197 protein-coding genes, 1 tRNA gene and 4 pseudogenes (1 of these 202 running past the window's edge) are annotated in these 230,686 nt (G+C 70.8%); 94 read left to right on the top strand and 108 right to left on the bottom strand.

Annotated features, from left to right (window positions below):
• Positions 1-725, bottom strand: partial view of an ABC transporter ATP-binding protein gene (locus UA74_RS15580; RefSeq protein WP_075740929.1) — the 5' portion only. The gene continues 256 nt to the left of window position 1, outside the view; 725 of the gene's 981 nt are visible here — the first part of the coding sequence; its start codon is at positions 723-725; the stop codon falls past the left edge of the window.
• 290 nt (positions 726-1,015) lie between these two features.
• Here UA74_RS15580 and UA74_RS15575 point away from each other — a divergent pair, with 290 nt between their 5' ends.
• Positions 1,016-1,966: an aminoglycoside phosphotransferase family protein gene (locus UA74_RS15575; RefSeq protein WP_075740928.1), complete on the top strand. Its 951-nt coding sequence runs from the start codon at positions 1,016-1,018 to the stop codon at positions 1,964-1,966.
• Positions 1,967-2,406: 440 nt separating this feature from the next.
• On the opposite strand, the gene UA74_RS15570 is transcribed toward UA74_RS15575, so the two are convergent.
• Positions 2,407-3,162, bottom strand: a complete 756-nt coding sequence (locus tag UA74_RS15570) for a tyrosine-protein phosphatase (RefSeq protein WP_075740927.1) — start codon at positions 3,160-3,162, stop codon at positions 2,407-2,409.
• Between the two features lie 113 nt (positions 3,163-3,275).
• Here UA74_RS15570 and UA74_RS15565 point away from each other — a divergent pair, with 113 nt between their 5' ends.
• A complete protein-coding gene (locus UA74_RS15565) occupies positions 3,276-4,136 on the top strand; it encodes an alpha/beta fold hydrolase (protein WP_075743872.1) in 861 nt (286 codons plus the stop codon).
• A 192-nt stretch (positions 4,137-4,328) separates the two neighbouring features.
• Positions 4,329-4,586 carry a hypothetical protein gene (locus UA74_RS15560; protein ID WP_232237780.1) on the top strand — a complete coding sequence of 86 codons (258 nt, stop codon included), beginning with the start codon at positions 4,329-4,331 and terminating at the stop codon, positions 4,584-4,586.
• A 109-nt stretch (positions 4,587-4,695) separates the two neighbouring features.
• Here the strand turns inward: UA74_RS15560 and UA74_RS15555 are convergent, their stop codons facing one another.
• Positions 4,696-5,715, bottom strand: a complete 1,020-nt coding sequence (locus UA74_RS15555) for an aldo/keto reductase (protein ID WP_075740926.1) — start codon at positions 5,713-5,715, stop codon at positions 4,696-4,698.
• Between the two features lie 90 nt (positions 5,716-5,805).
• On the opposite strand from UA74_RS15555, the gene UA74_RS15550 reads away from it, so the two are divergent.
• Positions 5,806-6,462, top strand: coding sequence for a TetR/AcrR family transcriptional regulator (locus tag UA74_RS15550; protein WP_198043047.1), 657 nt, complete (start codon positions 5,806-5,808; stop codon positions 6,460-6,462).
• 555 nt (positions 6,463-7,017) lie between these two features.
• Here UA74_RS15550 and UA74_RS15545 read toward each other — a convergent pair.
• The 3 genes from UA74_RS15545 to UA74_RS15535 form a co-directional block, all read right to left on the bottom strand.
• Positions 7,018-7,617 carry an SRPBCC family protein gene (locus UA74_RS15545; protein ID WP_075740924.1) on the bottom strand — a complete coding sequence of 200 codons (600 nt, stop codon included), beginning with the start codon at positions 7,615-7,617 and terminating at the stop codon, positions 7,018-7,020.
• Positions 7,618-7,869: 252 nt separating this feature from the next.
• The gene (locus UA74_RS15540; protein WP_075740923.1) at positions 7,870-8,688 is read right to left on the bottom strand and encodes an alpha/beta fold hydrolase; all 819 of its coding nucleotides are present in this window, start codon (positions 8,686-8,688) and stop codon (positions 7,870-7,872) included.
• Positions 8,685-10,286 carry an MFS transporter gene (locus UA74_RS15535; RefSeq protein WP_157434212.1) on the bottom strand — a complete coding sequence of 534 codons (1,602 nt, stop codon included), beginning with the start codon at positions 10,284-10,286 and terminating at the stop codon, positions 8,685-8,687. The genes UA74_RS15540 and UA74_RS15535 overlap by 4 nt, the downstream gene beginning before the upstream one ends.
• Positions 10,287-10,423: 137 nt before the next feature.
• Here UA74_RS15535 and UA74_RS15530 point away from each other — a divergent pair, with 137 nt between their 5' ends.
• Positions 10,424-11,041 carry a TetR/AcrR family transcriptional regulator gene (locus tag UA74_RS15530; RefSeq protein WP_075740921.1) on the top strand — a complete coding sequence of 206 codons (618 nt, stop codon included), beginning with the start codon at positions 10,424-10,426 and terminating at the stop codon, positions 11,039-11,041.
• 333 nt (positions 11,042-11,374) lie between these two features.
• Here the strand turns inward: UA74_RS15530 and UA74_RS15525 are convergent, their stop codons facing one another.
• The 4 genes from UA74_RS15525 to UA74_RS15505 all read right to left on the bottom strand — a co-directional run bounded on the left by UA74_RS15525 (position 11,375) and on the right by UA74_RS15505 (position 16,248).
• Positions 11,375-12,127, bottom strand: coding sequence for a class I SAM-dependent methyltransferase (locus UA74_RS15525; RefSeq protein WP_075743871.1), 753 nt, complete (start codon positions 12,125-12,127; stop codon positions 11,375-11,377).
• A gap of 306 nt (positions 12,128-12,433) precedes the next feature.
• On the bottom strand, positions 12,434-13,867 hold the full coding sequence (gene rox, locus UA74_RS15515) for a rifampin monooxygenase (protein ID WP_075743870.1): 1,434 nt from the start codon (positions 13,865-13,867) through the stop codon (positions 12,434-12,436).
• 648 nt (positions 13,868-14,515) lie between these two features.
• Complete coding sequence (locus tag UA74_RS15510) at positions 14,516-15,286, bottom strand: SDR family NAD(P)-dependent oxidoreductase (protein ID WP_083683237.1); 771 nt, start codon at positions 15,284-15,286, stop codon at positions 14,516-14,518.
• Positions 15,283-16,248, bottom strand: a complete 966-nt coding sequence (locus UA74_RS15505) for an alpha/beta hydrolase family protein (protein ID WP_075740919.1) — start codon at positions 16,246-16,248, stop codon at positions 15,283-15,285. Before UA74_RS15505 ends, UA74_RS15510 begins: the two co-directional genes overlap by 4 nt.
• Before the next feature lie 181 nt (positions 16,249-16,429).
• Between UA74_RS15505 and UA74_RS15500 the strand changes: the two genes are divergently transcribed.
• Together UA74_RS15500 and UA74_RS15495 are read left to right on the top strand one after the other, a co-directional pair.
• The gene (locus UA74_RS15500) at positions 16,430-17,026 is read left to right on the top strand and encodes a TetR/AcrR family transcriptional regulator (protein ID WP_075743868.1); all 597 of its coding nucleotides are present in this window, start codon (positions 16,430-16,432) and stop codon (positions 17,024-17,026) included.
• Positions 17,027-17,354: 328 nt separating this feature from the next.
• Positions 17,355-18,413, top strand: a complete 1,059-nt coding sequence (locus tag UA74_RS15495; protein ID WP_075740918.1) for an SDR family oxidoreductase — start codon at positions 17,355-17,357, stop codon at positions 18,411-18,413.
• Between the two features lie 167 nt (positions 18,414-18,580).
• On the opposite strand, the gene UA74_RS15490 is transcribed toward UA74_RS15495, so the two are convergent.
• The 3 genes from UA74_RS15490 to UA74_RS15480 form a co-directional block, all read right to left on the bottom strand.
• Complete coding sequence (locus UA74_RS15490; protein ID WP_075743867.1) at positions 18,581-24,061, bottom strand: ATP-binding protein; 5,481 nt, start codon at positions 24,059-24,061, stop codon at positions 18,581-18,583.
• A 219-nt stretch (positions 24,062-24,280) separates the two neighbouring features.
• Positions 24,281-25,213: a LysR family transcriptional regulator gene (locus tag UA74_RS15485; RefSeq protein WP_075740917.1), complete on the bottom strand. Its 933-nt coding sequence runs from the start codon at positions 25,211-25,213 to the stop codon at positions 24,281-24,283.
• 257 nt (positions 25,214-25,470) lie between these two features.
• Positions 25,471-26,100: a TetR/AcrR family transcriptional regulator gene (locus UA74_RS15480; RefSeq protein WP_075740916.1), complete on the bottom strand. Its 630-nt coding sequence runs from the start codon at positions 26,098-26,100 to the stop codon at positions 25,471-25,473.
• A gap of 556 nt (positions 26,101-26,656) precedes the next feature.
• Here UA74_RS15480 and UA74_RS15475 point away from each other — a divergent pair.
• The 4 genes and pseudogenes from UA74_RS15475 to UA74_RS15460 all read left to right on the top strand — a co-directional run.
• Entirely contained in the window at positions 26,657-27,883 is a 1,227-nt protein-coding gene (locus UA74_RS15475) for a Cmx/CmrA family chloramphenicol efflux MFS transporter (RefSeq protein ID WP_075740915.1), read from the top strand.
• A gap of 355 nt (positions 27,884-28,238) precedes the next feature.
• A complete protein-coding gene (locus tag UA74_RS33600; RefSeq protein WP_318533304.1) occupies positions 28,239-28,601 on the top strand; it encodes a dienelactone hydrolase family protein in 363 nt (120 codons plus the stop codon).
• A 580-nt stretch (positions 28,602-29,181) separates the two neighbouring features.
• Positions 29,182-29,589 carry a YciI family protein gene (locus UA74_RS15465; protein WP_075740914.1) on the top strand — a complete coding sequence of 136 codons (408 nt, stop codon included), beginning with the start codon at positions 29,182-29,184 and terminating at the stop codon, positions 29,587-29,589.
• A 25-nt stretch (positions 29,590-29,614) separates the two neighbouring features.
• Positions 29,615-30,010, top strand: a pseudogene (locus UA74_RS15460) (sigma factor); the annotation flags it as partial.
• Between the two features lie 51 nt (positions 30,011-30,061).
• Here the strand turns inward: UA74_RS15460 and UA74_RS32845 are convergent.
• From UA74_RS32845 to UA74_RS15450, 3 genes are read right to left on the bottom strand one after another with little or no spacing between them, the layout of a single operon-like run.
• Complete coding sequence (locus tag UA74_RS32845) at positions 30,062-30,223, bottom strand: hypothetical protein (protein ID WP_198043045.1); 162 nt, start codon at positions 30,221-30,223, stop codon at positions 30,062-30,064.
• Entirely contained in the window at positions 30,220-30,909 is a 690-nt protein-coding gene (locus tag UA74_RS32840; RefSeq protein ID WP_198043044.1) for a zinc finger domain-containing protein, read from the bottom strand. Before UA74_RS32840 ends, UA74_RS32845 begins: the two co-directional genes overlap by 4 nt.
• Positions 30,910-30,942: 33 nt before the next feature.
• Positions 30,943-31,305 (bottom strand): MerR family transcriptional regulator, encoded by a 363-nt coding sequence (locus UA74_RS15450; protein ID WP_075743866.1) that lies wholly within the window; start codon positions 31,303-31,305, stop codon positions 30,943-30,945.
• Positions 31,306-31,515: 210 nt separating this feature from the next.
• Here UA74_RS15450 and UA74_RS15445 point away from each other — a divergent pair, with 210 nt between their 5' ends.
• Both UA74_RS15445 and UA74_RS31830 read left to right on the top strand, forming a co-directional pair.
• Positions 31,516-32,421 carry an NmrA/HSCARG family protein gene (locus tag UA74_RS15445; RefSeq protein WP_075743865.1) on the top strand — a complete coding sequence of 302 codons (906 nt, stop codon included), beginning with the start codon at positions 31,516-31,518 and terminating at the stop codon, positions 32,419-32,421.
• A 144-nt stretch (positions 32,422-32,565) separates the two neighbouring features.
• Positions 32,566-33,204, top strand: coding sequence for a hypothetical protein (locus tag UA74_RS31830; protein WP_157434211.1), 639 nt, complete (start codon positions 32,566-32,568; stop codon positions 33,202-33,204).
• Between the two features lie 372 nt (positions 33,205-33,576).
• On the opposite strand, the gene UA74_RS15435 is transcribed toward UA74_RS31830, so the two are convergent.
• Together UA74_RS15435 and UA74_RS15430 are read right to left on the bottom strand one after the other, a co-directional pair.
• The gene (locus tag UA74_RS15435; protein WP_075740912.1) at positions 33,577-34,179 is read right to left on the bottom strand and encodes a dihydrofolate reductase family protein; all 603 of its coding nucleotides are present in this window, start codon (positions 34,177-34,179) and stop codon (positions 33,577-33,579) included.
• A 56-nt stretch (positions 34,180-34,235) separates the two neighbouring features.
• Positions 34,236-34,826: a TetR/AcrR family transcriptional regulator gene (locus UA74_RS15430; protein ID WP_075740911.1), complete on the bottom strand. Its 591-nt coding sequence runs from the start codon at positions 34,824-34,826 to the stop codon at positions 34,236-34,238.
• A 538-nt stretch (positions 34,827-35,364) separates the two neighbouring features.
• Here UA74_RS15430 and UA74_RS15425 point away from each other — a divergent pair.
• Together UA74_RS15425 and UA74_RS15420 are read left to right on the top strand one after the other, a co-directional pair.
• The gene (locus UA74_RS15425) at positions 35,365-35,922 is read left to right on the top strand and encodes a TetR/AcrR family transcriptional regulator (protein WP_075740910.1); all 558 of its coding nucleotides are present in this window, start codon (positions 35,365-35,367) and stop codon (positions 35,920-35,922) included.
• 76 nt (positions 35,923-35,998) lie between these two features.
• Positions 35,999-37,510: an MFS transporter gene (locus UA74_RS15420; RefSeq protein WP_075740909.1), complete on the top strand. Its 1,512-nt coding sequence runs from the start codon at positions 35,999-36,001 to the stop codon at positions 37,508-37,510.
• 104 nt (positions 37,511-37,614) lie between these two features.
• On the opposite strand, the gene UA74_RS15415 is transcribed toward UA74_RS15420, so the two are convergent.
• The 10 genes from UA74_RS15415 to UA74_RS15370 form a co-directional block, all read right to left on the bottom strand.
• Positions 37,615-38,865 (bottom strand): RNA polymerase sigma factor, encoded by a 1,251-nt coding sequence (locus UA74_RS15415; RefSeq protein ID WP_075740908.1) that lies wholly within the window; start codon positions 38,863-38,865, stop codon positions 37,615-37,617.
• A 5-nt stretch (positions 38,866-38,870) separates the two neighbouring features.
• Positions 38,871-39,248: a YciI family protein gene (locus tag UA74_RS15410; protein WP_075743864.1), complete on the bottom strand. Its 378-nt coding sequence runs from the start codon at positions 39,246-39,248 to the stop codon at positions 38,871-38,873.
• Between the two features lie 110 nt (positions 39,249-39,358).
• The gene (locus UA74_RS15405) at positions 39,359-39,862 is read right to left on the bottom strand and encodes a hypothetical protein (protein WP_232237779.1); all 504 of its coding nucleotides are present in this window, start codon (positions 39,860-39,862) and stop codon (positions 39,359-39,361) included.
• A 300-nt stretch (positions 39,863-40,162) separates the two neighbouring features.
• Positions 40,163-40,954 carry a hypothetical protein gene (locus UA74_RS15400; protein WP_075740907.1) on the bottom strand — a complete coding sequence of 264 codons (792 nt, stop codon included), beginning with the start codon at positions 40,952-40,954 and terminating at the stop codon, positions 40,163-40,165.
• Positions 40,951-41,751 carry a hypothetical protein gene (locus tag UA74_RS15395; RefSeq protein WP_083683235.1) on the bottom strand — a complete coding sequence of 267 codons (801 nt, stop codon included), beginning with the start codon at positions 41,749-41,751 and terminating at the stop codon, positions 40,951-40,953. The genes UA74_RS15400 and UA74_RS15395 overlap by 4 nt, the downstream gene beginning before the upstream one ends.
• A complete protein-coding gene (locus tag UA74_RS15390) occupies positions 41,748-42,461 on the bottom strand; it encodes an ABC transporter ATP-binding protein (RefSeq protein WP_075740906.1) in 714 nt (237 codons plus the stop codon). Before UA74_RS15390 ends, UA74_RS15395 begins: the two co-directional genes overlap by 4 nt.
• Positions 42,462-42,547: 86 nt before the next feature.
• Positions 42,548-43,234, bottom strand: a complete 687-nt coding sequence (locus UA74_RS15385; RefSeq protein WP_232237778.1) for a response regulator — start codon at positions 43,232-43,234, stop codon at positions 42,548-42,550.
• Complete coding sequence (locus tag UA74_RS15380; RefSeq protein WP_083683234.1) at positions 43,231-44,385, bottom strand: sensor histidine kinase; 1,155 nt, start codon at positions 44,383-44,385, stop codon at positions 43,231-43,233. Before UA74_RS15380 ends, UA74_RS15385 begins: the two co-directional genes overlap by 4 nt.
• A gap of 258 nt (positions 44,386-44,643) precedes the next feature.
• Positions 44,644-45,270 carry an NAD(P)-dependent oxidoreductase gene (locus UA74_RS15375; RefSeq protein WP_075740905.1) on the bottom strand — a complete coding sequence of 209 codons (627 nt, stop codon included), beginning with the start codon at positions 45,268-45,270 and terminating at the stop codon, positions 44,644-44,646.
• The gene (locus UA74_RS15370; RefSeq protein WP_198043043.1) at positions 45,267-46,184 is read right to left on the bottom strand and encodes an EamA family transporter; all 918 of its coding nucleotides are present in this window, start codon (positions 46,182-46,184) and stop codon (positions 45,267-45,269) included. Before UA74_RS15370 ends, UA74_RS15375 begins: the two co-directional genes overlap by 4 nt.
• Positions 46,185-46,263: 79 nt before the next feature.
• Here UA74_RS15370 and UA74_RS15365 point away from each other — a divergent pair, with 79 nt between their 5' ends.
• Positions 46,264-47,160 (top strand): LysR family transcriptional regulator, encoded by an 897-nt coding sequence (locus UA74_RS15365; protein WP_075740904.1) that lies wholly within the window; start codon positions 46,264-46,266, stop codon positions 47,158-47,160.
• A gap of 123 nt (positions 47,161-47,283) precedes the next feature.
• Here UA74_RS15365 and UA74_RS15360 read toward each other — a convergent pair whose 3' ends face one another.
• Complete coding sequence (locus UA74_RS15360; protein WP_083683233.1) at positions 47,284-47,883, bottom strand: GNAT family N-acetyltransferase; 600 nt, start codon at positions 47,881-47,883, stop codon at positions 47,284-47,286.
• Between the two features lie 353 nt (positions 47,884-48,236).
• Between UA74_RS15360 and UA74_RS15355 the strand changes: the two genes are divergently transcribed.
• Both UA74_RS15355 and UA74_RS15350 read left to right on the top strand, forming a co-directional pair.
• Complete coding sequence (locus UA74_RS15355; protein WP_075740903.1) at positions 48,237-48,878, top strand: TetR/AcrR family transcriptional regulator; 642 nt, start codon at positions 48,237-48,239, stop codon at positions 48,876-48,878.
• Complete coding sequence (locus tag UA74_RS15350; RefSeq protein WP_075740902.1) at positions 48,875-49,765, top strand: alpha/beta fold hydrolase; 891 nt, start codon at positions 48,875-48,877, stop codon at positions 49,763-49,765. Before UA74_RS15355 ends, UA74_RS15350 begins: the two co-directional genes overlap by 4 nt.
• A gap of 522 nt (positions 49,766-50,287) precedes the next feature.
• Here the strand turns inward: UA74_RS15350 and UA74_RS15345 are convergent.
• Entirely contained in the window at positions 50,288-51,088 is an 801-nt protein-coding gene (locus UA74_RS15345) for a VOC family protein (protein WP_075740901.1), read from the bottom strand.
• Between the two features lie 63 nt (positions 51,089-51,151).
• On the bottom strand, positions 51,152-51,562 hold the full coding sequence (locus UA74_RS15340; RefSeq protein ID WP_075743857.1) for a VOC family protein: 411 nt from the start codon (positions 51,560-51,562) through the stop codon (positions 51,152-51,154).
• Positions 51,563-51,779: 217 nt separating this feature from the next.
• Between UA74_RS15340 and UA74_RS15335 the strand changes: the two genes are divergently transcribed.
• The 5 genes from UA74_RS15335 (at position 51,780) to UA74_RS15315 (ending at position 55,840) form a co-directional block, all read left to right on the top strand.
• Complete coding sequence (locus tag UA74_RS15335; RefSeq protein WP_075740900.1) at positions 51,780-52,214, top strand: iron chaperone; 435 nt, start codon at positions 51,780-51,782, stop codon at positions 52,212-52,214.
• Positions 52,215-52,558: 344 nt separating this feature from the next.
• Positions 52,559-52,906 carry a YciI family protein gene (locus UA74_RS15330; RefSeq protein ID WP_075743855.1) on the top strand — a complete coding sequence of 116 codons (348 nt, stop codon included), beginning with the start codon at positions 52,559-52,561 and terminating at the stop codon, positions 52,904-52,906.
• A gap of 5 nt (positions 52,907-52,911) precedes the next feature.
• Positions 52,912-54,258, top strand: coding sequence for an RNA polymerase sigma factor (locus tag UA74_RS15325; RefSeq protein ID WP_083683232.1), 1,347 nt, complete (start codon positions 52,912-52,914; stop codon positions 54,256-54,258).
• Between the two features lie 424 nt (positions 54,259-54,682).
• Positions 54,683-55,531, top strand: coding sequence for a hypothetical protein (locus tag UA74_RS15320; RefSeq protein ID WP_157434210.1), 849 nt, complete (start codon positions 54,683-54,685; stop codon positions 55,529-55,531).
• A 108-nt stretch (positions 55,532-55,639) separates the two neighbouring features.
• Positions 55,640-55,840, top strand: coding sequence for a hypothetical protein (locus tag UA74_RS15315; protein ID WP_198043041.1), 201 nt, complete (start codon positions 55,640-55,642; stop codon positions 55,838-55,840).
• 167 nt (positions 55,841-56,007) lie between these two features.
• Here UA74_RS15315 and UA74_RS15310 read toward each other — a convergent pair whose 3' ends face one another.
• Complete coding sequence (locus tag UA74_RS15310; protein WP_075740898.1) at positions 56,008-57,498, bottom strand: carboxylesterase/lipase family protein; 1,491 nt, start codon at positions 57,496-57,498, stop codon at positions 56,008-56,010.
• Positions 57,499-57,597: 99 nt separating this feature from the next.
• On the opposite strand from UA74_RS15310, the gene UA74_RS15305 reads away from it, so the two are divergent.
• From UA74_RS15305 to UA74_RS15280, 5 genes are all read left to right on the top strand, one after another.
• Positions 57,598-58,197 carry a TetR/AcrR family transcriptional regulator gene (locus UA74_RS15305; RefSeq protein WP_075740897.1) on the top strand — a complete coding sequence of 200 codons (600 nt, stop codon included), beginning with the start codon at positions 57,598-57,600 and terminating at the stop codon, positions 58,195-58,197.
• 524 nt (positions 58,198-58,721) lie between these two features.
• Positions 58,722-59,549 carry an alpha/beta fold hydrolase gene (locus UA74_RS15295; protein ID WP_075743854.1) on the top strand — a complete coding sequence of 276 codons (828 nt, stop codon included), beginning with the start codon at positions 58,722-58,724 and terminating at the stop codon, positions 59,547-59,549.
• A 714-nt stretch (positions 59,550-60,263) separates the two neighbouring features.
• Entirely contained in the window at positions 60,264-63,365 is a 3,102-nt protein-coding gene (locus UA74_RS15290) for a Tn3 family transposase (protein ID WP_075740895.1), read from the top strand.
• A gap of 97 nt (positions 63,366-63,462) precedes the next feature.
• Complete coding sequence (locus tag UA74_RS15285) at positions 63,463-63,756, top strand: hypothetical protein (protein ID WP_075740894.1); 294 nt, start codon at positions 63,463-63,465, stop codon at positions 63,754-63,756.
• Between the two features lie 90 nt (positions 63,757-63,846).
• Complete coding sequence (locus UA74_RS15280; protein ID WP_075740893.1) at positions 63,847-64,176, top strand: hypothetical protein; 330 nt, start codon at positions 63,847-63,849, stop codon at positions 64,174-64,176.
• A 93-nt stretch (positions 64,177-64,269) separates the two neighbouring features.
• Here UA74_RS15280 and UA74_RS15275 read toward each other — a convergent pair whose 3' ends face one another.
• Positions 64,270-64,494, bottom strand: a complete 225-nt coding sequence (locus UA74_RS15275) for a hypothetical protein (protein ID WP_075740892.1) — start codon at positions 64,492-64,494, stop codon at positions 64,270-64,272.
• Positions 64,491-64,931 carry a hypothetical protein gene (locus UA74_RS15270; RefSeq protein WP_075740891.1) on the bottom strand — a complete coding sequence of 147 codons (441 nt, stop codon included), beginning with the start codon at positions 64,929-64,931 and terminating at the stop codon, positions 64,491-64,493. Before UA74_RS15270 ends, UA74_RS15275 begins: the two co-directional genes overlap by 4 nt.
• Positions 64,932-65,148: 217 nt before the next feature.
• Between UA74_RS15270 and UA74_RS15265 the strand changes: the two genes are divergently transcribed.
• On the top strand, positions 65,149-66,105 hold the full coding sequence (locus UA74_RS15265; RefSeq protein WP_075740890.1) for a tyrosine-type recombinase/integrase: 957 nt from the start codon (positions 65,149-65,151) through the stop codon (positions 66,103-66,105).
• 133 nt (positions 66,106-66,238) lie between these two features.
• Here the strand turns inward: UA74_RS15265 and UA74_RS15260 are convergent, their stop codons facing one another.
• From UA74_RS15260 to UA74_RS15250, 3 genes are all read right to left on the bottom strand, one after another.
• Complete coding sequence (locus tag UA74_RS15260) at positions 66,239-66,610, bottom strand: inorganic diphosphatase (RefSeq protein ID WP_198043040.1); 372 nt, start codon at positions 66,608-66,610, stop codon at positions 66,239-66,241.
• A gap of 74 nt (positions 66,611-66,684) precedes the next feature.
• Entirely contained in the window at positions 66,685-67,968 is a 1,284-nt protein-coding gene (locus UA74_RS15255; protein WP_075743852.1) for a radical SAM/SPASM domain-containing protein, read from the bottom strand.
• Between the two features lie 28 nt (positions 67,969-67,996).
• Positions 67,997-69,556 (bottom strand): B12-binding domain-containing radical SAM protein, encoded by a 1,560-nt coding sequence (locus UA74_RS15250; protein WP_198043039.1) that lies wholly within the window; start codon positions 69,554-69,556, stop codon positions 67,997-67,999.
• Between the two features lie 904 nt (positions 69,557-70,460).
• On the opposite strand from UA74_RS15250, the gene UA74_RS33590 reads away from it, so the two are divergent.
• Positions 70,461-71,234, top strand: coding sequence for a hypothetical protein (locus UA74_RS33590; protein WP_232237777.1), 774 nt, complete (start codon positions 70,461-70,463; stop codon positions 71,232-71,234).
• Positions 71,120-71,401, top strand: coding sequence for a DUF4158 domain-containing protein (locus tag UA74_RS34270; protein ID WP_404799980.1), 282 nt, complete (start codon positions 71,120-71,122; stop codon positions 71,399-71,401). Before UA74_RS33590 ends, UA74_RS34270 begins: the two co-directional genes overlap by 115 nt.
• Positions 71,402-71,420: 19 nt before the next feature.
• Here UA74_RS34270 and UA74_RS15240 read toward each other — a convergent pair whose 3' ends face one another.
• The gene (locus UA74_RS15240) at positions 71,421-72,179 is read right to left on the bottom strand and encodes an SDR family NAD(P)-dependent oxidoreductase (RefSeq protein ID WP_083684065.1); all 759 of its coding nucleotides are present in this window, start codon (positions 72,177-72,179) and stop codon (positions 71,421-71,423) included.
• A gap of 149 nt (positions 72,180-72,328) precedes the next feature.
• Here UA74_RS15240 and UA74_RS15235 point away from each other — a divergent pair, with 149 nt between their 5' ends.
• The 4 genes from UA74_RS15235 (at position 72,329) to UA74_RS15225 (ending at position 74,748) form a co-directional block, all read left to right on the top strand.
• The gene (locus tag UA74_RS15235) at positions 72,329-72,982 is read left to right on the top strand and encodes a TetR/AcrR family transcriptional regulator (protein ID WP_075740888.1); all 654 of its coding nucleotides are present in this window, start codon (positions 72,329-72,331) and stop codon (positions 72,980-72,982) included.
• Positions 72,983-73,211: 229 nt separating this feature from the next.
• The gene (locus tag UA74_RS33585) at positions 73,212-73,493 is read left to right on the top strand and encodes a DUF4158 domain-containing protein (RefSeq protein WP_232237776.1); all 282 of its coding nucleotides are present in this window, start codon (positions 73,212-73,214) and stop codon (positions 73,491-73,493) included.
• Complete coding sequence (locus UA74_RS33580) at positions 73,388-73,753, top strand: DUF4158 domain-containing protein (RefSeq protein WP_232237775.1); 366 nt, start codon at positions 73,388-73,390, stop codon at positions 73,751-73,753. The genes UA74_RS33585 and UA74_RS33580 overlap by 106 nt, the downstream gene beginning before the upstream one ends.
• 116 nt (positions 73,754-73,869) lie before the next feature.
• Positions 73,870-74,748 (top strand): MerR family transcriptional regulator, encoded by an 879-nt coding sequence (locus UA74_RS15225; RefSeq protein ID WP_075740887.1) that lies wholly within the window; start codon positions 73,870-73,872, stop codon positions 74,746-74,748.
• Between the two features lie 212 nt (positions 74,749-74,960).
• On the opposite strand, the gene UA74_RS15220 is transcribed toward UA74_RS15225, so the two are convergent.
• From UA74_RS15220 to UA74_RS15200, 4 genes and pseudogenes are all read right to left on the bottom strand, one after another.
• A complete protein-coding gene (locus UA74_RS15220) occupies positions 74,961-75,692 on the bottom strand; it encodes a M23 family metallopeptidase (RefSeq protein ID WP_232237774.1) in 732 nt (243 codons plus the stop codon).
• 924 nt (positions 75,693-76,616) lie between these two features.
• A pseudogene (locus UA74_RS33575) lies at positions 76,617-77,597 on the bottom strand (collagen-binding domain-containing protein); the annotation flags it as partial.
• An 89-nt stretch (positions 77,598-77,686) separates the two neighbouring features.
• Positions 77,687-77,938 (bottom strand): annotated as a pseudogene (locus UA74_RS33925) (collagen-binding domain-containing protein); the annotation flags it as partial.
• Between the two features lie 850 nt (positions 77,939-78,788).
• Complete coding sequence (locus UA74_RS15200; protein ID WP_075743850.1) at positions 78,789-79,424, bottom strand: GNAT family N-acetyltransferase; 636 nt, start codon at positions 79,422-79,424, stop codon at positions 78,789-78,791.
• Positions 79,425-79,734: 310 nt separating this feature from the next.
• Here UA74_RS15200 and UA74_RS15195 point away from each other — a divergent pair, with 310 nt between their 5' ends.
• Both UA74_RS15195 and UA74_RS33570 read left to right on the top strand, forming a co-directional pair.
• Positions 79,735-80,883 (top strand): coiled-coil domain-containing protein, encoded by a 1,149-nt coding sequence (locus tag UA74_RS15195; protein ID WP_075740886.1) that lies wholly within the window; start codon positions 79,735-79,737, stop codon positions 80,881-80,883.
• A 23-nt stretch (positions 80,884-80,906) separates the two neighbouring features.
• On the top strand, positions 80,907-81,053 hold the full coding sequence (locus UA74_RS33570) for a CGNR zinc finger domain-containing protein (protein ID WP_404799979.1): 147 nt from the start codon (positions 80,907-80,909) through the stop codon (positions 81,051-81,053).
• A gap of 87 nt (positions 81,054-81,140) precedes the next feature.
• On the opposite strand, the gene UA74_RS15185 is transcribed toward UA74_RS33570, so the two are convergent.
• The 4 genes from UA74_RS15185 to UA74_RS15170 all read right to left on the bottom strand — a co-directional run bounded on the left by UA74_RS15185 (position 81,141) and on the right by UA74_RS15170 (position 85,117).
• Positions 81,141-82,085 carry a nitroreductase/quinone reductase family protein gene (locus tag UA74_RS15185; RefSeq protein ID WP_075740885.1) on the bottom strand — a complete coding sequence of 315 codons (945 nt, stop codon included), beginning with the start codon at positions 82,083-82,085 and terminating at the stop codon, positions 81,141-81,143.
• A gap of 350 nt (positions 82,086-82,435) precedes the next feature.
• Positions 82,436-83,347 (bottom strand): helix-turn-helix transcriptional regulator, encoded by a 912-nt coding sequence (locus tag UA74_RS15180; RefSeq protein ID WP_075740884.1) that lies wholly within the window; start codon positions 83,345-83,347, stop codon positions 82,436-82,438.
• Between the two features lie 40 nt (positions 83,348-83,387).
• Entirely contained in the window at positions 83,388-84,179 is a 792-nt protein-coding gene (locus UA74_RS15175) for an SDR family NAD(P)-dependent oxidoreductase (RefSeq protein WP_075740883.1), read from the bottom strand.
• A gap of 134 nt (positions 84,180-84,313) precedes the next feature.
• A complete protein-coding gene (locus UA74_RS15170) occupies positions 84,314-85,117 on the bottom strand; it encodes an NAD(P)H-binding protein (RefSeq protein ID WP_075740882.1) in 804 nt (267 codons plus the stop codon).
• 118 nt (positions 85,118-85,235) lie between these two features.
• Between UA74_RS15170 and UA74_RS15165 the strand changes: the two genes are divergently transcribed.
• The 4 genes from UA74_RS15165 (at position 85,236) to UA74_RS15150 (ending at position 90,688) form a co-directional block, all read left to right on the top strand.
• Positions 85,236-85,823 (top strand): TetR/AcrR family transcriptional regulator, encoded by a 588-nt coding sequence (locus UA74_RS15165; RefSeq protein WP_075743849.1) that lies wholly within the window; start codon positions 85,236-85,238, stop codon positions 85,821-85,823.
• Between the two features lie 224 nt (positions 85,824-86,047).
• On the top strand, positions 86,048-86,857 hold the full coding sequence (locus UA74_RS33565; protein ID WP_232237773.1) for a pentapeptide repeat-containing protein: 810 nt from the start codon (positions 86,048-86,050) through the stop codon (positions 86,855-86,857).
• Positions 86,858-87,677: 820 nt separating this feature from the next.
• The gene (locus UA74_RS15155) at positions 87,678-89,243 is read left to right on the top strand and encodes an FAD-dependent monooxygenase (RefSeq protein WP_075740880.1); all 1,566 of its coding nucleotides are present in this window, start codon (positions 87,678-87,680) and stop codon (positions 89,241-89,243) included.
• 269 nt (positions 89,244-89,512) lie between these two features.
• Positions 89,513-90,688, top strand: coding sequence for a hypothetical protein (locus UA74_RS15150; RefSeq protein ID WP_198043034.1), 1,176 nt, complete (start codon positions 89,513-89,515; stop codon positions 90,686-90,688).
• Here the strand turns inward: UA74_RS15150 and UA74_RS15145 are convergent.
• Positions 90,594-91,523, bottom strand: coding sequence for a zinc-binding dehydrogenase (locus tag UA74_RS15145; protein ID WP_075740879.1), 930 nt, complete (start codon positions 91,521-91,523; stop codon positions 90,594-90,596). The genes UA74_RS15150 and UA74_RS15145 overlap by 95 nt on opposite strands.
• Before the next feature lie 75 nt (positions 91,524-91,598).
• Between UA74_RS15145 and UA74_RS15140 the strand changes: the two genes are divergently transcribed.
• Entirely contained in the window at positions 91,599-92,282 is a 684-nt protein-coding gene (locus UA74_RS15140; RefSeq protein ID WP_075740878.1) for a TetR/AcrR family transcriptional regulator, read from the top strand.
• Positions 92,283-92,529: 247 nt separating this feature from the next.
• A complete protein-coding gene (locus UA74_RS15135) occupies positions 92,530-92,907 on the top strand; it encodes a VOC family protein (protein ID WP_075740877.1) in 378 nt (125 codons plus the stop codon).
• Positions 92,908-93,019: 112 nt separating this feature from the next.
• On the opposite strand, the gene UA74_RS15130 is transcribed toward UA74_RS15135, so the two are convergent.
• Entirely contained in the window at positions 93,020-93,430 is a 411-nt protein-coding gene (locus UA74_RS15130) for a winged helix-turn-helix transcriptional regulator (protein WP_075740876.1), read from the bottom strand.
• 92 nt (positions 93,431-93,522) lie between these two features.
• Here UA74_RS15130 and UA74_RS15125 point away from each other — a divergent pair, with 92 nt between their 5' ends.
• Positions 93,523-94,407: an SDR family oxidoreductase gene (locus UA74_RS15125; RefSeq protein WP_075764599.1), complete on the top strand. Its 885-nt coding sequence runs from the start codon at positions 93,523-93,525 to the stop codon at positions 94,405-94,407.
• 252 nt (positions 94,408-94,659) lie between these two features.
• Here UA74_RS15125 and UA74_RS31820 read toward each other — a convergent pair whose 3' ends face one another.
• Positions 94,660-96,450 (bottom strand): putative T7SS-secreted protein, encoded by a 1,791-nt coding sequence (locus UA74_RS31820; protein WP_157442226.1) that lies wholly within the window; start codon positions 96,448-96,450, stop codon positions 94,660-94,662.
• Positions 96,451-96,890: 440 nt separating this feature from the next.
• Positions 96,891-96,963, bottom strand: a tRNA-Ala gene (locus UA74_RS15110).
• Positions 96,964-97,411: 448 nt separating this feature from the next.
• On the opposite strand from UA74_RS15110, the gene UA74_RS15105 reads away from it, so the two are divergent.
• A complete protein-coding gene (locus tag UA74_RS15105) occupies positions 97,412-97,948 on the top strand; it encodes an NADPH-dependent FMN reductase (protein ID WP_075766153.1) in 537 nt (178 codons plus the stop codon).
• A 201-nt stretch (positions 97,949-98,149) separates the two neighbouring features.
• Here UA74_RS15105 and UA74_RS15100 read toward each other — a convergent pair whose 3' ends face one another.
• Positions 98,150-99,505, bottom strand: coding sequence for an MFS transporter (locus tag UA74_RS15100; RefSeq protein WP_075764593.1), 1,356 nt, complete (start codon positions 99,503-99,505; stop codon positions 98,150-98,152).
• Positions 99,506-99,917: 412 nt separating this feature from the next.
• On the opposite strand from UA74_RS15100, the gene UA74_RS15095 reads away from it, so the two are divergent.
• Positions 99,918-100,454, top strand: a complete 537-nt coding sequence (locus UA74_RS15095) for a GNAT family N-acetyltransferase (protein ID WP_075740870.1) — start codon at positions 99,918-99,920, stop codon at positions 100,452-100,454.
• 264 nt (positions 100,455-100,718) lie between these two features.
• Here UA74_RS15095 and UA74_RS33560 read toward each other — a convergent pair whose 3' ends face one another.
• Positions 100,719-101,243, bottom strand: coding sequence for an MmyB family transcriptional regulator (locus tag UA74_RS33560; RefSeq protein WP_232237772.1), 525 nt, complete (start codon positions 101,241-101,243; stop codon positions 100,719-100,721).
• Positions 101,129-101,686 (bottom strand): helix-turn-helix domain-containing protein, encoded by a 558-nt coding sequence (locus UA74_RS33555; protein ID WP_232237771.1) that lies wholly within the window; start codon positions 101,684-101,686, stop codon positions 101,129-101,131. Before UA74_RS33555 ends, UA74_RS33560 begins: the two co-directional genes overlap by 115 nt.
• Here UA74_RS33555 and UA74_RS15085 point away from each other — a divergent pair.
• Positions 101,685-102,128 (top strand): nuclear transport factor 2 family protein, encoded by a 444-nt coding sequence (locus tag UA74_RS15085; RefSeq protein WP_075764591.1) that lies wholly within the window; start codon positions 101,685-101,687, stop codon positions 102,126-102,128. The genes UA74_RS33555 and UA74_RS15085 overlap by 2 nt on opposite strands.
• Positions 102,125-102,991, top strand: a complete 867-nt coding sequence (locus UA74_RS15080; protein WP_075740868.1) for a Rossmann-fold NAD(P)-binding domain-containing protein — start codon at positions 102,125-102,127, stop codon at positions 102,989-102,991. The genes UA74_RS15085 and UA74_RS15080 overlap by 4 nt, the downstream gene beginning before the upstream one ends.
• A 95-nt stretch (positions 102,992-103,086) precedes the next feature.
• On the opposite strand, the gene UA74_RS15075 is transcribed toward UA74_RS15080, so the two are convergent.
• The 3 genes from UA74_RS15075 to UA74_RS15060 form a co-directional block, all read right to left on the bottom strand.
• A complete protein-coding gene (locus UA74_RS15075) occupies positions 103,087-103,926 on the bottom strand; it encodes a bifunctional 5,10-methylenetetrahydrofolate dehydrogenase/5,10-methenyltetrahydrofolate cyclohydrolase (protein WP_075764589.1) in 840 nt (279 codons plus the stop codon).
• A complete protein-coding gene (locus UA74_RS15070; protein WP_075764587.1) occupies positions 103,923-104,540 on the bottom strand; it encodes a cyclodeaminase/cyclohydrolase family protein in 618 nt (205 codons plus the stop codon). The genes UA74_RS15075 and UA74_RS15070 overlap by 4 nt, the downstream gene beginning before the upstream one ends.
• 1,277 nt (positions 104,541-105,817) lie before the next feature.
• Positions 105,818-106,900 (bottom strand): NAD(P)/FAD-dependent oxidoreductase, encoded by a 1,083-nt coding sequence (locus tag UA74_RS15060; protein ID WP_075766151.1) that lies wholly within the window; start codon positions 106,898-106,900, stop codon positions 105,818-105,820.
• Positions 106,901-107,031: 131 nt separating this feature from the next.
• Between UA74_RS15060 and UA74_RS15055 the strand changes: the two genes are divergently transcribed.
• The 4 genes from UA74_RS15055 (at position 107,032) to UA74_RS15040 (ending at position 111,012) form a co-directional block, all read left to right on the top strand.
• The gene (locus UA74_RS15055) at positions 107,032-107,490 is read left to right on the top strand and encodes a MarR family winged helix-turn-helix transcriptional regulator (protein ID WP_075740863.1); all 459 of its coding nucleotides are present in this window, start codon (positions 107,032-107,034) and stop codon (positions 107,488-107,490) included.
• A 681-nt stretch (positions 107,491-108,171) separates the two neighbouring features.
• Positions 108,172-108,432 (top strand): hypothetical protein, encoded by a 261-nt coding sequence (locus UA74_RS15050; RefSeq protein ID WP_075740862.1) that lies wholly within the window; start codon positions 108,172-108,174, stop codon positions 108,430-108,432.
• A 43-nt stretch (positions 108,433-108,475) separates the two neighbouring features.
• A complete protein-coding gene (locus tag UA74_RS15045; protein ID WP_083683225.1) occupies positions 108,476-110,197 on the top strand; it encodes an acyl-CoA dehydrogenase family protein in 1,722 nt (573 codons plus the stop codon).
• Positions 110,198-110,418: 221 nt separating this feature from the next.
• Positions 110,419-111,012, top strand: coding sequence for an AAA family ATPase (locus UA74_RS15040; RefSeq protein WP_075740861.1), 594 nt, complete (start codon positions 110,419-110,421; stop codon positions 111,010-111,012).
• A gap of 94 nt (positions 111,013-111,106) precedes the next feature.
• Here the strand turns inward: UA74_RS15040 and UA74_RS15035 are convergent, their stop codons facing one another.
• On the bottom strand, positions 111,107-112,018 hold the full coding sequence (locus UA74_RS15035) for an NAD(P)-dependent oxidoreductase (RefSeq protein WP_198043033.1): 912 nt from the start codon (positions 112,016-112,018) through the stop codon (positions 111,107-111,109).
• A gap of 26 nt (positions 112,019-112,044) precedes the next feature.
• Here UA74_RS15035 and UA74_RS15030 point away from each other — a divergent pair, with 26 nt between their 5' ends.
• The 3 genes from UA74_RS15030 (at position 112,045) to UA74_RS31815 (ending at position 113,762) form a co-directional block, all read left to right on the top strand.
• Positions 112,045-112,512: a MerR family transcriptional regulator gene (locus tag UA74_RS15030; protein ID WP_404799978.1), complete on the top strand. Its 468-nt coding sequence runs from the start codon at positions 112,045-112,047 to the stop codon at positions 112,510-112,512.
• 288 nt (positions 112,513-112,800) lie between these two features.
• Entirely contained in the window at positions 112,801-113,382 is a 582-nt protein-coding gene (locus tag UA74_RS15025) for a hypothetical protein (RefSeq protein ID WP_157434207.1), read from the top strand.
• Between the two features lie 47 nt (positions 113,383-113,429).
• A complete protein-coding gene (locus UA74_RS31815) occupies positions 113,430-113,762 on the top strand; it encodes a hypothetical protein (RefSeq protein WP_157434206.1) in 333 nt (110 codons plus the stop codon).
• 358 nt (positions 113,763-114,120) lie between these two features.
• Here the strand turns inward: UA74_RS31815 and UA74_RS15015 are convergent, their stop codons facing one another.
• Both UA74_RS15015 and UA74_RS15010 read right to left on the bottom strand, forming a co-directional pair.
• Positions 114,121-114,693 (bottom strand): SWIM zinc finger family protein, encoded by a 573-nt coding sequence (locus tag UA74_RS15015; protein WP_075740857.1) that lies wholly within the window; start codon positions 114,691-114,693, stop codon positions 114,121-114,123.
• Positions 114,693-116,717, bottom strand: a complete 2,025-nt coding sequence (locus tag UA74_RS15010; protein WP_083683223.1) for a DEAD/DEAH box helicase — start codon at positions 116,715-116,717, stop codon at positions 114,693-114,695. Before UA74_RS15010 ends, UA74_RS15015 begins: the two co-directional genes overlap by 1 nt.
• A 176-nt stretch (positions 116,718-116,893) precedes the next feature.
• On the opposite strand from UA74_RS15010, the gene UA74_RS15005 reads away from it, so the two are divergent.
• The gene (locus UA74_RS15005) at positions 116,894-117,379 is read left to right on the top strand and encodes a MarR family winged helix-turn-helix transcriptional regulator (RefSeq protein WP_075740856.1); all 486 of its coding nucleotides are present in this window, start codon (positions 116,894-116,896) and stop codon (positions 117,377-117,379) included.
• 65 nt (positions 117,380-117,444) lie between these two features.
• Here the strand turns inward: UA74_RS15005 and UA74_RS15000 are convergent, their stop codons facing one another.
• The gene (locus tag UA74_RS15000; RefSeq protein ID WP_404799977.1) at positions 117,445-118,500 is read right to left on the bottom strand and encodes an NAD(P)/FAD-dependent oxidoreductase; all 1,056 of its coding nucleotides are present in this window, start codon (positions 118,498-118,500) and stop codon (positions 117,445-117,447) included.
• A 431-nt stretch (positions 118,501-118,931) separates the two neighbouring features.
• Here UA74_RS15000 and UA74_RS14995 point away from each other — a divergent pair, with 431 nt between their 5' ends.
• On the top strand, positions 118,932-119,594 hold the full coding sequence (locus UA74_RS14995) for an HAD family hydrolase (RefSeq protein ID WP_075740854.1): 663 nt from the start codon (positions 118,932-118,934) through the stop codon (positions 119,592-119,594).
• Between the two features lie 210 nt (positions 119,595-119,804).
• On the opposite strand, the gene UA74_RS14990 is transcribed toward UA74_RS14995, so the two are convergent.
• On the bottom strand, positions 119,805-120,311 hold the full coding sequence (locus UA74_RS14990) for a pyridoxamine 5'-phosphate oxidase family protein (RefSeq protein ID WP_075740853.1): 507 nt from the start codon (positions 120,309-120,311) through the stop codon (positions 119,805-119,807).
• A 418-nt stretch (positions 120,312-120,729) separates the two neighbouring features.
• Here UA74_RS14990 and UA74_RS14985 point away from each other — a divergent pair, with 418 nt between their 5' ends.
• Positions 120,730-121,359, top strand: a complete 630-nt coding sequence (locus tag UA74_RS14985) for a pyridoxamine 5'-phosphate oxidase family protein (protein WP_075740852.1) — start codon at positions 120,730-120,732, stop codon at positions 121,357-121,359.
• A 92-nt stretch (positions 121,360-121,451) separates the two neighbouring features.
• Here UA74_RS14985 and UA74_RS14980 read toward each other — a convergent pair whose 3' ends face one another.
• The gene (locus UA74_RS14980) at positions 121,452-121,802 is read right to left on the bottom strand and encodes a PASTA domain-containing protein (RefSeq protein WP_075740851.1); all 351 of its coding nucleotides are present in this window, start codon (positions 121,800-121,802) and stop codon (positions 121,452-121,454) included.
• 197 nt (positions 121,803-121,999) lie between these two features.
• Between UA74_RS14980 and UA74_RS14975 the strand changes: the two genes are divergently transcribed.
• Together UA74_RS14975 and UA74_RS14970 are read left to right on the top strand one after the other, a co-directional pair.
• Positions 122,000-123,817, top strand: a complete 1,818-nt coding sequence (locus UA74_RS14975; protein WP_075740850.1) for an ABC transporter ATP-binding protein — start codon at positions 122,000-122,002, stop codon at positions 123,815-123,817.
• Positions 123,814-125,637: an ABC transporter ATP-binding protein gene (locus UA74_RS14970; protein ID WP_075740849.1), complete on the top strand. Its 1,824-nt coding sequence runs from the start codon at positions 123,814-123,816 to the stop codon at positions 125,635-125,637. The genes UA74_RS14975 and UA74_RS14970 overlap by 4 nt, the downstream gene beginning before the upstream one ends.
• Before the next feature lie 400 nt (positions 125,638-126,037).
• Here the strand turns inward: UA74_RS14970 and UA74_RS14965 are convergent, their stop codons facing one another.
• Positions 126,038-126,652, bottom strand: a complete 615-nt coding sequence (locus UA74_RS14965) for a TetR/AcrR family transcriptional regulator (protein WP_075740848.1) — start codon at positions 126,650-126,652, stop codon at positions 126,038-126,040.
• A 365-nt stretch (positions 126,653-127,017) separates the two neighbouring features.
• On the opposite strand from UA74_RS14965, the gene UA74_RS14960 reads away from it, so the two are divergent.
• From UA74_RS14960 to UA74_RS14945, 4 genes are all read left to right on the top strand, one after another.
• Entirely contained in the window at positions 127,018-127,944 is a 927-nt protein-coding gene (locus tag UA74_RS14960) for an aminoglycoside phosphotransferase family protein (RefSeq protein WP_075740847.1), read from the top strand.
• Between the two features lie 391 nt (positions 127,945-128,335).
• On the top strand, positions 128,336-129,244 hold the full coding sequence (locus tag UA74_RS14955) for an NAD(P)-dependent oxidoreductase (RefSeq protein WP_075740846.1): 909 nt from the start codon (positions 128,336-128,338) through the stop codon (positions 129,242-129,244).
• Between the two features lie 125 nt (positions 129,245-129,369).
• Entirely contained in the window at positions 129,370-130,317 is a 948-nt protein-coding gene (locus UA74_RS14950) for an AraC family transcriptional regulator (RefSeq protein ID WP_075740845.1), read from the top strand.
• A 94-nt stretch (positions 130,318-130,411) separates the two neighbouring features.
• Positions 130,412-131,275: an NAD(P)H-binding protein gene (locus UA74_RS14945; protein WP_075766147.1), complete on the top strand. Its 864-nt coding sequence runs from the start codon at positions 130,412-130,414 to the stop codon at positions 131,273-131,275.
• A 78-nt stretch (positions 131,276-131,353) separates the two neighbouring features.
• On the opposite strand, the gene UA74_RS14940 is transcribed toward UA74_RS14945, so the two are convergent.
• From UA74_RS14940 to UA74_RS14925, 4 genes are read right to left on the bottom strand one after another with little or no spacing between them, the layout of a single operon-like run.
• Positions 131,354-131,929 carry a GNAT family N-acetyltransferase gene (locus UA74_RS14940; protein ID WP_075740844.1) on the bottom strand — a complete coding sequence of 192 codons (576 nt, stop codon included), beginning with the start codon at positions 131,927-131,929 and terminating at the stop codon, positions 131,354-131,356.
• Complete coding sequence (locus tag UA74_RS14935) at positions 131,922-132,866, bottom strand: class I SAM-dependent methyltransferase (RefSeq protein ID WP_075740843.1); 945 nt, start codon at positions 132,864-132,866, stop codon at positions 131,922-131,924. Before UA74_RS14935 ends, UA74_RS14940 begins: the two co-directional genes overlap by 8 nt.
• Entirely contained in the window at positions 132,863-138,631 is a 5,769-nt protein-coding gene (locus UA74_RS14930; protein ID WP_075764583.1) for a non-ribosomal peptide synthetase, read from the bottom strand. The genes UA74_RS14935 and UA74_RS14930 overlap by 4 nt, the downstream gene beginning before the upstream one ends.
• Positions 138,628-149,406, bottom strand: a complete 10,779-nt coding sequence (locus UA74_RS14925) for a non-ribosomal peptide synthetase (protein ID WP_075764581.1) — start codon at positions 149,404-149,406, stop codon at positions 138,628-138,630. The genes UA74_RS14930 and UA74_RS14925 overlap by 4 nt, the downstream gene beginning before the upstream one ends.
• A 134-nt stretch (positions 149,407-149,540) precedes the next feature.
• Between UA74_RS14925 and hppD the strand changes: the two genes are divergently transcribed.
• On the top strand, positions 149,541-150,590 hold the full coding sequence (gene hppD / locus UA74_RS14920) for a 4-hydroxyphenylpyruvate dioxygenase (RefSeq protein ID WP_075764579.1): 1,050 nt from the start codon (positions 149,541-149,543) through the stop codon (positions 150,588-150,590).
• Between the two features lie 52 nt (positions 150,591-150,642).
• Complete coding sequence (locus UA74_RS14915; protein ID WP_075764577.1) at positions 150,643-151,944, top strand: aminotransferase-like domain-containing protein; 1,302 nt, start codon at positions 150,643-150,645, stop codon at positions 151,942-151,944.
• A gap of 10 nt (positions 151,945-151,954) precedes the next feature.
• On the opposite strand, the gene UA74_RS14910 is transcribed toward UA74_RS14915, so the two are convergent.
• A complete protein-coding gene (locus tag UA74_RS14910) occupies positions 151,955-153,199 on the bottom strand; it encodes an MFS transporter (protein WP_075740838.1) in 1,245 nt (414 codons plus the stop codon).
• A gap of 85 nt (positions 153,200-153,284) precedes the next feature.
• Between UA74_RS14910 and UA74_RS14905 the strand changes: the two genes are divergently transcribed.
• From UA74_RS14905 to UA74_RS14895, 3 genes are read left to right on the top strand one after another with little or no spacing between them, the layout of a single operon-like run.
• Positions 153,285-153,524 (top strand): MbtH family protein, encoded by a 240-nt coding sequence (locus UA74_RS14905; RefSeq protein WP_269466416.1) that lies wholly within the window; start codon positions 153,285-153,287, stop codon positions 153,522-153,524.
• Positions 153,521-154,540: a 1-aminocyclopropane-1-carboxylate deaminase/D-cysteine desulfhydrase gene (locus tag UA74_RS14900; RefSeq protein ID WP_232237770.1), complete on the top strand. Its 1,020-nt coding sequence runs from the start codon at positions 153,521-153,523 to the stop codon at positions 154,538-154,540. Before UA74_RS14905 ends, UA74_RS14900 begins: the two co-directional genes overlap by 4 nt.
• 2 nt (positions 154,541-154,542) lie before the next feature.
• Positions 154,543-155,571, top strand: a complete 1,029-nt coding sequence (locus UA74_RS14895; RefSeq protein ID WP_075740836.1) for an alpha/beta hydrolase family esterase — start codon at positions 154,543-154,545, stop codon at positions 155,569-155,571.
• Here the strand turns inward: UA74_RS14895 and UA74_RS14890 are convergent, their stop codons facing one another.
• The 3 genes from UA74_RS14890 to UA74_RS14880 form a co-directional block, all read right to left on the bottom strand.
• Positions 155,572-156,768 carry a cytochrome P450 gene (locus tag UA74_RS14890; RefSeq protein WP_083683219.1) on the bottom strand — a complete coding sequence of 399 codons (1,197 nt, stop codon included), beginning with the start codon at positions 156,766-156,768 and terminating at the stop codon, positions 155,572-155,574.
• 209 nt (positions 156,769-156,977) lie between these two features.
• Positions 156,978-158,840 carry an AfsR/SARP family transcriptional regulator gene (locus UA74_RS14885; protein WP_232237769.1) on the bottom strand — a complete coding sequence of 621 codons (1,863 nt, stop codon included), beginning with the start codon at positions 158,838-158,840 and terminating at the stop codon, positions 156,978-156,980.
• Between the two features lie 50 nt (positions 158,841-158,890).
• Positions 158,891-159,991: an alpha-hydroxy acid oxidase gene (locus UA74_RS14880; RefSeq protein ID WP_075764575.1), complete on the bottom strand. Its 1,101-nt coding sequence runs from the start codon at positions 159,989-159,991 to the stop codon at positions 158,891-158,893.
• A 1,347-nt stretch (positions 159,992-161,338) separates the two neighbouring features.
• On the opposite strand from UA74_RS14880, the gene UA74_RS14875 reads away from it, so the two are divergent.
• Both UA74_RS14875 and UA74_RS14870 read left to right on the top strand, forming a co-directional pair.
• Entirely contained in the window at positions 161,339-161,824 is a 486-nt protein-coding gene (locus UA74_RS14875) for a GNAT family N-acetyltransferase (protein WP_075740833.1), read from the top strand.
• An 866-nt stretch (positions 161,825-162,690) separates the two neighbouring features.
• Positions 162,691-163,218, top strand: coding sequence for a hypothetical protein (locus UA74_RS14870; protein WP_075740832.1), 528 nt, complete (start codon positions 162,691-162,693; stop codon positions 163,216-163,218).
• A 330-nt stretch (positions 163,219-163,548) separates the two neighbouring features.
• Here UA74_RS14870 and UA74_RS14865 read toward each other — a convergent pair whose 3' ends face one another.
• Positions 163,549-163,758 (bottom strand): hypothetical protein, encoded by a 210-nt coding sequence (locus UA74_RS14865; RefSeq protein WP_093941743.1) that lies wholly within the window; start codon positions 163,756-163,758, stop codon positions 163,549-163,551.
• A 158-nt stretch (positions 163,759-163,916) separates the two neighbouring features.
• Here UA74_RS14865 and UA74_RS14860 point away from each other — a divergent pair, with 158 nt between their 5' ends.
• The gene (locus UA74_RS14860) at positions 163,917-164,894 is read left to right on the top strand and encodes a tyrosine-type recombinase/integrase (RefSeq protein ID WP_075743844.1); all 978 of its coding nucleotides are present in this window, start codon (positions 163,917-163,919) and stop codon (positions 164,892-164,894) included.
• Between the two features lie 272 nt (positions 164,895-165,166).
• The gene (locus UA74_RS14855) at positions 165,167-166,357 is read left to right on the top strand and encodes an endonuclease/exonuclease/phosphatase family protein (RefSeq protein ID WP_198043032.1); all 1,191 of its coding nucleotides are present in this window, start codon (positions 165,167-165,169) and stop codon (positions 166,355-166,357) included.
• A 96-nt stretch (positions 166,358-166,453) separates the two neighbouring features.
• Here the strand turns inward: UA74_RS14855 and UA74_RS14850 are convergent, their stop codons facing one another.
• The 3 genes from UA74_RS14850 to UA74_RS14840 all read right to left on the bottom strand — a co-directional run bounded on the left by UA74_RS14850 (position 166,454) and on the right by UA74_RS14840 (position 169,686).
• Positions 166,454-167,164 carry a VOC family protein gene (locus UA74_RS14850; protein ID WP_157434204.1) on the bottom strand — a complete coding sequence of 237 codons (711 nt, stop codon included), beginning with the start codon at positions 167,162-167,164 and terminating at the stop codon, positions 166,454-166,456.
• A gap of 84 nt (positions 167,165-167,248) precedes the next feature.
• The gene (locus tag UA74_RS14845) at positions 167,249-169,240 is read right to left on the bottom strand and encodes a putative bifunctional diguanylate cyclase/phosphodiesterase (RefSeq protein WP_232237768.1); all 1,992 of its coding nucleotides are present in this window, start codon (positions 169,238-169,240) and stop codon (positions 167,249-167,251) included.
• Between the two features lie 86 nt (positions 169,241-169,326).
• Positions 169,327-169,686, bottom strand: coding sequence for a hypothetical protein (locus UA74_RS14840; RefSeq protein WP_075743842.1), 360 nt, complete (start codon positions 169,684-169,686; stop codon positions 169,327-169,329).
• Positions 169,687-169,752: 66 nt separating this feature from the next.
• Between UA74_RS14840 and UA74_RS14835 the strand changes: the two genes are divergently transcribed.
• The 4 genes from UA74_RS14835 to UA74_RS14820 all read left to right on the top strand — a co-directional run bounded on the left by UA74_RS14835 (position 169,753) and on the right by UA74_RS14820 (position 173,584).
• On the top strand, positions 169,753-170,550 hold the full coding sequence (locus UA74_RS14835) for a glycerophosphodiester phosphodiesterase family protein (RefSeq protein ID WP_075740828.1): 798 nt from the start codon (positions 169,753-169,755) through the stop codon (positions 170,548-170,550).
• Between the two features lie 213 nt (positions 170,551-170,763).
• On the top strand, positions 170,764-172,167 hold the full coding sequence (locus UA74_RS14830; protein WP_232237767.1) for an MFS transporter: 1,404 nt from the start codon (positions 170,764-170,766) through the stop codon (positions 172,165-172,167).
• A 63-nt stretch (positions 172,168-172,230) separates the two neighbouring features.
• Positions 172,231-172,992, top strand: coding sequence for a thymidine kinase (locus tag UA74_RS14825; protein ID WP_075740827.1), 762 nt, complete (start codon positions 172,231-172,233; stop codon positions 172,990-172,992).
• Between the two features lie 244 nt (positions 172,993-173,236).
• Positions 173,237-173,584 (top strand): RNA polymerase-binding protein RbpA, encoded by a 348-nt coding sequence (locus tag UA74_RS14820; RefSeq protein WP_075740826.1) that lies wholly within the window; start codon positions 173,237-173,239, stop codon positions 173,582-173,584.
• Between the two features lie 530 nt (positions 173,585-174,114).
• Here UA74_RS14820 and UA74_RS14815 read toward each other — a convergent pair.
• The 3 genes from UA74_RS14815 to UA74_RS31810 all read right to left on the bottom strand — a co-directional run bounded on the left by UA74_RS14815 (position 174,115) and on the right by UA74_RS31810 (position 177,221).
• Positions 174,115-174,915: a polyprenol monophosphomannose synthase gene (locus UA74_RS14815; RefSeq protein WP_075740825.1), complete on the bottom strand. Its 801-nt coding sequence runs from the start codon at positions 174,913-174,915 to the stop codon at positions 174,115-174,117.
• 113 nt (positions 174,916-175,028) lie between these two features.
• On the bottom strand, positions 175,029-176,690 hold the full coding sequence (gene lnt / locus UA74_RS14810; protein ID WP_075740824.1) for an apolipoprotein N-acyltransferase: 1,662 nt from the start codon (positions 176,688-176,690) through the stop codon (positions 175,029-175,031).
• 270 nt (positions 176,691-176,960) lie between these two features.
• Entirely contained in the window at positions 176,961-177,221 is a 261-nt protein-coding gene (locus tag UA74_RS31810) for a hypothetical protein (protein ID WP_157434203.1), read from the bottom strand.
• Between the two features lie 194 nt (positions 177,222-177,415).
• Here UA74_RS31810 and UA74_RS14800 point away from each other — a divergent pair, with 194 nt between their 5' ends.
• Positions 177,416-178,189: a class I SAM-dependent methyltransferase gene (locus tag UA74_RS14800; RefSeq protein WP_157434202.1), complete on the top strand. Its 774-nt coding sequence runs from the start codon at positions 177,416-177,418 to the stop codon at positions 178,187-178,189.
• A gap of 54 nt (positions 178,190-178,243) precedes the next feature.
• Here the strand turns inward: UA74_RS14800 and UA74_RS14795 are convergent, their stop codons facing one another.
• Entirely contained in the window at positions 178,244-179,293 is a 1,050-nt protein-coding gene (locus UA74_RS14795; protein ID WP_232237766.1) for a helix-turn-helix transcriptional regulator, read from the bottom strand.
• Positions 179,294-179,482: 189 nt separating this feature from the next.
• Here UA74_RS14795 and UA74_RS14790 point away from each other — a divergent pair, with 189 nt between their 5' ends.
• Positions 179,483-181,057 (top strand): FAD-binding oxidoreductase, encoded by a 1,575-nt coding sequence (locus UA74_RS14790; protein WP_157442224.1) that lies wholly within the window; start codon positions 179,483-179,485, stop codon positions 181,055-181,057.
• Positions 181,058-181,348: 291 nt separating this feature from the next.
• Here UA74_RS14790 and UA74_RS14785 read toward each other — a convergent pair whose 3' ends face one another.
• A complete protein-coding gene (locus UA74_RS14785; protein ID WP_404799992.1) occupies positions 181,349-181,840 on the bottom strand; it encodes a hypothetical protein in 492 nt (163 codons plus the stop codon).
• A gap of 51 nt (positions 181,841-181,891) precedes the next feature.
• Between UA74_RS14785 and UA74_RS14780 the strand changes: the two are divergent.
• Positions 181,892-182,948: pseudogene (locus UA74_RS14780) on the top strand (tripartite tricarboxylate transporter permease); the annotation flags it as partial.
• A gap of 349 nt (positions 182,949-183,297) precedes the next feature.
• Here UA74_RS14780 and UA74_RS14775 read toward each other — a convergent pair.
• The 4 genes from UA74_RS14775 to UA74_RS31805 all read right to left on the bottom strand — a co-directional run bounded on the left by UA74_RS14775 (position 183,298) and on the right by UA74_RS31805 (position 187,133).
• Positions 183,298-183,933 (bottom strand): dihydrofolate reductase family protein, encoded by a 636-nt coding sequence (locus tag UA74_RS14775; protein WP_075766143.1) that lies wholly within the window; start codon positions 183,931-183,933, stop codon positions 183,298-183,300.
• Between the two features lie 336 nt (positions 183,934-184,269).
• Positions 184,270-184,902: a YigZ family protein gene (locus UA74_RS14770; protein WP_075764567.1), complete on the bottom strand. Its 633-nt coding sequence runs from the start codon at positions 184,900-184,902 to the stop codon at positions 184,270-184,272.
• 210 nt (positions 184,903-185,112) lie between these two features.
• On the bottom strand, positions 185,113-186,750 hold the full coding sequence (locus UA74_RS14765) for an ABC-F family ATP-binding cassette domain-containing protein (protein WP_075740818.1): 1,638 nt from the start codon (positions 186,748-186,750) through the stop codon (positions 185,113-185,115).
• A gap of 218 nt (positions 186,751-186,968) precedes the next feature.
• On the bottom strand, positions 186,969-187,133 hold the full coding sequence (locus tag UA74_RS31805) for a hypothetical protein (protein WP_157434200.1): 165 nt from the start codon (positions 187,131-187,133) through the stop codon (positions 186,969-186,971).
• Between the two features lie 167 nt (positions 187,134-187,300).
• On the opposite strand from UA74_RS31805, the gene UA74_RS14760 reads away from it, so the two are divergent.
• Complete coding sequence (locus tag UA74_RS14760; protein WP_075740817.1) at positions 187,301-188,053, top strand: class I SAM-dependent methyltransferase; 753 nt, start codon at positions 187,301-187,303, stop codon at positions 188,051-188,053.
• A 362-nt stretch (positions 188,054-188,415) separates the two neighbouring features.
• Here UA74_RS14760 and UA74_RS14755 read toward each other — a convergent pair whose 3' ends face one another.
• The gene (locus UA74_RS14755) at positions 188,416-189,237 is read right to left on the bottom strand and encodes an alpha/beta fold hydrolase (RefSeq protein ID WP_075740816.1); all 822 of its coding nucleotides are present in this window, start codon (positions 189,235-189,237) and stop codon (positions 188,416-188,418) included.
• Positions 189,238-189,320: 83 nt separating this feature from the next.
• Between UA74_RS14755 and UA74_RS14750 the strand changes: the two genes are divergently transcribed.
• On the top strand, positions 189,321-189,878 hold the full coding sequence (locus tag UA74_RS14750) for a CGNR zinc finger domain-containing protein (protein ID WP_075764565.1): 558 nt from the start codon (positions 189,321-189,323) through the stop codon (positions 189,876-189,878).
• A gap of 423 nt (positions 189,879-190,301) precedes the next feature.
• On the opposite strand, the gene UA74_RS34005 is transcribed toward UA74_RS14750, so the two are convergent.
• The 5 genes from UA74_RS34005 to UA74_RS14725 all read right to left on the bottom strand — a co-directional run bounded on the left by UA74_RS34005 (position 190,302) and on the right by UA74_RS14725 (position 194,544).
• Positions 190,302-191,216, bottom strand: coding sequence for a DUF4132 domain-containing protein (locus tag UA74_RS34005; protein ID WP_157442223.1), 915 nt, complete (start codon positions 191,214-191,216; stop codon positions 190,302-190,304).
• A gap of 53 nt (positions 191,217-191,269) precedes the next feature.
• Positions 191,270-192,073 (bottom strand): phosphotransferase enzyme family protein, encoded by an 804-nt coding sequence (locus UA74_RS14740; protein ID WP_075764563.1) that lies wholly within the window; start codon positions 192,071-192,073, stop codon positions 191,270-191,272.
• A 334-nt stretch (positions 192,074-192,407) separates the two neighbouring features.
• Complete coding sequence (locus UA74_RS14735) at positions 192,408-192,710, bottom strand: hypothetical protein (protein WP_157442222.1); 303 nt, start codon at positions 192,708-192,710, stop codon at positions 192,408-192,410.
• A 285-nt stretch (positions 192,711-192,995) separates the two neighbouring features.
• Positions 192,996-194,012, bottom strand: coding sequence for an aldo/keto reductase (locus tag UA74_RS14730; RefSeq protein WP_075764559.1), 1,017 nt, complete (start codon positions 194,010-194,012; stop codon positions 192,996-192,998).
• Positions 194,013-194,109: 97 nt separating this feature from the next.
• Positions 194,110-194,544, bottom strand: a complete 435-nt coding sequence (locus tag UA74_RS14725) for a PPOX class F420-dependent oxidoreductase (RefSeq protein WP_075764557.1) — start codon at positions 194,542-194,544, stop codon at positions 194,110-194,112.
• A gap of 109 nt (positions 194,545-194,653) precedes the next feature.
• Here UA74_RS14725 and UA74_RS14720 point away from each other — a divergent pair, with 109 nt between their 5' ends.
• Positions 194,654-195,487 (top strand): helix-turn-helix domain-containing protein, encoded by an 834-nt coding sequence (locus tag UA74_RS14720; protein ID WP_075764555.1) that lies wholly within the window; start codon positions 194,654-194,656, stop codon positions 195,485-195,487.
• Positions 195,488-195,564: 77 nt separating this feature from the next.
• Positions 195,565-196,050 (top strand): GNAT family N-acetyltransferase, encoded by a 486-nt coding sequence (locus tag UA74_RS14715; protein ID WP_075766141.1) that lies wholly within the window; start codon positions 195,565-195,567, stop codon positions 196,048-196,050.
• 90 nt (positions 196,051-196,140) lie between these two features.
• On the opposite strand, the gene UA74_RS14710 is transcribed toward UA74_RS14715, so the two are convergent.
• Positions 196,141-197,664 carry an MATE family efflux transporter gene (locus UA74_RS14710; RefSeq protein WP_198043031.1) on the bottom strand — a complete coding sequence of 508 codons (1,524 nt, stop codon included), beginning with the start codon at positions 197,662-197,664 and terminating at the stop codon, positions 196,141-196,143.
• A gap of 330 nt (positions 197,665-197,994) precedes the next feature.
• Here UA74_RS14710 and UA74_RS14705 point away from each other — a divergent pair, with 330 nt between their 5' ends.
• The 3 genes from UA74_RS14705 (at position 197,995) to UA74_RS14695 (ending at position 200,664) form a co-directional block, all read left to right on the top strand.
• Positions 197,995-198,675, top strand: coding sequence for an AraC family transcriptional regulator (locus UA74_RS14705; protein ID WP_075764553.1), 681 nt, complete (start codon positions 197,995-197,997; stop codon positions 198,673-198,675).
• A 47-nt stretch (positions 198,676-198,722) separates the two neighbouring features.
• Entirely contained in the window at positions 198,723-199,649 is a 927-nt protein-coding gene (locus tag UA74_RS14700; protein ID WP_157442220.1) for a hypothetical protein, read from the top strand.
• A 382-nt stretch (positions 199,650-200,031) separates the two neighbouring features.
• Positions 200,032-200,664 carry a GNAT family N-acetyltransferase gene (locus UA74_RS14695; protein WP_075764549.1) on the top strand — a complete coding sequence of 211 codons (633 nt, stop codon included), beginning with the start codon at positions 200,032-200,034 and terminating at the stop codon, positions 200,662-200,664.
• A 52-nt stretch (positions 200,665-200,716) separates the two neighbouring features.
• On the opposite strand, the gene UA74_RS14690 is transcribed toward UA74_RS14695, so the two are convergent.
• From UA74_RS14690 to UA74_RS14665, 5 genes are all read right to left on the bottom strand, one after another.
• Entirely contained in the window at positions 200,717-201,742 is a 1,026-nt protein-coding gene (locus UA74_RS14690; protein WP_075764547.1) for a serine hydrolase, read from the bottom strand.
• A 527-nt stretch (positions 201,743-202,269) separates the two neighbouring features.
• Positions 202,270-202,788, bottom strand: a complete 519-nt coding sequence (locus UA74_RS14685) for a methylated-DNA--[protein]-cysteine S-methyltransferase (protein ID WP_075740807.1) — start codon at positions 202,786-202,788, stop codon at positions 202,270-202,272.
• Between the two features lie 1,072 nt (positions 202,789-203,860).
• Positions 203,861-204,706, bottom strand: coding sequence for a Rossmann-like domain-containing protein (locus UA74_RS14675; protein WP_232237765.1), 846 nt, complete (start codon positions 204,704-204,706; stop codon positions 203,861-203,863).
• A gap of 59 nt (positions 204,707-204,765) precedes the next feature.
• Entirely contained in the window at positions 204,766-205,791 is a 1,026-nt protein-coding gene (locus tag UA74_RS14670; RefSeq protein WP_075740805.1) for a pyridoxal-phosphate dependent enzyme, read from the bottom strand.
• 204 nt (positions 205,792-205,995) lie between these two features.
• Positions 205,996-206,766 (bottom strand): methyltransferase, encoded by a 771-nt coding sequence (locus UA74_RS14665; RefSeq protein WP_157434198.1) that lies wholly within the window; start codon positions 206,764-206,766, stop codon positions 205,996-205,998.
• Between the two features lie 321 nt (positions 206,767-207,087).
• Here UA74_RS14665 and UA74_RS14660 point away from each other — a divergent pair, with 321 nt between their 5' ends.
• Positions 207,088-207,606 (top strand): isochorismatase family protein, encoded by a 519-nt coding sequence (locus UA74_RS14660; RefSeq protein WP_075740804.1) that lies wholly within the window; start codon positions 207,088-207,090, stop codon positions 207,604-207,606.
• Between the two features lie 144 nt (positions 207,607-207,750).
• Here the strand turns inward: UA74_RS14660 and UA74_RS14655 are convergent, their stop codons facing one another.
• Both UA74_RS14655 and UA74_RS14650 read right to left on the bottom strand, forming a co-directional pair.
• A complete protein-coding gene (locus tag UA74_RS14655; protein ID WP_075743836.1) occupies positions 207,751-209,022 on the bottom strand; it encodes a glycoside hydrolase family 10 protein in 1,272 nt (423 codons plus the stop codon).
• 333 nt (positions 209,023-209,355) lie between these two features.
• Positions 209,356-209,895 carry a MarR family winged helix-turn-helix transcriptional regulator gene (locus tag UA74_RS14650; protein WP_404799976.1) on the bottom strand — a complete coding sequence of 180 codons (540 nt, stop codon included), beginning with the start codon at positions 209,893-209,895 and terminating at the stop codon, positions 209,356-209,358.
• A 106-nt stretch (positions 209,896-210,001) separates the two neighbouring features.
• Here UA74_RS14650 and wrbA point away from each other — a divergent pair, with 106 nt between their 5' ends.
• From wrbA to UA74_RS14630, 4 genes are all read left to right on the top strand, one after another.
• Entirely contained in the window at positions 210,002-210,619 is a 618-nt protein-coding gene (wrbA, locus tag UA74_RS14645; protein WP_075740803.1) for an NAD(P)H:quinone oxidoreductase, read from the top strand.
• Between the two features lie 201 nt (positions 210,620-210,820).
• Positions 210,821-211,891 carry a ring-cleaving dioxygenase gene (locus tag UA74_RS14640; protein ID WP_083683212.1) on the top strand — a complete coding sequence of 357 codons (1,071 nt, stop codon included), beginning with the start codon at positions 210,821-210,823 and terminating at the stop codon, positions 211,889-211,891.
• Positions 211,888-212,508, top strand: a complete 621-nt coding sequence (locus UA74_RS14635; protein WP_075740802.1) for an alpha/beta hydrolase — start codon at positions 211,888-211,890, stop codon at positions 212,506-212,508. The genes UA74_RS14640 and UA74_RS14635 overlap by 4 nt, the downstream gene beginning before the upstream one ends.
• Before the next feature lie 198 nt (positions 212,509-212,706).
• A complete protein-coding gene (locus UA74_RS14630) occupies positions 212,707-213,792 on the top strand; it encodes a maleylacetate reductase (RefSeq protein WP_075743834.1) in 1,086 nt (361 codons plus the stop codon).
• A 1,096-nt stretch (positions 213,793-214,888) separates the two neighbouring features.
• On the opposite strand, the gene UA74_RS14625 is transcribed toward UA74_RS14630, so the two are convergent.
• The 5 genes from UA74_RS14625 to UA74_RS14605 all read right to left on the bottom strand — a co-directional run bounded on the left by UA74_RS14625 (position 214,889) and on the right by UA74_RS14605 (position 219,118).
• The gene (locus UA74_RS14625) at positions 214,889-215,953 is read right to left on the bottom strand and encodes a zinc-dependent alcohol dehydrogenase (RefSeq protein WP_075740801.1); all 1,065 of its coding nucleotides are present in this window, start codon (positions 215,951-215,953) and stop codon (positions 214,889-214,891) included.
• A gap of 88 nt (positions 215,954-216,041) precedes the next feature.
• Positions 216,042-216,302, bottom strand: coding sequence for a hypothetical protein (locus tag UA74_RS14620; RefSeq protein WP_075740800.1), 261 nt, complete (start codon positions 216,300-216,302; stop codon positions 216,042-216,044).
• 84 nt (positions 216,303-216,386) lie between these two features.
• Positions 216,387-217,070: a CE1759 family FMN reductase gene (locus UA74_RS14615; RefSeq protein WP_075740799.1), complete on the bottom strand. Its 684-nt coding sequence runs from the start codon at positions 217,068-217,070 to the stop codon at positions 216,387-216,389.
• Positions 217,067-218,254, bottom strand: a complete 1,188-nt coding sequence (locus UA74_RS14610; protein WP_075740798.1) for a CE1758 family FMN-dependent luciferase-like monooxygenase — start codon at positions 218,252-218,254, stop codon at positions 217,067-217,069. The genes UA74_RS14615 and UA74_RS14610 overlap by 4 nt, the downstream gene beginning before the upstream one ends.
• Before the next feature lie 594 nt (positions 218,255-218,848).
• Positions 218,849-219,118: a hypothetical protein gene (locus UA74_RS14605; protein WP_075740797.1), complete on the bottom strand. Its 270-nt coding sequence runs from the start codon at positions 219,116-219,118 to the stop codon at positions 218,849-218,851.
• Between the two features lie 171 nt (positions 219,119-219,289).
• On the opposite strand from UA74_RS14605, the gene UA74_RS14600 reads away from it, so the two are divergent.
• Positions 219,290-220,219: a LysR substrate-binding domain-containing protein gene (locus tag UA74_RS14600; protein WP_318533311.1), complete on the top strand. Its 930-nt coding sequence runs from the start codon at positions 219,290-219,292 to the stop codon at positions 220,217-220,219.
• Positions 220,220-220,497: 278 nt separating this feature from the next.
• Here the strand turns inward: UA74_RS14600 and UA74_RS14595 are convergent, their stop codons facing one another.
• The 3 genes from UA74_RS14595 to UA74_RS14585 all read right to left on the bottom strand — a co-directional run bounded on the left by UA74_RS14595 (position 220,498) and on the right by UA74_RS14585 (position 226,211).
• Entirely contained in the window at positions 220,498-222,141 is a 1,644-nt protein-coding gene (locus UA74_RS14595) for an ABC-F family ATP-binding cassette domain-containing protein (RefSeq protein ID WP_075740795.1), read from the bottom strand.
• 216 nt (positions 222,142-222,357) lie between these two features.
• Positions 222,358-223,962 (bottom strand): D-alanyl-D-alanine carboxypeptidase/D-alanyl-D-alanine endopeptidase, encoded by a 1,605-nt coding sequence (gene dacB / locus UA74_RS14590; protein ID WP_083683211.1) that lies wholly within the window; start codon positions 223,960-223,962, stop codon positions 222,358-222,360.
• A 1,646-nt stretch (positions 223,963-225,608) separates the two neighbouring features.
• Complete coding sequence (locus UA74_RS14585) at positions 225,609-226,211, bottom strand: TetR/AcrR family transcriptional regulator (protein WP_232237764.1); 603 nt, start codon at positions 226,209-226,211, stop codon at positions 225,609-225,611.
• Between the two features lie 232 nt (positions 226,212-226,443).
• Here UA74_RS14585 and UA74_RS14580 point away from each other — a divergent pair, with 232 nt between their 5' ends.
• Positions 226,444-227,232 (top strand): SDR family oxidoreductase, encoded by a 789-nt coding sequence (locus UA74_RS14580; protein WP_075740794.1) that lies wholly within the window; start codon positions 226,444-226,446, stop codon positions 227,230-227,232.
• A gap of 305 nt (positions 227,233-227,537) precedes the next feature.
• Here the strand turns inward: UA74_RS14580 and UA74_RS14575 are convergent, their stop codons facing one another.
• Together UA74_RS14575 and UA74_RS14570 are read right to left on the bottom strand one after the other, a co-directional pair.
• Positions 227,538-229,109 carry an MFS transporter gene (locus UA74_RS14575; RefSeq protein ID WP_075740793.1) on the bottom strand — a complete coding sequence of 524 codons (1,572 nt, stop codon included), beginning with the start codon at positions 229,107-229,109 and terminating at the stop codon, positions 227,538-227,540.
• 533 nt (positions 229,110-229,642) lie between these two features.
• Positions 229,643-230,284 carry a TetR/AcrR family transcriptional regulator gene (locus UA74_RS14570; protein WP_075740792.1) on the bottom strand — a complete coding sequence of 214 codons (642 nt, stop codon included), beginning with the start codon at positions 230,282-230,284 and terminating at the stop codon, positions 229,643-229,645.
• Positions 230,285-230,686 lie beyond the last annotated feature (402 nt).

Raw genomic sequence — 230,686 nt, 5'->3', positions numbered from 1 at the left:
GCGCGGTGGGTGACGACGACGTCGAGCCGGTTCACGCCGAGGGAGGTCTTCAGCTCCTCCGGGGTGCCTGAGGCGACGGCGCGGCCGTGGTCCAGGACGGTGATCTGAACGGCGAGCCGGTCGGCCTCCTCCAGGTACTGGGTGGTGAGCAGGACCGTGGTGCCCTCGGCGGCCAGGTCGCGTACGGCCCGCCAGACCTCGTCGCGGCTGCGGGGGTCCAGGCCGGTGGTGGGTTCGTCCAGGAACAGCACGGCGGGTGCCTGGATCAGGCCGACGGCGAGGTCGAGTCGGCGGCGCATTCCGCCGGAGTATCGGGCGGTCTTGCGGTCGGCGGCCTCGGCCAGTCCGAAGCGGGCGAGCAGCTGTTCGGCTCGGCGGTGAGCGGCGCGTTCGTCGAGGTGGTGGAGTCTGCCGAACAGCAGGAGGTTCTGGCGTCCGGTGAGGACCTCGTCGACGGCGGTGTGCTGGCCGACCAGGCCGATACGGCGTCGTACCCCGGCGGGGTCGGTCGCGACGTCGATGCCGCCGATGGCGGCTCGGCCGCCGTCGGCCCGCAGCAGGGTGGTCAGGATGCGCACCGTGGTGGTCTTGCCCGCGCCGTTGGGGCCGAGCAGACCGCAGACGCGGCCGGGCGGCACGGCCAGGTCGAGGCCGGTGAGGACGTCGACGTCGCGGTATCGCCTGCGCAGCCCGTGCACGTCGATGGCGAGCGGTCCGCTGTCCATCAGAAACACCCCCTACTTCGTACAACGTACGGATTAACGCGAACCATCGTACCGTACGTTGTACGGACCTAGGGTCTGGTGGAGATCACGCCCGCACCGGCCGCCTCGGCGAACGTCGGACATGCCGCGAGCAGGCACGCCGCCCGCACCTCGCCCGAACCCCGATCACCCGGCAGCTGACTCACCCGCTCCAGCGGGTCCCCGACGGAGCCAGCAGGAGAAGTGATCGCCGCCGAGCGCCCGCCCTGGCTAGAGTGCAGCTCGATCCGATCGGGAGAGGGAGTGCCGCCATGCCCGCACCAACGCACCGCGTCGAGGTCCCCGCCGCACTCGCCGCCTCCCACGCCCGCTTCGGCGGCGACGCGGGCCGCGCCTGGATCGCCGCCCTGCCCGCCCTCGTCCACGAGATCCTCGAGCGCTGGCAGCTGCGACCGGACGGACCCGGCAGACACGGCATGGTCGCCCTCGTGCTGCCCGTCCTGCGCGCCGACGGAACCCCGGCCGCGGTGAAGTTCCAACCCGTCGACGAGGAGAACGTCGGCGAGCCGATCGGCCTGCGACACTGGCAGGGCGACGGCGTCGTCCGGCTCCTGGCCGACGACCCCGACACCGGCACCCTGCTGCTGGAACGACTCGACGGCGACCGCAGTCTGGCCGGGATGCCCGACGACCTGACGGCCCTGCGGATCCTCGCCGAACTGGGCGCCCGACTGGTCGCCGTGCCCGCCCCGCCCGGCCTGCGCACCCTGGCCGACATCGCCGCCGCCATGCTCGCCGACGTCCCCGCCGCGCAACGGCACCTGTCGGACCCGGCCGACCGCACCCTGCTGCGCGCCTGCGCGACGGCGGTGGCCGAGGTGATCCACGAACCCGGCGACCGGCTGCTGCACTGGGACCTGCACTACGAGAACGTGCTGGCCGCGCCGCCCGGCGGCGACCGCGAGCCCTGGGTGGCCATCGACCCCAAGCCGTTGGCGGGCGACCCCGCCTTCGACCTGCTGCCCGCGCTGGTCAACCGGTGGCCCGACGTCGTGGCCACCGGCGACGCCCCCCGCGCCGTGCTGCGCCGCTTCGACCTGATGACCGAGGTCATGGGCCTGGACCGACAGCGGGCCGTCCACTGGACCCTCGGCCGTGTCCTGCAGAACGCGCTGTGGGACGTCGAGGACGGCGAGACCGCGATCAACGCCGACCAGACCGTCATCGCCCACGCCCTGTCAAGCCGCGTCCGCCACGGCTGAGGCACGTCCGCCACGGTCGGCAGCAGGAGAGGACCGGCTCGGCACGGGTGCACGCGGCCGCCTGGGGCCCGATCCGCGCGCCAGGGGGCTGTCCGGTCGGGGCGGGGTCCGGCCGACTCGTTCCTCGCCCCGCCCCGACGAGCACGCCGATGGAGGTGGCGACCTGGATGGTGCCGCCACCCAGCACCGCAGCAGACACCTGGACGGCCCTGGTCCTCGCTGTCGCAGGCACCGCGGCCTGTTCCGTCGCGGGACCGAGACGCTGACCAGACCGGGTTCGTGCTCGGCGCTGTCCTCGTGAGGGCGGTGGCGGCGGCGTTCACGAGGACAGCAGACCGTGAGCCGATCAGCGTCGGACGGGCCGACCGAGGTCGACGGCGGCCGCGCCCCCACCAGGTCGGTCGAGCACGATGTCGGCGCGGCCGCGCCTCGACGTCGCCTCAGTCGCGACGCCGATCAGCCGGGACCGATTCCAGGAACCGGTCCCGCAGCGCCGTCGCCACCGCGACGTCGTCCAGGCCCAGCCCCCGCACATAACCGGCCACCGACCCGTGCGCGGCGACGAGCTCGGCCAACACCAGGCGCATCGTCTCCTCAGGGGCCTGCCCGTAACCGGGCCACCGCAGCGGCGGCTTGCGCGGGTCGGCATTCCAGTCGGCGATGAACCGCTCCGTGGCCAGCCCGGTCAACGCGTAGTCGGCGACCACGTCCTCCTCGGCCACACCCAGCAGCACCAGCAGCAACGCCGCCAGGACGCCGGTCCGGTCCTTGCCCGTCCGACAGTGGAAGACCACCGGCCCCTCGGCTTCGAAGGCGATCACCTCCAGTGCCCGGCGCAGCTCGGCCGTCCCGTCGGCCAACAGCTCGGCATAACGGTCGGCGAAATACCGGGCAGGCTCGATCGCGGGGTCCAGCGCCGCCTGCTCGTAGGGCCGGTGCTCGACGCTGAGATTGTGATAGGTCAGCCCGTCATACTGCGGCACCCGCCCGTTGGCCGCGATCTCGTACGGATACCGCAGGTCGATCACCGTGCCGATCCCCAACGCGCGGAACCGCTGCCCGTCGGCGGGGCGCAGACTCGACAACGCGTCGGCCCGGAACAGCTGCCGCCACCGCACGGTGCGACCGTCCTCGGCCCGATACCCGCCCAGGTCCCGGAAGTTGTGCACGCCCGCGAAGTCCAGGTGACGATCCATCTGATCATCGTAGAAGCCGGGCGCCGCCGACCGGCCCGGTCCCGGCAGGAGCGGTGGGGTTCGTCCACAGCGGAGGCGACCACGGCCCGGCCTGCCGCGGCTACGGTGCCCTCATGAACAGAGTCGCCGTCAACGGGACCGAGCTGGCCTACGACGAGGCAGGCAGCGGCAACGCCGTGGTGTTCTCCCACGCGGGCATCACCGACCGTCGCCTGTGGGACGCGCAGTTCGAACGGCTGGCCGCCGATCACCGGGTCATCCGCTACGACTGGCGCGGCTACGGCGAATCCGCCGACGCCGACGGCGGCTTCTCCCATGCCGAGGACCTCCTCGCCCTGCTCGACGCCCTCGACGTCGAGCGGGCGGCGCTCGTCGGCTGCTCCAACGGCGGCGCCTACTCCCTGGACGTGGCACTGGCCGCACCGGAACGGGTCTGGAGCCTCACCCTGATCTGCTCCGGGCTCTCCGGACACCACTGGCCCGAGGAGATGCGCGCCTCCGCCCGCGAACGTGTGCACAGCGCCGTCCCCGCCGAGCGACTGCGGGCCTACAACGAACGTCAGGCCCCACACGTGGACCCGGCGGACGTGACGGCGATGGCCCTGGCCCAGGCACGCTTCCTCGTCGCAGGTCCCGACCGTGACCCGGCCGCGCTTGCGCCCGACGTGTGGGCGGCGGCCGTGGCGATGATCGAGGGCGTCTTCGCCCGCACGTGGAACGGCCCGCCCACCCTCGAACGGCCGCACCCCGCGCCCGCGAAGCCCCGGCTCGATCAGGTGCGGGTGCCGACGCTGGTCGTCAACGGCACCGCCGACGTGCGCTGGATCCAGGCCGTCTCCACGATGCTCGCCGAACAGATCCCCGGCGCCCGACGACTCGACCTGCCCGACACCGGCCACCTGCCCCCGCTGGAACGGCCCGAGGAGGTCACCTCGGCCCTGCTCGACTTCCTCGCCGAGACGAGCCCGTCCTGAACCGTCGCCTGTTGGTCAGGCGACGGCCGAACGCCGCAGGCGGGGCCGTCGCCGGCGCACCGCCGCAGGGACCGCGACGACACGGTCGCCGGCCGGAGGATCGTCGAGTGACGCGGGGGCCGGCAGGGATACGAGCTCACGACGCCGGCGAACGCGGGCGGGATCGAGCGGCTCTCGGCGGCGCATGAGGTGGTGGCGGCGCACCACGGCAACAGCTATCTGCCGCTGCTGGAGAAGTTCCACACGAGCCACCGCTTGGCGCTGTTCACCCTGCTCGACACCCTCGACCTGGAGGCCGCCTGCGCGGATCACAGTGTGCTGGACGCGGTGGAGTTCCTGCGCGCGATCCGGGGCCGCACCGGCGAGTACGTCCCGGAGACGGTGACCGTCGGGCATGGGGCGGACGCGGTGACGGTGGCGATCGACGTGGACTTCGTCACCGAGGCGTGACGCAAGATCCTGGTGGTGCAGGACCAGCCGGGCAACCTGGTGCGCCCGCCACCTGGAGGTGTACGACCGCTCAGTTTCTTTGCCGTGCTCGGCGCGGTGGGCCCGGCGGTCAGCGGCGGCGCAGTGCCGGGTTGAGCAGCGCGGGTGGCGTGTCGTTCTTCTCGTGCGCGGCCAGGTCGGTGCCGGGGGCGACGATCGCGTCGATCGCATCGAGCACGTCGGCGGCGAGCACGGTGTCAGCGGCGGCGAGTTGCGAGTGCAGGTGGTCCAGTGTGCGGGGGCCGATGAGCGCGCTGGTCACTGCGGGATGCGTGGTCACGAATCCGAGCGCGAGCTGGATCATGGTCAGGCTGGCTTCGTCGGCGAGTGCAGCCAGTTGTTCGACGGCGTCGAGCTTGGCCCGGTTCGCGGGGATGGCAGTGTCGAAGCGTTGTGGCATGAACGTGGAGCGGCTGGTGGTGATGTCCCGGCCTTCGCGGATCGCGCCCGACAGCCAGCCCGAAGCCAACGGGCTCCACACCAGCACACCGAGCCCGTACTGCTCGGTCACGGGCAGCACGTGGGTTTCGATCCCGCGCTGCAGGATCGAGTAGCTGGGCTGTTCGGTGACGTAACGGCCCAGGTGGTACTCGCGGGCGGCCCACTGGGCCTGCACGATGCGGTGTGCGGGGAACGTCGAGGATCCGAAGTAACGGATCTTCCCCGCGCGCTGCAGGTCGGTCAACGCCGACAGGGTCTCCTCGTCGCCGGTGTTCGGGTCCCACCGGTGGATCTGGTAGAGATCAACGTGGTCGACACCGAGGCGGCGCAGGCTGTTGTCCAGCTCGGTGACCAGCCAGCGGCGCGAACTGCCCTGATGGTTGCGCCCGTCGCCCATCGGCAGGCTCGCCTTCGTGGCCAGCACGATGTCCTCGCGGCGGCCGACGATGGCCTTGCCGACCATCTCCTCCGACTCGCCGCCGCTGTACGCGTCGGCGGTGTCGATGACGTTGATCCCTCCCTCGAGGGCGGCATCGACGATGGCGGTGACCTCGTCCTGAGTGGTGCGCCCGATCTTGCCGAAGTTCATCGCGCCGAGCGCGAGGGAGCTGACCTGCACACCGGTGCGGCCCAAGGTGCGGTACTGCATGAGTCGTGTTCCTCCAGTGCGGATGAAGCGTGGCGGCAACGCATGGCTTGGTTATCGACGCCTGCTCTGACATCATGAGCAAGCGGGACCATGTTCCGTTTGACGATACGGGACGTTGTCCCGTTTAGCCAACTCGGCAACGAAGGGCAGGGCGCGGTGAACGACAGCGACCGGAGCACAGGGCATGCAGCCCAGCCCAGACGAGCGGACGCCCGGCGTAACAAGGAAACCCTGCTCGACGCGGCTGCTTCGATCTTCGTCACGTCAGGTGTGGACGCGCCGGTACGCGACATCGCGGCCAAGGCCGGCGTCGGGACGGCCACGATCTATCGCCACTTCCCCACCCGGGCGGATCTCATCATCGCCGTGTACCGCCACCAGGTCGACGCCTGCGCCGAGGCAGGCCCGGCCCTGCTGGCAACCAGCCCGACACCGCACGTCGCCCTCGGACGGTGGGTCGACCTCTTCGTCGACTTCCTGGTCACCAAGCACGGTCTCGCGGCCGCCCTGCAGAACGACAACACCGGCTTCGAAACGCTGCACGCTTACTTCCTAGACCGCCTCCTGCCGGTGTGCACCCGACTCCTCGACGCTGCCGCCGCCTCCGGTGAGATCCGCCCCGACCTCAACGCCTACCAACTCATGCGCGGCGTCGGAAACCTCTGCATAGGCGCCGACAGCGACCTCCGCTACGACGCACGCCAACTGGTCGAGCTCCTCATCGCAGGACTACGCCGACCGCGCTGACCGTGGCACCCGCGATTGCAGTGCCCTACGCACAGATGACCAGTTGTGACAGTTCCGCGAACATCCCGATCCGGGCCGACGATCCTCAGGTCACGATTCGCAGGACTACACGGAAGGCGCTCATCTTCCCGACCGCCCTGCGGGTGTCCTCCGAGAAGATCAGCACCCGCATCAAGTTCCGCCCCGAGCGGGAAAGGCGCTCACCCTCGCCCACGAGATCAAGACCGCCGCGCCGCGGTGGTGAGGACTGACGAGCAGTGATCCGGGACCTGCCGGAGCGAACCGGCTGGGGCTCCTCGCGACCTCGGCCCGGCCCTCGCACGGTCAGGCGAGCCCGCTCCACGTGGACGTTGCGCTCCTGGCGGCCCGTGACCGCTTCCGCACCACCGTGCACGAGGCCCAGCCGCCGCGTGGATCGTCCGCCACAGTCGGACGACGGCGGTGAACAACCTCCCGAACATCATGATCGAGCGCGGGGATTCGCGGAGACGGCACTGCATGCCGAGGAGGCGGAAGAGAGTCACCAGGTCGGAACGCGAAGGTGCCACGGCCCCCCTACGCCGGGTCGACGCCCGCCGCCGTCAGCGCCGCCGCCCATGCCGCGCTGACCCGCTCGGCCAGCTCCGCGACGGCGGCGAACTCCGGGGAGTCCTGCACCGAGGCCGACTCGAGACCGGGGAGTTCCTCGCGCAGGGACGCCTCGAGTGCGATCAGGCCCAGCTCCCAGCCGGCCCCGATGCCCCAGGCCCCGGAGTCCGGGTCGTTGACCACACGGTCGAGCAGTCCGTCCGGGGCGGAGTGCCGCAGTTCCAACAGCGTGCCGCCGTCCTCGTCCGGTGACAGCCGCAGCTCCACCTGTTCGCCGCCGGGTACCCCGTAGATCCAGCTGACGACGAGCAGCCACGGCGGCTCGCACCGCAGGATCTCGCCGTGGGCGTTGCCGGGAAAGGAGAATCTGCCGCCCACCCGCAGGTCGCCGTCGGGTCGCATGAAGAAGCGAGCAAGCCGATCGGGATCGGTGCAGGCATCCCAGACATCCGAGACGTGCGCCGCGTAGCGCCGCCGCATGGTCAGCGCCTCGCCCGTCGCCGTGTCATGGGCACTGATCTCGCGACGGGTGCCTGTGACGACGTCGGTGTCCTTCAGTCGGCTCATGCCCCGTGGGTACCTGTCGACGCCGGAAGCGGCAACTCCACCGGATCGGCACCCCGCTGCCGAGCAGCGGCCTCGCCGCCTGCGGAGCCGGGCCGTGAACCGGGGGAGCGGGCGGCTGTGCCTGGCCATGGCGACCGGCGGCGCGCTGCGGAACGGACACGGTGCCGAGCCGAAGCGCGTCCGCATCGGGCTGCGGCCGCCACCCGGGGGTTCTTCCGGCAGCAGGCAGCGGAAGATGCGACCGCCGTGATGTCAGAGCGTCGACGTCGGGACTGCCGAGCTGAGGAAGCCGCGCACCGCCTCGGCGAAACCGGCCGGATCGTCATCGTGGACCCAGTGGCCGCAGTCGGCGAATTCCCGCAGCACGGTGCCGGGCCTGCGGCGTGCCATGTCGCGTGCCATGGCCGTGGGCAGCACGCCGCTGGCCAGGCCGTGCACGAGCAGCGTCGGGCAGCGCGCGCCGAGCCAGTCCGGCCACCAGTCGCCGATCAACTCCTGCTGCGAGGCCGTCATGTCGTCGTGGTCGAACAGGAAGCCCCAGCCGTCCGGGTACTCGCAGGCGCTGGCCAGGAAGTAGCTCGCGTCGGGGATGCCGTGGCTCTCCACCTCACGACGCAGGGCGGCCGGGGTCGGGGCCCGCCGCGCCCAGCCCCGCACGTCCAGCACCGGGTGGGCGATCTCGGGCTGCCGGTTGAGTGCGCCGCCCTCCTCGACGATCAACGCGCTGACCAGCTCCGGATGTCGGGCGGCGACCCGGTAGGCGATGACGCCGCCCATCGAGTGCCCGAGGACCGGCAGCGGGCCGAGGTCGAGGTGGCGGAGGAACTCCGCGACGTCGGCGGTGTAGGCGTCGGGGGTGACGTCGACGCCACGGTCGCTGCGGCCGTGTCCACGCAGGTCCACCGCGATCACCCGGTGGCGGGGGGCGAGATCGGCGGCCAGGCGGGCGAACTGTCGGCCGCGTCCGAAGTGACCGTGCAGGGCCAGCAGCGGCGCTCCGGTTCCCCCGAAGTCCAGGTAGGCCAGTCGCAGACCGCGCACCATCGCGTGGTTCTGTCTCGGAGTCGTCATCGTCTCCCTCGGTGAGTTCGATCGGGTTCGTGCAGGGTTGAGGCGGTCAGCACCGCCGCGCCCAGGGCAAGGCAGGCCGCGAGGACGGCGGCGTGGGTCAGGCCTGCGGTGAACGCCTGCCGGGCGGCGTCGGTGAACCGGTCGCCCGCCGGGCCGCCGAGCAGGGCGGCGGACTGCAGGGCGCCGCTGATCGACTCTCCCGCGAAAGCCCGTTCCGCAGCGGGCAGGGCCGCCGTGTGCGAGGCGAGATGGTCGGCGAGTCGACCGGCGAGGACACCGCCCAGAACGGCCACACCGAGGCTGCCGCCGAGCTTGAAGGCGGTCTCGATGACGGCGGCGACCGACCCCGCCTGTCGCGTGCCCGCCGCGCCCAGCATGGCGGTGCTCGCTGCGGTCACTGCGGCACCGTTGCCTGCGGCGAGAAGGAACAGTCCGATCAGGAGTACCCCGTGGCGATCGGTGTGGACGCCGGTCGGGATCAGCGTCAGCCCGACGGCCAGCACGCCAAGTCCGCCCGAGACGGTCCACCGCAGACCGATCCGGTCGATCAGTCGCGGGGTGATCGGGGCCATGGCCAGCTGGCCTGCGGCGATCGGAAGCAGGAGGAGCGCGGCTCCGGACGGCGAGTGGCCGAGCACCTCCTGGAAGTATTGGGTGAGGAGGAACACCATGCCCATCAGCGCGAAGAATCCGGTGGCAGCGGCCATTGCGGCGGGCCAGAAGGTGTGATCGGCCACCATGCGCAGATCGAGCATCGGATGCCGTGTCCGGCGTTGACGGGCCAGGAATCCGCCGAGCAGGATCACGGCCGCCCCGGCGCCGAGCAGGGTCGCCTCGCCGAGCACGCCTCGCCGGGGTGCCTCGATGATCGCGTGGACGACCGCGACGAGGCCGCCGGAGACCAGCGCCATCCCAAGCAGGTCGGGCCGTGCGGTGCGGTCGGGAGCCGTAGGCGGGACGACGAGGACGACGGCGACGCCGACGGCGGGCAGGACGGGCACCATGGCCAGGAACACCGCTCGCCAGCCGAGGTGCTCGACGAGGAGGCCGCCGGTCATCGGACCCAGGACGACGCCCAGCCCGGCGACGCCTGCCCACACTGCCAGCGCGTAGGCGAGCTCGTCGCGGGGGAACACGCTGCGGATGATCCCCAGGGTCGCGGGCATGACCATCGCGTTGCCGACGCCGAGCAGCGCTCGGGCGGCGATCAGCTCGCCGGGGCCGGTGGCGACGGCCGCGAGCAGGGCGGCGAGCACCAGCACCGCGAGCCCGGCCAGCAGCACCCGACGACGTCCGTAGCGGTCGCCGATCGCCCCCATCGTGATCAGCAGCGCGGCCAGGGCCAGCACGGTGGCCTCGGTGATCCACTGGAGTTGACCGGTGGTGGCACGCAGGTCGCGGGCGATGGTCGGGAGTGCGACGGTCACCGCCATCACGGTGGTGCTCATCATGAGCAGCGCGGCCGCCAGCGCCCAGAGGATCGTGCGTCGACGCGGATGGCCGGTCCCTTCCGGTGCAGGGTGCGATCCGACCGTGGCCGCCGCCGGTCCGTCTTCATCGCCGAGGGGGGTCCTCGGCACGCCGTCGCGTCGTGTCACGTGCTGCTCCTCCCCATGAAGATGACGCCCGCCAGTAAGGATAACGAACGTTTTTTTCAGGCATCACGGGTGTCATGACCAGAGCCCGAATACCCTGGTCGTCGAGACCCCGCCCCACCGAGACAGGGAGTGCCGCCGTGGCCAGGCCCCGTGACCCGCGCCGCCGCGTCGAACTGCTCGACGCGATCCTGGACTACCTGGTCGAGCACGGGATCGCACAGCTGTCCCTGCGCCCCCTGGCCGAGGCCCTCGGACACAGCACCTTCGTGCTCACGCACCACTTCAGCAACAAGGACGACCTCATCGCCGCCGTCCTGGCCCACCTCGACGAACGGCAGCGCAGCAGGCTGCGGGCGCTGCCGGGCTGGGCCGAGGGACGCAGCCTCGGCGCCGTCGTCCGCGCCTCTTGGGACTGGCACCTCGCACCGGACTCGCTGCCGTTGGTCCGGCTGCTGCACGAGATCGAAGGGCTCGCGGCGGCGGGCAGACTCCGAGGCTCCTACGTCCCGACCATGCTGGGCGACCGCGCCGAGTTCGTCGCCGAGGCCCTCCAGACCCACGGCGTGCCCGCCGACGTCGCGCGGCGCAACGCCACCCTGCTCAACGCCGCCTATGCGGGCCTGCAACTGGACTACCTGACCACCGGAGACCGGGACCGGGTGGAGTCGGCCGTCGACGAACTCGTGCGGCTCACCGACGAGTGGACCCGGCACGGCTCCGGCACGCAGGACGACTCGACAGAGCACCAGGAATGAGAACGCCCGCCAGCGCGTACGCCGAGAAGGCCGTGGCATTCGCGGAGAATCGGCGGACAGGGCGCTGTGGTCATGGTCGGCCACCTCGATCGACGGCTCCCCGATGTCCACGAGTTTCCGATGTCCACGAGTTCCCGAAGCTCCTGGCGCCTGACGAGTCCTGCCCTGCTGCGGGCGAGCAGTCGACTCCGGGGACGGTGCGCCGGTCGCCGCTGCCTCCGTGTCCCCGCCGGAGGGTGCCGACCACCCCGCCATCCGCAAGCGGCCCGGCGGCGACTCGTGATCAGCCGACGATGCCGTGATCCCTGCCGCCGGCTCCACCCGATGCGGTGCTCACTCCGAATGCAGCACGAAGAACAGGACGCTCGGGCACGTGTCGGCGATGTGAAAGTCGTCGGGGAACAGCTCGTGGGCGGCCGGAACCGGCCGGGGCTCGTGTAGGCGAGTGATACGGAGGCCCGCTGCGAGGAAGGCGTCCGTCATCGCCTCCAGCGGGCGGTCCCAGAAACTCAGCTGGGCGGTCCCTCCGCCCATGGTCCAGTCTTCGAGTCGGTTCTCCGTCGCGAAGTAGTCGGGCCGGGGGCCGGTGTGCCGCTTCATGAGGTTGAGCACGAGGGGATGCTCGACCGAGGCGATGATCCTCCCGCCGGGCCGCAGCACCCGCCGCAGTTCAGTGAGCGTCGGCCCCCAGTCCCGCAGGTAGTGCAGCACGAAGGAGGCCATGACGTCGTCGAAGGCGTCGTCGGCGTAGGGCAGCGGACCCGCCAGGTCGGCGACCCGCAGGTCCGCGTCGGCGCCCAGCCGTCGCCGCGCCTGCTCCAGCATTCCCGGACTGCCGTCGAAGCCGCTCACGACAGCACCCCGCTCGCGCAACTCGGCGAACAACGGACCGGAACCACAGCCCGCGTCGAGAATCCGCCTGCCCGCCACCTCGCCTGCGAGGGCCAGGGCCGCAGGCCGCTCGAGGTAGGCGTTCATCAGGCTGGTCTCGTTCTCGGCCGTGTAGCCCTCCGCCACGGTGTCGTAGTCGCTCGCCCGCGACCGAACCGCCTGCACCGCCACGTCTTCCTCGGGTCTTCCAGACATGCAGTCGATCATGGCAGGGCCCGCGCGCCCCGCACAACGACGGCCGTAACGGGCCCGCCCCGTCGTCCCCGAGTTTCCGTCGACCGCAGCGCACACGCACACGCGCTCGCCTGGAGCGATTGACCCGTTGCCGTCGCCCGGGGCGGGCTCGCACCCGGCGTCGCGGCGTCGGGTCGGTGCCGAGGGCGGTGCGGCCGGAATCGGCGCCGGAGAACCCACGGCCGACATCGGCTACGCCTGCTTCGCGACGCTGCTCCTCGAACAGCTCCACGCCGCGCGGGCGGCATCGACCCGACGCCGCGCGCTTTAGTCCAGCGGCGCGCCGAACCAGCGGGGCAGGTGCTCGAGCAGCTCCTGCTGATCCTCGCCGACCCACGCGACGTGACCGTCCGGCCGCAGCAGCGCCGCAGGCACGGCCCGTTGCGTCAGCTCCGCACTGGTGTCGACGACGTGATCGACCCGATCCGCCCAACCCGCCGTCGACAGCCTGCCGGTCTGATCGAGCAGCAGCCCCCGGCCTCGGTGCATCCGCTCGTACAGGCGCCCCCGCCCCAGCGCCACGTCCCGTAGCCGCCTGCCGAGCAGCTCAGGGCCCGCGCCGAAGTCGTAGCGGATGCCGATCGCGATGACCTTCTCGATCAGATACCGGTTCACCTCCTCGAAGTCCATCAGCTCCGACACCAGGCCGCGCACCGCCTGCGGCCCCGGCTCGAGCAGGGAGAGCTGGACCATCGCTCGGGTGAGGTTCAGGACATCGGCGGCCACGGGACGTCGCTCGACCTGGTAGCTGTCCAGCAGCCTCTCCGGCGCCCAGCCGTCGATCTCGGCGGCGAGTTTCCAGCCGAGGTTCACCGCGTCCTGAACCCCCAGGTTGAGACCCTGACCCCCGTTCGGCGGGTGGATGTGCGCCGCGTCGCCCGCCAGCAGCACCCGATCGACCCGGTAGGCCTCGGCCAGGCGGGTGGCGTCGCCGAAACGAGACAGCCAACGCGGCGAATGCACGCCGAAGTCGGTGCCCCCCACTGCCCGCAGCTGTCGGCTCAGCTCCTCCAGCGTCGGCGGAGTCCGCCGGTCCTCGGACACCCCGGCGGCGGGCACGAGGATGCGGAACACCCCGTCCCCGATCGGCGCGGCACCGAACCGCTGCTCGGTCTTGCGGACCTCGGCCGTCACCTCGGCCACCTGCTCCGGTGACGCGGTCAGCTCCGCCTCGCCCAGCAGCGTCTCGACCTTGGCTGGCTCGCCGGGAAAGCCGATGCCGAGCAGCCTGCGCACCGTGCTGCGGCCGCCGTCGCAGCCGACGAGGTAACGCGAGCGCAGCCGCGTGCCGTCGGCCAGCTCCACGGTGACCCCACAGGGGTCCTGATGCACCTCGACCAGTGTGCAGCCGCGCCGGATCTCGACGCCGAGCTCGAGGGCATGCTCGGTCAGCAGCCGGTCGGTGACCGGCTGCGGGATCCCCAGGACATAGGGATGCGCGGTGTCGACAGCGGGCGCAGGCTTGTCGATGCCTGCGAAGAAGCCGCCGACCGGATACTTCGTGCCGTGCGCGAGGAAGCGGTCCAGCAGGCCGCGCTGGTCCATCAGTTCGATGCTGCGCGCATGCAGGCCGAGCGAGCGGATGACCTTGGTCGGCTCCGCGTCCCTCTCCAGCACGGCGACGTGCACGCCGTGCAGCCGCAGCTCGGCGGCCAGCATCATCCCGGTGGGCCCGCCGCCCGCCACGATCACGTCGATCATGAGATTCCCCGATTCACTCCGGTCGCCTTCCGGCCCGACTGCCGTGGCGAGTCCGATGGCACGGGTGCCCGCGTCCTCCGCGTCGAGTACCCCGCACCACAGCACGGGGCACCACGCCACACCGACACCACGCACCGCGCCGAAGCCCTCGTTTTCGCACGTGACGGCTTCGGCTGGGAGATTCTGCGGCATGCCCCGGGTCTTGCCGCAAGCCCCCCGGTGCGCTATAAGTTGAAGATGGCAGGAGTGGTGTTCTCCTTCTGACCTCCTCTCGGTCTCTCTCCGGTGTGCTTCGTGTCGGCAGCCCCGGAGCCGCGACCCGTATGGCTGTCCTCCGTCGGTGTGTCGGCGACGAAAGACGACGGCGCCGTTCCGATCCACCGCCGGGGTGAGCGGGACACGGCCGGGCACGATCGGTGCGCCCGCGCCGACCTGCGGGGGAGGCACGGCCCGCAGGATCGGTGCGAGAGCAGGCGCGTCGGGCGCCGCCTCGTCCCGTTTCGTTTCCTCCCGGCGCCGGAACGTCGAGAGCGAGCAGGCCGATCTCGGTGCGACGACCGTCCCCTGGCCGGCATTCGCACCTCAGGCAGCACGGGCCGCCTCGTCCCCGGGACGAGCGCGGTCACCAGCCCCGTCTTCAGGCAGCGGCTACCAGCCGAGGGGCTGTCGGTCGCGGAAGAACCCGCCGCGCGGCCCGTCGTCCGGCAGGGTCGCGGCCCACACGATGCCGGGAGCGCTGTCCTCGACCGGGCGCGCGCCCAGGTGCTCGGCGCCGGGCTGCGTCGCGGTGACGCCGGGGCAGACCGCGTTGACGATGACCGGGGTGTCGGCCAGTTCCGCCGCCAGCACGGCGGTGAACCCGTTCAGCGCCGCCTTGCTGATGCCGTGCGTCGCCGCCGCACCACCGAACAGCGGGAAGCCGTACTGCTCGTCGGTGTGCGAGCCCGCACCGGAGCTGACGTTGACGATCCGAGGGTGGTCCGATCGGCGGAGCAGCGGCAGGAAGGCCTGCGTCATGCGCCAGGCGCCGAACAGGTTCACCTGCACGACCTCGGCCGCGGTGCCGAGGTCCGCTCCGGTGGCGGTCTCGAAGCGGTCGGGAGAGGCGGCGGCATTGTTGATCAGGATGTCGAGTCTGCCGGGATGTGCGGCGAGGGCCTCCGCCGCGCCGGCGACGGAGGTCGGGCTGCCGATGTCCAGGCCGACCGGGAGGGCGTCGACTCCGTCGAGGGGGTGCGCGGCCTCGGCCGCCCGCTGGGGATCTCGTGCGGCGATCACCACGCGGACTCCGGTCGCGGCCAGTTGTCGGGCGACCTCCAGCCCGAGGCCGTGCGCGGCGCCGGTGATCAGTGCCGTGGGCGGCGGGGAGTCGGACGGCCCGCGCTCGCCGTCCTCGGCCGGTTGACGGTTCGCTGTCATGACTTGGATTCGACCTTTCCGAGTGGGCGGGGTCCGGATGTCAGCGCGGCGCACGCCTCCTGCCACGCCGTGTCGCCGGGGTAGAGCTGCGAGCGGAGGTAGGCCCAGCTCAGCCGTTGGACCACGGCCACCCGCTCGGGGCTGTCGTCGGTGGTCTCGGCGGCGTCGTATCCGGAGACCCCGCCGAGGACGTGCTCGCCGCCGAACAGGGTGAGCAGGGACTTCGGGCCGGGGGAGAGGAAGTACGGGTCGGTGGCCCAGGCCGCGCCCCGGACCGTGAGGTGGGCGGAGTGGTCCTGGTCGCCCGCGACCACGAGCGCGGGGGTCGCCATCCGCGACAGGTCTGTCGTCGAGAGGAAGGGGTAGTTCTCGGCCGCGAACTCGCTGAGGGCGTCACCGCCCCGACCGGGCGCGGCGAGCAGCACGCCCGCCGTGATACGCGGCTCGGTCAGGTTCACCTCCGTCCCGTCGTGGGGATCGGTGAGCCTGGCACCCAGTAACAGGCTCGCGGTGTGCCCGCCCATCGAGTGCCCGACCACGGCGACCCTGTCCCGATCCACGCGCCCGCCGAGCTGCGGAACGTCCTTCTCGATCACGTCCAGCTGATCGAGGATGCGGGTCATGTCCTGGGCCCGTGATCGCCAGTACAGCGGTGCCTCTGGGTCCGCCGGGTTCAGGCTCAGCGTCTTGGAGTCCAGGTGGGTGGGCTGGATGACGACGAAGCCGTGCGCTGCGTAGAAGTCGGCGAGCGGGCCGTAGCCGTTGCGGGAGGACAGGTGGCGGGAGTTGCCGTGGCCGTGAGAGAGCAGGATGACCGGCAGCGCGTCGTCGTCGCTGATCGGCGTGGAGACGCGTGCCTCCAGGTCGACGGCGCGGCCGGGAGTGGGCAGGACGACCGGGTTGACGGAGAGGACGGGGGTCGTCGCGGCGAGGTAGTCGGCCGCGTCGTTCGGTTCGTTCATGATGGGGTGGTTCCTTTCGCCAGAGGCGCCGGCGCCGGTGATGACCGACCGGCGCCGGTGCGGAACGGTGAGAACGCAGGGACGGAAGCTGCTCCGCATCGGCCACCCTGAAGCGGAACAGCGTTCCGAAAACATACGGAACACTGTTCCGATTTGTCAACGCGCATCAGAAGGAGCTGTGGTGTCCACGACCGATCCGGCCGGACAGACGTCTGCCAGAGGCAGGCGCGCCGATGCGGTGCGCAACGAGCAGGCACTGCTGGCCGCAGCGGCCGCCGTGTTCGTCACCTCCGGCGTCGACGCCCCCATCCGGGAGATCGCGGCCCGAGCCGAAGTCGGGATCGGAACGATCTACCGTCACTTCCCGACCCGCGCCGAACTCGTCGTCGCCGTCTACCGCCACCAGGTGGAGGCGTGCGCCGAGGCGGGGCCGAGGCTGTCTGCCGAGGCCGACTCGCCCTTCCTCGCGCTGCGCCGATGGGTCGACCTCCTCATCGACTTCGTCGTCACCAAACACGGCCTCGCCGACGCACTGCAGCCGGGCAACAGCGCATTCGAGGCGCTGCACACCTATTTCCTCGACCGCCTGGTTCCCGTCTTCACGCAGTTGCTCGACGCCGCCGTCCAGGCGGGCGAGATCGACCCCGGCACAGAGCCCTACGAACTGATGCGCGGCATCGGCAACCTCTGCATCGGACACGGCAGCGACCCGCGCTACGACCCCCGTCGACTCGTCGACCTGCTCCTCAACGGCCTGCGGCCGACCGGGACCTCCTGAACCGCCGACGGCTCACCTCCGCAGGCGACGCTCGCCGCCGACCGGCGTCGCGACGCCCCTCCCACGCTGCGGCCCGGCTCGTCCTCCGCCCGACCTCCTCGACGGTGACAGCATCCGGGGCGTCATCGGCCGCACCCGAGACCCGACAGGTATGAGCAAAACTCATCGATGTGGTGAGAAACAAGCCTTGGACTCATGAGGACAGGCCAGGAAGGCTCGACGGCGGCCGTCCCCGGCCTCCTGTGCGAGCGACGGCCCGACGGCGAGCCCCACCGGGGGCACCACATCCCGACGTCGGATCGGCGACGTCGGCATCGAAAGAGGAGTAATGAGCACTCAGCCCAAGGTCGCACTCGTGGTCGGCGCCAACGGAGTCATCGGAGGCAGCCTCGTCGAGCACCTTCTCGAACTCGGCGACTGGCAGGTCATCGGCCTCTCCCGCCGAGGCGGCACCGAAGCCGACCGACTGCGACACGTCCGCGTCGACCTGCTCGACGCCGAGGACACCCGCACCAGACTCGCCGAGCTGACCGACGTCACACACGTCTTCTACGCCGCTTACCAGGACCGGCCGACCTGGGCGGAGCTCGTGCCGCCGAACCTCGCGATGCTGGTCAACGTCATCGACGCGATCGAGCCGGTCGCCGAGGGACTCGTCCACGTCAGCCTCATGCAGGGCTACAAGGTCTACGGCGCGCACCTCGGGCCGTTCGCGACGCCCGCCAGGGAGACCGACGCCGGGCACATGCCGCCGGAGTTCAACGTCGACCAGCAACAGTTCCTGGAACGACGCAGCGGCGGCAGGACGTGGAGCTGGTCGGCGATCCGCCCCTCGGTGGTCGCCGGCGTCGCCCTGGGCAATCCGATGAACCTGGCGATCGCGATCGCCGTCTACGCCACCATGTCCAAAGAGCTGGGGCTTCCGCTGCGCTTCCCCGGTCGCCCCGGCGCCTACGACAGCCTGCTGGAGACGACCGACGCCGGGCTGCTCGCCCGCGCGACCGTCTGGGCCGCCACCGACCCGCGTTGTGCGGGCGAGGCCTTCAACATCGGCAACGGCGACCTCTTCCGCTGGAGCGAGATGTGGCCGAAGATCGCCCGTTTCTTCGACCTGGACACCGCGCCGCCGCTGCCGATGTCGCTGACGACGATCATGGCCGACAAGGAGCCGCTGTGGGACTCCGTCGTCCGCCGGAACGGGCTGGCCGCCCACTCCTACGCGGAGGTCTCGTCCTGGCCGTTCGCCGACGCCGTGTTCTCCTGGGACTACGACATGTTCGGCGACGGATCCAAGGCCCGCCGCTACGGATTCCACGAGTACGTCCAGACCGAGCAGATGTTCATGGACGTCTTCACCGAACTGCGAGATCGCCGCATCATCCCGTGAGCGGCGCGGACCCGACAGCGGCCTGCGCTTCGATCAGGACGACAGACGCAGGCTGACCCGCCGTCGACCAGTCCGTCGACCATCTCGAGAACCGGATCCGCCGCCGGTCTCGCCGCAGGCGCGTGCCGCCCGGACCGACCGGGCGGCACGCGCACGACAGGGCGGAGTCAGGCCCGCCCGATGGCCTCGATGATCCTCGGGCGCAGCTCGGCGGCGCTCACCACGGCGTCCACCGAACCGACCTCGATGGCACGCTGCACACTGTGCACCCGGTCGAACTCGGTGGCCACGTCGGTCAGCTTCTCCGCGCGCACCGCCGCCCGCGTCTCCGCCAACGTCGCACTCACCTCGACCCGCTCGGCGCCGGCGGCCGCCCCGAGACGTGCCTCCAGGTCGGCCACCCGTGGGTCGGCCGAGGTGCGCCGGTTCACCTCGCCCGCGAACACCACCGCCGCCGCAGGCGCACCGCCGAGCACCGAGGCGAACGCACCCTCCACGGCGAGCACCGTCATGTTCGGGTTGAGCGCCTTGGAGAACACCACGAACGCGCCGCCGTGATAGCGGGAGATCACACAGAACACGATCGGGCCTTCGAAGTTGACGACCGCCCGGCCGATCTCGGCGCCGTACTCCAGCTGCAGCCTGCGCATCGACTCCGGGGAGCCGTCGAAGCCGGACAGGTTCGCCAGCACCACCAGCGGCCGGTTGCCGCTGGCCGCGTTGATCGCACGGGCCGCCTTCTTCGACGAGCGCGGGAACAACGTGCCCGCCGTGTAGGTGTCCGGCCCGTCGGTGGGAGGGAATCCCCGGCGGGCCACCGAGCGGGACTCGATGCCCAGCAGACACACCGGCCTGCCGCCGAGGTGCACGTCCTGCACCACGGCGGTGTCGGCCTCGGCCATGCCCGCCCAGCGCTCCAGCGCGGCATGGTCCTGATCGGCCACCGCACGCATCACGGTGCGGATGTCGAAGGCCTTCTTGCGGTCCGGGTTGGCGGTGGCCGAGAAGATCTCGCCGACCGTCCCGAAGTCGCTGCCCTCCAGGGCGTGCGGGTAGTCGGAGATGTCCCGGTCGTGCGGGTCGGTGGTGCCCGAGTGCCGGGGTCCCGCCTCACCCGGTGCGACATAGGTGTGCGCGTAGTGGGCCATCAGCACGTCGCGGGCCGCACCCAGGTTCGGCGCCCAGTACTGGGCCTGCCCGTTCGGCCCCATGACGCGGTCGTAGCCGCCGATGCCGAAGTTGTCCTCGGCGGAGACGCCGCCGGAGAAGTCCAGCGACTGCTTGCCGGTCAGCACCATCGCCGAGTCCGGCGTCATCACCAGGATGCCCTTGGTGTGCATGAGCATCGTGGCCTCGGCGTTCCAGTAGGGCTGGGCGCCGACGTTGATCCCGGCGACCACGATGTTGATCTCGCCGCCGTCCTGAGTGAAGGTGACGATGCGCTTGAGCGCGGCGGCCACCCAGTCCATGTTCTCCGTGCCGGACTCCATCGAGATGCGGGCGCCCGAGGACAGGGCGAACCACTCCAGAGGAATGCTCCGCCGCTCGGCGAGGTCTAGGGCGGCGATCACCCGTGCGCACTCCGGCTCCGACAGCGCGCCCAACGACTTCGTCGGGTCGCCGAGCAGCACCACGCGGGACATCCCCTCGGGGTGCAGCGAGGTGGGCGTGGTGACCACGCCCGCCACCAGCGCGGCGGTGTTCTGGCCCGCCGGTCGGCTCACCGGCACCAGGGCGCCCTCGTCGTCGAGGTCGTGCTCGACGAAGGTGCCTCGGGAACCGGCGAGCATGCCGGTCAGCTCGTAGGGGTAGACGGTGCCGCGCCTGCTCGCCCGCAGCACCTTCTGCCGGTAGTCGTCCAGCGGCTCGATCAGCCCGGTCGGGCGATCGCCGATCTCCAGTCGGATACGGGACTCGCCGTCGTAGCCGATGCGCACCGCGATGTCACTCAGTTCGCCGCTCTTCGGGGCACGCTGGCGGGCGAGGAACACGACCTCCTCCAGCCCGGCGCCCGCCGTGGTCGGCAGGATGCGCTGGGCGACCGTGTTCAGCTCCGCATTGGTCAGCTCGCTCGGCGGCCAGACGTAGATGAGGATCCGGTTGGTGTCGAACCGCTTGTTCGCAGGCCGACCGGACTGCACCTTGCGGATCGCGTCCAGGCAGCCTGCCAGGGTGTCCTCGAGCGCGGGCAGCGCGACCAGCCTGCCCTCGCCGTCCCGCAGCGGGGTCAGGTCGCGTACCTGGGCCAACGCGACGAGCCGCTCGTCGGAGGTGTTCTTCGGCGCGACACAGCGGAACAGGTACACCTCCTCGTCGGCCGAGGGCAGCCGGGTGAGGTCGAAGTTGCGCAGCCGTTGCAGCTGCATCCGCTGGGCGATCAGGGGGTGCAGGCCTCGGATGAGGCGTTCCTCGGTGATCCCGGTGGAGGACGGGCGGAACGTGAAGTGGTGGTGCATCACCGCGCCACTGCGCCCGGCGACCGTGGTGGTGACCCGGCGCAGCTGACTGAACAGCTTCCGGGAGGCCAGCACCTCGCGCAGTTCGGCGGCCATCGCATCCGGGTCTTCCGGCTGGTCCGACCAGGTCAGATAGATGTCCGCGACGACGTCGTCGGTCGGCGCGATCTCGTCGATGGCCCGCACGGCGTCCGGCAGCGCCGCGAAGTCCACGGCGGTGGTCAGCACCGCCGACCGGCCCGCGTCGTCGTGGTGTTCGGCGACGACGAACGTGCAGCCCGCGATCTCGGTGGCGTGCAGGTCGTGCAGCGACTTGTTGCCGTAGTACCGGCGGGTCAGCACCTCCAGCATCGGTGCCAGACCGGCGCCCTTGCGGCCGATCCGCTGCCCGAGCAGCCGAACCAGCGGCTCGGAGCTGGCCACCATCGAGGCCATCCGCTCCGAGCGGTCCGGCGCGTCCGGGTGGGCGTCCAGGTGGTTGAGGTGCTTGCGGACGCCGGCGTAGATCTGCGCCCGGTTGCGTCGCAGCATCGGCTGGGCGAACCACCGGAAGACGACCGAACGGGCGAGGTCGGCGACGGCGGGGAAGCGGACCTGGGTGGCGGCGACCAGGTGTTCCAGCGCCAGGCCCGCGGTCTCGCGCAGGGGGCCGCCTGGCGGCGGCTCGGTCAGCCACTGCCGCATCAGCATGGTCACCACGGCGACGTCGGTGGCCGCGCGGCGCTGGGCGAGGAAGATCCGGAAGACGGCGTCCTCCAGTTCCGGGGTGCGTTCCAGGTCGGTCACTCCGTAATGACCGAGAACCCTGGTCAGGCGCTGCTGGAACTCCTCGGGCAGCCCGGCCCGCTCGGCGTCCAGGCTCTGCAGGTAGGTGTGGAAGTACTCGCGGGGGCTGTGCACCTGGGTGTCGGGGGTGCCCTCCGCGCCCGCCGGGCGGTTGCGGGTCAGCTCCGACAGGTCGGCGAACACGCCGAAGAGCTCGATCTCGCCCGCCAGCGGCCTGCCGTTGCCCGTGGCGACCTCGGCACGCGCCGAGGCGTAGTCGTCCATCACCCGACGGCCGTCCTGCGCGTCGGCGTCGAAGCCGAGCAGCAGGGCGCGCAGGTCCCGCAGCCCGGTCGCGACCCGCTCGGCGGCGGGGACGTCGGCGGGCGCGGCAGGCAGGTCGATCTCGGCGGCGGCGGTGTCCCGGTCGGCGCCGGAGTCGGCGCCGTCGCCGAGCGGTTCCAGCCACAGTAGCGGCGCCCCAGCCTCGACCTGGCTGCCCACCGCGACCGGGCGTTCGCGCAGCCGCGCCCGGAACGGCGCGCGCAGCACGGTCTCCATCTTCATGGCCTCCAGCACCAGGACCGGAGAGCCCGCCTCCACCTCGGCGCCGACCTCCAGCGGCGTGGCGACCACCAGCGCGGGGGAGGGGGCGCGCAGAACGCCGCCCTCGTCGTGGCTGATGCGGTGTGCGACCCCGTCGACCTCGACCAGGTGGGTCGGTCCGTGCGCGTTGGTGACCAGTCGGAACCGCGTGCCGTTGACGACGATCTGGCCGGTGTGGCGGTCGAAGCGTTCGATCACGACATCCGCCGCCTGGGGTGTGCCCTTGCCTGCGGCGATCGCGACGCGGAACCGGTTCGGTGCGACGCGGCCGACGTGCACCCGGTAGCCGGCGCCGCGCAGCTTGAGCTCCAACGCACGGTCGGTGTCCAGTTGCACCTGCGGGCGTCCGCCGTGCGCGGTGGACAGCAGACGCTGCCGGGCGAGGGTCTCGGCGTCCTCGTAGGCCTCGATCGCGGCGGCGGCGAGCGCGATTGCGGAGCCCTGCTGCGCGACGAGCCTGCCCTCGCCCCGGACCCGGTCGATCCAGCCGGTGTCGGCGCTGGCGTCGATCACCTCGGGCTGGTTCAGCAGGTCGAGGACGAAGCTCTTGTTGGTCGCGCCGCCCGCGATGATCACCGTGGTCTGCGCCATCGCGCGGCGCAGCCTGCCCAGCGCCTCGTCGCGGTCGCGGCCGTGCGCGATGATCTTCGCGATCATCGAGTCGAAGTCGGCCGGGATGGAGTCGCCCTCGCTGACCCCGGTGTCGACGCGGATACCGGGGCCCGCAGGGAGGGACAACCGGACGATGTGCCCCGGAGCCGGGGCGAAGTCGCGGTCCGGGTCCTCGGCGTTGAGCCGCGCCTCGACGGCGTGGCCGCTCTCGGCGGGCGGCCTGCCCTCCAGTCGTCCGCCTGCGGCGACGTGCAGCTGCGCCTTCACCAGGTCCATGCCGGTGGTCAGCTCGGTGATGGGGTGTTCCACCTGAAGTCGGGTGTTGACCTCCAGGAACGCGAACAGCTTCTCGCCGGGGTGGTAGAGGAACTCGACGGTGCCCGCGCCCCGATAGCCGACCGCCAGGACCAGTCGTTCAGCGGCGGCCTTGAGTTGACCGGCCTGCTCCGAGGTGAGCACCGGGGACGCCGACTCCTCGATGATCTTCTGGTTGCGGCGCTGCACCGAGCAGTCCCGCACGCCCAGCGCCCACGCCGTGCCCTGACCGTCGGCGATCACCTGCACCTCGACGTGCCGTGCGCCGGTGACCAGCCGTTCCAGGAACACCACGCCGCTGCCGAAGGCCCGCTCGGCCTCCATCCTGGTGCGCTCGTAGGCGTCGGTCAGTTCCTCGGGGGAGGTGACCATCCGGATGCCTCGGCCGCCGCCGCCTGCGGTCGCCTTGAGCATCAGCGGGTAGCCGATCTCGTCCGCCGCGCGGACGGCGGCGGCCAGATCGTCCACCGCACCCCTGCTCCACGGCGCGACCGGGACGTCGACCTCCTCGGCGAGCAGCTTGGACCCGATCTTGTCCCCGAGTCGGCGCATCGCCTCGGCGCTCGGCCCGACGAACGTCACCCCGATGCGCTCGCACAGCTCGGCGAACGCCGGGTCCTCCGCGACGAAGCCCCAACCGACCCAGGCGGCGTCGGCGCCGCTCTCGCGCAGTGCTCGTTCCAGGACCGCCAGGTCCAGATACGGCCGGGCCGAGGCGGGGCCGAGGTCGAAGGCATGATCGGCCTCACGGACGAAGGTGGCCGTACGGTCGGCGTCGGTGAAGAACGCGACGGTCTCGATCCGCGTCCCGGTTTCCGCGGAGAGCTCCCGCACGGCGTGGATCAGCCGCATCGCGGCCTCTCCGCGGTTGACGATGGCGACACGACTGAACACCGACCGAGCCTCCTGCACTAGACATCTGTTGGGCTCGCTCTCGCCCACTCTCACCCTGAACACTCCCGTGTAAGGCCCGGTAATGAAATGCCGTCACCGACCGTGCCTGGTGCCTGAACTTGTGGAAACCGGCCAAAAGGTGACCTCGGTCACTCGGCGGAGTCGGTCGCGGCGAGGCGGACGTGCCGCCAGACGGTCCGCCGTCGCCGCGTAGCAGGCTCAGCCCGGCGGCTCGTCGTCGCCGAGGCCGAACCGAGCACGCAGCGGCTCGGGCAGGACGCGGACGGTCTCGAGGAGGATCCGGACGAAGGCCTCGGTCAGCGGATCGGGCGCGGGACGGGTGTAGGCCGCCAGCGGGCGGCACACCGGAGGGTCCGGGCGCAGGACCAGGCCGTCGAAGGCAGTGGGAATCATGTTGGCGGGCACCAGCGCGGGTCCGAGCCCGGCGGCGGCCAACACCGGGGCGGCGGCGGTCTGCTCGGTGCGCACTGCGGCGACAGGTCGGAATCCCGCCTCGGCGCAGGCCTGATCGAGGACCTCGGCCAGGCCGTGTCCCGAGGCGTAGTGCACCCACTTGCAGTCGGCCAGTGCGGACAGCGCCACTCGCAGTGCCCCGCCGTCCCCCATCGGATCGTCGGAAGGCAGGACGACGACGAACTCCTCCACGCCCAGCGTCCACACCGGTCCGTTCCACCGACGCGGCAGTGGGCCGACGGCAAGATCGGCGGCGCCCTCAGTCATCGCAGCGAGGAGTTCGTCGGTGTGCCGATGCTCCGACAGACTGATCTGCACGTCCCGGTGATCCTGCCGCCAGCGGCGCAGCACCGGAGGCAGCACACCCAGACCCACGGAGTACACGGCCGCCAGTCGCAGTTCGCCCTGTTCCAGGCCCGAGGCCTGCCGGGCCGCACATCCGGCCCGATACGCATCGGCGAGCGCGGCGCGCGCGTGCGGCAGCATCGCCCGGCCTGCCGGGGTCAGCCGCACCGACCGGGGAAGCCGTTCCAGCAGCGGACCGCCTGCGGACCGCTCCAGGATGCGCATCTGATGGGACAACGCGGGCTGGGTGACGTGCAGCAGCTCGGCGGCTCGGGTGAAGGAGCCGTGGTCGGCGACGGCAACCAGGTATTCGAGCTGACGCAGACTGACCATGAGCAGAGTTTATGGCCGTGACTCGCGGAGGCGGCGCCGCCTCATGGCGTTCGCTCGGCGCACGGCGCCGCGACCGTCGCACCCCCGGACGCCCTCGGCACGGCCTGCCCGGTCGGCGGCGTTCCTGATCGTGTCCCGCGCACGGTGCCCGGCGCTGCTCGTCCGGGAAGGCGGGTGACGCGCCGAGCCGGAGGTGGCACCTCGGTGCGCCCGCTTAAGGTCTGCCGGTCGCCCGGCGGCCACCCGCACTCTTCGGGTCAGGACGCCCCGCCCTCGCCTGATGCCTCGTCCCCGCCGGGCACGGCACGCATCGCCGTCTCGGCCAGGGCCGTGAGCTCACGGGCGGAGGCGCCGTCCCGCGCGCGTTGCGACATGCCCTGGATGACGGCGGCGAGATAGGAGGCCAGGACGGGGACGTCGGTGTCGGCGGGTAGTTCCCCTGCGGCCACGGCGCTCCGCAGTCGCTGCTCGAACCCGGTCAGGTTGGCGTTGCGCAGGTCCCGCAGGCGCTCGGCGACGTCGGCGTTGGCGGGGGAGCAGTTGGCGGCGCCCGAGATCACCAGACAGCCCGGCGGCAGGGCGGGGTCGGTATAGGCGGCGGCGGCCTCCCGCAGCATTCTGGCGATGCCCGCCCGGACGCCGGGCTCTTCGTCGAGCGCGCGGAGCATGAACTCGCCATGAGTCTGGCGGTAGGTGGTGACGACCTCGTCGAACAGGGCCTTCTTGTCGCCGAATGCGGCGTACAGGCTGGGCGGCTTGATGTTCATCGCCTCGGTCAGGGCGCCGATCGAGGTCGCCTCGTAACCGTGCTCCCAGAACAGTCGGGTCGCCACGGTCAGGGCGGCCTCGCGGTCGAAGCTCCGAGGGCGTCCGCGTGTCGCTGCCATCAGCCCAGGCTATAGCGTCCGCTACAGAATCGTCGTGACGGCCTGACCCCGCCCTGCGGCGGTGATCGCTCGCGCGCCGCAGACCTGGTCACCTCCGCCGTCACGATGGTTCCGACCGTCCGTCACCCGCGTGCCCGGTCGGGCAGGCAGCATACGGGAATCGGGGGATTCGACCCGGGCTGCCTGCAGACGGGGCCGGGCCGGAAATCCGGTGGACGCCCGCCGCCCGGCGCGACTAGCCTGCCGAACGTGTCCAGCCCCGAGGCGTCAAGACGCTAGCCACCGGCTTCCGGTGGCTTCCCGGCACTGTCCTCGACGCTCCGCCGCCCTGAGGCCGCGCGGGCTGTCGCTCTGACGTGACCACTGCCGCCGGATCGCCGCCGTGCGGGTTCCTGTCCGACCTCGCTCGTGCGTCCTCGGTGACGCGGCGAGGTCTCATCGCGCGGGGGCCGCGCGGGGTCTGATCAGGCGAGCGCCTGCTGCCGTCGATGCACCGACCCCGCTGCCGCCTTCCGACGCTTCATCGATCCTCGATGCGGTCTCTCGGAGTCTTGTCATGCCCTTTGCCATCTATCTGCTCGGACTCGCGGTCTTCGCCCAGGGGACCTCGGAGTTCATGCTGTCCGGACTCGGCCCGGACATCGCGGAGGACCTGTCGGTGTCCATCCCGGCCGCAGGTGCGTTGACCTCGGCGTTCGCCGTCGGGATGATCATCGGCGCCCCGCTCATGGCCTTGCTGAGCCTGCGCTGGTCGCGTCGGCGCGCGCTGTTGGTCTTCCTGCTCGTCTTCCTGATCGTGCACGTCGTCGGCGCGCTCACCACCAGCTACGAGATCCTGCTGGTCACGCGGGTGGTCGGGGCGCTGGCCAACGCGGGCTTCCTCGCGGTGGCGCTGGTGACCGCGACCGGGATGGTCGAGCCCGACGCCAAGGGGCGAGCCACCGCCGCGCTGCTGGGCGGCGTCACCATCGCCTGCGTCGCGGGCGTCCCCGCCGGTGCCCTGTTGGGGCAGGCGTGGGGATGGCGCTCGGCGTTCTGGGCGGTGGCGCTGGTGTCGGTGCCCGCCGTCGTGGCGATCCTGCGGGCGGTGCCGTCTGCCGCCCCCGCCGACGCCCCCGCCGACGCCGCACCCGCCGGCGAGGTCGCCGTTCCGAGCGCACGTCGGGAGCTGCGCGCACTGCGCAGCCCGAGGCTCGGAACGCTGCTGGCGCTGGCCGCCCTGGTGAACGGGGCCACCTTCTGCACGTTCACCTATCTCGCACCGCTGATCACCGACGTCACCGGCCTCGGCGCGGGCTGGGTGCCCGCCGGGCTCGCGCTGTTCGGCATCGGCTCGTTCCTCGGCGTCACCCTGGCGGGGCGGATCGCCGACACGCGGCCGATCCCGCTCCTGGCGATCGGCGGGACGATGCTGTTGTTCGGCTGGATCGGCTTCGCGCTGACGGCCGGGAGCCCGGCGGCCGCGATCGTGCTCGTCCTGGTGCAGGGCACGCTGTCCTTCGCCGTCGGGTCGACTCTGATCTCACAGGTGCTCTACGCCGCAGGCGACGCGCCGAGACTGGCGGGCGGGTTCGCGACGGCGGCGTTCAACGTGGGCGCCGCGATCGGCCCCTGGCTCGGCGGGATCACCATCGACGCAGGCCTCGGCTTCCGGTCGCCGGTGTGGGTCAGCGCCCTGCTGGTGGCGCTGGCCCTGATCACCGGGGGTGTCGCCGGTCTGGTGTGGCGTCGGACCTCGCGCGCCAGAACGGCGGTGGCTGCGAGGACGGCGCTGCGGGACTGACCTGCCGCTGCGACTCGACGAACGCAGGCCCGGATTCGGCCGGGCACTGTCGCGCGGTGTGTGCGGGTCCCGCTGACGGCATCGAGCCGATGCCGTCAGCGGGTATCCCGGCGGCGACGGATGTCGGCTGTCGGTGTCTCCGCGCCCTGCTCCGTTCTGGGTCGGCAGCAGCGGATCAGGAGCCGACGACGTGGCGTCTCCGTTCGGACAGTGCTCAGCCGGGCGCCGGGCGGAACATCGACGTCGGCGTGTTCGGGCCCGCCGCCTGCACCGGGCACGCCTCCGTCGCCGCGGCCTGGCCCATCTCCGGTCAGGCCCCGCCGATCGCGCGGGTCAGCAACGTGCGCAGCCGCTGGTGTTCCTCGACGGTCCGGCTCGCGATCGGCGACTGCTCCGTGAGGAGGTCCAGCAGGCGCGCCCGCAGCTCACCGCCTGCCGGGGACACCGCCTGGTCGCCGAGCTCACCGCTCAGGTCCACCTCGGCCTCGCCGAGTACGACCTGACGCCCGAAGACCTCAGCGAGCTCAACCAGGCCCTGGACGCCGCAGGCATCAGCTACACCATCGAGACCTACCCCGACACCATCCACGGCTACACCATGTCCGACACCGACGCCTTCAACCCGTCGGCACTGCAGCGCCACTGGGACCGGCTGCTCCCGCTCCTCGACCGCACCCTGGCCTGCACGGAAGACCAGACCCCGACGACACGGCTCTAGAGGCACAGTCCGGTCGCCCGACCGCGACGTCGAGGTCAGGCGACCGGACCATCGAGCCGCACACCGACGCCGTGGACCCGGGTTGCCGATCAGACCAGTCCGCTGGTGCAGTAGCCGATCGGCTACCGCACCAGCCGGAGTCCCGCTCACCTGCTCCACAAGAGTGTTCCGGCGAAGGCGGGGCCGAGTCGGCCCGGGCCGCTGCTCCACTGACGACCCGCCTGCACCGGGCCCCGCGTTCGGCACAAGCGCAGCCGGGTCGTCCGCCGGAGGTCTCCCGTCACTGCCCGCGAACGAGATCGATCACTCGTTGGGTGCGGGCACATGCGCACTCGACGTGATCCGGGTTGAGTAGCAGCAGTACGGCCGGGCTCGCTCGTCCGCACACCGGCTGGTCAGTGGTCTCGTCCGACGAATCCGTCGCCCCCCGGCGGGTTCTGCGCGCTGATCTTGCGGCTCGGTCCGTGCCAAGTCAGGAGGTTCTCGAAGAAGAGGCGGCGAGGATGTCGAGAACGGCCTGGCGACTCCGTCCCAGTACCAGTCGCGGCCACCGTGGCCGCCCGCAGCGAGGAGAACCCGCATGGCCAAGTACCTGCTTCTCAAGCACTACCGGGGTGCTCCGGAGGCCGTGAATCCGGTCCCGATGGACCAGTGGACCCAGGAGGAGGTCCGCGACCATGTGCAGTTCATGGGCGACTTCGCCGACCGGCTCCGGAGCAGCGGCGAGTTCGTCGACGAGCGTGCCCTCTCGCCAGAGGGCACGTTCGTCCGGTACGACGGGGAGGGCAGGCCGCCGGTCACCGACGGGCCCTTCGCCGAGACCAAGGACCTGATCGCAGGCTGGATGGTGATCGACGTCGACACCTACGAGCGGGCGCTCGCGCTCGCCGCCGAGTTGTCGGCCGCCCCCGGTGCGGGCGGCAAGCCGATCCACGAGTGGCTCGAGGTGCGCCCGCTGCTGAGCGCGTCGCCGACGGTCACCGAGTGACCGGACCGGTAAGGCAGATCAGGTGGTGGACGAACTCCTGCTGCGGGAGTTGACTCCTGCGGTGATCGGCGTCCTCGTGCATCGCGGAGTCGACTTCGCGACGGCCGAGGACGCCGTGCAGGAGGCGCTCATCCAGGCCGCGCTGACCTGGCCAGACACCAGACCCGCCGACCCGAAGGGCTGGCTGGTCACGGTCGCCTGGCGCAAGTTCCTCGACGTCCGCCGTGCCGAGGTCTCGCGTCGCGACCGGGAACAGCGGTTCGAGGCGGAACCGCCGCCAGGACCGACCGAGACCGCAGACGACACGTTGCAGCTCTTCTTCCTGTGCGCCCATCCGTCGCTGAGCCCGGCGGCTGCGGCGGCCCTCACGCTGCGGGCCGTCGGCGGCCTGACCACTCGGCAGATCGCCCAGGCCTACCTGGGGGCAACCGGGATATGAGCGAAAGGGGCAATGGCCTCCTGAAGCTGCTGGTCAGGCGTCAGTGTCGGCGAGCGCGCGGTAGAGCGAGGCGACTGAGGGATGCTGGCCGGCGTTCTTGCCGGTCTTGATGGTCAGCTTCTTCACGATGTCGGGCATTGGAGTGCCCTTGTCGCGCAGCGCGCGGGCGAAGAGCACGTCGTCTTCGTCGATCACCTTGGGCCAGCCGCCGTGGTTGCCGCGTGCGGCGGCGGCCCGCTGGCCTTCGAGGGTCCTCTCGTGGATGTGGTCGCGGTCGAGCAGCGCGCGTAGCCGATCCGGATCGGCACGCCGCTCGTCTCCGGCGCCGTCGCGGCGACCTCCGGGCCCTGCGTCCATTTCTTCCCTGGCCCGCGATCGGCCGGGACGGCCACGGTGAGCTCGTCGCGCAGCGACGGTACGAGGATGAACCGAGCGGTGTGGTACTTCGCGGCGGTCTTCCCGGCGCGGGTTCCGCAGGCGCTGCCGGCGGGGACGTCGCATTGCGGACAAGGGTGGCGTTCGGCCGCGGCATCGTCGGGTCCGAGTTGTATCCCGCCAGTCTCGCAGAACTCTGTCAAAACCTGGGGTAGTTCTGCGAGGTGTTGTGCGAATCGCGACCTGGGGATCTTCGGCCCCGGTGTCGATTTCAGGAGTTTCTCTGCACAGATATCCGAACTCCTGTGCACGCTCCCGATGATCCGGTTCTCATCCATCACAAGCATCGCGTTGTTCAGCCGTTCCGTGTAGATCCGGTACGCCTTGCGCTCGGCCGGGGATACCCCGTCGGCGCCCAGCGCCGCGGCGGCGAGCAGCGCCTGGTGGACCTCGGGCAGCGCGGTGACATGCAGGCTGTAGCCCTGGTTATCGGTGAGAACGATCACGGTCCGGGCCGTGCGAGTGTGGCCGCCCCTGCTTCAGGATGGACTTCCTGTTCCGTCATGATTCCGCGCCTCGGTTATGCAGTCGTGCAGCCGGTTGCGCACGTCCCGCAGGTCCGTCATCTGCCGGTCGAGGCGGTCGCGTTCGGCCGCGAGCAGCTCCAGCAGTTCCGGTGACGCCTCACCGGAGTCGGCGAACGGCAGCACCTCGCGGATGGTTCTGCTGGGCAAGCCCACGGAGTAGAGCTGTTGGATAAGCCTGACCCGTTCGACGGCACCGGCCGGATACTGGCGCTGGCCACCCGGATTCCGGGTGGAGTGCAGCAAGTCCTGCTGCTCGTAGTAGCGCAGCGCCCTGACGCTGACGCCCGCCTTCGCGGCGACCTCTCCGATCCGCATCCCGGCCTCCTGACTCGACTCCACGTCTCGCTTGCACCTGACGTTGGCGTCAGGTTTTAGCGTAGCGGACACGGCGCGAACCACCCCTTACGAACTCTGGAGCACGCCTGTGACCAGCACATCTCCGACTCACTCCTCAGGATCCCAGGAAGAATCAGCAATGTTTATCAGGAACACGTCCGTGATCGCCGAAAGCGCAGCGTGGTCGGCATGACCAACATCAACAAAACCGTCGTCGTCCTGGGCGCCACGGGGCAGCAGGGAGGATCGGTCGCCGCTGCGCTGCGGGCCGACGGCTGGGTGGTGCGCGCGGTCGTCCGCGATCCGTCCGGCTACCGGGCCCAGTCCCTCTCCGCCTCCGGCGTCGAAACCGTCCGCGGTGACCTTGGGGATCCGGAGTCGCTCCGCGCGGCCTTCGCTGACGCCCACGGTGTCTTCAGTGTCCAGCCGAACTCCGGCCAGGCCGGCGCCGGCGTGACCAACGAGGACGAAGTCCGCTTCGGCACGGCGGTGGCCGACATCGCCGAGCGCTGCGGCGTCGCCCACCTTGTCTACAGCTCGGCGGTCACCGCGGGCTCGACAACGGGCATCGACCATCTCGACACCAAGAGCCGTATCGAGGCCCATGTCCGGAATCTGGACATCGCCGGCACCATCATTCGGCCAGCCACGTTCATGGAGCTCCTGGTGACCCCCGAAATCGGCCTCGACCGGGGACACCTGTCCTTCCTGATGCGCCCCGACCAGGCCATGCAGTTCATCGCGGTACGCGACATCGGCCGCATCGTCGCCGCGGTCTTCGGCTCACCCGAAAGCTACGCCGGCCGCACCATGGAGATCGCCGGTGACGCTCTCACCGGCAACGCCCTGGCCGGGCAGCTGACCCAGGCCGCCGGTCGACCGATCAGCTACAGCCGCCTGCAGGCACAGGACGAGGTCCTCAGCAAGTTGGAAGCACTCGTAGACGACGGCAGGCTGGTGGGAAACGCGAACCTCGACGCCTTGCGCACGGAGTTCCCGTCCCTGCTGTGCTTCGACCGCTGGCTGGCGGGCCCTGGTGCGGGCCTCCTCGATGAGGCGCTCCGTTCCACGGACACGGGAATCGCTCCGCGCTGAACGAGGCCCTTCCAGGCATCGGGGAACCTCAGTACAGCGGTTGGCTCCGAGAACAATCGTGGTCCGATCGGCGCGAGTGTGCTGACGCGTTTCTCGTACTCGCGGCGGGCCTTGCACTGGGCCGGGCCCGCCGGGACGCCCTGGGTGCCGTCGAGCGGCTGGCAACGGGCGAGGAGCCCGCGGTGCACGGCGGGCGCGGCTGACGCGCATGGTGTAGCCCTGGCCGCGCTGTACGGTCGCCCTCCGGTCGAGCGCGGCCCGCTCGGCAGGCTCCAGCTCAGCGGCGCGGAGGAAGTCGGCGACCTTGCCCGGCATGTCGAGGGTGACCGGCAACTCCGGGCCCGGGACGTTCTCCTCGATGGTGATGTGGTCGGGCATGAGGTCGGCGACAGCCGTGCGGATGGCGTCGCGGCTGACGTCGTGGTCCCGGGCGAGGGCGGCGATCGAGCGGTCTTCCAAGTACGCGGTGCGGACGGCGTCGGTCTTGTCGGCCGCCACGGCGGGGCGACGCCCGCCCTTGCTGCCCTTGGCCTCGGCGGCGCGCAGTCCGTCGTGGGTCAGCTCGCGCTGGAGTTCGCCGGCGGCGGCGAGGGTCTGCACCATGAACTTCACGGTGGACAGCAATTCGCCTGTACGGGCGCTCGGCTACTCGTCCTCGCCGTCGTCCGTCTTCCGACCGCGGCGAAGCTGTATGCCGACGCCGCCCGGTCTGCCCCCAACCTCGCCGAACGTCACCACCTCACCCTGCAGGCAGCGCGGATCGGCCAGGCGCTGCGCGGGTGACGCTGTCGGCAGACCCGATCCGAGGAGGCCTGGTCCGGACCTCCGTTCCGTGCCCGTCGGTGTGCCTGCCCACCTCCGACGCGGTGTTTGAGGAACAGGGGAACACACACCGGTGCCAAGCCTGAATCGCGCCTTGACCTGCTGTTTCGCGAGGTGGCCAATCCTGCTGTGTGGTGCTGAGGTGCGTCCAGGGTCCGCCGCGATAGACGTCGGCGTACAGCCGTTCCCCAGCGGGTTCACTCGGGCCGAGTCGGCGCGGTACCCATCCCTCGAGGAGGTGGGCTTGTCCACCGGGCGGAGGGGTCTGGGCGCGGCACGTCTCGGGCGAGTGTCGGCTCCGAGGTGGGGCCCTTCGCACTCCCCGTCAGTGGTCTACCGGGTGGCGGGGCGTCGGTCGTAGGTGAGGAAGCAGGCACCGCCGGTGAGGATGGTGTGGTCGGCGAGTTCCCAGTTGGCGGGGGCGAAGCCGGTGGTCCGTCCGAAGAGAGGGATGCCTGCGCCGATGGTGATCGGGCTGAGCTTGACGAGCATGCGGTCGATCTCGCCGTAGAGTGCGCCTGCCAGTTCTGCGCCGCCGACGAGCCAGATGTCCTTGCCGCCGCTGTGCTTCAGCTCCCGCACCGTCGCCGCCGGATCGTCGGCGACCAGCTCGACGCCGACATCCGGGCTTTCGGTCAGAGTCCGGGAGAAGACCAGATGGCGAAGGTGAGGGTAGGCGTTGGTCACGCCTGCGGCGATGCCGATCTGATAGCTCTTGCGTCCTTCGACCACGGTGTCGAAGTGGGTGCCCTCGGCGGTGACGCCGAGCGCGGCGCGGGCCTGCCCGGGGAGGGTCTCGGGGTATTCGCCGATGAGGTGCTCGAGGTAGTCCTGCGAGGGGGTCCAGAAGCCGTCGGGGCCGGTGGGGTCCGACCCGTCGGGACCGGCGATGAAACCGTCGAGCGTGGCGGCGACGAAGTACACGAGCTTGCGCATGGGGGACCTTCGTTCTCGGGAGCGGTGGACGGCTGCGGGGCGTGACGTCGCGGTGTTCACGTGGTGCCGGCAGGCGGCGGCACGACGATGCGCGCCACGGCCTGCGTGATCAACTCGTCGCGCTGGTCCTCGGTCAGGACGTCCGGCAGGGTGAGCTGCTCGACGACGAGCCAGTTCATCGCCAAGAAGACGAGTCGGACGGCGGTCGCGTCGCCGGGCAGGCCCGCAGCCTCGTGCAGGGTGACGTTCTCGTCGAGGTCGGCGCGGACCCGCTCGGTGAGCAGCGTCCGCAACTCCGGCCGTCTGGTGGCCTCCAACCGAAGTTCCAACAACGCCAGGTAGCCGGACCGGAAGGCGGCGGAGCGGGCGACGGCCTCCCGCACCATCGCGGTGTAGGACGCGACGTCCCGAACCCGGTCGAATGCCTCGGTCAGCTCGGCATCCTCCGGCCTGAGCCGCTCGTAGACGCGGGCGCCCGCCTGGACGAGCAGGTCGTCGCGGTCGCGGAAGTAGTTGGACGCGGTGCCGATGGGCACCGCCGCCTCCTTGTCCACGGCGCGCTGGGTCAGGCCGCGTGATCCCTCGCGGGCAAGGACCTCGATGGCGCCGTCGAGCAGGGCGGCTCGACGGGCCGGGTTCTGACGCATCCGGTACTCCTGACTCGCTCGGAAGTACTTCGATCAAACCACTTCATCCGAAGTGGGTCAACCGAAGTGATTTGATCGACGTGGTTCAGGATGCCGCCGGGCCGGGCGCCGTTGTCCGACATCGAGGTGACCGGGAGCCGGTGGGCAGCCCCAGGCGAATGGACCGTTCGGTCCACTTGCCCGAACCCGACGGTCGGTTCGCTTCGCGGCTCCGTGGGCGTCGACGAGCTGCGGCCCGCCTGCCAGAGTCCAGGAACACTGTCGACCCGGCCGCCGAACTCCGACGACGAACCGCGCACCACTTCGTGGGCGCCGAGGGCACGCAGGTCACCGCCGTGGCGATCCGGTTCCCCGATGGCGACCGGCACGTAGGCGCCCCGGAGACGGGCGAGCCGCACGGTGCATGGAGGCCGCCAGAGACGGCGCCGACGTCGACACCGAGTTCACCGCCTCGCCCCGCGTCGGGCGCCCGCACTCGGCCGCGATGTGGCCGCAGTCACTCGGGTAACTGTACCTTCCGGAAGGTACAGTTACTCCCATGAGACCGAGTTCGAGGACCGCGATCCTCGATGCCGCGATCCGCGTCACCGAGCGCGCGGGCATCACCGGGCTGACCCTGGACGCCGCCGCCGAGGAGGCCGGCGTGACCAAGGGCGGCCTGCTCTACCACTTCCACACTCGTGACGACCTGCTGCTGGCGATCCAGCAACGCATCACCGACCAGTGGGAGGAGCGGCTGCTCGCCGAGTTGGGCATGCCTCGGGACGAGGCGACGCCGCAGCAGCGAGCCGCCGCCTACGCCCGGCTCAATCTGAGCGACCAGCCCAGCAGCACCGCCGAACTCGCGTTCATGCTGGAGTCGGCGAATCACCCGGCACTGGCCGAGGTGTGGAACGAGCTGACCCAGCGCTGGGTCCCGGCGCCGACCTCGCCGGAGTCGGCGACGCTGAACCTCTTCCTCGCCCGCCTGGCCGCCGACGGACTGTGGCTGCTCGAGGCCACCAAGGGAACCTCGCTGACCCCCGCAGTCCGGGAGGCCGTGACCCGCCGCATCACCGCGTTGATCGAGCCGCCGTCGGACCCCGCCGAGTCCTGACTCCGGTTCCGGTCTGGTGGCATCGACCACCCGTCATCCCGCCCCGACCACTCGGAAGAAAGCCGTCGGATACCTCATGCCCGCACGCCGCTGGACTGTGCTGCTGACCGTCTCACTGGGACTCCTGCTGATCTCGGTGGACATGACCGTGCTCTACACCGCCCTGCCGACGCTGACCGGCGAACTGCGCGCGAACGCGTCGGAGAAGCTGTGGATCATCAACGCCTACCCGCTCGTCATGGCGGGTCTGCTCATGGGAGCGGGCACGCTCGGCGACCGCGTCGGGCACAAGCGGATGTACCTGGTGGGCCTGGCCGTGTTCGGCGCCGCCTCCGCAGCGGCGGCCTACGCCGCCTCGCCCACGATCCTCATCGCCGCGCGAGCGTTCCTCGCCGTGGGAGCGGCGGCGATGATGCCCGCCACGCTCTCGTTGATCAGGACCACCTTCGACGACGAGCGGGAACGCAACATCGCCATCGCGATCTGGGGCTCGGTCGCGGTCTGCGGCACCGCGCTCGGCCCGATCGTCGGCGGCCTGCTCCTGGAGCACTTCTGGTGGGGATCGGTCTTCCTGATCAACATCCCGATCGTGCTGATCGCCCTGGTGCTCACCGTCCTCGTCGCCCCCGGCGGCGGGGGAGCCGCCGACAAGCCGTGGGACCCGCTGGCCTCGGTCCAGATCATGGTCGGGCTCGTCGGCCTGGTCTATGCGATCAAGGAGGCGACGAATCCCGCGCCGTCGCTGCCCGCCATCGGCGTGGCGGTGATCGCGGCCGTCCTCGGGTTCTGGCTCTTCGTGCGTCGTCAACGCGGCCGCGCCTACCCACTGATCGACTTCACCCTGTTCCGCGACCCGCGCATCCTCATCGGCGTCGTCGCCGCGGCCGCCGCGATGTTCACCACGGCGGGCGTGCAGCTCATCCTGTCCCAGCGTCTGCAACTGGTCCTGGGCCAGAGTCCGTTGGAGGCGGGCCTGGTCGTGGCCGCCTTCGCACTCGGCTCACTGCCGGTGGGCATCGTGGCCGGGGCGAGGCTGCACCGGGTGGGCCCGCGAAAGCTGATCGCCGGGGGACTGCTGGCATCGACGCTGGGCGTGGTCGCCATGCTCGTCGTCGGCACGACAGGACAGCTCGCAGTGATCCTCTGTCTCGTCGTCATCGGCGCGGGCGTCGGCGTCGCGATGACCGCCGCCTCCTCCGCGATCGTGGGCAACGCGCCCGCCCACCGCGCGGGCATGGCGTCCTCAGTGGAGGAGGTCTCCTACGAACTCGGCAGCCTGACCGGCGTCGCGATCCTGGGCAGCGCCCTGACCTCCGTCTACAGCCGGGTCATCACCCTGCCCGCCGGGGCGCCGGCCGAGGCCGCCGCCAGCCTGGACGACGCCCGCGCCGCCGCCGCCGGAATGGCGACCGAGGACGCGGACCCGCTGGTGAACGCCGCCGTCCGAGCCTTCGACAGCGGCTATCACGTCACCCTGGTGATCGCGGCGGCGGCACTGGCCGCCGCGACGATCTTCAGCCTGCTGTATCGACGTGGTCGCCCGAACGCGCCCGTCGACTCGGCGTCCTCGGCGGTGACCCGCTCCTGACCCGTCGGCACCAAGACGAGGCCCGCTGCGACGTGCGATCGAGCCGAGCGCAGTGGACGAGACCGTGGCCGTCGAGCGGCAAGTCGACTCGACGACCACGGTCGTCACCCCGCAGGCCCGTCGCGCAGCCTGACTGCACGGCCGAGGAGATACCGCTGCTCGGGGAGGCTGAGCGTGCGACGAGCCGCCTCGGCGTACGCCGCCGCCTCGTGGTCACCGGCCGGCTCCCACAGGTGGCCACGCACCGCCGCGAGGCGATGGTGTCCACGAAGTCGCTCGTCGGCGTCCAGTGAGGCCAGCAGCCGCAGCCCCGCCTCGGGACCGTGGACCATCGCGGCGGCCACGCCGAGGTTGAGTGTGACCATCGGGTTTCCGGTCAGCCGCTCCAACAGCCGGTACAGCCCGAGGATCTGCGGCCAGTCGGTGTCCACGGCGCGCACCGGCTCGGCGTGGACGGCCGCGATCGCCGCCTGGAGCTGATACGGGCCCGGCGTGGTGCGTGCCATCGCCTCGCTGATCAGAGCCGTGCCCTCCGCCACCGCACTCGCGTCCCAACGGGTGCGGTCCTGTTCCGCCAGCGGGATCAGTTCCCCCGCAGGTCCGGTGCGGGCCGCGCGACGCGCGTCGGTGAGCAGCATGAGGGCCAGCAACCCGGCCACCTCGCCGTTGCGGGGGAGAGCCGCTTGGACCATTCGGGTCAGACGGATCGCCTCGGCCGACAGGTCCGCACGGTGCAGCGCCTCCCCCGAGGTGCTGGTGTGCCCCTCGGTGAAGATCAGGTAGAGGACCTGGGACACGGCGTCCAGCCGGGCCGCCCGCTCGGTGTCCCGGGGCGGGCGGAAGCCGATCCCGGAGGCCGTGATGCGCTTCTTGGCCCGGCTGATGCGCTGCCCCATGGTCGCCTCGGCAATCAGGAACGCGCGGGCGATCTCGATGGTGGTCAGCCCGCCGACGGCCCGCAGCGTGAGCGCGACCTGCGACGGCGGGCTCAGCGCGGGGTGACAGCAGCGGAACAGCATCGCCAGCGAGTCGTCGTGCTCGGACTCGCGGTGTGTCTCGGGCGGCGGCGCGAGGAACTCGGCCTGCGGGATGCGCCGGGCCTCGGCGGCCTCGCGCTCTCGACGGGCCTGACTGCTGCGCAGTTCGTCGACGAGTCGGCGGCCCGCCACCCGGATCAGCCACGATCTCGGCTCTTCGGGAACGCCGTCGGCCGGCCACCGGGTCGCCGCGATCAGCAGCGCCTCCTGCACGGCGTCCTCGCTTGCGTCGAAATGCCCGTAGCGGCGCACCAGCGCGCCGAGGACCTGCGGAGCGAGATCGCGCAGCAGGCCCTCGACAGCGGTGGGAATCGACATCGACGTCAGGCCTGCGCCGGGGCGTCGCTCGGGATTCCGGACATGGGGCGCACCTCGACCGTGTCGCCGACGGCGTCGACGATCCTGGCCGCGACGGTCAGCGCCCGCTCGTGGTCGACGACGTCGATGATCGAGAAGCTGGCCAGCGCCTCCTTGGCCTCGGCGAACGGCCCGTCCACCGCGACGGGGCCGCCGTCCTGCGGGCGGACGGTCCTGCTCAGCGCGGGGTGGTCCAGGCCCTCGGTCGCCAGCAGTTCACCGCTCTCGGTCAGTTCCCGGCCCAGCTCCGCGTAGAACTCGCACAGGGCCTGGAACTCGGGACTGGTCACGTCGACCGCGTCCCAGTCCGTCACCTTCGTGTAGGCCAACAGGATGTACTTCATGCGTCTCTCCTCGTCTGGCGACGTGATCACCGTCATCGCGCGCCCCTCGGGGGCGTCGCCGGCGCCGGAGCGTCGACGACGATCGGTCGAGGCCTGGCCCGCGGCGCGTTCTAGTCGCGAACCCTGGTCATCGTGTCCGAGTAGCCGCCCCCGCCCGGATACACCCACGCGCCTTCGAGGGGGTCGCCGTCCTCGCTGAACCGGCCGGTGTAGTAGGCGGGTGGCCCCTTCTCCCCGCCCCGGATGGTGAGCGTGTCACCGGCCAGTTCGTAGACGTAGTCGAAGGTGTTGCCCGAGTCGTCGTAGTACCGCGACCACACCTCGGCCGACGGCACGCCGCCGAAGGGCCGGGTGTGTCCGACGACCTCCATGCCGCGCACCCTCGCGCCGTACTGCACGAGGTCGACGTGCTGGCGGAGGAAGAACCCGCCCTCCAACCACTCGAACCGTACGGTGCCGGTGACCCCGCCGGTCACCGTCCAGGTGCCGACCAGTCGGTCGAGGCGGGTCACCTCGGCACTGGGCGTCGCGGTCTCCGCAGCCGTCGTCTCGGACTCCTCGGCCCCGGACGCCGCAGGGGAGGTCTCGACCGTGGCCGTCGTGTCGTCGCTCATGAGCTTCTCCTTCATCGACTCATCGGGCGCGGCCCACTCGGCCGTGGGCCGCGCTGCACCGATACCTCGGAGCCGATGACGGAGTTTCGACACGATCCGCGAGGAGGTTCGCCGGATTCTGAAGGCGTGCGCGATCGATCACGACGGCCGACGCCCGTCCTGTTCGCCGACCCGCGACGGAGCCGCCGCCCGCGCGGCAGGCCCGTCGCCGCCGAGTCGATCAGCGCAGCCGCCATGCCGATCGAGCAGGCAGCGGCGGATCGACCGAGCGACGCTGCCCGGATCGGAGCGTTCCCGGGGTCAGCCGCCGTGACTGTCCCGACGGGCGAGACACCAGCAGGACAGCAGGACGAAGACCGCCGCCCAGCCGGACAGGGTGAGCGATGCCGCACCGACGTCGAGCGCCGAACTCGGGTCGGTCGGGTTGCCCAGAATGCTCAGCGCCGCCTCATGCGGCAGGAGCCGCACCACGTCCGGCAGTGCCCCCTGGAGCATGGGCGAGACGAGGATCGGGATGGCGAAGAGCGCCGCGACGGGTGTGACGACGCTCTTGACCACGACGGCGAGGCCGTAGCCGATCAGGCTGAGCAGCAGGTAGACGCCGACGACCGTCCCGAGGCCGGTGAGCAGCTGGGCCGCCCGCAGGTCGCCCGCCACGAGGTCGGGGTAGTGCTGGAGGAGATACCCGGGCCCGGTGACGGGCACGGCCGCGAGTACGCAGATCATCGCCGTCGCCGACAGCTTCGCCGCCGACAGCCTGGTGCGGTTCGGCACGGCCGCGAGGCTGACGCCGAGTTGACCGGACCGGTACTCGCTACCTGCGGCGAAGACGGCGACCGCGATGAAGGCGTAGGCAGGTGACAGCAGCAGCGTCCCGAACTGTCCGATCGAGATCTGGCCGTCGGGACCAGCGAAGCGCATGGTGTCCGTCGCCGCGAGGGCGCCGAGCAGGGTGTTCGCCGCGAAGGCGACGACCACGGCGATCCAGGGTGCAGGCAGGGTGCGGATCTTGGTGACCTCGGCGGACAGGACGTCGGTGAACCTGACGGCCGTCGCGGACGCGGGTCCGGCGAGGTGCTGCGCCGTGCTCATCGGGCGTCCCTTCTGGCGATGGCGACGCCTGCGACGCCGATGGCGGCCGCCGCCCAGCAGACGAGCACGATCAGTCCGTGCATCGGGCCTGCGGTGAGCTCGTTGATGCCCGGGTCCAGCAGTAGGTTCCGGCCCGCGCTCAGCGGAGTCAGCGCGTCCAGCGCCGGGGCGATGCTGGTCAACGCCTGCGTCATCGTGAGAGCGATCAGCGCGACGGTGACCACGACGCCGACGAGCGTGCTGCGGGCCGCGATGGTGACCGCCAGGCCGACCAGGGCGAACAGCACGGCGAAGGCCAGGAAGCTGCCGTTGATCAGCAGCGCCTCCGCCGAGATCAGCAGGCTCGGATTCCAGTCCCTGATCACCACGTAGGTGAACGCGGTGGAGATCCCGGCGATCAGCACGGCCACCAGGAGCAGGCACAGCGTGGCGGCGAGGACCTTCGCGGCGAACAGCCTGCCTCGGCGGGGAGTCGCGAGCAGTGTCGAGGCGAGCTGGTGCGAACGGAACTCCTGGCCCGCGATCACGGCGGCGAGGGCGGGGAGCAGCAGGCTGAGCTGGAGGGACGAGCCGGCGAGGAGGCCGAGGACCGCCTCCTCCGCAGGCTGCGGCAGACCGATGAACACCTCGACGTCGCCGTCGGGCGTCATGTTCTCGATCGCCTCGATGGACAGATCCAGGGGCTGGGCCAGGACGAAGACGTGCAGACCGAGGATGATCCCGGTGAAGATCCACACTCCCGGCAGGGTGACGATCTTGGTCAGTTCGGATCGGATCGCGGCGAACATCGCGGTCACCGTCCCGATCCGCGCCGGTCACCGGTGAGGGCGAAGAACGCCTCCTCCAACGAGGCGTGCCCTGCGGTCACCTCGGAGAGCGGCCCCTGGGTGACGATCCGGCCGTGGTCGATGACGACGACGTCGTCCGCGGTGTCGGCCGTCTCCGTCATCAGATGACTGGAGAGCAGCACGGTCCGACCTGCCGCCGCGTAGTCACGCAGGAAGTTCCTGATCCAGCGAATCCCGTCCGGATCGAGGCCGTTCACCGGCTCGTCGAGGATGAGGATCTCGGGCTCCCCGAGCAGCGCTGCGGCGATCCCCAGCCGCTGCTTCATCCCGAGTGAGTACTTCGTGACTCGTCGTCTCGCGGCGTCGGCGAGGCCGACGACCTCGAGTACCTCCGACACCCGCCTTCGGGGGAGTCGATTGGACTGGGCGATCCAGGCGAGGTGATCGATCGCCCGGCGCTCCGGCACCGGGCCCGCGTTGTCCAGTAGTGCCCCGACCGTGTGCAGCGGGTGTCGGAGGTCTCGATAACGAGTGCCCTTGATCAACGCGGTTCCACTGGTGGGCGCGTCCAGCCCCAGGAGCATCCGCAGCGTGCTGGACTTCCCGGCGCCGTTGGGACCGAGGAAGCCCGTGACGCGGCCGGGTCGCACGGTGAACGTGACGTCGTCGACGGCCCTGGTGTGCTGATAGTGCTTGCTGAGCTGGAAAGCCTCGATCACGCGTCTTCTCTATTCCGTCGCCGTTGCTGGTGGCGCCCAGCCTGCGGCAGCGGCAGTCCCGCCCGCGTCCCCCGGAAGTAGACAGCTCAGCGCGGCTCGTGGAGCAGTCCGGCCTCGTAGGCCAGCACCGCCAGGTGAGTGCGGTCGTTCACGTCGAGCTTGGCGAACATCCGGCGCAGATAGGTGCGCACGGTCTCGATGCTCAGGAACAGCTCGTCCGCGATCCGCTGATTCGAGTATCCGCGAGCCACCAGCCGGATCACCTGCACCTCGCGCTCGGACAGCGTGTGGTCCGCGAACGCGTGCCGTCGTGGCGGCCTCGGCGGCGCGAACCGGCGCATCAGTCGCGCGGTGACCTCCGGGGCGAGCATGGCGTTGCCCGCGTGCACCGTGCGCACCGCGTGCAGCACCTCCGGCGGAGCGGCGTTCTTCAGCAGGAAGCCTGCCGCGCCCAGGGTCAGGGCCTCGTGCACGTACTCGTCCAGGTCGAAGGTCGTCAGCATGATCACCCGGATGCGGTCGCTCGCCTCGAGAACACACCGGGCCGCCGCCAGACCTCCGCCGCCGGGCATCTGCACGTCGAGCAACGCCACGTCGGGTGCGAGCGCGAGGATCCGCCGGGCCGCCTGGGTTCCGTCCGCCGCCTCCCCGGCGACCCGGTATCCCGCCGTGCGGTCGAACAGCTTCCGGTACGCGCCTCGGAACCGGTCGTCGTCATCCGCGAGGAAGACCCGGATCGGCAGGGCCTCGGTGTCGGACACCGCGTCGGTCACGGCCTTCCTCCCGACGGGAGCCTGGCCTCGACGTCGAATCCGCGATCCGGCCGGTTCCGCCACGTCACGGTGCCGCCGACCAGTCGGGCCCGCTCCCGCATTCCCGCCAACCCGAAGCCGCCCGTCGCGGCCTCCGGCGCCCCGGGCCCGTCGTCGCGGACGCGCACCACGACCTCGGCACCGTCCTGCTCGAGTTCCACGGTGCAGGCCGCGCCGGGTGCATGTCGCACGACGTTGCCCAGTGCCTCCTGAACGATTCGGGTGGCCACCATGCCGACCACCTCGTCGACCGAATCGTGCACCATGATCCGTGCGTCGACCGCGACTCCGGCGGCACGCGTCGCGGCGATCAACGAGGGGAGCCGCGTCAGGGCGCCGTCCGCGTCCGGCGCCACGAGGAGTGCTCCTCGGTCCGGACCGGATCGCAGGGAACGGACCAGCGCCTGGATCTCCTCCAGCGCAGTCCTGGCGTGCCCTTCGATGTCGCCCAGCGCATCGCGGAGCTCCTGCTCGTCCGCGTCGGGCAGGCCTCGGGTCACCCCGGCCTCGGCGCCGATCACCCCGAGGGCGTGTCCCACCACGTCGTGCACGTCGCGGGCGACGTCGAGCTGTACCCGAGTCGCCTGCTCGCGAGCTCGGGCGCGCTCGACCTCCAATGCCGTGTCGATCTGTCTGCCCACCGCGACCCCCGACAACCAGGCGGCACCCAATGCCGCCGCTGCGATCACCAGCCGCTGCACCGTACTGTCCGTTCCCACGCCAGGGATGCCCGTCGTCATCGCCACGGCCAGGACGGCACCGACGAGGAACGCGAGGACACGGGCCCGGGCGGACCGGGCGAGGGCGACCGGATAGAGGCACCACGCCGCAGCGAGCATCGGGTCCTGGCACACCCCGAGGACGCTCGCCACGATCGTCGCGACGCCCGCCGCCGCTGCGGAGAGTTCCGGAAACCGCCAACGCGCCAGCATCGCCGCCGCCGCGACCGAGGCCGAGACGATTCCGACGACGGCCGACCACGGCGCAGGCGCGTCGACGATCGCGGGCTGCCAGAACACCCCGATGACCACGAGCGCGGCGACCGCGTTCAGCAGCGGACGGGCGAGCGCCACCCTGCTCGGGGTGGGATCTGCGCCGGTGCGGTTCGTCATCGCTCTAGGTTCTACACGGTGATCCTCGTGATCGGCTGACCGTCACCCTCGGCGATCGACGGCGTCGACCGGGCCACGGACCGCGCCCGCGCCACTCGATCTCGACCGGGATAGGTCGCCCGTGACGACGTCGCGGCCGTGGAGCGCGGGCACGGAGATCGCGTCGAGACTCAGGCACCCGGCCGGTGACGGCCCGTCGTCGGAGCGAATCCCCTCGGCGCGGACGCGGGCCGTCATGCCCCCGTGATCGCAGGCCGGTCAGTAGCCGACGGTGATGTGACGATCCGGGCCGGGATTCTCCAACTCGTCGACGACGGCGACGGCGAAGTCCTCCGCCGAGATCCGGGACGTGCCGTCTGCTGCCACCACGAGCGTGGTGGTGCCACGCCGATAGGCACCGGTCCGGACGCCGGGTTCGAGCATGGCAGGCGGGCTCAGGTAGACCCAGTCGGCGTCATGGGTGCGGCAGACCTCCCACTGCACGATGCTGGCTGCGGCGATCGGACGTACGAACGACGGCACGAACCGGTCGTCGTCGAACACCAGGCCGCCCGCCGGGCTCAGCAGGGGCGCGGCACCGCCGATCAACAGGGCACGGGTCTCGGCGGCTGCGGCGGCGTCGAGCAGGGCCGAGGTGGTCGCGGCGACGGTGTCCTCCTCGCCGGGAGCGGGGCGGGTGGCGCCGACGATCGCGTCGGCGCCACCGAGCAGGCTCCGCAGGTGCTCGACGTCGGTGGCATCGCCGCGGATGAGAGTCGCCTCGGCGGGCAGTGCGTCCGGTCTCGAGCTGCGAATGACGGCGGTGACGTGGTGCCCTCGGCGCACGGCTTCGGTGACGACTCGGGAGCCCGCCATTCCGGCGGCTCCGATGACGGTGATCTTCAACGGTCGATCCTTTCCTTCATGGGCTTCGTGGTTGAGGATTTCGGGGCGAGCTGACCTGCCACGATCGCCGCGAGGGCGACGGCGAAACCGAGCAGCTGAATCGGTCCGAGCAGCTGGCCGAGCAGGACCGCGCCGAGCAGGGCGGCGACCATCGGCGACAGCAGGGTGAGAACGGCCACGGAGGTCACCGGCAGCGTGGTGACGCCCCGGAACCACAGGATGTAGGCGATCAGGCCGCCGGGGATGCCGAGCCAGAGGTAGCCGAGCGCGGCGCTCGTGTCGACGGCAGGCGGTGTGCCCTCGAACAGCAGCATCACCGGCAGAAGGAGCAGACCGCCTGCGGCGAGCTGCCACCCCGCGAACGCCGTCGGGCTGACGCCTGCGGGCCGTCCCCAGCGTTTCGTCAGCGTCACACCGAGTGCCATCGCACCCGCACCGCCGAGACCGGCCAGTACGCCGACCGCGTCGAAGCCCGCTTCCGGACCGATGACCACCAGCCCGACGCCCACGCCGCCCGCCGCCCCCCACGCGAGCGTCCAGGCCGACACCCGCTGCTGAAGCACCGTGACGGCCAGGATCGCCACGAGTAGCGGCTGCGCGGCGGCCAGTGTGGCGGCGACACCGCCGGGCAGTCGCTCAGCGGAGATGAACAGCAGCGGCAGGAACACGCCGATGTTGAGGACGCCCAACGTCGCCGCCTTCAGCCACCAGGTGCCGCGCGGCAGGGTGCGGGTGATCGCCAGCGCGATCACGCCTGCGGGCAGGGCACGCACCAGGGCCGCGAACAGCGGGTGACCCGGCGGGAGCAGCTCGGTGGTGACCACGTACGTCGTGCCCCACACCACGGGCGCGAACGCCGTCAGCGCGATGCCCGCCAGTCCGATGCGGGTCGGTGATGTCACCAGTTTCGTCACGCGATCCAGGATCGACGCGCAGCATCAATGAGTCCAACACATGTTTGTCACGTGATCTATCGTGATTCACGATAGATGGATGGAGCTTCACCAGATGCGCTACGTCGTCGCCGTCGCGGAGACGAGCAGCTTCACCAGGGCCGCCCAGCGGTGTCTCGTCGTCCAGTCCGCGCTCAGCCATCAGATCGCACGGCTGGAACGGGAACTCGGTGCCCGGCTCTTCGACCGCACGAGCCGCCGGGTCCGGTTGACGCAGGCAGGCGAGGCCTTCCTGCCTGCCGCCCGTCGGTGCCTCGACGCCGCCGAGCGGGCCGCCGCCGACGTCGCCTCGGCCGTCGGCGAGATCCGGGGGCGACTCGCCGTCGGAGTGATCCCCACCGTCGCGGCGGTCGACATCCCAGCCGCCCTGCGCGCCTTCCATCAGCGGTATCCCCAGGTCCGCATCGGTCTGCGCGTCGGCCCCAGCGAGCAGCTCATCGACCAGGTCAAGGAGGGCACCCTCGAACTGGCCTTCCTCGGCCTGCCCGTGACGACCCGGCCCGCAGGCGTCGAGGCCCGGCGCCTGGCCGAGGACCGGCTGGTGGCCGTGGTCGCACCCGGCCATCGGCTTGCGGGACAGGCCGAGGTCGACCTCGCCCGGCTGGCCGACGAGGCCTTCGTGGACCTGCCTGCGGGGACGGCGGGGCGCGCGCAGTCTGACCAGGCCTTCGCCGCAGCGGGCGTGCAGCGCGAGGTGGCCTTCGAGGTGACCACCGTCGACCTGATGATGACGCGGCTCGTCCGGCAGAACCTCTGCATCGCGCTGCTTCCGTCGCACTACACGCCGCACCTCACGGGCGTGGTCACGATCCCGGTACGCGACGCCCCCGCCCGGATCGAGTACCTCGTCTGGAACCGCGTCCCCCTCGGTCCGGCGGCGACGGCGTTCCTCACGGAGCTGGACATCGCCGTCGACGGGGCGGCGGACGGGTCGTAGCCGGGACCGCGGCGAGGCCGCATACCTCGTTGCGACGCAGGCACCCGATCGGAGTCGAACGACGGGGAGAGAGGCGGGGCCGGACTGAGCGAACTGCGCCTCGGGGCCCCTCGGGTGGACGGCTCAGCAGTCGGCAGGCGCCGGAGCCGACGCCGAGAGGCTTCGGGTCATGAACACGCTGTTCGGGTCGGGGACGTAGTCGGCGAACGGCGGGCAGAAGACGAAGCCGTGCCGGGCGTAGAGGCGGCGAGCAGGTGCGAAGAAGTCCTCGCTGCCCGTCTCCAGATTGAGCCGGTGATAGCCGCGTCGGCGGGACTCCTCGATCAGGAAGGCGAGCAGATGCGCGGCAACGCCGCGACCACGTGCCGCAGGCCGGGTCCGCATCGCCTTGATCTCGCCCTCGGTGGGCGAGAGCTGCTTCAGCGCCGCACACCCCAGCAGCGTCCCGCCGTCCCACGACGTCCAGAACGACACCCCGGCCGCGCGCAGGCCCGCATGGTCCAGGGCGTGCACGCTCTCCGCAGGAGAGGTGGCGTGCATGTCCGCGAGATGCTCGGCGATCAGGTCCCGCACCGCCTGTCTGCCGAGGTCGTCGGGCTCGATCAGCGGTGCGACCCCGGCCGGGTTCTCCGACGGCCCGCCGGGCGAGTCGGATGCGGGTGACGCGGCGGCCGACCGCTGCGCGGACGGCGTGGCCGGATGACCATCGCTCCTGGTTGCCATGGCCGGGACACTATCCCCGGCGGGTTCAGCATCGACGGTGTGGCCTGCCGGGACTCCTCGGTCCGACCGGCGGGCGATGCGCTCGGCCGCCGTCCCTGCCCAGCGCGCGGGATCGGCGGCGAGTGCACGGAGCAGGACCGGCGCAGGAGTGCCGAGTGCGCGGAGTCGGCTTCCTCCGCGCGGCTGAGACTGAGGCTGGGGCGGCCTGGCGTGCCCCACGACGCGGCGCCGCAGGCATGGACCGCGATTCGCGACCTGGACAGACGATCGCAGGCTGCGCCGACGTGGAGTGCTGCGCAGGACTCGACAGATGACCACTTGAACCGAATCGGTCATCTGGTAACTTACGCGTCATGCCCCGACATGCTCCCGACGCGCAGGAGATCCTCGACGTCGCTCATGCCCTGGTGCTCCGGCATGGTGCGGCCAAGGCGTCGATGAACGACATCGCGCGAGCCGCCGGGGTGTCGAAGGGGCTGCTGTACCTGCGGTTCGAATCTCGGGACGAACTCCTGGACGCAATGGTGACCCGCGAGTTCGCCCGGCTGCTGCATGCCCTGCGCGACGCCGCCCTCGCCGACGACCGAGGCGGCCTGCTCTCCCAGGTCTACCGACACTCCGCGTCGACCCTGCGAGACCACCCGCTGTTGTGGACGATCTGGACCGAGGCCTCCTCGACTCCTGCTGGCCGGGTCGACGCCCGCCGGGCCGCCAGAGTGGCGGCGCGCATCGCGGCGGGGCGGCGCTACCTCGCTCGGCTTCTCGACGCCGGAGTGTTGACCGGCGATCTCGACGGCACCCTCACCGAGGTCCTGACCACCTTCACCCTGGGACTGTCCGCCGCCTCCGACGATCCCGAGGCGACGGTGCGGGGGATGGCCGCGCTGGTGGCAGGCGCACTGGAACCCCCCGACGCCGACATCGGCGCCGGAAAGGACGCGTTGACCGCATTCGTCGACGAACTGCTCGCCACCACCACGGAGGTCACGACGTGAGCGAACGCCTTCTCCCGCCCGGTGCGCTGGAGACCTTCGTAGCGCTGCGCGGCGGCCGCGTTCGCGTGCTCGAAGGCAGCGACCCCGGCGAGGGCGTCCCGATGCTGCTGGTGCACGGCGGCGGAGCGGACAACGCCGCGATCTCCTGGTTCCGACTGCTGGACCCGCTGCGCCGCGAACGCCGGGTCATTGCCCCGGACCTGCCCGGATTCGGCTATACCGAGGGAGTTCCCTACGCCGAGACGGCGGCGGACATGGCCGATCTGCTGGCCGCCCTGCTCGACGCGCTCGCGATCGAGCGGGTGATCGTGTGCGGGGTCTCGATGGGCGGGGAGGTCGCGATCCAGTTCGCCCTGCGTCATCCCACGCGGTGCGCGGGCCTGATCGCCGTGGCGGCGGGCGGCCTCATCGAGCGATACAAGAACCCCGTCGCGCATCACATGGCCTGGCTCGCCACCCTGCTGCCCGACCCGATCCTCGTGCCCCTGAGCGCACTCGCCAACAGATTCGTCCGCACCGCGCTCAACCAGATGGTGCATGACCGGCACACCGTGCCGCCCGAGGTGGTGGACGAGTTCGTCCGGGAGTCGCGCAGGCCCCGCGCGGGCTACGTCTACGGCCGCTACAACAAGGCCGCCATCGGGCCGAGACGGATGCGGAACAACGCCCTCGGCGAGGTGCATCGGATCAGCGTCCCGACGCTGCTCTTCCACGGCACGGCCGATCCGCTGGTCGACCCGGCGGGCTCGGTGACAGCGGCAGACCGGATCGACGGGGCCGAACTCGTGCTGGTGGAGAAGTGCGGGCACTGGGCACAGCTGGAGATGCACGAGCGGTTCCTCACCGCCGTCGCGTCGTTGACGGAGAGGGCCGAGGCAGACGCCTGACCCGCAATCGCTCGGCCGGCTCGCCGCCCGGCCAGTCCTCCGGGGTGTGCAGCAGCGGCAAGAGGCGGAGCAGCCGCCCGGAGGTCGTACTCATGACGACCGGTGTCTGCCTCGGGCGTGACAGCCCGGCGGAGACCTCCGCGGATCGGGAGGGCCTCGGCACCGGGTTCGTCGTCGAGCGCGGCTGCCGACGAGCAGCCCGGCATCGGAGCACGGATACGGGCCGCCCGCGGACGACGAGGAGCGCCGGGAAACGGCGCACGCCGGTCCGTCACTCCGTTACTCGGACATGCTCGGCGTCGTGTCGCCGCAGGCCGGCCCGCTCGGACGGCTGATGAGGACGTCCGAGCAGGTAGACGTCCTCCGGCGGTTCGCAGGCTGTCGGCAGCTCACCGGGACCCGCGCCGCCCGGTCCGCCGCCCGCCGAATGTCTGCTTTCTCGCTACGCCTGTCGAGCCCCGGCGAACGAGCGGCCGGTCCAGCCCGGACGCGCCCTCGCGCCGCCGGACCGGCCGTGCACGCTCACGCTGCGGTGGTGACTCGCCAGTGGTAGCCGTCGGGGTCCGTGAAGTACCCGGCGTAGGCACCCCGGTCCGGGTGGGCTACGGCGGCCGCGACCCGGCCGCCTGCGGATTCGGCGGCGGCGAGCAGCGCGTCGACCTCCTCCCGGGACCCGGCGAGGTGGGTGAGGACGAGTGCGGAGAACCCGTCCCCCACCTCGGCCACGCCCGCGTCCTTGGCCAGGGCCTTGCGGGTCAGCAGCCCCAGCCTGCATACGCCGTCGGAGATGGTGAAGTCGATGAACGTGTCGCCGTAGTCGCGGTCCACGCTCATGCCCAACGCCGTGTAGAACACCAGGGACGCCTTCGGGCTTGCGACGCCGAGGAAGACGGCGGTCTCGGTCGGCTTCGGCGGGTCGGGGACGGGAGCGGTGTTCTTCTTCGTCGCGGCGGCTAGTTTCCAGACAGCACCGTCCGGTGCCCGATGGACAGCGGTGAACTCGCCGAACAACTGCTTCTTCGCCTGCCTGACGACCGTGGCGCCCTGAACGGTGGCGGTGCCGAGGAGCGCCTCCACCTCGGCGGGCTGGTCGACGGCGCAGGACAGGACGTAACCGCGGAAGCCTGTGGTCGCCGGGTCGGCGTCGACGTCGGCGGCCAGTGCGTCGATCTGCTGGAGGGCCAGCCGCCCCGTGCCGTGCAGGTCAAGGTGAGCGGGCTGCTCGTCGGCGGCGGCCGTGACGGAGAACGCGGCCGCGTAGAAGGCGTGAGCGGCTGCCTGCTGCGGTACTCCGAGGGTGATGATGTCGAGAGAGAGCGCCATCGAATGGCTCCTTCGTGCGGTGGGGGTCGGTCGGCCTGGCGGGGGCCGTGCGGGCCGGTTCGCTCAGGTGCGCTGATTGATGCGGACGAGGTTGCCCGCGGGATCGCGAAACGCGCAGTCGCGGACCCCGTAGCCCTGGACGACGGGTTCCTGGACGACGTCGACGCCTGCGGCTTGGAGGCGATCGAAGAGCCCGTCGAGGTCGTCGGCGGCCAAGGTGACAGCGGCGTAGACGCCCTTGGCGATGAGCTCGACGATGGTGCGGCGCTCCGCATCGGTGACGCCGGGATCGGCGGCGGGCGGTTGCAGAACGATCGACGCGCCGGGCACGCCCACCGGCCCGACGGTGATCCAGCGCATGCCCTCGTAGCCGACGTCGTTGCGCACCTCGAAGCCCAGGAGGTCACGGTAGAAGCCCAGCGCGGCCTCGGGATCGGTGTGCGGCAGGAAGACGTGCGCAATGGTGAGGTTCACGGTCAACACGCTAGGTAGCGCTGCCGGGCGCGGGCTTCTTGATTCCTGACCGGTCTGCGTGGCCCGTGAAACCGCCGCCGGTCGATCGGACCGAACGACAATCGGCGGCGAGTCGCAGGCGAAGCGGGCATCGATCAGGAATCAAGAAGCGTGCGGCCCGGTCCGCCCTTAGCGTCAGGGGCAATGCACGCCGATCGCGAACAGGGGAGTGACAGCGATGAGCACGAACGGCTTCTCCGAGGAAGAACGTGCTGCCATGAAGGAACGCGCCGCCGAATTGACGAAGGAGGCGAGCCGAGGTCGCGGCAACAAGGCGGCGGCCGAGGAACTCGACGTCCTGGCGAAGATCGCCGAGATGGCGGCGTCGGACCGCGCCTCGGCCGAACGCATTCACGCCATCGTCACCGCCAACGCCCCGGAGTTGTCACCGAAGCTGTGGTACGGGCAGCCTGCCTATGCCAGGAAAGGGAAGGTCGTGTGCTTCTTCCGTAGCGGCCAGGTCGACAAGGAACGTTATTCCAGCTTCGGCTTCACACCAGAGGCGCACCTCGACGGCGACGACGGCCTATGGCCCACCTCCTACGCCGTAACCGAGTTGAGCGACGAAGCGGAGAAGGCGATCACCGACCTCGTCAGGAAGGCCGTGAGCTGAGACTGCCGGTGGTCGGACCACACCAGTCTCAGCCACCTGGTGGCCATGGCCGACCCCGAGACGCTGGTGGCCGACATCCGGGACTTCTTCGGCGGCCTGCGCTGAGCGAGACGGCGTCGCGGGGACGCACGGTGATCGGCACAGCGGCGCGTCCTCCGACGCTGCGCAGGCGGACCGGGCGGCGCGGCGGCGGCGGACCTGAGCGGGGGGGGCGGACGAGCGGCGCAGTGCGGTCGGGACGTCGGCCAGAAGAATCTTGGTCGCCTCGGTCGATTTGACGACCCCCCGTCCGTCGTCATCTAGTACGGCGACCCGCCGTGCCGGACCACGACAGGAGACAGGCCGTGAAGTACATGCTGTTGATCTACGCAGGGTCGGCCGACGCAGAGGGATGTGAGCCGCAGGACTGGATGGACTACGAGAAGGCGATGCGCGACGCCGGAGTCCTGGTCGGCGGGCACTCGCTCGCGGACCTGACCACCGCGACGACCGTCCGCGTCGACCAGGCGGGCGAGCGCAACGTCACTGACGGGCCGTTCGCCGAGACCCGCGAGGTCCTCGGCGGCTACGACGTCATCGACGTGCCGAACCTCGACGTCGCCCTCGACTGGGCGGCCCGCTGCCCCGGCGCGCGCGGCGGAGGTTCGGTCGTGGTCCGACCGATCGCCGACTTCGGCGACTTCGCCGGCTGACGGCGATGGGCGAGAGCGACGCAGGAGCCGAAGACTCGCAGGCCAGGCCACTCGTGGGGTCCGCAGGAGCCGCACCGGCCTCCGCCGAGGCGGCGCCATCGATCGAGGCGGCGTTCCGCGAGGAACGTGGCAGGCTGCTCGCCGCTCTCGTCCACCGCTTCGGCGATCTCGACCTGGCGGAGGAGGTCGCCTCCGAGGCCGTCGAGGCGGCGCTGACACACTGGCCGGTCGACGGCGTCCCCCGCAGCCCGGGGGCCTGGCTGCTCACGACGGCGCGACGCAAGGCCGTCGACCGGCTGCGGCGAGACACCGCCTACGCCGCCAGGCTCGCGATCCTGCAGGTGGAGGCGGACCGAGCCGACCCGTCACCGCCTGCGGACGCCGACGGCGATCTCCCCGACGAGCGGTTGCAGCTCTTCTTCACCTGCGCCCATCCGGCGCTGCCCGCCGAGGATCGAGGAGCCCTGACCCTGCGGTGCCTGGCGGGTCTCACCACAGCCGAGGTCGCGCGGGCATTCCTGATCCCGACTGCCACGATGGCCCAGCGGATCGTGCGGGTGAAGCGGAAGATCCGGCAGGCCCGCATCCCCTTCCGGGTCCCGGGTCCCGACGAACTGTCGGAACGCCTGCCCGGCGTGCTCCAGGTCCTCTACTCCCTCTTCACCGAGGGCTACGCCGCCAGCTCCGGCCAGACCCTGCAGCGCCTCGACATCGCCGAGGAGGCTCTCCGGCTCACCCGCATCCTGCATCGGCTGCTGCCCGGTGAACGGGAGGTCGCCGGACTGCTCGCGCTGCTGCTGTCGACGCATGCACGGCGCGACGCCCGCACCGGCGGCGACGGCGAGATCCGGCTGCTCGACGAGCAGGACCGCTCCCGCTGGGACCGGGCGATGATCGAGGAGGGCCGGGCGCTGGTGGTCACCGCGCTGACCGGCGGTCCGCCGGGGCCGTACGGGGTGCAGGCCGCGATCGCCGCCCTGCATGCCGAAGCCGAGGACGTCATCAGCACCGACTGGCCGCAGATCGTCGCCCTCTACGACGTGCTTCTTCGATTGACGCCGTCTCCGGTCGTGGCCTTGAACCGGGCGGTGGCGGTGGCCATGCGCGACGGCCCCGAGGCAGGTCTAACCCTGCTCGCCACGCTGGCGGACGACCCTCGGCTGCGCGACTACAGCCCGTACCCGACCGCCCGAGGCGACCTGCTGTGCAGGCTCGACCGGTTCGCCGAGGCCGCGACGGCGTATCGGGATGCGCTCGCACTGGCGCACACCGAGCCGGAGCGGGCCCATCTGCGCCGCAGACTGACCTCGGCCGAACACCGCTGCCGGGGCAGCCATCGCATCGAGCCGTGACGGGGATTTCCGGACACCGACGCCGCAGCAGGCGCCAATACTCGCTGCTGCCGAGATCGACGCCTCTGCGCGGCGTCCTCGCATCGCCATCCTGATCTCGACAGAGCACGAGAGTCGCATCGGCGGACGCAGGTCGGCGATGCCGAGCCAGGGGAGACGCAGCGGGATTCCGAGTCCGGAGGTCCACGACGAGACGTCGCCGGCCTGCCCGGAACGCCGGACGCCACTCGCAAAGACGAGATCAATGTTCGATTCACGCCGGCGTGAGTCAATTCGACGCGGTCGAACTCGCCAGTAGGAAACAGCTATCGACCGCACATTGTTCGACCCTGTCTGTCGATTTCCGAGGCGGCCGAGTAATCCGATTTCGCGACTACACTGACGATTCAGGGGAATCCGCAGAATCTGCCCGGGGTGAGAAGTCATGGGAATACTACGGTTGATCGCGCCGTGGCGCGTCGCGCGGCGGCTCTTCGGCGGTTACGGGCCACGCTCGCTCATCCTCTTCGACGCCGCCGCCTACGGTCGGGCGGGTGAGGCGGTCGACTCCGCTGCCCCTCTGCTCGAGAGGCTGCTCCAGGCACGGGTCATTTTGAGCCTCGGTGTCCTCGTGCTGCTCGTGCAACTGGTGGACGGCGGCCCGGACGCCTTCATCGCGGGACTGTTCGAGGTCACCTCCGCCACCGTGATCTCCGGCATCCCGGGCGTGCTCGCCATCATCGTCTTCTGCCTCATACGGGCCGAACGCGGTCACCGACGACGCGCGGCCCGCGAGATGCGGCCGACCATCGTCATCGGACTCGGCGCGCTGCTGCTGTTCCTCTTCACCGTGGGAAACCAGATACCCGGCTGGCCCGCAGGCTTCTCGTTCCAGGGCCTGATCTACGCGGTCATGCCCCGCGACTTCGATCTGAGCGGCGGTCGGCTGTTGCTCTCCCTGGTCGCGCTGCCCGTCCTGTTGTGGTTCATCGGGTTCGGGCTCTGCGCCGCCTATCTGATCCACAACAACTCGTTCGGGGTGGCGGCAGGCAGCGTGCTCGATCCGTTGGTGGGAATCTGGCTGGCCTGCTCCGTCGCCGGGTTCCATCTCGTGGGCGAACACCTCGACGGCGGCATCACCACCGCGTCGATCGTGGCTGCGACGACCGGCGCCCTCGGAGCAGGCGCGATCAGCATCTGGGAACTGCGGACGATGCTGCGGGCGGGCGCGAGCTTCGCCCGAGGCCCCTGGGGAAGCCCAAGGCAGGCGGAGGCCGACCCGGCTGCGGGCTGAGTCGGCCCCAGCGGCGCAGGCAGCCCACCGCAGGTGGCCCGGCGAGGGTGGGCCCCCGGGCGTCTCCTTGCTGAGCACCGTGTTCGCGGCCCGTGTCTGGCCCCGATCATGAACAGGCTGCTGACCGAACATGCCCTCGCCAGCATGGACGAGCTCGTGGTGCTCTTCCCCGCCCACGTCACCCGCTACTGGGCACGGCCGGACATCGCCTACCTGCCTCACCGATCTGGAGCCGCTGCCGTACGCGCTGGTGTGGTGGAGGGAGGCGGAGAGCGAGCCCATCTGGTCCCTGGCCGGGATCATCCGTGACCTGGGCCCTCTCTCGTCGGCCTCTCCCGGCTCTTGATGTCGTCCGTCACCCTCGGGGGGATCTGCTGCCAAGCCAGCCGGGTGTTGCCTGGCTGTACGCCAGTTCGCGCTGTCCCGGAGGGGCAGGTGAGTGGCGGCGTCGCAGTCGTAGGAGCCGACCCGGACGATCACGAGAGATCGAAGGGGGCGGGGGAGTGGCCTTCCCAGATCTGGCGGGATGCCTGTTCGGGGTAGGGCAGCGTCGTCGACTCGGTGTCCAGGACGCGGGTGAGACGCTCGCCGGGCCGGTGGGCGGGCCAGCCCGCGTCGCCGGTGGTGACGAAGCGGACCCATGCCTCTTGGAGTTCGCGGGAGAGCGCGACGCCCTCGGGAGTGGGCTCCTCGCCGATGAGCTTGGTGCCGACGGGGCTGTCCAGCGTGCCGAATGCCAGGGGCACGTCGAGGCTGTGGCAGGCGCCCAGGATGCCGCCGAGGACCGGGGTAACCCAGCACAGTTCGAACAGGTACGAGGTGCCGCCTGCTGCGGCGTTCGCCTCGGCCAGCTGCTGTGACGGCATGCGGAAGAGGGCGTCGGAGTACACCGTCTCCACCAGCTCCTCCGGGCCTGCCTGCGGGAACGCGGCACGGTAGGCCCGCGCGCCGTCCGGCTGCGGGGCGTGCAGTTCCAGGGCTGCGTGGGCGTCCTCCTCGGTGAAGGTGCCGTACCGTCCGCTCATGACGCTGAAGTACCGGAATTCGTCCCGGGCGTGGCCGACGAGCAGTTCGGTCCCGCTCGCGCGCGCGCCGGTCAGCGCTGGCCAGGGCGTTTCCGGGAGGACCTCGCCGTCGACGACGGGACACAGCGCGGTGCCGGTCTCCGTGAGGCGTCCCCAGCTCTCCCGGTGCGCGTGGAGGCCTGCGTTGAAGGAAGTGAGCTCGGCGGCCAGGTGCCATGGGTCGATGTCACGCAGGGCCTCGGCGGTGGGGGCCGCCGCGCCGAGCCGATCCGCGAACGCGGCGGTGACCTGCCGTGCCAGCGCGGGGGTGCTGTGCAGCCCCGGTACCGAGTGGGCGATGGCCCGCCGGAACAGTCCGCGCGCGGACGTCATCGTCAGGAGGGCGGCGACCGACCCCGCCCCGGCGGATACCCCGCCCACGGTGACCCGGCCGGGGTCGCCTCCGAAGGCGGCGATGTTGCGCTGCACCCACTCGAGCGCCGCGATCTGGTCGAGCAATCCGCGGTTGGGCGGCACGTCGTCGAGGAACGCGAATCCCTCCGCGCCCACGCGGCAGTTGATGGTCACCACGACGACTCCCGCCTCGGCCAGGGCTGCCGGGTCGAACATCGGGTCGCTCGACGCTGCCGAGAGGTAGCCGCCCACGGGGATCCACACCAGCACCGGCAGTCCCGCCGCGCCGGGGTCCGGGGTGCCGACGTTGAGGGTCAGCCAGTCGGTGCCCTGCGGGGGCACGTCGATCGGCAGGGACAGCGGCACCACGGGGCCGAACTCGACCGCCTGCCTCGTCCCCTCCCAGCGGTGCGGCGGCGCGGGCGCGGCGAAGCGGAGCGCTCCGACCGGGGGCTGGGCGTAGGGAATGCCGCGGAACACCGCGTGCCCCTGCCGCCTGCGGCCCTGCACCACGCCTTCCGTGGTCCGTACCTTTGGCTGTTCGGACATGACGATTCCTTCCCCTCGAGTGGACCCCAGGGTTATGGGTCAGGTGTATTATGTCAACTGTATTGGAACGGTCCCGGGGTACGAGGGAGGGGGCAGGCGATGCCGAAACAGGTGGATCACCGCGGACGCCGCGAAGCGATCGCCCGCGCACTGTGGCGGGTGGTGGAGCAGCGCGGCGTCACACAGCTGACGATGCGCGTGGTGGCGCAGGAGGCGGGCATGTCACTCGGGCAGTTGCAGCACTACTTCGCCTCCCGGACCGCCATGCTCACCTTCGCCATGGACTTCGCGTCCGAGCAGACCTCGGTGCGCATACACCAGGGGCTCGCAAAGCTCGGTGACCGTCCGCACCCCCGTGACGTGCTGCGACTGACTCTCGCGGAAATGCTCCCCCTGCATGCCGACGCCCGCGCGACCAGCCGGATGAGCGCCGCCTACGTCCTGGAGGCGCTGCACGACGAGGCCGTGCACGAGCAGGCGCGCCGCGGCCTCGCCCAAGGGCGGGCTCTTGTCGAGCGGCTGGTCCACCAGGCGATCGCCGACGGGCACATCGACTCCGGCCGCGACCCGGCGACCGAGACCAACCTGCTCCTCGCCCTCACCGGCTTCACCTCCCTGATCGAACTCGACGTGATCGAGCCCCAGGACGCGCTCGCCGCGATCGACGTGCATCTGGACCGGCTGTTCAGGAGTACGTGACCTGCCCCCGGGCACGGGGCAGGTGGGACAAGACCAGCTCTAGTCCGGCCGCTCCCCGGCCTGGTGCCATCTGACCGGCCACCTCTACCTCGGCACCGCGCCCGGCAACGACCGTCCCAGCTACGCATGAGCTGCTGAGATCAGTCGGTCGCCGGGGTCGACCCACCCGATGAAGAACGCAGGATGATCAGATCCGACCACTTGCGGTGCGATCACGGTGCGGGCTTCCGAGCCGGCGGTTGTCAGCCGCCTGAGTGACGGCGAGAGAGGAGAAGCCGGTCATGATCGAGAAGGTCACTGAGGCGCACCCGCAGCCGCACTCGAGACGAGAGCCGACGACCCGATCGGGTTCGTGATCACGGTGTTCGGGTAGTCGGTCGGGACAGCAACCGAGCAGGCGAAACGCGGGCCGGTGGCGACAGGCCTGGTGCACGAGGTGCGGCTGCCGTTTGCCGTGGCGGACGTGACGAGCTCGATCACGAGCCGCTTCGTCACGGGCCGTTGCGACGAAGGAGGTGCTGCTGATGAGCACGATCACGACCAACGACGGCACGAAGCTCTTCTTCAAGGACTGGGGAGTGGGGACGCCAGTCGTCTTCTCCCACGGCTGGCCTTTGCACTCCGACGTGTGGGATGACCAGCTGAACGTGGTCGCCGAGGCAGGCTACCGCGCGATCGCACACGACCGGCGGGGCCACGGCCGGTCCGAACAGACCTGGACCGGCAACGACATGGACACCTATGCCGACGACCTCGCGAGCGTGATCGAGCAGCTCGACCTGCACAACGTGATCCTGGTGGGACATTCCACCGGCGGCGGAGAAGTGGCCCGCTACATCGGGCGCCACGGCACCTCACGAGTGAGCAAGGCAGTGTTGCTCAGCGCCGTCCCGCCGTTGATGCTGCGCACCGAGGGCAACCCCGAGGGCACCCCGATCGGCGCCTTCGACGACATCCGGGCTGGCATCCGCAAGGACCGGTCACAGTTCTACCGGGAGTTGAGCGAGCCCTTCTTCGGCGCCAACCGGCCGGGCAATTCCGTGACGCAGGGGGTGAGGGACGCGTTCTGGTTGATGAGCATGCAGTTGGGCATCAAGGGCGCGCTGGACTGCGTCAAGGCGTTCTCCGAAACGGACTTCACCGAGGATCTCGGTCGGTTCGACGTCCCGACGCTGATCATCCACGGTGACGACGACCAGATCGTGCCGATCGATGCCGCAGGACGGAAGTCCGCCGCGATCGTCCCGGACGCGACGCTGAAGGTTTATCCGGGGGCGCCGCACGGGCTCGCGAGCGTCGAGGGCTTCAAGGAGACCTTCCACTCCGATCTGCTCGAATTCCTCCAGAACTGACCCGGCCGGGTCTTCACAGCGGGACGAGAGCGGCACTCCGACGGCGCGGATCGAGCCGTAGCGGACGACGGTCTCCCGCCAGTCGTTCGACGCCTCATGACTCAGGGCCTCGTCGTGGATCGCCGTGACGGCCACAGATCACCGTGCCGTCTGTGTCGTGGTCCCAGGTCGTAGCGATCTTCGGCCGGCCCTGGACGCCAAGGGGAGGGCCGGCCTGCGGCGCCCGGCGGCCGCACGTCACTGTGCACCTTCCAACGGGTGCCGACCTCGGCACCGGAGTCGATCACTGTGCCGGTCGCTCTGGTTGTTCGGTCGGCTCCGACCAGGCTGCCCCTATCCACCGGCGCTGACCATCCCCGGAGTTTCGTCAGGTTTCGTCAGGCTCCTTTCGGCCCTGGTCAGGTTGGTACCCCTCACCACGGCGATTTCGTTCGTCTGAACCCTCCGTTCGCGATCTTCTCGCAGCACATTGCTGTCGACCGGGGGAGGGGAGTGACTCGGCCTCCCATGTCGGCGCACTGGGGCCGGCATGGCTCACGACCTTCGGTGTTCCGCGTGAGCCTTGGCGTTTGAGGAACATTGGAACGAAAACCAGCGCTAAGCCTGAATCGTGTCTTGACCTGCTGTTTCGTGAGTTGACCGGCCCTGCTGCGTGGTGCTGAGGTTCGTTCCGGTTCCGCCGCGGTGGGCGGTTGCAGTAGCAGGAGAGATGCGTTGCCGGTTGAGTTCCTGTCCGACGATCAGGCGTCGGCGTACGGTCGTTTCCCGAGCGGGTTCACTCGGGCCGAGTTGGAGCGGTACTTCTTCCTCGATGATGTGGACTTGGCGCTGATCGAGTCGAAGCGCCGTGATCACAACAGGCTCGGCTTCGCCGTGCAGTTGGCCACGGTTCGGTATGCGGGCGGTTTTCTGGATGATCCGCTCGATGGGGTGCCGGTCGAGTTGGTGGATTACCTGGCGGAGCAGTTGGGGATCGCTGATCCGTCGTGTGTGAAGTCCTATGGGGATCGGGAGATGACCCGGCTGGATCACGCCAGGGAGATCCGTGAGGCCGATGGCTGGTACGAGTTCGGTGGGTTCGCGGGCGAGTTGGGTGATTGGGTCGAGGGACGGGCGTGGACCACCGGGGACGGGCCGAAGGCGTTGTTCGATGCCGCAGTGGGCTGGTTGCGGGATCGGCGGGCGTTGCTGCCGGGGGTGAGCACGCTCGTGCGTCTGGTGGCCGGCCGTCGTGACGCGGCCACCGGGCGGTTGTGGGACACGTTGTTCGTGTTGCTGACCGACGAGCAGAAGGCGCTGTTGGACCGGCTGTTGGAGGTTGCCGACGGGGAGCGGTTGTCAGCCTTGGACAAGCTGCGTCGGCCGCCGACCCGGGTGTCGGGCCCGGCGATGATCGGTGCGTTGGAGCGCGCGGCGGAGATCCTGGGGTTGGGGTTCGGCGGGGTGGACGCCTCGGTGGTGCCGCCGCGCCGGTTGGCGGAGCTGTCGCGCTATGGGATGGAGGGCAAGGCCACCCTGCTGCGGCGGCATCCGGATTCCCGCCGGTTGGCGACGTTGTTGGCCACTGTGGTGTATCTGCAGACCCGTGCGGTCGATGACGCGCTGGACCTGTTGGATGTGCTGATCACCAGCAAGCTGTTGGCGCGGGCGGAGCGGGAGTCGAACAAGCTGAAGGTCAAGACCTGGCCGAAGCTCGGGAAGGCGTCCATCCGGCTCGCTGCGGTGGTCGGGGTGTTGATGGAGATCACCGGTGCCGGTGAGGACCTCGCTGCGGACGCCGGGCGGGAGGATGTGGCGTTCGAGCCGGTGAGCCTGGCGCAGGTGTGGGAGCAGATCGAGGCGGTGGTGCCGCGCGAGCAGATCACCAAGGCGTTGACCGACATCGTGGCGTTGGCAGGGCCGGCGGACGAGGATGCCGACGCGGCGTGGCGGGCTGAGCTGGTGAAGCGGTACGCGACGGTGCGACCGTTTCTGCCGCTGCTGTGCCAGGTGATCGCGTTCGGTGCCGCCCCGGACGGCGAACGGGTGTTGCGGGCGTTGACGGCGCTGCCCGGGTTGTGGGGCGGTGGGCGTAACAAGGTCGGCGTCGAGGAGATCGACCAGGCCCTGCTGATCGGCTCCTGGCGCAAGCTGGTGCTGTCCGGGCCTGAGCTGGAGCCGGGCGCGGTGGACTGGCGTGCCTACACCTTCTGCGTGCTGGAGCAGTTCCACCGGCATCTCAAGCGGCGTGACATCTTCGCCGTGAACTCCTCCAAATGGGGTGATCCGCGGGCGAAGCTGCTGGCGGGGGACGCCTGGTCGGCGGCGAAGCCGTTGGTGCTGGCCAGCCTCGAGTTGCCGGAGGACCCGGCGGAGCATCTGGCCGAGCGGGCGCGGCTGCTGCACGACACCTACCTCGACGTCGCGTCCCGGTTGCCGGGCAACGCGGCGGTGAGCTTCGACGACGACGGGCGGCTGCACCTGAAGGCGTTGCTGGCCGAGGCGGACCCGCCGAGCCTGGTCGACCTGCGCGAGTTCACCCACCGGATGCTGCCTCGGGTCGATCTGCCGGAGGTGCTGCTGGAGGTGTTCTCCTGGACCGGCGCGGATGCGGCGTTCACCTCGATCACCGGCGGCGAGGCGCGCCTGTCGGAGCTGAACGTGACGATCGCGGCGCTGCTGGTCGCGGAGGCGTGCAACATCGGCTGGCGGCCGGTGACCAAACCGGGCGTGGCGGCTCTGACGCGAGATCGGCTTGCGCACGTCAACGCCAACTACCTGCGGCTGGACACGATCAGGGCTGCGAACGCCGCTCTGATCGACGCGCAGGCCGCTATCGGGCTGGCCGGGCTGTGGGGCGGTGGTCACGTCGCGAGCGTGGATGGGATGCGGTTCGTCGTCCCGGTCAACACGGTGCACGCCGGCTACAACCCGAAGTACTTCAAGGCCCGCAAGGGCGCGACCTGGCTGAACATGGTCAACGATCAGGCCGCCGGGCTCGGTGCGAAGGTGGTGGCCGGTACCCCACGGGACAGCTTGTATGTGCTGGACGTGCTCTACGACCGCGACGGCGGCGTCCGCCCGCAGACCATCGTGACCGACACCGCATCTTATTCGGACATCGTCTTCGGGCTCCTGTCGCTGGCGGGCTGGACCTACGCCCCGCAACTGGCCGACCTGCCTGATCAGAAGCTGTGGCGGGTGGACACCCGCGCCGACTACGGACCGTTCAACACCGCCGCTCGCGGCCGGGTCGACCTGGAACGGATCGCCCGGCACTGGGAGGACATCCTGCGGGTGATCGCCTCGATCCACACCGGCGCGGTGCGGGCGCACGACGTGATCAGGATGCTGTCCCGCGACGGCAACCCGACCCCGTTGGGCGAGGCGATCGCCCACTACGGCCGCATCCACAAGTCCCTGCATGTGCTGCGCATGGCCGACGAACCCGACTACCGCCGCACGATGAAGTCCCAGGGCAACCTGCAGGAAGGGCGTCACGCCCTCGGCCGTGACATCTTCCACGGCAAGCGCGGTGAACTGCGGCAGCGCTACTACGAGGGCATGGAGGACCAGCTCGGCGCGCTGGGTCTGGTGCTCAACGCACTGGTGTTGTTCAACACCCGCTATCTCGACGCCGCCATCACCCACCTGCGAGAGGGCGGCCACGAGGTGCGTGACGAGGATGCCACCCGGCTATCGCCGTTCCGACACCGCCACATCAACCTCTTGGGCCGCTATTCGTTCTTGCTGCCCGCCGACCTCGCCGGCGGCCTGCGGCCCCTGCGCGACCCGAACGCGCTCGCCGAGGAGAGCGACGAGGACGACCCCGAATGAGCGGGTCGTGGTGTGGTCCGGTCACCGGACGGTGGTCGGGCCGCAGCCGCGTTCGCGGGCCTGGTCCAGTGGCGGGCGGTCTTGGGACGATGCCGGGATGGACGAGACCGAGAAGTTGGATCACCAGATGATGGTCATTGAGTTGTGTAACGGGTTCACGCCGCACGATCACCTCGCTCTCGCTGCGTTGAGCGGTGAGGAGCTGGTGGCGCAGTACGAGGCGCGGCTGGCGCTGCACGAGTACGTCGATGCCATGTGGGAGCAGGCCAAGACCGACGGGCACGATCCCGCCAATGACCCGCGGTTCTCCGCCGTCGCCGGTCTGCGTGACCTGACCGCCGAGCTGCTGGGCAACGCCGACAACGCCGGTGGTGGGCCGGTGAGGCGCTGAGTCCGCGCAGGTGACGGCGGGATGCGTGAGGAACCTGCTGCTCATCCTCCCCGTTGGGGTCGAGGCAGCCGAACCGAAGGAAGGATTGGTGTGACCGCACCCGTTGAACTGGTGATCCACTACCTCGCCGTGGACGAGCAGGGCAGGGACGACGCGAACGTCCTGCTCATGGCCCCGCACACTCCCTTGCAGTATCCCGACTCGATGACCGGGACCGGTGGTGTCGTCGTCGTGCCCCGGGTCGGGGAGACCATCACCGTCCGGACTCGCCGGTACCACGGCGACACGCTGGGCGATGAACGTAACGAGACCTGGGAAGTCGTCGGAGTGCACTGGACGATGTCCGACATCTCCCGCGCGAAGAAGACTCCGACACAGGTCGCCACACTCCGGGTGCAGCCCAGCGCGCTCGATCGCTGAACCGCCGCCCGGCGGCGGTTTCGAACCTGGACGGCCCGGCGGGGACGTGTCACCCGAGCCGTCCAGGTTCCGTTCTCGAGATCAGCATGGTGGTCAGGCCGCGTGGGTGCGGGGCGCCACGCGGAAAGGGTGCGGGTAGCGCGCGGCGCAACGAGTACAGCAGGCCGCGTACAGGCAGGCCAGCCCGCCGGGGGTGGCGGCAGGCAGGACGTCGATGAGGGTTCCGTCCTCCAACCGGACGGCCAGGGCCAGCCAGGCAGGTTCGCACGTGCAGGCCGCGTCGGGCCGGGGCCGGAGGCCGCCCGGGAAGCCGATCACGACGATGTCCCGTCCGCGTCGGCCTGGTCACGGCGGCGCAACTTCGCGCCGATGCGCCGGGCAACCTCCACGATCTCCTCGTCGTCGTAGGCGGTGCGCACCCCGGAGACCGACATGCCGGCGGCCTGGGCGAGGGTGTCGAGGGTGTAGGGGCGGGGTTCGACGAACTCGCGGCCGTAGGCGATCAGCAGTCGCAGCCGGTGTTCGGCGGCACGGATCTCGGCGCGTGCGTCACTGATCTCGCCGAGCAGGGGGTCGACGTCGGCGCCGTCCCAGGCGGCCTCCATGTTTCCCCGGAGCCGTTCGCGGTCGTGCTCGACGTCGGCGGTCTGGTCGGAGAAGACATCGAGCGCGCCGTCGGGCGCGTCCTCGCCAGGGTGGTCGGGCAGCGGGTGCACGATGCCACACAGATCACTAAGAATGTTTCGCATCACCATGAACGACACAATACGCATAGTTTTGCGGCCATCGCAAATGTGCGACGCGAGGCGCAACCTTGCGCTATATGGGCAGGCTGCGTGGAGCTACCGGATAACGGTTCCTTATCCGGTAGACCGATCGACATTGGTGATAGTCGACCTGGAAGGATCACGCGGACGCGGATACGTGACTCGTGCGTGTTATCCGGTAGGTCTAGGCGAGGAGTGGCGGACGATGGCGGCGACGGTGACCGCACTCGACACTCGACGATCCGGAACGGGCACGGTCGGCGGACCGACCGTGCGCGCCGCCATCGACGCCTTCCTCGACTCGCCGAAGGTCACGAGCAACCGGCACACCCTGCGTGCGTATACGAACGTGCTCGACCGGGCAGCCGAGTTGCTCGGCCCGAACCGGCGGCTGGCCGACGTCGCAGACGACGAGCTCGCCACCACGCTGAGCCAGCTGTGGGGCACGGCGAAACCGGCAACCTGGAACCGCAACCGCGCCGCCGTCGGTTCCTGGCTGACCTGGTGCGCCACCAGACAACACTGGACCGCACCGGCAGTGCCCGCGGCCGCCGAACGGCGGCGCGAGAACAACGACGACACCAAAGCCGTGTCGCGGTCCCGGATCGATCGGCTGTGTCGACGCCGGAATGTCCCACTCCGGGAGAAGACCTTGTGGCGGATGCTCTACGAGTCCGCCTCCCGAGCCAGCGCGGTGCTCGCTCTGAACATCGAGGATCTGGACCTGGCCAACAAGCAGGCCCGGATCACCGTCAAAGGCGGCGACACCATGTGGATCACCTGGGGCACCGACACCGCACACCTGCTGCCCCGCCTCATCGCCGGTCGTGAACACGGGCCGCTGTTCCTGTCGGAACACAGGCCCGGCCCGCACCGCCGCGCGACCACCGACACCCGCGACATCTGCCCCGAGACCGGCCGGGCCCGACTCGGATACGACAGAGCCCGAATCCTGCTCGGCCACCACGGAGACGGCCTTCGCCTGCACCAGCTTCGGCACAGCTCGGCCACCCATCTCGGAGACGCCAACGTCTCCGCCAACGTCATCATGACGAAGACCGGCCACAAGTCCCTGCGGTCGGTCCAGCGCTACGTCAAACCCGGCCTCGCCGCCGTCCACGAGGCCACCGAGACATTGTCCGGCCCCCGCCGACGCGGCTGACCAGCAGCTACGGAGCGCCGTGACAGTTGAATCCGCGAAGTCACGAGGGGCCCACCGCTACATGCCTGGCCGGAGGTCACCATGCTTGAGTCGGCGGCAGGACGTGCTTGCGGCGCCACCCGAACGGGACGGTTCAGCTTATGGAGTGGCGGACGATGTCGTACCGACCGGGGAGTTCTTGAAAGGCGACCAGGCGGTGGATGTCGTCGTCGGTGAGGTCGGTGTCGTGGTCGTCGACGACGACGAGCTTGTCGTCGTCGTCGTCGTGGCGGTGGATGACGGCGATCACGACGCCGTTGGCCTGCTCGACAGGGGTCGTGGTGAGGTAGTAACCGTCGAGGTCGTCGCCGTCGGGTGCCGGGACACCGGGCAGGTAGCCGTAGTTCACCGGGTAGCGGTAGCCGTGCCGGGGGTGGCGGCTTCCTGCGGGCCGGTCGATGCGCAGGCTGACCCGTTGGTGCAGGTAGGCGGTGGCCAGCCGCAGCGACGCCGAAGGCACGATCACCCGGCCATCGTCCCACCGAAGCGGACCGCCGGCCGTGCCGGGTTGTGTCCCCGGCCCGGCCGTCGGCCGTCGTTCTAAGGGGTAGAGGTCGCGGGTAACGGCTTGCCGATCCACGTGCAGAGGTAGTCCATGTGGACGAGTCGCTGGTCGGTGGGCAGGGTCGGGTTGGTCGGGAACGGTGCGGTCGGTGCGATATCGACCGGGCAGTAGGGGTCTTGGACGAACAGGCTTCGTTGGCCGGTGGTGTGGGCGTGGTGCAGGTAGGAGCGCCCGGCGCAGCCGCCTCGGCAGGAGGCCAGCAGGGGGCAGCCTGCGCAGCCGGGAATGGCCTCGGGGTGGGCGTTGCGTCGGCGGAACGTCTGGAACTGAGGCGAGCGCACGATGTCGTGGAGGTCGTCGGTGACGAGGTCGCCGACCTTGTAGTCGTGCAGGTAGACGCACGGCGAGACGGGGATGCGCCCATCGGGGGTGATGGAGTGGATCCGGAAGGACGTCCTCCCGCACGGACAGCCGCCCGCGCCGGCGAAGTCGGTGACCGCTGCCAGCGGGGGTTCACCGAGATCGATCGGGGAGCACTGCGCCATCAGCCGGGAGAATCCGGCGTAGTATTGATCGGCGGGCAGAGCGCTGTCCATGTGGCGTGCCTCAACCGGTTTCAGCGGGTTGATGCGGATGTGTGCGTCGTTGTCGCGGGCCAGGGAGACGAGGGCGTCGATGCGGTCGTCGGTGAAGTTCCATGCCATCGCGCACATGATCACGCTGTGGGGGATCCCATGGTCGCGGCAGATCTCCAGTGCTCGGACGGCTTGCTTGAAGAGTTTCGCGCCCCGGTTGGCGTTGTGCTCGTCCGGATACGGGGAGTCGAAGGAGACGTCGACGTCGTTGAGGCGTGCGAGGGCGTGGGCGTGGTCGCGTTCGAGGTGGGTCAGGGTGATGCCGGAGGTGGTCAGGCCGACCAGTATCCCGGCGTCGGCCAGGCCGTGGATGATGCGCGGCAACAGGGTGTTGACGGGGTTGGGACCGTTGGTGAACAAGGGTTCGTTGCCGCCGAGGTTGACCGTCTCGACACCGTTGGCGGCGAGCTGCTCGATGACGCGATCGACGATGGCGGGGGTGAAGTCCATGCCCTTCTCGCGTGCCGACATCGAATAGCAGTGTGTGCAGCGGTAGGGGCAGTCGTTGCCCAGGGTCCAGCCGATGTTGCGGATCTCGATCGGACATTCGTCCAGCTCGGTGTGCTCGATCGGTCCGACTCCCTGGCGCCGGAAGTGTTCGGTCGCATCGACCAGCGGAGTCAGCGGAAGCCGCCGCTGGCCGCTGTTGGGCTGCCACGGGAACACGGCATCTGTCGTGGACATGAAGTCCTCCCTGATCACGGTGGTGGTGTCAGCACAGAAACGGGTTGTCCTCGGCGTCGTAGACCAATCCAGCCCGTCGGTAGGCATGCTCGACTCGGGCGGTGGCGCGGACATAGAACGGGGCGGTCTCCACGATCCGAGCTTCGGTGAACTCCACGGTCTCGGCGACGCAGGCACCGGCGTGGACCAGGTCGAGGACCGAACGAAAGAACCTCAGGTCTTCTTCGCGCAGGGCTACGCAGAGCTGGTGAAACTCCGGACGTTCCCGTGGGGCGAGGGCTTTGGGCGCGGCCAGGGGATCGACGGTCTGGTCATAGATCCGGGCGTGACTGCGCTGCCAGCGCTTCAACGCGGCATACGCCGCCGCAGCAGCCGGATCCGCCACCGCATAGACCGCGTTGCCCAGACCCGCCGTGCCCGCAGCGGCCGGCCCGGCCTCCAGACGTCCGGTGCGAGCCAGCGCACGGGTGTAGGCGGTCCCGGCCGCGGCATACATCTCGGTGAACACACCCTTGGAGATCGTCCAGGAGAACCGGGCCATCCCGGCCCAGTTCTCCTCCAACTCGCCCGTCGTGGTGGCGTGGTCGAACAGGATGTGTCCGGCCTGCACGTACATCCCGGCCAGCCGGAATGCCTCCAGAGCGGCGACGTTGTTCTCGACGCGGGAGCGCTTGGCCATCCTCCGCAGCGCGGTGGGCGAGAAGTTCTCGATCCCGCAGGCGAACGACCAGAATCCCGCCCGTCGCAGCTCGGCGAGCACCGCGTCGTCGACCCGATCGGCCCGGATCTGCCCCCGCAGCGCCACCCTCACACCACGCCGGGCGATCTCGTCGGCTAACGCACTACACCAACTCAAGTCGCGGGGCGGCTCCAGCAGGCTGTCGTCGATGACCTTGACGTGCTCCACCCCACGAGCGGCCAGTGCCGCCAGCTCGTCGACGACCCCGCTGATCGACCGCTGCCTCCAGGTCGGCCCGCCACCGAGACGTTCGAACGCGACGATCGAACAGAACGTGCAGCTGGCCTGGCAGCCCCGCGAGGTCTGCACATGCACCGGGCTACGGCGGGCCAACGTGAGACCCAGCGTGTCCCGCGCAGGCATCGGCACCGTGTCCAGATCGGCGATCAGCGGCCGGGCAGGACGATGAACGACGCCGTCACCGGCCCGGAAGCTGATACCCAGAATCGAGTCCAGTACGGGTGTGCCATCCCGGTAGAACCGGGCGAGCTCGACGACGGTCAACTCCCCCTCGCCACGCACCACGACGTCGAAACCCGCAGCGAGGAAGTCCCCGGTGTGAAAACTCGGGCCGAACCCTCCGGCCACGATCGGAACGTCCGGCATCCCAGAACGCACCAACGCGGCGGTCGTCACCGCCGAGTCCATGTTGGACCGATAACAGGCGAACCCGACGAACAGCGGCACGGGCCCGCTCATGACCGCGCTAGCCAGTTGGGAAGCCGTCAGCCCGGCCAACCAGCCGTCCAACACCCGGACCTCGAACCCATCCTCCCGCAGCACCGCCGCCAGATACCCCAGCCCCAGGTTCTCCTCGGCCGTGCGATGCGTGACAGGAGGCGGCGTCACCAACACCACTGGCCTGACAGAACCAGCTGAGACCGGCCCCGACGACCGGTCACCTCCGAACAGCGTCCTCGTCATGGGGTGCCCCCTACGGACTCAGCACTACCGCTCGATACCCGCCGATGATCAACCGACTGTAATGACATGTCGCCCTATTGGCTACGGAACGTGAAAGTTCACTAAGCAAATACGGCCGCCAACCCCACCGGCTCCCGGAGCCGGGCCACTCCAGCCGGATGCCAACCTGGCGAACTAGGCGCCGCATCGCGATCTATCCGCCGACCACATGAAGAAGCCAGCTCCCTGATAACCACCGCTGCTGCAGGGCGGGCGGACAAGCCACCATCCAGCACTCCCGTTACTGAAACGTTGCATACCGATGGATAACGGTCAGCGGTCGAGTCCCTGACCAGCGCAACGAGGGCTTAGCGCTGGTTTCCGTTCCGATGTTCCTCAAACGCCGCCTTCGAGCAGGGCCTGGCCGAGGCGGGCGACAGAAGTCGTGGGCGCCGCCCCGTCGCGTCGTTTGGCGAACTCCCGGATCACTCGGCCACACCAGAGTCCTGACCCGACTGCCGAGTTCCACTCCGCTCCCGCGCCTCCGGTAGTCGCCACCATCCTTTCATTACGTTTGCTAGTTACGTTTCAAACGAAACGATATGACTGCGAAACGCCTGGTGATCGCCTCGTCACTCTCGCTGACCGCCGATAAGGTTCACTTATCGGCGGTCAGAAATTTCAGGGTCGGATCGAACACGGCGGCTGTCTTTCGTCGCGGTGACGATGACCGCTGGGGGTCGAGGACCACCGCGAGGCGCTGACGGCCGCCCACGACGAGAAGGCCCCTGTGCGGGGTCGGTCGCCGAGACCGACGAGACCGACGTGCCGGGCTGCGATGATGGTCGGCGTGGAGGACGACGATCGGTACCTGGGCCGGCCCCCCGGCAGTCGGCAGATCTCCGACACAGTCGGCGAGCTGGGCTGGCGGTATGTGCTGGCGGGCCTGCACACCTACGTGCGAGTGGTCTCGTTGACGGAGGCGGCCGAGCTCGTCAGGCGGATCGTGGCCGGTACGGACGGCGATGCCGACGGGCACCTGAGCGCCGACCTCCGCCGGGACCGGCTGATCCTCACGCTGCGGTCGCCTGCCACCGAGTCGGTGACCCAGCACGACGTCGACCTCGCGCACCGGATCTCAGCCCTCGTCGCGGGGGTCGGGCTGCGGACCGACGCCCAGGCCGACGCGGCGGAACGCGGGCCGTACAGGTGCTGGAACTCGCGATCGACGCAATCGACATCGCATCGATCCGCCCGTTCTGGAAGGCCGTCCTCGGATACCGGGACGAGGCAGCGGACAGCGGCCCCGAGGCGGCGCTCGTGGACCCGGTCGGACAACAGCCGGTCGGTCTGGTTCCAGCAGATGACCGAGCCGAGGCCGCAGCGCAACCGGATCGATCTGGACATCTCGGTGCCCCACGACGAGGCGCGGCGGCGGATGGACGACGTCGACCGCGATCTGATCGCGGTCGACGTTCAACGCACCACCAGCTCGGCTTCGCGCTCCAGATGTGCACGGTGCGCTACATCGGCCGGTTCCTCCCGGACGACCCGCGTGACGCGCCGTGGCCGGTGGTCGAGCACCAGGCCGCGCAGCTCGGTATCGAGGACCCGTCGGTGGTGAAGCGGTACACCGAGCGGCCGAAGACGGACGAGCACGCGTGGGAGATCAGCTTCACCGCCTCGACCCTGCCAGCGCCCTGCGCTCGCTGCGCGACCCGGACGCGCCCGAGCTGGACGAGGACGAGACCGGCTGGGGGCGAGTCGGGGCCGTCGCTGCCTGCGTCTTGATAGGCCGTCGCCCGGTCGCTCAGAGGAGGGCGCCGCCGGAGACCTCGATTCGCTGGGCGGTGACCCAGCGCAGGCCCTCGGAGGCCAGCGTGGCGATGGCGTCGCCGATCTCCTCAGGTTCGCCGACGCGGCCGAGCGCGGTCTGTCCGGCCAGAGCCTGGCGCATCTCGGCGTCGTCCCGCATCGCTCCACCGTTGAAATCGGTGGCGGTCGGCCCCGGGGCGATGGAGTTGACCCGGATGCCGCGCGGGCCGAGTTCTGCGGCGAGGGTGCGACTCAGGGCTTCGACGGCGGCCTTCGAGGCGGAGTAGACCGAGGTGGCGGGGCTGGTGTGGCGGGTGAGTGACGTCGAGACGTTGATGACGCGGCCGCCTTGGGCCAGCAGCGGCACAAGTGACTGGATGAGGAAGAACGTGCCCCGGACGTTGGTGCCCATCACCGTGTCGAAGTCGTCGATCGCGACGTCCTCCAGCGGTCCGAAGATCCCCACTCCCGCGTTGTTGACCAGGATGTCGAGCCGTGAAGTACCCCAGCGCTCCAGCTGCTCGCTCAGTTCGGAGGTGAAGGACGCGAAAGAGGAGACGTCGCTGATGTCGAGCCGGAGAACAGCGGCAGTCCCACCCACCGCCTGCACCTGTTCCACCGTCTTCTCCGCCCCGGCCGCATCACCGCGGTGGGTGACCAAGACCCGCACCCCGCGTGTGGCCAGAGCGATGGCCGCGCCACGTCCGAGGCCGCGATTCCCACCGGTCACCAAAGCGATCTTGTCGATCGTCATGAACTGTTCCTCCACCGCGCGGGCACCGGAATTCGCCCGGGCGCCACAGATAGGATGCGAGTCACTCGACTCGCCTTGCTCTCGTATCGTATGCAGGACTATCGAGGCGAGTCAAGTGACTCGCCTCGTGTCTGCGGCATACTGTCCGCATGGCAGCAGAACTCTCCGCACACCACCGCAGGCTCGCTCAGCAGAAACGCGAGGCGATCACCACCGCAGCCACAGAACTGTTCCTGGATCGCGGCTACGACGGCACCTCACTAGCCCGGATCGCCGAAGCGGCCGGCGTCTCGAAGTCCACCCTGTTCAAGCGGTTCCCCACCAAGGCAGCCCTCTTCGAGGCCATCGTCACCGAGTCCTGGCAGCGTGACGCAGGCGACGCTGCCGCGCGGCCACAGACCGGAGACCTGCGCTCCGGGCTGACAACCGTCGGCCACCGCTATGCCGACCTGGTCGGCCAGCCCGGCATGACAGCCCTGTTCCGGATAGTCATCGCCGAACTGCCTCGTTTCCCCGAACTGGGACGGATGCAGTTCTCACTCGGCAAGCTGCCCTACTTCACCTCCGTTCAGCACTACTTGGAATCCGAGCACCAGGCGGGCAACGCTGATGTCCCGGACGCCGTGAGCGCCGCGAACCAGTTCCTCGGCATGATCGCCAACTACGTGCTGTGGCCGCGCATGCTGCTGACCGACTGGAACCCCGCAGCCTCCGACATCCACGACGCCGTCGAACAGGCCGTCCAGACCATGCTCGCCAGATACGCCCCGACCGGCCGGCCTGATCCGAGGCCGGAAGGTTGACACTGGCGCGCAATGCGCAACATCCGCGACGCCTCCACTCAGCGGCGCAGGTCGGTAAACGATCGTTTGACGACAGGCGCCGACGTGTCCAATGACGGCCTTGAGGCACAGCCGTACAGCGGTTAACGCTAAGCCGGTGATCATGGGCTTCTAGCACAGCCGATCGGCCTGGCGCGGGGGTTCGGCGGAAGATCGTTGAGTGGCTGCGGGCGTCGTTAGCGTCAGGTCCATGCCAGTGGAGTTCTTGACCGACGAGCAGGCGGCTTCGTACGGGAAGGTCAACGAGGAGCTGACCCGGCCGGAGCTGGAGCGGTTCTTCTTCCTCGACGACGAGGACCGCACACTCATCGCGAAGCGGCGCGCGGTGATCACAACCGGCTCAGGTTCGCCCTTCAGTTGTGCACCGTGTGCTACATCGGCCGGTTCCTCCCGGACGACCCGCTGGACGTTCCGTGGGCGGTGGTGCAGTACCTCGGGGAGCAGCTCGGCATCGAGGACGTCTCGTGTGTGAAGCAGTACACCGAGCGCAAGCCGACGGCGTACGAGCACGCGTGGGAGATCCGGGACGCGTACGAGTATCACGATGCGGAGTGGGCGCGGAAGTTCCGTACGTTCCTGCACGGTCGGGCGTGGACGCACGCCGAAGGGCCGGTGGCACTGTTCAACCAGGCGGTGGGCTGGCTGCGCCGGCACAGGGTGCTGCTGCCGGGGGTGTCGGTGCTGGCCCGGAAGGTGTCGGAGGTCCGTGCGCTCGCGGATGGTTCGTCGTGATCGGTCCCGGCGGCAGCTAGGGCCTGACTCCGATGGCACCTGGATGTGGTTGTTGCACATGCCGTAGCGGCATGTGGTGGAGTCGGGGCACCACAGCACGAAAGGCTCTGTCTGCGATGTACCCCTCCCTCACGCCTCCCCGACAGGTCAAGATCGGTGATGCCGCTGCGTTCGCCGGGATCACCCCACGCGCCATCCGCCACTACCACGAGATCGGTCTGCTGCCGGAGCCCGAGCGCGGCGGAGACGGCCGCCGCCGCTACGGCTATGACGACATGACCCGCCTGCTGTGGATCCGCAAGATGGCTGCTGCCGGTATCAGCCTGGACGACATGCGGGCCGCCTTCGGCGAAGCCCGGGACGAAGCTGGAGACGACGCCCTGGATATCGAGTCGGTCCTGAGCAGGCTGGAGGAAACCTTGGCGGCGCAGGAGGCCGCCATCAAACGTCGGCGCGCGGCTGTCCAGCGCCTGCAGGCGGTGGGCAGCCCGCTGGGGCTGCTCTCCGAACTGGTCACGGACCGGCTCAGCCACCTGCCCCCGGGCGCGTTGCGCCCCTCCGATCTGGACGCCCTGCTAGTCACAGAACGGATCTTCGGGCCGCTGGGCGCCGCCATCCAGGCCGGCACGTTCATCGTGCTGGCCACCCACCCCGACCTTCGGGCCGAGGAGGACCGTCTTGAGGCGGCCGAGGCCGCCCTCGACGACGGCGTCGAACCCGACGACCCGCGCGTCGAAGAACTCGCCGTACAGCGATGCGCTCACCAAATGGCCCTGAATCAGGCCATCGAGGCAGCTGGTCTCGACGCGGCCGAGGAGAAGATCTTCGAGATCTACGACGCCGACCTGAAAGGGGAGGAGGGCACAGAGATGAGTGCCGCCACAGCGATCACCAAGATGCCTTACGACTTCTCTCCTGCCCGGATGCGCTGCGTGGAACTCGCCGGACGGCTCTTCGGCGAGGCCCTTGCCGACGCCCACCCCGCGGACAGCTGATCACGTGCTCGACGTGCTCCACCGCGAGCAGGTAGCCCTGCGTATCCACGACGGCGCGTTCACCGTGATCGTTCTCAGCGCCAACGGCTGTACCGATGTTCCCCGAGGCCGTAGTGGGCGAGGTGCTCTCGGGCAGTGACCCCGGGCGTGGACGCACGAAGACGCCCGCCAGGGTGTCCTGGCGGGCGTCTCGGTGTGGGTGTTCGGTGGTCTTACTGGAGGGTGATGCCGCGCTCGGCGAGCCAGGGCTGGGGGTCGATCTTCTGACCGCCGACCTGGACCTCGAAGTGCAGGTGCGGGCCGGTGGACTGGCCCCGGTTGCCGACCGTGGCGATCTGCTCGCCCGCGGCCACCTGCTGGCCCACCGCAGCGGTGAACGACTCCACATGGCCGTAGACGGTGATCGTGCCGTCCGGCGCCTGCACCCGCACCCACTGGCCGAAGCCCGTGGCCGGGCCCGCGTTGATCACGGTGCCCTCGGTGGCCGCCACCACCGGCGTACCAATCGAGTTGGCGATGTCGACACCGTAATGCGTGGTGCCCCACCGACCACCGAAACCAGAGGTGAACGTGCCCTCCGCAGGCTTCACGAAATCAGGACGCGCCGCCGCCTCCGCAGCCGCAGCCTCCTCCGCCGCCACCCGATCAGCCTCCGCCTTGGTCTCATTCACCAACGACGTCAAACCACGAGCGGGATTGTCATAAAACGCGGGCAGCACCGACTCCGTGCTCTGGACCTCCACGAAGTTGTCGGGACCGCCGTCCTCGGCGGCACCGGCCAGCATCGGCTGGCCACCCAACAGGAACGCACCCGCCAGCGCGGAGGCGATCACGGCCTTACCTGCGCCGCGACGGGAGAACCGGGTCGTGCGGGAAGCTTCAGCGGTCGTGCGCTCCGGGGTCGCCGGGGTGGTGAACTGCCCGTTCAGAGTGGTACGGGGCATCGTCAACCTTTCCTGCGTCTCGGGGAAACGGCACAGCCACTGCGATCGGCGGGGAAAACCGACCGGCCCACACATCCCGGGGGGACTCACTCCCACACGCGGGGGGCCTTGCTTGATGCTTTTCTCGTGACCGGACCGTGACGTACAAGCCAGACCGTAAGCGCCGGTCACCCACCGCTTCCAACATCTGTGACCCAGCACCCCGCCACGCCATAACGACCCACCCGAAACTCCACAGACCGTCACAACACCAGCTCACCCACGTGGCCACAACGACGAGACCTCCGAGCGATCGCCGACCGCTTAGCCCGGCGACAAGCCCCCAGGCACGGCCTCGCGGCACCACACCTGCACCGTCCGCCCCAGTAGTGGATCGGCGCGGCGACGCAGTGTCCTCGGGACTGCCGACGAGCACGCAGCGTCGCTGGTCAGCCGCGCCGGACGGGATCCACGGCGACCGGGGAGCCGCGTTGTGCCCTGGTCGAGGCGCCGGGCCGTCTGGACAACGGGATGGCGTGCAGGCCCCGGGACAGGGGACCCGTGGACGTTCCTCGCTCACCGAGCAGGGGCTCACGCGGAGTGCCGCGACGACTCATCTGGAGGCGTGCAGGCTCGGTGCCTGCTGCTCTGTCCGGTGGAACGCCCGTCGGTAGTCGCTCGGCGACACCTCGAACTGCTTGAAGCAGTGGTGCCGGAGAGTGTTCGCCTTGTCGAGCCCGGCGAGCCGACGGTGCACGGGATGCCGCCAGACGCTGGATCATCTGGCACTCGGTCTAGTCGGGGTGAGGAGTCTCCGCATGACAACGCCCGGTGCGATGTACTCGCACCGGGCGTCAGGGTGTGACGGGACCGGGTCAGCCCCCGTCGCGCCCAAATCGCGTCGCGTTCCAGGAGGCGCCGGAGCGCGACACGGCGGGCACCGCGTCAGGACAGTCGTCGAGGACGTCGCAGGAAGACGAGGACCGAGTATGCGATCAGGACTGCGCCGAGGCCCGCCGTGAAGAGACGTCCGGAACTCGCCTGCTCGACGTGCGCGACGGGGACGACCTGCGGGGGCTCGGGGGCATGCACACTGCCGCCGCCACCCGGCTTGGTCGGCTCCGGCCTCGTCGGCTCACCGGGACTCGTGGGCTCGGTCGGTTCCGTCGGCTCACCTGGTTCTGTTGGTTCCGTGGGCTCGGTCGGGCTCGTGGGTTCGGTCGGTTCGGTCGGTTCGGTCGGTTCGGTCGGCTCCGTGGGTTCGGTCGGTTCGGTCGGCTCGGTCGGCTCCGTGGGTTCCGTCGGCTCCGTGGGTTCGGTCGGCTCGGTCGGCTCCGTCGGGGGGACGTCGTCACAAGTGATCACGTCATCCTCGAAGTACGCGGGGTGTACTTCGCCGCCGCTGACGCCGACCTCCTCGCCACCGTGCTGGAACTCCCGCACCACCACGTTGCCTTCGATGTTGCCTGCGCTGAGGTCGACGAGGCGAGCGTTGGGTGCATAGAAGGTGCCCCACACCGTCCTGCCCGTGCTCGCAGGCAACGTGATGGTGCCGCTGGTGGTGAAGTTCCACAGCATGTGCCGGGAGACCTGATTACCCTGGAAGCCGAGGTTGGGCACGCTGAAGACGTAGTCACCCTCTACCTGGACGTTGAAGATCAGCCAACGGCCTGCGGCCGGAGCCGGGCTGCCGGGAGCCAGATTGATGTTGTCGAGCACGGCGAGCTGATCGGCAGTCAGGTTCAGGATGTTCTGGCCGTCGACCAGCTCGATCGTGGCGTTGGGATCAATGCCGTTCCACGGTCCCGCGCCATTCTGGTCGAGCAGTTCCACCGTCTGCGGACAGCCGGCCAGACCGCTCGCGATACTGCGATACCCCGCGAACAATCCCGCGAAATCGATCCCGCGGGACTCCCGACCGATTCCACCGGCTGATCGGTCTGCACGCTCACCGAGGGCAGGCTGCCCATGACGGTGCCCGCCTCCTGAATGAAGCTGAGGTTGCCTGCGTCGACCACCTCCGCACCGGAGAGGTCACCGATCTTGGCGTAGCTGTTCTGGAGCACACGCAGTTGCCCGTACATCGGGGTGTCGTCGAAGTCGATGCCTCCGCCGACCACGAGCCCCGCTGGGCGAGCGTCACCGGGGGCCACGTAGGTTCCCGGATCGTTCGCAGCCACGTTGTAGGTCCGGAACGACAGATCGCCGCCCAAGGCCACCGGGCCCTCGGTCTCGTTCTCGTAGAGCTGTGCGTCGCCTTCCACCATGACGTTGAACTGGGGATCGACGATCTGTCTCGCGAGCCCGGCGGAGGAGGGGGTCGCCGCCGTGCCGGTGGGCCCGGCAACCAGTGCCGAGCCGAGCAGTGCAGTGCCGATCAGTGCCGTCATCACGGCCAGCGCGGAGCTGGGATCTCGACCGATCCGGGCCCTGGCCATGCGTTTCGGCGACGGTTCTTTCGCAGCGCTCATGACGTTCTCTCTCACCCTTCTCTCGATACGGAGCCGCTTTCTCGGCGCGATCGACCCAGTCAGCACGTCGAATCGCCGAGTATGGCGGATCCTCGAATCCTCGATTCGATACGCCGATGATTTTTCCGAGAGATCCCTGTGTCACCCGGGCCGAGGACGGCACTGGTCAAGTGCAGGCAACTCACAGCGGAGTTATTTACCCGGTGTCGACGGCGGATTCCCAATCTCCCACGGTGTCCGGTGCGGGAGTCTCACCGATTCGAGTCCTGCGGAACAGGGAACCTATTCGTGAATCCCCCTCACGGATCGATTGTTTCGGACACCGTCGGACGATAATCGCCGGATTAGGCTCCGTCCCCGCGCCACGCCCGGCAAACACGATCGATCCGCCGGTCGTGTCAGCTGACTTGGACACTCCTCCGTCGCCGGCTCGAGCCCGGGATGGGAATCGGCGACGAGGGTGGAGCGGACCAGCACCCGGAGCGCGGACCACCCTGCTGAAGGGATCAGCACCATCCCGATGACCAGAGCCACCCCCAGCGGGAGATGGCGCTGGCGTGGGTTGGGCGTCCGTGTCCGCCAGGCGAGCTGGTCCGTCTCGGCACGGGGAGGACCGGTGTCGGCAACCGATACGGCGCGGTCGACGTCAGCCGGAGTCTTGGCCGCGCCAGTGTCGGCCGCGGCGGCGCGTCCGTGAATGCCTGCCGCGTCGGGACTGGTCCGACGGTGCGGATGTCGTGCCGTGGGGGTGGCGGACTGCGAACTCGTGAGCCGTGATGCCCATCAGCACCGGATACTTCACCTCGCCGCGCAGCAGTTCGGTGTCTCGCGGCCTGCCCTCTTCGCGGAAGCCGAGTCCGCTGTGGAGCGACAGGGAGGCGAGGTTGCCGCCGTAGATGCTGACCTCGCACTTCTGGTAACGGCGCCTGCCGAACATGAAGTTGAGCAACACGGTGATGGCGTCGCCCGCGTAACCACAGCGCCGATGTGCGGTCCCGATGCCGATGCCGTAGCTGAACCGACCCGACGCGGCGTCCGTCTGGACGGCGGACATCGACCCGACCAGCATCCGGCCGTAGAGGGTCTCGATCGCGAACCGGAAGTCGTCGCCCGAATCGGAGGGCGCGGTCCGATGCTCCGCCCAGTGCCGGTATCCGCCGATCTGCGAAGCGGGGCTGCGAGTCGAGTCTCGATCGAAACCCGTCAAGGTACGGCGGTCGGCGGGGACGATCTGGCGCAGGCGTACTTTGCGCCCGACCCAGCTCAACGCATCTGTCGGCATCGGACCGGCACGGCCCGACGGGTCCGATCGGGGCGCGTGCATCGTCATCGGCAGGGATGCTACCGGGGCAGCCTGCCCGGACGGAACAGCGCATCGTCCACATCGGACCTCAGCTCGGCTGCGGCGACGCCGGACGCCGCCCCGGCCGGGGCGGCGCATCGAGAACAGGCAGTCCCGTGAACGGCCTGCCGATCGGATCACCCTCGATGAACCATCGCCAGGACGGCACCGGATTTCATCACCACGAACGAATCACCACGCGCGTTTCGTGAGAAACGTCTGCCCACGGCGAACACTAGGCTCACGCCTCATGACCACGCAGGAGCTCCCCGAGACCACGACGGCGACGTCGAGCGAGGCAGCCGCCAAGACGAACACCTGCAACTATCCCGGCTGTGAGCGCGCGGTGCATCGAGGCGCGGGACCCGGCAGACCGTCGGAGTACTGCGATCTTGCGGAGCACACCCGGTGGCGGGCCTGGCGAGAGCGACAGCGGCTCTCCCAGGAGGGGAACGACGTCACGAGTAACGTCACCGTGACGAAACAGGCTGGACCGGTCACCGCCGCGAAGATCAGGGCTGATGACCTGCTGACGCAGTTTCGCGGGTTGGCGACCCAGGTCAGCAAGACCATGCAGCAGGCCGTGGCCGAGCTGAACACCCTGGCCGACCCCGGAGTCGCCGAAGAGCAGATTCAGGCGACGCAGGCCGACGCGACCCGGCGGATCGCCGAGGCCGAATCGGGTATCGCCGAGGCCGAGCGGCGTCGGCGGGCCGCAGAGAAGGACCGCACCGAGGCCATGGCCGCTGCCGACGACGCGAGCGCCGCCGCGGAGCAGGCGGAACGTGCCGCCGAGATCGCCCAGGACGAGCTGCGCGACCTGCAGGGCCGCATGGAAGCGGCGATCCGGCAGGCCGCAGCCGATGTCGAGGCGGCGCGGAACGAGGCCGAGGTGGAGACCGCCCGAATCCGCCGAGCGGCCGACGAGCGAGTAGAAGGCATCCGCGAAGCGGCCGTGCGCGACACCGAGCAGGCCCGCCGCGCCGCCGCTCAGGAGATCACCGAGGCGAGGCGGCTCGCCGCCGAGGAGATCGCGGAGGAGCGCGCCGCCCGAGAGCAGGCCGTGGTGCGCGCAGAGCGAGCAGAGGTGTCCGCTCAACAGGCCGAGCAGACGGCGAGCGATGCCCGCACCGAGGTGGAGCGAGTCCGAGCCGAGCTCGCCGATGCTCGGCGACTCGCCACGACCGAGGCCGAGCGACTGCACGCGGAGGCCGCCGACCAACGCGCCGACCTGCTGCGGGCCGCTGCCGACGCCCGCACCGCCGCCGAAGAACGGCTGCGAGCCTTCGAGGAGGTCCGCGCCCTCGCGTTGGCGCGCGCCGAACGCGCCGAGGCTCAGCTCGACGCGCTGACCGAGCAGTTGCGGCGAGCAGGCGAGGCCGCTGCGGAGACGAACTGACTCCGGCTACGAGCAACGATGCTGTGCGGGCGCCAGCGTCGCTTCGCCCGGACTGCGTCCTGCACTTCCACGACGTCTCCCGCTCGGGCGATCGACGCTGGTGTTCCATGGCCGTGTGTGGAAACCGCTTCCAGGCGCGACGGCACAGCTCCCGGCTCCGTGAACGCTGACAACGGGCCGGAGCCGGTGGGGCGGGGAGACTCCCGTCCCCACCTCCACCCCGGCGTCCCCGCCGAACGGCGGACACCGGCTGCTCGCTAGCGCCCCGGCAGCGGAATCGCGGCCAGGATGGGAAGCACGGTCTCCTCCTCGTAGTCCAGGTGCGCGATCAACTCTCGTGACATGCGGTCCAGCTCCGTGCGGAACCGGCGGGCGTCGGTCGTGCCTATCTCGGTCAGCAGGGTGAGGATCTCCTCCTTGATGCGGCGGACCGTCCGGTGTTCCTCCCGAAGACGGTCCACGGCCGCGCGCAACTGCGGCTGATGCTCGGCGATGGCGGGGAGGACATGCGCGTCCTCACTGGTGTGATGGAACTCCAGCGTCTCGCAGAAGGCCAGGCAGTGCTGTCGGATCTGCATGCCGAGTCCGGGCGCGGGCGGCGCGCCCGGCCCCTGGTGGGCTGCGCGCGCGGCGAGGTGTGCGTCGGTCTCGGCGACAAGGTGCCGCAACTGGCCGCGAAGCCACGCGTGGACTGCCAGGAGCTTGTCGGCGAGGGTGGTGATCCCGCGAGGACTCCCGTCGCCGGTGTGCTCGGCCGAGTGCGCGTCGCCGCGTTCCAACACCACGACCGGCAGCGGGCGGGTGGTGCGGTCCTGATAGTCGCGATAGCCCGGCACCGCCGCCACGACCTGCCGAAACAGACGCTCGCGCCGTGCGCCTTCTGCCGGGACCGCGATCGCCTCGAACGTCTCGGTGCCGATCTCCACTCGGACCGACGGATGAGCGAGCAGGTTGTGATACCAGGCCGGATGGCGGGGCGCGCCGAGGTTGGAGCCGACGACCAGCAGCCGGTCGCCGTCCCGCACATAGCCGAGGGGGACGGTCGACTCACTGCCGGTTCGTGCTCCGGTGGTGGTCAGCAACAACAGGTCGCCGCCCGCCAAGGGGCCGCCGACCGTGCCGCCGTTCGCGCGGAACTCGGTGATGACGGAGTCGTGGAAGGAGTCTCGGGTGACGGAGTCACCGGGGGAGGAGCTGGACATGCGTGTTCGGTTCTCCCGGAAGTCGAGGGGTCGCGTGATCGCGACGAGAAGAGGACGACAGGCGCAGCCGAGATCGCACGGCCGTGCTGTCGCGGCCGAGACCTCGATCGGGCAGCAGAGACCGCCGACCGCCCCGAGGGTTCTGGTCGGTCTAGACGATCGGCGAGGTCATGGACTCGAGACGACGGTGCCGGGCACGGCAGTACGGGAAGGGCGCACGCGGAGGCGCCGCCTGGGTCAGACGCAGGATGCGGAGAGTGAACTCATGACACGATCCCTTGGCGAAGGTGACCGCCCGACTGCCGACCTGCCCACTGCTCTCTGGTCGGCGTCACGCGACACAGAAGCGATTAGAGCTCCTCTGCTCGCCTTGTGTCAAACCCCGACCGGCTCGACGCCTCAGGGGCGCAGGCAGCTTCCGGAACGGCCCAGGCGAGCAGCAGCCGCAGGGCGTCGTGCGAGGGGCTGCCCGGTTCGGCGGCGTACATGAGCAGCGCCTGACTCGGGTCGCCCGCCGCGCGCAGGGTCTCGTACTCCAGTGTCAGCTCGCCTGCCACCGGATGGTGGAACCGTTTGATGCCCGAGGTGCCGTCCTGCACGGGGTGTTGGGCCCACCAGCGGCGGAAGTCCTCGCTCTTCATGGAGAGCTCGCCGATCAGGCCCGCCAGCTGCGGGTCGTCGGGATGCAGACCTGCCTCCATGTGCAGGTATGCCACGTTCTCGCGAGCGCAGGCCGTCCAGTCCGCGTACAGCCGACGGGACTCGGGATTCAGAAAGGTCATGCGGGCGATGTTGCGGTCGGCCGGGTCCAGCTCGGCGAAGTCGCCGAACAGCGCACAGGCGGCGTCGTTCCAGGCCAGGACGTCCATCCGGCGGCCGCGGATCACCGCGGGCACGTCCACCAGTTCGTCAAGCAGCCGTCGGAGCATGGGGCGCACCGTCTGCGGCACGGTTCTGCGGCGAGCGGTCCTTCTGGCGGACGACTGCGGCCTGGCGAGTCGGTGCAGATGCCGGGTCTCCTCCGCGTCCAATCGCAGGGCGCGAGCGAGCGCGTCGAGGACGGCATCCGATGGATTGGCCACCCGGCCCTGTTCCATACGGGTGTAGTAGTCGACGCTGACCCCGGCGAGCTGGGCGATCTCCTCGCGGCGAAGCCCCGAGACCCGACGTCGCCCCCCGATGCTCGGCAGGGAGACGACGTCGGGGCTCAGTCCGGAACGCCGGGCACGTAAGAACTCGCCCATGGTCGACGCGCTGTTCATCGGCCCAGTATGTCCTTCTCTCGGCGTCCTGGATCGAGGCTCAGGAGCCGGGCAGCGCGGTGACCAGTCCGCCGTCCACCAGAAGGTCCTGGGCGGTGATGTAGGAGGACTGTGGGGACAGCAGGAAGGCCACGGCCTCGGCGACGTCCGAGGACTGGCCGAGTCGGTTCAGCGGCACGGTGGCGGCGATGGCGTCCTGCGCCGCCTGTTCAGGGGCGAACCCGGTGAACATGTCGGTGACGATGTAGCCGGGGCTGACCGAGTTGACTCGGATGTTCCGGCCTGCCAGGTCGGCGCCCAGCGTCCGTGCCAGGTTGTGGACGGCGGCCTTGCTGGCCGCGTACACCGGTGCGACGGCCATGCCCCGATGCAGCGTCCAGGAGGCGTTGATCACGATGGAGCCGCCGCCCGCCGCGTCGAGCAGTGGCAGCGCCTGCTGGATGGTGAAGAACACTCCCTTGAAGTTGACGTCGACGACGTGGTCGAAGGCCGCCTCGGAGACCTCCTCGGCTCGTTGGAAAGCGCCCACCCCCGCGTTGGCGAACACGCCGTCCAGCCTGCCGTGCCGCTCCCGAATGACCTCGGCCAGGCCCTCGAGATCGGTGAGGTCGGCCGAGTCCGCGCGCACGGTGAGGAGTCGGGCGTCGTCGGCGGCCCGGCTCAGCCGTTCGGCGGCCGAGGCGAGCCGTCCCTCGTCTCGGCCGGTGATGACCACATGGGCATTGCGTTCCAGCAGCAGTCGCGCGGTGGCCAGGCCCATGCCCGTCGTGCCGCCGGTGACCAGCACTACCCGGTCGCGGAAATCGGGGACTGCGGTGTCGATCTCGGTCATGGACGTCACTCTGGTTCGTGAGCCGCTGTGCACACCAGGTCCGAATCATCCTGGGTCTGGCAGGACCACCCTGACGACCGCGAGCGGCCCGAGACGGCGGCCGCCGGCGATGACGTCAGGGCGGGCCCACGGAGTCAGCGGAAGGAGTCCGCGTTGGCCGCCGCCCACTCGGCGAAGGTCGTGCCGGGGCGCCCCATGAGGTCTTGGAACGTGGTGGTGGACCGGTGAGGCTCGGCCACGAGATCGGCCATGCCGCCGACGTACCAGCTCCCGAACTCGCCCATGGTCGCGGCGTACAGCTCGACCGCCTGTTCGTGGGACAATTCCTCATAGGGAATGTGCCGACCGAGTGCGCGCCCGATGCAGCGGAGCATCTCCGCCCGACTGATCGTCTCCGGCCCCGTCAGCTCGTAGGCCCTGCCCAGGTGTCCGTCCTCCAGGAGCATGGCGGCAGCGACGACCGCGATGTCCTCCAGCGCGATGGCAGCGCCTGCGGAGTCGGGGTAGGCGTCCCGCACGCGACCCGTGTCGCGAATCTGGTCGACCCAGCTCAGCCGATTGGTCATGAACTCGCCCGGTTCTAGATGCGTCCAGGCGATCCCGGACTGTTCGACGGCCTCCTCGATGCAGTACCACCAGGTGTCCTTGCCGCCCGCCACGTCGACGACACGCTCCACGCCCGACGAGGCGGCGAGTCGCATGACCTCGACGACGGTCTTCGGCAGCGGCGCGAGGTACATGCGGTCGACACCCTCCAACGCCCTCGGCAGCGTCTCGACACGCCCGAGGTAGCCCTCGACGACCTCGACCTCCGGGGGCAGGGCCGCCCGCACCGGGTCGGCGGTCAGGACCCGCACCTCGTCGGCGTCCGCCCGTAACAGCTCGTCGACGACCAGCCTGCCGATGTTCCCTGTTCCACCGGTCACCAGGATTCGCATTCGTGCCCTCCCGTTCCTTGCACACCACTAAATAGATCTTCAAGCTACCTTAATGGTCCTTTTGAGGTCCATTCCGGTGCTGTCGGGAAGCAGCTCTGCTGCCGATAGCATGCGCGGCATGAACGACCCGGCCTTGGAGTCGAGAACACGCGGCCGCACGCAGCGGGCCATCCTCAGTGCGGCGGCGTCGGTACTCGCGCGCAACCGCACCGCGACCCTGCCCGAGATCGCCGAGGCCGCAGGCGTCAGCCGCACGACCCTGCGCCGGTACTTCCCGGATCGTGACGGGCTGATCAGCGCAGCAGTCGAGGACTCCGTCGAGGCGATCGAGCAGGCCGTGGCCGATGCCGAGATCGAACAGGGCGCTCCTGCCGAGGCGATGCGCAGGCTCGTCGCAGCCATGGTGTCCGTCGGTGACCGGTTGATGTTCCTGTTCGCCGACCCGCAGATACTGGAGGGGCACGGCGGCGCCAACGGCGTGCCAGCGCCGCCTTCGGCACCTGACGACCCGGTCATCGCGCTTATCGAACGAGGTCAGGCCGAGGGTGTCTTCGACCGCGAGGTCACCCCCGACTGGATTCAGCGCGTCCTCTGGTCGTTGGTCTACACCGGCTACGAAGAGGCGGACCAGGGACGGCTCTCCCGACACGGGGTGACGAGCGTCGTGATCAGGACCCTGGAGAACGGCATCCGGGTCGAGAACTGACGAGATACCAGGATCGACGTGATGCACCTGACTCCCGGCCCACGGGCGAGGGTCAGGGGTGTCGGGCCCGCCCACGTCGCCCCGGGACCCGACCGACGCCCGGAGCCGCCTAGACTGCCTCTCCCGACCAGAACCGTCGTGGACCCGCCGCTCCTGGCGACACGAAAACCACGACAGCCGCCCGACCGGAAGCGACCCACCCGGTGCCCGAGAATCTCCCGGCCGTGTCTTTCGACGGCCGCCGCAACCTGCTGGCCGACTGCGCGAACTGCTTCGCGTTGTGCTGCGTCGCCCTGCCCTTCACCGCGTCGAAGGACTTCGCGATCACCAAGGCCGCAGGCACCGCCTGCCCGAACCTGCGGAAGGACTTCGGCTGCGGCATTCATGCCGACCTGCGACAGCGAGGCTTCGCAGGCTGCACCTCGTTCGACTGCCTCGGCGCCGGGCAGCGCGTGTCCCAGACCACCTTCGGCGGCCGAGACTGGCGAGCGGCCCCGGACACCGCCGGACAGATGTTCGCCGTGCTCCCGGTCATGCGCAGGCTTCACGAGCTGCTCTGGTATCTGTCTGAGGCGCTGACCCTGCCCTCGGCCGTACCACTCCGTCCAGCGGTCCGTGACCTGCGAGATCGCATCGAAGGTCTCACCAGAGGCACTCCGAAGGAACTGCTCGCGGTGGACTTGGCCGCGCAGCACGACGAGGTCGACACGGTGTTGCGGCGGACCAGCGAACTGGTGCGAGCGGGAGTGCCCGGCAGGCGGAAGAGCCGCCGGAAAGCCGACCTCATCGGTGCGAGACTGCGCGGCGCCGACCTGCGGGGAGCCGACCTGCGAGGGACGTATCTCATCGCCGCCGATCTGACCGACGCCGACCTGAGTTCGGCGGATCTGATCGGCGCGGATCTCCGGGACGCCCGGCTGCACGGCGCGAACCTGGCCGACAGCCTCTTCCTCACCCAACCCCAGGTCAACTCCGCCGACGGCGACGCCGCCACCCGGCTTCCCGCGATCCTCGCCCGCCCCGCGCACTGGTAGTCCGTCGCGGCCGGCATGATCGTCGCGGCCCCGGGCGGCACGGGCGAGCGCGTGGCGGACCGCCTCGGCTCCTCAGGCGTCGACGAGGCGCATCGGGCCACCGTCACGGCCCCTCGGCCGACGGCCCCGCCACTGCCCTGGCCGGGTATTCGGGCTTGTCTCGACCGAAGGTGGCGCGGGCCGACGGCCGGTATGAGCATCCGATCCTGGTAACAGTCGGCACGATGCCTTCGGTGCGCATCCGAGATGCGTCTCGTGAGTGCAGTCCGGAATCGTCGCGCTGCTCGCGGTACGGCACCGACGGGCGGGCAGAACCCGGAATCGAGAATCGTCCGACCTGGGATCACGAGAATTCGCCTTCTCAAAGGACGACATTCCGGAATTGCTCTCGAAGGAATTCGAAGGGCAGGATTTCGGTTGCCGGACGGAATCCCGGCGGGGCCGCGAGCAGGCTCCGAACGGTCATCATCGACCGCGCCGATCAGCGCCCGTCAGGAGACCTGATCGCGAATTCGACCGCAGCAGCCCCACCCGACTCGCGCACGGGCGCCGCGTTCCCGCCGGGCAGCGAGTGCTCTCGCGCGGCACCGACAGGGCGGGCGACTGCGGACGCAGACCAGGGGAGAGGGGGGACCGACTCACCTTGTCCCACTCTCAATTTATAGCGCACCGGGGGGCTTGCGGCAAGACCCGGGTCATGCCGCAGAATCACCGGCCGAGCTCGACGACGGCGAAAACGGGAGCAACTGAAGTGCGAATGTCTTCATCAGGGACCGAGTCAGATGAAAAGGGCGACGAAGGACCACGAAGGGAATGGCCGGTGATCGACGTCGACGTGGTCATCGTGGGGGCGGGCCCGGTCGGTCTCCTGCTGGCCGGGGAACTGCGGCGGGCCGGAGTGCGGCCGCTGGTGTTGGAGCGACAGCCGCAGACCCGGGACATCCCGAGGGCCAACGGTCTCAGCGGTCAGATCCTGGAACTGCTGCGCTATCGAGGCTTGTTGGACCGGTTCGAAGCGGCAGGCGTCGGCCCCGCCCACCCGGCTCCCCGGTTTCCGTTCGGTGAGGTGCATCTGGACTTCACCGGCCTGGCAGACCCCCCGTTGCGGGGACTGCACCTCCCGCAACCGCAGCTCGAACGCCTGCTCGACGAACACGCCCGCGAACTCGACGTCGACATCCGCCGTCGACAGGAGATCATCGGGGTCAGTCAGGACGGCGACACGGTGACCGCGGAGGTGCACGGCCCGGACGGGCCGTACCAGGTGAGGTCCCGATATCTCGTCGGCTGCGACGGAGCACGCAGCCGGGTGCGCGACCGGGCGGGAATCCCGTTCCCCGGCACGACCTACCCCGAGGTCAACCGCCTCGGCCAGGTCACCACGCCCGATGCGGTGGCCGTGTTCGACGACGGCCACCTCGACGTCCCCGGACTCGGCCGGATTCGTCCGAGCTTCATCAGGACGGATCGTGGTGTGTTCGGCATCGGCGCGCTCACCGCCGAGATGCTGCTCGTCTCCACCACCGAGTTCGAGCCCGCCGAAACCGACGACGACACGCCGATGAGCCTGACCGAGTTGCAAGACAGCATTCGCCGCGTGCTCGACATCGACATCCCGCTGGGAGATCCGATCCGGCTGTCGCGCTATCGATCTGAGGCTCGGCAGGCCGCGCGGTACCGCGACGGGCGGATCATGCTGGCAGGCGACGCGGCCCACCTGTTCCCGGCGACGGGCGTCGGCCTCAACGCAGGCATGCTCGACGCGGTGAACCTCGCTTGGAAGCTGGCCGCGGACCTGCACGGCTGGGCGCCGCCCGGCCTGCTGGACACGTATCACGACGAACGACACGTCGCGGGCGCCCGCACGATGCTGCACACCCAGGCTCAGGTCGCCCTGCGGCGCGGACAGGACGCGGCAGCGCAGGCCTTGCGGGAGGTCTTTCTCGAACTGTTCGTCGACGAGCAGCCGTTGCGGCGCATCGGAGCCCTCATCTCGGGCGCCGACATCCGCTACCCGGTACCCGATCCGGATCACCACGCCCTGGCAGGCACCTTCGCCCCGGACCTCGCCCTGCATACCGACCAGGGCGCGACCAGCGTCGCGGAACTGCTGCACTCCGCACGGCCCGTACTCCTCGACCTCGCCGACCGCCAGGATCTCCGCGACATCGCCCGAGGCTGGCAGCATCGAGTGGACGTCCGCAGCGCCGAGGCGGAGTCACGACCGGCCGACGCCCTCCTGATCCGTCCGGACGCCCACATCGCCTGGGCCGCGACCGTCGACGAACCCGTCGACACCGCCTCGGCCGGGCTGCGGGACGCACTGGCCCGCTGGTTCGGCGCCCCACGGGAGACGCCGATGCCCGTGGCCGACCCGCCCGCCTGATCAGCGAACCTCGACAGGGCCGTCGATCGGCGGCGGCCGACGCCGTCTCGGCTCACGTCCGGTCGGGCGATGACACCGACGGCCACGCCTGTTCGTCATCGCCTGGCACCGGGCGTGCCGAGATTCGCCGACGGTCAGCCGCCGCTCGGACGACGGCAGAACCGTCGCGTGGTCGAGCGCGGTGACGGCAGGACTCGGCCGAGCAGAGCGAGATCATCGGCGACGACCCGGTGCGCGGCGGCCGTGCTCCCGCGTGATGCACTCCCCGGATGGACCGACGCACGGTACTCGCGCTCTATGACCAGCAGATTCGTCGTGATCCGACGCCGGACACCCCGAACGGCCGGATCGAGCGCGACGGCGAGGTCACCCGCTGCGTCTCCGACGACGGGTGGGCCGGGGTGACCTGGTGCGGTCCCGACCACGCCGACGTCGATGCGGTCATCGCCGCGCAGGTCGAGCGGTTCGCGGCGGCGGGCAGGCCGTGGGAGTGGAAGCACTACTCCTACGACCGGCCCGCGAGTCTGCCCGAGCGGCTGATCGCCGCCGGGTTCACGGCGCAGCCCGCCGAGACGCTGCTCGTCGCCGAGATCACCGAACTCGCCATCGAGCCGTCCCCACCGTCGGGCATGCGGCTGAGTGCCGTCGCCGACGCCCGCGATGTCGCCGAGCTGGTGTCCGTCCACGACGAGGTCTTCGGCGGCGATCACTCCGAGTCGGGTCGGGCACTCGTCGCCGATCTGCACCGACAGCCCCGCGCCGTCGAGGGAGTGCTCGCCGTCGCCGGGGGCGGACTGTCGCCGAAGGCCGGGTCGAGTTTCCCGAGGGCACGGACTTTGCCGGGCTCTGGGGCGGGGCGACGCTGCCCGCCTGGCGCGGTCGAGGCGTGTTCCGGGCGATGGTCGCGCATCGCGTCGCGCTCGCCGCAGCCAGGGGATACCGCTATCTCCAGGTCGACGCCTCCCCGGAGAGCGCGCCGATCCTTCGTCGTCTCGGCTTCATGGAACTGGCCACCACGACCCCGTTCCGCCACGGCGGAGACCCGTCCCGACCTCGGTGACCAGCGGACGCCAGGCCCGCGGAGCCGCTCCGACGCTGAACCGTGGCGACCCGCGGGCACGGGGCAGGCGGGAGCGATACGCAGCCCGGCGTGCCGTGGGGAACGCGGGGTCCTCGACTTCGGCGAGCCTCGCCCGCTCGACCCCGATCCCGATCCCGATCCCGATCCCGAACGCAGCACGGGATGCCGCACCGAACACGGCGGTCCTGCGGGATCTGCCCGCTGGGACGACGAGCGCCCGCCCGAGGCGACCTGGACCACCGTGACCGGCTACGACGGCGCCCCAGGACTCAGCCGATCTCGAGAACCGCCTTGCCGTGCAGGCGGCGGCCGAGCAGGGTGGCGACCGCCTCGTCAATCCGATCCCATCCGCCGCGCCAGCTGATCTGGGGGTCCAGCTCGCCCGCCGACACGCGAGCGGCCAGCCAAGTCAGGTCGGGCGCGAGGCCTCGGCAGGCCCCGAGATAGAACGTCACGATCGACCGGTCGTGCCTGCCCTGGTCCGCATACAGGGCGCCGTGCGGGAAATGCTCGCCCGCGTCGGTGACGTGCCCGACCGACACGAGGGTGCCGCCCTCGGCCAGGCTTCCGTAGGCGTCGACGAGCTGCGGTCCGCCCACCAGGTCCACGACGCCGTCGACCTGGCCGTCGAACTCCAACGACCCAGACACCACTTCGTGGGCGCCGAGGGCACGCAGGTCGTCGCCGTGGTGGTCCGGGTCTCCGGTGGCGGCCAGGACGTAGGCGCCGCCGAGCCGGGCGAGCTGCACGGTGTACCGGCCGACGCCGCCGGTGGCACCGGTGACGAGCACCCGCCTGCCGAGGATCGGGCCGAGACGGTGCAGCGCGCGCAGGGCGCTGCCGCCCGCGACGGGAACGGTGCTGAGCGCACCGAGGTCGGCGCCGTCGGGCGCAGTCCCGATGAAGTCCGTGTCCACCGCACGGCGCTCCGCCCAGGCCCCGTCGGCGCCGAAGGTCACCACCGGCGCACCGACGGCCGGACCGGTCCCGTCGGCGGCGGCACGCTCGACGACCCCGGTGGCATCCCAGCCGAGCACGGTGCCCTCCGGGCTGCTCTCGACGAGGTGCCGCACTTCGCCGAAGTTGAGGGAGGACGCGGTCACCCGGATCAACGCCTGGTGGGGAGCAGGCTCGGGCTCGGGAGCCGCCCCGATTCGGAGTCCGCCAGGCACCGATCGGTCAACCAGCAGGGCACGCATGTGATCACCTCTCGTAACTGCCACTGAGTGGCATCAGCCTACAAGGGGCAGTTGCTACCGGTTAGGGTGGTCTGCATGAGCACGTCCTCCCCGTCGAGCGCGCCGTCCGCATCCCCGGCGGACCGGCTCACGCTGCGCGAGCGCAAGAAGCTGCGCACCCGGCGGGAGCTGATCGACACGGCCCTGGACCTGTTCACCGAGAAGGGCTTCGAAGGCACGACGCTGGACGAGCTGTGTGCCGAGGTCGAGGTCTCCAAGCGCACGTTCTTCCGCAATTTCGGCAGCAAGGAAGACGTGGCGATGGCCCCGACCCAGGATCTCTGGGCGGCCTTCATCGAGGAGCTGAAGTCCTGCGATCCCCGGGGACGGCCGCTGATCGAGGTACTGCGGGACGTCCTGCTCGCCGCACTGGATCAGATGACGGCCGAGGGCTGGGCGCGTCGCGTGCTGCTCAGCAGGCACCTCACCGAGCGGACGCCGTCGATGGACGCGCACGGACTCCACTTCTGTGACCGCACCACCCGCGCCGCCGCTGAGATCGTGCGCAGGCGGATCATGCTGTCGGGTGCGCCGGACCTGCGCCTTCGTCTCGCGCTGGACATGATGGTGGCCGCCTTCCACTCCGCGATGGACGAGTGGAGCTGCCTGCCGGGAAACCCGTCGCGAGAGGCGCTGGCGGCCTGCTTCCGGCGGGCCTGTGAGGCCATCCCCGGCAGCATCACCATGACGGCGGACCTGCGGGAACCGGCTGCGAACTGATCCGGCCCGATACAGGGGAACGACGTATAGGGGAGTGGCGCACCGCCGGTCCGGCCTTGCCGCCCGGTCCGTTCAACCGGCGGGCGGGCGGTTTCTTCGGCAGGCTGGAGCAGGCAAGGCGGTGCAGGCGCAGCCGGGAACGAGCGAGTACGTCGCGCCTCGGAGCCGAAGATCGGTACCGCCTCCGAAGCAGGCATGGCGAGACGGGCCGACATGGTCGGGACCGGCGATGACGAAGGAGAGACCCATGCTCGAGGGCAGCGAGGCGTACAGCGGATTCGCGGTGGCCGACATGGCGAAGGCAAAGCGATTCTACGGCGAGACCCTCGGCCTCAGCCTGACCGACTCGTCGGAGTTCGGCCTGATGAACCTGCACATACCAGGGGGTCGGGACGTGTTGATCTACCCGAGCCGCGACCACGTTCCCGCCTCGTTCACGATTCTCAACTTCCCGGTGCCCGACATCAATGCCGCAGTCGACGAGCTGAAACGGCGCGGGGTGACCTTCGAGCGATACGAGGGCTTCGAGCAGGACGCGAAAGGCGTGTTCCGAGGCGGCGGGCCGCTGATCGCCTGGTTCAAGGACCCGTCGGGCAACGTGCTGTCCGTGCTGCAGGAAGGCTGAGCCGACCAGGTCTGCTCGCCGACCCGCCAACCCGAACCCGCCGCACGGGCGACCTGGCAGGCGACTCGGGGCCGCCCCGACCACCGGAGCGGTCGGCGAAGCCGGTCCGCGTTCAACCCCGTCGAGCGTCATAGGCTGCGCGAGCTGCGGTGATGTGGTCGATGGAGCCTTCCAGCAGCTCGGTGAGTCCCCGCAGTCGCTCGGCGATCTCGGCACCCAGCGTCGTCAGCGAGTACTCCACGCGGGCCGGGATCACGGTCACCACCTCCCGCTGCACGAGCCCGTCCCGTTCCAGGGCATGCAGGGTCTGGGCGAGCATCTTCTCGCTCACGCCCTCGACGCGACGTCGTAACGCGTTGAAGCGATAGTCGCCCTCGACGAGCGCGAGCAGCGCGAGGATCGACCACTTGCCGCCGACGGTCTCCAGCGCGGCCCGCGAGTCGCAGTTCCGGGCGAACACGTCGGCGACCAGCGCGTCGGAAGGATCGATCGCGTCGGACGAGGGCGTGGGCACTGCGGACATGCGCCCACCTTACCGGAGCACTGCAATCCGAATGTACTGTGGAAAAGTTAGTACAAGCCGAATGCCAGTATGGCCAGTTCGACAGGAGAACCATGACCACCTATGCCGTCACCGGAGTCACCGGCCCCTACGGCAGGCTCGCCGTCGCGGCCCTGCGTGCGCGCGGGGTCCAGCCCGGCGACATCGTCGCGATCGCCCGCACGCCCGCCAAGGCCGCCGATCTCGCCGATGCGGGCGTGGTGGTCCGGGAGGGCGACTACTCGCGGCCTCCGACCCTGCCCGCGGCACTGGCGGGGGTCACCACGCTGCTGCTGGTCTCGGGCAGCGAGGTGGGTCACCGCGTCGCGCAGCACACGGCGGTGATCGACGCTGCCAAGGCCGCAGGCGTCACCCGCATCGTCTACACCAGCGCCCCGCATGCGGACGCCACCACTCTCGCGCTGGCCCCGGAGCACCGGGCGACCGAGCAGGTACTCGAAGACTCCGGGATCGCCTTCACCATCCTGCGCAATAGCTGGTACATCGAGAACTACACCAGCCAGCTCGGCCAGTACCTCAGCAGCGGCGTCATCCTGGGAGCCGGCGGCGACGGACGCATCGCGGGCGCCACCCGCGCGGACTTCGCCGCCGCGGCGGCAGCCGTCCTGACCGAGTCCGGTCACGAGAACGCGGTGTACGAGCTGGGCGGAACGCCGTTCACCTTCCCCGAGCTGGCCGCGACGATCACCGAGGTGACCGGGGCGCCGGTCGTCTATCGCGATCTGAGCGTCGAGGACTTCGCGGCGGAACTGCGGTCCGCAGGCCTGGACCCGGACACGGCGAGCTTCGTCGCCAGCCTCGACGGGTCGATCGCGCGCGGCGAACTCGACACCGACAGCGGAGACCTTCAGCGCCTGATCGGCAGGCCGAGCACTCCGTTGGCCGACGCCGTACGGCTGGCTCACAGCGGCACGTCCACGGGTTCCGGAGAAGCCTGACGGGCGGGGGCGGCGCTGCGCCGTGATCGTCGGGCACGGCGTACTTCGCCGGACGGTAGCGGAGATCCGCGGCGCCTCGACTCCCGGCGGCGGTCTAGGTCGACAGCGAGGGTGCAGAGCGGCCCGACTTCATCGCGGGCGAGCTGTCTCCACGGCCGAGGCGACGGCTGCCGAGCCAGGCGGTCAGCCGAGGTGACGGTGCCCCTCGATGCCCCGAAGTCCGACCTGCCGCCGCCGTCGAGCGCCGCCGGACTAGAACCGTTTGAACCCGCCGGGCGTCGTCGTGTTGACCGGGTCCACGGCAAGAACGCCTTGGGCGCCGCTGTTGCTGTTGTTGAACACCCCGGTCGTCACCACGCCGGTGGGTGCGTAGACGGGTCGCTGGTCGCCGGTCCCGTGCAGCGCGTCGGCGAACCGCTGCGCCCCGCCCTTCTCACCCGTGCTACACGACGCGGCGATGAGCGGATTCTCGTTTCCTGTCATGTTCGCCTGGTAAACCTGGTTACTGGTCAAGATCTTGTGGTAGGACTCAGGCGAGACGGCGACGGACTCCATCCGGCCGTCTCTGCCCGTCGGGGCCTCGACGGTGTATTGCTTACCGTTCGAGTGAGCCAGCGCGGCGAACGGGCCGGAGTAGCTGGGATCATTGGCCCACGGCGCCGGGCGGCCGACATACCCTGTGGACGTGCGCTCGTGATAGGCCTGTTGCCAATAGGGATTCGAGTTGGCCCAACCCTGCTGGAGATACACGTCCTGTGATTTGCTCGGGAACCCGACTCCCAGCGTCCTGCCACTCGGATCGGTCAGCGTGTGGTAGTTCACGCTGTCGGCGGCGAACGTCCGCCTATGCGGCCGCTTGTCGGATCCGAAGTGGACGCCCTGGATGGTCGGCACGCTGGGACCAGCAGACGGGCCCGCTACCGTCGACGGGCCGCCCAGTCCCGGGGTGTACTGGTGAGGACTGGCCATCGGATTGGACTGTTGTAGAGCGCTCGGGCTGATAGCGGGACCGCCCCCGGGCGAACGCGAGCCGTCGCCACCCGGAAGGCCTCGGGTTCCGCCTGGGCCGCCGCGGGTTCCGTCGGGGGTGATGGTTGGTCCGCCTCGGGAGGTGTCCGGCGTGGTGCCGTTGGGCGAGATGCCCGGTCCGCCTCGGGTTCCGTCGGGCCCGCCGCTGGTGCCGTTGGGTCCGTCTGTGCCGTTGGGTGTGATGGGGGGCCCGGTGTCGCCGCTGCCGCTGCCTCGGGTGCCGTTGGGGGTGACGGGTGGTGCGTCGAGGCTGCGGGCGTTGTGGTTGTTGCTGGTTTTGATGTTTTTGAGGCCGTTGGTGGCGGTGCTGAAGTCGTCGCCGAGTTTTTTGAGGAGGGGGGTGAGTTTGGACATGGAGGTGGTGAGTTTGGTGATGAGTTGGGCGATGGTGGCGGCGGTTTGGGCGACTTTGGCGACGACTTTGGGGATGACCCAGATGAGTCCGATGCCGAGGGTGAAGAGGACCTGTAAGGCCCAGGAGACCATGGAGCCGACGACGTCGGCGATGATGTCGCGGACGGCATCGCGGACGGCGGTGACGACTTCGCCTGCTTTGTGGATGCCGTCGGCGGCGCCGCCTGCGGCTGTTCCGGCGGCGAGGATGAGGTTGGCGGTGTCGGTGGCGCGGTCGCGGTAGGCATCCGCTGCGGCGCCGGTCCAGGTGGTGACGTCGGATTGGATGAGGTTGCCGAGTTCGGTGGAGACGGAGTTGACCTCGTCGGCGACGTTGGTCCAGGTGTCGGCGTGGGAGCGGATCTCGTCGGGGTTGCCTGCCAATGCGTCGAGGGCGTCGGAGAGGGGTCCGACGTGTTCGATGAGCCAGCCGACGCCGTTGGAGATGATCGCGGCGAAGGGGTCCAGGGCGGTCATGACGAGGTCGGCGGTGCCGAGTCCTGCCTCGAGCCAGTCGCCGTTGCCGATGGCCTGGTTGGTGGAGTTCACCGACTCCACCAGCGACAGACCCGACGTCGACGTCGTCGAGTCCACCACATCAGCCACTAAAGGATTACCCATCGTCCATCCCTCTCCGATACTCGCCCGCCTGTCGGACGAACGTGCTCCCGGTGGACACGCCGGTGGGTCGCCTCACCTGAGCGGCCTGTTGCCCGTATTCGAGCGCCGGTGTCGGCTCCACCGCCACAGGCGGGCAGCGAACCACCAACGTCCGCCCCGCCGGTTCCCCGTCTCGAACGATCAAGACCGTGTCGCCGTCATTCCCGACCTTCTCATTGATCTTCATTCTCGTCGAGGCCGATCATGTCCGGTTCGGTGCCCCTGACCATCGGCCTTTCGCCACCTCAGGCGTGTGGTCAGGCTGAGACAGCCTGACTTCGTCGGGTGTCGTCGGGTTGGGTCTGTATCACCGGATCGAGCCGGCCGGGCGGCCGGACAGCGGCCGACACGACACGCCTTCCGCAAGACCGTCGAGTGGGTCTGGGTCGTGATCGACCCGGCGGGGCCGGGGGGAGTCGAACCCCCGTCCTCCCCGATGCTGTCGGGGCGCGCTACCACCTGCGCCACAGCCCCCGTCGAACTCGTGCAGGCAGCGCTTATCAAGATCATCAGTCCGTCTGGCAACCGATTTCGCGAGCTCGTCGCGCCTGTCGGTCCACCCCGTCCCCCGTGCGCCGTCGCGCAGGCGTCAGGCGCAGCCCGCCGACGATGTCGAGCGGGGATCGACCGCGAGCGGCGAGGCCGCCGCCCGTGCGTCACCGCACTCCAGAGTTCACCCTCGGCCCGTCCTGCGCCCCGCCTGCCCCGCAGATCGCCTGCGAGCCGGGGCCTCGACCTGCCGCCGGGCCCGCCTCCCCAATGCGGCCTCCATCGCGATCTTCCCGCTTGACCTGAACCTTGGTTCGGGTTCTAGCCTCGGGGTCCGCCGTCGGACGGGTGATCTCGCGTTCGGCGTGCGCAGTCGTTCGTGCGGATTCCTCCGCTTCGCCGCCGACAGGCGACCCAGGGAAAGGACCTCGTCATGCCTGAGCACATCCGGCTCGCAGTGATCATCGGGAGCGTGCGCAAGGGCCGGTTCGGCCCGACCGTGGCCCGTTGGCTGATCGGGCAGGCCGCCCCACGGTCGACGACGACCGTAGACGTCGTCGACCTGGCCGACGAGGCCGCGCAACCCCGGTTCGCCGAGCGCATCGCCGCGGCCGACGCCGTCGTGGTGATCACCCCGGAGTACAACCACGGCTATCCGGGCCCGCTGAAGGAGGCCGTCGATTCGTTGGCCAAGGAGTGGTACGCCAAACCCGTCTCCTTCGTGTCCTACGGCGGGATCTCCGGCGGACTGCGCGCCGTCGAGCAGCTTCGGCTGGTCTTCGCCGAGCTGCACGCGGTCACCATCCGCGAGACGGTCAGCTTTCACAATGCCGGAGACCGCTTCGACGCCGAGGGCGAAGTGGTGGACCCCGAGGCCGCGAACCTCGCCGCGCGCAGGATGTTCCACCAGCTCGAATGGTGGGCGCACACGCTGCGCCGAGGGCGGGCCGACCGACCGTATCCGGGCTGAACCCGCCTGCGCCGGGCTCTGGGCGCGGGGGCGGCCGTCCGTCGCGCTGTGCCGTCCCCCGGAACCGGCATCGCCGTCTCGTGGGCCGGCCTCTGCGGCGGGCGGCGTGCTCGACCCGGCGCCGGGCACCGGCCGGGTCACCTAGCACGGGATCGGTCGAAGACTGGTGGCCTCGTGGCCCGCCCTGTCGGGACCCGCTGGTCACGACAGGGCGGAGGCCGCCGTCCTCCTCGGCAGCATGAAGACCAGGCCCAACGAGACCAGGACCAGGACGATGTTGACGCACAGGGCGAGCTGCGCGCTGTGCAGGAAGGCCGAGGCCCGGTCCAGTTCGCCGATGCGCAGCGTCCCGAACAGCACGCTACTGACCAACGCCACGCCCACCGCGCTGCCGAGCCGCTGCGCCGTGGACAGCAGAGCGCTGGCCGTTCCCGCCTGGCGGGGGTCCACCGAGGACAGCACCAGCCCGGTGTTCGGCGCGATGAACAGCCCGTTGCCGATCCCCAGCAGCGTGCCGACGGCGAAGGGCATCAAGATCAGCCCGGTCGACAGCGCCTCGTGGCCGAGGCCCTCCTGCCAGAGGATCGACAGGGTAAAGAACACACTGGTGAACGCGGCGAAATAGGTCAGCGAGACCAGGGTTCCCGCCGCGAACGCCGGGCGATTGAGCAGGGCGGGCGGCAGAATCGGCGTCCCGTCGCCGCGCTCGACGCGGCGCTCCCACCACCACAGCACGCCTGCGGCGACGACGGCCACGGCGAGACTGCCCAGCGGCCAGCCCAACCAGCCCGCCTGCTGTCCCTCCACCAACGGAAGCAGCAGCGCGACGCCCGTGACGACGAGCAGCACCAGGCCCACCAGATCGGCGGACCGCAGCAGACCGGTCGTCGGCCTGCCCTGTGGTCGGGGAAGCAGGCGCAGCGCCGCAGGCACCGCGATGAGACCGATCGGCACGTTGACGAGGAAGACCCACCGCCAGCCGCTCGTGCCGAACCCGTGCACCAGCAGCCCGCCCAACAGCGGCCCGATCGCGGTGGAGACACCGATGACGGCACTGAGCAGCCCGAAGGCCTTCCCCCGGGCCAGCCCGGTGAACTGGATCTGGATGAGGGCGGCGATGACCGGGAAGAACAGACCTGCGCCGAGGCCCTGCACCACCCGCAACGTCACCAGCTGCGCAGGGCTCGAGGACAACCCGCAGGCCAGGCTGGTGAGTGTGAACAGGCTCAGCCCGACGACGAACATCATCCGGTGGCCGTACCGGTCGCCGAGCCTGCCCGCCGGGATGAGGATCAGCCCGAAGGACAGGAAGTACCCCGAGAGGATCCAGGCCAACGTCTCCTCACTCGCCGACAGGGCCTGGCCGATGTCCGGCAGGGCGACGTTGACGATCGTGGTGTCCAACAACGCCACGAAGGCCCCGACCAGGACCACCGACAGCGTCGTCCAGCCTCGGGGCGCGACGGAGGACTCCGGGTGGTGGTCGGCGAGGCCGTCGTCGGGTGCCCCGGCGTCGCCGTCCGAGTGCCGGGGCTGCTCCGGCGTCGGGTTGGTCACGATGTCGGCTTCTCGGTGTCCCCGACCGACCCCGGCCGACTCGGCGCGGTGGCACGTCGGGCAGGTTCAGGGTGCGAACCGGCACCGGGCCGGGGCCTGGCCCGAACGGCGTGCGCGGCGTCGGGAATGCAGGACGCGGCGGCCGGGTACTCGGCCGCGACCGGCGATCGGGTGCTCACCCGATCTCTTTAGCCTGACATCCGGCTGCCTGCATTCCCAGCTGGTCGATCGGGTGGATGACGGCACACGTCGCACCCGACCGGGTGGCCATGGGGCCACGGCCGGTCGGGCGATCGCTCGCGTCGGTGGGCGTCGACGTCTCGGCACCGGGGAGCCGCCGACACGGCGCGTCCGTCTGGTGGGGGACGGGGAATCACCACGAGATGACCCGGCGCCGGCTACCGTCGCTTCGATGACCGAACATCAGGCCGCCGAGACGGTGTCGACGCGCAGGCTGTCATTGCGACGACCGGTCCGCCACGACGTCGACGCGATCCTGGCCGTCCATCGGGACCCGCGCACGTGTGCGCACAACCCCTCCGATCGACTGCACACCGCTGCGGAGGCCGAACAGCTGTTCCACCGTTGGGACACCCAATGGGACCGTTTCGGCATCGGCTATCTGGTTCTGCGCGAACACGATTCCGACACCGCCCTGGGCTTCTGCGGGGTGAAGTCGATGCTGTTGAAGGATCGGGCCATCCTCAACCTCTTCTACCGCCTCGCCCCCACCGCGTGGGGGCGGGGATTGGCGAGCGAGGCGGCGCGCGCGGTCGTGGACTGGGCGACGCGACGGATGCCGGAGCCGCCGATCGTCGCCAGGGTCCGCCCCGCCAACATCGCCTCGCAGCACGTGGCCCGCCACGCCGGGCTCAGCCGAGCAGCGCACCTGGACGGGCCGGGTCCGGACGGCCTCGACTGGATCTACGTCTCGGCTTGGCCCGAGTGACGGACCTCGTGGCCCGCCCGGCACGTCGCTCCTCGCAGGGCGGGGGAGCGCATTCCCGCAGGCAGGTCGACGGCTGCGGGGGCCGCGCTCGGTGATCTCCGGCGCCCTGCCCGCCTCCGGGGCGGCGCCAGACGACCTGGACCGTGATTCGCGCAGGCCGAAGAACACGTCCTCGGCCTGCGGACATCGACTTCCCTCGCCGATCGGCGTCGACCCGACGGTGGATCCTCGCCAGCAGTCGCGGTCGAGCCGTGGCCTTCGCCGTCAGGAGGCTCGTCCCAACCGAGCGAGCGCGGTGGCACTGGCACTGTCGGGATCGGCGGTGTAGATCACCAGCCGCAGGTCAGTGCCGGGCAGCAGCAAGGTCTGGCGGTCCAGTTCGAGCGGGCCGAGCTCGGGGTGATTCAGGAGCTTGCGCAGTGTGAGACGGGGCCGCACGTCGTGGCTGCGCCATCCGGCGGCGAAGTCCACGCTGTGCGCGGCGAACTCGTTCACCAGTTCGCCGAGCGCGCGGTGCGCCGGATAGCGGGCGATGGTCGCACGCAGGTCGGCTGCGGCCTGCCGAGCGAACTCGCCTTCCGCGCCTGCCGGTGCCGAGCAGATCGTGGCGCCCAGCCGGATGGCCACTCGCACGGTGTTGCGCTCCGCGGCGGGCAGCTGCGCGAAGTCGATGATCAACGCGGCCGCCGAGGTGTTCCAGGCGACGATGTCTTCCTGCTCGTCGACCAGGTAGGCGGGTATCCGCCCGAGTCGGTGCAGCAGCAGGCGGGCGTCGGCGGGCACGGGCACGCGATCGACATTCGTGCGGGGCGGCGTCTGCCCGGCCAGCCGCGCAGGTGTTCGCGCTCCGCGGTGGTGAATCGCAGCGCCGTCCCCAGCGCGGCCAGCACCTGAGGTGAGGGACGTGACGCGCGGGCCTGTTCCAGCCGCTCGTAGTAGCTGATGGACATCCCGGCGAGGACGGCCACCTCTTCCCTGCGCAGCCCGGGGGTGCGTCGGGCACGCCTGTCCGGCGGGCGACCGACGTCCACCTGATCCGGGCGCAGCGCCTCCCGTCTGCGGCGCAGGAAGTCTGCCAGTTCGCGTCGGCTCACCGGGCCAGGGTGGCACGGCTCCGCCCGGTTCAGCCACGGACCGGTGGTCCGGGGCTCGCCGGTCTGTTCCGCGCCTGCGGCCTGCGCCCCCAGCCTGGGGTGGTCACCTACTTCCGTCGGATGTGGAGGGAACACCATGCCCCGCACCCCGGACGAGACCATTCGTCGGCTGCTGGATCTGCTGCAGGCCAAAGACATGAACGCCGTCGCCGAGCTGTGGGCGGCGGACGGCACAGCCGAGTTCCCGTTCGCCGAAGCCCCCTCGCCCGCCCGGCTGAACGACCGAGAGGCTGTCCGCGCCTATCTGGCGGGTCATCCGGACCGCATGGACGTGCGGGAGATCCCGGCCGTCACCGTGCATCACACGAGCCGCCCGGACACCATCGTGGTGGAGTTCACCGCGCACGGACGCACGGTGTCCACCGGCGAGCCCTACCGGTTGGACTACGTCACCGTCGTCACCGTCCACGAAGGCCTGATCACCCGATATCGGGACTACTGGAGCCCGGTGGCGGCCGCCTCGGCGGCCGGAACACTGCCCGAACTGCTCGGCTCGCTGCGCTCGCGGACCGCCCGATGACCGGCGTGCTGGTCACCGGCGGCACCGGGAAGACCGGCAGCGTGCTGGCCGCACTGCTGCGGGAGCGCGAGGTGCCGATCCGGGTGGCGAGTCGTCATCCGGCGGGCGATGATCCCGACGCCGTCCGGTTCGACTGGGCGGACCCGACGACCTTCCCGGCCGCGCTGCACGGGATGGATCGCGTCTATCTGGTGCCTCCGGTGCTCACCGTGGATCCGATGCCGCTGCTCGAGCCGTTTCTGGCCGAGGCGACACGCATCGGCGTACGCCGAGTGGTGCTGCTGGGCTCCGCGATCGTGCTGCCCGACGCCCCCGGCGCGCTGTGGCTGGCCGAGCGGGTGCGGTCCCGGCCCGGCTGGGTGGTGCTGCGCCCGTCCGGATTCATGCAGAACTTCCTGAGCCCGCACCCGCTGGGCGAACGGATTCGGCGGCACGGCGAGATCCGCACCGCCGCAGGCGCCGGTCGGGTGGGTTGGATCGACGCAGCCGACATCGCGGCCACCGCCGCCGCACTGCTGACCGACCTCGACGGCGTCCTCGACGACCGGCGTGACCATCTGCTCACCGGCCCGAAGTCGCTGAGCTATCAGGACGCGGCGGCGATCATCACCGCGCACACCGGCAGGCCGATCCGGGTGCGGCACATCGGCGTCGAGGAGTCGGCGGCCGACAACCGGGCCGCGGGCATGCCCGCCCCGTTCGCCGCCGCCCTCGCAGCAGTGGAAGCCGACATCGAACGTGGTCGGGAAGACCTGGTCAGCACCGCCGTGCTGGACCTCACCGGCCGCCCGCCCCGGACCTTCGCCGAGTTCGCCGAGGAGCACGCCGCCGAGTGGACGGCCGATCGGGGGCACGAGGGGTGACGGCCGAGCCCTGACCGGCAGGCCCGCCGGTCACCCCGGTCAGGGCAGGCGGCGCGCACTCACCGGCCGGGTTTCCTGCCCTGGCGTACCCCGGGTCACCAGCCTGCGGCCTCGACGGCGTGTCGCAGCAGCAGCGCGGTCGTCACCGGTCCGACGCCGCCGGGCACGGGGGAGAGGGCACCTGCCTGCTCGCTCACCTCGGGCGCGACATCGCCCAGCAGCCCGCCGTCCTCGGCCGGGTTGGTGCCGACGTCGACCACCACGGCACCTGGACGAATGTGCGCCGACGTGAGCAGGCCTGCCCGACCCACCGCGGCGACGACGATCTCGGCGCGGCCGGTCACCGCAGGCAGGTCTCGCGTCCGCGAATGGCACAGCGTCACGGTCGCGTCGCGGGCCAGCAGGAGCTGCGCCAGCGGCTTGCCCACCACAGTGGATCGACCGACGATCGCCACCTCCCGGCCCGCGAGCGGCACCTCGTGGTGATCCAGCAGGGCCACCACGGCGGCGGCCGTGGCCGGGGCGAAGGCGGGCAGGCCCGCGACCAGCCTGCCCAGGCTCGCGGGCGCGGCGCCGTCGACGTCCTTGGCCGGATCGATGAACTGGGCGGCCTCGGCCAGGCTCGTCCCGACGGGCAGCGGCGTCTGCAGCATCAGCCCGTGCACGTCGGGGTCGGCGCTCGATTCCGCCAGTCGCTCGTGGATCTCGCTCGGCGCGGCCTGCGGGCCGAGATCGACGACGACGCAGTCGATCCCGGTTCGCTTCGCCGCCCGAGCGATCGAACGGACGTACCAGGCGCTGGCCTCGTCGGCGGTGGCCGTCACCACCGTCAGCCTCGGCACGCGACCGGCCGCCGCAGCGGCGGCGACCCGGCTCGTGGTGTCGGCACGCACCGACGCGGCCAGTTCCGTGCCGGACAGCAGTCGCGCGGTCATCGGATCATCTCCCGAACGGCCTCGGTCAACCGGTGTGCGCGCGCCTGGAGATCGTCGACCCCGGCGACCTCGGCGCGCAACGCCTCGTGCGCACCGACGTCGGTCAGCCCGGCCAGGTTGATCTCCACGTTGACCCGGCTGGCGGCCGCAGCCGCCCTGGCGGCCTCGGCCGAGGCCGCGATGTCGGTGATCACGTTGCGATTGCCGACGGGAAGCAGCTCCTCAGCCAGGGCGAGCAGCCGCGCCACGACGGCGATCGTGTCAGCGGGCGGCCGCGCGGCGCCGCTGAGAGCGTGCTGAATCGCCTCCTTGCGGACGGCCTTCTCCTCGTCGGTGCGCCGAGACAGCCGGTAGGCCTCGCCGACGGCACCGAACGCGAGGGCATCCCGTTCGGCGAGATCCAGGGCGACCGCCCGCAGCTCCTCCGCCTCCACCAGGACGTTGCCCACTACCTCGGCGTGCTCGGCATGGCGTTCGCCGTCGGTGTAGCGCGCCACCATCGCCAGCAGCGCCGCCGACTGGGCGGCGTGGAGCGCGGCGGACGCACCCCCGCCGGGGGTGGGTTCGCGCGCGGCGAGTTGATCCAGGAACTCTTCGATCGACCGTTCGCGCACCCGTTTCGCCCTCCGCCGCCGCTGACCGTGTCGATCAACAACCGTAGGCCACGGCGGTGCCCGATGACGCGCAGGCTCGGCAGGTCCGAGTGCTGGTCGACGGCGGCGTCGGACGATCCGGGTCAGTGGCGGCGAAGCCGCAGCGTCCGACCTCCTCGGACCGAAGCAGGCTGCCGACTCCCACGGCCTGCTCGCGCGCGGGTCGGCCTGCGACCGGCCCAGCCGAATCCTCGCGTCTCAGCAGGCGCCATCCGGCCGTACCGCACGCACGCGGCCCGGGGACGCGGGCCCGATAACAGCGATGTCACCAGGCAGGACGGGCAGGGTGCCCCGTGGTCCGACGCGAGCACGTCGACGTCCGAGACGGACAGCCACTGGCCGCACCGCGTACGCAGCAGGCCCGCGACCGGTGCCAGCGACAAGCAGACGTGCGCCACCCGGTGCGATTCCGGCGCCATCCCGATCTTCACGCGGATCAACCGTTCCCGATCAGAACGGGGCGGAACCGGTCTGGCCGGATTCGTCGCTCCCGGTCGCCGCCCCGCGGCTGCCTCCTCGCAGTCCCAGCACGGGCGCGACGCGGTCAGCCTGATCCCGGCGATGACCCGTTCCGGCGGCGGCCCGACCCGCATCGACCGACCACACCGGGCCACGACCAGGGTTCCCTCGGCGGGTCGCGTCCCGACGACCTGATGACGGTCCAGCCACAGTCCGGACTTCGGCAGCGTGTCCTGGGTGAACGACCGCTGGACCTCGCCGTTCATCGGGCCGCCGCCCGCTGCCGGACCGTGACCGTTCGCCGAGCCGACCACCGGAATCGACCTCGCCGCATCGGCTGACGAGCCGGCGACGCGAGGGGCGGCATCTCGCGACCGGCCACCGTCGTCGCGTGTTCACACCTCGGGCCGCAGCGAACGACGATCGACGTCTGTCCACTGTGCTGCGTATTCATGGCCTCACCTCCTGGGAATGGAAGGAGAGGTTAGGGCCGAAAGATCGCCATCCCGTTCCCGCCGGGCATACCAACCCCGATCGAGTTAACGAGGTGCGTCGAGCCCGCCGTGTCCGGGTCGATTCCGCGAGGTCCGTTGCTCGGCACCCCTGGTGTGTGCCGGGCTCGGACGGCCGACTTCACGCCGCGACCCTGGGTAGGCCGCACCGCCGTGGTGTGCCGCCGTACGACCTCGGCTCGCCGACGACCGTCGCATTCGACCAGCGCTCGACGCCTGCTTTCGACCGACGACGTCGGGGCCAGGTCACCGGGCAGCGCCCAAGTCTCAGTCCAGGCGGAGGTAGTCCCGGTAGAAGTCCACCATCAGGTTCGCGCCCTTGATCTCCGCCGTGGTCTCCGCACCGAGCAGCCCCAGTTCGTCCGAGTAGGCGGCGCCCGCGCCGGGCCCCAGCGGCAGGGCGATGCCCGGGGCAGCGGGCTCGTAGGCGACGAGTTCGGCCGCGCCCCGGATCATCGCGCGGATGTTGCCCGCAACCACCTCGGCATGTCGTCCTGCCGCGCTCGCCGTGTCGGCTTCGGGGGTCGCTGGCAGGTCGCCGACGGCGAACACCGTGCGCTGTCCCGGCAGCCGGAGCTCCGGGGTGACCTCGACATGGCCGTCGGGTCGCCGAGTTCCGGCCAGCTCGTCCGCGAGGTAGTCCGACACCGGCACGACGCCGAAGCAGCGGAACCAGAGGTCTGCGGTGACCTTGCCGCCCGCGCTGGTGGCCACCGTGAACGTCCCCGGCATGCCGGGCTCGGTGGTCGGCTGCTCGGCCAACGAGGTGCCGAGGAGCAGCTCGACGCCGAGCGTGTGGAGCTGCCGACGCAACTCCGCCCGCAGGTCGGCGGGGAACCGGCCGCCGAGGAGGTCGGAAGCGGGGTCGACGATCGTCACGGACTTGTCCGGCCACGCCGCCGTGATCTCGCCCGCCAGCTCGAGGCCCACCGGCCCGGCACCGAGCAGCAGGACCCGGTCGGCGGCGGCCAGGGCCTTCTGTGTGCCGCGAAAGGCGGCCGTGGCCCGCCCGGCGTCCTCGATGTCGGTCTTCGCCGGGAACGGGTATCGAGACCCGGTGGCGAGAACGAGGAAGTCGGCGTCGATCCGCGCGCCCGAGCCGAGGACGACTCCGGACGGATCAACCTGGACTGCCCGGTCGCGTACGACCCGCCCTCGGCTGAGCAGCCGGTCGTAGGGCAGGAAGAGACGATCGGACCATTCCGGGTCGACGACGCCCCGTAAGGCGGCGACGCTGTGGAACATCGCATCGCGAGGCTCCACGAGGACGACGTCGGCCACGTCGTCGAGCGCCTTGGCCACGGCTATTCCGGCATACCCGCCGCCGATGACGACCACGGTCTCAGGCATGAGCACTCCAGGTTCGCAGTACGTATGATTCGCAATAAGAACTGTCTACTTGGCGGACTGTTCGTAATACGAACCAGATTAGTTCGTTTCGCGAACCGTTGTCAACTACACTCGGGCGTCAGGAGGCCGCCATGACCGACAGGACCGAGACGCTGGGGTTCGCCGACGCAGTAGTGCGACTCGCACATCTGGTTGACCACGTCTTCGACGAGGTGAGCCGTCGTCACGACCTCACCTCCGCGCAGGCTCAGCTGCTGTGCGTGCTGGTCCGTGGCCCGGTCGGCATGACGGACCTGTGCCGCGCACTGAACCTGGAGAAGTCGAGCCTGACCGGTCTCGTGGACCGCGTTGAACGGCGCGAACTCGTCGTCCGAGTTCGCGATTCCCAGGACCGACGCGCCTACCGAATCGCACTGACCGACGCAGGAACCCGCCTCGCCGTGCTGGCCCACGACGGCGTGGTCGCAGAACTGGATGCGCTCGCCGCCGACCTGCCCGCCGCCGAGCGGACGCTGGTGACCTCAGTGATCACTCGGATCGTCACCGAAGTCGACGTCGGCACGGCCGGACTCACCCCGTCGACGACCTGACCTCACCGGCGGGAACCGCCATGGCGAGGCAGTCGCCGAGACCCTGACCTACGCCGACGGGCGACCGTCGCGCCCCAGCCCTGTGGAGACCTCGCGCCGACGGCAGGCGGCAAGAACGATCACATTCCCGCCGGCTGCTCGATGTATCCAGCGGTTCGGCGTCCGCCCGGCGGGAGGCATCCCGTGCCCGGCCGGCGCGACGAGGTCGGCCCTGCCCGCATAGAGCTCGGCCAGGTCGTTCGGGTTGACGACCGGAGAACCCTCGGACCGTCGGTGGACTCAGAAGGCGACCTGGGCCGCAGCGCTCATCTCGCTACGGTGGGACATGTACGTCACGCGCGATCGCGTCGAGCGGGTTCCACCCCGAGCCGTCGACTCCGCAGGCTGCGGCGTAGCGACTGCCGCCCATGCCGGTTTGTGGTGCAGCGACCACGACCCGGCACCGCCTGCCGCGACGATCCGCACCCGACGGACGGTTCAGTGCGCCGACGGGAGAATGTTCCCGGCCCGAAGTGGTGGAACCGCGGAGCAGCGGAGTGATCCTGCTGGCGTGTCGACCCCGACGCGCGATGCACTGCACTCCACGCCGGTACGGCGGCCTGCGGCCGGACGTCGTCGAGTCCACTCGCCGCCCAGCACGCCCGTACGGCGCCCACCGTGCCGAGTCGAGGGGTGCGCGACATGGTCAGGAAGACGAGCGGGACGCCGGGCATGCTGCCTGCGTCGATGTTGGTGCTGCTGCTCGGGACGGCAGCGGCGACGCCGGTCTCGGCGATCGAGGACGTGCACGACTGCGTCGCCTTCGCCGTCACCCGCGGCGTCGACGAGCGGACGGCCGCGATCGCCTGCGATGCGGGAACGACCACCGCCGAGCGATGCCGAGAGTTGTTGGGTCCCTTCATGTCCGGGCGGGAGGCGGCCGAGGCCTGTCGAATCCGCTGAGTCGCACGGTCGGATCGATCATTCCGGTTCTGAGCAGGGCAGGATGGCGGGCACCGCGACCGCCGACGTTCGAGGAGATCCCGTGCCCGCCGCCTCCACCTCAGCCGACCTCGACGCTGCCCGCGAGGTCCGCAATCAGACGCCGCCCCGCATCGACGTCGACGAGTTCGCCGCCAACGTGCCGCTGCGAGAAGCGGTGTCCCGATACTCGGCCGACTGGGCGCAGGAGCACCTCGGCGAGGCGGGCAGGCTCGCCGGATCGGCACGGTTCCACGCATGGGCCGACCGCGCCGAGGAACGGCCGCCTCGGCTGCACACCCACGACCGGGTCGGTCACCGCGTCGACGAGGTCGAGTACGACCCGGCCTACCACCAGGTGATGACCGGCGCCGTGGGCCTCGGCGCGCATGCCCTGTCCTGGCGAGCGGCCCGCCCCGGCGCACACGTCGCGCGGTCGGCGGTGCACCTGCTGCTCGCCCAGACCGAGTCGGGTCATGCCTGCCCGATCACCATGACCCACGCCGCGGTGCCCGCGCTGCGCGCTCAGCCGGACCTGGCCGCCGAGTGGGAGCCTCGGCTCACATCGTTGGACTACGACCCGGAACTGCGGCCGGCCGCCGACAAGCCCGGCGTGCTGATGGGCATGGGGATGACCGAGCGCCAAGGCGGCTCGGACGTCCGGTCCAACATCACCCGCGCCCGACCGCTCCATGGCGAAGGCGAATACCAGCTCACCGGGCACAAATGGTTCTTCTCGGCCCCGATGTCGGACGCCTTCCTCGTCCTGGCCCAGACCGACGCGGGCCCCACCTGCTTCCTGCTCCCTCGGGTGCTGCCCGACGGCACCCGCAACACGCTGCGGCTGCAACGGCTGAAGGACAAGCTGGGCAACAGGTCCAACGCCTCCAGCGAGGTCGAGTTCGACCGCGCGTGGGCCCGGCTGGTCGGCGAGCCTGGTGCCGGCGTGCGCACCATCATCGAGATGGTCAACCACACGAGGCTCGACTGCGTCGGCGGCACGGCGGCGCTCATGCGACGCGCGGTGGTGGAGGCCTGCCATCACGCCCGCCACCGACGCGCCTTCGGTGCCGCGCTGGTGGACCAGCCGCTGATGACGTCGGTGCTGGCCGATCTGTGTGTGGAGTCGGAGGCCGCCACTGCCGGGCTGCTGCGCCTGGCACGCGCCTACGACGTCGACGCGTCCGAGCAGGACCGGCAGCTCCGCAGGCTGGGCACCGCCGTGCTGAAGTACTGGGTCTGTCGACGCGGACCGGCTCACGCCTTCGAGGCGATGGAGGTCCTGGGCGGCAACGGCTACTGCGAGAACTTCCCGCTGGCCCGTGCCTACCGGGAGCAGCCGCTGACCTCGATCTGGGAGGGCTCCGGAAACGTCATCTGTCTCGACGTGCTGCGTGCGCTGACCCGAACTCCCGAGACCGGCGAGGCGTTCCTCGCCGAAGTGGACCTCGCCAGGGGCGGAAATCCGCGGCTCGATGCCCACCTGGACCTGGTGCGCCGGGATCTGATCGGGCTGCCCGCCGACCCGGCCGAGGCGCAGCGGCAGGCCCGCACCTTGACGGAACGGCTTGCGCTGGCCCTCCAGGGCGCCTTACTCGTCCGTCATGCCCCCGCCGAGGTGTCCGACGCGTTCTGCGGCAGCCGACTCGACGGGGGAGGCCGTTCCTACGGCGCGCTGCCCGCCTCCGTCGCGGCCGGCGCGATCGTCGACCGACACACCGGCGAGATCGGATCGCAGGCGGAGTGACCTGTGATCCGCGACGTGCCACGCCGTCCGTTCCGAGGGCGGTCTCGTACGGCAGGCCGTCTCGTGTGGACACCGGTCTGCCGGCGAGAATCCGAGTGCATCGATGCGGAACGGCCGGCTAGGGTCCAGGCTCAGCCGGACGGCGTCGTGACGGACGTCGCGCCTCGTGCCGTCCGGTCCCAACCGAAGCACCCGCACGACCACCAGAAGACGAGGACGTCATGACCGTCGATCCGACTCCGCCCAGCCCGCTGGAGCAGGGGACACCCGCCGTCGTGCTGATCACCGGCGTCCAGGCGGCAGGCAAGTCCACGGTGGCCCAACTGCTGGCCGAGCGACTGCCCCGCGCGGTCCACCTGCGCGGAGACCTGTTCCGCAAGATGATCGTCGCCGGGCGACGCGAGATGACGCCCGATGCCGAGCCCGCAGCGCTGGAACAGCTGCGGCTCCGGCATCGGTTGACCGCCTCGGTGGCCGACGAATACGTGCGAGCGGGATTCGCCGTCGTCGCGCAGGACATCGTCATCGGCGAGGAGCTGCCTCGGCTGCTCGCCGCCGTCCACAGCAGGCCGTTGTTCCTGGTGGTGCTCGCCCCCGACGTCGCCTCGATCGCCGATCGTGAGGCGGGCCGGGGCAAGACCGCCTACGGCCCGGCCTGGGGCGTCGAGGAGCTGGATCGGCTGTTCCGCGCGGAGACTCCCAGACTGGGCCTGTGGCTGGACACCTCACGACAGACACCGGAGGAGACGGTGCAGGAAATCCTGACGCGGGCGTGGACCGAGGCGGGTGTGGACCCCGCGCCGATGCAGGCCTGATCGACTGAGACACCCGCTCGCGAGGCAGTCCGTTCGTCGGAGCAGGCCCGACAGGGCACGGCCGATGAGACCGGCCCACGCCCGTCGCCCGGTCTCAGTCCGTCGTCGAGTTGCTCATCGCTGCGACGACGTCGCGTCCCGTGTCGAGCGCCCGCCGGAAATGTGCGGTCGTGGTGTCGAGCGCGCTGGTGTCCAGGCCATGGGCACGCGCGGTATGGATGATGTGGCTGATGCTCGTCGTCGCAGAGGCGAGGATGGCGTCCTCCTCGGGATTCTCTCCTGCGGTGATCTGCGCGGCATAGTGGTCGATGATGTCGGGCAGGATCGCGCTGATCCCCTTGGCGTGCGGCGCGAGTTCGGCCGCCGTGATGCCCTCCGCCCTGGCGAGTGCGAGCGCGTGGACGAGGCCGTGCATCGAGGTCCAGAAGAAGTCCAGCAGGGCGATGTCGTGAGCGGCCGCCCGGCCGGGGTCGGTGCCGAGATGGTTCGCCGCGCCGCCGAGGTGGGCCAGCGTCGGCGCCCAGCGCGTGTAGGTCTCCGTCGGTCCGCTGTAGAGCACGCTGGCGGAGGGACCGCCGATGGTGGTGGTCGGGGTCATGATCGACCCGTCCAGGTAGTCGACGCCGTGTTCGGCGGCCCAGTCTGCCGTCTCGCGGGCGCGGGCGGGCGAGTCCGCGGTGAGGTTCACCAGGGTGCGTCCCCGCAGGGCGTCGCCGACGGTGCCCAGAATGGCGTGCACGGCGTCGTAGTCCAGCACGCAGACGATCACCAGCGGACTCGCCGCCGCCGCGTCGGCTGCGGTGGCGGCGCGGACGGCCCCTCGGGAGATCAGGTCGCCCTCCTTGCCTGGTGAGCGGTTCCAGACGGTCGTGGGGTGGCCTGCGGCCAGGAAGGCTCCGGCCAGGGCCCGACCCATCGGGCCGAGGCCGAGGATCGTGACGGGTACGCGGTCGGTGGCGGCGGTCTGGACGGCAGCGATGTCGGTGGTCGCGTGAAGGTCGGTCACGGCGGCGACGCTAGACTTTGACATCGATGTCAGAGTCCACTCGGGATGTCGGAGGTCACATGCGCATCGGGGAGCTGTCCCGCCGCACCGGCGTCAGCGAGCGGTCACTGCGCTATTACGAGCAGCAGAAACTGTTGGAGCCGCAGCGGCGGCCCAGCGGCTATCGCGAGTACGCGGAGTCCGACGTCGAGGTGGTGCGACGCATCCGCACGCTGCTCGCCGCCGGGCTCAACACGACGATCATCGCCGAGGTGCTGCCCTGCATGGTCGTCGACGGCGACCTGCTGGTGCCCGGCTGCTCCGAACTGGCCGTGGAGCTGAGCCGGGAGCGCGACCGCATCACCGGCCAGATCGACGAGCTGAGCGACGCCCGCGCGATCCTCACCGAGATCATCACCGCCACGGCCGAGACGGACCCTTCTGCGGTGTACGACTGCGACTCGATAGACGAGGTGACGGCGGGCTCGCGACGTCGGCAGCCCGTACCGCGCTGACTCGGGCAGGCCTGGTCGGCGGAGCCGTAGCCGACAGGTTCTCCCTCGGGGCGCGAGGTTCGCGGCAGGCACCGACCTGACGAGGCACATCGCAGATGCGAGAAGTCCCGATCGCGGTTCGCGGCTCGGGGAGATCGGGTCGGCGCGGGCATGCCAGCGCAGCCCTGTCGGCCTTGATCCAGGCAACAAGCGCACCGAAGACGCCCCAGGGTGCCGCCTGCGCGGTTCTCGATGTCGCGGAGGCCGAAGAGACCAGGAGCGTGGCTGATCTCGATCTGGACGCGCGACATGGCCCGCGCTGCCTACACCTGGTCCCAAAACACGCAAGGCACGCCGCCACGCCTGACGGCGTCCGGACATCCTGACGAGAACTCATTCGACCACGAGGCGCTGGTCCGTCACCATGGTCGAACACACACAGTGAGGAGTCGTGAATCGTCGGTCACCGAGGTGATCGCCCAGCTCCGCCAGGCGCACGCCCTACTCACCCAAGCCCGCCAGGCCACCCTCCAGGCCGACGCGGCCATCGCCGAACTCCGCCGCAACGGAATCAAGATCAGCCCGGAGAAGGTCGTCCACGTGGGACGTCATCAGGACGGCTACCTGGTCTGGCTGGCGGAGGGTCGAATTGACACGTCAGGGAAAGCGCATATTCTCCGACCAAATCGGCGCAAATTCTTTGAGCGGGAAGCGGTCCCGGCGGCACGTGTCGTCGATCTGATTTTCGCGGGCATTGAACGTGGCAGACTCATCGGCCACATGGTGGACAAGGAGGTGTACGAGGTGGATTTCGACGGGACCCCGCGACGACAGATCGCCATCTTTATCAGCCCCAACGGATACATCGTCACAGCCCTACCCGTCACCTAGCGAAACAAAGTTGCACTAATTTCAGCCAAGAAGAATGAGAACTAATCATGGAACTATCAGTCCTGGTGGGCTACGCGGAAGGCCCCTTCTACTTCGAGATGGAGGGAGAGTACGGGAACTTCACTGTTGAGGAGGCTGCGGCCTACCTTGGACTATCCGATGATCTCGCGGCGGCCGTAACGTCGTGGGACGCCGAGTATCAGGCAACACTGGATCAAACTTACCCGCCGGATTCAGCATTTCCGTCCCCTGAGGCGCATCGAATTTGGATCGAAAAGGGCAAAGAACTTGCCGCCCGAATCAAGCAGGAATCCCCGATCGTCACGCGCGTCGACTATCAGGCGAACAGCCATTACCAGGACGGTACCTGCGTGTTCTGACGGGAACCCTCCGTCTCCGCTGGCCGCGTGCAGGGGGTGGTGTTGGCTGCACGGTCGGCGGCGAGGTCGTCGCTGAGATCGACGAGCGGTGATCCCCGATGGTGCCAGTGCTGCTGCCGCTGTCCTGCTCGCAGGTGCATCGGGTTGATCAGCGGCGGCTCGTCGACCACGTGTGCGCCTTCCCGTGTGCCGCCGGGTGTGAGTACGCCGTGCGCGGGAGCATGGTCTCGTCGCCGACTCCACAATCGTCGCCGTATCGGACCCGCCTGCCTGTTCCGCGAGACGGGAGTCCGAGTGTCCGTCCCCTGCGGTCACGCGGGTCGGACCGCAGGGGACGGACAGGGATGCGACGGAGAAGTCAGTCCCCGTAGAACCGGGCCGGGTCGAGGTCGGTCAGCGGGATTCGATTCGCCCCGGCCGCAGGCGCCGCTGCGGCGGGCTCGGCGTGGGCGGACCGCAGGACGAGGGCGAGCGCCGGTTCCTCGTCGATCCGCTGGACGAGGGCGTAGAGCACGGCCAGCACGTGCACACACCGAGGTGCGCGCGCCGGGCAGGAGCACTCGACGACCTGGGCCGACGGGTGCACCGCCAGGTCGATCTCGTGACGGCGCAGGTCGGCTTCCAAGGAGTCGGGCAGATCACCTGGTGCGAGCGTGGCCCGCTGCGCGCCTGCGGCGGCCACTAGGCGCTCCGCCTCGGCGCGGGTTCGCCCGCTCCATTCGGGCAGGCCCACCTCGACGCGGTAGCCGACATCCTTGACCCGCACCTCGGCCGTCACCCGTCCTGTCACGATGGTCAGATCGGCGACGGCCTGGTTCCTGGCGAGACTGCGAGCCTTGGGCAGTCCGGCGTTCGACGTGGTGACCGAGGTCGACTCGACCGTCCGCAACCACGCCCGACCCCACACGGTGGCACCGAACTCGGCGCTCATCAGCCGATCACCTCCTCGTCGAGGTCGAGGACGGCGTGCAGGTCCTCGTCGGACAGCTCAGCCAACGCGGCCTCGCCGCCCGCGACGGCGTCGGCGAGGACCCGCTTGGACTCGTGGAGCCTGGCGATGTGGTCTTCGACGGTCCCGCCGGTGACCAGGGTGTGCACGGCCAGCGCCCGGTCCCGGCCGATCCGGTGTGCTCGGTCGGTGGCCTGGTCCTCCACCGCCGGGTTCCACCAGCGGTCGTAGTGCACGACGTGTCCCGCGCGCGTCAGGTTCAGGCCGAACCCGGCGGCGCGCAGGCTCAACAGCAGCACCCGCGGTCCGTCGTCCTCGTGCTGGAAAGCGTGGACCAGCTGATCCCGGCGCTCGGCGCTCAACCCGCCGTGCAGGAAGGGCACCGTCGGGACGCCCAGCTCCTCGGCCAGGTGCCGGGACAGCAGGTCGCCCATCACCCGGTACTGGGTGAAGACCAGCGCCCGGTCGTCGTCCTCGACGATCTCGGCGAGCATCTCGGTGGCCCGGTCGAACTTGCCGGATCGACCCGCCAGTGCCCGGTCGTCAGGACGGTACTGCGCGGGGTGGTTGCAGATCTGTTTGAGCGCCGTCAGCAACGCCAGTACCCGGCCTCGGCGGCCGATGCCCGTGCCGAGTCCGTCGGAGAAGGCCTGCCGCACGGCAGCCCGATACAGCTCCGCCTGCTCCTCGGTCAGAGTGCAGGCCACCGTCGAGTACAGCTTGGGCGGCAGATCTGCGGCGACGTCCGCCTTGCGTCTGCGCAGGACGTGCGGCGCGATGAGCGTGGCCAGGCGCGCGGCGGCCGTCGCGGAACGACGTTGTTCGACCGGCACCGCGAACCGCTGCCGGAATCGGGCGCGAGTGCCCAGCAGTCCGGGATTGGTGATGTGCAGGATCGCCCAGAGTTCGTCCAGCCGGTTCTCCACCGGGGTTCCGGTCATCGCGAGCCGGATCGTGGCGGGCAGGGCCGCGGCGGCCCTGGCCGCGCGGGTGTCGGGGTTCTTGATCTGCTGTGCCTCGTCGAACACCACGACGTCCCAGTCGATCCGGGCCAGTGCCTCGGCGTCGGAGCGCAGCACGCTGTAGCTGGTGACCACGACCGTCCCGGCGGCAGGCGTGGTCTGCAGTCCTCGGCGGGACCCGTGGTGGGCGACGACCGGGGTGCCCGGAGTGAATCTGGCCAGTTCACGACGCCAGTTGCCGACGACCGAGGTCGGGCAGACCACCAGGTGCGGTCCCGTCGACCGTCGGGTGGCGAACAGGCAGATCGCCTGGAGCGTCTTGCCCAGCCCCATCTCGTCGGCGAGCACGCCGCCGCCGGGCCGCTGTCGATCGGCACCCTCGGCCGAGGGAGACGGCGGCGCCGCGCCGGTTCTCGCAGGCAGGCTCGCCGGGTTCTCGACCGGTGCCAGCGAACGAAGCCACGCGACGCCCTCGACCTGGTAGGGGCGCAGCTCCGCCTGCACGGCGGCCGTGGCCAGGTCGACGAGGGTGGCCGCAGCCTGCCTGAAGCGGCCCAGCAGGTCGGCCGCCGTGTCGATCGCGGTCCCGTCGGGGGTGAGCACCGCGTGCGCGGCAGCAGGCATCCGTCCGGCCAACTCGGCGAACCCGGACTCGGCGTCGGCAGTCTCGGTCCGTGCCTCGTCGACCAGCAGCGCGGCCTCGCGCCAGGCATGCAGGGAGGCGCCGACCCCGTCGTCGAGGGCGGCCGGGTCGAGTCGGCGCAACGCGGGCAGGGCGAGGTCGAGATCGGCGAGTCGCGCGGGCACCGCCGCGCCGACGACGGCCGGCCCGGCCTGCCGTGTCGGCGCGGCCAGCCGCACGAGCGACTCCCGCCCGGCAGGCAGGCCGCGGGACGCGAGCACGGCGGGCAGATCCGGCACGCCCCACCACGCCACGGCACCCTCGGCGGGGACGAAGGTCGCCTGCAGGCGACCGGGCAGGTCGGCGGCGGGCAGCACCGGCAGTTCGGGGAGTGTCTCGGCGAGGGTGGAGCGGTCAGACATCGGCGGTCACCGCCGGAGCGGGCCGATCGGCGCCGAACGGCGGGGTCGGATCTGGTGCGTGGGACAAGCCTGCTCCTCGGGCGGGAGACTCGATACCGGATGATTGCGCGGCACACCAGTTGCGTGACGCACCGACGGGGCGGCACAAGCTATCAGAAGGACCGACCGGAATTCACATGACGAAATCCCCCGAGGACGCCGCTGCCGACCGTGACGCGGCCGTGCGGACGATCCTCGACGCCCTGCCGAGTTTCGTGAGCGCGGTGGTCCAGCTCAACGAGCTGATCGCCGAGCGGATGGGCGTCGTCCCCACCGATCTGCACTGTCTGCACGAGCTCCGTCGATTCGGCCCCACGACGGCCCGTGATCTCGCCGACCGCCTCGGTCGCAGCCCCGGTGCCGTCTCCCGCATGATCGATCGACTCGACGCCGCAGGCTGCGTCAGCCGCGCCGACGACCCCGACGACCGCCGTCGAGTACTGATCACGCCGACCGGCCACGGCCTTCGCCGCGTCGCGGACTACTACGCGGGCCTGACCGCCCGGACCCGCGACGACCTGGCCGATCTAGACGAGGACGGGCTGCGCGCACTGGCGGGCTTCCTGCACGCAGGCCACGACAGCACCCACGCCGAGATCGTTCGGCTGCGGTCGACGCGCTGACGACGGGGTCCCGGCGATCGGCGATGATCTCGCCGCGCCCCTCCTGCCGGGACACGCGGCCCGTCTCACCCGCCGTGGCGCCGGTCGCCCAGGACCCGTTCCGACGTCTCCCGCTCGGCATCGGCCGAGAAGCCCGCACGCCCACGGCGGTACTCGACCACGGCGCGTCGGGTGTCCTCCTCGATCAGGTCGGCGTTGAGCGCCGCCGCCGCAGTGAGTCCCGCCGCCGCCGAGCCGATCACCTGGCCCCGCAGGTCCGTGACGTTGCCCGCCGCCCAGACACCGGGGACCGAGGTGGCTCCCGTCGTGTCGGCGGCCACCGCACTGCCGAAGACATGCCCGCCGACCTCCAGCTCGGTCGACTCCAGGCCGAGCGACACGAGCACGTCGGCACGGGCGGTGAACCGGGGTGCGACCACCAGGGCCTGACACGCCACGACCTCGCCCGAGACCAGCCGGACCCCGGTGACGCGGTCCTCGACGGACACCAGTTCGGCCACCTCGCCGGGGACCAGGGTGATCCCTCGGGCCGCCAGCCGTTCACGCTCCTCGTCCGCAGGCGCGGGCTGGTCGTGCAGGAAGAAGGTCACCCGCGCGCTCCACTGCCGGAACAGCTGTGCCTGATGCAGCGAGAAGGGGCTGGTGGCCAACACGCCGATCTGCTGGTCGCGCACCTCCCAGCCGTGGCAGTACGGACAGTGCAGGACGCCGCGTCCCCACTGCTCGGCCACCCCCGGCACCTCGGGAAGCTCGTCCACCAGACCGGTGGCCACCAGCAGTCGCCGCGCGGAGACGCGTCGTCCGTCCGCGAGGTGCACGCGGAAACCGGTGGAGTCCGCCTCGGTGTCCCCTCCGACGGGCTCGGCCGAGACGACTCGGCCCGCGACGACCTCACCGCCGTAACTCGCCACCTCGGCGCGGCCTGCGGCGAGCAGCTCGCCGGGGGGAGTGCCCTCACGGCCCAGGTAGTTGTGCACGTGTCCGGCCGGGGCGTTGCGCGGCTCGCCCGCGTCGACGACCAGCACCGAGCGACGCGCCCGAGCCAGCGCCAGCGCCCCGCCGAGTCCGGCGGCGCCGCCTCCCACCACCACCACGTCGTAGCCGTCTCGCACTGTGGTCACCCTTCCTCCACTGCTTCGCGCCGCGTCTTCCTCGCGGCTGCCCTCCGCTGCCCGACTCTCCGCGCCCTCCGCAACATCGTCAAACTGCTTTGCTGTTTCGACAAAAATCCGGCGATGCCGTCGAGCCGACGACACCCGCTGTGGCCTGATGCCGGCCCCGGCACTGCCCACCGGTCACCGGCATGTCGTTCCCGGCCCGGCTGGTTGCCGCCCGGTCGCGTGGAGCCGACCAGGCACCATCGGGGACCCGACCGGCCGGTGTCTGGCAGTGCTCATGACCTGTCGGTGGAAACGACGCGGGGATGCGACGTGCGTGGGGTGACGCAGCCCGTCAGGCTCGGGCAGACGACACTGCACTGCCCGCCGGGCGCTTCTGGGCCGGGCCGAGTACCGACGTCCTACCGCCACGGCGATCGTGATAGATCTGAACCATGTCCTTCGACGCGGTCCTCTTCGACTGGCGCGGCACCCTCGTCACGACACTCGCGGAACCCGACTGGGTTCGACGGGCACTGGAGTCGATCGGGCGACACGCAGGGCCGGAACAGATCGAGACCGTCCTCGCCGCGATCCGGACGGTAGATCACGACGGACGTCGGCTGGACGCCCCCGGCGTCGACGCCGACGCCGACCGGCACCGACAGACCTACCTCGGAGTGTTCGCCGAGGCCGGTCTGGACCCGGAGCTGGCCCGGTCGCTGTATGCCGTCGAGTCCGACACACGGCACAACCCGTTCGCCTCGGACGTCTCGGAGGTGCTCCGGAGCCTGCATACGGCCGGAGTGCGGATCGCGGTCGTGAGTGACATCCACTTCGATCTGCGACCCGTGTTCGCCGACGCAGGCCTGGCGGGCCTGGTCGACGTGTTCACCCTGTCCTTCGAACAGGGCGTGCAGAAACCCGACCGGGCGATGTTCGATCGGACCGTGACGGCGCTGGGCGTCGACGCCGCCGACGCGCTCATGGTGGGCGATCGGTCCGGGCCGGACGGGGCCGCCATCGAGTCGGGCCTGACCACACTGCTGTTGCCGCCGCTGCGATCGACCGACGACCGTCGCCTTCATCGGGTCCTGGCGCTGTGCCTGCCGCGCTGACGCACCGACCGCTGCGTGGGTGAACTCCGCCCGGCCGGTGCGACGCAGGGAGACCTGTGCACCCGGAGTGCTCCGCCGGTCGCGTCTGCTGCCTGCGGCACCATCGGCGGCAGCGGGTGCGATGCACCGCCTGCCGCCGATCCTGCGTCGCAGGCTGCGGCACGCACGCCGTGACCGCTGCACGCTCGCCGAGTGAGTGACCGTCGCGCCTCAGAACCGCCAGCTCGTCGCGCTGTACTCGGCATCGCGGCCGTAGGCGTAGACCGTCACCGGTTCCACTCGGTACACCTGAGCCACGTTCCCGCCCTCACCGACGAACTCGTCGTCACGCACCGCGAAGTTCCACCCGTACTTGGTCGCCCAGTCCTCGGCGAGGCGGCGTAGCAGGGCGTTCTCCGATACCCGCACCGCCAGGCCGTCAACGACGAGGTCGACGCCCTCATTGAGCCGGTTGCACCCGGTGGTGAGGGTGCACTGCGGGTTCTCGGCAAGATTCCTGGACTTGCGCTCGGTCCCACCGGTACAGAAGTACAGGGCCTCGTCCCGCCACACCGCGAGCAGCGGAGTCACGTGCGGACGTCCGTCGGGGCGCACCGTGGAGATCCAGAACACCTCCGATGCCACCAGTCGTTCCCGCACCTCGGACCAGGACGCCGCCGTCGCTCCGGGGCTGCTGAAACCCGTGTGCAGCGTCCCGACCGGTTCCGTCTTCGCCATCGGTCCCTACTCCGTTTCTGTCGTCGCGGTGCCCGCCGTCGGTGTTCGGCGGGGCACCGACCGTGCTGTCGGAGGTACAGACTTCCCCGCAACGCGAAACTCACCGGTCCGGAGCGGAACTCGTCGCCGCGAGAGCAGATCCGCCCGCTGCCGGGAGCGCCGTGGGAGGCGCCGGACTGCCCATCGCGGTGCGGCGGGCCGATGAAAGCGCACGTCGCCGAGGGGCGGAGGGCGGGCGACCGGACGATATGGGACTCGGAAGGAGCCGGGCCTCGGGGAACGGGGAGACGACGAGACGGGTCGGGTGCCGCGGGCGGCGAGGCCGGTTCCACGACGGCCGGAACGGGCGGCTCCCGGCCCCGCCGCCGGACTACCCTCGGCCGGGGCGCACGCACCGACGACGCGGGGGACGACACGGATGAGGTCGACGGGACAGGTGGAGATCAGCTCACCTGCCGAGCTGGCCGCGTTGATCGGCGAGCCGACGGAGCGCAATGCGACCAAGGAGCGCGCCGCGCTGCACCAACTGGACCGGGACTGGCTCGCGGCATCCCCGTTCTGCCTGGTCGCCACCGCCGACGCCGCAGGCCGCTGCGACGTCTCCCCGAAGGGCGACCCGCCGGGTTTCACCCACGTGCTGGACGACACGACGATCGCCGTCCCCGACCGACCGGGCAACCGGCGGGTCGACGGATTCCGCAACATCCTGGCCAACCCGCACGTCGGCCTGATCTACCTCGTGCCGGGCCGAGGCGACACGCTGCGCATCAACGGTCGAGCGAGGCTGGTGAGCGACGCGCCGTTCTTCGACGAGATGATCGTCAAGGGCAACCGACCCCGCGTCGCGATGATCGTGGAGATCGACGAGATCTTCCACCACTGCTCGAAGGCGTTCCTGCGCTCGGCGTTGTGGAAGCCCGAGACCTGGAATCCCGACGCCGTGGCCTCCCGCCCTCGCATCGCCAAGGTGCTGGACCGTCCCGAGGCAGCCCTTGCCGAACTGGAGACGTACTACGGACCGGCTTACGCCGAGAAGCTCTACCGCTGAGCACGAGCGTCGAGCACCGTGGCCTCTCGCCGAGTGCCGAGTGCCGAGTGCCGACGAGCCGCGCGGGAGCAGACAGGCGGGCGCGCAGCCGATCAGAAGGCCCGATCGGCGTCGGGCTCCAGCACGGTGTGTCCTTCCGGGACCGGCGGGAAGGGCCACCTCGGCTCGTGTGCGCCCGCCTCGCCACCTGAACCGGTGGTCGACACGATCACCCGTGACCCCCGGGCGACCAGCACACCCGCTGCGGGGTGCTGGCGGACCACCGTGCCGCTCAGTTCCTCCACCGGCTCGGGATCGTCGCCGGGGGCGGTCACCCGCAGCCCGAGCTCCGCACCGATCCGCTCGGCCTCCGGTGCGGTCAGGCCGAGCAGATCAGGCACGGCGACGGAGTCCCACCGCCGCGCCGCCTTCTCCTGCTTCGCCTTCTCCCGGCCACGCCCCATGATCCGACAGTAACACCGTCGTCCGGACCGGGCAGCCACATCACGCTCGAGCGCCCCAGCCCGGTGACCAGCGTCTTCTCCGTCATCCGAGCGGGCAGGATCGGGGGCTCAGCCAGCCGGTCGCCTCGGCTGCGAGGTCATTCGTCGGGGGCGGAAATCCATCGCTACGGGCCACCCTCCCCGCTACCGTCGGAATCGTGCGCAGACGAGCCCCCTACGCCGATCCCGGCGTGCCAGACACCCGCGGCCCCGGCCGGTACCTGGTGTGGCTGGTGGTCAGTCAGCTCCGTCGGGCACTGGCCGGGACGATGTGGAGCACGATCTGGATGGTGGGGATGATGCTGCCGCCCTACCTGCTCTCCCGCGCCGTCGACGACGGCCTGCGCGCCGGAGACATGTCCGCCCTGGTCTGGTGGACGGTGGGGATTCTTGCCCTGACCCTCGCCAACGCACTCGCGGGCATGGCCCGGCACCGCACCATGACCTTCCTCCGCACCGATGCCTCGCTCCGCACGGTGCAGGTCGTCACCCGGCAGACGACCCGCCTCGGCCACACGCTGTCGCGCCGAGTGGGCACCGGCGAGGTCGTCACCATCGGCGCCACCGACGTCAGTCACATCGCCCTGGCACTGACCTGCGTCGGGCCCGGTGTCGGCGCGGTGATGGCCTACGGCGCGGTGACGGTCCTGCTGCTGGCGATCTCCCCGGTGCTGGCGACCGTGGTCCTGCTCGGTGTTCCGCTGCTGGGTGTCGTCATCGGCCCGCTCCTGGGCAGGCTCCAGACCGCCGAGACCCGCTACCGCGAGCATCAGGGCGCGCTGACCGCCCAGGCAGGCGACATCGTCGCCGGGCTCCGGGTGCTCTGCGGGATCGGCGGCAAGGAGCAGTTCGCCCGCCGGTATCGATCCGCATCCCAGGACCTGCGGGCCGAGGGCTACCGCGTCGGAGCGGTCACCAGCTGGATCCAGGCCGTCGCGGCCGGGATGCCCACGCTCTTCCTCGTCGCGGTCACCTGGATCGCCGCGAGGATGGCCTCGGCGGGACAGATCACCGTGGGCGAGATGATCGCGGTCTACGGCTACGTCGCCGCCTTGATCGTCCCGGTGCTCTTCCTCATCGAGGGCGCCGACCAGATCGCCAAGGGACTGGTCGCCGCCCGCCGCGTCGTGAACGTCCTTCGACTCGCCCCGATCGTGCAGGACCACGTCGAGCCCGTACCCGGTCCCGACCAACCGGCCGCCCTGCACGACCCGGCCTCCGGCGTCACCATCGCGCCCGGTGTCGTGACAGCCCTGGTGACCGCCCGCACCGTCGAGGCCACGGCGATCCTGGAACGGCTGGCCCGGCACGTCGACTCCGACGCCGTCTGGGGTGACACGCCGCTGGCCCGGCTCCCGCTGGCGGAGACGCGCCGCCGCATCCTGCTGGCCGCCGACGACGCCTACCTCTTCGCAGGCACGCTGCGCGAGGCGCTGGCCACGGGGGAGGACCACGCGGACGCCGCGGTCCTCGCCGCCCTGCACACCGCCGCAGCCGACGACGTCCTCAGCGGACTCCCCCACGGCCTGGACTCCACGATTCGGCCCCAGGGCCGCGACCTCTCCGGCGGCCAGCGGCAACGGCTCCGGCTGGCCCGCTCGGTGCTGGCCGACCCCGACGTCCTGCTGCTGATCGAGCCCACCTCCTCGGTCGACGCCCATACCGAGGCCGTGATCGCCCGCAGGCTGTCCGTCGCCCGCACGGGCCGGACCACCGTCGTGGTCACCGCGTCACCGCTGGTCCTGGACCACGCCGACCACATCGTCCTGCTCGTCGACGGGCGAGTGCACACCGAGGGGACCCACGCCGCCCTGATGACAGCCTCGCGCGGCTACCGTGCCCTGGTCACCCGCGACGTCCTCGCCGAAGACGAGGCAGCGGACCCGGCGCCCGCCAGACCGACTCGTGCGGACCCCGTCCTCTCGGCCGCCACGGCCCGCTCCGACACCGCACCCGCCGAGGAGGGCCTCCGATGAGCAGCTCGCCCGCCGACGGGCGACTTCCCGTCGCCGACGCACCCGCCGTCGGCCGCGCCACTTGGGATCTGTTGCGCCATGACCGGCGCGCGCTGGTCATCGTCATCACCCTGACGTTCCTGGCCGCTGCGGCGGGTCTGGCCGCGCCCCGGCTGCTCGGCGAGATCGTCGATCGCGTCGAGGCGGGCGAGGGCACCGCCGTCCTCGACCTCCTCGCCGCCGCGCTCGTCGCCTTCGCCGTGGCCCAGTTCCTGCTCACCCGCCTCGCGTACTACGCGGCCCACCGCTTCGCCGAACGCGCCCTGGCCCGGCTCCGCGAACGCTTCGTCGACCGGACGCTGGCCCTGCCCACCTCCGTCGTCGAGCACGCCGGGTCCGGCGACCTCATGACCCGCAGTTCCACCGACGTCGCCACCCTGGGCACCACCCTGCGCGATGCCGGACCGGGCCTGTTCCTCTCCGCCGTGCAGGTGCTGCTCATCCTCGGCGCGATCACGCTGCTGGACCCGCTGTTCGGCTTGTGCGCGCTGGTCGGCGCCCCCGTGATCGGGGTGGTGGCCCGGTGGTATCTGCGTCGAGCCCGCACCGCCTATCTCACCGAGGGCCACGCCACCTCCGCAGTCTCGGAGAGCCTCGCCGCCACGGCCGACGGCGCCGCGACCGTGGAGTCGCTGCGGCTGCGGCGACGCCGGATCACTGAAGGCGACCGCCGCGTCGCCGACTCCTACGACGCCAAGAACCGGACCCTGCGGCTGCGCACGGTCCTGTACCCCGTCCTGGAGTTCTCCTATGGGATTCCGCTGGCGGTGATCCTGCTGGTCGGCGGCGTCCGCTATCTCGAAGGGACGATTGGTATCGGCACCGTCATCGCAGGCGGGCTCTACATCCTCCAGCTCACCGAACCCCTCGACCGGGTGCTGATCTACCTGGAGCAGCTGCAGCGCAGCGGCGCGTCCCTGGCCCGGATCGAGGGCGTCGCGCTGGCCGCCGGGACCGCCCCCGTCCACACGGAGACGGCACCGGCCGACGACCGTATCGAGGTCGTCGGCGTCTCCCATTCCTACGTCGAGGGCCGTGACGTCCTGATCGGCATCGACCTGGCCGTGCGGCCGGGGGAGCGACTGGCACTGGTGGGCCCCTCCGGCGCTGGGAAGTCCACCCTCGGACGGCTGCTGGCCGGCATCGACGCACCACGCACGGGCAGCATCACCGTCGGCGGGGTCCCCGTCGCCCGGCTCGGGCCTGCGGAACTACGGCGCCGCGTCGTCCTGGTCACCCAGGAACACCACGTCTTCCTCGGCACCCTGCGCGACAACCTGAGCATCGCCGCCCCCGAGGCTGCCGACACGACGCTGCGCGCCGCGCTGGCCGCGGTGGACGCGCACTGGGTCGACGACCTGCCCGCCGGGCTGGACACCCGGCTCGACACGCCGGGGGCGGGGTTGGACGCCGCCCGCTCCCAGCAGATCGCCCTGGCCAGGGTGGTCCTGGCCGACCCGCACACCGTCATCCTCGACGAGGCCACCGCCCTGCTGGATCCGACCACCGCCCGGCACGCCGAACGATCGCTGGCCGCCGTACTGGCCGGGCGCACCGTCATCGCCATCGCGCACCGGCTGCACACCGCCCACGACGCCGATCGCGTCGCCGTCCTGGACGGCGGTCGGATCACCGAACTGGGCAGCCACGAGGACCTTCTCGACGCGGACGGACCGTATGCCGCGCTCTGGCGGTCCTGGCACGGTCCACAGGCGACGCACCGATGGTCCGAACCGGAGGCGGGCCGATCGGACGACCGCGACCGCGAACCGGCATCGTGACCGTCGTCGGTCGGTCGACGCCGTCTGCCCGCCGGGACTCGACCCACTCGATCAGGAGTGGTCGCAGGGTTGTGCTCCTGGGCCGACCATGGTGATCGACGGCGCAGGAACGGACGAGTCACCGGCCGAGACGTGATGTCCTCCTGCGGAGCCGCCCAGGACCGACCACGCCGCCTGTCGTGATCAACCCCGCCGCCGTCCTCTACGGGTACAGCCGTCTCATGGACTCCGGATCGGGCTGATCGCCGTGGCCGGACCGTGCGCGGCCGACGCCGACGGCCGCCTGATCTCCACGGACTTCGCCATCCAAGTCGGGCAGTGCTTCGCCCGCCTCGGAACCGTACTGGGCGAGGTCGGCCTCGGCTACGGCGACGTCACCACACGTCGGGGACGCCTGCCGTCACTCTCGCACCGCATGGGTGTGCAGGCCGTCGAGGACGAGTCCGGTGTGCCTGCGCCACACCGCGTTCGAGGCGTCGCCCTCGGAAGCGACGGCCACGCCGCCCGCCGCGACCGTGAGCTGCACGACCCGCCCCAGCGCCAGGATCAACAGTCCGACGTCGTCGGCGGAGACGTCCAGTCGCAGCGTGCCCTGCCGGTGCGCACGGTCCACCAGGCCTTCCAGCATCCCGCGCAGCGTCGCGAGCCTGCGCAGGAGGATCTGCGGCGCGCTCCTCGGCTCGGACAGGCCGTCCAGGACGGCCCGGTGACGGGCCATGACGGCCAGGGTCTGCTCGATGATCAACGTCAGTCCGAACCAGGCGTCCTCGGTGGCCACCGCGACCCCGGCGGCCTCGGACCACTCGGCGAGGTCCTTTTCCAGCGTCGCCGCCACCAGATCGTCCTTGGTGGGGAAGTGCCGATACAGCGTCGCGATGCCGACACCGGCCCGACGGGCGACCTCTCGAACGTCGACCGCGAGCCCCCGAGCGGCGAAGGCCTCCCTGGCGGCGGCGAGCAGCGCGGTGCGATTGCGCGCGGCGTCCCACCGTTGACGTCGTGGAGTTCCGGGCATCGGCGGCACCCTACCTGATCCGGAACATGCGTTCCGAAACAGCGACGTGTTCCGGAACATCGGTTCCGAAACAGGCCGGACCCGCTCGTGACCAGGAATGATCTTCGCGGACCTCGGGGAGACACTGGTGTGGTCTCGTCTTCGACCGTCGCCGGCGCACCGAGGAACCCAGCCTGTTGGTGACCAGCCCGCGTTTCGGCTCCACGCCGCCCCTGATGTCCTGACTCAGGCATCACCCACGATGTAGGCCCGCGTTAGCCTGGCGTCCTTCTGCTCTGGAGAGGCCGCCGACGGAACGGGCGTGGCGAGCGGGCATTCCGGCGAGTGAGTGTCCGCTCCGCCGGACTCACGTACCGTGGCTTCACATGACCGACCCCGAGATCGAGATCACTGCAGAGCTGGTGCACGCTCTTCTCGAGGACCAACATCCCGACCTCGCCGGGCTGGTCATCCGCGAGGTAGCAGGCGGCTGGGACAACCACATGTGGCGCCTCGGGGATGAGTTGGCCGTGCGCATGCCGCGCACGGAACACGCCCCGGATCTCCAGCGCAAGGAGTGCCGGTGGCTGCCCGTCCTGGCCCCGCGCCTTCCGCTCCCGGTTCCGGCTCCGGAGCGGATCGGCGAACCGTCCGCGCTCTTCCCGAGGCCCTGGGCCGTCATGACGTGGGTTCCCGGCGAGCCGCTCGACTGCGTCTCGATCAGTCGTGACGACCACGCGGCCGACGCTCTGGCGGGCTTCCTCCGGGCGCTCCATAGAGAGGCGCCCGCCGAGGCGCCTGCCAGTTCAGACCGCGGCGCTCACCCCAAGAACTGCACGGACGGCTTCGAAGAGTTCGTGCACGCCATCGCCCCCGGCGGCGTTACCGCCGACATCCGGGCTGTCCGGGCCGTCTGGGGCGACGCTGTTGCCGCCCCCGAGTGGGAGGGCCCGCCGGTATGGCTGCACGGTGACCTCCATCCCGCGAACGTCGTCGTCTCGGACGGGACACTCTCGGGCGTGGTCGACTTCGGCTCCATGTTCGCAGGCGATCCGGCATGGGACCTCGCGGCCGCCTGGGTGCTGCTTCCCGCAGGCGCCGCCGAACGGTTCTTCGAGGTGTACGCGCAGGCGGACGAGGCGACGATCCGCCGCGCCCGCGGATTGGCCGCCTTGAAGAGCCTCTTCCTCATCCTCATGGGACAGAACGGGGAACAGGGCCTTCCCGGCGGCAAGCCGACCTGGGGACCCGCGGGCCGGGCGGCGCTCGACCGTGTTCTGACCTCGAACGTGCGCCGGAACTCTCCCGTCTAGGCCCCGCTCGAGCCGGTGCGGCGGGAGAGCCGCCCGTACCCGCCAAGCCGAGACCCCCGCCGGGACGCGGGCGATCGGAGCGGGCCGGGCGGTCGGCGGGTGCCCACGCCGTCGCCCTCGGCGCGGCTCTGGCCGAGCCCTCAACCGGCTGCTGACCGGGCAACAGGCTTCGCGGCGCGACGTGCGCAACCCGCACCAGCGACCAGTCCGACTCGGCCCGAGCAGCGCGAGAACCCTGCCGGGTCAGGAATCGAGCAGCCGATTCTCACTTTTCGGTGCGTACCGCACTAATTAGTGCGTACTTGAATCCAGGCTTTCCCGGCACGACGCTGGCAGCAGGCGGATTTCGCCCGACCAATACTCCTGACCAGCATTGACGACTGGAGCATCCGTGCCAGAACACGACCACTCGACGACCCCGGCCACTCCAGTGACGATCATCGGACTCGGCGCGATGGGCACCGCACTGGCCGACGCATTCCTGGCTGCGGGCCACCCGACGACGGTGTGGAACCGCTCGCCCGGGCGGGTCGAGGCCCTGGTCGCCCGAGGCGCCCGCCGGGCGAACTCCGCCGCCGACGCCGTCGCGGCCGGTCCGCTGGTGATCGCGTGCGTCCTGGACTACCCGGCCCTGCATGAGATCCTCGACGCCTCGGTGACCGAGGCCCTCCGGGGCCGCACCCTGGTCAACCTCACCAACGGCATCCCCGGCCAGGCCCGAGCCACCGCGGACTGGGCACGGGAGCACGGCATCGAGTATCTCGACGGCGGGATCATGGCCATCCCGCCGACCGTGGCCACGCCCGGGGCCTTTTTCCTCTACAGCGGACCGGACGAGGTCCTCGACGCTCACCGCGCCACGCTGGAGGTCCTCGGCGAGGTCCACCACCTGGGCACCGATCCCGGCCTGGCCGCGCTGCAGGACCTCGCCCTGCTCACCGGCATGTACGGCATGTTCGCCGGCATCCTCCAGGCCTTCGCGCTCGTCGACTCCGAGGGCATTCCGACGAAAAGCTTCGCCCCGATGCTCCGCCGCTGGCTCACCGACATGGCGATCAGCGTCGACCTCTTCGCCCAGCGAATCGACGCCGACGACCATGACACCGGCGTCATGAACACCCTGGCCATGCAGACCACCGGCGTCGCCAATCTCGCGCAGGCGGGCCGGGAGCAGGGCGTCGATGTCGAACTCCTCGCCCCGCTGTACGCCCTCATGCAGCGACGGGTCGCCGACGGCCACGGCCAGGGCGACGTCGCCGGTCTCTTCGAGCTGATCAGGCGGCCGAGGGTCGCGGGCTGAGCAGCGAGACGGGCATCTCTGCCGCCCGCCCCGAGGTCCTCGCCTGGGGCGGGCGGCACTCCCTGTCTCAGCCGCTGTCGAGCGATCACGTCGGCCGCACCGACCGGCCCGGCTACTGTCGAGGCATGGACGCGCTGACCGACCTCATGCGCGGCGTCCGAGCCGACGGAGCACTGTTCCACCGCACGATCCTCACTCCGCCCTGGTCGCTGCGCTTCGCCGACGGTGCCCCCCTGACCCTCTGCACGATGGCGCACGGCAACGGCTGGCTCATTCCCGACAACGGAGACCCGACGCCGCTGCACCACGGTGACACCGCCGTCATTCTCGGTCCCGCGCCGTTCAGCGTCGTCGACGAGCTGCCCGACCCCGACGGTCCGCACCGGGCGAGGAACCCGCCGCCGCCCGGCGGTCCCGAGTCCGGCGGGCCCACCACTCTGGTCGTCGGCGCGTACCGCACCAGCGCCGACGTCGGACGGCGACTTCCCGGTGCGCTGCCGCCCGTGCTGACCGTGCCCGGCGACGAGGAGTGCGACGCCGTCCTGGACTTTCTCGCCGCCGAGGTCGCCGCCCACGGGGCGGGCAGGCAGGTCGTGCTCGACCGGCTGCTGGACTGGCTGCTCACCTGCACGCTCCACGCCTGGTTCGACCGCCCGGAGACTCATCCGCCTGCCTGGTATCACGCACTCGGCGATCCCGTGGTCGGCTCCGCGCTGCGCGCCGTCCATGCCGAACCGGCCCGTCCCTGGACCGTCGCCGCGATGGCGGCGGAGGCGGCCGTGTCCCGCGCCGCCTTCGCCAGGAGGTTCAGCGCTCTGGTCGGCGAACCGCCCCTGACCTATCTGACCGCGTGGCGGATGGCCGTGGCCGCCGACCTGCTCACCGAACCCGAGTCGACCGTGGCCGCCGTCGCCCGCCGAGTGGGCTACACCGATCCGTTCGCCTTCAGCGCGGCCTTCACCCGCGTCCGAGGCGTCACCCCCAGCTCCCACCGCAGCGGCCGCCGCGACTCGCCGCCCGAAGCCTGCGGCGCGGAACCGGCCACGCTGCAACCGGCGGGCAGTCCGGCCTGACCGGCGCTCGGTCGTCTCGACGTCGAGACGAACACCCATGCCGCCGAGGGCATCACCCATGGTCGACGCGCCGCGCACGATGCAGGCTCAGGACATGACACACGACCCCGTCCTGGTCATCGGCGGCACCGGCAAGACCGGCCGCCGGGTGACCGCCCGGCTTGAGGCCGCCGACATCCCCGTCCGCGTCGCGTCGAGGTCCGGTACGACGCACTTCGACTGGCTCGACGAGACGACCTGGGACGCCGCGCTCACCGGCGTGACCGCCGCCTACCTCGTCCCCCTGGACGGCGCGAACCGCACCGGGGCCCTGATCCGCCGGGCGGAGGAACTCGGCGTCCCCCGACTGGTGCTGCTGTCGGCTCGCGGCGTCGACACCCCCGGCTACTTCGGCGCCGACAACCTGGCAGGCGAAGGACATCTGGCGGGCGAGGCGGCATTGCGGGACTCGGACACTGACTGGACGATCCTGCGCCCCGGCTGGTTCGCCCAGAACTTCAGCGCCGAGCCATTCCTCACCCCCATCCGGCAAGGCGAGCTGCGGTTGCCCGCCGCCGACGGCGCCGCGACGTTCATCGACGTCGAGGACATCGCCGAGGTCGCGGTCACGGCGCTCACCGCCGCCGACGACGCCCACACCGGAGCGACCTACGAGCTGTCGGGCCCTCGACCGCTGACCATCGCCGAGGCGTTGGCCGAGATCGCCGCCGCCACCGGCCATCAGGCCCGCTACGTCCCGATCCCGGTAGAGGACTTCATCGCCGACCTGGTCGCGCAGGGCGCGCCCGCCGCCGAGGCGGAGATCTGGGCCGCAGGCCTCACTCCGATCCGCGAGAACTTCGAGGCCCGCGTCTCCGACGGCGTCCACCGGGCGCTCGGCCGCGAACCCCGCGACTTCACCGACTACGTCGCCGCTGCGGCAGCGGCGGGCGCGTTGTGGGGGAGCGGTCCGCGCTGAGGCGGTCGGGTCGGGTGCGGCGGCGGTGCGAACCTGGCCGCGCCCGGCGCCCCCAGGCAAGTCCGTGCTGCTCGCCGCTCACCCCCGCGCGGCGCGGTAGTCGGCAGCCAGCAGGCCGAAGAGCAGGTCGTCGGCCCATTCGCCGCGCAACCACGTGTTGGCTCGCCGGAGACCTTCGCGGCGAAAGCCGAGGCGGTCGAGCAGCCGCACGGAGGCGTCGTTCCGGGGATCGCACTCGGCGGAGACCCGGTGCAGCCCCCGGTCCAGGAACAGGTGGTCCAGGACGCGCCCGACCGCCTCGGTGGCGTAGCCGCGCCCGTGGAACGCCGAGGCGAGCGTGAACCCGATGTCGGCCTGCATTCGGTTGTCGTGCAGGTTCACACCGACGTCGCCGATCAGGACGCCGTCGAGTGCGACGGCGTAGGGCGTCCAGCCCGGCTGGTCCGGGTCGGCGCGGGCGCGGCCCGCGATGGACTCGGCCGCCTGCTCCTCCGACAGGGGCGTGTCCCAGGCCTGGTAGCGGGCCACCGCCGGATCGGAGCGGTAGGCGGCCAACGCCGCCGCGTCCGCCGGCCGGAACGCCCGTAAGACCACTCGCTCAGCGGCCAGGCGGGGAAGCAGGCTCGCGTGGTCGGCGGGCGGCTCGTCACCCATCCCGACTCCCTCCCTTGCGCAGCACGTAGCACTGGAACAGCGCATGACCGGACGGGGTGGCCGCCGAGCGCTGCACCACCTCCAGTCCGGCCATCTCACACCACTGGGTGCTGATCAGGATCGGGGTGTGGCCGAGCAGCACGATCAGCCCGCCGTCTCGGCAGCGGCTCACCGCCGCCGCCAACAGGTCGTGGGCCTGGTCGGTGCCGACGACGAAGGCGTTGAGATGGCGGCACACCACCAGGTCCGCGCTGCCCGCCGGGATCGCGGGGCGGATGCTGTCGCCACAGTGGACCTCGTCCACCCGAGACCGGGCGTGCTCGACCATCGCCGCGCTGAGGTCCTGACCGACGGTGCGGACGTCGGGGAAGCGGCGGCCGACGGCCGACAGGAACGCCCCCGTCGAGCAGGCGGCGTCGTAGGCGATGCCGCCGAGGAATCCCAGCTCGGCGAGTCGCTGCGGCACGTAGTCCCGCAGGACCGACTCGGCGTGGTCGAGTTCGGCGACGAACTCCTCGGTGACCTCCCACCCGCCCTCCTCGGTCGCGGCGGCCTCGCGGACTCGGTCGCCGAGCTGCGCGAAGGGGTAGTACAGGTCGGTCAGGGGATCGGCGGCGGCCTCGGCGAACAGCGCCGCCTTCTCCGCCTCGTCCAGCGGCCGATGGAAGACCGCGACGTGGTCCTCGGCCACCTGCTCCCGTTCGACGATGCCCAGCAGCATCCCCGGCTCGACCAGGCAGCCCTTGAGCCGCTCGACCGGTCCGTCGCCGAGATCCGGGCCGGGATAGGCGGCCTCGGTCTTGCGGCCCACCAGCCGCCGTCCGGCGGACGACAGATAGAACAGGTCGTACGGCCTGCCCTCGACGTAGGTCTCCACCGCGCGTTCAGGCGAACGGCGGGCGGTCTCCGACAGGCTCGTCGCAGGCAGGGTCGTCATCGGTTCTCCCCCAGTGCGTCGCGGACGGCGGCAGCCGTGTCGGGCAGGTGATCGGTGTCGAAGAGCCGCTCGTGGTCGCCGGGCACGGTCGTGACGACCAGACCGGGGAACAAAGCCCGATCCCAGCCGTGTGGGCGGGCGGCGTCGCGGTCGCCGGCGTCGACCGACAGCAGCGATACCCGGTCCGGGTAGGCGGGCTGCGGGTAGCGGGCGGCGAGGCCGCCGTTGTGCTCCAGTTCGTCGGCGAGGTCGACGCCCTCGGGAGAGTCGGCGTCCACGCCCAGCTCGACCAGCCGCGCTCGGATGCCCTCGCGGGGATCGCCGGTCGGCGCGGTGGCGTTGAGGTTATGGCTGTCGATGAGCAGGACGTCGGTGACCACGTCCCCGTGTGCCTGCATCTGTCGGGCCATCTCCAGGGCGACCACGCCGCCGAAGGACCAGCCGCCGAGGTGGTACGGCCCTTCGGGTTCGAGGGTGCGCACCCATTCGACGTAGCGGGTGGCCATCTCGGCGAGGGTGCCGAAGCGGTGGTCCGGCTGCCCGAACCGGGGATCGGAGAGCACGTGCAGCCGCCACTCGGGCAGCAGTGGCGCCAGCCCGTGGTAGGGCAGCGCGAGGCCCTCGCCGGGATGCACGAGGAACAGCGCCCCGCCGGTCGCGTCCGGGTTGAGAGTGTGCACGTGCTGGGAGCCCGACCCGGCGACCGGGCCGAGGAGCTGCTCGGCGAGCCCGGCGACGGTGCCCGCCTTAAGGATCTGGGGTACGTCGCAGCGCATCCCGGCGGGCAGGTTCTCGCGCAGGACCCGCAACAGCCGCACCACGAGCAGCGAGTGGCCGCCGAGGTCGAAGAAGTCGTCGTGCGCGCCGATGCCGCTGACGCCGAGCACCTCTTCCCAGCAGCGGGCGATCAGCTGTTCCAACTCGGTGGTCGGCGGCCGGGACGCCTCCGCCCCGGCTTGCGCGTCCGCGGCGCCCGCGAGCTCGGTCAGCCTGCGCTGGTCGACCTTGCCGTTGCCGGTCACCGGCAGGGCGTCGAGCACGGTGATTCCGCCGATCATCCAGTCCGGCAGGCGTTCGACCAGCAGGCGGCGCAGTGCACCGGGGTCGAGCGCGGCTCCGGCGCGGGGCACGGCGAACGTGGTCAGTGCGCCGTCGTGGACGACCGTGACGGCGTGCCGCACGGTGGGGTGTTCCTCGGCGGTGCGGTCGATCTCGGCGGGTTCGACGCGGTGGCCGCGCACCTTCACCTGCCGGTCGTCTCGACCGAGGAACTCCAGCGTCCCGTCCGTTCGCCATCGCGCGCGGTCGCCGGTGAGGTAGAGCCTGCCCTCGCCGAAGGGGTTGGCGGGGAATCGTCGGGCGGTGAGGTCGGCGTCGCCGAGGTATCCCGCGCCCACGGCGATCCCGGCGGTCGCCAGTTCACCGACGCACCCGACGGGCACCTCCCGCAGGTGCGCATCGACCACGTGCACGGTGGTGTTGTCGATCGGCCGTCCGATCGGCACCCGATCGCCGAGGCCGTCCTCGGGCGTGCAGGTGTGGTGGGTGACGCTGATGGAGGCCTCGGCCGGGCCGTAGGCCTGGTGCAGGAGCGCGTCCAGGCCCGAGTAGGCGAACGCCCGGACCAGGGCGGGGCTCACGGCCTCGCCGCCGGAGAGCACGTGGCGCAGCCCGGTGCAGTGCGCGGCCTCGGGGCCGTCGAGGAACGCGGCGAGGAGGGTGGGCAGCAGGTGGGCGACCGACACCTTCTCGGCGCGCAGCAGCTCCGCGAGCCGGTCCGCGTCGAGCACGACCTCGTGCGGAACGATGACGACGGTGCCGCCGTGGGCCAGCGGGAAGAACACCTCCCACAGCGCGATGTCGAACGCGGTGCCCGCCGTGGCCGACACCCGTGGCGGCTGCTCGGTGGGAAACGCCGTGCCGGACCACACGATCCGGTTGACCAGCCCGGCCTGGGGTGCCAGGACGCCCTTGGGGGTGCCGGTGGAACCGGAGGTGTAGACCAGGCAGGCGTCGCGGTCCGGGTCGGCGACGCCTCGGGTGCGGCTCGGCGGGCCGGTCGGTGCCGTGACCGTGCCGTCGGGGTGGATCACCGGCCAGGCGGCGAACCCGGCCGGGTCGCCGCTGGTGAGGACGGCGGCCACCCCGGCGTCGGCGGCGATCGTGTGCTGTCGGGCGGTCGGGTGGTCCGGGTCGAGCAGGACCGGCACCGCGCCGTGCCGGTGGACGGCCAGCAGGGCCGTGACGAACGCCGTCGACCTCGGCAGGCAGAGGGCCACCAGGTCGCCGCGCGCCACCCCGGCCTCGGCGAGACGTCCGGCCAGAGCGGCGGCGCGGGCGTTCAGGTCGGTGTAGCTCACCACCGTGTCGCCCTCCACCACGGCCGGGGCGTGCGGGGCGGCGGCGAGGCTGCGGGTGAACAGGGCGAGCAGGGTCGCCGCGTCCGGTTCGTCCGTCGTGGTGGAGTTCCAGTCCGCCAGCAGCTCCCGGTCGGCGGCGGGGGTGACGTCCAGTTCGCGCAGTCGGGCGCTCGGGCGGGTGCAGAGCTGCTCCATCAGCAGCTGGAAGGTCGCGATCAGCCGGTCGACCTCGGCGGCGGTGAAGTGCGTGGTGTCGTAGTTGAAGTGGAAGGCCAGCTTCTCCAGCGGGAGCACGATCAGCCCGATGGGATATTCGGTCTTCTCCTGGGCGTGCAGGTCGATGACCTGGATGCTCAGCTCGTCGTCGCCGGGCAGGTTGTCCTCGGGGTAGTTCTCGAAGGCCACGAGGCTGTCGAAGACCCGACCGCCGGAGAGCCGGGTGCCGCCCGCCCACGACTTGATCTGGGCCAACGGGACATGGCCCTGCGCGGAGGTGATGGCGAGGTCACGGTGGATGGCGTCCAGCAGTTCGGTCACCGTCCGATCCGGGTCGAGCCGGATGCGCAGCGGGATCGTGTTGATGAACAGCCCGACCATCAGCTCGGACCCGGCCAGCTCCGGCGGGCGGCCCGCGATGGTCAGGCCGTGCACGACGTCCTCGGCGCCGGATCGCAGGGCCAGCAGCATGCTCCACGCGGCCTGGGTGATCGCGTTGGAGGTGACGCCGTAACGGCGGGAGGCCTCGGCGACCAGCTCGGTCAGCGACTCGGTGAACTCGTGGACGATCGTGTGGAACAGACCCTCCCGGTCCGAGGGCGCCTCGGAGAACGGGGTGGGCGACAACTCGGCCAGGTACTCCCGCCAGAACCGTTCCGGTTCGTCGCCCTGCGCGGTCTTCGCCCGGATCCAGCCCACGTAGTCCCGGTAGGGCCTGCACGGCGAAAGCTGTGGTTCCCGACCCTGCACGAGGTCCTCGTAGATGCGGAACATGTCGCCCCAGATCAGCGACAGGCACCAGCCGTCGAGCAGGATGTGGTGATGACTCCACAGTAGGTAGTGGCCCTGGTCGCCTCGACGCACCAGGGTGAGCCGGTACAGGGGGCAGGCGTCCAGGCCCAGACCGGCCGCGCGGTCGTCCGCCAACAGCCGTTCCAACAGCTCGGCGTGCCGGTCGGGGCTCTCCTGCGACCAGTCCAGCGTCGTCCACGGCGGCTGGACGTCGGAGCGCACGTACTGCAGCGGTTCGGCCAGTTCCTCCCAGACGAAGCCGGTGCGCAGGATCTCGTACCGGTCGGCGACCCGCCGCCACGCCTCGTGCAGCGCGGCCTCGTCGACTCCGCCCACCAGCTCCAGCACGTTCTGGTTGAAGTAGGCGTCGGAGTCGGGCCAGTACAGCCCTCGGAACAGCATCCCGGCCTGCATGGGCGCCAGCGGGTAGACGTCGACGACACCGGGCCGGTCGCGCACCGACGCCAGCTGTGCCTCGTCGATGCCCGCCGTCAGCGCGTCCGCGCCCGCCGCGTCCGACGGCGACTCGACGGCGGGCGTCGACGCGGCCCGGTCCGCCGAGGCGGCCATGCCTCGGACGGTGCGGTCGGTGAAGATCGTGGCGACCTCCAGGCGGATGCCCTCGCGCTGGGCGCGAGCGGCCAGCCGCATGCTGGACACCGAGTCGCCGCCGGAGCGGAAGAAGTCGTCGTCCAGACCGGGTTCCCCGGCGCCGATCAACTCGGCCCACAGGCTCGCGATGGCCTGTTCGGTGGGCGTCTCGGGCGCCGCAGCGGACCGCTGCACGGTCACCTCGGGCAGGGCCGCCCGGTCGATCTTGCCCGAGGTGGTCAGCGGCAGGGTGTCCAGCCAGACCAGTTCGGCGGGCACCTGGTACGCGGGCAGAGCGGCCGCCACCGTGGCCAGCACCTGGGCGGCGGCCTGCTCCCGCTCGGCTGCCGTCTCGGGGCGGCCGGAGACGAACCCGACCAGCCGCCGGGCCCCGTCGACGCCCCGCAGCACCACCGCGGCCTGACCGACCAGGTCGGACTCCAGCAGCGCGGACTCGATCTCGCCCAGTTCGATGCGGTAGCCGCGCAGCTTGACCTGTCCGTCCCGCCTGCCCAGGTACTCCACGGCGCCGTCGGGCCCGAAGCGGGCCCGGTCTCCGGTGCGGTAGAGGCGGTCGCCGGGGTCGCCGAACGGATCGGGCACGAACCGCTCCGCCGTCAACGACCCTCGGCCGAGGTAGCCGACGGCGACGGCGCGTCCGCCGATGCACAGCTCGCCCTCCGAGCCGACCGGCAGCGGCGTGAGGTCGTCGTCGAGCACGTGGACGGAGGTGTTGTCGATCGGGGTGCCGATGGGCACGAACGGCCGTTCGTCGGCGGCGTCGACCGCCCAGTGGGTGACGTCGATGGTGGCCTCGGTGGGTCCGTAGAGGTTGTGCAGCGCGCAGTGCGGGAGGGTGCGCGCAAACTCGGCCGCCATCGGCTTGGGCAGTGCCTCACCACTGGAGATCGCCACCCGCAGCGTCGCGGCCTGGACCACGCCCGCCACGTCGAGGAAGGCGGGCAGCAGCGACGGCACGAAGTGCAGCATCGTCACGGACTCGTCGCGAATGAGCGTCACCAGCGCCCCGGAGTCTCGTCTCGTGGCCTCCGGGGTGACCACCAGGCGGGCGCCGCTGATCAGCGGCAGCAGCTGCTCCCACACCGACACGTCGAAGCTGAAGGAGGTCTTGTGCAGGATCACGTCCTCGGGGCCGACCTGGTAGCGGTCGCGCATCCAGAGCAGTCGGTTGACCAGGCTGCGGTGATTCACCGCCACGCCCTTGGGGCGGCCGGTGGAGCCGGAGGTGTAGATGACGTACGCCACCAGGTCGGCGCCGGGGAACGCCGCCTGCTCCGTCGTCGTCGCGCCGGTGGGCTCGGGGTCGGGCGAGGGGGCGTCGAAGGACAGGACCGGGCCGTCGTGCCGGAGCTGTCCGGCCCGCGCGGCCGTGTCGGTGATCAGCGCGCTCGCGTCCGCGTCGGCGAGCAGGAACTCCAGTCGCCGGGCGGGCAGTTCCGGATCCAGCGGCAGGTAGGCCGCGCCCGCGTAGAGCACGCCGAGCACGGCGGTGATCCGGTCGGCCGACGGGGGCATCGCGACGGCCACCACGTCGCCGGGCCGCACGCCCAGCCCGATCAGCCTGCCTGCCAGTGCGGCGGCCGCCGCGTCCAGCTGTGCGTAGGTCACCGTCGACCCGTCGAAGGTGACGGCAGGACGCGCGCCGTGTTCGGCCGCCTGCCGCCGCACCAGGTGGTGGACGCCCACGTCGGTGGGGCGGTCGCGGGCGGTGTCGTTCCACTCGGCCACCTGCGCGGTGGTCTCGTCGGCGTCGTCGGCGAACAGGTCGCGCACGCGCAGCGTCACGGGTTCTCTCTTCCGTCGGGGTCGCCGCTGTCGGCGATCCGCTCCAGCAGGCGGGCCAGGCGCCGGACGAGGCCGGTCGCCTCGGCCGAGGTCAGCGCGTCGGTCTGATGGGTCAGCTCGAAGGTCAGTCGATCGCCCGGCAGCACCGTCAGGGACACGGCGAACTCGGTGCTCTCCACCGCGCGGACCACCCGCAGCGCGCCGTGCTCGCCGAGGGCCGCTCCGGTGCGGTCGCCGGGGTAGTTCTCGAAGACGACGATGGAGTCGAACAACGCGTCCGACGCCCCGGCCCAGGCTCGAATGCGGCCCAGGGGATGCGCGGCGTGCTGGTAGCCGTCCACCAGGCTGCGCTGCACCTGGTGGAACAGCGCGGGCAGTTCGGCGTCGTCGTCGATGCGCACCCGCAGCGGCACGGTGTTCAGGCACAGCCCGATGAGCCGTTCCGACCCGGGCACCTCCTCCGGCCGCAGCGACATCACCACCCCGAACAGCAGGTCCCGGCTGGCACAGCGGCCGCGCAGCAGCAGTGACCACGCGGCCAGCACCACCGAGTGCAGGGTGGCCCTGCTGCGTTCGGCCAGGCGGGTCAGTGCCCGGGTCGCCGCAGGCGGCAGATCGGCGGTGACCAGCGCCGCCGAGGACGTCGCGCCGACAGCGCCTGCCCGCCCGAGACGGGTGGGCTCGGCCGAGGCCAGCGCGTCCCGCCAGAACCGCGCTCCGGCCTGTTCGTCCTGAGTGGACAGCCAGGCGAGGTAGGCGTCGTAGCCGGGCCTGCGCGGCGGCACCCACCTGCGCCCGGCGACCCGGGCGGCATAGGCCTCGGCGACGTCGGCGAGCACCAGCGGCAGGCTCCAGCCGTCGAGCAGGATGTGGTGGTGGCTCCACAACAGCCACCGCCCTCGGGCGCCGCCGTCGATCCAGTGCCACCGCTGCGGACCCGGTTCGGCCAGGGCGAAGGGCTCGGACCGGTCGGCCGCCAGCACGACGTCCAGATCCGCCTCGGTCCCGGTGTGGACGCGCCAGTCCACCGGCGGGCTCGCGCCGATCACCTGCACCGGCTCGTCGAGGCCCGCGCTGGGAAACGCAGCCCGGAACACGTCGGTGTGCTCCACCACCTGCTGCCAGGCCGCGCGCAGCGCCCTCTGATCCACCGCGCCGTCGACCTCGAACAGGATCTGCGTGTGATAGGCGACCGAGCCGGGGCGGGCGAGGTGCCAGGCCACCATGCCCTGCTGCGCCGGGGACAGCGGCAGCACCGTGCGACTGCCGGTGCGGGCGGTGAGCACCGCCCGCAGGTCGGCGGCGGGCAGGGCGACGGCGGGGAAGTCGGCGGGCACCGCGGCAATGCCGAACGGCCCGGCCAAGGCCGCGACCAGCGCGATCAGCTCAATCCGCAACTGTTCGGCGAGCCCGCGCACCGCCGTGCGGGGGAACCGCTGCGGGTCGTGCAGCCACTCCACCCACAGGCCCCGGTCGTCCAGACCCGAGATCACCTCCACTCCGCGCACCGAGGCGTGCTCGGCGGCGGCGTAGGCGCCGATCATCTGTCGCTCGGCACGGGCGAACAGCCCGGCACCCGGACGCCCCGTCGTGGAGCCCAGGTGATTGACCACCAGGTCCGGCTCCGGCCCGGCATCGGCGCGCAGCAGGCCGTAGCCCACCCCGCCGTCGGGCACCTCAGCCAGCGCCGCGCGCACCGCCCGCAGCGCGGCCAGCGGATCCTCGGAAGGCAGCTCGACCGACACCGGATACACCCCGGTGAGCCAGCCGACGGTGCCGGTCAGATCCGGCCAGTCCGACGGCCCCGACCGACCGTGCGTCTCCCGTAGGACCGCGACCCGCCGGTCTCCCGTCCACCGGGCGGCGACGCGGGCCACCCCGGCCAGCAGGACCTCGTCCACCCGAATGCGGTGTGCAGCGGTCGCCGCCAGCAGCGCCTCGGTGTCCGCCGCGCCCAGCAGAAGCAGCACGGGCGCGGTGTCGTCGTCCTCCCCGGTCGCCGCAGGCAGCACGGGCAGCAGCGGCAGCCGAGGCAGGTCGGCGAGCCCGCGCCGCCAGTGCTCACGCTGGGCGGGGGTGTCCACGCGCGCGGCGAGTACGGGCTGGGCCCGGGCGAAGTCCGCGAACGGCGTCACCGGGACGGGCAGGGCCACCGGCACGTCCCGCGACACCTGCCGGTAGGCGCTGTCCAGATCGGACAGCACCGTCTCCCAGGACGCGGTGTCGATCGCGAGGTGGTGGGCGACCAGCAACACCACCTGCCCGCCCTCGGCCCGCTCGCCGACCAGCGCGGCCAACGTCGGTCCGTGCTCGACGTCCACGGCCGCGTGGACCGGTCGGGCCCACTCCTCGACGTCCGCCGCGACGACAGGAGCGTCGGCCACCAGCACCGTGGCCAGTGCGTCGGCCGCCGACGCCAGGACGGCGTGGTCCTGCCATCGTCCGTCGTCCCACACCGCGCGCAGTCGGAACGCATCGTGGTGGGCGGCCACCGCGCGTAACGCCGCCCGCAGTCGCGCAGGGTCGATCCGTTCGGTCGGCTCGGTCAGCACGGCCTGGTTGAAGTGTCCGGTCTCGCGGGCCGCCCCGGCCAGGAACCGGCGCTGCGCCGGGGTGAGCCACAGCCTGCCGTCGGCGGCCGCCGACAGCGGCGCGGCGGCATCGGCGGCCGGGTCGATCGGGACCACCGCGACGGCCAGGTCCGCCAGGGTCGCCGCCCGCAGCACCTGCCCCAGCTCCACCCGCAGCCCGGCCGCGCGGGCCCTGGCCGCCACCCGGATCGCGCTGACCGAGTCGCCGCCGAGGTCGAAGAAGTTGTCGCCGACACCGATCGCCCGACCGGCGGCCACCGGCAGCACCTGCGACCAGATGGCGGCCAGGGCACGCTCGACGTCGCTGCCCGGCGCGACGACCTCGCCGGTCGCCGGGGCCGCGGCCGGGACCGGAGCGGGCAGGGCCGCCACGTCCAGTTTCCCGGTGACGCCGATCGGCAACTCGGCCAGCACCACCAGGTGGGCGGGCACCATCGCGCGAGGCAGCCGCTCCCGCAGCGCCCGGCGCACCTGCGCACTGAGCGCATCGGCATCGGCCGTCGGGTCCTCGGCGACCAGATAGCCCACCAGACTCACCACGCCGTCGCCGTCCTCGCCGTCGCCGCCGTCGCCGTCCTCGCCGTCGCCGCCGTCGCCGTCCTCGCCGTCGCCGTCGTCCCGGTACGGCAGCACCGCGCACGCGGCCACGCCCGGCGTCGCGACGAGGGCGGACTCCACCTCGTGCGGCTCGACCCGCACCCCGGCGATCTTCACCTGCCGGTCCGCCCGGCCGACGAACTCCAGCCCGCCCTCGGGGTGGTAGCGGGCGAGGTCGCCGGTGCGGTAGGCACGGGCACCGGGGATGTCGGCGAACGGGTCCGGGACGAACCGGTCCGCCGTGGCCGCCGGATTCCCGAGGTACCCGCGAGCCAGCACCTCGCCGCCGATCACCAGCTCACCGACCACCCCCGCAGGCACCGGCTGCCCGAACGCGTCCAGCACGTACACCCGCGCATTCGGCAGCGGCCGCCCCAACGACACCCGGCCGGGTTCGACCCCGCCCGGGCTGCGCCAGTGCGTGGCGATGATGGCGGTCTCGGTCGGCCCGTAGGTGTGATGCAGCGCCGCGGGCAGCCGCGCCGCGAACCGCGCGGGCAGGCCGGGGGAGAGGCGCTCCCCGCCGCACAGCACGTGCCGCAGCGACCCGGCGGGCCGCTCCCGCAGGTAGTGCTCCAGCAGTGTGGGCACCAGATGCAGCACGACCACCCGCTGGGCGGCCACCAGCTCCGCGATCGCGGCCACGTCCCCGTGCCGGTCCTGGTCGAGCACCACCAGCCTGCCGCCGCAGGCCAGCGGATGAAACAGCTCCCACAGCGAGATGTCGAAACCGACGGCGGCGACCTGTGCCCCGGCGTCACCGGGCCGCAGCGGATATGTCTGCCGCGACCACGCCAGCTGGTTGGCCAGTCCCCGGTGAGTGCACTGCACGCCCTTGGGTGCCCCGGTCGACCCGGACGTGTAGGTCACGTAGGCGAGCTGGTCGGGCTCGGGTCGACGCACCGGACCGGGGTCGGCCGGGCGCAGTTCGGCGAGCACCAGGCACGCCGTGTCCCCGAAGACCGGGTCGGCCTGGTCGGCGATCACCGCGTGCGCCCGACAGTCGGCGAGGATTCGTCGATGCCGCTCGGTGGGCTGTTCCGGGTCCAGCGGGACGTACACCCCGCCCGCCTTCCAGATGCCCAGGACGACGGCGGGCAGCTGCAGGCACCGCCCGAGTCGGGTGGCCACCGGCCCCTCCACCGGCAGGTCACGCTCCCGCAGCCACGCGGCCACCCCGTCGGACAGCGCGTCGAGCTCCCGATAGGTCAGCGACCCGGTCGACGTGGTCACCGCCGTCGCATCCGGTGTGCGGACGGCCCAGCCGGTGACGAGGCCGAGGACCTCCGCGGGCCGCTCCGGCATGGTCTGCCGGTTGGGCTCCACCAGCAGCCGGTGCCGTTCCCGGTCGCCCAGCAGATCGAGACCGGCCACGGCGGCGTCGGGCTGCTCGGCCACCCCGCCGAGCAGGTGCGCCAACGCCGAGGCGAGGTGGGCGATCCCGGTGTGACTCAGCAGGTCGGCGGCGCCACGCAGCTCGACGTCCATCCCGTCGACCGTGGTGCGCGCGGTGATCTCCAGGTCGAACGCCCCCAACGTCGGGGTCTGCGGCACCGTCCGCGCCGTGACGTCGGCGAAGGCCGTGGTCTCCTGGGCGGCGTCGTCGTCGAGATCGAACACCACCTGGCTGAGGCCGCGCCCGCTGCGCCCCAGCTGCCGCACGATCTGCTGAGTCGGGACCGCGCCGTGCTGGAACGCGGCGTGCACGGCGGCACGAGTGCGCGCGAGGTGCGCGGTGAACGAGCCGCCCGACTCCACCGCCACCCGGATCGGCAGCACCGACACCAACGGGCCGACCATCCCGGCCGTGGCCTCGTCTGCACGGTCGGCCACCGGCGTCCCCACCACGACGTCGGGCTGCCCGCAGCACCGAGCCAGCCACGCCTGCACCCCGGCCAGCACGGTGATGAAGAGCGTGGTGTCCTCCCGTCGACTCAACGCGACCAGCGCGGCGGCGGCCGACGCGGGCAGCGGCACGCGCACGGTGTGTCGGCCGGGGTCGCGGGGCGTGTCCGGCTTCCGCGCCGCAGGCAGGTCCAGGCGTTCCGGTGCCCCGCGCAGCGCCTCGGCCCAGAACGCGAGCCCCGCGTCGTCGGTCGGCGCGGCCCGGTCGGCCGCAGCCGAGATCAGGAAGCTCGCGGCGGCGGGCAGCACCGCCGGGCGCTGCTCGACGCGGGCCGCATACAGCTCGGCCAGCTCACGCACCAGGACGCGGGCCGACCAGCCGTCCCCGGCGATGTGGTGCAGCACGATCACCAGCACGTGCTCGGTCGTTCCCCGCCGCAGCAGAATCCAGCGCACGGGCGGTGCGGCCGCGAGATCGAAGGGCTCGGCGATCAGAGCACGGAGCTGCCCGTCGGGGTCGGCGTCGTCCGCGTCGAGCACGCGCAGCGCATGGGTGTGACCGGCCGGTCGCCACCTCGGCCCGTCCTGGTCCTCGGCGAGCACGCTGCGCAGCAGGTCGTGCCGGTCGGTCAGCGCCGCGGTCGCCGCGCGCAGTGTCTGCACCGACAGCGGCCCGGACAACCGCAGCACCACCGGCAGGTGGAAGGTGCTGCCGCCTGCGGTGGTGGCCTGCGCCCAGATCGCCAGCTGCGCCCACGACAGCGGCGCCGTGTCGACGACGACGGCGGCAGCGGCGGGTTCGCCGTCGGTCGTGGCGGGCTCGTCGACCGCCCACGGCGCCAGACCCTCGATGGTGGGGTTGGCGAACAGATCCGGCATCCGCAGCTCCGGATAGCCCAGACCGCGCATCCGCCGCACCAGGTCCATCGCCAGCAGCGAATGCCCGCCCAGGGCGAAGAAGCTGTCGCCCAACCCGACCCGAGCCACCCCCAACGCCTCGGCCCACACCGCAGCCGCCGCCCGCTCCCGGTCGGTCCTCGGCTCGCGGTAACCCTCGTCGGGCTCCGGGCCGACGTCGAGCGAGACCAGCCCGGCCCGGTCGATCTTGCCCGCCGCCGTCCTCGGCAGCGCCGAGGTCACCGCCACCACCGCAGGAACCATGAACGCAGGCAGCACGCCCGCCGCATACGCCCGCACCGCCGCCGACTCCACCCCGGCCGGTGCGGCCACGTGCGCGATGAGGACGTCCCCGCGCACCACCACCGCCGACTCGACCACCGAGGGATGCCCGGCCAGGACGGTCTCCACCTCGTCCAGCTCGATCCGGAAGCCGCGCAGCTTGACCTGCCGGTCGGTGCGACTCACGAAGTGCAGCGCCCCGCCGTCGCGTCGCGCCAGGTCGCCGGTGCGATACATCCGCTGCCCGTCCCCGACGAACGGGTCCGGCAGAAACCGCTCGGCGGTCAACCCACCGCGGCGCGCGTAGCCCCGCGCCAACCCCGCGCCCGCGAGATACAGCTCCGCCACCACCCCGTCCGGCACCGGCATCAGATACCGGTCCAACAGGTAGGCCCGCGTGTTCGCCGTCGGCACCCCGATCGGCGTCCCGCCGCCGGGCACCAGATCCGCGGCGGTGGCGCCGATCGTGACCTCGGTCGGCCCGTAGGCGTTCACCAGCCGCACCCCGCCCGCACGTCGGTGCCAGTGCGCCACCGCGTCGGGCTCGACCTGCTGCCCGCCGATCACCATCAGCCGCAGCGACGACGGCAGCACCAGCCCGCCCTCGTCGTTCAGGGCGTCGACGAGTCGTTCCCAATAGCCGGTGGGCAGATTCGCCACCGTCACCCCGTGCCGCGCGCACCGCTGCAGCAACGCCTGCACCGACCCGGCCGACGCCTCGTCGCGCAACACCACCGTCGCACCCGCGACCAGGGTGGGGAACACCTCCTCCACCAGCACGTCGAAGGTGACCGCGCAGAACTGCAAGACCCGATCGGCGGGGGAGAGCCCGTACTCGCGCACCGCCCACCGCACGTGATCAGCCAACGCACGATGCTCCACCACGACACCCTTGGGCTCACCAGTCGACCCGGAGGTGAAGAGGACGTAGGCGGCCTCGGCAGGCTGCGGCGCAGGCCCCGGTCCACCCGGATCACCGGCCGAACCGGGGTCCACGGCCACGACGCCCAGCCGAGCGAACCGGTCGACGTCGGCGCTCACCACCAGCCGCGCGCCGCTGATCGCCAGCTGCCCGCGCAGCCGATCATCCGGATCATCCGGCGACAACGGCAGGAACGCGCACCCCGCCGCCAACACCCCCGACAGCGCCGCCACCAGGTCGACCGACCGAGGCAGACACACCCCGACCACGTCCCCACGACGGCCGCCCGCCGCGCCGATCCGCGCCGCCACCACGTCGGCGTGCCGCACCAACTCCGCGTAGTCCACCACCGTCGACCCGTCCACCACGGCCGCCGCGCCCGGGGTGCGGCCGGCGACCGCACGCAACAGCCCCGGCACGTCGGTCGCGGGCGGCTCGACAGGCCCCGCCAGGACCGGCGCCGCCGCCACGGTGGTCAGCCGCGCCGCACCGATCCGCAGGTCGGGGTCGGCGAGGACGTCGGCCAGCAACGCCGTGAACCCGTCGGCCAACACCTCGGCGGCCGGACCGTCGAGCACGTCGTGGTTGAACTCCAACTCCAGGTCGACGCCGTCGGGCAGGGCGCGCGCGATCAGCGTCAGGTCGAAGGCCGTGAGACGCGACGGCGGGCGCAGCGGCTCCGCCACCACCCCCGGCAGCTCCACCGCCGTGCCGAGCGAGTCCTCCCACACCACCATGTGCCGCATCAACGGGTGATGCCCGGCGTCACGCCGCCTGCCCAGCGCACCGGCCAACCGCTCCACCGGCACCGCCTGATGCGCATACGCCGCGGGCACCGCCGCACGACACTGCTCCAGCACCTCGCCGAAACGCGGCGCACCCCGCAGATCGACCCGCAGCGGAACGGTGTTCACCAGCATGGTCACCACCGCCTCGGCGCCCGGCAGATCCCGGTCGGCCATCGGCGCCGCCACCACCACGTCCTGCGCGTCGGAGAACCGGTGCAGCAGCACCTGGAACGCCGCCAGCAGGACCATGAACGGCGTCACGCCGCGCGCGGCGCACACCGCACTCAGCGCGGCGGTCTGCTCGGGCGACAGCACCCGCACCACCCGCCCGGCCCGGTGCCCGTGGTCCACGCGGCGACGCGGCCCCACCGTAAGATCGACGTCCCACACCGCACCGTCGAGGCTGCGCCGCCAGTACGCCAGGTCCCGCTCTGCGCGGGCTGAGGCGTCGACGCTGGTCAGCACCGCCGGATTCGCGGGCGCGGCGAGCTGGGGCGCCCGGCCGTCGAGAGCGGCGGCGTACAACTCCCGCAGCTCCTCGGCCACCACCCGCATCGACCAGCGATCGATGACGATGTGATGCAGCACGAGCAGGAACAGGTGCTCCTCCTCGGCCAGTCGCAGCAGCCTCGCCCGCAGCAACGGCGGCCTGCGCAGGTCGAACGGCTCGGCCATCGCCTCGTCGGTGGCCGCCGCCACCCGCCGCTCGCGCGCCGCCGCATCGAGCGGGCGCAGGTCCTCGACGCGGAACGGCACCGATGCGGCGTCGGCCACCGACAGTCGAGGCGGACCGTCGTCGACCGAGGGCACGCTGCGCAGCACCGGATGTCGCCGCACCAGGCCGTCCAACGCCGCACGCAGCGCCGCCTCGCTCACCGGCCCCCGCCATCGCGTCGGAACGGACACGGTGAACAGGCCGGGGCCGCCGAGGAACTCCTCCTCGAACAAGATCCGCGCCTGACCCGGCGACAACGGCAGCTCGGCGGGCACGGCAGCCGCCGCCCCGGCCTGCTCGCCCGTCTCGGCGACCGACGGCCCGGCCCCGGCCTGCCCGGCCGACAGCTCCACCACGCGACGGGCCAAGACCGCCACGGTCCTGGCCGCCAGCACGTCGGCCATCGACAACCGCACCCGCCGCCCACGCCACACCGCCGCCACGATCCGCGCGGCGATCAGCGAATGCCCGCCCAACGCGAAGAAGTCGTCGGCGACCCCCACCGAGTCCACCCCGAGCAGGCCCGACCACAACGCGGCCAGCTCCCGCTCGACCTCGGTGCCTGCCTCGTCGGTCGGCACGCCCACGCCCGCCGACGCAGCGGGCAGGGCCGCGTGATCGATCTTGCCCGTCGACGTCGTCGGGAACCGCTCCACGAACACCCACCGCGTGGGGATCACCGCCTCGGGCAGCACGTCGACCAGATGGGCCCGCAGCCCGGCGGGCTCCGCGCCGCCGCTGCCCTGGAGGTAGGCCACGACCCGGCCGTCCACCTGCCGCACGACCGCCCGGCCGACCGCCGGATGCCGATGCAGCAGGGACTCGACCTCGGCCGGGTCCACCCGATGCCCGCGAACCTTGAACTCCTCGTCCACCCGCCCCAGGAACTCGAGCCGACCGTCGGCCAGCCACCGCACCCGATCCCCGGTGCGATACACCCGCCCGCCGCCCGCCGGGTCCAGCCCGAGCCAGTCCGGCAGGAACCGGACCGCCGTGGCCGCCGCCCCGCCCAGATACCCGCGCGCCAACGGGACGCCGCCCACCAGCAGCTCCCCGGCCACCCCCACCGGAACCCGCAGGCCGTCGGCATCCACGACGGCCACCGCACAGTTATGCATCGGCCTGCCCAACGGCAGCCGATCCGCCGCCGCACCGGCCCCGGCCTCGTCGTGCACCACCGTGATCGTGGCCTCCGTCGGCCCGTAGGCGTGCACCAGCCGAGTGTCCGAACGGGCCAGCAACCGATCCCGCAACGACGGCGGCACCCGCTCCCCGCCGCACACCGTCAGCCGCAGACCCAGCCGCTCACCGTCAGCCGAGCCCGCCACCAGCTCGTCCAGCACCGACGGCACCAGATGCGCGACAGTGACCCCCTCGGCGGCCATCAACTCCGGGAGATACGGCACGATCCCGTGCCGCCGATGCTCGGCGATCACCAACCGCGCCCCGACCACCAGCCCGGCGAGCAGCTCCCACACCGCGATGTCGAAACCCGGCGACGCCGTCGCCAACACCACGTCCTGCGAGAACAGCGGATAGACGTCCTGCCACCACAGCATCCGATTCGCCAACGCACCATGGGTGAGCAGCACACCCTTGGGCCTGCCGGTCGAACCGGAGGTGTACGTCAGATACGCGGCCAGCCCCGGCACCGGGTCCGGCCACCCCACCGCCCCGGACACCCCGTCGCCCGCCTCGACTCCGCCGGTCCCCTCGGCCTCGCCGTCGACGGACAGGACCGGCCCGGCGACCTCCTCGAACACCCCGGCGGAGCTGACGGTCACCACCGGACGCGCATCGGCCAGCACCGCCGCCCGCCTGCCCGCAGGCCACCCCGGATCGAGGGGAAGGTAGACACCACCAGCCCGGAAGACCGCCAGACAGGCCACCACCCGGTCCAGGCCGTCCTCGACCAGCACCGCCACCGGCCGCTCCGGGCCGACCCCGACCGCCCGCAGTCGACGCGCGAGCGCCGCAGACCGGGCAGTCAGCTCCGCATAGGACAGGCGGCGCCGCCCGCACACGACGGCCACCCGATCGCCGCCCGCAGTCGACGCCGCGGCGATCAGCCGCCATAACCGGCCCGGACCGTTCTCGACTCGGGTCCCGCACTCCCAGTCCCGCCTGCTGTCCGCCATAGTCGGTCCAGGCTAGGAACACCGATTATCAGTTCCTTATCGACCGCGACCGCCGACGAAAAACCGAATGATAAAACCGCCCGCTATAAATACTGCTCGCGTGAGCATGGATTTCCCGACTGGAGGGGTTGGCAATGGCGGCACAGGCAGGCGGCGCGTTCCAGGACATGACCGTCGACCACGTGGTGTTCCACGTCGGCGACGCGCACCAGGCCGCGGCGGAACTCGCCGACAAGTACGGCCTGGCCGTGCTCGACACCACCGAGGACACCACGGTGCGCTCGGTCACCGTGGGCGGCGCAGGCGGCATCAGCCTGGTGTTCACCGAGGCCGTGACCGGGGACCACCCCGCAGCCGCCTACGTCAGGGTCCACGGCGACGGCGTCGCCGACATCGCCCTGGGCGTCCCCGACGCGCGGGCCGCGTTCGCCGAAGCCGTACGCAGAGGAGCCCGCCCGGTGGCCGCACCCGCCGAGGACGGCGACGCGGTCGTCGCCGCCATCATGGGCTTCGGCGACGTCGTCCACACCTTCGTGCAGCGCCCCACCACCGCCGCACCCACGACCGAGGACGCGCCGCCCGCCGAGACCGGCGTCCACGGCCTCGACCACTTCGCCGTCTGCCTCGAACCAGGACAGCTGACGGACACCGTGAAATTCTACGAAGACGTCCTCGACTTCACGATGATCTTCGAAGAGAAGATCGTCGTCGGCGCACAGTCGATGAACTCCCAGGTCGTGCAGAGCGCCTCCAGCGCCGTCACCCTCACCCTCATCGAGCCCGACACCTCCCGCAGCCCCGGCCAGATCGACGACTTCATCAAGAACCACGGCGGCGCAGGAGTGCAGCACATCGCGCTGATCACCGACGACATCACCGGCTCCATCCGCGCCCTGCGCGACCGAGGCGTCGACTTCCTCACCACCCCCGGCGCCTACTACGACGCCCTCGCCGACCGCATCGAACTCACCCGCTACTCCGTGGCCGAACTCGGCGAACTGGACATCCTCGTCGACGAGGACCAGGGCGGTAAGCTCTACCAGATCTTCGCCCGGTCCACGCACCCCCGAGGCACCTTCTTCCTCGAAGTGATCGAACGAGCAGGCGCACGCACCTTCGGCACCGGCAACATCAAGGCCCTCTACGCGGCGGTCGAGGCAGAACTGGCCAAGACGCCCCGCTAGCCGCACCCGAACACCAGACCCCGACGCCGTGCCCGCCCGGAGGGGAACGCCGATGGACCCGCTGCGCCTGACCGACCTGCACGGCTCGCTGGCCGACCCGGTGCTGGCCGCCATGGAGTTCCTCAACGAGGTCGCCCACCGCTACCCGGAAGCCGTGTCCTTCGCCCCGGGACGGCCCTACGAGGAGTTCTTCGACGTCGAGGACCTGCACCGATACCTGCGCACCTTCCACCGACACCTCGTCGAGGACCAGGGAATGGACGCCGCAGGAGCACGCCGAACACTGTTCCAGTACGGCCGCACCAAGGGCATCATCCACGACCTGATCGCCCGCAACCTGGCCGAGGACGAGGCAGTCCACGTCGACCCGGAGTCCATCGTGGTCACCGTCGGCGCGCAGGAGGCCATGCTGCTCGTCCTGCGCGCCCTGCGCGCCGACCCACACGACGTCCTGCTGGCCGTGTCCCCGGTGTACGTCGGCATCACCGGGGCCGCCCGCCTCGTCGAGATGCCAGTGCTCCCCGTACGCGACGGCCCCGCAGGCGTGGACCTCGACGACCTCACGGCCGCCGCGCGCCGCGCCCGCGCCGCAGGCCTGCGCCCCAGAGCCCTCTACGTGGTCCCCGACTTCGCCAACCCCTCCGGCGCCACCCTCGACCGCCGACTCCGCTCGGAACTGCTGCGCGTGGCCGCCGACGAAGACCTCCTGATCCTCGAGGACAACCCCTACCGCCTGTTCGGCTCCACCGACGACCGCCCACCCACACTGAAGGCCCTCGGCGGCGACCGCGTGGTGTCCCTCGGCTCCTACGCCAAGACCGGATTCCCCGGCGCCCGCATCGGCTACGCCGTCGCCGACCAGCCCGTTGACGTCGGCGACGGACGCACCATCCCACTGGCCGACCAGCTCTCCCGACTCAAGAGCATGATCACCGTCAACACCCCGCCGATCGCCCAGGCCGTGATCGGCGGCCTGCTCCTGGAACACGGACACAGCCTCGTCAAGGCCAACACCCGCGAGATCGAGGTCTACCGCCGCAACCGCGAACAGGTCCTCGACGGCCTCGCCGCCCGACTCCCCGACGCACACCGGCTGGGCGTGCGCTGGAACAGCCCCGCAGGCGGCTTCTTCATCGTCGTGACCGTGCCCTTCCCCGTGGACGACGCACTGCTGGAGCGCTCCGCCCGCGAGCACCGCGTGCTGTGGACCCCGATGCACCACTTCTACGGCGACGGCACCGCGATGCCGCACCTGCGCCTGTCGGTCAGCCTGCTCACCCCCGACGAGATCGACCTCGGGCTGGACCGCCTCGCCGAGTTCATCACCGACCACGCCCGCCAAGCAGGCACCTGACACACACCGCTCACACCCGCGCCGCCGCCGCAGCCACCCGCGAGGCCCGCGCCCCGCCCACCGCCAGCCACGCCACCGCGCAACAGCCGACGAGCACCGGCCACGGCCACACCGTCCCCTGCGCCAACAGACCGGTGAACAACACCGGAGCCACCACCATGGCCATCCCCCAGGACATCTGATGCACCCCGAGATACCGGCCCCGCATGTCCGGCGGAGCCAACCGCGCGGCGAACGCGGAACTGGTCGGTGCGAACAACAACTCCGCCACCGTGAACACCACCACACCCAGGAACAACGCCACCAGCGCAGGCAGCGGCGGCAACAACGCCGAGGTCGCCAACACGACGAACGCCAACGCCCACACCACCGCCGCCAGCCGCAGCACCCCCGTCTCGGCCCGCTTCTCGGTCCACCGGACCACCGGCGGCTGCGCCACCACCACCAGCACCGTGTTGACCGTGTACAACGCCCCCGGCAGCCACGCATACCCCGGCAACGTCAACCCGACATAGGCGGGCACCAACAGGATGATCGCGTACACCGCGACCACGAAGAACCCGTTGGCCACCACCAGCAGCATGAACGGCCGATCCCGCAGGACCCGCCGGTAGCCGCCGGTCGCCCTCGGCCGCGCCACCGCCGCCCGCCTGCCCGCCAACGCTCGCGCCTTCGGCCAGGTGCCGATGAGCACCGCCACGAGCACATAACTGACCGCATTGGACACCGCCAACGCGTGATAACCGATGTCACCGAACCCGACCACCGACGCCGCGACGATCCCGCCCAACCCCAGCGCCGCATTGCGCGTGGACCGGATCAACGCGAACCAACGCGGCTGCTGCTCCAGCCCCACCAGGGCCACCACCATCGTCCCCTGCGCAGGCAGCCACGCCCCGTCGGCCCAGTAGATCATCGCCGCCGCCAGCATCAACTGCCACGGCGTGTCCACCCACAGATAGGACAGGAAGCCGACACACCGCAGCACGTTGCAGCCGACGATCACCGCAGTCGCACCGAACCGGTCCACCAACGGACCCGTCAGCACACCGGCAGGCACCCCCGCGAGCGCGGCCACCGACAACGCCGCACCGACGGCCACCAGCCCCAGATCGGTGACGGCCAGGAAGTACGGAATGGTGAACGGAAGAAACAGACCACTGCCGAGACTGTCCACACCCGCCGTGATCGCCAACCTGCCCAGTCCCCGCATCCGGGGAAATCCGAAACGCTCCGCCCCCCGGGTGATCACCACGCCGCGAGAATAACCACCAAAAGAAGCCCCTGGCAACGATAACGAAATGAAAAGACCCCTCGCTAACATGTCCCCAAAAAACTGCGTGGAGGTATTTCAAGTGCTGGGAGACAATGAAAAATCCGCCGAATTCGACGTCGTGATCAATGACGAGGAGCAGTACTCGATCTGGCCCGCCGACCGAGACGTCCCGGCAGGCTGGCACACCGTCGGCACCCGAGGCCCGAAACAGCAGTGCCTGGACTGGATCGACGAACACTGGACCGACATGCGACCCCGCAGCCTGCGCGAGGCGCTGCGCCAGGCCGCCGGAGACTCGGCTTGACCGAGCCCGCCGCACCGCCCCGCGTCGCACTGACCACCACACCGACCCGCATCCAACCGCTCGCAGGGCTGTGCCGCCGCCGAATCCACCTCAAACGCGACGACGAGAACTCGTCGATCTTCGGCGGCTGCAAGACCAGGGCACTGGAGTTCGTCCTCGGCGCCGCCACGCAGGCCGACGCCACCACCGTGCTCACCGCAGGAACCGTCGGCTCCAACCACATCGCCGCCACCGCCCTGCACGCCGCCCGACTCGGCCTCGCCGTCACCGCACTGGTCCTGCCCCAGGAACCCGGCCCGCTCGTACGCCGGAACCTGCAACTGGCACTGAACGCGGGCGCCCGCCTGCACCCCGTGCCCACCGGGGTGTCGGTGCACCCGTCCCGCCCACGCCACCAGGCCGCCGTCGACGAACTCCTCGACCGAGGCGAACGCCCCTTCGTCATCCCCTTCGGCGGCGCAGCCCCCGTCGCCGGAATCGCTCACGCCCTGGCAGGCCGAGAACTCGCCGACCAGGCCCGCGCACTGGCCCTGCCCACCCCGCTGCGGGTCTACCTGCCTGCCGCCTCCACCCTCACCGCCGCAGGCATCGCCGCCGGACTGGCCACCGGACTGGCCACCGCCGAGATGCCGTTCGAGGTGACCGCCGTCGACGTCGTCGGCGACCCCTCCGTCACCGGAGCAGGCCTGCTGGGCCGCGCCAGAGAGACGGCCGCCCTGATCGGCGCCGAGGAGCACGCCGTCCGACCAGAACACCTCCGACACGTCGACGGCCACTCCGCCGCGCCCTACGGTCGGCCCGACCCCCGGTCCGAACACGCCGCCCGCCTGCTCCACGACACGGCAGGCATCGCCGTCGACGAGTGCTACGGGGCCAAGGCTCTCGCCCGACTCCTCGCCGACGCCGACACCACCGACGACGGCACCTACCTGTTCTGGCACACCGGAAACACCCGATCGGCGGACGGAGGTGTGTCGACGCCGGTACCCCCGGAACTGGCTCATTACGCTCGCTGACCATGGTCGGACTCCCGCAGCGGTGCGCGCTGGCCATCGCCGTCACCACGGCGTTGACCGCGTGCACCGCCCCCGAACCCGCCGCCCCGCCCGCCCCGGCGGACCCCGCCGCAGCGGGGGAGGAGGCACCCGCCGCCCTGCGCCCGGCCACCGACGCCGTCACCACCCTCCGCGACATCTCCGTCGCAGGCACCCCCCGCTCCTACCGACTGCGCATGGCCGAGAGCCCCGCCGAACACCCCGGCAGACCCCTGATACTCGTCCTGCACGGCAAAGGCGGCTCCGCCGCCGAGATGGAGCGCTACAGCGGACTCAACGCCGCCGCCGACGCCCACGGCGTCGCCGCCGCATACCTCCAAGGCGCGAACGAAGGCTGGGGCGCCTCACCACAACCCACCGCACTGCGCCCCGACCCGGACGCCGACATCGACTTCGCCCGCGCCGTGATCGACGAACTCACCAGCACCACCCAGATCGACCCCGACCGCGTCGCCGTGGCGGGCTTCTCCGAAGGCGGACTGATGGCACTGCGCCTGGCCGCCGAACACCCCGACTGGTTCACCGCAGCAGCCTCCGTGGCAGGCCAACTCCCGGGGCCGCCCGTCCCGGTCCAACCGAGCGGCCCCATCCCGCTGCTGTCCGTCTACGGCGACGCCGACCCGCTGCGCCCCATCGACGGCCTCACCACCCCACCCGAGGGAACACCGCCGATCGGGCAGGAACCACCCCGACCGACGATCTCCACCGCCGACACCGTGAACGCGTTCTGCCGAGCAGGCGGCGCCGACGAACACCGGCACGAGGAACTCCCCGACACCGACCAGCCCGACGGCACCTCCCTCACCCGCGACACCTGCACCAACCCCACCACCGGACTACGCGTGGAGTCCATCGTCGTCCACGGCGGCGGACACACCTGGCCGGGCGGCGAGTTCCCCAACCCGCCCCGCACCGTCGGGACGACCAGCCGACAACTCTCCGCCGCCGACGCAGTGGTCGACTTCCTCCTCACCAGCCGAAGCCGACGCTGATCACCAGGTGACCGGCAACTCTCGAGGAGAACGCAGCAACGTCCCCTCCTTCCACGGCACCTCCTCCGCGGGCGTCGTCAGCCGCAGATCCGGGAACCGCGTCAACAACGACTCCAACGCCACCTGCAACTCGCCCCTGGCCAGCTGCGCCCCCAGACAGACGTGTACCCCGCCCCCGAACGCCAGATGCGGATTGTGCTCACGAGTCAGGTCGAACTCATCCGGATCGGCGAACACCCGATCGTCCCGATTCGCCGAATTGGTACTGGCCACCACCGCCTCACCCGCCCGCACCAGCACCTCACCCAGCTGCACATCCTCGACGGCATACCGCGCGAAGGCACCACCGGAGCCCAACGGAATGAACCGCAGCAACTCCTCCACCGCAGAAGGCACCAACTCCGGACGCTCCCGCAGCAACGCCCACCGCTCCGGCCGCGACAACAACAGGTACACCGAACTGGCGAACTGACTCGCCGTCGACTCATGCCCGCCGACCAGCAACGTGATCCCCGTCTGCCGCAACTCCTGCTCGGAGAGCCGATCATCATCGTGCGCGGCCACCAACGCACTCATCAGGTCGTCACCGGGAACCCGCCTACGCTGCTCGGCCAGCTCACCCAGATACTCCTCCAACCCCGCCCGCGCCGCCACGACCTCCTCCCTGGTGAACGCCGTCGTGGACAACACCATCGCCGAGAAGTCCCGAAACCGGTGATGCTCCGCAGGCGGCACCCCGAGCATCTGCGAGATCACCGACACCGGCAGCGGCAACGCCAGCCTCTCCACCAGATCCGCAGGCGGACCGACCCGCTCGATCTCGTCCAACAGGCCGTCGACGATCTCCTGAGTACGCGGCCGGAACTCACGAACCCGCCGCGCGGTGAAACCCCGCGCGATCATCCGACGCAGCCTGCTGTGCTCCGGCGGGTCCATACTCAGGATCGAACCCGCAGGCGCGGCCTCCGGCGTCACCCGAGGCGTGTCCTCCCGACCGGCCGCACGAGCCCGACTGAACCGCGAGTCCGACAACACGGTCTTGACATCGGAATACCGAGTGACCAGCCAGCACTCGTCACCGTAGGGCAGCCGCACCCGCATCGCGGGCTGCTCGGCACGCGACCGCGCATAACTCGGGTGCACGTCAAGGCGCACCGGATCGCCGAAGGGATAAGGGCAGGTTCCGACTGTGGTCACGGGGCTCCTCATCAGTTCTGGGAATGCACCGTCCAGCACACTCCTGGTGACAACCGGCCGACAGCCCAGCACCCCCGGCCGGACCCCACGGCCCCGACCAGAGACCGAACCGCCGCCGGAGGATCGAGAAGGGCGCCCGATCACCGCGCCCGACGCGAGCATCACACGCGCAGGCCGACCCCACCGCGCCCACGACCGCAACCGACGCATCACGTCACGTCGGCGGTCGCCGGACGCCGAAGCCCGGACGACGCCTCCCGTCCGCTCACCGACCCACCCGCCTGCGCAGGCGGGGGAGCGGTCGCCAACTCCGCCGCATAGGCGTGCGGCAGACTCGGCAGCCGATACCGAGCCTCGCCATCGGCACCGGAGACAGCCGGTTCCAACAGATGCGCGTCCACCAACCGCTCCAAGACGTCATCGGCATCCGGCGCCGAACAGCCCAACAACGCCTCCGCCGTCCAACTCGTCAACTCCGGAGCAGGCAGACCACCCAACGCCTGATACAGATGCGCCGCCACCGGGTCCAGTCGACGCGCACTGCTCGCCAACCCGTCATGCAGCCGCTGCCCCCCACCACCGAACCCGGTCAACCGCCCGGCAGGACGACGCAGCTCCCGCACCATCCTCGGCACATCCCAATGCGGCTTGCCCGCCAACCGTGCGGCCGCCGCCGACAACGCCCCCGGCAGGCGCCCGCACAACTCGACGAGCTGAGACACCGCCTCCGGATCACGCCCCACCCTCGCAGCCCCGACGATCCCACGCACCAGCTGCACCGCCTCGTCCTGGCGCAGACCACCGAGCCGCAACGGCACGGTCCCACACCGCGCCACCAGCTCACGCAACGTGCTCCGCGAGGTCACCAACACCTGACACGTCGGACTGTTCGGCACCAACGGCCACACCTGCGCGGCGTCACGGGCATCGTCGAGCACCAGCAGCATCCGCCGATCCGCCACCAACGTACGAAACAACGCAGGCCGCTCCGCAGGACTGGGCACCCGCTCCGGCGGCACCCCCAACGCATGCAGCAGATACGTCAACGCCGTGTGCGGATCCACCGGAGCACGACGCGGATCATGCCCACTCAGATCCACGAACAACTGACCGTCGGGAAACAGATCGGCATTGCGAGCACCCCACCACACCGCCAGCGCGGTCTTGCCCACCCCGACCCCGCCGACCAACAACCCCAGCGGCGGCGCCCCACCCCGCCCGCCCCGCGCAGCCAACCCGTCCAACGCCGCCAACGACTCCGCCCGACCGGTGAACGCCTGCGTCGCGGCAGGAAGCTGCGCAGGCGGCCGATCCACCACCGGCCCCCCCTCGTCCAGCAGAATCCGCTCGTGCAGCCGCCGCAGCTCCACGCTCGGCTCCAGCCCCAACTCCTCGATCGACCGCCGACGCCACCGAACGAACGTCTCCAACGCCGCGACCCGCTGCCCGGACTGATACTGCGCCGTCATCAACAACCCGTGCAGCCGGTCCCGCAACGGATGCCGGTCCACCGCGTCCACCAGCCCCGCGACCAGCAGACGATGCTCACCCAGCTGCAGCCGCAGCTCCACCTGCTCCTCATATGCGGCGAGCAGACTCTCCTCCCACTGCGTGGCCGCATGCTCCGGCACCGCCCCGGTGACGTTGGACAGCACCGGTCCACGCCGCAACGCCAACGCCGCGTCGTAGCAGCGGACCGCCTCGGCCAGCCGCCCCCGCCGCGCCCGCGCCTCGGCCACCAACTCCTCGAACACCAGCGTGTCCATCCGGTGCCCCTCCGGCCGCAGCACATACCCCGGCGCCGCAGTCTCGATCAGCTTCCGCTCGACCCCGCGCTCCCGGAACGTCTTCCGCAGCGCGGACACACAGATCGCCACCTGCGTCCGACTGCTCGACGGCGGCCGCGTGCCCCACACCGTCTCGACCAGGCTGTCCACCGACACCACCCGACCCGCATTCAGCAGCAGCATCGTCAACACCACCCGCTGCCTCGGACCTCCGATCGGGACCTGGTCTCCCCGCACCAGAACCTCCAAGGGCCCCAACAAGCGGAAATCCACCATCTCGGTCATGAAGCCTCCGAATCGCGGTGCGGTAGCGCCGTTCACGGTCCGTGCGGCCGTCAGGGCAGACAGGAATCGAGGTGCGTCGTGAGATCACGCGCGGCGGCGACGTCGACACATCCCGCAAGCAGCAACGCCTGCTCCAGCTCGACACCCAGCAGACGCAGGACTCGAGCCACCCCGTGCTCGCCGTCGACAGCCAGCCCCCACAGGATCGGCCTGCCGATCAACGCACCGCTCGCACCGAGCGCCAACACCCGCAGGACGTCGACACCGCTGCGAATGCCGCCGTCCACCAACACTTCGGCCGTCGCACCCACCGCCTCGACGACACGAGGCAGCGCCAGCGCAGTGGGCAGCGCACCGTCAAGCTGCCGTCCACCGTGGTTGGACACCACGACCGCAGCCGCGCCCAGGTCGACGCACCGCACGGCATCCCTCGGATCGAGCACTCCCTTGACCACCAACGGAAGCCGAGTGCGTGCCCGCAGCCACTCCAGGTCATGCCAGCCGAGCGTCGGGTCGAAGGCCGTCCCCGTGTGATCGGCGACCGCAGAGCCGCCTGCTCGCCGGTCGTGTGCCCCGCTCGGGCCAGGGGCAAGGTGGGCCGCCTGCACCGACGACGGCAGCGCGAAGCCGTTGCGCACGTCGCGCAGCCGCCTGCCCATCACCGGGACGTCGACGGTCACGACGAGCGCCGAACAGCCTGCGGCCTCCGCCCGCGCCACCAGCTCCGTGACGACGCCTCGGTCTCGGAGCCAGTACAGCTGGAACCACAGCGCGGCGTCGGTGCCCGCGATGTCCTCGACCGTCCGACTGCTCAGGGTGCTGACCGTGAACGGCACCCCGGCCGCTGCCGCCGCGCGCGCGGCGGCGAGTTCCCCGTCCGGGTGGACCAGGCGCTGGTAGGCCATGGGTGCCACCGCGAGCGGCAGCGCCGCCACGGTGTCCACGAGCGACGTTCTGGTGGCCGCCGCCTCGACGCCCGCGAGCATCCGGGGAACGACGTAGGTCGCGTCCAGCGCCGTGCGATTCGCCGCCAGGGTTCGTTCGGTGCCGCTGCCGCCTGCGATGAAGTCGCGGACCTCGGCGGGCAGGAGTGCCGCCGCAAGGCGTTCCAGGTCGGCCAGGTCGACGGCCCGGTCGGAGTGCCCGGTCATGCGTGGCGGTCTCTGGCGCGGGCGCCGGGCGCCGCTAGGGGAAGTCCGACGCTGTCGTCATGGATTCCGACGGATCGCAGGGAAGAGCGGGCGGCGGCGTGGCCTCCCGACGTGGTGCGGCCGGTCATCGATCCATTCGACATGCTGAAGTTCACCGTTCCCCCATGGACGGTCGGACACGCCGCAGGCGTGTGACGCTCCTTCCGTGCTGAGACCGCATGCTCGCGCAGCCGACTGACGGAGGAAGCCCTGCTCAATAAGCACAATAGTGCCGTGAATAGTTTACGAACTGTTTAAACTTTAACGAGATCAGTTAAAAGTGTCAAGAGCGACCTCCCGATTACTGTATTTGGGTGATGCGGTGATCATATTCGACGACCGCTACTCGATTTGCGCTGAAACCGATTCCCGGGACCAGAAGCAGGGGAGTGCCGAGCACCGATATTCCACCTCGACAAGTCGAACCTCAGCTCGCTGAACAGCCACTATCCCAACACTGGTCGATGTGGCCCGGATACGGTCCACCGTGGCGGTCGATCAAGAATATTCGGTGCCGCCAACGGAGTGCGGCCCCAGCAGAGCTGTCACCTGCTGTCGCGATTCGACGGCGTCAATGCGCTGTTCGCGCGAACGACACCACGTTCGCGCCAACCAGTCTGCAACGCAGCGAGTCGATCACGCTGCGCCCACCACAGCCGGATCGGTCCCACAAAGTGGGCGACCCATCTGAATAGTGCGACAGTAGGCGAAACTCGGAGTGACAGGGGAGACCCGTAAACGAGGGACATTCACCGGCAGGCAAGCCATTCCGGCAGTTTCCGCCCGGCCCGGTCGACGCCTGAGCAGCGGCAGCACGACGGAAAGCTGGAGGTCCCGGACCGCAGAGAGACGACCCGCAGGCGGGTCGGACCCGACTGATGGCAGCCGAGCGACAGAATCACCGGCGTGGCGAACGGCGGCCGACGCCATGCCGTAGTGGCGAAGCACGCGACGACGGTGCCGACGGTGGGCGGCGCCAGAACGAACGGTGAGAGTCGCGACCTCGGCCGCGAGCAGACAGGACGTCGTGAGTTCGGACGGGCACCGCAGCGCCTGCGGACGCGAGAACGACCGGCAGCCGACGGGTGCCGGCGCCTCATAGCCGAGGTAACGCCGCACAAGACTGCACGGGGGACGGTTCGTCCGCGAACCGACTAGTTAACATAATGTATATTATCGGCCAAACGCCCAGGCGCAGGTCGGCGGCCGATCGGGGTGGAAAACGGGTACCTCAGGCCACGGCGTTCCTGGCAGGCTCACCTCAGTCGACCGGCACGCGGGCGGCCCTGCGCAACGCGAGAGGAACGCATGGACATCGCCTTACGCGACGTCTCCGACGAGGACGCCGAGTGGTACGTCGAACAGGTGCAGGACGCGGAGATCCTGCGGTTCACGATCGAACGCGCATCCTTGACCGTCGAAGAGTTCCGCGCCGCGCTGGCAAGACTGCGTAGCGACGACGACGCAATGGGATACCTGGTCGTCGACGCGGCAACCGGGACGCGACTGGCCTCGGTCGCCGCCACCCGCCAGGAAGACGGCGCGGAGGTGAGTTATTGGGTCGCCCGTGCCGCCCGCGGCCGCGGCGTGGCCCGTCAGGCAGTGCGCGCCCTGTGCGATCGGGTGCTGGCGAACTGGCCGGTGAACGAGATTCGACTGTTCACCCATGTCGACAACCGCGCATCCCAGCGCACGGCCGAGAATGCGGGCTTTCATCGGGTCGACGGACCGGATGAGCCTCGCGAGGTCGGCGGGCGACGGTGGCTGGTCCGCTGGTATCGCCGCGCCCGATGAACGCCCCCGCTGGCCGGCCCATTCAGTGAGCGCCGCCCCTGCCATGGGGTACGCGTCGCGGGCGCTCGCACCTCCGGCGACTACGACGTCGTCCGCTTCGTGTTCCAACGACTCCGGTGATGTCGAGCCCGGGTGCCCAAGCCCGACTGGGATTCGTCACGGTGACGTATCGACGGGATTCGACGAGAGCCTACCGGCTTTCGACAGTCAGTCGCCGACGGCGGCACCCGGCACGAACGCGTCCGCCATGAACTCGGCGCGGTGACTTCGGCGCGGTGGCGTAGGTGCGCCGTCGGGCCGCCCTGAGAAGCGCCCCGGAGGGGTGATCCGGATGACGCACGCGCACGGGATCGAGATCGAGAGGCTCGGTCACGTCGAACCGACCGTCAGACTCCCCGAGTTCGGGGCGCCCCTCCTCGGCCTGGCCCGAGATTTCATGCATAATCGCCATTATGCATGAATGATCACCGTACGGCGCCCTGCCGGACCATGCCCGAGGTGCAGTGCGACGAGCACTGACCACAGTGTCGCCCAGGTCCATCGTCGTGTCCGCGCTCCGAGGCACCGGCCTGCGGAGACGATCGCATGGCGCCCGCGCTGTCCGCCGCGACCCGGTTTTCGTCGTCGGGACCGTCGGGGGCGCTTCCCCGCTCTCGACTTTGCGCCCCGGTCGCACCCTGTTCCGCTGGCGGGCACTCCTGCCGCTTGATCAGTACCGCTCCCCCGCGATCTCCGTCGGGCGATTCCGGCTACCCAGCCGTGTGAAATACCCGGACACACGCGGCCGAGATGATCATCAGGACCTACTTTCGGGCCGAAGGGAGAGCGTGGCTCTTCCCGCCTACCAGGAAGGATGAGTTCACGTCATGTTCCGGAACCTCCTGAAGCTCATGGCAGCGGCATTCGTGACGGCGACACTCGTAACCGCCGTTCCGACGGCGTCCGCGCAGCAGCCGGGCGAGGTGACGTGCGACCTGAGCGGGCAGGCCGGTTTCCAGCCGGGCGTCCTGTTCGTGCCGAGGCTCAGCACGCTCACCCTCGCGGGCAACGACGGAGGCTGTATCGACGCCGCGGGCGAGGTCCGCTCAGCTTCGCTGCACGGCACTGCGATCGGCACCCTGAGCTGTCTCGGCAGCCCGGAGGGCACCTCCGGTGAGGGCCGCATCGACTGGGCGCTGCGGGACGGCACCACGGAGACCAGCACAGTGGACTTCGTCCTGACGGGGTCCGGACTGGCGCACGTGGAGTTGGCGGGTGTCATCGCCGACGGCCGCTTCGCGGGCGAGGAGTTCACGGCTCAGTTCAATGTCGAGATCATCGATGCCGGGGTCCAGTGCGTGAGTTTCCGAGGCGTGACCCTCGCAGGCTACGACGGAACCTTCACCGTCGGCTGACCCCGCAGCGACGCGGTCACTCAGACCGCGTCGCACCCGACGCTGGGCGCGAGCGTCGCCAGCCGGTGCCCACCCGCAAGGCCCGACCTGGGGTTCTGCCGTTCTCGGTCCACCATCGCGGCGGTATGGGTCTTCCGGGGCGGCGGCCCGAAGCGGGCCGGTCTCTCCCCCGGGCCGCGATTCTGGGTGTCGTCCATGGCCGTGACGAACCGAGGGGGCGCCCGCCCGCTCGTGTCCCGATGGTCAGTCGGCACGACCGGTGCGCCGCACGGGTCTGGTCTCGCGGCGTAAGGCCGTCGCCCGCTGTCAGCAGCGATCAGGGTGGGCGGGTCAGTGGTCGAGGATCTCGGCTAGATTGATCTGCACGTGGTCGTCGGTGGACTCCGCGCGGTCGGCAGCCTCTCTGGTCGCCTGTTGCAGTGCGTCGAACTCCTTCGGACCCAGGACGTGGCCGACCACAGCCCCGGTCTCGGTGTCCTCGATCATGAGGGACACCAGCCCGAACTCGCTATCCGGTGTGATCCACATTTTCGCCTGCATGATGGCCACCGTACGCGCTCGGGCACGCCCGTCGGGGATAGGCGACCGCTGTTCGGCCTAGCGTGTGATCATCGGTTCGGGTGGCCGACCAGCGTCGTCGCGCCCCCGTCGCGGCTGCTGGCGTGCGCGATCACGGGGTGACGGTGTACAAGATCGGCATGCGGTTGATCGAAGCCCAGGACGCGTTCTTCCTCGCTCGGCGTCCCCGCAAGGACTCCCCGCACACCACTGCGGCGTATCGGCGTGACCTGGCGGGCGTGACGGCGCTGTTGGCGGGCGATCTGGGGTGTGCGGCGGGTGACCTCGATCTCGAGGAGGTGACCTCGGGGTCGCTGCGGTCGGCCTTCGGAGCCTTCGCCGACACTCATGCGAAGAGTTCGGTCCTGCGGGCGTGGTCGACGTGGAATCAGTTCTTGACGTTCTGTGTGGCCGAGGAGCTGGTGGCGGGCAATCCGATGGCGGCGGTGGCCCGGCCGAGGACTCCGGCGTTGACGCCCAAGCCGTTGCGGGGGGAGCAGACTCCGGAGGAGCTTCTGACGGCGACGGCCACGGGTGGTGGTCGCGGTCGTGATCCCTGGCCGGAGCGGGATGTGCTGGTGCTGGCGCTCGGTCTGATCACCGGGCTGCGGTCGGCGGAGATGCGCGAGTTGACGCTGGGTTCGCTGGTGGGCAGGCCGGGTGAGCGTCGACTGCACGTGCGGGGCAAAGGCAGCAGGGAGCGGTCCATTCCGATCGAGGCGCCGATGGAGCGGATCGTCGAGGACTACCTGACGTCGTGCCGGACGCGCTTTCCTCGAGGAGCCAGAGGGACTTCGGCGCCGTTGTTGCTGGACAGACAGGGCGAGGCCATCGGGCGTGGCGGCCTGGAGTATCTGGTGCGGTCTTGTTTCCGCTCTTCCGGGGTGCATGACCGGGTTCCCGCGGGGGCGAGTCTGCACGCGTTGCGTCATACGTTCGCCACCCGGCTGGCCGAGGACGGGGCGAACGCCTCGGAGATCATGGCGTTGTTGGGGCATGCGAGTCTGGCGACGAGTCAGAACTACATCGAGGCCACGGGTCGGGAGCAGCGGGCGGCGGCGGCGGTGAATCGGACGTATCGGGCGTTGGCGCGGCTGGTCGATCGGGAGCGGGACTGACCTTCGCCGTCTGACGTGGGTTGATCGGCCGTCGGCGGTCCGGTGGTTCGGAACCGGGGGCGTCGGTGGTACGTCGGAGGGGCCGTTCGTCACCGGTCTTCGACCACTCTGGAGTGCTGATGTCAGTGTTCGGGTCCCTCCGACACCGGACGGTCGTGGGACGTCGGGTCCTCGCGGTTGCCGGCGCCGCCGTCGTCGTCGCGGCGGGATGCTCCGGGGCGACTGGTTCCGACGGGTCCCCGACAGAGTCTGCCGCGTCGACGACGGTCGCGATGCTGCCGGACGAGACCCGGCCGGGCGAGTATCCGGCGCGGGAGGACGGCGTCGCCGAGTACGCCGGGGACGCGTCGTTGGCGGTGGTGCAGTACAACGCGGGGAGCGACGGGCAGGCGACGGAGGCGGTGTCGTCGAAGGCGACCGAGGTGGTGGAGTTCCTCGCCGGGGAGATCCTGGCGGGCCGACCGGACGTGATCGCCGTGCAGGAGGTGTGTGAGAGTCAGATCGTGCTGCTGGCGGAGTTGCTGGCCGCCGAGGACTTCGCCGTGGACTACGAGTTCGGTCCCGGGGAGGACATCGAGGGCGCGGCGGAGGCGTGTGGTGCTCTCGCCGGTCGGGACGTTCCCGCTGAGCAGGCTCGGAGTGGGTTGGCGGTGCTGGTGCGGGCGCCGATGGTCTCGGCGTTCCGCTATCACGATGTTCCCGGTGACGAGTCGACGGTGACGCGCGCGGTGTGTGCCCATACGGCGCGTCCGACGACGGTGCAGGCCTGTGTGACGAGGCTGGCCGACGGTGCGGCGGGTGACGAGCAGTTGGGGCAGTTGAGCGAGCAGTGGCAGCTCGAGGCGCCGATGCTGCCGACGATCGTCGTCGGGGATCTCGGTGTCGAGCCGTCGGCGGAGCGGTTGTCGTCGTTGTACTCCTCGCCGGTGGGTGACGGGGTGTTTCACGAGGTCGGGATGTGTGGTGCGGCGGAGCCTGCGGCTGCGTGTCCGTCGCCTGCCCGGCAGGGTGCCTGGACGTGGGAGGGTGGGGCGGATCGGCTCAAGACCGATTACGTGTTCGTCGACGCGGGGCACTTCGCGGCGGAGGTGGCGTCTCGGGTCGTGGTCGACGGCGGTGAGTGCGGCGGGCTGGCCTGCTCGGATCACCGGCTGCTGTGGGGCTGGGTGTCGTTGCGGGTGGCTCCGGATGCGTCGGGGACGCAGTGTGATCACGTGGTGATGACGGCGGCGGACTTCCCGGCCGACGTGTTCGTGCGCGAGGGCGAGGTGCCCTGTTTCGAGGCGACGCGGATCATGCAGGACTACTACCTGAGGCTGGCGGCCGGTGCGGCGCCGGGGATGGGTGGCGGCGGGCCGGTCGAGGTCGGGACCTGGATGTGTTCCAGTGGTCCGGCGACTGCGCCGGGGACGACGTGTGTGCGGGAGGACGGGGTCCGCACCGAGGCGGTCATCTGGCCGTGACCGGCGGGGGTGGTCTCGTCTCGACCGGGGTGGGACCTGACGTCGTTCCCCTGCTGTGGTCGGCGGGTGTCACCGGACCGTGGAGTGCGGTCGTGGTCAGCTCGGGGGCGGGCCCGCAGGCTGACCGGCCAGGCGGCCCGCCCACACGCCGGGGTTCTCCACCATGGCGTGGGGGAAGCCGTCCGGGCAGCTCACGGTGGCGGTGAGGCCTACTGCGGTGTGGGTGGGGCCGCTGTCGATCCGGCCGCCGAGTTCGAGGGCGCGGTGCAGGGACTCGGTGAGGTCCGGGCTGGCGAGGTGGCAGATCCAGCCGACGGCGTGGTCGGTGGCGTCGGCGGTGCGTCGGCCTGCGATGGCCCGGCCGTCGACCTGGTAGACGGCGGTGGTCGGTTCGGGGCTGGGGCGGAAGTCCCAGCCTGCGTTGGCGGTCCAGTAGGCGTCGGAGCGCGGTGGGTCGGCGGTGACCAGTTCGGTCCAGCAGGGTTCGCCTTCGCGGGGTTCCGGCGCCCAGGGGCCGTGGGTGACGCGGCCGGAGTCCAGGACGGCGTGCAGTCCGCCGCCGACGTCGGTCAGGGCGCGGGGGCCTCGGCGGCGGCCGCCGCCGAAGACGACGTGCCAGCCGGTGGTCTCGCCGGGTTCCGGGCGGCGGATGTGCGCGGTGCGTCGTTCGCCGACCCAGCAGCTGAAGCGGTCGTCGGCTTGGGCGAGGACGACCCACTGGTGGAGGTTCGCGTGGAACTCCACGGATCTGGCGGGGTCTGGGGTCAGCAGTTCGAGGCGGCGGACACCCCGTACGGCGGAATTCACGCGGACGTTCTCCTGGGGCATGTCGGGCGGCCTGCGGGCGACGGACCGGTAGATTCTGACAGAGGCGAAAATCGATCGGGTGAATTAGCGGGGCAATACTCCGTTCGGCCGTGCCAGCAGGTCGATGAGGGGGGCCGGTCGGCCGAGGTGGAAGCCTTGGGCGACCTCGACGCCGAGCTTCATCAGTGCCTCGACCTGTGAGGGGCGTTCCACCCACTCGGCGACGGTGGACAGGCCGAGTCCGTTGGCGATTTCCATCATCCCGGTGACCAGCACGGCGTCGGTCTGGCCCTGGTCGATGCCCCGGACGAACTCGCCGTCGATCTTGAGTCCGGTGACGGGCAGGTGTTTGAGGTGGACGAAGGAGCCGAAGCCGGAGCCGAAGTCGTCGAGGGTGATCCGGCATCCCGCGTCGCGGAGTCGGAGGGCGAGGTCGCGGGCGGCGTCGAGGTTGGTCATGGCCGCCGTCTCGGTGATCTCGATGCCGAAGCGGCCCTGGGTGATGTCGGCGGCGGCGAGGCGGTCGAGGACGAAGTCGCAGAAGTCCTCGTCGTCGAGGGTGCGGGCGGAGACGTTGACGTCCAGGCGCAGGGCGGGGTCGCGGTGGGCGGCCAGTGCGTCGATGGCCTGGCCCAGGACCCAGCGGTCGATCTCCAGGACCAGGTCGGTGCGTTCGGCGTCGGGGAGGAATTCTGCGGGGCCGATGCGGGGAAGCTGGTGGTCTTCCAGTCGGAGGAGCAGTTCGTAGCCGAGGGTGCGGCCGGTGCGGAGGTTGACCATGGGCATGGCGTGGAGTGCGAGGTGTCCCTTGCCCAGTGCGGTGCGCACTCGTTCCAGGACGCCGACTCTCTTGGCGGTGTCGGCGTAGTGGGCGGGGTCGTAGACGGTGACCCGGTTGCGGCCTGCCGCTTTGGAGGCGTAGAGGGCGAGGTCGGCGTTGGCCAGGACGGCCTCCCAGCCGTGGCCGGAGGCGAAGGGGGCGACGCCGGTGCTGACGGTGATCCTGATGGCGGCGCCTGCGACGTCGATGGGGACGGCGGCGACGGCCTCGGCGAGGCGTTGGGCGATGGCTCTGGCGTGGGCGGCGTCGACCTCGGGCATGATGACGGCGAACTCGTCGCCGCCGAGCCTGCCGAGGAACTGCCGGCCTTCCATCCGGTCGCGCAGGGTGGCGGCGAGGGTGCACATGACCTGGTCGCCGATCTTGTGGCCGCGCAGGTCGTTGACGTCTTTGAAGTTGTCGAGGTCGATGAGCAGCAGTGAGCCGGTGGTGCTCACGGCGAGTTGGCTCTCGAGTTCGCGGGTGAGGGACCGCCGGTTGGGCAGGCCGGTGAGGGGGTCTTCCTCGGCCATCTTGCGCAGCTCGACGTGGACCTGGTGGGCCTGGGTGATGTCGTGTGCGCTGCCGACCAGTCGGACGGGCACGCCCTGTCTGTCGTGGAAGACCTCGCCGAAGCACTCGAAGATGCGTTCGTCGGCGTCGGGGTCGGCGTTGAGTGCTCGGTGGATGTAGGTGAAGGGTTCTCCGGTGCGTAGTGCTCTGCTGAGGGTGCGTTCGACCAGCGGCAGGTCCTCGGGGTGGACCAGGCCGAGGAACGCGGAGTAGTCCAGTTCGGCGTCGGCGGGGTGCCCGGACATCTCCCGCATGCCTTCTGACCAGACCACGCGGTCCTCGCCGACGAACCACTCCCAGTTCCCGACCTGTCCGACGATTGGTGATCGGCGGGTGGACGCGTCGGTCCTGATGAGTTCCTGTTCTCGCCATCGGGTGACGTCCATGGCCCGGTAGAGCAGGCGGTGGTCGGTGCCGGGCAACGGGAGGCAGACGACCTCGATCCACCGGGGCGGTTTGTCCTCGGCGGCGATCCTGCTGAGCCAGGGCAGCTCGTCGGCGGCTTCGGCGATGCCGGGCAGCAGTGCGGGCAGTGAGACGCCGACGCCCTGTTCCTCGGTGACGCCGAGGAGCCGGGCGAGCGCGGCGTTGAGCCACTGGAGTCGCCCGCGCACGTCGGTCACTCCGAATCCGACGTCCGCGTTCTGCAACACAGCGTGTCGCACGGCCTCGTCGTCCGTCACCCGTTCCTCCCCTGGTGCCCACCCTGCTGGAGCAATCGTGGCGTTCGAATGGTGCCGTGGGCAAGCCGCGGTCTGCGCTGGGATCGTCAGCGCAGACGTTCCAGCCGCCCCGCCGTCTCGACGAGTTCGGCGGCCAGCCGGTGCATCTCCTCGGTGTCGAGGCCCTCCTCGACTCCGGTGAGGACGTCCTCCGCGGCGCAGCGGAGTTGGAACAGGCGATCTTGGAGATCGGTGATCTCGGTGGCGGACAGCACCACCGCGTCGTCGGGCAGCCCGCCGCGTTGCACCATGCTGCGACGTTCATAGGCACGTTGTCTACAGGCCTGTCCGCAATATCGGCGTGGTCGCCCGGTCCGGCCTGAGGAGGAGAGGCGAGCGCCACACCAGGTGCAGTGTCGGGGTTCGCGGCGCGTGATCGGGGCGAGGGAGTCGGCGAGATGCTCCACGGCGGTGAACGCTAGCGGGCTCGGCCTCTCCTGCCGAGGTGCCACGCCGCACCCCACACTGGGCGGGTGCATCGACGACGGCTTCGACCGCATCCGTATCTCGACGGCCCGCATCCTCGGGCGTTCGCTCATCGTGGTTGGCATCTCGACGAGTTGGCGGGGATGGAGAACTCCGCCTCGGCGTTGGCCAGGGCGTGGGCGGAGGGGTTCGCCTATCTGGAGACCGATGTGCGGGCGACCGCCGACGGGGTCGTGGTGGTGCAGCACGACGCGACGTTGGGTCGCACGACGGACTCGGCGGGGGTGGTGGCGACGTTGCCGTGGGCGGCGGTGCGGCGGGCCCGTATCGGCGGTCGGGAGCCGGTGTCGCGGTTGGAGGAGGTGCTGGAGGCGTTGCCTGCGGCGCGGTTCAACATCGATGTGAAGTCGGACCAGGCGGTGGGTCCGGTGTTGCGGGTCGTGGAGCGGATGTCGGCGTGGTCGCGGGTGTGTCTGGCCTCGTTCGAGGAGCGGCGGCTGCGGGTGCTTCGGCGGGTGGGCGGGCCGAGGCTGATGACGTCGTTGGGGCGTGGGTCGGCGCGGCTGTTGTGGGCCTCGTCGCGGCTCGGTCGGTGGGGTGACGGGCTGCCGGTGGCGGGCAGGCTCGCGCAGGTGCCGCTGCATCGCGGGTCGTTGCGGGTGGTCGACGAGCGGTTGGTGGGGGCGGTGCGGCGTCGGGGGCTGGAGGTGCACGTCTGGACGGTGGACGATCCGGCTCGGATGCGGGAGCTGTTGGATCTGGGGGTGGACGGGCTGGTGACGGATCGTCCCGACCTGCTGCGGGCGGAGCTGGTGGCGCGGGGGGCGTGGCCGTCGGCGCGGTGATCGTCCAGGGCGGGCGCGACGGCCGCTTCCGGGGTGGCTGCGGGTCGTGCGACGGGGCTCCGGTGAACGATCGGCGACGGGTCGCCGCTGGTGTCGCGACGAACCGGTGTCTGCTCGGTGTCGGCTCTGCCGTTCCTGGTCATGGGGTGTGAAACGCCGAGTACAGTCCCGCCACCGGGTGCCTGGAGTTCACCCGGTGGGAGGAATCGGGCTGTGGGGTCGAACGTCGTGGAGCCGGGCGTCGAGAGTGCGCCGACCAGCGCACAACGGCGCAGGGAACAGCGGGGCTGGTGTTGGTATGACTGGGCGAACTCGGTGTTCCCGACCTCGGTCATCACGGTCTTCCTGTCGCTGTATCTGACGGAGGTCGCCGAGTCCGCCGCACGGGCCGAGGGGCAGTCCTGTGCGGACGGCTCGGCCCTGGTGGACTGCGACATCAGCCTATGGGGGCTGTCGTTCCCGGCGGGGTCGCTGTGGGGGTATCTGCTGTCGGTGGCCACGGTGGTGCAGGTGCTGGTGCTGCCGATCACCGGTGCCATCGCGGATCGGACGCAGAACAAGCGGGTGATGCTCGGCGGATTCGCCTTCGCCGGGGCGGCGGCGACCTCGGCGTTGGCGTTGTTAGCGGGGACGAACTGGCAGCTCGGGGTGGTGCTGTTCATCCTCGCCAACATCTGCTTCGGCGGTTCGGTGGTGGTGTACTACTCGTTCCTGCCGGAGATCGCCGACGCCGACGAACGGGACGGGGTGTCGTCTCGAGGCTGGGCGTTCGGCTATCTGGGCGGGGGCCTGGCGTTGGCGTTCCATCTGGCTCTCTATCTGAGCCATGAGTCGTTGGGCCTGACCGAGGCCGAGGCGGTGCGGTGGTGCTTCTTCACGGCGGGGCTGTGGTGGGCGGTGTTCACGCTGATCCCGTTGGCGCGGCTGCGTGGTCATCAGCCGCCGCAGGGCCGTGAGCGGGGTGTGGCGGTGTTCCGGGCGGGTTTCCGGCAGTTGGGGCAGACGCTGCGGGAGGCGAAGTCTTATCCGTTGACCCTGGGGTTCCTGGCGGCGTACCTGGTCTACAACGACGGGATCGTGACGGTGACCAACGTCGCGGGCCAGTACGGCGAGCGGGAGCTGGGCCTGGATCGGACGGTGCTGATCACGACGATCCTGATCGTGCAGTTCATCGCGTTCGTCGGTGCGGTGGCTCATGGGCGGGCGGCGCGGCGTTTCGGTGCCAAGCGGACGATCATGGTGAGTCTGGTGCTGTGGGTGGTGGTGGTGGGCGCGGCGTTCTTCGTCGAGGCGGGCCAGGAGTTCCAGTTCTACGGGCTGGCGGTGGGCATCGGTCTGGTGCTGGGCGGAACGAATGCGCTGTCGCGGTCGTTGTTCTCTCAGCTGGTGCCGCCGGGCAGGGAGGCGGAGTACTTCTCGGTGTACGAGGTCGGCGAGCGGGCGACGTCGTGGCTGGGTCCGCTGGTGTTCGCGGCGGCCGGGCAGGCGACGGGGTCCTATCGGCTGGCGATCGTGTCGTTGGTGGTGTTCTTCGTGGTGGGTCTGATCCTGGTTGCGCTGGTCCCGGTGCGGCGGGCGATCGTGGCGGCGGGCAACCGGCCGCCGAAGGTGGTGTGATCTCGGTCCGGGGAGTGTGCGGGTGCGTCGGGCTGATCGGTGCACACCGTAAGGTCTGCGGCCGTGGACAGTGCAGTGTTGGCCGATGACCCGACCGATGCCCTCTCCTCGCTCCCCCGGCGTTCCGGGCGGCGGGCGGCGGGTCAGGTGAGGTTCTTCTACGGTCCGATGGACTGCGGGAAGTCGACGCTGGCGTTGCAGATCGATCACAACCATGCGCGGCAGGGCCGTGAGGGGATGTTGCTGGTTCGTCACGACCGGTCAGGACAGCCGAAGATCTCCAGTCGGATCGGCATCACCCGGGGTGCGGTGGAGGTCAACGAGGACCTGGACATTCGGGAGCTGGTGCGGGGGCGTTGGTCGGCGAGCAGGCCGGTGGACTACCTGATCGTCGACGAGGCGCAGTTCCTCACGGCGTCGCAGGTGGATCAGCTGGCCGAGCTGGCCGATGACGTGCAGGTGGACGTGTACTGCTTCGGGATCGCGACGGACTTTCAGAGCAGGCTCTTCCCCGGTTCTCGGCGGCTGTTCGAGTTGGCGGATCTGATTCAGGCGGTGCAGGTGGAGGTGTTGTGCTGGTGCGGCTCGTCCGGACGGTTCAACGCCCGGGTGGTGGACGGGCGGGTGATCCGGGCCGGTGACACCGTTCTGGTGGCCGACACCGGGCAGGACGGGGCCTCCGCAGGCGCTGCCGTCCCGGACGGTCGAGACCTCCCCGACCAAGAATCTGTCACGGTGCGTTACCAAGTGTTGTGTCGTCGTCATTTCAGGGCGGGTGATCTCGGTCCGATCGCTACTGGACAGGGGCAACTGAGTCTGGCTTGATAACCTCCGCCCTGGGCACCATCACCCATTCGTGTGGTCGTGCTCGCTACTTGGCGGATAACGCGTCACGAACAGCGCCCGATTGCATCCCTATGGAGGAAGCCTTCGTTGACGCGTGAAACACGTCACCGTGGGCAACCGACTAGGCCAAACCGGGAACGACAACGACCTCACCGTCGTTGCACTCGGTGAGCACGTACCCCAGGGTCGATCCAGACCCTGGACCGAGCGAAAGGACACCGTTATGGCCGACCGCGTTCTGCGTGGCAGCCGGCTCGGAGCCGTCAGCTACGAGACCGACCGCAATCACGACCTCGCACCGCGCCGGACGGTGCGCTACGCCTGCCCCAAGGGCCACGACTTCGAGGTCCCGTTCTCCGACGACGCCGAGGTCCCCTCGATCTGGGAATGTCGGCTGCACGGCAACGAGTCGAAGATGCTCGACGGCAACGAGCCGGAGCCCAAGAAGGTCAAGCCGGCTCGTACCCACTGGGACATGCTGCTGGAGCGCCGGACGATCCCCGAGCTGGAGGAGTTGCTGTCCGAGCGGCTCGAAGAGCTGCGCGGCAGGCGCACCTCTCGGTCCGCCTGAGCTGCGGGCCGCACGATGCGGCGGGGGAGGCCGCCTGAACCGGATGTGTTCAGGCGGCCTTGCCGTGTGGAGGCCTGTGCCGTCGTGCGTCCGCGCGTCGTCTGACGGGCGGACGCGGTGCCCAGCACGGCAGACGTGACACGCACGGCCGGTGCCCCCGTGCCGGCTGCCGCGACGGCCGGCGCCTCGCCGCTGCGGTGAGCGACCGCGACACGCTCTGATGTGACGACTGCCGGGATTCCCGGTCAGACGGATACGGCCCGTCGGGTGACAGCGGAGTCCCCGCTCCACGGTCGCCTCACCGGCACCCGCCTCGTTCCCGACGTCGCATTCGGCGTGACTCCGTGCCGAACAGCACCCGACGTCCCCGCCGCCGGGGCTGCGACGGCGGTCCCTACGTCGACTCGCCGCTGTCCGCGCCCGCGATGCCGCCCGATGATCTCGCCCCTGCCGCCGGAGTAGCGCGGCGTCGATGATCGCCTGCTAGGGCGTCCGCGACGTGACGTCCGCGCCGTGCCGAGCCCGTGGGCTCAGTTCGCGCGTCTCCCGCCCAGCAGCGACTGAATCTGCCGTCCGCGTCGGCGCAGCCCCCACTTGGTCACCCGCAGCAGCGCCTCGCGAACGATATTGCCGCTCATCTTCGACTCACCGTGCACCCGCTCGGTGAAGGTGATCGGAACCTCGGCGACCGTGAAGCCCGCTTCGATGGCCCGCCAGGCCAGGTCGATCTGGAAGCAGTAGCCCTGCGAGGCGACGTTGTGCAGGCGGATCTTCTCCAGCACCTGCCTGCGGAACGCCCGGTATCCGCCGGTGATGTCCTTCACGGGGGCACCCAGCGCGATCTTGGAGTACAGGTTGCCGGTGCGCGAGATCCACTCCCGGCGTCTGGACCAGTTCACCGTTCTACCACCGGGCACGTACCGCGAGCCGAGCACCAGGTCGGCGCCGTTGGCGTCGTCACCCAGCGCCGCGAGCAGCCGAGGCAGTTCCTCGGGGGCGTGGGAGCCGTCGGCGTCCATCTCCACCACGACCCCGTAGTCACGTTCCAACGCCCAGTTGAAGCCCGCCACGTATGCCGCGCCCAGCCCGGCCTTCTCCGTGCGGTGCATGACATGGACACGCGGGTCCTCGGCGGCCATCTCGTCGGCCAACTCCCCCGTGCCGTCCGGACTGCCGTCGTCGACGACCAGCACCTCCGCCGTGGGCAGCGCCGCGTGCAGACGCGCGACGATCGGGCCGATGTTCTCCCGCTCGTCGTACGTCGGTATGACCACCAGCACCTTGTCCAGGCCGGGAGCCTGGCTCTCGTGCTCGGCAGGCTGCTCCGCCATGTGTCTCCTCCTCGTCGACGCCGCTCCCGCCTGCGTCGACTGTCCGTTCCCGATCATGTCGCCCCGTTCCCGGTGGCGCCCGGGACCTTCGCTGTACTGCTGTCTGCGCCGTCTCAGGACTGGTGAGACTCGTCCTGAACGGCGGACCGCCTGTCGAGTCGGCGACGTCGGACGCCGCCGATCACGACCCAGCCCGCCGCCGCCACGCCCAGAGCGGAGAGGATCCACTCGGGGCCCGCGCCGAGCCGGGTGGCCAGCGTAGTCGTCGAGCGCAGGGGGATCTCCGCGACCAGTGCATCGGCGGTGAACAGGTCAGTCGACGACACGACGGTGCCCGACGGGGAGACCACGGCGGAGATGCCGCTGGTCGCCGCGACGAGGACGGCACGGCCGTGTTCGACCGCCCGAACCTGGGAGATCGCCAGCTGCTGTTCCGACATCGCGGTCAGGCCGAAGGCCGCGTTGTTGCTCGGCACCGCGAGCACGGTGGCACCGGCGAGCACCGTGTCGTTGACGCGGTGGTCGAAGGCCACCTCCCAGCACGTGACGACGCCGACGTCGGCGCTGCCCATGGCGAACACGCCGGGCGCGTCACCGGGCTGATACTCGCGGTCGGGGATGCGAATCGAGGGATTGACCACGCCCATCACCGCCGAGACCAGGCCGCGCAGCGGGATGCGCTCGCCGAAGGGCTGGATCTCGCGTTTGCGGTAGGTGTCGACGGGGCCGCCGTCGGGGTCCCAGTGCACGACCGTGTTATGGATGTCGCCCTGGTCTGGGGTCTCCAGCGTGCCGACCATCGTGGGGGCGTCGATGGCACGCACGGCCGAGTCGATGACGGCGTCGGCGTCGGCGTGGCGGAAGGGGTCGATGTCGGAGGCGTTCTCCGGCCAGATGACGATGTCGGGCTGTGGTTCGCGGCCTGCCGCGACGTCGGCGGCGAGTTCCCGGGTGCGGTCGGCGTGGTTGTCCAGGACGGCCCGTCGTTGAGCGTTGAACTCCAGGCCGAGCTGGGGGACGTTGCCCTGGATCAGGGCGGCGGTGACGGTGCCCTCCTGGGCGTCGGTGCCCACTGCGGGCAGGGCGGCCAACGCGGCCAGTGCGGGCACGACTGTCAGGATCGCGGGCTTGACGAGCGTTCGTGACTCGGCGGTTGATGCACCGTCCGTGGTGAGGCGGCGGGCGCCCAGCACGCGGCGGGCCAGGTCGGCGAGGCCGAAGCCGCAGAGTGCCACGGCGAACCCGACGAGGGCGACGCCGCCGAGGGAGGCCAGGGAGAGGAACAGGCCGTCGGCCTGACCGAAGGCCACGCTCCCGAGCGGAAAGCCTCGGAACGGGATCGCGCCGCGCAGGGCCTCCGCGGCGACCCAGGAGGCCGCTGCCCACACTGGCGCGGCGGGCAGCCTGCCGACCAGGGCGATCATGATCCCGGCCAGGCCGAAGAACGATGCCTCCAACGCGGCCAGGACCACCCAGGGGACCGCGCCGACGTATTCGTTGGTCCAGGTCAACAGGGGCAGGAAGAATGCCATTCCCGCGAGGAAGCCCAGGCCGAAGCCCGCGCGGGCCCGGCGCCCGTGCATCGCTGAGGCGAACAGGGCGAGGGCGATCGGGGCCAGCCACCACCACGAGTACGGTGCGAAGGTCAGGGACAGCAGCGCCCCTGCCGCGAGGGCGGACAGGACGCGCAGCACGGTCCGGCGCCGCTGGTGTGACGGCGGGCCGTCCTGATCCGCGGGCTCGCTCGGCGATGCCGCGATGATGGCTGAAGACACGCCGACAACCCTACGGAATCAGCGCCGCAGGCTGGCCTCGTGCCCCCGCCGGGCTTCCGGGGTGCGGACCCGGGTTCGCGGCGGGGGCGGCGGCCACCGGGTGGGGCTCTTGCCGGTCCTGCGGGTGCGGGTGTCGAGGCTGCCGGGAACGTCCGGTCGTTGATCGGCGGTCCCGGCAGGGTGCCGCCCCGGACGGGGTGTGCACGGCGGCGGCGTTCGCGGCATGCGACTCGGGGCCGGTCGGGCCCCTGCGGGTCGCGGCGATGCGGGTCAGGACGGGCGGTTCACACCCGCCTTCGGTGCGGGCCGCCTCTGGTTCTCGCGGGTTCGCACGGCCCGGCGGCAGGCACCGGGGGTGACCCGGCCGCGGCGCAGCACGGCGATGGCGCGTCGATACTCCGCGAACTGCTCGCGGTCCTGTCGTCGCTGCCTGCAGTGTCGCAGCCAGTCGACGAGGAGCACCCCGACCACCACGATCCCGAAGAGAACCAGCCAGGCGACGAGCAGCGCGCCCAGCAGTGGCCACATCATCGATGACCACCTCTCTGTGACCATCTCATCACCTCCTGTGATCATCACAGACCGTAGGGGTCCGGTCCGGGACCGCGCGAGTCGGCGCCGTCCCGGCGTCGGTTCGGTCTGGGCGCGTCGTGGCGGGGCGGGCCGTGACGGTCCGGGGAAACCGACGACGCGCCCCGACGCGCCCCGGCCGTGATGATGTGGCCATGAGCCGAACACGCCCCGCGACCGTGACGCGCGCCCCCTCGGCGCAGGCATCGAGTTCGGCGCCGGTCCCGGACGCCGAGCCCTACCGGGTCACCTCGGAGTTCTACGACCTGCTGCATCGAAGCCGATACCGACGCAAGGCGCAGCGAGAGCTGGCCTCGCTGGCTCGGTCGGCGCGGGCGGGCATCCTGGAGGTGGGGGCCGGTACGGGCATCGTCACCGAGGTGTTGGCCGAGTCGACGTCGGTGCCGGTGCACGCGGTGGAGCCGTCGCGCCCGATGCGGGCGGTGCTGTTGTCCCGGTGGGCCGGCTCGACGCCCATGCGCAGACATGTCCGGGTGTATCCGGAGCCCGTGCAGGAGCTGAGGCCGATCGAGCCCGTCGACCTCATGGTGTGTGTGAACTTCGTGGACGCGCTGCCGCCGCCGACGCGGGATCGGCTCTGGTCGACGGCGCGGGCGATGCTGCGACCCGGCGGGCTGCTGGTGGTGGACCGCACCGGTCCTGCCCCCGTACGACCGACGACGCTGTCCACCGTCGACGTCGGCGACACGCGGTATGAGGTCTCGGTCGTGGCGTCGCCGATCGCGGGATCACGGTGCCTGCGGTGGACCTTCCACTACCGGGTGACCGCACCGGGTGGCGCGGCCCGGGAGGAGTTCGAGTCCTTCGACCTGTGGCCGGTCGACGAGGCCGAACTGCGCGCGGAGGTGTCCTCGGCGGGATTGACTGCCGGACCGGAACGGCCCGGTCTGCTGGTCTTTCGTCGATGACCAGCGGCTCGCCGGTCGGGTCTCTCCCCGACGGACGGTCGTGCACCGTGGTGATCACACCGCCGGACGGTGCGGCGGATCGCCTCCGGGTGGTCGGGCCCCGCCGGTCGGGGTCACCGCGGTGGCGAGCCGGTGGGCGAGCGTCCGCAGGTGGTCGGTCAGCGGCGGGCCGCTCTCGACGGTGACCGTCGGGCCGAGCACGAACAGTGCCGTCACGTCCCCGGTGATCGAGTCGAGGGAGTCCGCGCCCAGTCGGACGAGGCAGCGGTGCTCGTCGAGAGTCGTGATGCGGTCGGGGATCGTCGTGGGCAGGCAGGCTCGCACCTCGGCGGCGGTGGCGGTCACCGTGACCTCGGCGGTGTGGCGATACGGCGCCGTGGTGACGGACCTGGTCAGGAGGGCGACCACGTCGGCGGGTGCGAGTCGTGACCGGGCCCGCCGACCGGTGGGGCGGGGGTCGGTGACGCGGTCGACGCGGAAGGTACGCCAGGCGTCGCGGTCGAGGTCGAAGGCCAGCAGGTACCAGAGTCCGTGGGAGACGACGAGCCGGTGCGGCTCGACCCGGCGTGGTGCGCGGTCGCCGCTGCGCCCTCGGTGGTCGAAGGTCAGCACCTCGCGTTCCCGGCAGCCCGACGCCAACGCGAGCAGCGTCGCGGGGTCGACGTCGGGTCCTGCGCGGGCGGTGACGGAGACCGTCATGTCGGCGACGGCGGCGACCTTCGGGCGCAGCCGGGCAGGCAGCAGGCGATCCAGCTTGGCCAGTGCTCGCACGGCGGTCTCCTCGATGCCGGTCATCCCGCCTGCGGCGGTGCGCAGCGCCACGGCGACGGCGACGGACTCGTCGTCGTCCAACATCAACGGCGGCAGGTTCCGCCCGGAGGACAGTCGGTAGCCGCCCGCGATGCCGGTGGTGCCCTGCACCGGGTAGTCCAGGGCGCGCAGTCGGTCGACGTCACGTCGCACGGTGCGGTCGGTGACGCCCAGCCGCTCGGCGAGTGGACCACCGGTCCACTCGCGTCCGCTCTGCAGCAGCGACACCAGCCGCAGCATCCGGGCAGGCATGTTCCTGGACACGCCGAGCAGTCTGGCAGTCGTCACGGACATCAGCTGTCCGCAAGGACTTCTACCTTTCGGGGGAATTCGGCGCCGCATCGGGGCGCTGATCTCACGTTCGGCGCCGCCGGACCGTCTTCGAAGTGTGCTCGTCGCGCCGATCGCGAGCACGGTGCCGCCTCGCGTGAGCCTGTGCGGGGCGGGCCGCGAGAAGTCCCGTTGCAGAAGAAGGAGGAACAGATGTCCGCTCACCAGCAGTCGAGAGTGCCGTCGGGGTCGCCGAGGCGGCCGCCCGGCGGTGCGACGAAGGATCGGCGAGCCGAACACGACGCGCTTCTCGGTCTGATCCGAGGCCCGGTGGTGCGGGCGGGCGAGGCCCGTTTCGACGCCGAGCGCACCGGTTTCCAGACCGCCTGGGCCCGCAGGCCCGCCGTGATCGTCGGAGCGACGCAGGCAGCCGACGTCCGCGCGGCCGTCGAGTACGCCGGGGAGCGAGGGCTGTCGGTGTCGGTGCAGGCCACCGGCCACGGGCTCTCCTCCGAGGCACCGGCGGGCGGTCTGATGATCGCCACCGGGCGGATGGCGGGGGTCGCGGTGGATCCCGTCGCGCGGACCGCGTGGGTCGAGGCGGGGGCCCGCTGGGACGCGGTGATCGAGGCTGCGGCCCGGTATGGTCTGGCGCCGCCCTCCGGCAGTGCGCCGCACCTCAACGCGATCGCCTACACCCTCGGGGGCGGCCTGGGTCTGCTGGGCCGGGCGCAGGGCTGGGCGGCGGAGCACGTGCGGGCGTTGGACGTCGTCACTCCCGACGCGCGGCTTCGACACGTCACCGCCGAGTCCGATCCGGATCTGTTCTGGGGGCTGCGTGGCGGCCGGGACGGTCTCGGCGTCGTCACCGGGATGCGGATCGGTCTGAGTGAGGTCACCCGGCTCTACGGCGGCACGTTGACCTTCGACGCCGGGCGGGCGGGCGAGGTGGTGGCCGCCTACCTGGACTGGACCGCCTCGGCGCCCGAGGGGTCGTCTTCGTCGGTGGCGGTGATCTCCTTCCCCGACTCCCCCGACATCCCGGCCGAGCAGCGGGGACGGCGCATCGTGCAGGTTCACGTCGCCCATCTCGGCGACCCGGCGGACGGGGAGCGGCGGGTCGCCCCGCTACGGCGGATCGGGGGCGTCACCGACGACGCCCTGCGGGACATGACGTTCGCCGAGTCCGACGTCATCAACGCCGACCCGACCGAGCCGCACGCCTACCAGGGCGACAACGCGATGCTGACCGGCCCCGACTGGTCGGCGGCGGACACGGTGCTGTCGGTGTGCGGGCCGGAGGCACCGGTGATGTGCGTCGTCCAGGTCACACACCTCGGCGGGGCGTTGGGCAGGCCGCCCGGCACGGCCGACGCGGTCGGGCATCGGGAGGCCCGGTATCTGTTGGGGGTCCTCTCGCCGGTGACGATCTCCGCAGCCGAGCAGGTCGGTGTCCGTCGGGTCGGCGCCGGTCTGTCGAACGGGCGCGGGCGCGGGGACGGGAACGACGTCGGAGGGTCGGTTCCGGCCCCGGCGGCGCGGGTCTCCGACATCGACGTGGTCCTGGGGGTTCATGCCAGTGCGTTGGAAGCGGTACGGCCGTCGACGGCGGGGCGCGGCCTCAACTTTCTGTTCGGTCGGGTGACGGCCGATCAGTTACGGACCGCACACCGGCCGGACGTCCGGCGTCGGCTCACCGCGTTGCGCGCCCACCACGATCCGGCGGGTCTGTTCGACCCCGTCGTGTCGTCCGGCGGCTGTGGGGAGACGGCCGCGCCGGGTCGGTGAGCAGCGGTCCTCGACTGTTCGCGGGGTGCGGGGCCGCCGAGAGCCTGCTGCGTTGATCGAAACTGCGGGCGGCAGGCGCCGTCCGTCGACGGGTGACATGTCGGTGTCGGCGGGTGGGCGGACCGGGTCGGGTCGAGCGGTGATCAGCTGCGGTGGGGGTGTCGTGGGCGGCAGGTTCGCGGGGTCAGTCGCGGGGTCAGTCGCGGGGTGTGTCCGAGTGGCGGCTGCGGTAGGAGCGCATCGTGTGGCGGGCACCGCAGGTGCTCGGGTGGCCAGCCGGTCGCGGTCGCATCAGGGTCGACTGCCGCCCTCTGCCCAGCGGAAGCGCCATTCGGGGCGGCCGGTGCTGCCGTAACGGAGTCGGACCTCGGCGCGACCGGCGTCGACGAAGTACTCCAGGTAGCGGCGGGCACTGGCTCTGGACAGTTCCGTCTGTTCCGCGCACTCGGTGGCCGACAGGCCGAGTCCCGCGCGGGTGGCGGTGCGCAGCGTGTCGGCGACCACCGACGCGGTCTCGGCGGCCACTCCCTTGGGTGAGGTGTCGGTGCTGCGGGGGCGGGCGCCGAACACCTCGTCCACCTGGCGCTGGGTCACCTCCCGTTCGTCGGGGAAGGCGGCGAGCCTGCGGTGCATCGAGGCGAAGGATTCCAGGCGTTCGCCGCCGTGCACGGCTCCGCGTACCGTCTCGACGTCCTGAGCGGCGGTGACCACGATGGTCTCGGCGACGGTGCCGTCGGTCGTGTCCTGGGTGCGTAGTTCACGCAGGACGGTGCGGCCGTGGATGTCGGGCAGGTAGACGTCGAGCAGGACGAGGTCGGGGCGCAGGGTTCGTGCGGTGCTCCGGACTACTCCGCGTTGATGGTGCTGGCGTTCGTGGCCACGCCACCACCGCCCTGCTGGGCAAGTCACGGACTCGCGGGTTGTCCTCGCTGCTCATCGGCTTGACGATCGGGTTGGTCGGGCTGGACCAGATGACCGGTCAGCAACGCCTCACCTTGGGGTCGCTGCACCTGGCCGACGGCATCGACATCGTGCTGGTCGCGGTGGGCCCGTTCGCCATCGGCGAGTCGTTGTGGGTGGCCGCGCATCTGCGACACACCCCGGGCCGGCCGATCCCGGTGGGCAGGCCGTGGCTGGGCAGGGCCGAGCTGCGTCGGTCGTGGAAGCCGTGGCTGCGTGGACCGTTCATCGGGTTCCCGTTCGGCGCAATCCCGGCGGGCGGCGCGGACATGACGACGGTGCTGTCCTATGTCACCGAGAAACGGCTCTCCAAGAACCAGGACGAGTTCGGCCACGGCGCGGTCGAGGGACTGCCGGTCCGGAGGCCACCGCCAGCGCCTCGGCCGCGGGCACGATGGTGTCGATGTTGACGTTGGGACTGCCGACCACGGCGGTGGCGGCCGTGATGCTCGCGGCGTTCCAGCAGTACGGCATCCAGCCCGGTCCGCTGCTGTTCGAGCGGGGGGCGGGGCTGGTGTGGACGCTCATCGCCAGCATGTTCATCGGCTCGGTGCTGCTGCTGGCGTTGAACCTTCCGCTGGCGCCGTTGTGGGCGAAGCTGTTGCAGGTCCCCCGGCCCTACCTGTACGCGGGCATCCTGTTCTTCGCCAGCGTCGGCGCCTACGCGGTGGGCGGGGAGGTGCTGGACCTGCTGTTGTTGTTCGTGATCGGTCTGCTCGGCTTCGCGATGCGCCGGTTCGGGCTTCCGGTGCTCCCCGCGATCACCGGGGTGATCCTCGGCCCGTCGGCCGAACGCGAACTGCGGCGAGCCCTGCAGATCAGTGACGGCGACCCGACGGGCCTGGTGTCCTCGCCGATCGCGGTGACGATCTACGTCATCATCGCGGTGATCCTGCTGTTCCCGCTGATCAGCCGCCTGCTGCCGGGTCGACGACCTACGGTGGTCCGGGAGGTCGCCGCGACGGGGACAGCGCCTGCCGCCGAGGAGACGTCGGGTGCGGGGACGGCTCCCGTGCTCTGCCGCCCACCGTACCCGGCGAGTCCTCGGCGCCGACACGACCGACCTCCGACGACTGAGGGCACCTCCACGGCCCCGCCGCACGCCGGGTTCGGCGGGATGGCCGTGGGCGAGGGCGGGGCACGCCGGACCACGGTCGGAGTGCCCCGCCGTGCGTCCCCGACCCGGCCGGAGACGCCGAGCGGGCGGGCGCCCAGGTCTGCGACCTACACGACACGTCCGCCGTCGCCCGCCGAGGCCTGGCAGGGAGCGGGGCCGGCGATCAGGAGTCCTCCAGGGCATAGGTGCCGTAGGTGGGACGCCCGGCGGGCTGGTAGGTGTGCACGGCGACGCCCGCGCCGGTGATCGTGGAGTCGACCAGCCGCAGCGCCGTGGGCGGACTCCCCTCGACGAACAGACGCCGCCCGGTGCCCAGGATGACGGGGTAGATCAGCAGCCGATACTCGTCCACCAGGTTGTGGACCATCAGGCTCTGCACGAGACCGCCGCTGCCGTGGATCTGCAACTCCCCGCCTGCACCGTCCGGATCGTCTTCCTTGAGTCGCGCGACCTGTTCGGCGACGTCGCCGCCGATCACTGTGGAGTGCTGCCACTGCGGCGTGGTCATGCGGTGGGAGACGACGTGTTTGGGCAGCCTGTTCAGCCGGGTGGCGATCGGGTCTTCCTCATCGGTGACCAGCGGCCAGTACGCCGCGAAGATGTCGTAGGTTCGCCGTCCCAACAGGAATCCGCTTGCCCGGCCGAACCAGCCCGTCACCAGGGCCATCAGGTCGGCGTCGCCGTAGGGCACGGTCCAGCCGCCGTGCTCGAAGCCGCCGTCGCGGTCCTCGTCAGGACCTCCCGGCCCCTGCACGACCCCGTCCAACGACAGGAACATGGTCACCGTCAGTCTTCTCATCGCGTGTTCTCCCGGTCCGTCCATTCGGCCGTCCGACGATTCGGGTCTCGCGTCGAACGTGTCTCCTGCCTACTCGTCGAACGCCACACCGCCACTTCGACACGACGCGGCGATCTCCTTCGGACGAACCTGGCGTGTCGATCGCCTGCCGCCACCGGAACGGACGCGGACACGGCAGGCACCCCGCCGAGACGACACGAGACGACGCCCCGCCGGTCCGGTCCGGTCCGGTCCGGGAAGGACGAGATCGTCTCCGAGTTCAGTCGGCCGACCGCCCTCCTCCGGGAGCGCCCCCGGGCGGTACGGGTCGACGCGGGTGGGCGAGTCATCCCGCGCCTACTGCCTGCCCTCCACGTAGGTCAGCTCGCCGTGCACCAGCTCGGCCGCGCCGTTGCTGATCGTCACCGCCCACTCGGTGAACTCCGGCAACGCCTCCTCGGCCACCGCCACCTCGAACCGTGCCCGGTCGGTGTAGTCGGCGGCCAGCACCGGATACGCCGAGTCCCGCAGCGCGTGCTCGATCCGCCCGGCCTGCGGGAAGTCCACCGCCACCGTCACCAGCCTGCACGGACGCAACTCCACCGTGCCGAACAGATCGATCGTCTCGGCGACCGCCTGACCGTAAGCGCGGATCAGACCGCCTGCGCCGAGCTGCACCCCGCCGAACCACCGCGTCACCACGGCGACCACGTCACTGAGCTCACGTCGCCGCAACACCTCCAGCATCGGCACCCCCGCCGTGCCTGCGGGCTCACCGTCATCACTGGACTTCTGCTTGTCCGAGGCGGCGCCGAGCACGTAGGCCGTGCAGTTATGCGTGGCGTTCCAGTGCTCCTTACGGCGCGCGGCGATCACCGCCCGGGCCGCGTCCTCGTCGTCGACCCTGCTCAGCAGGCAGCGGAATCGGGAACGGCGGATCTCGATCTCGTGCTCACCGTTCCGGGCGATCGTCCGATACCCCGTGAGCATGTCCCACCGCTTCCCTCGTGACCAGCGTCGACGTCCGCCGCCGATCCTGCCGGACCCCGACGACGCCTCCGACACCGGCCGACGCCGACCCGGCAGGCGCGCACCGGCGGCGGGGCACCGCCCTCGCCCGTCGTGCCCCTTGGCGGAGACGACCAGCCGCCCTCGATCTCCGCCCGCCGACGCTGCGCGCCACCGACCCGCTCAAGAGCCTCAGCCGCCGTCGGGACCCTCCGCATCCCGCAGCGTCCCGTCCGACAGCCGCAGCCACCGGTTCACCCCGATCTCCGCGAGGAACCGCTCGTCGTGACTGACCACCACGAACGCCCCCTCATAGGCGCCGAGCGCACTCTCCAACCGCGCCACACTGACCAGATCGAGATTGTTCGTCGGCTCGTCCAACAACAGCAGCTGCGGCGCCGGTTCGGCGCACAGCACACAGCACAACGTCGCCCGCAGCAGCTCACCACCGGAGAGCACCCCGACCGGAAGGTGAACCCGGTCGCCTCGGAACAGGAAACGGGCCAACAGGGTCAATCGCTGCCCCGCCGTCATCGCGGGCGCCGCGGCAGCCAGGTTCTCCACCACGGTGCGGGTCGAGTCCAACAGGTCCAGCCGTTGCGACAGGTAGGCGATCCGGCCGTCCGCCCTGGCGATCACGCCGCCCGACGAGTCCACATCACCGTTGATCATCCGCAGCAGTGTCGACTTGCCTGCACCGTTGGCCCCGACCAGCGCGATCCGCTCCGGTCCCCGGATCGTCAGGTCGACACCCGAACCCGCGAACAACGGCCGAGTCCCGAAGGCGGCCTGCAGCCGTTCACCGGAGAACACCGTGCGCCCGGCAGGCACGTGGGTGCCCGGCAGCTCCAACGCGATCGTCTGCTCGTCCCGCACGGCGCGACCCGCCTCGTCCAGTCGCGCCTTGGCCTCACTGACCCGCGCGGCATGCATCTCGTTCGCCCGACCCGCCGACTCCTGCGCCCCCCGTTTCATCGCCCCGGCGACGATCCTCGGCAGACCGGCGCTCTTGAGAGTGCGGGCGGCGTTGCCCGCGCGACGCGCGGCCCGCTCCCGCGCCTGCTGCATCTCCCGCTTCTCCCGCCGCACCTCCTGCTCCGCGTTGCGCACGTTCTTCTCCGCGACCTCCCGCGCAGCCCGCACCGCCGCCTCGTACTCCGTGTGATTCCCGCCGTAGAAACGGACCTCGCCGCGATCCAGCTCCGCGATGCGGTCCATCCGGTCCAGCAACGCCCGATCGTGACTGACCAGCAGCAGGCAGCCGGTCCACTCCTCCAGAACGGCGTAGAGCGCCCGGCGGGCGTCGAGATCGAGATTGTTCGTCGGCTCGTCCAGCAGCAGCACATCCGGCCGCTTCAGTAGTTGCGCGGCCAACCCGAGGGAGACGATCTGCCCCCCGCTGAGCGTGTCGAGACGCCGGGTGAAAGGCAGCTCCCCTAGACCCAGCCTGCCCAGTTGAGCACGGGTGCGCTCCTCGACGTCCCACTCGGCGCCGATCGTGGTGAAGTGCGCCTCGTCGACATCACCCGCCTCGATGGCCGCCAACGCCCTGATCAGCGGCGCGATTCCCAGCACATCGGCCACCGTCAGATCACCGGCCAAGGGCAGGTTCTGCGGGAGGTACCCCAGCACCCCGTCGACCGACACCGTCCCACCGGTGGGCGTGCACTCCCCCGCGATCAGCCGGAGCAGCGTGGTCTTGCCCGCACCGTTGGGCGCGACGAGACCCGTGCGGCCCCCGCCCACGGTGAAGGACAGATCCTGAAACACCGGGGTGTCGTCGGGCCAGGAGAAAGAGAGATTCGAACAGATGATGAACGCATCGGACATGGCAGAGCCCTCAAAGGTGACGGCGGGCGCACCGAAGCCGCCCGGCGGAGAACGGGGTTCACGTGACGACGACACGGCAGCGGCGGGCAGCGCACCTGCGCACCTGCCTACGGCCGATCACTTCCGGTATCACCCGGAGATGTCGTCGTCACTCACCACGTCGGTCTCCCTTGTTCCCGATCACGCGAGCGCCACCATAACAGCACCACCCCCGACGGTCATCCCGTGAACCAGCCGAAGACACCGCCGCGCAGGCTCCGCGACGACCACCGCCGCGCACCGAGGAGAACACCCGCCGACGGCGACAGCCCACCACGCACGGCGAAGATCAGCACGAACACCGGGGACGCCGCCCCACCGACACAGCCGGACACCGTGACCAACCACCGCGCCCCTGCCCCGCACGCCCGAGGAGCCTCACCGAGCACGACGAACGGCCCGCCCCCTCCCCCGCGCCTGCCTCCGCAGGACCCCCACCAGACAGGACCCCGGCGACGCCGCCGAGAAATCCGCTGGCCTGCCGGACGCGCCGGCCGGCACGCTCCCGGTCATGACACGGACCTTCGAGGGGCTCCTCGCCGAGGCCGACGCCGCCGACGTCGACGGCTGGGGCTTCTCCTGGCTCACCGGCCGCGCGACCGAGGAACGCGCCCCGTGGGGATACACCCGACTCGTCGCCGAACGCGTGCAGCACGCCACCGCCCTGCTCGATCTGGAGACCGGCGGCGGCGAGGTCCTCGCAGGGATACCCGGACTTCCCCCGACGACCTGCGCCACCGAGTACTGGCCGCCCAACCTCGCCCTCGCCCGCCGCAGACTCGAACCGGCAGGCATCACCGTCGTCGACGGCGACCCCACCCGGCTGCCCTTCGACGACCACACCTTCGACCTGGTGATCAGCCGCCACCCCGTCGCACCCCCCTGGTCGGAGGCGGCACGGGTACTCCGACCCGGTGGCACCCTGCTCTCCCAGGGCATCGGCCCCGGCAGCATGATCGAACTCGCCGAGGCCATCACCGGACCCCGCCCACCGGGCACCAGACCCGACCCGGAACAGACCGCCGAGATCGTCCGGCAGACCGGGCTCACCGTCACCGACCTGCGCTCGGCGGCCCTGCGAGCCGAGTTCCACGACATCGGCGCGGTCGTCTACTTCCTCCGCAAGGTGATCTGGACCGTGCCGGACTTCTCCATCGAGGCCTACCGGGCCCCACTCGCCGCACTGCACGCCCGCATGCGCACCGCAGGCCCCTTCGTCACCCATGCGCAGCGCTTCCTGATCGAGGCCCGCAAGCCGACCTGACCGGCACCGAACCGCAGGCACCCGCCGCCCGACCGACCAGACCACCCCGGCCGTTGCTCTCCGCACCCCTGTCCGGCACAGGCTCGATCCCAGCGATGCTGCGCATCGACATCGGCGCCGCAGGGGGCACTCAGCCTGCGCAGGCGATCACCTCCCGCGCGTGCCTTCCGCGCGCCTACCGGGGGGCGGAGGCCGTCCGCGACCGGTCACCACCGACACGCCGGTCTGATCGAACGAGCCCGGCAGACCCGCCTGCCCGACACACGCCCTCCCCGAGAACACCCACCGACCGCCTGCGCACCAGACCTGCCGCCGCGATCTGCGGCGGACGCCGACCGGGGCCGAGACCAGCGCTATCGTGATCAGTCGGCCAGGAACTCGTCGAGCAGCGCCGTGAGCGCCCCCGGCGCGTCGAACTGGACGAGATGACCCGCCTGCGCGATCATCTCCAGCCGGGCGTTCGGGATCACCCCGGCCAGTGTGTGGGCGCGATCGACAGGCAGCCAGGCGTCCTCGGCCCCCCAGGCGACGAGAACCGGAAGGTCCAACTCGGGATAGCGGTCCTCCATCTCCTGCGTGAACCGTTCGTCGGCCTGGGCGATCTGCCGGTAGAACGCGTCCTGACCCACCGCTCCCAGCCACGGCCGGGCCAGCTCGGCAAGCAGGTCGGCAGGCAGGACCCGGTGAGCCGCCGAGACCAGGTAGCGGCGGACCAGTGCCTCGTGCAGCGACCCGGGCAGCTGCCCGAAGACCTCGGCGTTCTCCCGCACCAGCCGAAAGAAGTCACTGCCCCACGGGCGGACGCTCACCGCGTCCACGAGCGCCAGCCGCGCGTAGCGGACACCGCTCAGCAGCGCGGCCCGCAACGCGACGGTCCCGCCGACGTCATGAGCGACCACTGCAGGCTCGATGAGTCCCCACTCGCGGAGCAGATCGGTGAAGACCTCCTGCTGAGCGACGAACGAGACGTCCTGACCCGCCCGCATCTCCGAGCGGCCGTAGCCGGGCATGTCCCACAGATAGACGGTGTGCCGCCGGGCGAGTCCGGTCGCGACGTCGTGCCAGACGCGGGAGGAGAACGGCGTCCCGTGCAGGAGGACGACCGGGCTGCCCCGGCCGGCGCAGGTCCAACGGACGACACCGTGCCGAGTCGGAAAGCTCTCGACCAGCTCCCACATGATCATCACACCTTTCGTTACCGTCTTGGCCAGCTAGACGGTAACAGTCGTGGTTACCTGCTCCAAGGCCAAGCCGGTAACATGCTCGAGTGGCCTACACCCGACCCCCCGCCCCGCCTCCCCTGACCACGATCGAGGCGTTCTGCAACTCCGCATGCCTGCTACGAGACACCGACGCCTTCACCGACCTCCCGAATACCCAGGCCTGGCTACGAGAACACGGACACCACGACGTCGCCGACGACCTCGACGAGGACGACCGGCGCGAACTGGTGACCCTGCGCGAGGCGATCCGCCACCACCTCGCAGACGACGACACCGCCGCCGACGCCAGCCGCATCCTCAGCAGCCGGGCAGCGACCATCCTGAATCCACCACAGTGGCCCGACCAGGGCCCGGCCCGCCTGACCCTCGTCGCACACCGGCCCGCCGAGACCATGATCGGAGAACTGCTGACCGCCCTCGCCACCGAAGAGATCGCGGGCCGACGCACCCGCCTGAAGGTCTGCCGCGCACCAGACTGCCGATGGGTCTACTACGACCGCTCCCCCGGCGACAACAGCGTCTGGTGCAGCATGAGCACCTGCGGCGCCCGCCACAAGATGCGCTCCTACCGCAGCCGCCACCCCGACACACCCCACGACTGACCACCGCGAACCGGCCGCCCACACCACAGCCGATCCGCTGTCGAGACAGCCCGCACGAAGCGCCGTGGCACCCGCCGACAACCCAGGCGAACACAGCCGAGAAGACGCTCCGGCCCGAGATCAACGACCGCCGCGCCGCGCGATGATCGCGGCGTGGAGTCGCCTGCCCGGACTGAACGCGACGCTCCGTCGACTCCACCCGAGAACCCGACTCCTCCGGACGCCGCGACCTCTCCTCGATCGGACCAGAAGTAGACAGTCGTCACGGCATGCGGACACGGCTCAACCCGCGGACCCGCGAACATGCCGTTCCGAAGTCCCGCCTGCCGCGCGCCAGACCCCCGAGATCGCAGGCACCACCACCCGCAGAACAGAGCCCGGGCCTCGCCCCAACCACGAACAAGCCCGGCCCACCAGGCCCGCTCAGGCCACCGAGCCCGCCTCCGCGCCGAAACGACCCGCGAACACCACCGACGCCATCCGCGCACCCTCCGACCAGGCGACCGGACCGACGTCGCTGCACCGCACGCGCGTCCCCTCCGGCAACACCCAGAACAGCTCCCCGGTGCAGGCAGGCAGATCGGGTGAGCCGCTGCCGATCCAGTACCGCGCCTCGAGGGTTCGTCCCCGCTCGAACACCGAGCAGACCGCATACCCGTCTCGCACCGTCAGCCCCTCGGCCCGACAACGATCCAAGGCATCGCCCAACTCGACGAAGTAGCCGTCGGCGTAGTCCGCGATCGCCGTCGCCGTCGCCGACATCACCGTCGGCCGAACCTCGGTCTGCCGAAAGAGCTGGGCGACCGGCTGCTCGATCTCCAGGACGATCGCCAACTCCTGGAACCGCTCCAGATCCGGCAGCAACACGGGATGCCCGATCACCAGCCGAGCAGGCGTGAGGGTGCGCACCGCCCCGGACGCGTCCACGACGAGCACACCGCCGTCGGCATCGACGTCGCGCAGCAGGCCCGCCGACTCCGTGACCAACGAACCGCGCCCGTCCACCGGAACCACCACGAGCGCCGACAGCGCAGCCCGCCAACTCTCGTCCTCGAACAGCCGGACCAACGTCGACACCGGGATGGGCAGCGAGCGCACCATCCACCGCCGCACCGTCTCCCGGCACTCCCGCCGAAGCCGAACGGCCGGGTCGCCTGCAGCCGCCGGGGCAACGGCCGAAGGCAGCGCCGCACCGTCGGAGGCGACCAGCACCAGATGCCCACGATCGGCCCGACGTCCTCCCCGACGCCGCGCTCGCCTGCGGGCGACGCCCGTGATCGCAGTCCGCTGCTCGTCCCTCGTCATGTCCGTCGCCCCCATCTGAAGATCGTTGATCAAGTCGACGCGGACCTTATGGCAGCGCCCCGACAAGACCACCGGCGCCCGTCCGATCACGCACCGGATTCAGGTGTCATCGTACGGTGGCCAGCGGCGTCGGGGGACATGATCAACGCTTGTCGCCAGACATCGAGATGACGGCGGACGTACTCCGCGGCAGGCCCCCAGTGCCGGGCGTGCCCCTCGGCGTGCAGCCGGGCCCAGGGCTGCCTGCCCGTCCGCGCGCCCTCGACGAGCAGATCGTGCATGCCGCGCACATGGTCGACGATCAACACCGGCAGCGCGGCACGCTGCTCCGCGTCGAGTCCGTACCCGTCCGCCAAGGCGCGCAGCCGAGGCGCGTCGATGTCCGGGTCACCGCCGGGATGCAGCGGAACGAATCCGTGTGCGGCATAGGCGAGGTCCCAGAGCCGTGAACCTGGACCCGCACCGTCCCAGTCGATGAACACCCACCGGTCCCCGTCGCGGACGAGGTTCCACGGGGCCAGGTCGTGATGGCAGATCAACTCGACGCGATCGGGCGGGATCACCACGTCCCACCGCGCCTCGTCACTCGGCACGAAGGTCTCCGCCGTGTCGTGCAGCAGGCGGATCAGCCCGCCGAGACGACGCAGCTCGGGGACGGTCATCGGCGGGAGCCGGTCGCTCATCGTGGCCGGCACGTACTCCAGGACGTGGCGGCCACGCTCGTCGATGCCCGCGGAGCTCGGTGCGTGCGGGAAGCCTGCGTCCCGCAGGTGAGCCAGGAACGCGGCGACCGACGCGGTGGACTCGACGGCGGGCTTCCGCACCGTGTCACCGACCCGGACCACCGAGGCGCTGACGTTGCCACCGGTCAACGGCTCCTCTTCGCACATCACCCGATCATGACTGATCGCTCGCCGCCGACACCGGTCCTCGCCTCGCCTACGCCCTCGCGGTGGAAAACCGACACGGCCGACAACAGGCCGACCTCAGGTGCGGTCGGACGCTGTTGTTCGTGGCGGTTTTTGTCTGCTATGGCCTGGTATTTGATTTAGTTAACACTGAAATGATAGAGGTAGCAGTAATGAAAGCCGGGTCGATCGCGCCGAGCGCAGCTCGAGCCATGCCGTCGGCGATCTCGGTACGCCCGAAACCGTGCGGCGGTCGAACACGAGGCCTGCGGCACGGGGTGCGGCGTGTTCGACCGTGCCGACTCGTCGGGTGTCCTCAGCGGAGCCCGGAAGCCTTCTCCCCCGACGTCAACGACTGCACCAACGCCATCGTCCTGGCCCGCTCCCCTGCCGGACCGATCGGAATGGCCATCACCTCGGTGGCACCCGCATCGAACACCCGGGCCGACTCTGCGGTGAACAGAAAGACGACCTCGGGTGCGAGGGCGGCGATCTCGGCAGTGGCGGGCCGGGAGGAACGGCAGAGAGTCCGGCGGACGGTGCCGGCGAGCAGGTCGCCCTTCGGTCGCGATCTGCTCACCCGGGTGGCGAGCCACCCGGCGGGCAACCGCGCGCTCACCGAGACCGTCCTCGGGCTGGACACCGTCTACGATGTGCACGCGGAGGTCGACGAACCGCACCCGTGGGCCGGGCGCCTGGTGCCTGATCTCCGGCTGGCGATCTCGACGCGGCACTGCGTCGTTGGCACGGCGCGCCCGATCGACACGCCACGGCTGCCCACTCGGGCCGCTGAAGCCTGCCCGCAGGGGAAGGCGCACCGGACGCCTCCCGACCCGCCCGGACTGCGGGTCGGGACGATCGGCAGCCCCAGCGCACCACAACCGAAGTCAGCGGCCGATCGAGATCAGGGGCGCGAGGCGAGGCGCGCAGTGCCGAACACCCAGGGGTCCGCCTCGCACTGGGCGAGGAAGTCGCCGGGGAATCCCAGCTCGAACTCCGCAGCCGCCTCCAGAGTGCGGATCGCGTCCAGAGGCAGCACGAGGTCGACCGCGCCGAGGTTCTCGATGAGCTGTCCGACGGTCGAGGCACCGACGATCGGGTGCACGGCGGCATGGCGAGCGCAGGTCCAGGCGAGCGCCACCTGCGACGGGCGTGCGCCCAACTCGTCGGCGACGGTCACCACGGCTCGCGCCACGGCGTGCTCCCTGGCCGTCAGCGACGCGGCGTCGACCCTGGTCGCGGCTCCGGGTTCGACCCCGCCGGGCACGGTGAACTTCCCGGACAGCACGCCGCCCGCCAGCGGCCCCCATGCGGCGACGCTCATGCCGAACGCCTCGGCCATCGGCAGCAGTTCCCGCTCCGCGTCCCGGCGGAGCAGGTGGTAGGGCACCTGCAACGCGGCGAAGGAGGTCCAGTCCCGCCATTCCGCGAGGGTGTTGGCTCGGCTGACCAGCCAGGCCGGGGCGTCGGAGATGCCGATGTAGAGGATCTTGCCCGCGCGGACCGCGTCGTCCAGCGCTCGCATCGTCTCCTCCACCGGCGTCTGCCGGTCCCAGAGGTGCACCCAGTACAGGTCGAGGTAGTCGGTGCGCAGGCGCCGGAGGCTCTCCTCCAGGGACAGGACGAGGTTCTTGCGGTGGTTGCCTGCGGCGTTCGGGTCGCTCTGATCACGGGAGAGCGTGTACTTGCTCGCGAGCACGAAGCGGTCCCGGCGGCCGACGAGCAGTTCGCCGAGCACGTTTTCGCTCTCGCCGTAGGCCGACGCCGTGTCGATGACGTTGCCGCCCGCCTCGTCGTAGGCGTCGAGCATGGCTCGATAGCGCTGGGTCGCCTCGGCTCCGTCGCGCTCGTAGAAGGACATCGCGCCGAAGAACAGCTCGGACACCCGCAGTCCGGTCCGGCCCAGTAGTCGGTGACGCACGTGGATTCCTCTTTCCTCATTCGGTGACGACGTCGGGTGTGGTCGTCGGGTCTGGTCGGCAGCGGCCGGGTGCCGTGCGGTGTCGACGCCTGCGGTGTCAGGCCACCGTTCTGGCCGCAAGGTCGTAGGAGTCGCCGTCGATGCCCCAGGACAGGACTCGACGCGGGCGGATCAGAATCCAGGCGTCGTCGAAGGGGAACGAGGCGGCCAGCCGGAGTCCGACCTCGGCGCCGCCCTCCTCCGATGTCTCCGCACGGCCCCGGATCTCGATTCCGCGTGGGGTCCACGGGTCCATCGCCGCGAGGTCGTCGACGACGAACGCCGCCGCCGGGTTGGCCACCACGTCGCGGAACTTCTTGCTCAGCGCCATTGCGGACCCCGTGACACCGCCGATCACCAGGCCGTCGGCATCCGGGTCGTACAGCACCCCGACCGGCCGGACCGAAGGGCGGCCGTCGGCACCGACGGTGGCGAACCTGCCGAGGGACCGGTTTCGCAGGTAGGCGATCTCGCGGTCGGTGAATACGCTCACGCACCCGACCCTGTCGCAGGATCGGGTGCACAGGAAGACCGTGCCGAGACTGGCACTGCCAGGGCCACGATCGCCGAGGTGCGCAGGAGAGACTGCATAGACTTTCCGCATGGGTGAGAACGAACTCGGCGCATTCCTGCGGGCCCGGCGGGAGGCGATCTCCCCGGCCGAGGTGGGGCTGGCGGGCAGCGCACGGCGCCGGACCCCCGGGCTGCGGCGTGGCGAGCTGGCCACGATCGCGGGGATCAGCGTCGAATACCTCACGCGGCTGGAACAGGGCCGTGACCGCCGCCCCTCCCCCGAGATCCTCGCCGCGCTCGCCGACTCGTTGCGCCTCACCTCCGACGAGCGCGTCCACGTGCATCGCCTGGTCAAGGCGGTGACCGGCGGCGCGTGTCAGGGCAGTGCTCCCCCGGCTCGAGTGGCTCGGCCGACGGTCCGGACGCTGCTCGATCGGCTCGACTCGACCCCGGCGCTGGTACTGAATCGGCCGGGTGACCTGCTCGCCTGCACCACGGGTTACCGGCGGCTGGCGGGCCCGGTCGGGCTGTTGGATGCCGAGCCCGCCAACCTCGCCCGGTTCGTGTTCACCGACGCCAGGGCGCAGGCGGTCTTCCCCGAATGGAGCCGGGTCGCCGACGCCCAGGCCGCCGATCTCCGCGCCGCGACCGCCCTGGGCGACTCCCACGCGGGCAGGCTCGCGGAGGAGCTGTCGATCGCCGCGGGCGTGAGCTTCAGCAGCCGATTCCAGTCGTCGGCCGCGCTGCCTGCGCGGGTCGGGGTCGAACGCTGGGTGCACCCGGCGGCAGGCGAGCTCGTCCTGGCCTACGAGAGCCTGGAGCTGCCCGACGCCGACGAGCAGCGGTTGGTCGTCTACCTGCCCGCCGACGAGCAGACCGCCTCAGCCCTGGAACTCCTCACGCGGCACAAGGCCGTGTCGTGACGCCGCCGACGCCGGACGGCGACGAGGTCCCGGCGGTGCCACGCCGTCCCGCCGAGGCACCGACCGACAATCCGCCGATGGCAGCACAGCTGATCACCGAGCGGTTGACGTTGCGGCCTTTCGCGGTGTCCGACATCGACGTGTATAGGGCACTGGTCGCCGAGCGCGGCCACGGGCTGCCCACCGCCGAGGACGTGCACGGTCGCATCGCGGAACAGCTCGCCGAGGCGGCGCGCTCGGGAATCCGGCTGTATGCCCTTCGTCGACGAGCAGAGGGCGACGTCGTCGGCTACTGCGGGCTGATCGTCGGTCGGGCCACCCGCGCCGAACCCGAGATCGGCTACGAGTTGTTCCGCCACGCCCAGGGGCGTGGTGAGGCCGCCGAGGCGGCCCGCGCGGTGCTCGCCGCCGCCGTGACGACCGGGCGGCGGCGGCTCTGGGCGACCGTGCGCACCGGGAACACCGCATCGCTTCGCGTGTTGGACAAGCTCGGGTTCGAGCGAGACCACACCTCGACCGACCGGAAGGGCGAACTGATCTGGCTCACCCGCGGCCTGCGGTGAGACGGGCGAACGCCCGGCGACCGGACGGGCCGCGGGCCTGGAGCGTCGGAACCGGCCGCCGCCACCGCCTCACATCGGTCGTCGTCCGGATCACGTGATCGTCGCGCCGGGCGGGGCGGCCTTCGCCGTGACCCGTCGGAACGCCACGACCTGGCCGACCCCCAGCAGGAGGTTCGTCACCAGGAGCGCCGCCCACAGCCCGGCCAGACCCGCCGACGCCGCGATCGGGAGACACAGCAGCACGAGCAGCCCGTGCCCGGCCGCCAGCACGATCATGCTCGGCACGGTGCGGCGAAGTCCGATCAACGCGAATCCCAGCATCGCCTGCATGCCGTCGGCCACCACCACCAGCAGGATCCACGGGAGCAGACCCGAGACCGTCGCCGTGACCACCGCGTCGGCGCTGAACAACGGAATCAGCAGGTCGCGGCACGCCGCCAGCGTCAACGCCACGACGGACAGGGCAAGGACGCCGATCCGGACTCCCGCCCACGCGATCGGACGACTCCGTGCCCCGCCCGAGGCGACGTCCCTGGCGATCAAGGGCACCATCGCCTGGCCGACGGCCACCGCCGTGGTGAAGGTCAGGTTCACCAGCGACACCGCGATCCCGTGCGCAGCAGAGGCAGCGGTGCCGATGCGGGCGGCGGCGAAGGCCAGGACCCCCAGCGACGCGAATTTGATCAGGACCGTGGCCGAGAGCGGTATCCCGACCCGCAGCAACGCCGTCACTCCCCGCACGGTGGTTCCGCCCCGGGTCGCCCTGCTCCCCGTTGCGGTCACGACGCGGCGCAACCCGACCATCGTCACCAGGGCATTGCCCGTCACCGCGATCAGCACGGCCGTGCCTGCCCCGGCGGCGCCGAGGCTGGGCATTCCGGCGAGCCCGAACACCAGGGCAGGGGACAGCGTCACCGTGAGCAGTGCGCCGACGAGTCCGCCGTGCAGGACGGGGCGTGGCCTGCCCAACCCGACGAGGGCGGCCGAGGCCGACGAGCCGACGGCGGTCACCAGCACGGCCGCCGCCAGGATCATCGGCAGCGCCCCGAGCCGCGCGATCGTCGCGGCGGACACGCCGCCCGCCTGCGCCACCAGGCCGACGGCGGCGGTGGCGACGGCGCCGAGCAGCCCTACGAGCAACGCCGACACCAGGCCGTCCCGGATCACCGTCCGGAGACCGCTCTGATCGGTGCCGCTCGCCGCGACGAAGGGCATCACTCCTCGGGTCGCGCCGCTCACGGCGGCTGTGGCGGGCAGATACACCGCCATGGCGATCGTGAACGCGGCCAGTGCCGCCGTGTCGTGGCGCCCCAGGACGGCGGTGTTGACCAGCGCCGCCATCGCCGTGACGATCAACGACAACGACAGCGGCAGTGCGGCACCGACGATCCGGCGGGCATCACCCTCGCCGGGACGGGCTGTACGGATCTGCGACGAGCGTCGGTCCGGTTCGTCGTCGGCCCGCTGCGGTCGACCGCGAGCCCCGGTGAGGGCGCCCGCCGTCTCGGGTCGGGTCGGAGTTCGCGGCGAGCCGGTGCTGTCATCGTCGGTGCGGTCGGGGCCGGTGGAACGCGGGGGCGTGGTGTCGGTAACCGGCCTGCCCGGAGTGTCCATCCCGTCAGTCAACAACGTCGAGCAGGCACCACGCTGGGGCCACGCTCGACGAGATCGGCCGATGATCTCGGTGCGCCGACCGACACGTCTCCCGCGGGCGACGGCCCGGCCACACCAGCAGACCACCACACCCGCCTGCCGCGCCCGTCGCCGCCAGACCCGACAGGCAGCGCTGGCTCTCTCCCCCGGTGCGGTGGCCGCTCCCGCGTCCGATCGTCGGTCCGCGCGCACTCCACCGGAGTCGGCCGAAGCCTGCTGCCACGGGGCTGTCTGCATCGGATCAGTCCGGGCACCGCGATGTGTCGGTGCTCTCGGGCAGGATCGGCGGCCGTGTATCGGGAACGACGACCGTCGGAGCCGCTGCGCGGCCTGGTCCGCTGCCTGTGGCGCGCGCGGGAGTCCACGACCCGGCTGATCATCCCCGACGGATGCCTGGATGTGATCGTGGCCGCCGAGCGGGTCTTCGTCGCGGGCCCGGACACCCGCGCCTGGCAGTCCACGGTGCCGCCGGACACGGTGATCACCGGTCTGCGGTTCCAGCCAGGTCAGGCCGCGCGGGCGTTGGGCGTGCCTGCCGACGCACTGCGGGACTCCCGCGTCGAGCTGAGCGAGTTGTGGGGCCCGACGGGGGCACGCCTCGCCGACCGACTGCGGGCCGATCCGGCTGCCCTGGCCGAGGTGATCGCGGGCCGTCCGCTGGCCAGGCCCGATCCGGAGCTGACCGAAGTGCTCGCCAGGATCGACGCGGGCGCGACGCGGGTGTCCGCCGTGATCGCCGACGTGGCGCTGAGCGAGCGACAGCTCCGTCGCCGGTTCCGCGCCGCCGTCGGCTACGGTCCCGCCACCTACCTGCGGATCAGCAGGCTGCGTCGCGCGATCGCGGCGGCCGAGCACGGGACGCCGCTGGCCGAGGTCGCGAGCAGGGCCGGTTATGCCGACCAGTCGCACCTGTCCCGCGACACCCGGGAGCTCACCGGCCGCACCCCGGCGGTGTTCCTGCGTCGGAGATGACCGTTCTGTTCACGACGCCGCCGGTGTCCGGGCGGCAGAATCCCGGAATGCCCACTCAGATCACCGAGTTCCGCGCCCCGACGCGCCGCGCCCTCGACTTCCTCGACGGCCACGCCCGCCTGCTGGAACGTCGTCTCGCCCAGGCCTGGTTCGCCGCGCCCGATCCACAGCACGCCCATGCCGTGCTGCACGCGTTGGAAGGCCACCGCAACGCCGACGGCGGGCTGGGCCACGGGTTGGAGGCCGACGTCCTGGCACCGGACTCACAGCCGTTGGCCGTCGACTTCGCCTTGGAGGTCGTGGAACAGGTGCTGCAGTCCCCGTCGGGACAGCACGACTCGGTCCGCGACCACGCCCATGCCTTCGCCGCCGGTCTGCCCGCGTATCTGGCGGCCCGAGCGCAGGACGACGGCGGCCTGCCGATCGTGCTGCCCACGATCGCCGCGTATCCGCGCGCCGAGCACTGGGGTGACGGCGAGTTCCCCGCCGGCCTCAATCCCACGGCGAGCATCGTGTCCCGACTGCGTGCCCTGGAGATCACGTCGGACTGGACGACGGCGGCCGAACAGTTCTGTGCCCGCCACATCGAGACGCTGCGCACGGCCGAGTCCCTCGACGCCCACACCGCCCTGACCGTGTTCTGTTTCCTCGATCACGCGGCCGAGCAGGATCGGGCCCGCGAGGTGGCCGCCGAGATCGCCGCGCGGGCTGCCACGTGGACGTCGTTCCACCTCTACCCCGGATCGGGCTACGGGCTGGGACCGCTGGACTTCGCTCCCGGCCCGGACCACCCGCGTCGGGGACTGTTCCCGGCGGATGCCGTCGAAGCACACCTCGATGCGATCCAGCAGACCCAGCAGCCCGACGGGGGCTGGCCGCTGTCCTGGCAGCCGCCCGGCCCGGCTTCGGAACTGGCCTGGCGGGGCGTGCTGGCCCTGCGCAACGCGCGACTGCTGCACGCCTTCGGGCGGTGAGGCGGCCGTACTGCCGGACCTCGCCGCCCCCAGCACGTCATCGGGTCTGTCGGGTTCGGCCCGCCGCCACGAGGCGTCTCGCGCCACTCTCCGGTTCTGGTGCGCGTCGCGGCGGCTCGAACCACCCGCCGCGACGCGGCTCGCCGGACTCCGGGCCCTCGTCCGCCACGTCACTCCTTGTACGCCGGTGCGTCGGACCGGCGGTGCGGCGAGGTCGAACACCGCAGGCACGGCCTCCGACGACCGTCGCGCGCTCGACGACGGCACGATCATGATCGTAGAGTCGATGCGACGACGTCGAAGGCCGATTCCCCTCGAGGCTGCCACGCAGGCAGGTCGGGGCTCGGCGCGTCGACCGCCGTGAGAGGAGCCCGCCGTCACCATGCCTCAGCCGGTGATCCGCCCCTACCGACCAGCCGATCGCGACGCCGTCTACGACGTCTGTCGCCGCACCGTGTTTCCGCGCGCGGACGCCGCCGAGGTCCATCCCGACCTGATGGCCGACATCTTCGCCGGTCCCTACCTGCATTTACAACCGGAGTTGGCGTTCGTCCTCGACGACGGCGAGCGGGCGGTCGGCTATGTGATCGGGGCGGCCGACACGGTGTCCTTCGCCGCGGAGTTCGCCGAGGTGTGGCTGCCGATGGTCGCCGACCGGCATCCGCCGCCCGGCGACCTCCCGCACACGCCCGACGAGGAGATGCGGACGCTGCTGCACGCCCCGGGACGGATGGTTCACCCCGTGCTCGCCGATCATCCGGCGCACCTGCACATCGACCTGCTGCCGCAGGTGCAGCGCTCCGGGTACGGCCGGGCCCTGATGTGGACGCTGCTCGCCGCGTTGAACGCGCGGGGGGTGCCACGGGTGCACCTGGGCATGGTCCCGGAGAACGTGGCGGCCCGTGCGTTCTACGACCGGTTGGGCTTCGAGGAGATCACCGTGCCCGGTGCGGCGCGCGGCACCTATCTGGGCCGCTCGACCGAGGTTCCCGCCGGGCAGGCGGAGCGTCGCTGAGTCCGCTCCCCCGGCCTCGGACACCTCGGGTGCTCTGCTGCGGTCGGGTGGCTCAGCCGCCGTTGCGCGGCCGGTAGTCCGGGATCTCCCGATTCTCGAGCGGGCTGGTCAACGGGGTGACCGAGTCCAGGAACACCCGGCCCATCACCGAACGAGCCTGCACCGCCGGGTGGGTGGCACCGAAGTTGCCCTCGTCACGCACCCCGCGCGCGAACAGCGCGAAGGTCAACACCGGGGCGCCGTCGAGGTCGAAGATCACTCCGGCCTCGTTGCGACCGTCGTTGAACCAGCCTGCCTTCGTCGCCACCCGCAGTCGCTCGTCGGACGACATCTCGCGGCGGATGCCGTCGGTGAACGCCACCGGGGCGCGCAGGCAGTTCAGCAGGAACTCGGTGGATTCGGCCGACAGCAGTGTGCCTGCGACCAAGGCGTTCAGCATGTCGTGGGTCTCACGCGGAGTCGTTCTGCCCAGGAAGAAGCGATTCGGATTGGCGACCGGCGAGACCTGCGTCTGCGGGTAGCCCTTGGCGACGAGGATCTCGTTCAGCTCGGCCGCCGGACACACCAGTCCGCTCAGGCGGACCGCCGTGTTGTCCGAGACCGTCAGCAGCAACGCGAGGACATGCCCCACGGTCACCTGGCTCGGGTAGGCCCGGTCGAGGTAGAAGACGCCGTCACCGTCGTTGGCGATGATCTCCGCCGAGACCTCCACCTGCTGATCCAAGGTGATCAGGCCTCGGTCGATCTTGTCCAGCACCGCCACGGCCACGGCGATCTTGTTGACGCTGTAGGCCTCCACGACCTCGTCGATCGACTCCTGCACGGAGGGCACCGCCGTCCCCGCCGCGTCGACGACCGAGACCAGCGAACTCCAGGTCCCGCCCGCCGCGGCGGTCTCGGCGCGATAGACCTCCGCGATCACGTCGCACGCCGCCGAGGCCGTCGTCACATCTGCCTGCCGAGGCCTGGCCTGCTGTGCGACGGCCGTCCCCGACGTCGCCAGGGCCGCCCCCGCGACCGCCATCGTGCCCAGTCCCAATCCCAGCACAGCACGCCGGTTCACCTTCGCTGCCACCATGGCTCCTCTCATCGTGAATGATGACCACAGCACGCCGATGCGCAGGACTTTTCGACCGACAGGTCATCACACGGACCACACGGGCGGGGCCGCACCACGCCGCCGCGTCCGGGCCGCCACCGGGGCGGGTGCCCAGACGGCCGCCGCCGAGCGGCGGTCTGGGCAGCCGACGGCACCCGGGTCGACGGGATCGTGCATCGCATCCCGACTCCGGCTCGGATCGTCGTGCGCCGCGCGGGATCAGCCTCGTCTCGTCGACGCGGCGGCGGCGCGGGATCGGCTCGCCGCACACACCGGCCACCGGTACGGGCAGGCACGGCGGCGGAGTCCGTCCGGGGCGGGTCGAACGCAGGCTGGGCACCGCGTCGCAACGGAACGCCCTGCCACGGGCCGGCTCGCACGGCACGACCAGGACCGCCCCCGTCGCCCGCGCACCTCAGCCCGACCGCCGACCCGGCGTCGCCGCGATCATCGGGACCGCCGATTGACGAAACCTGCCGAGCGGCCGGCCCCGGCCTGCACCGCCGTCAGTTCACCGAGGGCACCGCCCGATGCACCCGTTCCAGCTCCAGCAGACGCTCCTTACGATGCAGCCCGCCTCCGTACCCCGTCAGTGCGCCGCCCGCACCGATCACCCGATGGCACGGCACGATGATCGAGATCGGATTGCGGCCGTTGGCCGCGCCCACCGCCCGCGATGCCGTGGGCCTGCCCAGGCGCTCGGCGATCCACCCGTAGGTCACCGTCTCCCCATAGGGAATCTCCCGCAACGCCGACCAGACCTGCTGTTGAAACGGCGTGCCCTGCGCGGCCGTCGGCAGGTCGAACTCGGTGCGCCGCCCCTCGAAGTACTCGGTCAGCTGCGCGACGCACTCGGTGAAGCTCGTGGCGTCCGCCGGACCGAAGGTCTCCAGCGCGGGCCGGTGACGATGCTCGACCATGTACACGCCGCACAACAGGCCGTCCGCCGCCACCAATGTCATCGGTCCCAACGGGCTCTCCATCACCGTATGCGTCCGCCGCACGGCGACACCGACCTTCCCCATCGTCTGCCTCTCTCGTCACTCACGTGATCATCAGTCCGTCACCACCGTCGCACCCGGAGAGACCTGCTCCGCACCCGGCACGGCCTTGATCGGGTGCTCCCCGACCCACCGCAGCACTCACACCGCCTGCCGCAGGCACCAGCCCGAGCAGGCCGGCGGGCAGCCCGCACTCCTGCGCCGCGATCCGCACGACGGCTCCCGAGGCCGCGAGCCCATCGGGAGCGACCGGACGACCGACGCGCCGTCGACGCTGCTCGTGGCCGGTCGCGGTGCGAGACGGAGCGGACCAGGCGTGCACTGCCCTCGCACACCCGCTCGACGTCCACCCGCACCCGGCCAGCATGCCCGGACCACGCCCGCCCCAGCCGGCGGGAATCCGACATCACAGCTGCGGACTCGACCGGCCGACGGCGGCGGGTTCCGTACCTGTACTCGCTCACCCGCGACGGCCGTTAAGGATAACGTCCGTCATAACGACTCGGGACCGCCAGGAGCCCCAGCGTCCGGGACGGCCCGGATCGGGACATGATCCTCCACGGACCGAGTTTTCGACGCGAACGTCAGGCCTGTCAGCCTCGCCAGGCGGCGGGCAGGCGGGCAGGCGGGCAGGCGGGCCGATGCTCGACGGCGTCGGGATGCCGGCAGCCGCCCGGCCCGACTCCGGCGCGGCGGCACGCTCCCAGCCGCCCGGAGGCCTGCTCCTCCGCCTGGCGAGCAGAGTGCCGTGCCAGCGGAATATCCCCGCCTCCCGGCTGGTTGAAGGGAGTGGTCGGTGCGGTTGTGTCCCCCGGGCTCAATACCACGCCGTCGCGGAATACCGGTCCGGCCGGAGCCGCGTTCGGAAACTCGCCGTGAGGCGACCCTCCGCATCGGCCCCACTCCGTGCCGAGCCCGCCCCGACCGGCTCGGCACGGCCTCATGCCTCCGCTCGTCCCCAAGGCAGCAGCCGTCGACAGCGCACCCGCCAGCCGGTGTTCGAGCCGCCGATTCGAGCTCGATGACTCACGTAGATCGCCCCGGCACCACGCTGACGGCGATGATTCGTGCCGGGAAGGCCGTAGCCGGACGCTACTCACGCCCGATAGCGGTACACCGTCGTGGTCTCCGCACTGAACTGCGAGAACGGGAACGGCTCCGCCGACAAGGCCGTGACCCCGGCGCCGAGGAACTCCCGGACCACCGCGCTGCCGGTCTGTGCGTACACGACCAGCGGCAGTCCGCGCTCCCGGCAGGTCGACAGCAGCGGGTCGAAGGTGCCGTTGCTCAACGTCATCCCCGTGGCCACCACCGCGTCCGCCTCGGCGAGCACGGTCGCCATCGACTCGGCGACCGGATCGCCCCATGCGGTGGCCCGCAGGTTGAAATCGCAGGGCAGCGGCACCCCGCCCCGCTCCCGGATCGCGGCGACCAGCGGGTTCACCACGCCGATCAGGGCCACCCGTGCCCCCGGCTCGATGTCGAGCAGTCCTGCCACGGCCGCGTCTCGCGCCGCCGCCCGCTGCTCCGGCGTCCCGGCGGGCAGTGTGGTGGCCTGGGCGGCGGCCGCCGTCCGATGCGGCCGCACCTCGCCCAGGTAGGCGTCCAACGCCGCCACCCGGACCGCAGGCCGCTCGTCGGCGATCAACTCCGCCAGCACCCGGCCCGCCACGCCCTCGCAGAAGTCGGCGGCCACCTCTCCCGTCTCGAAGGAGCTGGCCCCGAAGGCGCCGCCGACCCGCAGCAGCACGTAGTGATTGAGATACGTCGCCGCCGAGCCTGCCAGCCGCGTCGTGTGCCGAAGCCAGAACGCGCTGGTGGCCGTCAACTCCGACGGTGGCGGGCCCAGCTCACCTGCCAGCACCGACTCGGCCAGCTCCGCCAGCGTCGTCGCTCCCGCCGCCATGGTTCCGCTCTCTGCCGACCGCCTGTTCGACGCCACCGCCGTACCTTCCTCATGTCCGCCCCGGGAACGTCCGCCCCGGGAAGGGGTCCGGCCCGTCACCGGACACCCCGCCCGGCCCCGGCGGGCTGCGGGGCAGGCCTGCCCGCCCAGTTCATCGCCGACCAGGGCCGGGCCAGCTCCCGCACGGACTCGACCTCCAGGGGCTCCAGCTTGTCCACCTCGTGCGCCTCGGCATGTCTGCTGAACGCCGTCTCCACATAGCGGTGGCCGGTGTCCGCCGCAATGAAGACCTGTCTACGAACACCGTCGAGCCGGTGCTCCCATCGCGCGGCCAGGTAGGCCGCTCCCGCCGAGAGCCCGGCGAACACCGCGTTGGACCGCAACAGGCCGACGGCCCCCGACATCGCATAGTCGAAGGACAGCCAGTGAATGCGGTCGTACAGCTCGTGTCGCACATTCTGGAACTCGATCGAACTGCCGATTCCGGCGATGAGGATCTCCGCGTCGGCGAGATGCTCGCTGCCGAAGGTCACGCTGCCGAAAGGCTGCACCCCCACCAGCTGCACGTCGCGCCCCGAGGCCCGCAGCCACGAGGCGATCGCCCCGGTCGACGCCCCGGTGCCCACCGCGCCGACGATGCTCAACGGCCCGTCGGGCAGCTCCTCGCCGATTTGACGCGCTACCTCGGCATATCCCGAATAGTGAATGGAGTCGTGATACTGCCGCATCCAGTGATACGACGGATTCTCCCGTAACAGCTCAGCGATGCGGCGAACCCGGAGATTCTGATCCAGCCGCAGGCTGGTGGACGGCCGGACCAGTTCCACCGTGGCTCCCAGGATCTCCAGTTGGACCTGCAACACCCGGTCCACCGTCGTCGACCCGACGATGTGACACCGCATCCCGTGGCGATGACACGCCAAGGCCAGCGCATAAGCGTAGATGCCGCTGGACGAGTCGATCAGCGTGTCGCCGGGTCGCACCCGGCCCGAGTCCAGCAGCGCACGCACCGCGCCCAATGCCGAGTACATCTTCATCGTCTCGAATCGGACGCAGACCAGGTCCGAGTCCACCGAGATCATCGCGGGCCGTTTGACGGCATCCGTGACATGGTCATACATCCGCGCCCCCGCACAATCGACCTGATCGCCATCACCTTCGGCCACGATCCCGCGCCGCCGACCTCGTCCACGCCCAACCGGCGCGCCGCCGAGAACGGTCCCCGGCTCGGCAGGCATCTCGCCCGGTCCGCCTCGCGACGACGCGGGCGCGGAAGCGGACAGGATGCCCGGCGAGGAACCGGGCCGTCGCCGTCCCCGGCTCGGCTACGGCCGGACTCCGCTCAAGCGGAACAGGTAGGTCAGCACCGCGTCGCCCCAGGTCTGCACGTGCACCGTCTCCACAAGAAGTCCGCGCCGCAACGCATAGTCGATCGCGCCCCGCAGGTCGGCGGTGTTGGACAGGAGCAGAAACGCCGAGCCGCCGACGGCCAGCAGATCACGGTCGACGAGCTGGTCCACGAACCGATCCACGATGGTCCGACCCACGCACACGTTGCGCACCACGTCGGGCACCTCGCTGGTGCGCAGACTCACCGCGGGAGGATTGAAGGTCACGACGTCGAACCGCGTGCCCGGCGCGACCGCGTCGAACAGATCCGAGGTGAGAGCCTCGAACTCCGAGGCGGACTCGGGGGCCGCCAGCCGGGCGTAGTGCTCGGCGGCCACGCGCACGCTGTCGGCGTGTACGTCGAGGACGACGACCTCGCGAGCGCCCCGCATCCCCGCGATCACCGCCTCGACGCCGAGGCCTGCGCCCATCGCGGCATACGAGCGGTCTGCCAGGGCGATGGTGCCGTCGAGCAGCCGGTCGTGCAGCACCCTGCTCGTCCCGCCCGGCAGGAACACGCCCGGCGGGACGTCGAAGGCCCAGCCGTTGTACTCGTGGCGTCGCCAGGTGTGCACATCGCTCTTCGCCTTGTTGACCTCGAGGATCTCGGCCCGCGACAGCGTGGCGGGCAGTCGGGCGAGCCACTCGTGATCACCCGGCGACACCTCGGGCGACGTGGTGCTGCCGGACTGCGGCTTCCCGTGCATCGACACTCCTCATTCGCGATTCACCACGCGCACCGTCGCTTCGAGTGACGTACGAGCCGGTCATCGAGGCCGGCCACGACGATGAGGGATCACGCTCCGCGCGCCCTCGACCACTGAACGACACATAGCTCGATCATGGCACTATTGAGAATAATTTTCAATAGATTGCCGAGGTCTTCGTGTCCGCACTGCCGGGACCGACAGGCGACCAGGGTGTGCGCGTCTCGACCGGCTGCATCGTCCGCTGCGGCGGCCCGATCGTCGACGGCCCGCGGACCCCGCGTGGCGTGTCCTGTCCGAGCCGCCGGATACCGTGCAGCAATGTCTGCCGTGCTGCTGCTCATCGATGTTCAACGCAACATGCTCGAAGCGCCCGAGCCGGTGCCGGAGGCGGCGCTCGTCGCCCCGGTCATCGAGAATCTGCTCGTCCGAGGTCGCGCCGAGGGCGCCAGGGTCATCCACGTCCGCAACAACGGGACCGACGACGACCCGGACCTGCCCGGCACCCCGGGCTGGGAGCTCGTGCACTCGCCCCGGCCGGGCGAGGAGGTCGTCGACAAGCGGCAGGCCGACGCCTTCGAGGGCACCGGGCTGGCCGAACTCCTTCCCGAGCCGACCACCCTGATCGTCGCGGGCATGCAGAGCGACTACTGCGTCCGAGCGACCTCGCTGGCCGCCGTGCACCGAGGACATCACGTGGTGCTCGTCAAGGGCGCGCACGCGACCTACGACGACCCGGACGAGAAGATCCCGGCGCGAGCGGTCTCCACCGAGATCGAGCAGGAGTTGGCAGCGGCAGGCGTCCGGATCGTCGCCCCTGCCGACGTCGTCTACTCCTGAGCGCATCGAACGCCCCGCCACCGGCGGCGCCGATCGGACGCCGAGGGCCCGTCGTCAGTGCAGGGCGTCGGCCTTCTCGACAGCCGGCCCTGCCGACCGGCCCCTCGGCAGTGAGTTCACGCTCCCGATCATTCGCGCTCGGCGCTAGGCGGGCGGGTCGGCGGCCTCGCCGTAGTGGTCCTGGACCACTCGTGCGATGGCCGCTGCGGCATTCGTGCGCAGGGAGGACACGCTGAAGTAGACGTCGCCGCCGACCTCGGGGTGTGCCTGATTGAGTGTCAGGTGCTCGCTGAGCTCGGCGGTGTTCCATGCCGAGTTGCTGCCGACCTTGTAGGCAGCCTGTCCGATGTAGAGCTGCACGCCGGTGCCCGCGACCGCGTCGGCCCACCATGGGACGAGGACGGCGTAGTCGGCGGCGGAGTGGCCGATCTCCCAGTAGACCTGCGGAGTGACGTAGTCGACCCAGCCCTCCTCGATCCACCGACGGGTGTCGGCGAAGATCGCGCTGTAGGACTCCAGCCCGTTGGTGTCGGAACCGCTCGCGTCGCTGGACCTGTTGCGCCAGATCCCGAACGGGCTGACGCCGAAGTCGACATCGGGTTTGACGGCCTCGACCCGCTCGCCCATCTCCCGCACCAGCAGGTTGATGTTGTCGCGCCGCCAGTCGGCGATCGAGGTGAAGTCGCCGCCGAACTCGGCGAAGGTGTCCTGGTCGGGAATCGTCTGCCCGCTCACCGGGTACGGATAGAAGTAGTCGTCGAAGTGCACGCCGTCGATGTCATAGTTCTCGACCGCGTCCATCATCGCCGTCTGGACGAACGCGCGGACCTCGGGATTCCCCGGGTCGTAGTAGAGCTGGGTGCCGTACCGAAAGATCCAGTCCGGGTTCACCCGCGCCGGATGATCCGGGGCCAGCCTGCCCGGATCGCTCTGGGTGCTGACCCGATAGGGATTGAACCAGGCATGGAACTCCAGACCCCGCGCGTGGGCCTCCTCGACGAGGAACGCGAGCGGATCGTAGCCGGGGTCCACGCCCTGCGTGCCGGTCAGCCACTGCGACCACGGTTCGTGTGGGGAGGGCCAGAAGGCGTCGGCCGTGGGACGGATCTGGACGAAGACGGCGTTGAGGCGCAGGTCCACCAGCTCGTCAAGGAGGTCGACGTACTCCTGTTGCTGTGCCGCCGGGCTGAGGCCCGCGCCGCTCGGCCAGTCGATGTTGGACACACTGGACACCCAGGCGCCCCGCAGCTGCTCCGCCTGCCGAGGTTCACCGTCTGCCGACGGCCCGGTGCTGCCGTCGACCCTCGCGGTTCCCGCCGAGGCCGAGGACACCGTGAGCGCGGAGCAGAGCAGGCCGACCGCAGTCGCCAGCGCCACCGCCGACCTGGCACGGAATCGGGATCTGGACACGTGCACCGGGCCTCCCGAGGTCACGTCCGGTTGGCCTCCCCTGCCGGCGAGCGCCACTGACAGTGGGAAATTCTCCTCATCGGAGGGAATCAGGCAAGATCCTCACCGGATTCGGCACGATAATCGCCCGTTCGGCGCAGCGCACACCGCCGGCAGGCACTCCGAAACGGGCGGCCGAACAGCGGAGATCAGGTCACCTCCCGTCCGGGCCACGACACCTGGTGCCGACGAGGACGGACCGGTGGCCCGGGAGGGACACGGGTCCGAACGAGGCGAGGGGCATGCCCGGCAAGGCCCGCCGAACAGACTGTGCGACGGCAGACCGAACCCGGTTCGACGTCAGCTGCGACCCGATCCGGCGGCCGGAGCAGGCCCCTCCACGCCGTCGCCGTTGGCCGACCGCAGTGTGCGCATCGCCTGGGCCAACGACTCCGAGGCCGCAGGGCCCAGCGGCTCCAGCACCCGCTGTCGCAGGATCTGCGCGCACGCGGCCCGCGCACGCTCGGCCACGTCACGGCCGTGTTCGGTGAGCACGGCATAGGTGATCCGCCGATCGGTCGAGCAGGGCTCCCGCCGGATCAGGTCGGCGGCGACGAGGCGGTCGGCGACCTTGGTGAAGCCACCGCTGGTGAGCGCCGCCTCCCTGGCGAGCCGAGTCATCGGGAGCCGGGTCCGCGGTGAGCGGATGAGGCGGATGAGGATGTCGAAGGAGGCGGGGGCCAGACCGAATCGGGCGGTGATCTCTCCCATCAGTCTGTCCTGGGTCGCGTGATAGCCCTCGATGACCAGGCCCCACCAGGTCACCAGCTCATCGTCCCCCGGCTGCGGCGCCGGCACGGCGCCCGGGCTCACCGAGTCTTCCTCGTCTCCTGTGTGCACGACCACAGTCTAACGCGGAAAACTCTTCCCAGGAGATATCTTCCATGGAAGATGTTATCCAGGTAGCATCTTCCGCAGATCACATCACCCCGGGAGAACGACACCTATGAGCACCCCCGTCAAGCTGACCGTCATCTACTACTCCTCGACCGGCACCATCGCCGAGATCGCGAAGACCCTCATCGCCGAGGCCGAGAAGGCAGGCGCCGAGGTCCGGCTGCGCAGGGTCGCCGAACTCGCCCCCGACAGCGCCATCGACTCCAACCCGGCCTGGCGGGCCAACATCGAGGCCACCGCCGACATCGCCGTGGCGACCCCCGACGACATCCTGTGGGCCGACGCCGTGATCTTCGGCTCCCCCACGCGGTACGGGAACATCGCCGCCCAGCTCAAGCAGTTCATCGACTCCCTCGGCGGCCAGTGGCAGCAGGGCCTGCTCGCCGACAAGATCTACAGCGGCTTCACCTCCAGCGCCACCGCCCACGGCGGTCAGGAGTCGACGCTGCTCGCGCTGTACCACACCGTCCACCACTTCGGCGGCATCATCGTGAGCCCCGGCTACACCGACGGTTCCAAGTTCGTGGACGGCAACCCCTACGGCACCAGCCACGTCGACGCCCAGGGCGCCAACCCGGTGGACGACACCACTCGCACCGCCGCCGCCGTCCAGGCCCGCCGCGTGGTCAAGGTCGCCGCAGCACTCAAGGCAGGCAACGCGGGCTGACCGCCCATCGCAGCACCGGCACACCCGCCGTCGACGGCGGCGCGGCAGGCTGTTCCGGCCGCGTCGCCGCCCCACCGGGGGTCACCGCCCACCGGGGGTCACGACCCCACCGGCACCCTCCCCGCCTTGCCCCACCTCGCCCCGCGGGGAAAACCGTCACACCCCTCAGGCTCGACCATCGACGCCCAGGAGAGCATCACCATGGCGATACAGACGAGCGGCCTGCACCACGTCACCGCGATCGGCGGCGACCCGCAGCGCAACGTCGACTTCTACCTGCGGGCGCTCGGACTGCGCATCGTCAAGACGACGGTGAACTTCGACGACACCGGCACCTATCACCTCTACTACGGCGACGAGTCCGGCCGCCCCGGCTCGCTGATGACCTTCTTCCCCTGGAAGGGCGCTCCCCGAGGCAGACACGGCACCGGGCAGGCGACGGCCACGGCGTTCTCGATCCCCGAGGCATCGATCGGCTGGTGGCGCACCCACCTCACCGACCACGGTGTGCAGGTCGACGGACTCGAGCACCGCGACGAGGAGACCGTCCTGACCTTCCGCGACCCCGACGGACTCGCGCTGGCCCTCGTCGCGCACACCCAGCCCGACCCCCGCTCACCCTGGGACGACGGCCTGATCCCGGTCGAACACGCCGTCCGAGGCCTGCACTCGGTCACGCTCTCGGTGACCGACGAGACCGCGACCTCGGCGATGCTCGTCAACGACCTCGGTCTCCGGCTCACCAGCCAACACGGCGATCGACTGCGGTTCGCCGCAGGCGACGGCGGACCAGGTGCCCTGGTGGACGTCCTCGTCACGCCCACCGCGCAGCGCGGACTGGTCGCGGCAGGCACCGTGCATCACGTCGCCTGGCGCGTCCCCGACGCCGCCACCCAGGTCGACTGGCGGGCGGAGCTGCTCGACCGTGGAGTGTCCGTCACCTCGATCATGGACCGCCAGTACTTCCGCTCGATCTACTTCCGGGAGCCGGGCGGCACCCTGCTGGAGGTCGCCACCGACGAGCCCGGCTTCACCGCCGACGAACCGCTGCTCGAACTGGGCCGCGCCCTGCGGCTCCCGCCTTGGCTGGAGCCTGACCGCGAGCAGATCCAGGCGATGCTGCCCCGGTTGAACCTGCCCGCCGAGAACAACCCGCAGCGGCTCGCCTCGACCGTGTCGGCGGCCGAGGCGTCGGAGCGCCTCGCGCCCGAGACGACCACGACCGCCGCAGCGCTCGGCGCGCACACCGCCGCAGATTCGGCGACGACGTGAGGGGCGCGGACAGCACACTCCGCCACCGGTTCCATCCCGGTGCCGAGGACGCGCCGGTGCTGCTACTCCTGCACGGCACCGGCGGCGGGCCGGACGACCTCGTCGGCCTGGCACGGGAGCTGAGCCCGACCGCACCGCTGATCGCGCCCGCCGGTCCGGTCACCGAGCGCGGCGCGGCCCGCTGGTTCCGCAGGCTCGCCGAAGGCGTCTTCGACACCGCCGACGTCATCGCCCGCGCCCACCAGCTCGCCGACTTCGTCGACGACGCCCGGCGCCGCTACCGGCTCGCCGATCGCAGGCTGATCGCACTCGGCTTCTCCAACGGCGCCAACATCGCCGCCGCCGTGGCACTGCTCCGGCCCGCCAGCCTGCGCGAGGCGGTGCTGTTCTCGGCGATGATGCCGCTGTCGGAGGCCCCGGAGGAATCGCTGAGCGGCAGCAGACTGCTGCTGTCCAACGGCGAGCAGGACCCGATGGCACCATTGCCCGCCGCCGATCGGCTGGTCACGGCGTTGGCGGAGAACTCGGCTCAGGTGTCGACCCATCGACATCCCGGCGGCCATCAGATCACCGTCACCGGCCTCCAGGCGGCGCGCGACTGGCTGACCGACGACTGAGCCGAGCGCAGGCGGACCGCAGGCCGGCCGTCGGATGCCCGCCTGCGGCAGGCCGGGCCCCGTGATGGCGCGCCTCGCCGAACTCGGCTGGGCACGGACCTGATCCTCGGTCCGCTTCGTCGACGGTCCGGCCGGGTCGTCGACGAATTCACTGCTCCCCGGAGAATGCCGGGCAGGTCGCTCGATCGGAGGACAGAGATGCGAACCTTCGTGCACACGTCGACCCCGAGTCGGGTGATCTTCGGCGCAGGTGTCGTCGGTCGACTCGGCGAGGAGGCAGCGCGGCTCGGCGCCCGCCGGGTCCTGTTGGTCAGCGGACCGTCCCGCCGGTCGACGGACCGGCTTCGCGATGCCCTCGGTCCGCTGCTCGTCGCCGAGTTCGCGGGCGCGACGATGCACGCCCCGGTCGAGATCACCGAACAGGCGCTGGCGGTCGTGCGGGAACACGACGTCGACTGCCTGGTGGCGATCGGCGGCGGCACCGCCACCGGACTGGCCAAGGCGGTGGCGGCCCGCACGGGCCTGCCCCAGGTGATCGTGCCCACCACGTACGCAGGCTCCGAGGTGACCTCGGTGCTCGGGGAGACGGCGGACGGGCGGAAGACGACCCGATCCTCCCCCGACCTCCTCCCCGAGACCGTCCTCTACGACGTCGACCTGACGCTGGGGCTGCCCGTCGATCTCTCGATCACCAGTGCCGTCAACGCGCTGGCGCATGCGGTGGAGGCGTTGTACTCGCCACAGGCCAATGTCCTGATCGATGCCGTCGCGCACGCCGCGATCGGCCTGATCGTTCCGGCCCTGCCCGTCGTCGCCGAGGAGCCCGCCGACGGCGCGGCGCGGGCGGATCTGTTGGAAGGGGCGTGGCTGGCGGGCACCTGTCTGGCGGCTGCGGGCATGGGCCTGCACCACAAGCTCTGCCACGTCCTCGGCGGCTCTTTCGGCCTGTCCCATGCGCCGACCCACACCGTCGTCCTCCCGCACGCGACGGCCTTCAACGCACCGGCCGTCCCCGAGGTGATGGCCGGGATCGCCGCAGCCATGGGTGTGCCGGATGCACCGAGCGGTCTGGCGGATCTGATCGGCTCGCTCGGCGGCCCGACCTCGCTGCGTGAGCTGGGGATGGCCGAAGTCGACCTGCGCGAGGCCGCCCGACTGGCGGTCGCCACCCCGTATCCCAACCCGCGACCCGTCGATGCCGAACTGCTCGATGCTCTCCTGCGGGACGCCTGGCACGGCAGACGTCCCGGCGCGGGCGGCACGGCGCGCCTGCCTCGTCGTTGAGGCGGGTCGACCGGGCGGATCAGGCAGCGGTCCCGTCTTCTCACGGTCGGGCCAGCACCGGGCTCGCGCCGAATCGACCACACCGCCGCCCGGGCCCGCGCGGCGTGCACCGGCCGGTCCGGCCTGCTCGCCGATCTTGCGGTCGAGCTGGCTGCGGCTTCGACGGTCCACTTCGAGGAGCACAGGTCAGCCCGCCGCCGACGGCGACTTCGCGAAGCGGCCTCGGTCTTGTCGATGCGCGTTTTGTCGTCTTCTTGAGCTCTGGAGAATTAACTTTAATTGAAACTGAAGCAATGGTGACAGTCGTCGCAATAGAAGTCGGTCAGTGCCGCACCAGAGATCAGCCAGAACGCGGCGGGAGGCCTCGAGCGAATTCGCCGACCAGCGCCCTGCCTCACGTCACCGCCGCTCACCACGGCTGCGTTTCGCGTCGAATCTCGACGACACGGCGTCACACCGGCAGACACATCGCCCGTTCAGTGGCCCGAGCGGGTGAAAGGAGGGACTCCGAGTTGCCGACCCACCGGAAACCCCCAATGCTCCCCAGCGTAGTTGATTGACTACGCAAAGTACGAAACGGAGGTCGAGGTGCAGAGACAGGCCCAGCCGAAACGCCATGAGCCGTCCGCATCGGTGGAGGTCGGAGAGTTCACTGCGGGCTTGTTCGACATCGGCGCGGACGAGAGATCGGCTTCGGCGGCCTGAGAAACCGGGCCCGCTCTCGTGCCTCGCGATCGGACGACCTCCCCGGCGCCCACCCGAGAATGGCGTCCGCATCGCGGAACGGTATGACCACCGTTCTCCCGCACGAACAGCGTGGCCGCATGTCGACGGTCGGGTCGACTCGGCGGCGATGATCGGACCCCCCACCGGTCATCGCCGCCTCTCCCGCCCGCCGAATGAGCACCTCCGAAGACGTCGAGCGAGCGCACCACGGCCGCCACCTGCCAGAACAGCCCCTGCCCCCGGGACCGAACGAACCCGAGCCGAGCCGCCGATGCCCCGAGCGGCGAGCCGCTCACCGTCGCGTGAGCGACAAGCCGCTCACCGTCGCGTGAGCGACAAGCCGCTCACCGTCGCGTGAGCGACAAGCCGCTCACCGTCGCGGGTCGACCAACACCTTCGCGTGGCGGCTCTGCCCGGAGGCGAGTTCCTCCAGCAGCCGGGACAGATCGTCCAGCCCGACGGTCCCGGTGTGCAGTTCCTCGGTCCGCACCGAACCACCGGCGATGGACCGCATGGCGCCCACGAAGTCCTCGTGGTTGTACGCCAGCGACCCCAGCACCGTCAGCTCACGGGACTGCCAGTCGCCGTAGCTAACGTCGGAGGACGTCACCGGATATCCCAACAGCGCCAGCAGCCCGCCGCGCCGCACAAGTTCCGCCGAGGACTGGAGGAGGTCGGCCACTCCGCTGCACTCGTAGACGACGTCCGCGCCGAGCCCGTCGGTGATCTGGCGGAGCCGGGCGACGAACCCCTCCCCTGGTTCATGGACCTCGGTGAAGCCCAGCGCCTGCGCCGTCGCCCGGCGACCGGGGGACGGCTCGACGACGAGCACCACCCCGGCACCCGCGTGTCGCGCATGCTGCGCGGTCAGCAGGCCGATCGGGCCCGCCCCCTGCACCACCACGATCGCCCCGAAGGGCTGCCGAGCCCGCTTGACCGCGTGATAGGTGACGGCGGTGGGCTCCACGAGGGCGGCCTGCTCCTCGTCGAGCCCGTCGATCACCCGGACGACCCGTCGGGCGCTCACCGCGAGATCCGTCGCGAAGCCGCCGTGCCGAGGGGCGTCGGGAGTGACCCCGTTCGCCTCGGCGAAGGCCGTGTCGCAGTGCTCGGGGTGGCCTGCGCGGCACTGCGCGCAGTGACCACACGCCGGGCCGACGCCCGCGACGACCCGATCCCCCACCGCCAGGCCGGTGACCTCGTCCCCGACCGCGGTGATGGTGCCCGCCCACTCATGTCCGAACACCGAGGGCGGGATGAGCCCGCCGGAGGTGAAGGCATGGGTGTCGGTGGCGCACACGCCGCAGTAGGTGATGGACACGACGACTCCGTCGGCCGCCGGTTCCGGCGGCCCCGCAGCGGTCCGGAGTTCCAGGACGCCGGGCGCTGTGACGACGGCGTAGCGGGCGGGAGCCGAGGTCGACCTGGCACTCATACCCGCAGTTTATGGCGATCTGACGCATCGGCAGGATGAACGAGCGGCGATGGTCACGGCCACGTGCGGAGCGCGATCCCCGCTGCCGTCACACCACGCGTTCGCTGATCGTCCCGTCGGCGACCTCGGTGCGGCGCACGACCCGCACCGCATCCGGCATCCAGCGATCGTGGGTGACCAGCAGCGTGCCGGTGTCGGAGTCCAGCACCGACTCGGAGGAGGGGTGATCGGAACATCGACACACCACCGGGTCCCGCCGAGCGAGGAGCTCCAGGTCCGGCGGGCTGCCCGGCACCGATCGCCACCACAGTCGCGCGCGCATCACGCCGGGCTCGGCTGTCGGGTTCATGATGTCGAGCCGGCGGTCGGCACCGACGGCATATCGACCCGGCTGGGGATTCGCGACCGGAGGGCACGGCGAGGAGGCCTGCGGTCATCGTTCACCTCGGGCTAGTCGCATCAGATCCGTGTCGAGATCGATGTCGCCCGCAGTGCGCTGGGCCCTCGTGGCGTTCCCGCCGAACGTGTGCTGGTAGCCGTGCCAACCGGCGCCTGCGATGTGCCGTCCGACACCGCTCACGACGAGGGCGACCAGTTCACGCGCGGCGCGGTCGATGCGCGCGGTGGTCTCCCCCGAGCTCCAGTCTTCGGGGGCGGCGAACAGGGAGGTGGGTGCAGGGATCGCGCGCAGGAACGCGAACAGTGGTCGGAGGTGGTCGTCGGCGACCATCGCGTGCCGGGGCGATCCGGCGGTCGCCGCCAGAAGTACCGGTCTGGCGATGAGGAGGTCGTTGTCCACGAGGTCGAAGAACGACTTGAACAGCCCGCTGATCCCTGCCTTGTAGACGGGTGTGGAGACGATGAGCGCGTCGGCGTCGGCGAGTTGCTCGATCGCGGTCTGGACTGTGTCGCCTGGTAGCCCGCTGACCAGGCTTTGTGCGACCTCAGCCGCGATCGGGGCGATCTCGATCGTCCGGGTGGTCACGTTCCGACCGGACTCGCGAAGCCGGGTGACCACGGCGTGGGCGGCTCGGTCGGCGAGCATCCGGGTCGTGGACGGCTCGCTGGTCCCGGCGCTGACCGTCACGAGATGGACGGGCGTCTCTCCCAAGCTCATGAGGGCCTCGGCAGGTCGGCGGGCTTGGCCGGGTCGCTGTCGAGATACGGCAACGCGCCGGAGGTGTTGTCGCCGGTGTTCGGGCGAGGCCGGGCCTGCCGAGGCTGTCCGTCTCCGTACGCCGCGTGTACGAGGGAGGCGTGGGTGGGCGCGTCCGGGACGCCGGCCGCACGCCGTGCGTCCATCTCCTTGCGGAGTACCGGAACGACCTCGGTGGCGAGCAGTTCCACCTGCTCCAGTGCGACGTCCACGGGCACGGACCCCAGATCCATCGCCCACAGCTGCCGCTGGTAGTCACCGAAACCCTCCTGGAAGGTGAGGGTCTTGTCGATCACTTCCTGGGGAGATCCGACCGAGAGCGGGGTGTTCTGGGCGAACTGCTCCAGGCTGGAGCCTCGGAACATGGGGTAGCTCTCGAAGTACGGCCGGAAGCGATCGTAAGCGTCCTGGGACCGTCGGGCGATGAACGCCTGCCCGCCCAACCCCACGATCGCGTCCTCGGCGCGGCCGTGCCCGTAGTGCTCGAACCGCTGCCGGTAGAAGTCCACCAACGGCTTGAAGTGGAAGTGGGGCGCGAGAATGTGGTTGGCGAAGTACCCGTTGCCGTAGAACGCCGCCTGTTCCGCGATCTCAGGCGTGCGAATCGCCCCGTGCCAGACGAACGGCGCCACCCCGTCTAGTGGTCGTGGTGTCGACGTGAACCCTTGCAGAGCGGTGCGGTAGTCACCTTCCCAGTCCACCACGTCCTCCCGCCACAGCCGGTGCAGGAGGTTGTAGTTCTCCAGAGCGAGGGGGACTCCCTGCCGGATGTCCTGCCCGAACCAGGGGTACACCGGCACCGTGTTCCCCCGTCCCAGCATCACGTCCATGCGCCCGCCTGCGAGGTGCTGGACGAAGGCGTAGTCCTCGGCGATCTTGACCGGATCGTTGGTCGTGATCAGGGTGATCGAGGTCGACAGCACGATCTGTGCGGTCTCGGCGGCCAGGTAGGCGAGCATCGCGGGCGGACTGGACGCCACGAACGGCGGGTTGTGGTGTTCACCGAACGCGAACACGTCCAACCCAAGATCATCGGCTGCCTTCGCGACCCGGATCGTGTCCTGGATACGCTGCGCCTCCGACCGCGGCAGGCCGGTGACCGGGTCCGGGGCGATGTCCCCTACACCGAAGATGCCGAACTGCATGACTTGCTCCCTTTCGTACGAGTAGGACACACCGCGCCGGTGCAGGTTCGGACGCGGCCTGCAACGTCGTGGGTGACGGCGGGCCCGTCCTGTCAGCCGATCGCGGCCTTCAGTGCATCGGCGTTCTCGGTCGGCGAGATCGACGGATCGGTGCGCGGTAGGGGTGACTGCCGATATTGGCGAACGGGAAAGGCTGGCGGTCGATGAGCACTAGGACGCTCTCCTCAGGAGTCAGCAGTGCTTCGAGTCCGGCCTTTGCGGTGCGCGTCACGATGTTTCCTTCGGCGTGATGAGTCGAACATTCGATGGTGTGAGTCAGAACTGCTCGGGTGAAGCCGGCGGGCAGCCGAACCGGCCGAGCCCGACCTTCGCGATAGCGAATACGACGCGGGTCGGGCCGCCCTGAGTGGAGGCCATGCTCAGGTCGCGCAGGCTGGCCGCAGCGCAGCCGGCGGCGAGGCTGCGCTGCCGGACCAGGCCGCGGGCTGCCTCGTCACCGGACCACGGGTGGCTCGGCCGTGCAGGGACATCGGCTATCCGACCGACGAGAGAGGCGAGGGTCGACGTCGAACGCCTTCGCCGTCGACCCGCCCGTCACCGCCTCGGCGTACTGGGCGTGGGAGGAGGACCCGGTCGGAGGCCGGGCACCGCCATCGAGGTCGAGGCGTCGAGCACCGTCGTGCCCGCACGCCCGAAGACGGAGGACCGAGCCGCCGCTGCGGCGCTTCCCGGGACCGCGAGCAGCAGCGCTTCCGAGGAGTCGACGCCGCCACGTCCCAGCCGCGTCACCTGGTGTCCGGCAGGTTCGCACGGGTCGGCAGGCCCGCCGCCCATGTCGCCTCGTCCGACCACGGTGACGTTCATGCTTCTCTCCTTACCAGGCTGATATACCGGCCGGTCACCCGAACCGAGACCAGAGCCGACCAGACTCGACGGGGCGGGTGGGAACGTCTTCCGTGGCGTGAGAACGACACTACGGCGGCCATCCGGCGGACGTCCAAGACTTGTCCGGACGCTGAGCGATAGGATTCGTCTATCGATATCAGCCCCCGCGTCCTCCGCTACTTCATCGCCGTAGCCGAGGAACTCCACTTCGGCCGCGCAGCCATGCGTCTCTACATCTCCCAGCCGTCCCTGAGCCATCAGATCCGCAAGCTCGAGGAGACCCTCGAAACCCCGCTGTTCGTGCGCTCGAGCCGTCGGGTGCAGCTCACCGCCGCGGGCCGGACGCTGGCTCGCGAGGCGCCGATCGCGCTGGCTGCGCTGGAGCAGGCCGTGCGGGTCACCCGGCTGGCCGGGTCAGGGATCGCGACGACGATTCGGCTGGGCTATACGCCGATCACCAGCTTCGACACGCTCACGGTGCTGCTGGCTGCTCTCCAGGAGGACCACCCCGACTTCACCGTCGAGGCCCGAGAGTTCTTCAGCTCCGAGATCCCCGAACGGCTCTGTGCAGGCGACCTGGACATCGGTCTCGCCCTCTCACCCCAGCCCATCGACGGGGTCGATGGCGAGCTTCTCCGCGAAGAGCCCGTCTCCGCACTCCTCAGCACCCGCCACCGCCTCGCTACCGCACCGAGGATCCCTGTGACGGTCCTCCGCGACGAGACGCTGCTGCTGTTCCCACGCAGGCTCGCCCCGACGTACTACGACGGCATCGTCGCCGCGTGCCACGAAGCGGGCTTCTCACCGGAGATTCGCGCATTCGAGGAACCGCCGGTGAACGCCATGCTCGCCCGGCTCTCCAGCGGACACGAGGTCGGCCTGGCCCCTGCATCGTTTGCCGAGCACGCCGCGAAGGCAGGCACGAGCATCATCCTTCGCGACGTCGTCGATCCGCCGATCGCGGCAGAGCTCTCGGTGCTGTGGCCCGCGAACGAGCCGTCGCCCGCCATCGCGAGCGTCCTGGCCACCGCCCGACGATGCGCACAGCGCAACGGATGGTTACGCAGCCCCATCACGTAGTGCATGAAGCTGCGGCCCTCGAGCCTCGATCAGCGAATCGCTCCGACGCCGGGCCGCAGGCGCCAGGTGCCGTGCCACCCGAGATGGTCGTACCGCCGACAGTGGTCGGTTCCAGCCCGACGACGGCCCGGCGGCCCTCAGCCCACAGTGGAGGCTCCCTCGTACGCCGAGCGGAGGTCGGCCCGCATGGTGACTTCGCCGCGGACCACGAGCCGGGATCAGCCGGACGTCATCGCCCCTCCAGACGTCCGCCGACGCCCACTGCCTGCCTCGCGATGTCACACCACGCGTTCGCTGATCTTCCCGTCAGCGACCTCGATGCGGCGCGTGACCCGCACCGCGTCCAGCATCCGCCGATCGTGAGTGACCAGCAGCAGCGTGCCGGTGTAGGAGTCCAGCGCCGACTCGAGCTGCTCGATGGCAGGCAGGTCGAGATGGTTGGTCGGCTCGTCCAGCACCAACAGGTTCACCCCGCGCGCCTGAAGCAGGGCGAGTGCCGCGCGGGTCCGCTCCCCCGGCGAGAGGGAGGACGCGGGCCGGAAGACGTGCTCGGCCACGAGGCCGAACTTCGCCAGCAGGGTCCGGATCTCGGCGGGCGGCGGACCGGGCAGCTCGCTGCGGAAGGCCTCCAGCAGCGGCAGATCACCGAAGAACAGTGCCCTGGCCTGGTCGACCTCGCCGACGACCACACCGGAGCCGAGCGTGGCGGCGCCGGACTCGGGGTCGAGCCTGCCCAGCAGCGCGGCCAGCAGAGTCGACTTGCCCGCACCGTTGGCCCCGGTGATCGCCAGCCGGTCCGCCCAGTCGACCTGGAGGTCCACCGGACCGAGCGTGAACGATCCTCGGCGCAGCACGGCCGACCGCAGGGTCGCCACCACCGTGCCGGATCGCGGAGCGGCGGCGATCGACATCTGGAGTTCCCACTCCTTGCGGGGCTCTTCGACGACGTCGAGCCGTTCGATGAGCCGCTCGGTCTGCCGGGCCTTGGCTGCCTGCTTCTCAGTGGACTCGGCACGGAACTTGCGGCCGATCTTGTCGTTGTCGGTGGCCTTCCGCCGGGCGTTCTTGACGCCCTTCTCCATCCACGCCCGCTGTGTGCGGGCGCGCGCGGCCAGGGAGTCGCGGGTGTCGGCGTATTCCTCGTAGTCCTGGCGCGCGTGGCGACGCACCCGCTCCCGCTCGGTGAGGTAGGCGTCGTAACCGCCGCCGTAGTGCCGCACCTGCTGTTGGGCGAGGTCGAGTTCCAGCACGCTGGTCACGGTCCTGGCCAGGAACTCACGATCGTGACTGACCAGCACCGTCGGCGACCGCAGGCGGCGCACGAACTGTTCGAGGCGGTCCAGTCCGTCGAGATCGAGGTCGTTGGTCGGCTCGTCGAGCAGGAAGACGTCGTAACGGCTGAGCAGCAGCGAGGTCATGCCCGCCCTGGCCGCCTGGCCGCCGGAGAGGGCGGTCATCTCCAGGTCGAGTCCGACCCCGAGTCCGAGCTGCGCGGCGGTCTCCTCCGACCGTTCCGGCAGGTCGGCGCCGCCGAGGGCCAGCCATCGATCGAGGGCGGTCTCGTAGGCGTCCTCGGCGCCGGGTGCGCCTTCGGTGAGGGCCGCGACGGCCGAGTCCAGCGCCTCCTGTGCGGCGGCCACTCCGGTCCGACGGGCGAGGAAGTCCCGCACGGTCTCCCCGGCTCGCCGCTCGGGTTCCTGCGGCAGATGACCGACGGTCGCGCTGGGCGGGTTGAGGGTGATCGATCCCTGATCGGGGGTGCTCCGGCCCGCGAGCAGCCGCAACAGCGTCGACTTGCCCGCGCCGTTCACCCCGACCAGACCGACCACGTCGCCGGGCGCGACGACGAGATCCAGCCCGCTGAACAATGTGTGATCGCCGAATCCGGCCGCGAGGTCCTTGGCGACGAGGGTTGCTCCCATGAGGACGCCGAGTCTAATCGGCGCACGATGATCCGCCCTCAGGCCCCGACGGCGTGGCGCGGCCTCGCCGGGTAGGCCGTGGCCGTCGGGCAGCTCGTCGACCGGCGACCCGTCCGGGCGGTCGATCCCCGCCTGGGCCGGAACGGGCTCTGGGCTGGCGAGTGCCCACGCGCTCCGGGTCCCCGACCACCGGACCGGCCGGTCGCCGCGCCGGGGTCAGCAGGCCCGTGCCCAGGTGCACTCCAGCGCGGACTCGTCGATCAGGGTGACCGGGTCGTCCTCGGGCAGCTCGGCGGTGGGCACCGACAGCGTCTCGGCATCCGACACCCGGTCGTCGGCGCCCTGGTAGCGGGCGAGCCGCAATGCGACGGCGTCCTCGACGTCCTTCGGGCTCGCGCTCAGGTAGTTGTTCACCACCACCGAGAAGACGAGTTCCTCGCCGGAGGCGGCGGTGACGTATCCGGACAGCCCCGTCACCCCGGTGAGCGAACCGGTCTTGGCGTGGACATTGCCCTGGGCCTCGGTGCCGCCGAGCCGGTTGCGCAGCGTGCCGCCGACCATTCGGTCGGACTCCCCCGCGATCGGCAGCGACGCATGCCAGGCGTCGAACCACGGCTCGTCCTGCACCGCCACAAGCAACTCGGCCAGCTGCCCTGCGGTCACCATGTCCATCCTGGACAAGCCGGAACCGTCGACCATCCGATACTCGGACGAGTCGGGACCGCCTAGTGCGTCGAGGCTCTCCGCCAGTACGGCGCGCCCTGCCTGCCAGGTGCCTGCGTCGCCGTGTTCCCGGCCCATCGCCTTGACCAGGACCTCGGCGTGGCCGTTGTTGCTGAGTTTCATGAACGGCACCATCAGCTCGATCAGCGGCATCGACGCGTGCTCGGCCAGGACTGCGGCACCCTCCGGGGTGGTGCCGAACTCGACGTCGCCGACGACGCGCACCCCGTGGTCGGCCAGCGCCTGCCGGAAGACGTCGGCGGCGTACCCGGTGGGCTCCCAGACGGTGCTCCAGTCCTGGGTGGCCGTTCCCCCTGCCGGGATGGCCCCCGCGACGCGGATGACGTTGCCGCCACGCTCTCGTTCGACCGAGATGGTCTCCGCGCTGCCCGCCTCTCCGGTCACCGCCCGAGCGTCGACGGTGACGTAGTCGGTCGGCGGGTCGACGGTGATCTCCGGTGCCGCGCCTGCCTCGTCGCCGGGAGCGACTCGGACGATGACGGTTCCCGCGTCGTAGTCGGTGTCCGGCGCGACGTTCAGCGCGGAGATCTGCGCCGAGTAGTAGTAGGGCTCGTCGTCCCAGGACCAGCCGGTGCCCAGGCGGGTGTCGTCGAACCAGGTGTCGTCGGCGACGACGTCGCCGCGCACCAGGGTGATCCCGGCGTCGGCGATCTGGGCGGCGAGGTCGGCGTAGTCCTGCGCGAGCAGCGTGGGGTCGCCGGTCCCCCGCAGGTACAGGTCGCCGTTGAGGACGCGACCGATCTGACGTGCGTCGCTGCGGACCTCGGTGGCGAAGCGATAGTCGGGCCCGAGCGCCTCCAACGCGGCGACCGAGGAGAGCAGCTTGCCGTTGGAGGCGGGCAGCAGATTGGCGTCCGCGCCGCGTTGGAAGAGGATCTCGCCGTCGTCGGCTCGGCGGACCACCACTCCGGTGGCGGCCCCGGCCAGCCTCGGGTCGGCGAGGATACGGTCGAGGTCCTCGCCGAGGGCCTGTTCCCCGGTCGGATCGGCACTTCCCGCGAAGCCGGGAAGGCTCAGCCCGCCCAGCAGCGCGGTGCAGGCCAATGTCACGCCGAGGTATCTGAATCGCCTGCTCATCGCCGCCTCCAGGGTGGTCGATCAGGGTGGTCGATCAGGAGAGATCACACCAGCCGAGACTAAGGAGCGCCGACCGAACCGGTCAATGGTTCGACCACTGCACGTCGTCGACGTCGGAAGCGTGCCGGTCCCGCCCGGAGTCCGCACGAGGAGGTCCGCACGGGCGCGCCGGGTGCGGCCGGGCACCGACTCGATCGCGCCCGCTCGGTGGCGCTGCTCGCCGTCGGTTGGAGAAGCGGTCGGTCACTGCTCGGCATGGCACGTGACGCGCCGAGCCGCACGGCGACGCCGGGCATAGCCGGAGATCACGGTGGTCGGTTCGGGGGGCGGCTTCGGCCGTGAACTCGATGCAGAGCGCTCTCGGCGAGGGCGGCCGCGGGTGATGAGGACCGGCTCCGGTACGACGGCGGACCGGGAGGCCCGGTACACGATCACTCGCCCCTGTCGGGTGAAGTCGGGATGCATCCCGAGCCGGTCGCGCCGAGTTCTGCGATCTTTGAGACACCGCAGAGATCGTCACCACCAGCGACATTCCGGAGAGTTCGCCGCAGTACGCACAGTGCAGCCAGGTCGTCCGTCGCCTCGCCGCGACACCTCGGCCGTCGACGGGTCCGGCCGCTCGCCGCATCAGACGCGGGCAGGGTCCGACCCACCGAGGCCGAGCAGCGAGGGGGCCGGGCTCGCAGGGCATCCGATCGCGGATCGACGGTTGTCGGTGCGCCCGAGCGGCAGCGGGGGCGACCGCCTCGGTTCCGAACCGGACGACGAGTCAGACGAGCACCCCGGCGACGTCCGTGGTGCGCACGCAGTCCCGTGTCAGGTGGGCCGGAGAACCCGCCGTGAGCAGCCGGAGGTACCAGCGGTGGTGCGACGAGAACATCGGCGCGAGGCCGCCGGGACCTTTTCCCGACCGGCATCGCCCCCGGTCGTCCGGCGTGCAGCGGACAGCACGGGCCGTACCGAGCACGGCAGGCGGCCTCTCGCGGGCGGGCGAGAGCTCGGACGCTCCCGGGTCCGCGAAGACGGTCGGGTGTCGTCACCGGGCGACCGACCGCCCGGCAGACCGAGCGAACGAGGCCGCGACCGGCCGGACACGATCCCCCCGCCCCGACGCAGGCCACGTCGAGGGCGCGGGCGCCACGTCCAGCTCAGGCCAGAGGAACCGCCGCAGCGCACCAGGCTGTCGCTCCACTGCGAACCCCGTGATCCCGCTCGGCGGTTGTCGTCGGAACCGCGCGGGCGGCCCGCCGAAGCAGACCGCTCGGTCGACGTCGCTGCCGGGCGGCCCGCACCACGGCAGGCCTCCTGGCGGGGACGGGCCGAGGCGGTGCGGAGCCCGTATCGCGGCGGCGAACGAGTGGCAGGACGGGAGGCACGCGGCTCGGTCCCGCTGTCGCGATCCTGGTGCGTCATGACTTAGTGGAGCGCGAGTTGATCCGCGATCCGCCTTCCAGACGAGGCCGTCGATACCCCGAATCGGCGGCCTCGTCGCGTTCTCGCCCAGGCCGAGGCAGTAGACACCGCCGGGAAGACCGGGACCCTGCCGCGCGGTGGAGGCCCGGTCACGGCGCGCGAGCCGTTCGCGCGGAGGAGCACGGCGTCGACGCAGGCGGGTCTGAGCCCCGCATCCGACGGACGTCGACTTCTCAGCCCCTCTCGGCCTGCCGAGGGCCGAGGCCGTGCAGCAGGGTGTCGACGACTCGTTGCGCACCCTTGTCGGGATCGAGCACGTCGTCCCCCACGGTGGCCGCTTCGTGGATGAGCGCATAGAACACCCGTCGGGCCCACGTGCGGTCGACGTCCTCGCGAAGCAGACCTGCCTCGGCGGCGCGTCGGAACAGTCCGTCGCAACGTTGTTCGACCTCGGTGTGCATCCGGGCGATCTCGGAGTCTCGCCCTGCGGGACGGCTCATCGCGTAGGCCCAGTCGATCTTGACCCGCAGCACGTTCGCGGTCACCTGATACAAGGCGACCAGCGGCGGAGTCGCCTCTGGCCTTGCCGCGTCGACGGCGGCGGCGAACCGACTCGCCGCCCAGGTGCTCATAGCGCTGACCAGGGCGTCTCGACTGGCGAATCGCCGATGGACCGTCGTTCTGGCCACGCCTGCGGCGGCGGCGATCTGCTCCATGGTCGCGGCGGGATCACGGCTGAGCACCCGCTCGGCCGCCGCGAGGATCGTCGCGACGGTGCGCTCCGCGTCGGCGCGGTGGGCGCGTCCCCCGAACACCGCGGTCTCGGTCGCGTCCAACGACTCTCCCGTCGTCTCGTTCCCGCGCCCGGCTCTGGCACGGCGTCCCTTCACCGATGAGGCCCGGTGGCCCCGAGACCCGCCCAGGCGACCTTCTTCGATCATCGCATCCCGAGCACCCTGCCTCCGCAGACTACCGCGCGGTTGCACATTCACGACTAGTTGCAACATCATTGTCGCATCTTGTACCGTTATCGCGTCACGGAAGTCGCATTTCAGCAGGAGGCTGCACATGGATCTGAAGCTCGCGGGGAAGACGGCGATCGTGACCGGCGCGAGTCGCGGCATCGGTCTGGCCATCGTGACAACGCTGGTGAACGAGGGGATGCGGGTGATCGCCGGGTCGCGGACGGTGCCGCCGGAGCTGACGGCGACCGGCGCGGACACCCTGGCCGTCGACCTCGCCGACCCGGAGGGCCCCGCCCGTCTCGTCGAGCACGCGCTCGCCGAGGCGGGCGTGATCGACGTGCTCGTGAACAACGTGGGCGGGGGTGACGACGGTGCGGGACAGATCGGCGGGCTCGTCGACTTCGACGATGACTACTGGCAACGGACCTTCGACCTCAACTTCACCAGCACGGTCCGCACCACCAGGGCCGCACTGCCCAGCCTGATCGCCTCCCGAGGCGCCGTGGTCACCGTCTCCTCCAACGGTGCCCGCATCCCCCATGCGGGTCCGATCGCCTACACCACGGCGAAGGCGGCCCTGAGCGCCTTCGGCAAGGCACTCGTCGGCGAGGTCGGCCCGAAGGGCGTACGGGTCAACACCGTCTCCCCCGGCGCCACGCGAACCAGGATGTGGGAGGCGGCCGAGGGATACGGCGCGGCTCTCGCCGACACTGCGGGCATCCCGCTGGACGCGCTGCTCGACGGGCTGCCCGCGGCCTCGGGCATGGTCACCGGGCGCCTGGTCGAGCCTGCGGAGGTCGCCGCACTGGTCGCCTTCCTGTCCTCGCCGATCGCGGGCAGCATCACCGGGGCCGATCACATCATCGACGGCGGCGCCGTCAAGACCGTCTGAACCGCCGAGGCCGCAGTGCCGCGTGCACGCCGACACGATCGAGGCCAGGCGGCGCGCGACGGGGTGGTCGATGCGCGGGGCGCGGACCGGCCCCGGGCGGCCGAAGCTCTCCGGCGGAGCAGCCTAGGAGAGATCTCGATCAGACGGCCTCGTCCGAGGAGACGGGCAGCCGCGAGGGGCCGCCTCGACGGACGGGTGCGAGGCGGTCGTCGCGCCGCGCAGCCGCTCCTCCGCAGGTTCGCGGTGAGCGAGTCGGATAGAGGCGGTCGTCGGCGTGGCGAGCGGTGTCGGCGCGTGGCTTCGCGTCACACTCGCTGCGGCTCGGGGACGGCCTGCTCGGGGTCGCCTCGCTCCGGGGTGTCCGACTCGACGGCACTCAGCTCGACGGCGGCCCCTCGGTCGGCGGCGTCGTGCGAGGAACGCGACGGGATCAACAGGGTCCACACCGTCGCCGCCGCGATGACGCAGACGACCGCGACCGTCCAGAGCACCAGGTGCCAGACCTCGGTGTACTGCGCCGAGTGCACGGCGCGCTCGGCATCGGGGATGTTGCCCGCCGCGATGCGGGCGGCCGTGTCGGCGTCTCCGGTCCTGCTCTGCAGGAGGGTGATCATCGAGGTGCCGACGACCGTGGCGGCCAGCGTCGCACTGCCGGTCCGCACGGTGTTGAGGATCCCCGCCGCCATCCCGAGCCGGTTCCGGTCGACCAGGTTCATCGCCTGGGCGTCGACGGTGCCGACCGCCAGGCCCATGCCGAGGCCGATGGTCGCCATGGGACCTGCCAGGGCTGCCGTGCCGATTCCCGGCTGGAGCACCGTGAGCCAGGCGTTCCCCGCCGCGATCAGCAGCAGGCTGGTGACCACGATGATGCGAGGCGAGACGCCGAAGCGGTTCATCAGCGTGGCGCCGACCTGGGGCATGACCAGCAGGGGTGCACTCAACATCAGCATGGTCAGACCGGTGGCCTGCGCCGAGGCGCCGTTCACCCCCTGCAGGTAGGTCGGCAGGAAGATCATGGCCGTCGAGGGTGCCGACGCCAGCACGGCACAACCCAGGCACCAGCTCAGGAACCTCCGGTCGCGGAGCAGTGTGAAGTCGAGCAGCGGCGCGGGCGTGCGCCGCTCGACCAGCACGAAGAGGACGAACAGCACCAGCCCGACGGCGATCGGGAGGAGGACGACGAGCGCGACCCAACTCGCCCCGGCAGCCTGGTTGACGCCGAACATCACCAGCGCCATTGCACCGATGAAGAGGAGCGTGCCGGGGACGTCCACCTTGGACGGCGCGGCGGAGCGGGACTCGGCCATGAAGCGCGTCCCGGTCCAGAGCAGCAGACCGACGACGGCGAAGGTGCCGAAGGTGCCGCGCCACCCGAGTTCGCCGACGAGCCAGCCCGACAGCGAGGGCCCCAGCGCCAGGCCCAGGCCTGCTGTAGTGCCCATCACGGCGAAGGCTCTGGTGCGAGCGGGTCCGACGAAGGTGGCGCCCAGGATCGCACCACCGCAGGCCATCACCCCGGCGGCGCCGACGCCGGACAGCGTGCGCGCCGCGTCCAACACCAGGATGTCGTGCGCCAGCGCGCTGAACAGGGCACCCGCCGTGTACACGGCGGCGCCGACGGCGAACACCCGTCGCCGACCGAAGCGGTCACCGAGCGAACCCGCCACCAGCATCAGCGAGGCCGCGCCGAGGAAGTAGCCGACGACCACCCATTGCAGTGCCGCGCCGGAGGCCTCCAGATCGACGCCGATGGCGGGGAGCGCCACGGTGGTTCCGGACATGAGCATCGGCAGGGTCAGGAAGCCGAGCAGCACGGCCACCAGGGTCACGATGGAACGGCTGCGGGACACGGCAGGAAGGGTCGGGGTCTCGGTCACCGGAATACGGTACAACGTGTACGGCAATGGGTAAAACGATTAGTGCAAAAAGCTCACTCGGCCACCGTCGTCGATCCGACAGGACGAGCCCGCAGACTGATGCGACCTCGCGGCGGGGCGGTGCGCGAACGATGCGCGGGCCGGAGAGCGACCGGGACCCGATCTCACTGCGGTCACCGCACTGAGGCGCACCGCCTCGGCCTGCCGTCGGCGAACGACCGCTCGCGCTCACCGGCGAGCGCAGGCGAGCTCGCCTCCGCAGGCCGCGCGCCGCAGAGCCGCCGGATTCCTCCCCGCACGCACCGAAGACTCCGTTCACGACACGGACACCGGGGAGGCGGGCCCAGGCCGACCGACGTCCTGCGACCTCGTCGACGCGCGTATTCAGCTCGAGGTCACGCCGACGCGCCAGACGAGACGAGGAAACCTCGCGAGGCGCCGGACCCGCACCGGTCCCGATGGTCGCGGCCCGGCTCCGACATCCGTGACCACGTCGACGTCCTGATCGGCGCAGGCCCGGGTTCGGCCCGACGTCAGCGCGCGCAGCCGTGCAGGAAGAGCCGGACGCCGGAGACCACCATCTCAGCCAGCTCCGCATCGGTGTTCGCGAGTTCGGGTCGACTCGATCTGTCGATCATGGTCAGCCGCTGGAACTGGATCGCGGCCACCTGGGAGTCGTCCACCCGCAGCAGCCCTCGGTCGGCGAGCCGCGCCAGGCGACGGGCCAACTCCTGCCGGACCCGCACCGGGCCGGCCTGCTGCCACGCCTCGAGGGCGGCGGCGGGCAGGTGCCCCGCGTCGGCGTTGATCTGTCGCACCAGCGCGGAGTGCTCGGTGAAGCCATGGGACCAGGAGCCTGCCAGTGCGATGCCGAACTCGACGAGGTCGGCCTCCAGGTCCGTCACCTTGCTCAGATGGCGATCGATGATGGCGATGTGCGCGTCGGAGACCCTGGCCGCACTCTCCTGGATGACCGTCTCGAACAGCTCTGCCTTGTCCTGGAAATGGTTGTAGACCGTGCGGGTGGAGACGCCTGCCTCCGCAGAGATGGCGTCGACGCTCGCCCGCGTGTAGCCGTCCCGCGCGAACACCGTGTGGGCACCTGCCAGAATCGCCCGGCGCTTGTCCGGCAGGCCGCCTCGTGGACGTGCTCCGGGTTCGTCGCGCCTGGTCATGGTCTGATCCTCTGTTCCTCGTCCCGGCATCCGCAGCCCGATTGCCACGAGCGTTGTACTTTACTGCACGGTCGGTGGCCGACGGTGCCGACGACGACCACAGGCGAGTCGGCAGGCACCTTCGAGTCACGACGGACCGCAGGGGCGCCAGGCGGGCGGGAGCGCGGTGAGCGCGGCCGCCGATTCGCCTGCTCACGAAAGATCGCTCGGTCATGAAGCCTCCGCATCGCGGTGCGGTGGCGCCGCCCGTCCGATGGTGACGGCGACCGTCGGCGGCGGGCGGCCTGCACAGCCGGACGACCCCCACGCCGCCTGGCACGAGGAGAGAGCACGCCCGATCACGCATGCCGCCGCGGGGTGCCGGGGTTCCGAACTCCTTGTCCCACGCCGATCATCGCGAGA

The sequence above is a fragment of the Actinoalloteichus fjordicus genome (genome assembly GCF_001941625.1).
Classification (GTDB): Bacteria; Actinomycetota; Actinomycetes; order Mycobacteriales; family Pseudonocardiaceae; genus Actinoalloteichus_A; species Actinoalloteichus_A fjordicus.
The sequence above is the reverse complement of the archived record's forward strand: the minus strand, read 5'-3'. Positions and strand labels throughout refer to the sequence as shown.

What these genes read in the sequence shown, in the direction of transcription:
- UA74_RS15270 (WP_075740891.1), bottom strand. Translation starts at nt 64,931, where the DNA reads ATGGTGATGCGAAACATTCTTAGTGATCTGTGTGGCATCGTGCACCCG.
- UA74_RS14605 (WP_075740797.1), bottom strand. Translation starts at nt 219,118, where the DNA reads ATGAACGTCACCGTGGTCGGACGAGGCGACATGGGCGGCGGGCCTGCC.
- UA74_RS15555 (WP_075740926.1), bottom strand. Translation starts at nt 5,715, where the DNA reads ATGCAGTACCGCACCTTGGGCCGCACCGGTGTGCAGGTCAGCTCCCTC.
- UA74_RS15480 (WP_075740916.1), bottom strand. Translation starts at nt 26,100, where the DNA reads ATGGCAGCGACACGCGGACGCCCTCGGAGCTTCGACCGCGAGGCCGCC.
- UA74_RS15325 (WP_083683232.1), top strand. Translation starts at nt 52,912, where the DNA reads ATGGGCGAGAGCGACGCAGGAGCCGAAGACTCGCAGGCCAGGCCACTC.
- UA74_RS14795 (WP_232237766.1), bottom strand. Translation starts at nt 179,293, where the DNA reads ATGTCCGTGACGACTGCCAGACTGCTCGGCGTGTCCAGGAACATGCCT.
- UA74_RS14765 (WP_075740818.1), bottom strand. Translation starts at nt 186,750, where the DNA reads ATGTCCGATGCGTTCATCATCTGTTCGAATCTCTCTTTCTCCTGGCCC.
- UA74_RS15410 (WP_075743864.1), bottom strand. Translation starts at nt 39,248, where the DNA reads ATGAAGTACATCCTGTTGGCCTACACGAAGGTGACGGACTGGGACGCG.
- UA74_RS14665 (WP_157434198.1), bottom strand. Translation starts at nt 206,766, where the DNA reads ATGCACGGGAAGCCGCAGTCCGGCAGCACCACGTCGCCCGAGGTGTCG.
- UA74_RS15145 (WP_075740879.1), bottom strand. Translation starts at nt 91,523, where the DNA reads ATGCGTGCCCTGCTGGTTGACCGATCGGTGCCTGGCGGACTCCGAATC.
- UA74_RS15525 (WP_075743871.1), bottom strand. Translation starts at nt 12,127, where the DNA reads ATGTCTGGAAGACCCGAGGAAGACGTGGCGGTGCAGGCGGTTCGGTCG.
- UA74_RS15150 (WP_198043034.1), top strand. Translation starts at nt 89,513, where the DNA reads ATGGACCGACGCACGGTACTCGCGCTCTATGACCAGCAGATTCGTCGT.
- UA74_RS15175 (WP_075740883.1), bottom strand. Translation starts at nt 84,179, where the DNA reads ATGACCGAGATCGACACCGCAGTCCCCGATTTCCGCGACCGGGTAGTG.
- UA74_RS15285 (WP_075740894.1), top strand. Translation starts at nt 63,463, where the DNA reads ATGGACGAGACCGAGAAGTTGGATCACCAGATGATGGTCATTGAGTTG.
- UA74_RS15485 (WP_075740917.1), bottom strand. Translation starts at nt 25,213, where the DNA reads ATGGTCAGTCTGCGTCAGCTCGAATACCTGGTTGCCGTCGCCGACCAC.
- UA74_RS14860 (WP_075743844.1), top strand. Translation starts at nt 163,917, where the DNA reads ATGCGGTTGATCGAAGCCCAGGACGCGTTCTTCCTCGCTCGGCGTCCC.
- UA74_RS14950 (WP_075740845.1), top strand. Translation starts at nt 129,370, where the DNA reads ATGGACGCGCTGACCGACCTCATGCGCGGCGTCCGAGCCGACGGAGCA.
- UA74_RS15170 (WP_075740882.1), bottom strand. Translation starts at nt 85,117, where the DNA reads ATGCGAATCCTGGTGACCGGTGGAACAGGGAACATCGGCAGGCTGGTC.
- UA74_RS34270 (WP_404799980.1), top strand. Translation starts at nt 71,120, where the DNA reads ATGTGCACGGTGCGCTACATCGGCCGGTTCCTCCCGGACGACCCGCGT.
- UA74_RS31820 (WP_157442226.1), bottom strand. Translation starts at nt 96,450, where the DNA reads ATGGGTAATCCTTTAGTGGCTGATGTGGTGGACTCGACGACGTCGACG.
- UA74_RS15425 (WP_075740910.1), top strand. Translation starts at nt 35,365, where the DNA reads ATGAGACCGAGTTCGAGGACCGCGATCCTCGATGCCGCGATCCGCGTC.
- UA74_RS15265 (WP_075740890.1), top strand. Translation starts at nt 65,149, where the DNA reads ATGGCGGCGACGGTGACCGCACTCGACACTCGACGATCCGGAACGGGC.
- dacB (WP_083683211.1), bottom strand. Translation starts at nt 223,962, where the DNA reads ATGAGCAGGCGATTCAGATACCTCGGCGTGACATTGGCCTGCACCGCG.
- UA74_RS14610 (WP_075740798.1), bottom strand. Translation starts at nt 218,254, where the DNA reads ATGCAGTTCGGCATCTTCGGTGTAGGGGACATCGCCCCGGACCCGGTC.
- UA74_RS14925 (WP_075764581.1), bottom strand. Translation starts at nt 149,406, where the DNA reads ATGGCGGACAGCAGGCGGGACTGGGAGTGCGGGACCCGAGTCGAGAAC.
- UA74_RS15165 (WP_075743849.1), top strand. Translation starts at nt 85,236, where the DNA reads ATGAACGACCCGGCCTTGGAGTCGAGAACACGCGGCCGCACGCAGCGG.
- UA74_RS15015 (WP_075740857.1), bottom strand. Translation starts at nt 114,693, where the DNA reads ATGAGCGCCGAGTTCGGTGCCACCGTGTGGGGTCGGGCGTGGTTGCGG.
- UA74_RS15180 (WP_075740884.1), bottom strand. Translation starts at nt 83,347, where the DNA reads ATGAACAGCGCGTCGACCATGGGCGAGTTCTTACGTGCCCGGCGTTCC.
- UA74_RS15445 (WP_075743865.1), top strand. Translation starts at nt 31,516, where the DNA reads ATGACCAACATCAACAAAACCGTCGTCGTCCTGGGCGCCACGGGGCAG.
- UA74_RS15240 (WP_083684065.1), bottom strand. Translation starts at nt 72,179, where the DNA reads ATGACGATCGACAAGATCGCTTTGGTGACCGGTGGGAATCGCGGCCTC.
- UA74_RS15315 (WP_198043041.1), top strand. Translation starts at nt 55,640, where the DNA reads ATGAACAGGCTGCTGACCGAACATGCCCTCGCCAGCATGGACGAGCTC.
- UA74_RS14690 (WP_075764547.1), bottom strand. Translation starts at nt 201,742, where the DNA reads ATGGTGGCAGCGAAGGTGAACCGGCGTGCTGTGCTGGGATTGGGACTG.
- UA74_RS15415 (WP_075740908.1), bottom strand. Translation starts at nt 38,865, where the DNA reads ATGTCGATTCCCACCGCTGTCGAGGGCCTGCTGCGCGATCTCGCTCCG.
- UA74_RS15255 (WP_075743852.1), bottom strand. Translation starts at nt 67,968, where the DNA reads ATGTCCACGACAGATGCCGTGTTCCCGTGGCAGCCCAACAGCGGCCAG.
- UA74_RS15130 (WP_075740876.1), bottom strand. Translation starts at nt 93,430, where the DNA reads ATGTCCGCAGTGCCCACGCCCTCGTCCGACGCGATCGATCCTTCCGAC.
- UA74_RS15235 (WP_075740888.1), top strand. Translation starts at nt 72,329, where the DNA reads ATGGCAGCAGAACTCTCCGCACACCACCGCAGGCTCGCTCAGCAGAAA.
- UA74_RS15430 (WP_075740911.1), bottom strand. Translation starts at nt 34,826, where the DNA reads ATGCGTCAGAACCCGGCCCGTCGAGCCGCCCTGCTCGACGGCGCCATC.
- UA74_RS14980 (WP_075740851.1), bottom strand. Translation starts at nt 121,802, where the DNA reads ATGGGGCGTGGCCGGGAGAAGGCGAAGCAGGAGAAGGCGGCGCGGCGG.
- UA74_RS15005 (WP_075740856.1), top strand. Translation starts at nt 116,894, where the DNA reads ATGACGAAATCCCCCGAGGACGCCGCTGCCGACCGTGACGCGGCCGTG.
- UA74_RS15355 (WP_075740903.1), top strand. Translation starts at nt 48,237, where the DNA reads ATGCCCCGACATGCTCCCGACGCGCAGGAGATCCTCGACGTCGCTCAT.
- UA74_RS14790 (WP_157442224.1), top strand. Translation starts at nt 179,483, where the DNA reads ATGTCCGCTCACCAGCAGTCGAGAGTGCCGTCGGGGTCGCCGAGGCGG.
- hppD (WP_075764579.1), top strand. Translation starts at nt 149,541, where the DNA reads ATGGCGGCACAGGCAGGCGGCGCGTTCCAGGACATGACCGTCGACCAC.
- UA74_RS14625 (WP_075740801.1), bottom strand. Translation starts at nt 215,953, where the DNA reads ATGAGTGCCAGGTCGACCTCGGCTCCCGCCCGCTACGCCGTCGTCACA.
- UA74_RS15200 (WP_075743850.1), bottom strand. Translation starts at nt 79,424, where the DNA reads ATGCCGACAGATGCGTTGAGCTGGGTCGGGCGCAAAGTACGCCTGCGC.
- UA74_RS15405 (WP_232237779.1), bottom strand. Translation starts at nt 39,862, where the DNA reads ATGAGCGACGACACGACGGCCACGGTCGAGACCTCCCCTGCGGCGTCC.
- UA74_RS14875 (WP_075740833.1), top strand. Translation starts at nt 161,339, where the DNA reads ATGGACATCGCCTTACGCGACGTCTCCGACGAGGACGCCGAGTGGTAC.
- UA74_RS14685 (WP_075740807.1), bottom strand. Translation starts at nt 202,788, where the DNA reads ATGGGGAAGGTCGGTGTCGCCGTGCGGCGGACGCATACGGTGATGGAG.
- UA74_RS15320 (WP_157434210.1), top strand. Translation starts at nt 54,683, where the DNA reads ATGGGAATACTACGGTTGATCGCGCCGTGGCGCGTCGCGCGGCGGCTC.
- UA74_RS14960 (WP_075740847.1), top strand. Translation starts at nt 127,018, where the DNA reads ATGACCGACCCCGAGATCGAGATCACTGCAGAGCTGGTGCACGCTCTT.
- UA74_RS15400 (WP_075740907.1), bottom strand. Translation starts at nt 40,954, where the DNA reads ATGAGCACGGCGCAGCACCTCGCCGGACCCGCGTCCGCGACGGCCGTC.
- UA74_RS15510 (WP_083683237.1), bottom strand. Translation starts at nt 15,286, where the DNA reads ATGACAGCGAACCGTCAACCGGCCGAGGACGGCGAGCGCGGGCCGTCC.
- UA74_RS14770 (WP_075764567.1), bottom strand. Translation starts at nt 184,902, where the DNA reads ATGCTCACGGGGTATCGGACGATCGCCCGGAACGGTGAGCACGAGATC.
- UA74_RS14620 (WP_075740800.1), bottom strand. Translation starts at nt 216,302, where the DNA reads ATGAACCCGACAGCCGAGCCCGGCGTGATGCGCGCGCGACTGTGGTGG.
- UA74_RS33585 (WP_232237776.1), top strand. Translation starts at nt 73,212, where the DNA reads ATGCCAGTGGAGTTCTTGACCGACGAGCAGGCGGCTTCGTACGGGAAG.
- UA74_RS14720 (WP_075764555.1), top strand. Translation starts at nt 194,654, where the DNA reads ATGGGTGAGAACGAACTCGGCGCATTCCTGCGGGCCCGGCGGGAGGCG.
- UA74_RS15080 (WP_075740868.1), top strand. Translation starts at nt 102,125, where the DNA reads ATGACCGGCGTGCTGGTCACCGGCGGCACCGGGAAGACCGGCAGCGTG.
- UA74_RS15420 (WP_075740909.1), top strand. Translation starts at nt 35,999, where the DNA reads ATGCCCGCACGCCGCTGGACTGTGCTGCTGACCGTCTCACTGGGACTC.
- UA74_RS15045 (WP_083683225.1), top strand. Translation starts at nt 108,476, where the DNA reads ATGGCGGGCACCGCGACCGCCGACGTTCGAGGAGATCCCGTGCCCGCC.
- UA74_RS15050 (WP_075740862.1), top strand. Translation starts at nt 108,172, where the DNA reads ATGGTCAGGAAGACGAGCGGGACGCCGGGCATGCTGCCTGCGTCGATG.
- UA74_RS14990 (WP_075740853.1), bottom strand. Translation starts at nt 120,311, where the DNA reads ATGGCGAAGACGGAACCGGTCGGGACGCTGCACACGGGTTTCAGCAGC.
- wrbA (WP_075740803.1), top strand. Translation starts at nt 210,002, where the DNA reads ATGAGCACCCCCGTCAAGCTGACCGTCATCTACTACTCCTCGACCGGC.
- UA74_RS31810 (WP_157434203.1), bottom strand. Translation starts at nt 177,221, where the DNA reads ATGATGTGGCCACTGCTGGGCGCGCTGCTCGTCGCCTGGCTGGTTCTC.
- UA74_RS15310 (WP_075740898.1), bottom strand. Translation starts at nt 57,498, where the DNA reads ATGTCCGAACAGCCAAAGGTACGGACCACGGAAGGCGTGGTGCAGGGC.
- UA74_RS14710 (WP_198043031.1), bottom strand. Translation starts at nt 197,664, where the DNA reads ATGGACACTCCGGGCAGGCCGGTTACCGACACCACGCCCCCGCGTTCC.
- UA74_RS14660 (WP_075740804.1), top strand. Translation starts at nt 207,088, where the DNA reads ATGTCTGCCGTGCTGCTGCTCATCGATGTTCAACGCAACATGCTCGAA.
- UA74_RS14800 (WP_157434202.1), top strand. Translation starts at nt 177,416, where the DNA reads ATGAGCCGAACACGCCCCGCGACCGTGACGCGCGCCCCCTCGGCGCAG.
- UA74_RS15225 (WP_075740887.1), top strand. Translation starts at nt 73,870, where the DNA reads ATGTACCCCTCCCTCACGCCTCCCCGACAGGTCAAGATCGGTGATGCC.
- UA74_RS15195 (WP_075740886.1), top strand. Translation starts at nt 79,735, where the DNA reads ATGACCACGCAGGAGCTCCCCGAGACCACGACGGCGACGTCGAGCGAG.
- UA74_RS15040 (WP_075740861.1), top strand. Translation starts at nt 110,419, where the DNA reads ATGACCGTCGATCCGACTCCGCCCAGCCCGCTGGAGCAGGGGACACCC.
- UA74_RS15135 (WP_075740877.1), top strand. Translation starts at nt 92,530, where the DNA reads ATGCTCGAGGGCAGCGAGGCGTACAGCGGATTCGCGGTGGCCGACATG.
- UA74_RS14995 (WP_075740854.1), top strand. Translation starts at nt 118,932, where the DNA reads ATGTCCTTCGACGCGGTCCTCTTCGACTGGCGCGGCACCCTCGTCACG.
- UA74_RS15435 (WP_075740912.1), bottom strand. Translation starts at nt 34,179, where the DNA reads ATGCGCAAGCTCGTGTACTTCGTCGCCGCCACGCTCGACGGTTTCATC.
- UA74_RS14740 (WP_075764563.1), bottom strand. Translation starts at nt 192,073, where the DNA reads ATGTGCGAAGAGGAGCCGTTGACCGGTGGCAACGTCAGCGCCTCGGTG.
- UA74_RS14630 (WP_075743834.1), top strand. Translation starts at nt 212,707, where the DNA reads ATGCGAACCTTCGTGCACACGTCGACCCCGAGTCGGGTGATCTTCGGC.
- UA74_RS14815 (WP_075740825.1), bottom strand. Translation starts at nt 174,915, where the DNA reads ATGGCGGAGCAGCCTGCCGAGCACGAGAGCCAGGCTCCCGGCCTGGAC.
- UA74_RS14985 (WP_075740852.1), top strand. Translation starts at nt 120,730, where the DNA reads ATGAGGTCGACGGGACAGGTGGAGATCAGCTCACCTGCCGAGCTGGCC.
- UA74_RS15365 (WP_075740904.1), top strand. Translation starts at nt 46,264, where the DNA reads ATGGAGCTTCACCAGATGCGCTACGTCGTCGCCGTCGCGGAGACGAGC.
- UA74_RS14715 (WP_075766141.1), top strand. Translation starts at nt 195,565, where the DNA reads ATGGCAGCACAGCTGATCACCGAGCGGTTGACGTTGCGGCCTTTCGCG.
- UA74_RS15335 (WP_075740900.1), top strand. Translation starts at nt 51,780, where the DNA reads ATGAGCACGAACGGCTTCTCCGAGGAAGAACGTGCTGCCATGAAGGAA.
- UA74_RS15345 (WP_075740901.1), bottom strand. Translation starts at nt 51,088, where the DNA reads ATGGCGCTCTCTCTCGACATCATCACCCTCGGAGTACCGCAGCAGGCA.
- UA74_RS14965 (WP_075740848.1), bottom strand. Translation starts at nt 126,652, where the DNA reads ATGCCCGGAACTCCACGACGTCAACGGTGGGACGCCGCGCGCAATCGC.
- UA74_RS14870 (WP_075740832.1), top strand. Translation starts at nt 162,691, where the DNA reads ATGTTCCGGAACCTCCTGAAGCTCATGGCAGCGGCATTCGTGACGGCG.
- UA74_RS14895 (WP_075740836.1), top strand. Translation starts at nt 154,543, where the DNA reads ATGGTCGGACTCCCGCAGCGGTGCGCGCTGGCCATCGCCGTCACCACG.
- UA74_RS15495 (WP_075740918.1), top strand. Translation starts at nt 17,355, where the DNA reads ATGAGCACTCAGCCCAAGGTCGCACTCGTGGTCGGCGCCAACGGAGTC.
- UA74_RS14935 (WP_075740843.1), bottom strand. Translation starts at nt 132,866, where the DNA reads ATGACGACCCTGCCTGCGACGAGCCTGTCGGAGACCGCCCGCCGTTCG.
- UA74_RS15305 (WP_075740897.1), top strand. Translation starts at nt 57,598, where the DNA reads ATGCCGAAACAGGTGGATCACCGCGGACGCCGCGAAGCGATCGCCCGC.
- UA74_RS15575 (WP_075740928.1), top strand. Translation starts at nt 1,016, where the DNA reads ATGCCCGCACCAACGCACCGCGTCGAGGTCCCCGCCGCACTCGCCGCC.
- UA74_RS14570 (WP_075740792.1), bottom strand. Translation starts at nt 230,284, where the DNA reads ATGACCAGGCGCGACGAACCCGGAGCACGTCCACGAGGCGGCCTGCCG.
- UA74_RS15450 (WP_075743866.1), bottom strand. Translation starts at nt 31,305, where the DNA reads ATGCGGATCGGAGAGGTCGCCGCGAAGGCGGGCGTCAGCGTCAGGGCG.
- UA74_RS15075 (WP_075764589.1), bottom strand. Translation starts at nt 103,926, where the DNA reads ATGACCGCGCGACTGCTGTCCGGCACGGAACTGGCCGCGTCGGTGCGT.
- UA74_RS14940 (WP_075740844.1), bottom strand. Translation starts at nt 131,929, where the DNA reads ATGGGTGACGAGCCGCCCGCCGACCACGCGAGCCTGCTTCCCCGCCTG.
- UA74_RS15085 (WP_075764591.1), top strand. Translation starts at nt 101,685, where the DNA reads ATGCCCCGCACCCCGGACGAGACCATTCGTCGGCTGCTGGATCTGCTG.
- UA74_RS14885 (WP_232237769.1), bottom strand. Translation starts at nt 158,840, where the DNA reads ATGACCGAGATGGTGGATTTCCGCTTGTTGGGGCCCTTGGAGGTTCTG.
- UA74_RS15565 (WP_075743872.1), top strand. Translation starts at nt 3,276, where the DNA reads ATGAACAGAGTCGCCGTCAACGGGACCGAGCTGGCCTACGACGAGGCA.
- UA74_RS31815 (WP_157434206.1), top strand. Translation starts at nt 113,430, where the DNA reads ATGGAACTATCAGTCCTGGTGGGCTACGCGGAAGGCCCCTTCTACTTC.
- UA74_RS14775 (WP_075766143.1), bottom strand. Translation starts at nt 183,933, where the DNA reads ATGAGAAGACTGACGGTGACCATGTTCCTGTCGTTGGACGGGGTCGTG.
- UA74_RS15540 (WP_075740923.1), bottom strand. Translation starts at nt 8,688, where the DNA reads ATGACGACTCCGAGACAGAACCACGCGATGGTGCGCGGTCTGCGACTG.
- UA74_RS14755 (WP_075740816.1), bottom strand. Translation starts at nt 189,237, where the DNA reads ATGATCATGTGGGAGCTGGTCGAGAGCTTTCCGACTCGGCACGGTGTC.
- UA74_RS15465 (WP_075740914.1), top strand. Translation starts at nt 29,182, where the DNA reads ATGGCCAAGTACCTGCTTCTCAAGCACTACCGGGGTGCTCCGGAGGCC.
- UA74_RS15095 (WP_075740870.1), top strand. Translation starts at nt 99,918, where the DNA reads ATGACCGAACATCAGGCCGCCGAGACGGTGTCGACGCGCAGGCTGTCA.
- UA74_RS14760 (WP_075740817.1), top strand. Translation starts at nt 187,301, where the DNA reads ATGACACGGACCTTCGAGGGGCTCCTCGCCGAGGCCGACGCCGCCGAC.
- UA74_RS15295 (WP_075743854.1), top strand. Translation starts at nt 58,722, where the DNA reads ATGAGCACGATCACGACCAACGACGGCACGAAGCTCTTCTTCAAGGAC.
- UA74_RS15010 (WP_083683223.1), bottom strand. Translation starts at nt 116,717, where the DNA reads ATGTCTGACCGCTCCACCCTCGCCGAGACACTCCCCGAACTGCCGGTG.
- UA74_RS15055 (WP_075740863.1), top strand. Translation starts at nt 107,032, where the DNA reads ATGACCGACAGGACCGAGACGCTGGGGTTCGCCGACGCAGTAGTGCGA.
- UA74_RS15140 (WP_075740878.1), top strand. Translation starts at nt 91,599, where the DNA reads ATGAGCACGTCCTCCCCGTCGAGCGCGCCGTCCGCATCCCCGGCGGAC.
- UA74_RS14865 (WP_093941743.1), bottom strand. Translation starts at nt 163,758, where the DNA reads ATGCAGGCGAAAATGTGGATCACACCGGATAGCGAGTTCGGGCTGGTG.
- rox (WP_075743870.1), bottom strand. Translation starts at nt 13,867, where the DNA reads ATGATCGACGTGATCGTGGCGGGCGGCGGGCCCACCGGGATGATGCTG.
- UA74_RS14695 (WP_075764549.1), top strand. Translation starts at nt 200,032, where the DNA reads ATGCCTCAGCCGGTGATCCGCCCCTACCGACCAGCCGATCGCGACGCC.
- UA74_RS15505 (WP_075740919.1), bottom strand. Translation starts at nt 16,248, where the DNA reads ATGAACGAACCGAACGACGCGGCCGACTACCTCGCCGCGACGACCCCC.
- UA74_RS33555 (WP_232237771.1), bottom strand. Translation starts at nt 101,686, where the DNA reads ATGGTGTTCCCTCCACATCCGACGGAAGTAGGTGACCACCCCAGGCTG.
- UA74_RS14880 (WP_075764575.1), bottom strand. Translation starts at nt 159,991, where the DNA reads ATGACCGGGCACTCCGACCGGGCCGTCGACCTGGCCGACCTGGAACGC.
- UA74_RS14855 (WP_198043032.1), top strand. Translation starts at nt 165,167, where the DNA reads ATGCTGCCGGACGAGACCCGGCCGGGCGAGTATCCGGCGCGGGAGGAC.
- UA74_RS15220 (WP_232237774.1), bottom strand. Translation starts at nt 75,692, where the DNA reads ATGCCCCGTACCACTCTGAACGGGCAGTTCACCACCCCGGCGACCCCG.
- UA74_RS15550 (WP_198043047.1), top strand. Translation starts at nt 5,806, where the DNA reads ATGTTCCGTTTGACGATACGGGACGTTGTCCCGTTTAGCCAACTCGGC.
- UA74_RS14945 (WP_075766147.1), top strand. Translation starts at nt 130,412, where the DNA reads ATGACACACGACCCCGTCCTGGTCATCGGCGGCACCGGCAAGACCGGC.
- UA74_RS15060 (WP_075766151.1), bottom strand. Translation starts at nt 106,900, where the DNA reads ATGCCTGAGACCGTGGTCGTCATCGGCGGCGGGTATGCCGGAATAGCC.
- UA74_RS14595 (WP_075740795.1), bottom strand. Translation starts at nt 222,141, where the DNA reads ATGGGAGCAACCCTCGTCGCCAAGGACCTCGCGGCCGGATTCGGCGAT.
- UA74_RS15570 (WP_075740927.1), bottom strand. Translation starts at nt 3,162, where the DNA reads ATGGATCGTCACCTGGACTTCGCGGGCGTGCACAACTTCCGGGACCTG.
- UA74_RS15030 (WP_404799978.1), top strand. Translation starts at nt 112,045, where the DNA reads ATGTCAGAGTCCACTCGGGATGTCGGAGGTCACATGCGCATCGGGGAG.
- UA74_RS15380 (WP_083683234.1), bottom strand. Translation starts at nt 44,385, where the DNA reads ATGACGAACCGCACCGGCGCAGATCCCACCCCGAGCAGGGTGGCGCTC.
- UA74_RS15475 (WP_075740915.1), top strand. Translation starts at nt 26,657, where the DNA reads ATGCCCTTTGCCATCTATCTGCTCGGACTCGCGGTCTTCGCCCAGGGG.
- UA74_RS14640 (WP_083683212.1), top strand. Translation starts at nt 210,821, where the DNA reads ATGGCGATACAGACGAGCGGCCTGCACCACGTCACCGCGATCGGCGGC.
- UA74_RS14700 (WP_157442220.1), top strand. Translation starts at nt 198,723, where the DNA reads ATGCCCACTCAGATCACCGAGTTCCGCGCCCCGACGCGCCGCGCCCTC.
- UA74_RS14970 (WP_075740849.1), top strand. Translation starts at nt 123,814, where the DNA reads ATGAGCAGCTCGCCCGCCGACGGGCGACTTCCCGTCGCCGACGCACCC.
- UA74_RS14615 (WP_075740799.1), bottom strand. Translation starts at nt 217,070, where the DNA reads ATGAGCTTGGGAGAGACGCCCGTCCATCTCGTGACGGTCAGCGCCGGG.
- UA74_RS15125 (WP_075764599.1), top strand. Translation starts at nt 93,523, where the DNA reads ATGACCACCTATGCCGTCACCGGAGTCACCGGCCCCTACGGCAGGCTC.
- UA74_RS14820 (WP_075740826.1), top strand. Translation starts at nt 173,237, where the DNA reads ATGGCCGACCGCGTTCTGCGTGGCAGCCGGCTCGGAGCCGTCAGCTAC.
- UA74_RS15545 (WP_075740924.1), bottom strand. Translation starts at nt 7,617, where the DNA reads ATGAGCCGACTGAAGGACACCGACGTCGTCACAGGCACCCGTCGCGAG.
- UA74_RS14670 (WP_075740805.1), bottom strand. Translation starts at nt 205,791, where the DNA reads ATGTATGACCATGTCACGGATGCCGTCAAACGGCCCGCGATGATCTCG.
- UA74_RS14580 (WP_075740794.1), top strand. Translation starts at nt 226,444, where the DNA reads ATGGATCTGAAGCTCGCGGGGAAGACGGCGATCGTGACCGGCGCGAGT.
- UA74_RS15025 (WP_157434207.1), top strand. Translation starts at nt 112,801, where the DNA reads ATGGCCCGCGCTGCCTACACCTGGTCCCAAAACACGCAAGGCACGCCG.
- UA74_RS14915 (WP_075764577.1), top strand. Translation starts at nt 150,643, where the DNA reads ATGGACCCGCTGCGCCTGACCGACCTGCACGGCTCGCTGGCCGACCCG.
- UA74_RS15105 (WP_075766153.1), top strand. Translation starts at nt 97,412, where the DNA reads ATGCCTGAGCACATCCGGCTCGCAGTGATCATCGGGAGCGTGCGCAAG.
- UA74_RS15185 (WP_075740885.1), bottom strand. Translation starts at nt 82,085, where the DNA reads ATGTCCAGCTCCTCCCCCGGTGACTCCGTCACCCGAGACTCCTTCCAC.
- UA74_RS15360 (WP_083683233.1), bottom strand. Translation starts at nt 47,883, where the DNA reads ATGGCAACCAGGAGCGATGGTCATCCGGCCACGCCGTCCGCGCAGCGG.